At 38.6% G+C, this 230,686-nt stretch carries 186 protein-coding genes, 2 tRNA genes, 1 pseudogene and 1 riboswitch (1 of these 190 running past the window's edge); of the genes and pseudogenes, 101 read left to right on the plus strand and 88 right to left on the minus strand.

Features of this window, described 5'->3' with window-relative positions:
- The 13 genes and pseudogenes from KYH19_RS11100 to KYH19_RS11160 all read left to right on the plus strand — a co-directional run.
- Nucleotides 1-338, plus strand: partial view of a type VI secretion system Vgr family protein gene (locus KYH19_RS11100; protein WP_219078743.1) — the 3' end only. 1,489 nt of this gene lie to the left of the window's left edge; only the last 338 of its 1,827 coding nucleotides appear in the window; its start codon lies beyond the left edge, outside the window; the stop codon is at nucleotides 336-338.
- A gap of 7 nt (nucleotides 339-345) precedes the next feature.
- A complete protein-coding gene (locus tag KYH19_RS11105; RefSeq protein WP_219078744.1) occupies nucleotides 346-1,677 on the plus strand; it encodes a hypothetical protein in 1,332 nt (443 codons plus the stop codon).
- A 1-nt stretch (nucleotide 1,678) separates the two neighbouring features.
- Complete coding sequence (locus tag KYH19_RS11110) at nucleotides 1,679-2,014, plus strand: hypothetical protein (RefSeq protein WP_121288075.1); 336 nt, start codon at nucleotides 1,679-1,681, stop codon at nucleotides 2,012-2,014.
- Between the two features lie 18 nt (nucleotides 2,015-2,032).
- Nucleotides 2,033-6,193: a DUF6531 domain-containing protein gene (locus KYH19_RS11115; protein ID WP_219078745.1), complete on the plus strand. Its 4,161-nt coding sequence runs from the start codon at nucleotides 2,033-2,035 to the stop codon at nucleotides 6,191-6,193.
- Nucleotides 6,194-6,202: 9 nt separating this feature from the next.
- On the plus strand, nucleotides 6,203-7,285 hold the full coding sequence (locus tag KYH19_RS11120) for an ankyrin repeat domain-containing protein (protein ID WP_219078746.1): 1,083 nt from the start codon (nucleotides 6,203-6,205) through the stop codon (nucleotides 7,283-7,285).
- 156 nt (nucleotides 7,286-7,441) lie between these two features.
- Nucleotides 7,442-7,573 (plus strand): annotated as a pseudogene (locus KYH19_RS24365) (RHS repeat-associated core domain-containing protein); the annotation flags it as partial.
- Nucleotides 7,574-7,675: 102 nt separating this feature from the next.
- Nucleotides 7,676-8,341 carry a hypothetical protein gene (locus KYH19_RS11130; protein ID WP_219078747.1) on the plus strand — a complete coding sequence of 222 codons (666 nt, stop codon included), beginning with the start codon at nucleotides 7,676-7,678 and terminating at the stop codon, nucleotides 8,339-8,341.
- A gap of 105 nt (nucleotides 8,342-8,446) precedes the next feature.
- The gene (locus KYH19_RS11135; RefSeq protein WP_219078748.1) at nucleotides 8,447-8,977 is read left to right on the plus strand and encodes a hypothetical protein; all 531 of its coding nucleotides are present in this window, start codon (nucleotides 8,447-8,449) and stop codon (nucleotides 8,975-8,977) included.
- A 109-nt stretch (nucleotides 8,978-9,086) separates the two neighbouring features.
- Entirely contained in the window at nucleotides 9,087-9,557 is a 471-nt protein-coding gene (locus KYH19_RS11140; RefSeq protein ID WP_219078749.1) for an Imm26 family immunity protein, read from the plus strand.
- Nucleotides 9,558-9,664: 107 nt separating this feature from the next.
- A complete protein-coding gene (locus KYH19_RS11145; RefSeq protein ID WP_219078750.1) occupies nucleotides 9,665-9,859 on the plus strand; it encodes a hypothetical protein in 195 nt (64 codons plus the stop codon).
- An 87-nt stretch (nucleotides 9,860-9,946) separates the two neighbouring features.
- Complete coding sequence (locus KYH19_RS11150; RefSeq protein ID WP_219078751.1) at nucleotides 9,947-10,450, plus strand: Imm26 family immunity protein; 504 nt, start codon at nucleotides 9,947-9,949, stop codon at nucleotides 10,448-10,450.
- 111 nt (nucleotides 10,451-10,561) lie between these two features.
- Nucleotides 10,562-10,912, plus strand: a complete 351-nt coding sequence (locus KYH19_RS11155; RefSeq protein WP_219078752.1) for an immunity 51 family protein — start codon at nucleotides 10,562-10,564, stop codon at nucleotides 10,910-10,912.
- Between the two features lie 76 nt (nucleotides 10,913-10,988).
- Nucleotides 10,989-11,543 carry a hypothetical protein gene (locus KYH19_RS11160; protein ID WP_219078753.1) on the plus strand — a complete coding sequence of 185 codons (555 nt, stop codon included), beginning with the start codon at nucleotides 10,989-10,991 and terminating at the stop codon, nucleotides 11,541-11,543.
- 438 nt (nucleotides 11,544-11,981) lie between these two features.
- Here the strand turns inward: KYH19_RS11160 and KYH19_RS11165 are convergent, their stop codons facing one another.
- Nucleotides 11,982-12,368 carry a helix-turn-helix domain-containing protein gene (locus KYH19_RS11165; protein WP_219078754.1) on the minus strand — a complete coding sequence of 129 codons (387 nt, stop codon included), beginning with the start codon at nucleotides 12,366-12,368 and terminating at the stop codon, nucleotides 11,982-11,984.
- Nucleotides 12,369-12,469: 101 nt separating this feature from the next.
- Here KYH19_RS11165 and KYH19_RS11170 point away from each other — a divergent pair, with 101 nt between their 5' ends.
- Nucleotides 12,470-13,183, plus strand: coding sequence for an SDR family oxidoreductase (locus tag KYH19_RS11170; RefSeq protein WP_219078755.1), 714 nt, complete (start codon nucleotides 12,470-12,472; stop codon nucleotides 13,181-13,183).
- A gap of 483 nt (nucleotides 13,184-13,666) precedes the next feature.
- On the opposite strand, the gene KYH19_RS11175 is transcribed toward KYH19_RS11170, so the two are convergent.
- From KYH19_RS11175 to KYH19_RS11190, 4 genes are all read right to left on the minus strand, one after another.
- Nucleotides 13,667-14,986 carry a gluconate:H+ symporter gene (locus KYH19_RS11175; protein ID WP_219078756.1) on the minus strand — a complete coding sequence of 440 codons (1,320 nt, stop codon included), beginning with the start codon at nucleotides 14,984-14,986 and terminating at the stop codon, nucleotides 13,667-13,669.
- Between the two features lie 9 nt (nucleotides 14,987-14,995).
- Nucleotides 14,996-16,711, minus strand: coding sequence for an IlvD/Edd family dehydratase (locus KYH19_RS11180; protein WP_219078757.1), 1,716 nt, complete (start codon nucleotides 16,709-16,711; stop codon nucleotides 14,996-14,998).
- A 133-nt stretch (nucleotides 16,712-16,844) separates the two neighbouring features.
- Nucleotides 16,845-17,681 carry a fumarylacetoacetate hydrolase family protein gene (locus KYH19_RS11185; RefSeq protein ID WP_255562624.1) on the minus strand — a complete coding sequence of 279 codons (837 nt, stop codon included), beginning with the start codon at nucleotides 17,679-17,681 and terminating at the stop codon, nucleotides 16,845-16,847.
- A gap of 961 nt (nucleotides 17,682-18,642) precedes the next feature.
- Nucleotides 18,643-19,530 carry an AraC family transcriptional regulator gene (locus KYH19_RS11190; RefSeq protein ID WP_132396759.1) on the minus strand — a complete coding sequence of 296 codons (888 nt, stop codon included), beginning with the start codon at nucleotides 19,528-19,530 and terminating at the stop codon, nucleotides 18,643-18,645.
- Nucleotides 19,531-20,094: 564 nt separating this feature from the next.
- On the opposite strand from KYH19_RS11190, the gene KYH19_RS11195 reads away from it, so the two are divergent.
- From KYH19_RS11195 to KYH19_RS11205, 3 genes are all read left to right on the plus strand, one after another.
- Entirely contained in the window at nucleotides 20,095-23,268 is a 3,174-nt protein-coding gene (locus tag KYH19_RS11195) for a SusC/RagA family TonB-linked outer membrane protein (protein ID WP_219078758.1), read from the plus strand.
- Nucleotides 23,269-23,281: 13 nt separating this feature from the next.
- Nucleotides 23,282-24,832: a SusD/RagB family nutrient-binding outer membrane lipoprotein gene (locus KYH19_RS11200; protein ID WP_219078759.1), complete on the plus strand. Its 1,551-nt coding sequence runs from the start codon at nucleotides 23,282-23,284 to the stop codon at nucleotides 24,830-24,832.
- Nucleotides 24,833-25,685: 853 nt separating this feature from the next.
- Complete coding sequence (locus KYH19_RS11205; RefSeq protein WP_219078760.1) at nucleotides 25,686-27,017, plus strand: Gfo/Idh/MocA family protein; 1,332 nt, start codon at nucleotides 25,686-25,688, stop codon at nucleotides 27,015-27,017.
- 615 nt (nucleotides 27,018-27,632) lie between these two features.
- Here KYH19_RS11205 and KYH19_RS11210 read toward each other — a convergent pair.
- From KYH19_RS11210 to KYH19_RS11230, 5 genes are all read right to left on the minus strand, one after another.
- Nucleotides 27,633-28,232 carry a cytochrome b gene (locus KYH19_RS11210; protein ID WP_219078761.1) on the minus strand — a complete coding sequence of 200 codons (600 nt, stop codon included), beginning with the start codon at nucleotides 28,230-28,232 and terminating at the stop codon, nucleotides 27,633-27,635.
- A 2-nt stretch (nucleotides 28,233-28,234) separates the two neighbouring features.
- Nucleotides 28,235-29,335 (minus strand): catalase family peroxidase, encoded by a 1,101-nt coding sequence (locus KYH19_RS11215; protein ID WP_132396749.1) that lies wholly within the window; start codon nucleotides 29,333-29,335, stop codon nucleotides 28,235-28,237.
- Between the two features lie 144 nt (nucleotides 29,336-29,479).
- Nucleotides 29,480-30,304 (minus strand): AraC family transcriptional regulator, encoded by an 825-nt coding sequence (locus tag KYH19_RS11220; RefSeq protein ID WP_219078762.1) that lies wholly within the window; start codon nucleotides 30,302-30,304, stop codon nucleotides 29,480-29,482.
- A 699-nt stretch (nucleotides 30,305-31,003) separates the two neighbouring features.
- Nucleotides 31,004-31,522, minus strand: coding sequence for a DUF6705 family protein (locus KYH19_RS11225; RefSeq protein WP_219078763.1), 519 nt, complete (start codon nucleotides 31,520-31,522; stop codon nucleotides 31,004-31,006).
- A gap of 21 nt (nucleotides 31,523-31,543) precedes the next feature.
- Entirely contained in the window at nucleotides 31,544-31,864 is a 321-nt protein-coding gene (locus tag KYH19_RS11230; RefSeq protein WP_219078764.1) for a hypothetical protein, read from the minus strand.
- Nucleotides 31,865-32,239: 375 nt separating this feature from the next.
- On the opposite strand from KYH19_RS11230, the gene KYH19_RS11235 reads away from it, so the two are divergent.
- Both KYH19_RS11235 and KYH19_RS11240 read left to right on the plus strand, forming a co-directional pair.
- Nucleotides 32,240-33,151, plus strand: coding sequence for a HEPN domain-containing protein (locus KYH19_RS11235; protein ID WP_219078765.1), 912 nt, complete (start codon nucleotides 32,240-32,242; stop codon nucleotides 33,149-33,151).
- A gap of 90 nt (nucleotides 33,152-33,241) precedes the next feature.
- Nucleotides 33,242-33,829 (plus strand): hypothetical protein, encoded by a 588-nt coding sequence (locus KYH19_RS11240; RefSeq protein WP_219078766.1) that lies wholly within the window; start codon nucleotides 33,242-33,244, stop codon nucleotides 33,827-33,829.
- Nucleotides 33,830-34,566: 737 nt separating this feature from the next.
- Here the strand turns inward: KYH19_RS11240 and KYH19_RS11245 are convergent.
- From KYH19_RS11245 to KYH19_RS11255, 3 genes are read right to left on the minus strand one after another with little or no spacing between them, the layout of a single operon-like run.
- The gene (locus KYH19_RS11245) at nucleotides 34,567-35,499 is read right to left on the minus strand and encodes an HNH endonuclease (RefSeq protein ID WP_219078767.1); all 933 of its coding nucleotides are present in this window, start codon (nucleotides 35,497-35,499) and stop codon (nucleotides 34,567-34,569) included.
- On the minus strand, nucleotides 35,496-37,184 hold the full coding sequence (locus KYH19_RS11250; protein ID WP_219078768.1) for an AAA family ATPase: 1,689 nt from the start codon (nucleotides 37,182-37,184) through the stop codon (nucleotides 35,496-35,498). Before KYH19_RS11250 ends, KYH19_RS11245 begins: the two co-directional genes overlap by 4 nt.
- Before the next feature lie 24 nt (nucleotides 37,185-37,208).
- Nucleotides 37,209-39,806: an AAA family ATPase gene (locus KYH19_RS11255; protein WP_219078769.1), complete on the minus strand. Its 2,598-nt coding sequence runs from the start codon at nucleotides 39,804-39,806 to the stop codon at nucleotides 37,209-37,211.
- A gap of 80 nt (nucleotides 39,807-39,886) precedes the next feature.
- On the opposite strand from KYH19_RS11255, the gene KYH19_RS11260 reads away from it, so the two are divergent.
- The 4 genes from KYH19_RS11260 to KYH19_RS11275 all read left to right on the plus strand — a co-directional run bounded on the left by KYH19_RS11260 (nucleotide 39,887) and on the right by KYH19_RS11275 (nucleotide 47,524).
- Nucleotides 39,887-40,138 carry a hypothetical protein gene (locus tag KYH19_RS11260; RefSeq protein WP_219078770.1) on the plus strand — a complete coding sequence of 84 codons (252 nt, stop codon included), beginning with the start codon at nucleotides 39,887-39,889 and terminating at the stop codon, nucleotides 40,136-40,138.
- Between the two features lie 653 nt (nucleotides 40,139-40,791).
- The gene (locus tag KYH19_RS11265; RefSeq protein WP_219078771.1) at nucleotides 40,792-42,630 is read left to right on the plus strand and encodes a M1 family aminopeptidase; all 1,839 of its coding nucleotides are present in this window, start codon (nucleotides 40,792-40,794) and stop codon (nucleotides 42,628-42,630) included.
- 167 nt (nucleotides 42,631-42,797) lie between these two features.
- On the plus strand, nucleotides 42,798-44,033 hold the full coding sequence (locus tag KYH19_RS11270; RefSeq protein ID WP_219078772.1) for a hypothetical protein: 1,236 nt from the start codon (nucleotides 42,798-42,800) through the stop codon (nucleotides 44,031-44,033).
- Nucleotides 44,034-45,175: 1,142 nt separating this feature from the next.
- Nucleotides 45,176-47,524 (plus strand): alpha-L-rhamnosidase C-terminal domain-containing protein, encoded by a 2,349-nt coding sequence (locus tag KYH19_RS11275; RefSeq protein WP_219078773.1) that lies wholly within the window; start codon nucleotides 45,176-45,178, stop codon nucleotides 47,522-47,524.
- 28 nt (nucleotides 47,525-47,552) lie between these two features.
- On the opposite strand, the gene KYH19_RS11280 is transcribed toward KYH19_RS11275, so the two are convergent.
- Nucleotides 47,553-48,140, minus strand: coding sequence for a Pycsar system effector family protein (locus KYH19_RS11280; RefSeq protein WP_219078774.1), 588 nt, complete (start codon nucleotides 48,138-48,140; stop codon nucleotides 47,553-47,555).
- A 376-nt stretch (nucleotides 48,141-48,516) separates the two neighbouring features.
- Here KYH19_RS11280 and KYH19_RS11285 point away from each other — a divergent pair, with 376 nt between their 5' ends.
- The 8 genes from KYH19_RS11285 to KYH19_RS11320 all read left to right on the plus strand — a co-directional run bounded on the left by KYH19_RS11285 (nucleotide 48,517) and on the right by KYH19_RS11320 (nucleotide 62,252).
- On the plus strand, nucleotides 48,517-49,107 hold the full coding sequence (locus KYH19_RS11285) for a TetR/AcrR family transcriptional regulator (RefSeq protein ID WP_219078775.1): 591 nt from the start codon (nucleotides 48,517-48,519) through the stop codon (nucleotides 49,105-49,107).
- 54 nt (nucleotides 49,108-49,161) lie between these two features.
- On the plus strand, nucleotides 49,162-50,226 hold the full coding sequence (locus KYH19_RS11290; RefSeq protein WP_219078776.1) for an efflux RND transporter periplasmic adaptor subunit: 1,065 nt from the start codon (nucleotides 49,162-49,164) through the stop codon (nucleotides 50,224-50,226).
- A gap of 11 nt (nucleotides 50,227-50,237) precedes the next feature.
- A complete protein-coding gene (locus KYH19_RS11295) occupies nucleotides 50,238-53,339 on the plus strand; it encodes an efflux RND transporter permease subunit (RefSeq protein WP_219078777.1) in 3,102 nt (1,033 codons plus the stop codon).
- Nucleotides 53,340-53,357: 18 nt separating this feature from the next.
- The gene (locus tag KYH19_RS11300; RefSeq protein ID WP_219078778.1) at nucleotides 53,358-54,647 is read left to right on the plus strand and encodes a TolC family protein; all 1,290 of its coding nucleotides are present in this window, start codon (nucleotides 53,358-53,360) and stop codon (nucleotides 54,645-54,647) included.
- A 24-nt stretch (nucleotides 54,648-54,671) separates the two neighbouring features.
- Nucleotides 54,672-55,271, plus strand: a complete 600-nt coding sequence (locus KYH19_RS11305; RefSeq protein WP_219078779.1) for a hypothetical protein — start codon at nucleotides 54,672-54,674, stop codon at nucleotides 55,269-55,271.
- A 16-nt stretch (nucleotides 55,272-55,287) separates the two neighbouring features.
- On the plus strand, nucleotides 55,288-56,544 hold the full coding sequence (locus KYH19_RS11310) for an NAD(P)/FAD-dependent oxidoreductase (protein WP_255562625.1): 1,257 nt from the start codon (nucleotides 55,288-55,290) through the stop codon (nucleotides 56,542-56,544).
- A 70-nt stretch (nucleotides 56,545-56,614) separates the two neighbouring features.
- On the plus strand, nucleotides 56,615-58,942 hold the full coding sequence (locus KYH19_RS11315) for a hypothetical protein (RefSeq protein WP_219078781.1): 2,328 nt from the start codon (nucleotides 56,615-56,617) through the stop codon (nucleotides 58,940-58,942).
- A gap of 811 nt (nucleotides 58,943-59,753) precedes the next feature.
- The gene (locus tag KYH19_RS11320) at nucleotides 59,754-62,252 is read left to right on the plus strand and encodes a YfhO family protein (RefSeq protein WP_255562626.1); all 2,499 of its coding nucleotides are present in this window, start codon (nucleotides 59,754-59,756) and stop codon (nucleotides 62,250-62,252) included.
- Nucleotides 62,253-62,455: 203 nt separating this feature from the next.
- Here the strand turns inward: KYH19_RS11320 and KYH19_RS11325 are convergent, their stop codons facing one another.
- The 9 genes from KYH19_RS11325 to KYH19_RS11365 all read right to left on the minus strand — a co-directional run bounded on the left by KYH19_RS11325 (nucleotide 62,456) and on the right by KYH19_RS11365 (nucleotide 79,561).
- Entirely contained in the window at nucleotides 62,456-63,553 is a 1,098-nt protein-coding gene (locus KYH19_RS11325; protein WP_219078782.1) for a S9 family peptidase, read from the minus strand.
- Nucleotides 63,554-63,961: 408 nt separating this feature from the next.
- Nucleotides 63,962-66,193: a DPP IV N-terminal domain-containing protein gene (locus tag KYH19_RS11330; protein ID WP_219078783.1), complete on the minus strand. Its 2,232-nt coding sequence runs from the start codon at nucleotides 66,191-66,193 to the stop codon at nucleotides 63,962-63,964.
- A 7-nt stretch (nucleotides 66,194-66,200) separates the two neighbouring features.
- Entirely contained in the window at nucleotides 66,201-67,295 is a 1,095-nt protein-coding gene (locus KYH19_RS11335) for a thioredoxin fold domain-containing protein (protein WP_219078784.1), read from the minus strand.
- Between the two features lie 2 nt (nucleotides 67,296-67,297).
- Entirely contained in the window at nucleotides 67,298-69,646 is a 2,349-nt protein-coding gene (locus KYH19_RS11340) for a zinc-dependent metalloprotease (protein WP_219078785.1), read from the minus strand.
- Between the two features lie 27 nt (nucleotides 69,647-69,673).
- Nucleotides 69,674-72,097 carry a zinc-dependent metalloprotease gene (locus tag KYH19_RS11345; protein WP_219078786.1) on the minus strand — a complete coding sequence of 808 codons (2,424 nt, stop codon included), beginning with the start codon at nucleotides 72,095-72,097 and terminating at the stop codon, nucleotides 69,674-69,676.
- 27 nt (nucleotides 72,098-72,124) lie between these two features.
- Entirely contained in the window at nucleotides 72,125-73,072 is a 948-nt protein-coding gene (locus KYH19_RS11350; protein ID WP_219078787.1) for a hypothetical protein, read from the minus strand.
- A gap of 22 nt (nucleotides 73,073-73,094) precedes the next feature.
- On the minus strand, nucleotides 73,095-74,615 hold the full coding sequence (locus tag KYH19_RS11355; RefSeq protein ID WP_219078788.1) for a RagB/SusD family nutrient uptake outer membrane protein: 1,521 nt from the start codon (nucleotides 74,613-74,615) through the stop codon (nucleotides 73,095-73,097).
- A 17-nt stretch (nucleotides 74,616-74,632) separates the two neighbouring features.
- Entirely contained in the window at nucleotides 74,633-78,187 is a 3,555-nt protein-coding gene (locus KYH19_RS11360; RefSeq protein ID WP_255562627.1) for a SusC/RagA family TonB-linked outer membrane protein, read from the minus strand.
- A gap of 192 nt (nucleotides 78,188-78,379) precedes the next feature.
- A complete protein-coding gene (locus tag KYH19_RS11365; RefSeq protein ID WP_219078790.1) occupies nucleotides 78,380-79,561 on the minus strand; it encodes a FecR family protein in 1,182 nt (393 codons plus the stop codon).
- Between the two features lie 153 nt (nucleotides 79,562-79,714).
- On the opposite strand from KYH19_RS11365, the gene KYH19_RS11370 reads away from it, so the two are divergent.
- The gene (locus KYH19_RS11370) at nucleotides 79,715-80,305 is read left to right on the plus strand and encodes an RNA polymerase sigma factor (RefSeq protein WP_219078791.1); all 591 of its coding nucleotides are present in this window, start codon (nucleotides 79,715-79,717) and stop codon (nucleotides 80,303-80,305) included.
- A gap of 10 nt (nucleotides 80,306-80,315) precedes the next feature.
- On the opposite strand, the gene KYH19_RS11375 is transcribed toward KYH19_RS11370, so the two are convergent.
- The 5 genes from KYH19_RS11375 to KYH19_RS11395 form a co-directional block, all read right to left on the minus strand.
- Complete coding sequence (locus KYH19_RS11375; RefSeq protein WP_219078792.1) at nucleotides 80,316-82,187, minus strand: hypothetical protein; 1,872 nt, start codon at nucleotides 82,185-82,187, stop codon at nucleotides 80,316-80,318.
- A gap of 263 nt (nucleotides 82,188-82,450) precedes the next feature.
- Nucleotides 82,451-83,071 (minus strand): hypothetical protein, encoded by a 621-nt coding sequence (locus tag KYH19_RS11380; RefSeq protein ID WP_219078793.1) that lies wholly within the window; start codon nucleotides 83,069-83,071, stop codon nucleotides 82,451-82,453.
- Nucleotides 83,072-83,199: 128 nt separating this feature from the next.
- Nucleotides 83,200-85,896 carry an outer membrane beta-barrel family protein gene (locus KYH19_RS11385; RefSeq protein ID WP_219078794.1) on the minus strand — a complete coding sequence of 899 codons (2,697 nt, stop codon included), beginning with the start codon at nucleotides 85,894-85,896 and terminating at the stop codon, nucleotides 83,200-83,202.
- A gap of 10 nt (nucleotides 85,897-85,906) precedes the next feature.
- Nucleotides 85,907-86,932: a FecR family protein gene (locus KYH19_RS11390; protein WP_219078795.1), complete on the minus strand. Its 1,026-nt coding sequence runs from the start codon at nucleotides 86,930-86,932 to the stop codon at nucleotides 85,907-85,909.
- Nucleotides 86,933-87,024: 92 nt separating this feature from the next.
- On the minus strand, nucleotides 87,025-87,717 hold the full coding sequence (locus KYH19_RS11395) for an RNA polymerase sigma factor (RefSeq protein ID WP_219078796.1): 693 nt from the start codon (nucleotides 87,715-87,717) through the stop codon (nucleotides 87,025-87,027).
- Between the two features lie 446 nt (nucleotides 87,718-88,163).
- Between KYH19_RS11395 and KYH19_RS11400 the strand changes: the two genes are divergently transcribed.
- Nucleotides 88,164-89,090 (plus strand): hypothetical protein, encoded by a 927-nt coding sequence (locus KYH19_RS11400; RefSeq protein WP_219078797.1) that lies wholly within the window; start codon nucleotides 88,164-88,166, stop codon nucleotides 89,088-89,090.
- 117 nt (nucleotides 89,091-89,207) lie between these two features.
- On the opposite strand, the gene KYH19_RS11405 is transcribed toward KYH19_RS11400, so the two are convergent.
- The 3 genes from KYH19_RS11405 to KYH19_RS11415 all read right to left on the minus strand — a co-directional run bounded on the left by KYH19_RS11405 (nucleotide 89,208) and on the right by KYH19_RS11415 (nucleotide 93,977).
- Nucleotides 89,208-89,963, minus strand: a complete 756-nt coding sequence (locus KYH19_RS11405; protein ID WP_219078798.1) for a hypothetical protein — start codon at nucleotides 89,961-89,963, stop codon at nucleotides 89,208-89,210.
- Nucleotides 89,964-89,966: 3 nt separating this feature from the next.
- Entirely contained in the window at nucleotides 89,967-91,553 is a 1,587-nt protein-coding gene (locus KYH19_RS11410; protein WP_219078799.1) for a DKNYY domain-containing protein, read from the minus strand.
- 276 nt (nucleotides 91,554-91,829) lie between these two features.
- Nucleotides 91,830-93,977 carry a GH92 family glycosyl hydrolase gene (locus KYH19_RS11415; RefSeq protein WP_219078800.1) on the minus strand — a complete coding sequence of 716 codons (2,148 nt, stop codon included), beginning with the start codon at nucleotides 93,975-93,977 and terminating at the stop codon, nucleotides 91,830-91,832.
- Nucleotides 93,978-94,813: 836 nt separating this feature from the next.
- On the opposite strand from KYH19_RS11415, the gene KYH19_RS11420 reads away from it, so the two are divergent.
- Nucleotides 94,814-96,973: a glycoside hydrolase N-terminal domain-containing protein gene (locus KYH19_RS11420; RefSeq protein WP_219078801.1), complete on the plus strand. Its 2,160-nt coding sequence runs from the start codon at nucleotides 94,814-94,816 to the stop codon at nucleotides 96,971-96,973.
- 447 nt (nucleotides 96,974-97,420) lie between these two features.
- Here KYH19_RS11420 and KYH19_RS11425 read toward each other — a convergent pair whose 3' ends face one another.
- From KYH19_RS11425 to KYH19_RS11435, 3 genes are all read right to left on the minus strand, one after another.
- Nucleotides 97,421-97,615, minus strand: coding sequence for a hypothetical protein (locus KYH19_RS11425; protein ID WP_219078802.1), 195 nt, complete (start codon nucleotides 97,613-97,615; stop codon nucleotides 97,421-97,423).
- Nucleotides 97,602-98,798 carry a GAF domain-containing sensor histidine kinase gene (locus KYH19_RS11430; protein ID WP_219078803.1) on the minus strand — a complete coding sequence of 399 codons (1,197 nt, stop codon included), beginning with the start codon at nucleotides 98,796-98,798 and terminating at the stop codon, nucleotides 97,602-97,604. The genes KYH19_RS11425 and KYH19_RS11430 overlap by 14 nt, the downstream gene beginning before the upstream one ends.
- Nucleotides 98,799-99,025: 227 nt before the next feature.
- Entirely contained in the window at nucleotides 99,026-100,450 is a 1,425-nt protein-coding gene (locus KYH19_RS11435; RefSeq protein ID WP_219078804.1) for a glycoside hydrolase family 125 protein, read from the minus strand.
- A 286-nt stretch (nucleotides 100,451-100,736) separates the two neighbouring features.
- Here KYH19_RS11435 and KYH19_RS11440 point away from each other — a divergent pair, with 286 nt between their 5' ends.
- Complete coding sequence (locus KYH19_RS11440; protein WP_219078805.1) at nucleotides 100,737-101,924, plus strand: DUF1624 domain-containing protein; 1,188 nt, start codon at nucleotides 100,737-100,739, stop codon at nucleotides 101,922-101,924.
- Between the two features lie 168 nt (nucleotides 101,925-102,092).
- Here the strand turns inward: KYH19_RS11440 and KYH19_RS11445 are convergent, their stop codons facing one another.
- Entirely contained in the window at nucleotides 102,093-102,470 is a 378-nt protein-coding gene (locus tag KYH19_RS11445) for a C40 family peptidase (protein WP_244095152.1), read from the minus strand.
- A gap of 224 nt (nucleotides 102,471-102,694) precedes the next feature.
- A complete protein-coding gene (gene mutS, locus KYH19_RS11450) occupies nucleotides 102,695-105,274 on the minus strand; it encodes a DNA mismatch repair protein MutS (protein ID WP_255562628.1) in 2,580 nt (859 codons plus the stop codon).
- A 425-nt stretch (nucleotides 105,275-105,699) separates the two neighbouring features.
- Here mutS and KYH19_RS11455 point away from each other — a divergent pair, with 425 nt between their 5' ends.
- Nucleotides 105,700-106,014: an HPF/RaiA family ribosome-associated protein gene (locus tag KYH19_RS11455; RefSeq protein ID WP_121286459.1), complete on the plus strand. Its 315-nt coding sequence runs from the start codon at nucleotides 105,700-105,702 to the stop codon at nucleotides 106,012-106,014.
- 235 nt (nucleotides 106,015-106,249) lie between these two features.
- On the opposite strand, the gene KYH19_RS11460 is transcribed toward KYH19_RS11455, so the two are convergent.
- From KYH19_RS11460 to KYH19_RS11475, 4 genes are all read right to left on the minus strand, one after another.
- Nucleotides 106,250-106,990, minus strand: coding sequence for a menaquinone biosynthetic enzyme MqnA/MqnD family protein (locus tag KYH19_RS11460; protein WP_219078806.1), 741 nt, complete (start codon nucleotides 106,988-106,990; stop codon nucleotides 106,250-106,252).
- A gap of 128 nt (nucleotides 106,991-107,118) precedes the next feature.
- On the minus strand, nucleotides 107,119-107,745 hold the full coding sequence (locus KYH19_RS11465; RefSeq protein WP_219078807.1) for a histidine phosphatase family protein: 627 nt from the start codon (nucleotides 107,743-107,745) through the stop codon (nucleotides 107,119-107,121).
- Nucleotides 107,746-107,859: 114 nt separating this feature from the next.
- A complete protein-coding gene (mqnE, locus tag KYH19_RS11470; RefSeq protein ID WP_219078808.1) occupies nucleotides 107,860-109,053 on the minus strand; it encodes an aminofutalosine synthase MqnE in 1,194 nt (397 codons plus the stop codon).
- A 343-nt stretch (nucleotides 109,054-109,396) separates the two neighbouring features.
- Nucleotides 109,397-109,891, minus strand: coding sequence for a hypothetical protein (locus KYH19_RS11475; protein WP_255562629.1), 495 nt, complete (start codon nucleotides 109,889-109,891; stop codon nucleotides 109,397-109,399).
- A gap of 122 nt (nucleotides 109,892-110,013) precedes the next feature.
- Between KYH19_RS11475 and KYH19_RS11480 the strand changes: the two genes are divergently transcribed.
- A complete protein-coding gene (locus tag KYH19_RS11480; protein ID WP_219078809.1) occupies nucleotides 110,014-111,129 on the plus strand; it encodes a PLP-dependent aspartate aminotransferase family protein in 1,116 nt (371 codons plus the stop codon).
- A gap of 190 nt (nucleotides 111,130-111,319) precedes the next feature.
- On the opposite strand, the gene KYH19_RS11485 is transcribed toward KYH19_RS11480, so the two are convergent.
- Nucleotides 111,320-112,333, minus strand: a complete 1,014-nt coding sequence (locus tag KYH19_RS11485; RefSeq protein WP_219078810.1) for a hypothetical protein — start codon at nucleotides 112,331-112,333, stop codon at nucleotides 111,320-111,322.
- A gap of 213 nt (nucleotides 112,334-112,546) precedes the next feature.
- Nucleotides 112,547-112,657: riboswitch (SAM riboswitch) on the plus strand.
- Nucleotides 112,658-112,913: 256 nt separating this feature from the next.
- Between KYH19_RS11485 and KYH19_RS11490 the strand changes: the two genes are divergently transcribed.
- From KYH19_RS11490 to KYH19_RS11500, 3 genes are all read left to right on the plus strand, one after another.
- A complete protein-coding gene (locus KYH19_RS11490) occupies nucleotides 112,914-114,245 on the plus strand; it encodes an O-acetylhomoserine aminocarboxypropyltransferase/cysteine synthase family protein (protein WP_219078811.1) in 1,332 nt (443 codons plus the stop codon).
- A 30-nt stretch (nucleotides 114,246-114,275) separates the two neighbouring features.
- Complete coding sequence (gene metX / locus KYH19_RS11495) at nucleotides 114,276-115,334, plus strand: homoserine O-acetyltransferase (protein ID WP_132396633.1); 1,059 nt, start codon at nucleotides 114,276-114,278, stop codon at nucleotides 115,332-115,334.
- Nucleotides 115,335-115,472: 138 nt separating this feature from the next.
- Entirely contained in the window at nucleotides 115,473-116,717 is a 1,245-nt protein-coding gene (locus KYH19_RS11500) for a homoserine dehydrogenase (protein WP_219078812.1), read from the plus strand.
- A 76-nt stretch (nucleotides 116,718-116,793) separates the two neighbouring features.
- On the opposite strand, the gene KYH19_RS11505 is transcribed toward KYH19_RS11500, so the two are convergent.
- The 4 genes from KYH19_RS11505 to KYH19_RS11520 form a co-directional block, all read right to left on the minus strand.
- Nucleotides 116,794-117,102, minus strand: a complete 309-nt coding sequence (locus KYH19_RS11505) for a hypothetical protein (protein WP_219078813.1) — start codon at nucleotides 117,100-117,102, stop codon at nucleotides 116,794-116,796.
- Between the two features lie 39 nt (nucleotides 117,103-117,141).
- Nucleotides 117,142-117,939 carry a type II toxin-antitoxin system antitoxin SocA domain-containing protein gene (locus KYH19_RS11510; protein WP_219078814.1) on the minus strand — a complete coding sequence of 266 codons (798 nt, stop codon included), beginning with the start codon at nucleotides 117,937-117,939 and terminating at the stop codon, nucleotides 117,142-117,144.
- A gap of 103 nt (nucleotides 117,940-118,042) precedes the next feature.
- Nucleotides 118,043-118,486 carry a hypothetical protein gene (locus KYH19_RS11515; protein WP_219078815.1) on the minus strand — a complete coding sequence of 148 codons (444 nt, stop codon included), beginning with the start codon at nucleotides 118,484-118,486 and terminating at the stop codon, nucleotides 118,043-118,045.
- 25 nt (nucleotides 118,487-118,511) lie between these two features.
- Nucleotides 118,512-119,282: a queuosine precursor transporter gene (locus tag KYH19_RS11520; RefSeq protein WP_219078816.1), complete on the minus strand. Its 771-nt coding sequence runs from the start codon at nucleotides 119,280-119,282 to the stop codon at nucleotides 118,512-118,514.
- Between the two features lie 208 nt (nucleotides 119,283-119,490).
- Between KYH19_RS11520 and KYH19_RS11525 the strand changes: the two genes are divergently transcribed.
- On the plus strand, nucleotides 119,491-120,717 hold the full coding sequence (locus tag KYH19_RS11525; RefSeq protein WP_219078817.1) for a multidrug effflux MFS transporter: 1,227 nt from the start codon (nucleotides 119,491-119,493) through the stop codon (nucleotides 120,715-120,717).
- Nucleotides 120,718-121,074: 357 nt separating this feature from the next.
- Here KYH19_RS11525 and KYH19_RS11530 read toward each other — a convergent pair whose 3' ends face one another.
- A complete protein-coding gene (locus KYH19_RS11530) occupies nucleotides 121,075-121,764 on the minus strand; it encodes a PepSY-associated TM helix domain-containing protein (RefSeq protein ID WP_219078818.1) in 690 nt (229 codons plus the stop codon).
- Nucleotides 121,730-123,262: a DUF2271 domain-containing protein gene (locus KYH19_RS11535; RefSeq protein WP_219078819.1), complete on the minus strand. Its 1,533-nt coding sequence runs from the start codon at nucleotides 123,260-123,262 to the stop codon at nucleotides 121,730-121,732. The genes KYH19_RS11530 and KYH19_RS11535 overlap by 35 nt, the downstream gene beginning before the upstream one ends.
- Nucleotides 123,263-123,529: 267 nt before the next feature.
- Between KYH19_RS11535 and KYH19_RS11540 the strand changes: the two genes are divergently transcribed.
- The 5 genes from KYH19_RS11540 to KYH19_RS11560 all read left to right on the plus strand — a co-directional run bounded on the left by KYH19_RS11540 (nucleotide 123,530) and on the right by KYH19_RS11560 (nucleotide 128,497).
- Entirely contained in the window at nucleotides 123,530-124,675 is a 1,146-nt protein-coding gene (locus tag KYH19_RS11540; protein WP_219078820.1) for a methionine aminotransferase, read from the plus strand.
- Between the two features lie 20 nt (nucleotides 124,676-124,695).
- Nucleotides 124,696-125,499 carry a nitrilase family protein gene (locus KYH19_RS11545; RefSeq protein ID WP_219078821.1) on the plus strand — a complete coding sequence of 268 codons (804 nt, stop codon included), beginning with the start codon at nucleotides 124,696-124,698 and terminating at the stop codon, nucleotides 125,497-125,499.
- A gap of 249 nt (nucleotides 125,500-125,748) precedes the next feature.
- Complete coding sequence (locus KYH19_RS11550) at nucleotides 125,749-126,783, plus strand: N(4)-(beta-N-acetylglucosaminyl)-L-asparaginase (protein WP_219078822.1); 1,035 nt, start codon at nucleotides 125,749-125,751, stop codon at nucleotides 126,781-126,783.
- A gap of 42 nt (nucleotides 126,784-126,825) precedes the next feature.
- On the plus strand, nucleotides 126,826-127,704 hold the full coding sequence (locus tag KYH19_RS11555; protein WP_219078823.1) for a YegJ family protein: 879 nt from the start codon (nucleotides 126,826-126,828) through the stop codon (nucleotides 127,702-127,704).
- 25 nt (nucleotides 127,705-127,729) lie between these two features.
- A complete protein-coding gene (locus tag KYH19_RS11560; protein WP_219078824.1) occupies nucleotides 127,730-128,497 on the plus strand; it encodes a copper homeostasis protein CutC in 768 nt (255 codons plus the stop codon).
- Between the two features lie 428 nt (nucleotides 128,498-128,925).
- Here the strand turns inward: KYH19_RS11560 and KYH19_RS11565 are convergent, their stop codons facing one another.
- The 3 genes from KYH19_RS11565 to KYH19_RS11575 form a co-directional block, all read right to left on the minus strand.
- On the minus strand, nucleotides 128,926-129,318 hold the full coding sequence (locus KYH19_RS11565; RefSeq protein WP_219078825.1) for a DUF983 domain-containing protein: 393 nt from the start codon (nucleotides 129,316-129,318) through the stop codon (nucleotides 128,926-128,928).
- A gap of 132 nt (nucleotides 129,319-129,450) precedes the next feature.
- A complete protein-coding gene (locus KYH19_RS11570; protein WP_219078826.1) occupies nucleotides 129,451-130,032 on the minus strand; it encodes a Crp/Fnr family transcriptional regulator in 582 nt (193 codons plus the stop codon).
- A gap of 64 nt (nucleotides 130,033-130,096) precedes the next feature.
- Nucleotides 130,097-131,083 carry a D-alanine--D-alanine ligase gene (locus KYH19_RS11575; protein ID WP_219078827.1) on the minus strand — a complete coding sequence of 329 codons (987 nt, stop codon included), beginning with the start codon at nucleotides 131,081-131,083 and terminating at the stop codon, nucleotides 130,097-130,099.
- A gap of 201 nt (nucleotides 131,084-131,284) precedes the next feature.
- On the opposite strand from KYH19_RS11575, the gene KYH19_RS11580 reads away from it, so the two are divergent.
- The 6 genes from KYH19_RS11580 to KYH19_RS11605 all read left to right on the plus strand — a co-directional run bounded on the left by KYH19_RS11580 (nucleotide 131,285) and on the right by KYH19_RS11605 (nucleotide 136,856).
- Entirely contained in the window at nucleotides 131,285-132,055 is a 771-nt protein-coding gene (locus KYH19_RS11580; RefSeq protein ID WP_219078828.1) for a PASTA domain-containing protein, read from the plus strand.
- Nucleotides 132,056-132,072: 17 nt separating this feature from the next.
- Complete coding sequence (mltG, locus tag KYH19_RS11585; protein ID WP_219078829.1) at nucleotides 132,073-133,128, plus strand: endolytic transglycosylase MltG; 1,056 nt, start codon at nucleotides 132,073-132,075, stop codon at nucleotides 133,126-133,128.
- Entirely contained in the window at nucleotides 133,128-133,535 is a 408-nt protein-coding gene (locus tag KYH19_RS11590) for a thioesterase family protein (protein WP_121286531.1), read from the plus strand. Before mltG ends, KYH19_RS11590 begins: the two co-directional genes overlap by 1 nt.
- Nucleotides 133,536-133,543: 8 nt before the next feature.
- Nucleotides 133,544-134,533, plus strand: a complete 990-nt coding sequence (locus KYH19_RS11595) for a YihY/virulence factor BrkB family protein (RefSeq protein ID WP_219078830.1) — start codon at nucleotides 133,544-133,546, stop codon at nucleotides 134,531-134,533.
- Between the two features lie 95 nt (nucleotides 134,534-134,628).
- Nucleotides 134,629-134,713, plus strand: a tRNA-Ser gene (locus KYH19_RS11600).
- Between the two features lie 373 nt (nucleotides 134,714-135,086).
- Nucleotides 135,087-136,856 carry an alpha-L-fucosidase gene (locus KYH19_RS11605; protein ID WP_219078831.1) on the plus strand — a complete coding sequence of 590 codons (1,770 nt, stop codon included), beginning with the start codon at nucleotides 135,087-135,089 and terminating at the stop codon, nucleotides 136,854-136,856.
- Nucleotides 136,857-137,340: 484 nt separating this feature from the next.
- Here KYH19_RS11605 and KYH19_RS11610 read toward each other — a convergent pair whose 3' ends face one another.
- Entirely contained in the window at nucleotides 137,341-138,147 is an 807-nt protein-coding gene (locus tag KYH19_RS11610) for a sterol desaturase family protein (RefSeq protein ID WP_219078832.1), read from the minus strand.
- Between the two features lie 93 nt (nucleotides 138,148-138,240).
- Entirely contained in the window at nucleotides 138,241-138,837 is a 597-nt protein-coding gene (locus KYH19_RS11615) for a Crp/Fnr family transcriptional regulator (RefSeq protein WP_219078833.1), read from the minus strand.
- Between the two features lie 839 nt (nucleotides 138,838-139,676).
- On the opposite strand from KYH19_RS11615, the gene KYH19_RS11620 reads away from it, so the two are divergent.
- Entirely contained in the window at nucleotides 139,677-141,191 is a 1,515-nt protein-coding gene (locus KYH19_RS11620) for a sulfatase-like hydrolase/transferase (protein ID WP_219078834.1), read from the plus strand.
- A gap of 76 nt (nucleotides 141,192-141,267) precedes the next feature.
- Complete coding sequence (locus KYH19_RS11625) at nucleotides 141,268-142,302, plus strand: hypothetical protein (protein ID WP_219078835.1); 1,035 nt, start codon at nucleotides 141,268-141,270, stop codon at nucleotides 142,300-142,302.
- A 245-nt stretch (nucleotides 142,303-142,547) separates the two neighbouring features.
- Here KYH19_RS11625 and KYH19_RS11630 read toward each other — a convergent pair whose 3' ends face one another.
- Nucleotides 142,548-143,300 carry a hypothetical protein gene (locus tag KYH19_RS11630; protein WP_219078836.1) on the minus strand — a complete coding sequence of 251 codons (753 nt, stop codon included), beginning with the start codon at nucleotides 143,298-143,300 and terminating at the stop codon, nucleotides 142,548-142,550.
- Nucleotides 143,301-144,083: 783 nt separating this feature from the next.
- Between KYH19_RS11630 and KYH19_RS11635 the strand changes: the two genes are divergently transcribed.
- The gene (locus KYH19_RS11635; RefSeq protein WP_219078837.1) at nucleotides 144,084-144,353 is read left to right on the plus strand and encodes a hypothetical protein; all 270 of its coding nucleotides are present in this window, start codon (nucleotides 144,084-144,086) and stop codon (nucleotides 144,351-144,353) included.
- A 61-nt stretch (nucleotides 144,354-144,414) separates the two neighbouring features.
- Nucleotides 144,415-144,792 (plus strand): response regulator transcription factor, encoded by a 378-nt coding sequence (locus KYH19_RS11640; RefSeq protein ID WP_193420123.1) that lies wholly within the window; start codon nucleotides 144,415-144,417, stop codon nucleotides 144,790-144,792.
- A gap of 311 nt (nucleotides 144,793-145,103) precedes the next feature.
- Here KYH19_RS11640 and KYH19_RS11645 read toward each other — a convergent pair whose 3' ends face one another.
- Complete coding sequence (locus tag KYH19_RS11645) at nucleotides 145,104-146,201, minus strand: hypothetical protein (protein ID WP_219078838.1); 1,098 nt, start codon at nucleotides 146,199-146,201, stop codon at nucleotides 145,104-145,106.
- 432 nt (nucleotides 146,202-146,633) lie between these two features.
- Here KYH19_RS11645 and KYH19_RS11650 point away from each other — a divergent pair, with 432 nt between their 5' ends.
- Complete coding sequence (locus KYH19_RS11650) at nucleotides 146,634-147,857, plus strand: erythromycin esterase family protein (RefSeq protein ID WP_219078839.1); 1,224 nt, start codon at nucleotides 146,634-146,636, stop codon at nucleotides 147,855-147,857.
- Nucleotides 147,858-148,150: 293 nt separating this feature from the next.
- Here the strand turns inward: KYH19_RS11650 and KYH19_RS11655 are convergent, their stop codons facing one another.
- On the minus strand, nucleotides 148,151-149,599 hold the full coding sequence (locus tag KYH19_RS11655; protein ID WP_219078840.1) for a S41 family peptidase: 1,449 nt from the start codon (nucleotides 149,597-149,599) through the stop codon (nucleotides 148,151-148,153).
- Between the two features lie 289 nt (nucleotides 149,600-149,888).
- The gene (locus tag KYH19_RS11660) at nucleotides 149,889-151,061 is read right to left on the minus strand and encodes a serine hydrolase (protein ID WP_219078841.1); all 1,173 of its coding nucleotides are present in this window, start codon (nucleotides 151,059-151,061) and stop codon (nucleotides 149,889-149,891) included.
- 204 nt (nucleotides 151,062-151,265) lie between these two features.
- Here KYH19_RS11660 and KYH19_RS11665 point away from each other — a divergent pair, with 204 nt between their 5' ends.
- Nucleotides 151,266-151,772: a GNAT family N-acetyltransferase gene (locus KYH19_RS11665; RefSeq protein WP_370630312.1), complete on the plus strand. Its 507-nt coding sequence runs from the start codon at nucleotides 151,266-151,268 to the stop codon at nucleotides 151,770-151,772.
- Nucleotides 151,773-152,030: 258 nt separating this feature from the next.
- Here KYH19_RS11665 and KYH19_RS11670 read toward each other — a convergent pair whose 3' ends face one another.
- The gene (locus KYH19_RS11670) at nucleotides 152,031-152,573 is read right to left on the minus strand and encodes a hypothetical protein (RefSeq protein WP_219078843.1); all 543 of its coding nucleotides are present in this window, start codon (nucleotides 152,571-152,573) and stop codon (nucleotides 152,031-152,033) included.
- Nucleotides 152,574-152,985: 412 nt separating this feature from the next.
- Between KYH19_RS11670 and KYH19_RS11675 the strand changes: the two genes are divergently transcribed.
- Genes KYH19_RS11675 through KYH19_RS11685 form a run of 3 tightly spaced genes read left to right on the plus strand, consistent with a single transcriptional unit; the run spans nucleotide 152,986 to nucleotide 156,650 of the window.
- A complete protein-coding gene (locus tag KYH19_RS11675) occupies nucleotides 152,986-154,155 on the plus strand; it encodes a hypothetical protein (RefSeq protein WP_219078844.1) in 1,170 nt (389 codons plus the stop codon).
- On the plus strand, nucleotides 154,139-155,317 hold the full coding sequence (locus KYH19_RS11680; protein ID WP_219075242.1) for a hypothetical protein: 1,179 nt from the start codon (nucleotides 154,139-154,141) through the stop codon (nucleotides 155,315-155,317). Before KYH19_RS11675 ends, KYH19_RS11680 begins: the two co-directional genes overlap by 17 nt.
- 43 nt (nucleotides 155,318-155,360) lie before the next feature.
- Entirely contained in the window at nucleotides 155,361-156,650 is a 1,290-nt protein-coding gene (locus KYH19_RS11685; RefSeq protein WP_219075243.1) for a hypothetical protein, read from the plus strand.
- A gap of 161 nt (nucleotides 156,651-156,811) precedes the next feature.
- On the opposite strand, the gene KYH19_RS11690 is transcribed toward KYH19_RS11685, so the two are convergent.
- Nucleotides 156,812-156,885 (minus strand) — tRNA-Ile (locus tag KYH19_RS11690).
- Nucleotides 156,886-157,110: 225 nt separating this feature from the next.
- Between KYH19_RS11690 and KYH19_RS11695 the strand changes: the two genes are divergently transcribed.
- Together KYH19_RS11695 and KYH19_RS11700 are read left to right on the plus strand one after the other, a co-directional pair.
- On the plus strand, nucleotides 157,111-159,204 hold the full coding sequence (locus KYH19_RS11695) for an HRDC domain-containing protein (protein ID WP_219075244.1): 2,094 nt from the start codon (nucleotides 157,111-157,113) through the stop codon (nucleotides 159,202-159,204).
- Between the two features lie 75 nt (nucleotides 159,205-159,279).
- On the plus strand, nucleotides 159,280-160,548 hold the full coding sequence (locus KYH19_RS11700; RefSeq protein WP_219075245.1) for an Hsp70 family protein: 1,269 nt from the start codon (nucleotides 159,280-159,282) through the stop codon (nucleotides 160,546-160,548).
- Between the two features lie 1,313 nt (nucleotides 160,549-161,861).
- Here the strand turns inward: KYH19_RS11700 and KYH19_RS11705 are convergent.
- From KYH19_RS11705 to KYH19_RS11715, 3 genes are all read right to left on the minus strand, one after another.
- Nucleotides 161,862-162,638, minus strand: a complete 777-nt coding sequence (locus tag KYH19_RS11705; protein ID WP_219075246.1) for an AraC family transcriptional regulator — start codon at nucleotides 162,636-162,638, stop codon at nucleotides 161,862-161,864.
- A 293-nt stretch (nucleotides 162,639-162,931) separates the two neighbouring features.
- Complete coding sequence (locus tag KYH19_RS11710; RefSeq protein WP_121286571.1) at nucleotides 162,932-163,129, minus strand: cold-shock protein; 198 nt, start codon at nucleotides 163,127-163,129, stop codon at nucleotides 162,932-162,934.
- 4 nt (nucleotides 163,130-163,133) lie between these two features.
- Entirely contained in the window at nucleotides 163,134-163,322 is a 189-nt protein-coding gene (locus KYH19_RS11715) for a cold-shock protein (protein WP_219075247.1), read from the minus strand.
- An 807-nt stretch (nucleotides 163,323-164,129) separates the two neighbouring features.
- On the opposite strand from KYH19_RS11715, the gene KYH19_RS11720 reads away from it, so the two are divergent.
- The 3 genes from KYH19_RS11720 (at nucleotide 164,130) to KYH19_RS11730 (ending at nucleotide 167,980) form a co-directional block, all read left to right on the plus strand.
- Nucleotides 164,130-166,841 carry a PQQ-dependent sugar dehydrogenase gene (locus KYH19_RS11720; protein ID WP_219075248.1) on the plus strand — a complete coding sequence of 904 codons (2,712 nt, stop codon included), beginning with the start codon at nucleotides 164,130-164,132 and terminating at the stop codon, nucleotides 166,839-166,841.
- 174 nt (nucleotides 166,842-167,015) lie between these two features.
- Complete coding sequence (locus tag KYH19_RS11725; protein WP_219075249.1) at nucleotides 167,016-167,651, plus strand: HAD family phosphatase; 636 nt, start codon at nucleotides 167,016-167,018, stop codon at nucleotides 167,649-167,651.
- Nucleotides 167,652-167,659: 8 nt separating this feature from the next.
- Nucleotides 167,660-167,980: a DUF962 domain-containing protein gene (locus tag KYH19_RS11730; RefSeq protein ID WP_193420103.1), complete on the plus strand. Its 321-nt coding sequence runs from the start codon at nucleotides 167,660-167,662 to the stop codon at nucleotides 167,978-167,980.
- A gap of 206 nt (nucleotides 167,981-168,186) precedes the next feature.
- Here the strand turns inward: KYH19_RS11730 and KYH19_RS11735 are convergent, their stop codons facing one another.
- The gene (locus KYH19_RS11735) at nucleotides 168,187-169,371 is read right to left on the minus strand and encodes a proline dehydrogenase family protein (RefSeq protein WP_219075250.1); all 1,185 of its coding nucleotides are present in this window, start codon (nucleotides 169,369-169,371) and stop codon (nucleotides 168,187-168,189) included.
- 93 nt (nucleotides 169,372-169,464) lie between these two features.
- Between KYH19_RS11735 and KYH19_RS11740 the strand changes: the two genes are divergently transcribed.
- The 3 genes from KYH19_RS11740 to KYH19_RS11750 are packed head-to-tail and all read left to right on the plus strand — an operon-like array spanning nucleotide 169,465 to nucleotide 171,693.
- Nucleotides 169,465-169,671 (plus strand): RNA-binding S4 domain-containing protein, encoded by a 207-nt coding sequence (locus tag KYH19_RS11740; RefSeq protein WP_219075251.1) that lies wholly within the window; start codon nucleotides 169,465-169,467, stop codon nucleotides 169,669-169,671.
- Nucleotides 169,671-170,729 carry a 3-dehydroquinate synthase gene (aroB, locus tag KYH19_RS11745; RefSeq protein ID WP_219075252.1) on the plus strand — a complete coding sequence of 353 codons (1,059 nt, stop codon included), beginning with the start codon at nucleotides 169,671-169,673 and terminating at the stop codon, nucleotides 170,727-170,729. Before KYH19_RS11740 ends, aroB begins: the two co-directional genes overlap by 1 nt.
- A gap of 1 nt (nucleotide 170,730) precedes the next feature.
- Nucleotides 170,731-171,693, plus strand: coding sequence for a sterol desaturase family protein (locus tag KYH19_RS11750; RefSeq protein ID WP_132404097.1), 963 nt, complete (start codon nucleotides 170,731-170,733; stop codon nucleotides 171,691-171,693).
- 277 nt (nucleotides 171,694-171,970) lie between these two features.
- On the opposite strand, the gene KYH19_RS11755 is transcribed toward KYH19_RS11750, so the two are convergent.
- Nucleotides 171,971-172,888, minus strand: a complete 918-nt coding sequence (locus KYH19_RS11755) for an IS3 family transposase (protein WP_132404431.1) — start codon at nucleotides 172,886-172,888, stop codon at nucleotides 171,971-171,973.
- Complete coding sequence (locus KYH19_RS11760) at nucleotides 172,831-173,121, minus strand: transposase (protein WP_132404428.1); 291 nt, start codon at nucleotides 173,119-173,121, stop codon at nucleotides 172,831-172,833. Before KYH19_RS11760 ends, KYH19_RS11755 begins: the two co-directional genes overlap by 58 nt.
- 1,319 nt (nucleotides 173,122-174,440) lie before the next feature.
- Between KYH19_RS11760 and KYH19_RS11765 the strand changes: the two genes are divergently transcribed.
- The 6 genes from KYH19_RS11765 (at nucleotide 174,441) to KYH19_RS11790 (ending at nucleotide 180,662) form a co-directional block, all read left to right on the plus strand.
- Nucleotides 174,441-175,274 (plus strand): prephenate dehydratase, encoded by an 834-nt coding sequence (locus KYH19_RS11765; protein ID WP_132401299.1) that lies wholly within the window; start codon nucleotides 174,441-174,443, stop codon nucleotides 175,272-175,274.
- 125 nt (nucleotides 175,275-175,399) lie between these two features.
- On the plus strand, nucleotides 175,400-176,539 hold the full coding sequence (locus KYH19_RS11770; RefSeq protein ID WP_055907066.1) for a chorismate mutase: 1,140 nt from the start codon (nucleotides 175,400-175,402) through the stop codon (nucleotides 176,537-176,539).
- A 196-nt stretch (nucleotides 176,540-176,735) separates the two neighbouring features.
- Nucleotides 176,736-178,004, plus strand: coding sequence for a 3-phosphoshikimate 1-carboxyvinyltransferase (aroA, locus tag KYH19_RS11775; protein ID WP_219075253.1), 1,269 nt, complete (start codon nucleotides 176,736-176,738; stop codon nucleotides 178,002-178,004).
- Between the two features lie 85 nt (nucleotides 178,005-178,089).
- Nucleotides 178,090-179,187 (plus strand): chorismate synthase, encoded by a 1,098-nt coding sequence (aroC, locus tag KYH19_RS11780; RefSeq protein ID WP_219075254.1) that lies wholly within the window; start codon nucleotides 178,090-178,092, stop codon nucleotides 179,185-179,187.
- Nucleotides 179,188-179,196: 9 nt separating this feature from the next.
- The gene (locus KYH19_RS11785) at nucleotides 179,197-179,799 is read left to right on the plus strand and encodes a DUF1684 domain-containing protein (protein WP_219075255.1); all 603 of its coding nucleotides are present in this window, start codon (nucleotides 179,197-179,199) and stop codon (nucleotides 179,797-179,799) included.
- Between the two features lie 107 nt (nucleotides 179,800-179,906).
- On the plus strand, nucleotides 179,907-180,662 hold the full coding sequence (locus KYH19_RS11790; protein ID WP_219075256.1) for a LytTR family DNA-binding domain-containing protein: 756 nt from the start codon (nucleotides 179,907-179,909) through the stop codon (nucleotides 180,660-180,662).
- 1 nt (nucleotide 180,663) lies between these two features.
- On the opposite strand, the gene KYH19_RS11795 is transcribed toward KYH19_RS11790, so the two are convergent.
- Nucleotides 180,664-182,919 carry a tetratricopeptide repeat protein gene (locus tag KYH19_RS11795; RefSeq protein ID WP_219075257.1) on the minus strand — a complete coding sequence of 752 codons (2,256 nt, stop codon included), beginning with the start codon at nucleotides 182,917-182,919 and terminating at the stop codon, nucleotides 180,664-180,666.
- Nucleotides 182,920-183,239: 320 nt separating this feature from the next.
- Complete coding sequence (locus KYH19_RS11800; protein ID WP_219075258.1) at nucleotides 183,240-185,660, minus strand: thiamine pyrophosphate-dependent enzyme; 2,421 nt, start codon at nucleotides 185,658-185,660, stop codon at nucleotides 183,240-183,242.
- Between the two features lie 171 nt (nucleotides 185,661-185,831).
- On the opposite strand from KYH19_RS11800, the gene KYH19_RS11805 reads away from it, so the two are divergent.
- From KYH19_RS11805 to KYH19_RS11820, 4 genes are all read left to right on the plus strand, one after another.
- Entirely contained in the window at nucleotides 185,832-186,224 is a 393-nt protein-coding gene (locus KYH19_RS11805; RefSeq protein WP_219075259.1) for a DUF1573 domain-containing protein, read from the plus strand.
- Between the two features lie 61 nt (nucleotides 186,225-186,285).
- Nucleotides 186,286-187,485, plus strand: coding sequence for a pyridoxal phosphate-dependent aminotransferase (locus KYH19_RS11810; RefSeq protein ID WP_132401326.1), 1,200 nt, complete (start codon nucleotides 186,286-186,288; stop codon nucleotides 187,483-187,485).
- 240 nt (nucleotides 187,486-187,725) lie between these two features.
- Nucleotides 187,726-187,995, plus strand: coding sequence for a hypothetical protein (locus KYH19_RS11815; protein WP_219075260.1), 270 nt, complete (start codon nucleotides 187,726-187,728; stop codon nucleotides 187,993-187,995).
- A 480-nt stretch (nucleotides 187,996-188,475) separates the two neighbouring features.
- On the plus strand, nucleotides 188,476-189,627 hold the full coding sequence (locus KYH19_RS11820; RefSeq protein WP_219075261.1) for a hypothetical protein: 1,152 nt from the start codon (nucleotides 188,476-188,478) through the stop codon (nucleotides 189,625-189,627).
- Here KYH19_RS11820 and KYH19_RS11825 read toward each other — a convergent pair.
- Entirely contained in the window at nucleotides 189,624-189,854 is a 231-nt protein-coding gene (locus KYH19_RS11825; protein ID WP_219075262.1) for a hypothetical protein, read from the minus strand. The two genes, KYH19_RS11820 and KYH19_RS11825, sit on opposite strands and share 4 nt — an antisense overlap.
- 320 nt (nucleotides 189,855-190,174) lie before the next feature.
- Here KYH19_RS11825 and KYH19_RS11830 point away from each other — a divergent pair, with 320 nt between their 5' ends.
- The 3 genes from KYH19_RS11830 to KYH19_RS11840 all read left to right on the plus strand — a co-directional run bounded on the left by KYH19_RS11830 (nucleotide 190,175) and on the right by KYH19_RS11840 (nucleotide 191,765).
- Nucleotides 190,175-190,765, plus strand: coding sequence for a hypothetical protein (locus KYH19_RS11830; protein WP_219075263.1), 591 nt, complete (start codon nucleotides 190,175-190,177; stop codon nucleotides 190,763-190,765).
- A gap of 143 nt (nucleotides 190,766-190,908) precedes the next feature.
- Entirely contained in the window at nucleotides 190,909-191,334 is a 426-nt protein-coding gene (locus KYH19_RS11835) for a MauE/DoxX family redox-associated membrane protein (protein WP_219075264.1), read from the plus strand.
- A gap of 128 nt (nucleotides 191,335-191,462) precedes the next feature.
- Nucleotides 191,463-191,765, plus strand: a complete 303-nt coding sequence (locus KYH19_RS11840; RefSeq protein WP_219075265.1) for a hypothetical protein — start codon at nucleotides 191,463-191,465, stop codon at nucleotides 191,763-191,765.
- 36 nt (nucleotides 191,766-191,801) lie between these two features.
- On the opposite strand, the gene KYH19_RS11845 is transcribed toward KYH19_RS11840, so the two are convergent.
- The 5 genes from KYH19_RS11845 to KYH19_RS11865 all read right to left on the minus strand — a co-directional run bounded on the left by KYH19_RS11845 (nucleotide 191,802) and on the right by KYH19_RS11865 (nucleotide 197,843).
- Nucleotides 191,802-193,145 (minus strand): RagB/SusD family nutrient uptake outer membrane protein, encoded by a 1,344-nt coding sequence (locus KYH19_RS11845; protein WP_219075266.1) that lies wholly within the window; start codon nucleotides 193,143-193,145, stop codon nucleotides 191,802-191,804.
- A gap of 10 nt (nucleotides 193,146-193,155) precedes the next feature.
- A complete protein-coding gene (locus KYH19_RS11850) occupies nucleotides 193,156-196,392 on the minus strand; it encodes a SusC/RagA family TonB-linked outer membrane protein (protein ID WP_219075267.1) in 3,237 nt (1,078 codons plus the stop codon).
- Between the two features lie 4 nt (nucleotides 196,393-196,396).
- Nucleotides 196,397-196,999, minus strand: coding sequence for a TlpA disulfide reductase family protein (locus KYH19_RS11855; RefSeq protein WP_219075268.1), 603 nt, complete (start codon nucleotides 196,997-196,999; stop codon nucleotides 196,397-196,399).
- A 169-nt stretch (nucleotides 197,000-197,168) separates the two neighbouring features.
- Entirely contained in the window at nucleotides 197,169-197,405 is a 237-nt protein-coding gene (locus KYH19_RS11860; protein WP_219075269.1) for a hypothetical protein, read from the minus strand.
- Between the two features lie 270 nt (nucleotides 197,406-197,675).
- A complete protein-coding gene (locus KYH19_RS11865; protein ID WP_166792282.1) occupies nucleotides 197,676-197,843 on the minus strand; it encodes a hypothetical protein in 168 nt (55 codons plus the stop codon).
- 347 nt (nucleotides 197,844-198,190) lie between these two features.
- Between KYH19_RS11865 and KYH19_RS11870 the strand changes: the two genes are divergently transcribed.
- From KYH19_RS11870 to KYH19_RS11880, 3 genes are all read left to right on the plus strand, one after another.
- Nucleotides 198,191-198,448 carry a helix-turn-helix domain-containing protein gene (locus KYH19_RS11870; RefSeq protein WP_121286646.1) on the plus strand — a complete coding sequence of 86 codons (258 nt, stop codon included), beginning with the start codon at nucleotides 198,191-198,193 and terminating at the stop codon, nucleotides 198,446-198,448.
- Between the two features lie 817 nt (nucleotides 198,449-199,265).
- Nucleotides 199,266-200,012: a LytTR family DNA-binding domain-containing protein gene (locus KYH19_RS11875; protein WP_219075270.1), complete on the plus strand. Its 747-nt coding sequence runs from the start codon at nucleotides 199,266-199,268 to the stop codon at nucleotides 200,010-200,012.
- Between the two features lie 247 nt (nucleotides 200,013-200,259).
- Nucleotides 200,260-201,330 (plus strand): sensor histidine kinase, encoded by a 1,071-nt coding sequence (locus tag KYH19_RS11880; protein WP_219075271.1) that lies wholly within the window; start codon nucleotides 200,260-200,262, stop codon nucleotides 201,328-201,330.
- 131 nt (nucleotides 201,331-201,461) lie between these two features.
- Here KYH19_RS11880 and KYH19_RS11885 read toward each other — a convergent pair whose 3' ends face one another.
- Nucleotides 201,462-201,692 (minus strand): hypothetical protein, encoded by a 231-nt coding sequence (locus KYH19_RS11885; protein WP_132401341.1) that lies wholly within the window; start codon nucleotides 201,690-201,692, stop codon nucleotides 201,462-201,464.
- Nucleotides 201,693-201,943: 251 nt separating this feature from the next.
- On the opposite strand from KYH19_RS11885, the gene KYH19_RS11890 reads away from it, so the two are divergent.
- From KYH19_RS11890 to KYH19_RS11900, 3 genes are all read left to right on the plus strand, one after another.
- Nucleotides 201,944-202,627, plus strand: a complete 684-nt coding sequence (locus KYH19_RS11890) for a phosphatase PAP2 family protein (RefSeq protein ID WP_219075272.1) — start codon at nucleotides 201,944-201,946, stop codon at nucleotides 202,625-202,627.
- The gene (locus KYH19_RS11895; RefSeq protein WP_219075273.1) at nucleotides 202,628-204,175 is read left to right on the plus strand and encodes a glycosyltransferase family 39 protein; all 1,548 of its coding nucleotides are present in this window, start codon (nucleotides 202,628-202,630) and stop codon (nucleotides 204,173-204,175) included.
- A gap of 141 nt (nucleotides 204,176-204,316) precedes the next feature.
- Nucleotides 204,317-205,267 carry an alpha/beta hydrolase gene (locus KYH19_RS11900; protein ID WP_219075274.1) on the plus strand — a complete coding sequence of 317 codons (951 nt, stop codon included), beginning with the start codon at nucleotides 204,317-204,319 and terminating at the stop codon, nucleotides 205,265-205,267.
- A gap of 146 nt (nucleotides 205,268-205,413) precedes the next feature.
- Here KYH19_RS11900 and KYH19_RS11905 read toward each other — a convergent pair whose 3' ends face one another.
- The gene (locus KYH19_RS11905) at nucleotides 205,414-205,611 is read right to left on the minus strand and encodes a hypothetical protein (RefSeq protein WP_193420083.1); all 198 of its coding nucleotides are present in this window, start codon (nucleotides 205,609-205,611) and stop codon (nucleotides 205,414-205,416) included.
- A gap of 274 nt (nucleotides 205,612-205,885) precedes the next feature.
- Here KYH19_RS11905 and KYH19_RS11910 point away from each other — a divergent pair, with 274 nt between their 5' ends.
- Nucleotides 205,886-206,860: a Gfo/Idh/MocA family protein gene (locus tag KYH19_RS11910; protein ID WP_219075275.1), complete on the plus strand. Its 975-nt coding sequence runs from the start codon at nucleotides 205,886-205,888 to the stop codon at nucleotides 206,858-206,860.
- An 826-nt stretch (nucleotides 206,861-207,686) separates the two neighbouring features.
- Here KYH19_RS11910 and KYH19_RS11915 read toward each other — a convergent pair.
- Together KYH19_RS11915 and KYH19_RS11920 are read right to left on the minus strand one after the other, a co-directional pair.
- Nucleotides 207,687-208,658: a zinc-binding alcohol dehydrogenase family protein gene (locus tag KYH19_RS11915; RefSeq protein ID WP_219075276.1), complete on the minus strand. Its 972-nt coding sequence runs from the start codon at nucleotides 208,656-208,658 to the stop codon at nucleotides 207,687-207,689.
- 61 nt (nucleotides 208,659-208,719) lie between these two features.
- Nucleotides 208,720-209,301, minus strand: a complete 582-nt coding sequence (locus KYH19_RS11920) for a Crp/Fnr family transcriptional regulator (RefSeq protein ID WP_219075277.1) — start codon at nucleotides 209,299-209,301, stop codon at nucleotides 208,720-208,722.
- Nucleotides 209,302-209,430: 129 nt separating this feature from the next.
- On the opposite strand from KYH19_RS11920, the gene KYH19_RS11925 reads away from it, so the two are divergent.
- Nucleotides 209,431-211,173 carry an ABC transporter ATP-binding protein gene (locus KYH19_RS11925; RefSeq protein ID WP_219075278.1) on the plus strand — a complete coding sequence of 581 codons (1,743 nt, stop codon included), beginning with the start codon at nucleotides 209,431-209,433 and terminating at the stop codon, nucleotides 211,171-211,173.
- Between the two features lie 715 nt (nucleotides 211,174-211,888).
- Here the strand turns inward: KYH19_RS11925 and KYH19_RS11930 are convergent.
- Genes KYH19_RS11930 through KYH19_RS11940 form a run of 3 tightly spaced genes read right to left on the minus strand, consistent with a single transcriptional unit; the run spans nucleotide 211,889 to nucleotide 213,395 of the window.
- Entirely contained in the window at nucleotides 211,889-212,470 is a 582-nt protein-coding gene (locus tag KYH19_RS11930; protein WP_219075279.1) for a peroxiredoxin-like family protein, read from the minus strand.
- A gap of 57 nt (nucleotides 212,471-212,527) precedes the next feature.
- Complete coding sequence (locus KYH19_RS11935; RefSeq protein ID WP_132401368.1) at nucleotides 212,528-212,794, minus strand: zf-HC2 domain-containing protein; 267 nt, start codon at nucleotides 212,792-212,794, stop codon at nucleotides 212,528-212,530.
- Between the two features lies 1 nt (nucleotide 212,795).
- Entirely contained in the window at nucleotides 212,796-213,395 is a 600-nt protein-coding gene (locus KYH19_RS11940) for a sigma-70 family RNA polymerase sigma factor (RefSeq protein WP_219075280.1), read from the minus strand.
- A gap of 201 nt (nucleotides 213,396-213,596) precedes the next feature.
- Here KYH19_RS11940 and KYH19_RS11945 point away from each other — a divergent pair, with 201 nt between their 5' ends.
- The 5 genes from KYH19_RS11945 (at nucleotide 213,597) to KYH19_RS11965 (ending at nucleotide 217,107) form a co-directional block, all read left to right on the plus strand.
- Complete coding sequence (locus tag KYH19_RS11945) at nucleotides 213,597-213,827, plus strand: hypothetical protein (protein ID WP_193420074.1); 231 nt, start codon at nucleotides 213,597-213,599, stop codon at nucleotides 213,825-213,827.
- Nucleotides 213,828-214,059: 232 nt separating this feature from the next.
- On the plus strand, nucleotides 214,060-214,200 hold the full coding sequence (locus KYH19_RS11950; RefSeq protein ID WP_219075281.1) for a hypothetical protein: 141 nt from the start codon (nucleotides 214,060-214,062) through the stop codon (nucleotides 214,198-214,200).
- Nucleotides 214,197-215,177, plus strand: a complete 981-nt coding sequence (moaA, locus tag KYH19_RS11955; protein WP_219075282.1) for a GTP 3',8-cyclase MoaA — start codon at nucleotides 214,197-214,199, stop codon at nucleotides 215,175-215,177. Before KYH19_RS11950 ends, moaA begins: the two co-directional genes overlap by 4 nt.
- A gap of 7 nt (nucleotides 215,178-215,184) precedes the next feature.
- On the plus strand, nucleotides 215,185-216,363 hold the full coding sequence (gene glp, locus KYH19_RS11960; RefSeq protein WP_219075283.1) for a gephyrin-like molybdotransferase Glp: 1,179 nt from the start codon (nucleotides 215,185-215,187) through the stop codon (nucleotides 216,361-216,363).
- 3 nt (nucleotides 216,364-216,366) lie between these two features.
- Nucleotides 216,367-217,107: a sulfite exporter TauE/SafE family protein gene (locus KYH19_RS11965; RefSeq protein ID WP_132401383.1), complete on the plus strand. Its 741-nt coding sequence runs from the start codon at nucleotides 216,367-216,369 to the stop codon at nucleotides 217,105-217,107.
- 367 nt (nucleotides 217,108-217,474) lie between these two features.
- Here the strand turns inward: KYH19_RS11965 and KYH19_RS24370 are convergent, their stop codons facing one another.
- The gene (locus tag KYH19_RS24370) at nucleotides 217,475-217,543 is read right to left on the minus strand and encodes a hypothetical protein (protein WP_219078926.1); all 69 of its coding nucleotides are present in this window, start codon (nucleotides 217,541-217,543) and stop codon (nucleotides 217,475-217,477) included.
- Between the two features lie 67 nt (nucleotides 217,544-217,610).
- Between KYH19_RS24370 and KYH19_RS11975 the strand changes: the two genes are divergently transcribed.
- From KYH19_RS11975 to KYH19_RS11995, 5 genes are all read left to right on the plus strand, one after another.
- Entirely contained in the window at nucleotides 217,611-217,844 is a 234-nt protein-coding gene (locus tag KYH19_RS11975; RefSeq protein WP_219075284.1) for a MoaD/ThiS family protein, read from the plus strand.
- A gap of 5 nt (nucleotides 217,845-217,849) precedes the next feature.
- On the plus strand, nucleotides 217,850-218,956 hold the full coding sequence (locus tag KYH19_RS11980) for a ThiF family adenylyltransferase (protein WP_219075285.1): 1,107 nt from the start codon (nucleotides 217,850-217,852) through the stop codon (nucleotides 218,954-218,956).
- Between the two features lies 1 nt (nucleotide 218,957).
- Entirely contained in the window at nucleotides 218,958-219,401 is a 444-nt protein-coding gene (locus KYH19_RS11985) for a molybdenum cofactor biosynthesis protein MoaE (protein WP_219075286.1), read from the plus strand.
- Between the two features lies 1 nt (nucleotide 219,402).
- A complete protein-coding gene (gene moaCB, locus KYH19_RS11990; protein ID WP_219075287.1) occupies nucleotides 219,403-220,311 on the plus strand; it encodes a bifunctional molybdenum cofactor biosynthesis protein MoaC/MoaB in 909 nt (302 codons plus the stop codon).
- A 495-nt stretch (nucleotides 220,312-220,806) separates the two neighbouring features.
- Nucleotides 220,807-221,148: a hypothetical protein gene (locus tag KYH19_RS11995; protein ID WP_132401398.1), complete on the plus strand. Its 342-nt coding sequence runs from the start codon at nucleotides 220,807-220,809 to the stop codon at nucleotides 221,146-221,148.
- Between the two features lies 1 nt (nucleotide 221,149).
- Here the strand turns inward: KYH19_RS11995 and KYH19_RS12000 are convergent, their stop codons facing one another.
- The 7 genes from KYH19_RS12000 to KYH19_RS12030 form a co-directional block, all read right to left on the minus strand.
- Nucleotides 221,150-221,821, minus strand: coding sequence for a hypothetical protein (locus tag KYH19_RS12000; protein WP_219075288.1), 672 nt, complete (start codon nucleotides 221,819-221,821; stop codon nucleotides 221,150-221,152).
- A gap of 245 nt (nucleotides 221,822-222,066) precedes the next feature.
- Nucleotides 222,067-222,255 carry a cold-shock protein gene (locus KYH19_RS12005; RefSeq protein WP_090503206.1) on the minus strand — a complete coding sequence of 63 codons (189 nt, stop codon included), beginning with the start codon at nucleotides 222,253-222,255 and terminating at the stop codon, nucleotides 222,067-222,069.
- Nucleotides 222,256-222,414: 159 nt separating this feature from the next.
- Entirely contained in the window at nucleotides 222,415-222,705 is a 291-nt protein-coding gene (locus tag KYH19_RS12010) for a hypothetical protein (protein WP_219075289.1), read from the minus strand.
- Nucleotides 222,706-223,185: 480 nt separating this feature from the next.
- Nucleotides 223,186-224,076 (minus strand): SMP-30/gluconolactonase/LRE family protein, encoded by an 891-nt coding sequence (locus tag KYH19_RS12015; RefSeq protein ID WP_219075290.1) that lies wholly within the window; start codon nucleotides 224,074-224,076, stop codon nucleotides 223,186-223,188.
- A 65-nt stretch (nucleotides 224,077-224,141) separates the two neighbouring features.
- A complete protein-coding gene (locus KYH19_RS12020; RefSeq protein ID WP_219075291.1) occupies nucleotides 224,142-225,902 on the minus strand; it encodes an ABC transporter ATP-binding protein in 1,761 nt (586 codons plus the stop codon).
- Nucleotides 225,886-227,622 carry an ABC transporter ATP-binding protein gene (locus tag KYH19_RS12025; RefSeq protein ID WP_219075292.1) on the minus strand — a complete coding sequence of 579 codons (1,737 nt, stop codon included), beginning with the start codon at nucleotides 227,620-227,622 and terminating at the stop codon, nucleotides 225,886-225,888. Before KYH19_RS12025 ends, KYH19_RS12020 begins: the two co-directional genes overlap by 17 nt.
- Nucleotides 227,623-227,826: 204 nt before the next feature.
- On the minus strand, nucleotides 227,827-228,429 hold the full coding sequence (locus tag KYH19_RS12030) for an LURP-one-related/scramblase family protein (RefSeq protein WP_219075293.1): 603 nt from the start codon (nucleotides 228,427-228,429) through the stop codon (nucleotides 227,827-227,829).
- 383 nt (nucleotides 228,430-228,812) lie between these two features.
- Here KYH19_RS12030 and KYH19_RS12035 point away from each other — a divergent pair, with 383 nt between their 5' ends.
- Complete coding sequence (locus KYH19_RS12035) at nucleotides 228,813-229,658, plus strand: S1 RNA-binding domain-containing protein (RefSeq protein ID WP_132401419.1); 846 nt, start codon at nucleotides 228,813-228,815, stop codon at nucleotides 229,656-229,658.
- A 283-nt stretch (nucleotides 229,659-229,941) separates the two neighbouring features.
- Here KYH19_RS12035 and KYH19_RS12040 read toward each other — a convergent pair whose 3' ends face one another.
- Nucleotides 229,942-230,613, minus strand: coding sequence for an MCP four helix bundle domain-containing protein (locus KYH19_RS12040; protein WP_219075294.1), 672 nt, complete (start codon nucleotides 230,611-230,613; stop codon nucleotides 229,942-229,944).
- Between the last annotated feature and the right edge of the window lie 73 nt (nucleotides 230,614-230,686).

Below are 230,686 nucleotides of genomic sequence, written 5' to 3' on the forward strand. Positions count from 1 at the left end.
GCATGCACAGTAAAGTTAGCATCACCATTAGTTGCGGTGAAGGTGAAAGTGCTGCAAGCGCAATTAGCCTTGATAAAGATGGAAATATTTCGATGAAAGCTAAAAATATAACCGCTCTGGGTTCTGAATTGATTTCCATGGGTTCGGGCGCAGCAAAAGGAGATAGTTTTAATGGATCTGGCTTTTCATTAGATCCAAAAAATGTGAGTATAGGTGCCAAAGATAAGCTGAGCCTATCAGGTGAAAAAAGCGTGGAAGCTGGTTCAGAAGGTGGAACAATTAAGTTAAAATCAACGGGCGATACGATAATTGCCGGGAAAAACGTAAACATCAACTAGGCTATAAATGGAGCGTAACGCTATTATGCAAAGGGTAATGATGCTTTCCGAGATGTGGACAGAAGCATTACACAAATATCCAAATGTAACTACATTTGCCTGGGTTGGTTCTTCTTCTGTAGAATTCAAGACAATCAAAGGATTTGTAATGTTCCAAACATCCTATGAGAAAACATTACAAGACACAATCTTATGTTTGGCTCAGCCTTTCGAACCTGAAATTCAATCTTATGGCGCCAGAATAATTGGTGATTTGCAACAGTATTTTAATGAATGGAATAAAGATCCAGCACTTACCGAAACAACAGGCTTAATAGAATGGCAGCCAACCGCCAGGACAGAAAACGTTAACGAAAGTGAATGGTTTGTTGAAAATATGAATTTATTGGCTTTAGCACTAAAAATTTCAACGGATAACGAAAAACTTGTGCTGGCTTTGTTTCCAAGTGCATTAAATGATGTAAAAGCCTTTAGCAATTGGATTGAATTGTTGATGAATGAGAAAATCGATCTACCAATTCGCATCATGTTATACGAGTCCCGTGATTCGATGTATTTCGAAAGTTTATCTAAAAAACGTTCTAACGAATTTAAATATCTGTATCCCGACCTGGATATTGCCGGAGCAATGGATCAGATCCTGGAAGATACAAAAGCGGCGAAAACTTCACCGGAAGAAAGGGAAATGGTCAGTTTTCAGCAGTCATTAATTAAAATGAATGAAGCCATTGGATACAGAGATGAAGAACAGGTACATTATTATAGCGATACCTGTCTTAAAATAGCGCAGAAATACCGCTGGGCAGCTCAACAGGCATTGGTTCATTTTTTTGAGCACACATTCTATGCATCAGTAAATAAACCTGAAGAAGCGCACCATGCCATTGATAAAGCGATAGCAATTGTACAATCCGAAAAAAATAATATTAAAGATCAAACACCATATCAATACTATATCGCCAAAGGAAATTTGTATTTCATGAGCAGTAAGTTTGAAGAAGCTGCGGCTGTTTATAATAACTGTTTAACATTAAATAGTAATGAAACCAATACCTTATTACTTGCCGGTATTTATCAGATGCTGGCTAATAGCTTAAGAAAAAGTGCCGGTAAAGAAGAAGCCAGAAATTGCTTTATAACCGGTTGGGAGTTACTGGCACAGGATCAACAAATGGAGTTAAAAGATAATACTATGGCTATGTTTTACGCAAAGGATATGCTGAGTGTAGCAGATCAGGCGATGTTAAATAAATACCATCCCGTAATGGATGAACTATGGGGACAAAACTGGAGAAATAATTTAGATAATCAATATAAAGAACTTACCAAAGCTAAATAACATGAATACTAATAATGCCATATGGCTTGGTGCCATTTTTATCATCATATCCATCATTTATACCGGCTGCAGTTATTTTAAAAAGGATAATGAAACCGACATCAAATATAAAAACTATGTGGAAGCAAGGGCGGTGATAGATGAAAAAATGCCGGTTCGTATCACCAGATATGGCGCCAAACAAGCCAGGTATAACATTACGATTATAGCTGCTAATGGGGAAAAAATCAGCCGCTTTAACTGTGAGTTGGGTGGCGAGTATAATGAGAAGGATACAATAACGGTATATTATGATCCAACCAATGCTGATAGTGAGGTTAAGACTAGCCGACCATAATTTATAATCTTATATCCTATGGCATTTAAAATAGAAAATAATCCGATAGTGCTGCCAGCCTCTGTTGATCCACAACCGGCGGCAAAACATTTCGATATCGTTCTGGGGCTTGATTTCCATGTACTAAAGGTGCCCTGGCCGATTACGCCCTGCCCTATTACCCCCTTTGCGGCGTTAATTTTTGATCCGATGGATTATATCCACTTTACGCTTCCGGCAATGCCCGTGTACGCTGAAGGTTCATTTACAATTGCTAAGGATGTGCCAATGGGCGGCACGGTATTAATTAACGGATGTTACAGGGGTGCAGCGCAGGGAGCGCTTTGGGGTATGCCTTCTGTACCGCCTATAATGGGCAAACTTAAAGGTTTGGGTAAAGCGGTCAAAGCCTTAAATTTGCTGCATTCGGTAATCCCCCACCCTTTATTCCTGCTGCCAAAATTTTTCCACCCCCATGAGGGGCAACTCTCTCACGGCAGTAAAACCGTGATTACCCAGGGCATGTATCAAAGCACTTTTTTATGCCGGGCATATTCCTGTCAGGATATAGGGAAAATTTTGTACAACAATCCCACCGGGGGCTTTTATTTAAATTTTTTAACTGCCGTTATGGTCGTTCTTCCGCTAGGGAGGCCTGTTATTATTGGCGGTCCAAAAGAAGAGCAACCGCTTACATTTGCAGATTTAGTGAATAGCTTAATGTTTATGGGCCTTATGCATGGACTTAAGTTTGCCATAAAAATGCTGGGTAAACTGCTCACCAAACTAATGGCAAAAATTGAAGCTAAGTTTCCGGGCTTTAGCAAGTTTAGAAATGCGGTACAACCTTTTGTTTGTAAATATTTAGGTGAACCGGTAGATGCAGCCAGTGGCCACATGGCCAGTTATTTAGAAGGTTTTACCTTGCCCGGGCCAATACCTTTGGTATGGGAGGCAAATTATTACAGCGACAGCCAGTACAACGGCCCTTTGGGCAAGAACATTTACCACAGTTACGACATTACCCTGCTGATCAATGAAGCAGATAAAATGGTTGTAATGAACGATACTGCAGGCCGGCCAGTTGTGTTTCCTATTTTACAACCGGGTACCAGCTTTTACAACCCCATAGAAAAATTTGAGCTACACCGAGATGAGCAGGGTGAATATTTTATTGGCAGTAAAGATGGTTTGTTTTATTATTTTAATGCACCGCTGGCCAATGCGAACAACCATGGCCTCTTACGCAGCATTGCCAATAGAAATGGCTTTGCCATCAGGTTTAGTTATAACGAACAAGGACATTTAATTCAAATTAAAGATAGTGCAGATCGAATAATTACGGTAGAAAGTAACGAAGAAGGATTAATTACCGCACTTGTTCTGCCAAATCCAGGTATTGCCAATAGCAGTCTCACCTTTCAGGCGGTGAGGTACACTTACACCAGCGAAGGCAACTTAAATGGCCTCTACAATGCTGAAGGCTTTAGAAATCGTTTTGCCTGGAAAGACAGGTACATTACAGCCCGCAGTTTTAATGATGGCACCATATTTACGTTCGAATATGACGATAAAGGAAGGTGTACCGCAGCCCTTGGGCCAAATGGTTTGTTTAGCTATACCTTTGTATATCAAAATGGGCTAACCCTGGCCACCAACAGTTTGGGGCACACCAGAAACTACTACCATAAAAATGGCATCGTTACTAAAATTGTAAACAGCAATGGCGGCGAGCAGTTATTTACTTATGATGATTGCAGTAATTTAATCGCCACCAGCAACGAGCTGGGCATAGCCACCACCTACCAATACGATGATTATGGAAACCTGACCGAAGTTAACTTACCGGGGCAGGGAGCTGTAACCATTAAATACAATAAACTTAACAAACCAACCGAAACCACCTTGCCCAACGGAGGGCTGTGGCAGTATGAATATGATGATGCCGGTAATTTAATCAGCAAAAAGAACCCTGCAGGAGGCACAACAGGTTATACCTATAACCATGATGGTTTAATCAATACCATTAGTAATGTGATGGGGCAGGTTACGCAATTGTACTACGATACCGATTATAACCTGCGTGGCGTAGAATTGCCAAACCAGACACAAATAAGCTACTATTACGATGCCTTGGGCAGGTGCATAGAAATTAAAGATGCGCTTAACAATTTCCAGTATAGAAAATACAACCTATCAGGCAAGTTAACGGAACTAAAAGATACCGATGGCAACCTGCATCGGTTGGTTTACGATAGCATGGGCAATGTTATTGAAGCAAACAACAGGCATAGCCAGGTAAAACTGGCCTACAACTTTTTTGGCGATGTCATCAATCGTACCCAGGGCAACACCAACATTGCTTTTTTATACGATAAAGAAGGACAGCTTACCCAGGTGATTAACGAAAACAATGAAAGCTACCGCTTCGAATTGGATAGTGAAGGTAATGTGCTTACCGAAATAGGTTTTGATGGCCTTACCCGCCAATACCTGCGTAACGAAGCCGGGCAAGTAGTACAAACTACCCTCCCCAACGGACAGCAGCAAGGCTACGAATACACCCCTGCAGGCCAACTCAGTACAATTTACTACCATGCCGATAACAGCACGGAGCAGTATGACTATGATGCCATGGGCAACCTGATTACGGCCACCAATAACCTGGCTACGGTACAGTTACAGCGTGATGTAATGGGCAATATTATACAGGAAAGCAGCAACCAGCATAGTTTAAACAATACCTTTAATTTATTGGGGCAACGTACGCATTTAAAGAGCAGCCTGGGTGCCGACCTTAACTTAAAGTACAATGCCCAAATGAACTGGGTGGAGCAAATTAATGCCAATGGCTGGCAGGCCGATATCAAATACAACCATGCCGGGCAAGAGGTACAACGCAGCACCACAGGTAAAGTAGAACAGCACAACAGTTATGATGATGCCGGGAGGCTTAGCCAGCAAACGGTACAGCAGGGAAATAAAAGACTGCAGCGCCAGTACAGTTGGAACGGAGATCGGTTAACGGCCATTAGCGATAGCAGTACAGGCAGCAAAACCTTTAAGCACGATGTACATGGCAACCTGGCCGAGGTAATTTATGGCGATGGCACGGTAGAATTTAGAATGCCCGACGCTGTGGGCAACCTGTACCAAACGCCAGAACAAAAAGACCGCAGATACGATAAGGGTGGGCGTTTGTTAAAAAGCAGAACTGCCGCCTACAGCTACGATGCGCTGGGTAATTTAATTAAAAAAGAAGAAAGGAATGGCCAGGTGTGGCACTACAGCTGGAATGCCGCAGGCATGCTGGTTAAAGTTACCCGACCCGATGGCCACGAGGTGAACTTTGGCTACGATGCTTTGGGAAGAAGGATTTTTAAAAAATTTAAACAAACCATTACTAATTTTGTATGGGATGGTAATAAGCCACTGCACGAATGGAAAGAGTTTGACACTAAGGATAGCACGACCGATGATTTAATAACCTGGGTATTTAATCAAGGTAATTTTGCACCAGCGGCCAAAATAAAAGGCAATAAAAAATACAGTATTATTGCAGATCATTTGGGCACACCCATACAAGGTTATGATGATGAAGGTTCTTTAATGTGGCAGAGGGAAATAGATAGCTACGGCAATGCTAAAATGCAGGTTGGCGAAGCAGGTTTTTGCAACTACCTCTATCAGGGCCAAACTTTAGATACCGAAACCGGTTTAGCTTATAATCGTTTTAGGTATTACGCGCCGGAAGAGGGGATGTATATCAGTCAGGATCCGATAAGGTTGAGAAGCGGAGAAGCAAATCTATATTCTTACGTAAGTGATGTTACATTAAGTGCGGATATATTTGGATTAGAAACTTGTAAACTTACTGCGGAAGAGAAACGAAAATTAAGGGAAATGTATCCGGATGATGAAATGACTAGGCCACATGATCATCATATCGTTAGAGAAAATGCACCGACAAACTGGGATGATCAACATAGGCAGTATATTTTGGATTCACAAAAGATTCTGGACAACAATGGTATTGGGTTGAATGATGATATGCGCAATTTCACAAGAGCGGAAAATGGAGGTGGGGCACATACTAAAGAAGCCGCAAAGCATGTATGGGAAGAATTAAACCAAAGTACTAACGTAGAGCAGACGCTTAAAGATTTGGCTGGGCAAATGAATCAGGGAATATTTTTTTAGATAATCAATATGAACGAAAAAATCAATGAATTAAATGAGGCTATTAAATCCGGAGAATTAAAAAATGTCAAGATAATTATTGAAAATTCTCCGGAGCTAATAAAATCTTACACGGGAGTATTAGAAAGCCCAATGCATTTTAGCGCAAGATATGGTACTAAAGAAATTACAGAGTATCTATTTTCTATTTCAGGCTATCCGATAGACAGCTCAAAATCGGGTTACGAGACAGCATTAACAATTGCCGCTGGTGCCGGTAAACTTGAATTGAGTGAATGGTTATTAGGAAATGGCGCTAATGTTAATGGTCTGGGTGTAAACCTACTCTCTCCCTTAATGAGTGCAGTAATGGGTGGGCATCTTGATATAGTAAGATTATTAGTGAAGAATCGAGCGGATGTCAACCGAATGCATGTAAGGACAGGCTTATTGCCATTAGATTATGCAAAATCAAGAGGATTCAAAGAAATAGAAGAGTTTCTTTTCTCACAAGGAGCAAAAGGTCATTATAAGCTGCCGGAGTGGGTTGATGGTAACGTGAAAGGGAGTGGAATACTAGAGCATGTTACCTTGAGATTGGGGAAAATTTTACCAGTTGATATCACCTCTAAAACTGATATTTCTCCTGTTGTATTAAAAATGGTTCCTGTCAACAATAAAAAAAACCGTGTACTTTTCACTTTCGGGCTTTTCGAGTTCCATAAGCCAATGCTGGAATTATTTATAGTTCTTCCCGAATATTGGAATTTTTACGATCAATCAGCTTCCAATCAATTTCCCATAATATTCTTGAGTAAGTTGGTTGAAGAAATTAAATCGGGAAGAAAAATTGCGGAAGGAGATTATTTACTTAGAGAAGAAAAAGTATTTGAAGGACTTGAATGGCCACCCGGGATTGCTGGATTATTTATCAGTGATGTAAAATGGAAATCACCAAAGAATGCCGATCAAGCTGATAAAAAAATACAAAATGATGAAAAAGTTTTCCTTTTTACTTTGATACCAATTCGAGCCACAACGGGAGGATATTCCAAGATGTCACTGGAAAAAAGCAGAGATGCAGGCTGGGCCAAATTAACCTTAAATATTTAATCGATATTATAAAGACGCTTAATAAACACTTTATACAATCAACTAGGCACACCAACAGCGCTTTATGATGATGAAGGCTTAAGCACCCTGGCGTATTGAGTTGGATAGTTATGGAAAGCAAGGTTAAATACAGGTAGTTCATTAACAGAGTGCCAATTTAGGTATCAAGGGCAATATGAAGATGCAGAAACTGGCTTGTATTATAACAGGTTTACATATTACGCGCCTGATGAGGGAATGTACATTAGCCAAGACCCGACTGGGTTAAATGGTGTGATAACTTTATAGGGTATGTGAAAAATGTAAATGGTTGGATAGCCCCCATTCGGCTTAGCTGTATGTAATGACAATCAAAAAAGCCAAGAGAAATCTGAATGAGAAGTTAGAAAAATGAAGAAAGCAGCCAATATTATAGAATTTAAGAATTATTTTTTCGAAGGTATTTATGAATTACTGACTAAAGATCAATTTAAGCTTTTAAAATCAAAAAATACATTTGAACTCAAGACAAAATTGCATTTAAAATCTGTAGAGATCTATTTTTATAAGCGACATGATTTTATAGAGATTGAAACTAAAGCATATTTCGGTAATTATGAGGTTGATAATTTGCTAAAATCGACAGGAGTGAAATATTTAAATTTTGATATATGTGGTGGAAGTATTTCGCACATATGCACTACTTACTTTAATGAAGCATTTCCTGAAAAATATGAAAATTTAATTTATGATATAAACGAAGACATATCACCAGTTATTAGTGCTTGGAAAACGTACTATGAAAGGTATATTAAAAATTTTTTGAATGATTGCACGAACCCTATTCTGCTTAATCACATTGTAAACGATGTTGATATGCATGTTACAGGGCTAAATTTAAGTTACGAAAATCGTGTTCTAAAAAGTATACCTGTTGCATTGCTAGCAAATTTATCAAATGAGAATTTAGAGAAATTAGTAGAAGAATATAGTAATGCACTAATTGAGAAAAAAGCAAAATATTCAGATAAATTTGAGGTAGTAAAGAATAAATTACTTATAGATATTAAAAAATAACTCTAATTATAGTTTAAATCGAAATTTAAAAATGGCTTTGCTTAATTTTTACAATTAACATGTTGTTTGCTTTTTTAAAACCAACTAAATTAAAACTACAGAATAATGCAAAAGGCGTTAAACATTCAATTTTTTTCAATGCCAGGAGAATTGAGTGACATAATCCTTAATTGGGTCAATGAGTTTTCCCTCAAGATGGTCGTAATTAGCAAATATGATGAAAAATTTGTCATCACAAAAAATGACGAATTAGCAGATGAAAGCATTAATAATTGTACCGTTGCTTTATCATTAGGTGCAATTGATACCAGCGCAACGAATTATAATGTTTTTAGAGAAAGAAACCCTAATTGTCTATACATGGACATTGGGTTTTATAATTCCAATGAGCTTCATGAATCTTGGTTACATTCACTTAAAATATTAAATGATCAATCATCTTACAGTCTGTGGCTAAAGCTATCTAATAGATTAAGGAAAAATCTAACTTCTGGTGGGTATGCTATTTTGTTATCCACAAATGAAAAGAAATTCTCGAAAAATATTAAATATTCAACTTCTGTAGAAAATATGGTATCAAGTGGCCTTAAATTATTTCACAATAAAATTAAAACTATCGAATACGTAATTTCATAATATGTTGAAGATAGTATTTTAAGCCAAGGCAAAAATATTTTGAGGATGCTCACGAGAAAAAAACAAATGAATTAAAAGGTGGGTGTAAAAAATAATATCATATTCGAAGATGGCAAAAATTGAATTAAAACCTAAAGATAAAAGTAGACGTCAAAAATTTGAACCAGGTTATATTTTTAGTATAAATATGCATAATGGCAAATTTGGTTTTGGAAGATGTATATCAAAAGTTAGTATAGGACATATTGTTGAGATATTTAATTATATATCTAAAAATCAAGAATTTACAACTAAAATAACAGAAATCAGGATGTTTGATCCCATCCCTATTGACTCATATTCTTTGATAAGAACTTCAAGGGAAGGTGATTGGACGGTTATAGGTAAAACAGACAATTATCAACCGACAAATATTGAAGATATCAAATATACTTATGGATCTGGGCCTAAAAGAAAACTAGTTGATATTAAAGGCAATATTACAGAAATAAGTGAAAATGAATCCAAAAAATATCCTTATTACAGTCCTAAGGGTGATTTAGATGTTATAGAAATGATAAACAATTCAATTTCTAAATAGATTTTTTGATATTATTAAGCCAACTAGAAAAAATCAAAATGGTACTTAGATATGATCGACAACCTGTTTGTTTAGTTTCAAAGTAAGCAAAGATAAAATACGGCGTATTGCCAACTAGGTTCATCACCGGTTTAGTTAGATTAAAGGCGCTTTATGATGATGAAGGATTAAGCACCTGGCGTATTGAGTTGGATAGTCAGGGCAAAGCAAGGTTAAGCATAGGTAGTTCTTTAACAGAGTGCCAGAGCTTAGGAGCAATTGTATATCGAAAATATGATACAATAAAAAATGACAAATCCTAAATCGAACCAGCAAAATTCATTTTTAAAGGAAAGAAGTAATCCAAATGGAAAAGAATATAAGGAAGAATACGATAAAATAAAATCAGGATGTCAAAAGTAAAAAAATATGTAGAGGGTGGCGAAGTTTTTTGTATACCATTATTTTGGATAAGTGAAAATTATGATCCAAATAACCCACTCATATTAAGCAAACAAGATGACAACAAAGTTTTTGCATTTGGACGGGCTATAGAAGACAGAGGCGGTGCAGGGATTTTAGTCGAAATCTTCGATCTTTTAGGCCCTATTAAAACGAAATGTGATGAAATTGTTAATTCGAATCGTTTGTTCGATCCCATATTAATGTTTTGGCAGGGAGTGAGGAAAAAAAGATGGAAAGTTGTTTGTAAAACAGCAAATTATAATAAATATGTTGATTCTGGTTATTCGGATATTAAAATGGTAATGGAAGAAGGGGATGGATTTTATATCAAAACATTTGATACAGGGGAAAAAAGTATTTTGTCTGCAAGCGATGCGAGTAATTATGAATTAGCTAAAATCTGGCATCCGATCCAGTTAGAAAAAAGAATTGCTGAGAGAATTTTATAGGGAACAATTATTAAAATTTTGAAAAGATTAATACTACCCATGCTTCTTACCTGCGAAATACAGGGACAAGATAAAAGCAAACGGCGGTGAACTTTAAAGAGTAGGAACAATATGGACACTAATAGTTTTAAGGGATTAATTAAGCCCTTTATTTGGGTAGAACACGAAAATAACGTTTCTGTATGCCTCAATGTTGGCGAATATAAATCGGAAATTTTCCAATTAAGAGAAGACGAAGGCTTTGAGGGAAACGGCTATGATTGGGGATCTTTAGCAAAAATATTTTTAGAAGAACAAAAGCCCGAATTAATGGAGGTAGTTAAGTTTGACCCCGAAGCAGGAATGTTTTGTGCTTATTCCTCAAATACAGATGCTTTAAAAACTTTTATAATTGCGTTTAAAGAAACCTGCGAAAATGAAACTTTAATACAAGATTTGTTTTCAAGAGCAGAATTAGATTAAAAAAAATACAACATTACTTTTTTGGTTGCTTTCAGCAACCAAAAAAGTAAAACAGGCTGTCATTAAAAACGTAATTATGGCTAAAACAAAAATAGTATTAGAGGAGGGAATGTTATTCTCAATAAAATTAAATGAAAATGCTTGGATTTTGGGACAGCTTTGCAACTTATTTAATATAGAGGGAAAACTTTACGAACAATATACACTTGCATTCTTTAATTATCTTTTTCCTATAGAAGAAAAACTAAAGAGCGAGATAGAAACTTTGGATTTAAGTAAGCCGATAATAATTCTTACTATAAACGGCAATCCTATAAAAAATTACGGGCTTAATATAATTGGGAAAAGGGAAATCAATTACCAGAATGTTCCAAATTATAAAAATGAAATATCCCAGTCATTAGGCTTATATAGAAATAAATCCCAAGATTTTGACCACATTTTAAAAACATTTTTTGGGCTTCATCCTTGGGACGGATTTTATAAAGATAAATATGTAGATGAAGTTCTAACAGAAGGAACAGTTAAAAGAAAAGATGTAAAATATCTGAAAGATTTTAGTGTTGAGGAATTAAAACAAATATTACCTGCCAATAGCATTAAATTAAAACAGATATTGGAAAATCAATAAACTTTAACCGCTTCAATCGAAGCGGTTTTTTTTGTAGTGAAAAAGAAAAAAAGGTGTGGCAAATCCACGCATTAAATTTTATAATTGCTTTACAAAACTTACTTTTTGTTCTCAAAAACAAGAAAAATGAAAAAGTTATCTATAATTTGAATTTTTCAGAACATCTTTTTTTTGTCTAGCATCTCTTTCTCATTTTTCACCCAATATTGTTGATTTTAAACGTTTTAAGAACAGAAAAAAAGCTCAAAAAGCAAGAAGAAAAACCCACCAAATGACCCTAACTCTAAAAATACATTTTGGCTAATTAAAGAAAATGGAAATACGCGAACGGGAAATATCTAAAATAAAAGGCCAAATAAATTTGATTACTGAAATGAGTTTATCGGGAATACTTGCAGGTGACGTATAACAGTTTAAGTATTGGCAGCTGTTGTTTTTTCAATTCCATTCCGTCTTCACTTTTTTACGGTGTAATAGTCCCCACTCCCTCAATGCCACAATTACAGCACCAAGCGAATTTGTATATTCTGTCAGTTCGTATTCAATACCTACAGGTTTCGTGCCATAAACACGCCGGGTTACAAAACCATTTAATTCTAGTTCTTTTAATTCGTGTGAAAGCACTTTTGCAGAAATCTTATTTATTGCCCTTTGAATTTCACCAAAATGCTTGTTGCCTTCAAGCATTGCAACCAAAATTGGAATCCTCCATTTTCCGCCCAATACATATAATGCGTCTTGTATTGGGCCTAATGAGGATTTACATTCCGTTAGATTAGGAAATAGCTCGACAGATTCCTTTAGTTGTTTTGTTATCTCAATCATAAAGTTAGTTACTTAAAGGTAAGTAGTTACATTTGGGTAACCACTTACCTTTTGTAAGCAATTTAGGTATTTTTGTTACACTAAAATTAAAAAGTAAGTAAATGGGAAAAACTATTGTAATAATTGGTGCCGGTCCAGGTGTTGGATTTGCTGTGGCACAACGTTTTGGGAAAGAAGGTTACAATGTAGCTCTTTTGGCAAGAAGTGAAGAAAAATTAAATGACTTGGTTAAACAGCTTGAAGCACAAGAAATTCCGGTTGCTTCTTTTTACGCTGATGTCTTGGATAGAAATTCTTTAAAAGATGCTTTGTTTGCTGTAAAAAAACATTTTGGTTCCATTGATGTTATTGAGTTTAGTCCCACTCCTTCAATGGAAACCATGCGTACACCAAGAAATATTGATGTTGAAAATGCAGCATTCCATTTAGACTTCCAATTGTTAAGCGCAATTACAGTAGTACAAGCGGTGCTGCCTGATATGCTGTCTAAAAAAGAGGGAAGTTTGTTATTTACAACTGCTTCGTCTGCACAAAAACCAACTTCTATGACAGCAAGTTTCGGAATTGCTGCTGGTGCTTTGTTAAATTATATCCGTGTGCTGAACAACGACTTGTCAGCTGAAAATATTTTCGCAGGGATTGTGTCAATTGGTGGGTTGGTGTATAATACCGGCGAACCCGACCAAGAATTATTAAAACATTTCCCTCAGGGGACGCCTGCTATTTCCTCAAGAGAGGTTGCAGAGACACATTGGAAAATGCACTTTGAAAAGAAAGAAAACGAAATCATACTCGGAAAAACTTTTTCGTTTTAAGTCGAATTTTGAGTAAAAAGAAACACAACGTGACTAAATGTTAGTTGTGTTTTTTATGGTAGTCGTAATTTATAATTGCTGCCAACGGTTTTCTAATCGCCGATGTGGCTGGTTTTTAGTACGACAGCTCAATGGAGTTGCTAATAATAATAACCTTGCACAAATAGTAAATCCCAAGCTGGTGCGAGCTTGTAGTTCGCTTCAAAATTAGATTATGAAGTTAAGGGTTACGATTTTCTAAATTTTTGAACTATAGCTTTTATATTAGTACGAGTTAAAAACTCGCACAAACAACTTATTAATTGCAATCCGATCACTAGCATGTTTTTTACTTTTACGGATTTACCATATTCGCACGAATTCTAAAAGTTTTGATGAGTGATTCATAGAAGGCAAACAACTGACTCACCAAATAGCAGGTAATAATTACATGGGTTGTTATAAACTGTACATCTTGTATCTATTAACGACTATGATTATTAGCTACCTAAACAGTACCTGGTTCATAATCAGTATTCCAATAAGTCCGATAACAGAAACCAGCGTTTCCATCAGCGACCAGGACAAAAATGTTTGTTTGATAGATAATCCCAAATACTCTTTAAATAGCCAGAAAGAGGAGTCATTTACGTGCGAACAAAACAGGCTCCCTGAACCGACCGCAAGCACCATTAAATTTGGATCGGCACCATGAGGCCCAACAAGCGGATAAACGATACCGGCAGCGGTGAGGCCAGCTACGGTAGCCGAACCCAGGCAAAGCCTTAACACCGCCGTTATTAACCAGGCCAATAATAAAGGTGGCAGGGTTAGCCCCTGCAAAATTGCGGCAAGGCTGTTGCTCACCCCTGTTTCTACAAATACCTGTTTCAAAATGCCTGCGCTTCCGATTATTAAAAGAATCATCGCTATATCTTTTGTTGCATCAACATAAATGACCATAATGTCAGTCAGCTTTTTACCTGACCTGATTCCTAGTGTAAATGTTGCAATACAAATGGTTAATATCATGGCAATAGTCGGGTCACCGATAAATCCGGCAAAATTTACAACAGCCATATTGCCACTACATAACCTGGTGATCAACGTGGTACCCAAAATGATCAGTACAGGTAACAATGCAGAAACCACACTATTTGTTATCCCCGGCAATTCATTATCGGGCAGTTCATCGGCCTGCAAGGTAACTGTTGGGCTGGATTTCATATTGATTAACACTTTTGCGAAAAGAGGACCTGCTATAATGATGGCAGGTATGGCCACAATTAAACCATAGGTAAAAGTCTTAACCAGATCTGCATTAAACTGGGTAACCAAAGCCATGGGCGATGGATGAGGAGGCAAAAAACCATGCATTACAGACAGCGATGCAAGCATAGGCAAGCCCACATATACCAGGGGTAATTTATAGTTGTACGCTACCGAAAAAATAATTGGAATAAGCAACACAAACCCAACATTATAAAATAATGGAATGCCCACTATAAAACCTGTTAAAGACATGGCCCAGGCGATGTGTTTAGGGCCGAATGTCTTTTTTAATACCGAAGCTATTTTTTGAGCGGCACCACTTGAGGCGACGAGTTTTCCGAGCATGGCACCCAAAACGATAATGATTGCCAGCGATCCTAATGTATCTCCTAATCCTTTATTAATCGTTTGCGGAATACTGGCGGCAGGCATACCTAACAATAAAGCTGCCCCTACCGATACGATTAAAAACGCAAGAAAGGTATTAACCTTCGCCCAGGCAATTAATAATACAAGTGTAACTATACAGCCAAAAAGAATCAGTACATCCATGTTTCTGCTTTAATGAGAGTCTCTGGTTACGGTTGAACCTGAGCCGCCTACTAAAAAGTCCAGATCAGCACCTTTATCTGCCTGCTGAACATGGTTTACATATAAGTTTACATAACCACGTGTTGCAGCAGGAATTGACGGTACCCAATTGCTTCGCCTCAGGGCTAACGCTTCATCACTCACTTCAAGGTGAATACGTTTATTGGCTACATCCAGCTCAATCATGTCGCCGTTTTCTACCAGCGCTAAATTTCCACCAATAGCAGACTCTGGCGATACGTGCAGTATAACCGTGCCATATGCCGTACCACTCATCCTGCCATCCGATATCCTTACCATATCGGTTACGCCCTTGTCTAGTAGTTTTTTTGGTAATGTCATGTTACCTACCTCAGGCATACCCGGATAACCCACCGGACCAACCGTTTTCAAGACCATCACACAAGTTTCATCGATATCCAGATCAGGGTCGTCTACTCTCGCATGGTAATCCTCAATGTTTTCAAACACGACTGCCCTACCCCTGTGCTGCATTAAACCGGGCGTAGCTGCTGATGGCTTTATAACCGCTCCGTTAATTGCCAGATTACCTTTTAGTACCGTAATGCCGGCTTCCTGAATAATCGGCTGCTCAAATTCATAAATAACTTCCTTATTGTAATTTATTCCTTTATCGGCAATGTTTTCGGCATGCGTTTTCCCGCTTACCGTTAGGGTATCCATTTTTAAAACAGATTGCATTTGTTTTATAACAGCAGGTAAACCACCGGCATAGTAAAAATCCTCCATCAAAAATTTCCCTGAAGGCATAAGATTTACCAGAAGCGGCATTTTACTGCCAATATCATCAAAATCGTCTAAGTTTAGCGGCACCCCCATACGCCCTGCAATAGCGGTGAGGTGAATAATAAAGTTTGAGGACCCTCCTACCGCAGCATTTACCTTAATGGCATTTTCAAAAGCATCCCGTGTTAATATTTTAGAAATTTTCAGGTCTTCTTTAACCATTTCAACTATTCTCCTTCCGGATAACTGAGCAAGCCTTTTCCGCCGGGAATCAACGGCAGGTATAGCCGCACCACCCGAAAGGCTCATGCCTAAAGCTTCAACCATACAAGCCATAGTAGAAGCCGTGCCCATGGTCATACAGTGGCCCGGACTTCGAGACATGCAACTTTCTACTTCTGCATATTCATCATAAGTAATTTCGCCTTTCTTTAATTCCTCTGTCAGCTTCCATACGCTTGTTCCTGAGCCGATGTCATGTCCGTGATATTTTCCGTTTAACATGGGGCCGCCAGGAACCACAATTGTCGGTAAATCTACACTTGCCGCTCCCATTAGCGTAGAAGGCGTCGTTTTATCGCAACCCGTAAGTAATACTACACCATCAATAGGATTGCCTCTTATTGATTCCTCTGCATCCATACTGGCGAGATTACGGAACAACATCGCGGTGGGTTTCATGAGCGTTTCACCCAACGACATGATAGGGAATTCGAGCGGAAAGCCGCCAGCCTCCAATACCCCGCGACGAACACTTTCGGCAATATCACGCAGGTGGGCATTGCAAGGTGTAAGTTCAGACCACGTATTACAGATCCCGATTACCGGTCTGCCATCAAACATGTCTTCGGGCATGCCCTGGTTTTTCATCCAGCTACGGTAGATGAGGCCCATTTTATCTTTTTTCCCAAACCAGGTCGAACTTCTATATGATTTCATATTTAGAATATACTATGTTGCGCTATTTTTTAACTTCTTATTTTGATTTTTCGCTAGTGTTCCTGCTTATTGAAAAATCGTTTCACTTGCTTCGGCAGCCGTTTCGAAACCTATAATTTGTTTACCTTATTGATCACGCTACGGTATTTATAAGTGAACCAATCTCTGAAATGGTTATTTTTACCATGTCTCCGCTTTGTAAAGTGAAATCATCGGTGGGAATTATTCCTGTGCCTGTCATTAAATAGGTTCCATGGGGGAAATCCAATTCCCGAAACAAGTAAGCCACTAATTCCGTATGCTTACGTTTCATTTGATTAATGGAAATTTTCTCCTTAAAAAGGATTGCTGAATCTCTGGATATTTCGATACTGATATCGGTATCCGGATCTATTGGACCCTCTGTTACTAAAAGGCAAGGGCCTAAAGCGGTAGCTCCATTGTATGATTTTGCCTGCGGCAGATAAAGTGGATTTTCGCCCTCAATGTCTCTCGATGATACATCATTACCGATTGTATAACCTTCTATAGTGCCTGCTGAGCAAATAAATAAGGTCAGTTCCGGTTCAGGTACGTTCCATTTAGAATCTGCCCTGATCCGTATGTTTCCTCCGGAACCTACTGTACGGTAAGCTGGCGATTTAAAAAAAAGTTCTGGTCGGTCTGCATCATATACCCTGGCATAAAAATCTCCGCCTTGTGCTTCTTTTGATTCCTCTATTCTGGCTTCCCTGCTACGAAAGTAGGTTACACCAGATGCCCATACCTCCTGGTTACCTATAGGCGTTAAAACAGCTGAATTGGTGAGCGCTTGTAAATCTTCGTTAGGCTGGAGTTGTTGCAACTCACTGCTGACCACTTTAAAGAGGTTACTCCTGTTTACAAACTTATCCCAGCTTTTCTCTGCTGTTAAAAAATATTGGTCATCGTGGTTGATAATAATCCCGCTGGAGGTGTTATAAATTCTCATAATTATTTGGTTAAGTTTTTTTGGATCTAAAATTAAGTTTGAACTTTATTTAAGTATCCAGGCGGTAAAATCGAAAGGCAAATAAGTCCTTTTAAAGCACATTTACAGCATAATGTTAATATAATACAATAAAATGCTTCAATACTAAAATTACTGGTTTGCGTTGCCTGATTTGATTACTTTGTAGCTTTTCGATTCGCTACAGGTATCAATGACAGATTTAAAAAATCGCCGTCATTTCGATCCTATAGCTATTGGATGAAGCGCAGCGAAATGGAGAAATCTTTGAACTATGTAAAAAGATTTTGCTTCGCAGAGCATTCTGGTTCTCCACTGCGGTCGAAATGATGCCTCATTAACCCTCCGATGTAGTTGAAAGATTCTAACCCTACCATTGACAGACTCCAATAGAAAAATCGTCATTGCTGATGAACCATCAGGTCTGTGGCCTGAAAAAAACAGGAATGACGTCCTATATTCGCTTTCTAACGTACTAGGTTTAAGGTTTTACATCCTGCAAAACTCATTGAGCTAAGATGTCTAAGGTGGTCATAAAAATTAAAGACTCGCAGTTTAATTAACCACCTTAGACACCTAAGAACATCTAATTCATTAAATAATCCTTCAGGCTTTCACACCATATAAGAACATGTAAGCTTATATGGTCATTAAATGTCTTATATGGTCAAAAAAATAACACTAAATATCAATTGTTTACATAAACGTCATTATAAGGACCGAAGCAATCTTAATGCGCACGCTGGTAGCGATCGTTGTAAGATTGCTTCGTCGGCTGAAAAAGCCTTCTCGCAATGACGATTCCTCACAGTCTACAGCTCGTTAAAAATTCTCCTGTCCATTCATGTTGATTTTAAAGAATAAATTACCCCTCAGGCTAAGGCTATAAACAAAAATATCTGTAATAGAATTTAAAGGAATATTAATACCCGAACTGAGCTTACTACGCAAATTTTTTCTCTTCCGTTTTAAGATAATTATATCGGTAATCCATTGGATTTTTTTTCGTAAGCGCTTTAAACTGATGATAGAAATGAGAAATATTATTGTAGCCACAGGCATAGCCCACCTCAGTCATGTTAAATTCCTCTTCTAACAACAATCGGCATGCATTTCCAATTCTCACTTCCATTAAAAACTGGATGTATGTTTTCTTTGTTTTGGATTTAAAGTACCTGCAAAAAGAGTGTTTTCCCATGTTAATTAATTCAGCTACATCCTCCAGCGCTACTTTTTTGTGGTAATTATTAAACGTGTATTCGAATATCGTGTTAATGCGGTTTTGGTCGATGCTGTTCACCTCTGGGTTAAAGCCGTTGGATGATATAATTTCATATTCTTTCGTAGCCGCTATGATTTCTAAAGCGGATAATAAACTGATTAATTTACGGGCAGGCGATTCGTGAAGCATTTCTTCCGCTATTTTACCAACCTTTCGCCTGGTTGCTCCTTTTAAACGCAAACCCAGCTTACTTGTATTCAGCAATTTCACAATCGGACTAATTTCAGGAAGATTCAAAAATGCATCACCCCAAATGTTGTTTTCAAAAAGAACCACGATGGTTTCTCCAACTTTTTCGGTATCGCTTTCCAGGTATTTTTGTTCACACCGGAAAGTATGTGGCAGGTTTGATCCAAATAAAAATACATCACCATTTTTAAACGGACCAACATGGTCGCCTATCAGGCAGGTACCATAAGTTCTTTTAACAACTAACAGTTCGCACTCGGGGTGATAATGCCAGGCGCTTAATATCGCATGCCCTATATCCTTATGGATATTAAAGGAATGCTCCGGGTTTGGAGTAGCCTTTTTTAACGTAGCCTTCATGTTTATAATTGGTTAACTATAGCATGAAATTATAAATTATGTACGATATAATGCATATCTATTACCTGTTGATGCTAAGTATATTAACAACGTCAGGGTTTATTATTTAGGCAGCAGATTGGTTTTACGTCAAAACAATCCCATAAGTAATTGATAAACAGACATATTTTGAATAATTTATCATACAGCAACCAATACTGCAAAGAAACAGCTATGTTAATATGTTACAATTTTTTGCTGTAATACTGAAATTGCTTTTCAGTAAAGTTGTCTTTATTTGCTTAAGTAACATAACTGTTTCAAAACCAAATATAAAAGAAATTGAGGCTTCTATTCTTCGCAACTATTTTCTTCAGATAAACTATTTAGCCCAGGCATATTTGCCATGGATGATTAGAACAGAGATTGATTAACTAACAAACCAATATAATCATATGAGATAGATTTACTTCACATTCAAGCACCATATGTAGTCGTTAAACGCGTATGTTCCGAACTGACAGCAATCACCTCTTCTGCGGTTATTTAAGCTGTTTATTAAAAACCAATTCTAACCAAATTATAATGATGAAAAAAAAATTACTTCCACTGGTATTTACCTGTACTGTGTTAACGGTATTCATTCTTTTCGAATCCGCAAGCGCTTCAGCTGGTGGGCTAACAACCGCAATATTTAGCAAATCTTTACCAGCAAAAAAGTTAAAATTAGCTCCGATAGGCATTACAGGTAAAGTGACCGATGAACAGGGCGTTGGTTTACCCGGCGTTAGCGTTGCTGAAAAGGGAACACGAAATGCCACTATAACCAGTTCATCCGGCAGTTATACGATAAATGTTGCCAATACCAATGCCGTGTTGGTGTTCACATCCATTGGCTATAAACCGGTAGAAATAACGGTAAATGCAAAAACCGTTGTTAATGTTTCAATGCTGGCGGCTACAAATGCTTTAAATGAGGTGATCGTAACTGCCCTCGGTATAAAGAGGGAGGCCAAAAGCCTGGGTTACTCGGCTCAAAAAGCTGATGTAGAGGCATTACAAACCAACCGCACGACTAACCTTGCCAATTCGCTTGAGGGCCAAATCGCCGGATTGGACGTTTCCCCTCCCGCTGCAGGGCCAGGTGGGAGTACAAAGATTCGTTTGCGTGGACAATCTTCTTTCACTGCAGACAATTCGCCGCTAATCGTAATCAATGGCTTGCCAATGTCGCAGGGTGCAAGCAGTAGCAATGGTTATACACAAAACGTAGACCAGGGAGATAATTTGCAAGGTATCAATCAGGACGATATCGAATCGATGACTGTTCTGAAAGGATCTACTGCTGCAGCCTTGTATGGTTCGCGTGCCGTTAACGGAGCAATCATTATTACCACAAAGTCGGGAGCTAAGAATAGTGGAATAGGGATTGACTTTAACTCTAATTTCACGGTAAACCAGGCGCTTGATTATACAGATTTTCAATATGAATACGGGCAAGGTGAGAATAATATTCGCCCGTCTTCAGTAGGTACTGCGCAGAGTTCTGGTGCATGGAGTTTTGGTGTGCCATTTGACAATGTACCAACGTTCCAGTTCGACGGCGTTCAACGTCCCTATGCGCCTGTTAAAGACCGGATAAAGACGTTCTTCAGACTTGCCCCATCCTGGAGTAATACCGTTGCACTTTCTGGCGGTAATGACAAGGGAAGTTTTCGGGTATCCCTTTCTAATCAGGATGCTCAGGGCATAGTGCCAAACAACGATTTTCATAAAAAGATTTTTAACGTTGGCATTAACTATAAACTTACCGAAAAATTAACTGCACAATTTTACGTTAACTACGATCACCAGTTTAATAACAATCCGCCACTTGTAGGCGTACAGGGAAATGCAATTCCTACCTCAATTTACAGGCTGGCTAACTCCATTTCTTTTGATGTACTCAAGGCAGGTGCAATAGATGCCAACGGAAATGAAACACCAACTTCGAGGTTTGCTACCATTACCAACCCCTACTGGATATTAGCGAACCAGTTTCAAAGACAAACAAAAGATCATTTATTAGGTACTGCTGTGGTCCGCTATCAGTTTTTCGATTGGCTATATCTTCAGGGCAGGGCAAATATGGACCTTTTGCAAACTACCTATGAATCAAACACTCCTACTGGTACGCTGGCCGTATCTGCAGCACCAACGGGACTGTATAATGGTAGCTATGGAATAAGTACATCAAGTACACGCCAGAATAACTTTGACTTCTTGTTGGGTGGCGGGCATAAGTGGAAAGATTTTTCATTTAATGCAACAGTAGGTGGTAATCACTTTCCCTTAATTACCTCTACATTTAACGAGGCGGTAACCAACTTTTACATCAGAGATTTATATACCATTGGGAACGGTGTTACGGCAAATTCGAGTTACAACTTGACTAAACAAACCGTAAATTCATTGTATGGTACTGCAGAATTTTCCTACAAAGATTTATTATACCTGAATGTTACCGGCCGTACAGACTGGTATTCGGTACTCGCCAGAGATATAGATCATTATTTCTACCCTTCAGTTAGCGGAAGTTTCGTTTTTTCGGAATTACTTCCAAAAACAAAATGGTTAAATTTTGGAAAGCTTAGAGTTGCTGTTGCAGAAACGGGGAGCGCCCAGGGAGTTGGCGCCTACAATGCATTAACATTTTTGCTTGCTCAGAATTCATTCAACGGGCTTCCATTAGGCAGTATAAACGGAACAGCTTCACCAAACACCCAGATTAAGCCTTTTGGCGTAAATGAAAAAGAAATTGGTATTGAGTTACGCATGTTCAACAATAGGGTGAATCTGGACGTGGCTGCATACCATAAAAAAACGACTAATCAAGCCGTTCCGATAAGCCTGTCTGCAGCAACCGGATATGCCACAACGCTGGTTAATTTAGGTGGTTTAGCCAATAAAGGATTAGAATTTAACCTGGAATTAATCCCCATCCAGAACAAAAACTTTACCTGGAAAACGGCTTTTAATTCTGCTTTCAACTCTTCAAAGGTATTGTCATTAGCGAACAACCAATCGCAACTGGTAGTGGGCAGTCCTGAATTTTTTGGGTCTATTGTCCACATGGTAGGCTTACCCCTTAACCAGATTGTAGGTTCCACTTACAAGCGTGATGCTTCCGGAAACATCGTATTATCGGGAGGCAAACCCGTAGCAAGTGATAAACCGGTTAGTTTTGGTAGTGGCCTTCCTACAGCAACAGGGGGCTGGCTAAATACGTTGAATTACAAAGGCTTTACCTTTATCTCCCATATTGATTATAAGGCAGGTGGTAAATTGCTCTCGAGCACAAGTTTAAACTTATTAAGAGAAGGTTTATCAAAAGAATCATTACCTGGCCGTGAAGGTGGCGTAATTTTTCCTGGCGTAAATGCTACTAATGGATTACCAAATACCACTGCTGTAAACGCAGAAGATTTTTACGCAAATTATCGTTCAACGAATATCTTAGACCCATTCATTTACAGCTCAAGCTTTGTTAAATTAAGAAGCCTTTCGTTGGGATACGACTTGTCTAAATTTATCAATAAAAAATACGTAAAAAGCTTAGTGCTATCGGCCGTATGCCGTAATGTATTGATCATCAAGAAATATACGCCCAACATTGATCCTGAAGCAATTGCCTCAAGCGGAGATAACTTAACAGGTTATGAGCAGGCATCACTACCAACAACACGTACTTACGGATTTAACTTAAATGTAAAATTCTAACGCTTTATACAATATGAAAAATTTAATCAGAATTATAGCCATCGCCATCTGGGTTACAGTAATTTCCAGTTGCAATAAAGGGTTTGATAAATTGAATATTAATCCAAATAATCCGACAGAACTCGACGCGGCATTCTTGTTTACGAGTGCACAATTTGGAACGCATGGAGCTACGATGGAAACTGAGCCGACAATTGTGCAGCAATTTGTAAATCCGTTTTCGGGAATCACCTCGGCGTTTAATTTTAACCAGCTGAATCAAACTTATACTTCGTCAAAATGGAATGCTGAGTATACGGGAACAAATACTGGCGCAACAAGTTCTTCAGGCCCTGTTCAATTACTTGTGCAGATATTAAGCCAGATCAAAGGCAATCCGGCAAGAACAAATTTATATAACGAAGCCAGAATCTGGAAAGCCTACCAATTTATGATGCTGGTAGACAGTTACGGAAATGTACCTTATAGTGAAGCCGGACAAGCCTATTTATCAAATGTGCTTACCCCTAAATACGATAACCAGGCAGCGATTTACACCGACCTGATTAAAGAAGTTACGGAGGCAACGGCAGCTTTAGATCCGGCAAAGGATATCGTAAAGGCTGATGTGTTTTACGGTGGCAATATCGCCCAATGGAAAAGATTGGGGTATTCCTTATTGCTTCGGTTGGGCATGAGGTATAGTAAAATAGATCCGGGAAAAGCGCAAGCTATTGTGCAAGCTGCCGTAACTGGCGGTGTAATGACATCAAATGCCGACAACTGTTATCTGAAATACAATACCACTTATGTGAATCCCGTAAGCCAGACGATTACGGCAATAGCGAATACGTATTATTTAGCGGCTCCCTTTGTAGATCAACTAAAAAATAGTGGTGACCCGCGATTGAAGTTTATATCCGGAAAATACGCCAACCCATTAGCGGCGCCTACCTCCGTACCAGATACTATATCTGCAAACCAGTTCGGACTTCCTGTGGGCTATAGCAGTGCTACTTTATCAACCGCTCCGGGATTTAGAGGTGCTAACGGCTCCGGTTTTAATTATTCGCAGGTTAATTATAGTATTTTCGGCAGTTTAACTGCTCCGCAATTTTTTATCACTCACGCTCAAACGCAATTCCTGCTGGCAGAGGCCGCTGTTAGAGGCTGGATAACCGGTGGTAGTACACCAGATGTTTATTATGCTAATGGTATACGGGCGGCAATGGACCAATGGACAACCTATAACCCGGCAGCCATCATTCCTTTAGCTACGCAAAATGCATTTATTAATAATCCCGTTAACGCTTATAATACGGCAAATGCACTCAACCTGATTAATACGCAATATTGGGTGGCTTCCTGGGGCAATGGTACTGAGGCATTCGCCAACTTCAGGAGGAGCGGTTTTCCAGCCTTATCGCCCAATACCATCGCAGGGCAAAACATTACTGGTGGTTTTGTTCGACGCTTTGTTTATCCAACGCTTGAGCTTTCTGCAAATGCAACGAATTACCAGGCAGCGGTTGCAGACAATGGCGGGCCGGATAATATGGACACACGTATTTTTTGGGATAAATAGAAAAATCCTCTATAGTAATCAAGGTTTACCTTTTTGATCAGCTAAATCCGAAGAGGCTGGATCATAAATTGTAATTCAATTGAACTTGTCACGTTGTCCAAAGGACTCCTATGGAGAGCCTGTTTAAATGTCTTAAAAGACATTTAAACAGGTCCTTCGACAAGCTACCATAGACAGAATCCATTAGCACGGCCGTCATTCCCGCGCAGGCGGGAATCTTAAAGCGCACGCTGTTAGCGATCGTTGTAAGATTGCTTCGTCGGCTGAAAAAGCCTTCTCGCAATGACGATTCCTCGCCGGAACATAGCAATAGAACCCTCTGTCAATCATATTGATTTTAAACAATTAATTAACCGTACCATTGATGTTAATTTATAAATTATTATTAATCAGTATTTTAACTACTTTAGTATTTCCGCCCAGCTAGGCCATAGCAATATATCCCCGTTCTGCTTAAATCCGGCCTAATAAATTTTTCGGGTTGCACTGCCTAAGCCAACTTACTAGCTTTAAAAGAAAAATTTTCAGCCGGCATTTTTTGTTTCTTTTTGATGCCAAAAAGAAAGAGCCCTTCGGCGGCGGCGAGCCGAGGCAAGACCGCGCCTTAGGATAAGAGAAGGCAATTGTAAGTCACTCATATTGATTTAAACAATTAATTAACCCTTAAGATGACATTTTTACATGATGAGACAGCCTCTTTTTTAGCGGTTTTGCTGTACAGTCAAACAAGTAACCCATAAACTGATGGAGTGACAAAAATATGGGTAACATTCTTATTAATTTTACCCATATCTTGGATGCTCCACTAATTATTTTGTAATTTACCTTAAGTATTAACCATAGACCAAATTAAATGTTAAACCGTAGAAATTTCCTCAGCTACGCTGCAACCGCAGTAGGAACCACTGCCCTGCTTTCTGCATTAGATAATCCTGCCTATGCCCTTTTCAGTAAGACGATTGGCGCAAACGACCAAATCAATATTGGTGTAATCGGAATCAAAGGCATGGGATGGTCCGACCTCAAAGCGGCCCTCAAAGTACCGGGCGTAAACCTCATCGCCCTTTGTGATAGTGATGCCAATGTGCTTGATGAAAGAATGGCCGAATTAAAGTCGATGAATGTTGACGCCGCAAAAGTAACAAGATATAAAGATTATCGTGCACTGCTTGATAATAAAGATGTCGACGCCGTAATTATCGGAACACCTGATCACTGGCATGCCCTGATGATGATCCATGCTGTACAGGCAGGTAAAGATGTATATGTTGAAAAACCGGTCGGCAACTCTATTGTCGAATGCAGTACCATGGTTAAAGCGCAGGAAAAATACAATAAAGTTGTGCAGGCAGGTCAATGGCAGCGCAGTCAGCAACATTTTAAAGATGCTGTTGATTTTGTAAAGAGCGGCCAGTTAGGAAACATCAGAACGGTAAAAGTATGGTGTTACCAGGGCTGGATGAAACCTGCTCCCGTAGTGCCTGATACCTTACCTCCTGCAGGCGTTGATTACGCCATGTGGCTTGGGCCGGCGAATAAAAGAGCATTCAATGCCAGCAGATATCACTTCAATTTCCGCTGGTTCTGGGATTATGCCGGTGGCTTAATGACCGACTGGGGTGTGCATTTACTGGATTATGGCTTGCTGGGTATGAATTCACCAGTACCAAAAACCATATCTGCATTAGGTGGCCGCTTCGCCTATCCCGATCTGTACGAAGAAACGCCTGATACGCTCACTACCTTATATGAGTTTGACAAGTTTAACATGGTTTGGGATTCTGCCATGGGCATCGATAATGGCTCTTATAACCGCAACCATGGCATTGCCTATATCGGTAACAACGGCACGCTGATCCTCAACAGGGAAGGCTGGGAAGTGATTGAAGAAAAGGTAAGCGGCAATAAAGTGAGCAAGCCCTTTGTTAAATCCTCAGATAATGGACTAAACAATCATATGGTCAATTTCTTTAGTGTGGTCAGATCCAGAAAAAAAGAAGAACTGAATTGTTCTATACAGGATGCCGCGCATGTAGCTACCGTTGCCCAAATGGGAAATCTTGCCTTCAGAAGCGGACAAAAACTATCATGGAACCATGCCAAACATCAGTTTACAGACCAGAAGATCAACGATAAATACCTGTTGGCACCGTATCACAACGGTTACAGCTTACCCAAAGTTTAACCCTATAGTTTAAACAGATCAGGAGGTATACATGTTTCTCCGGGGATCACACCAAAGACTATCAAAATATATAAAACCCTGCAAATCGCAACGATTAGCAGGGTTTTTAATTTTAGGGAATTGCCAAAAATCGCATGAATTCTCAAAAATTGGTGAGTGATTCGGTGTTAAGGCAAAATGGCATCAATATGTATTACTGCTAAAAGAAATGCTTTTGAATGAAGTTACTACTGCCGGAAATACCCAAATATCGATCCTAACACCGCTAAATCGTCCCTAATGCAGCATAATGATATCGACTTTAATATTCCCATAAAACTAATGGGCACAAAGCTAAAATGGCAAGATGTGCAGAAAAGCATTTTAAGGCAGTACGTGAATGGGGCCTGCAACATAAAGCAAAAATCAGAGCAGAACGTTCCACTAAAGGGTCTTAGCAATTATTAATTCTCTTTAGGCTGTCTAAATCCAGCACCGGGGATACACCTTAGTGCAGCCCCGGTTTGATAAAGTTATCACTACAATCTTATTTCTAAGATCTACTGTTATTGGCTAAAGTTACCGCGCAAAACATTTACTTTTTGATTGAGCCAATTATTAACTACCATTTTTTCATTATTCTGCCGCTCTGGCAGATGGTTTTTCAGATTTATTAATAATTTTTCTTCCCCATGTGATAGTTGAAAATATCCCGTCACGATATACCCAGGCATGTAATAGTGCTGCCGAAAGGTGCCCCACTACCATAAAGAAAAGTACCCAGGCCATCACACGATGAGCATCATGCAACAATGCATATAAAAATGGGCTCTGCGGAAGGATTGGAGGAAGATTTATACCCGGAAACAGTTTTACCGGAAAACCTCCGGCAGACAATTGTGCCCAGCCTGTAAGTGGCAAAGCCAGCATCATACCGTACAGTAGCCAATGCAAGGTTCCTGCTGCTTTTGATTGAAATTTGGACATGCTGGCAGGCATTTTTGGCGTGGAAAAACTTAACCTGTTTACAAAACGGATAATGACCAACAGCAGTATAGCTACACCTAAAGGTACATGGAGGTCGAGCAACCATGGCCTCCAGGTTAGGGATGTCACCATACCTAAGCCGACAAATATCATGACCAGGATCATTGCTGCCATCAACCAGTGCAATACTCGCGCGGTAATATTGAAGTGCGTTGGAGGAATCGAAGGTGTATTTTTCTTTCTAGCCATGGTTACTTGTTTTTAGGATTATCATGTTGAGGTTTGCCTACTGCATCGGTAGCCTTACCATAGCCGATTTCCCGTACACGATCGCTGTGCGAATGAGAATAAATGCCGGCACGGGCTGCCAGAACCGGATCATCCGAAAGAGTAATTCCCTTTGGCACACGGGTTGGATCGAAGTTAACATCTCTGCAACCACCATCTGCCTGGTCAAAAACATGGGATACTTCCAATGTGCCTGCCACTATCTGTCTGCGCCTTTCCGGCCAAACCTGTGAAGGATCATTTACCGGATCGCCTGGTTCGGCCAAAGTCAGCACAAGATCCCAGTATAGCGGCCCCTTTTTAATACGCTTTTTCAAATCTTCAAACAGGAAGTCGTGGCTGGCCTGTTTACGTTGGCTTACGCTCCACGATGTGAATGGTGCGTGTGGCCGCATAGACCAGCGTATTGCCTGCTTTTTGCCATGTTCATCAATTAAAATGAACGAATTAATAACGTTGTACTGTGCTCCGGCAAAACTGCGGGTCCAGGGTGCGGTAGCATCCCATTTTACGTATTTCTTTGCTTCCGGATATTCTTTCAAAAAAGCGGCCACCCGTACCGGATCTGGAGCGCCCGTAGCCGGGTTGGGCTTATAGGCCTCCATTTGTTTCAGAAAACCTTCTGCATCACGGGTGGCAAAGAAAGGCTCATTATTCAGTTTCATCCGCCATTGTTCTCCGTCATCAGCAGTAAGCATCAAGGCCATACTGGCCGTTCTGGTGGAATTATCAGGGGCATAGGGATCGGGACTACCCAATGAGAAACGGCCTATAACCGGAACTTTATGCTGGGCAAATACCCTCGCAATAGAAAATGGTACGGCTTTACCGGAGGCATAGAAAGTGCCCTCGAAACAAATACCCTTACCATGTGCACGACGGTAGCCTGCCGGGAATGTACTGGGCGTATCCTTTAGGAATGTTCGGGTAGTAATACGTCCGCCAATCAGGCCTGCCGACCAGGCAAACGTCAAAACTAATGTGCCTGCAATCAGCAGAATACCAACTAATATAAACAGAATGCGCTTTTTTCTGAGATAGGTAACTAAAGTATCTTTTTTCATAATAGTCCAATATTATTAGGTGCCGGTGTGCAAACTATAATAGTTTGTCTTGAAGTGTATTTTTCCATTTCTATTTAATTACGGCACAAATGTAGCGTAACAGATAAGGGAAAAAATTACACTTTCCAGCTAAAAAGAAGGACTTTATTGCTTTATAAATTCTTTAGGGGTTTGGCCTGTATGTTTTTTTGTAAAACGTGTAAGGTAAGCAGGTTCCGTAAATCCCAGATCATATGCTATTTCCTTCACGGTCTTTTTACCGAGATGCAATTCCTTCCGGATCTCCATAACAACGCGATCCTGAATTAGATACTTTAGATTTTTATTGGTGATACTATCGCAGATCTGATTAAGCTTTTTTGCTGAAATATTTAACTGTTTGATATAAAAGGCAGCTCCTTTTTCTTTAATAAAATGCGTTTCTATCAAACTCATCAGTTTTCCAAAAACAGGATAGTCTACATAATCTCTGGGCCCCGGGCTTCCTTCAAAAATAGACGACACTTGAAATAAAAGCGAAAACACATAACTTTCCATCATTAAAGCCCTATTATCGGCACCGTACTCCGCCAAAAGTAAATCAACGATTTTTCTCATTGTGCTGGCACTTTTACTGTCAAAGGATACCAGCTGGTTTATAAAATACCCATTGAGATAATCGGAACCGATTTTCTGATTGATCCAAAAGAATACATCATTATGAATTAAAAATAAAAATCCTTTTTTATCAGTCAGGTCGATTTTAATATTCTGGTATGGGTAAATGACAACGGCTTGATGGCCATGCATTTCAAAATCAGTAAAGTCAATACTAAAAGTGATCGTTCCGTTAATATCCGTACTCCATAACACTTGATGGAAATTAAACCGCTGATAATGATCGAAAGTACCCGCAGGTAATTCTTCCAACCTAAACACCTCTATAAATGGGGATTGTGTTATAGGCTTATTTAAATTGTAATTGCTCAAAAACGCGATAGATTAATTGAGATAAATATAGGTTAAAATCTTATTTTCATATTAAAAGTAAAATTTTAAAAATGGAAAAGCCCCGTCAAAAAAAGAATGCACTGATTTTTTTTTAGAATCAAAGGTTAGAAAAGACCAGAGACTTTTGGGAAGTTTAATTGTAAAATCGACTTAGAAAGGTCTGAAATTCCATTTTTCGGATTGCTGCATCCGAGACATGTTACTTTCAATCCAAAGCGTTGTTCTGTTAAATTGATGCCAACATTCCGCGGATTGGCGAAGGTGGTAATTAAGCTAAAATTACTAAAAGATTGGAAAGGTTGAAGAAGAATTTTCCGTCACTTTTGCCAAGACGCGTTTAGGCACAGTATTTTTAATCATTAATTTTCTTTTGCAATTTAACCGGTTGCATTCCTACCTTTGTCTGTCCATAGAGTTCCGCAGGGCTCTACAGATTAGTAAATAGAAAAGAGTCTGTGACTCACTTTTATTTGAGTTTATAAGTCCAATTTTATTCTAATATCCATAGAGACGCTATGCTTAACTCTACGGACAGAGGTGGGATTTAAAATTACAATTTAGTAATAGTCGCCAGATTAGATCGGTGCCTGCAAAAAAATATGGGCATATCTCTATGCCCATATTTAAAATGACAAAATTACGGAAGAATAGAATCAAAAATGTGTTTACTTTAAACAGCTATTCTTTTTCCCTCCTGAAAATCATTTTTGCTGGAAATGTTCTTCCGTCTTTTCGTTTTGTTCCAATTTTTAATGCATTGTCACGACCTAGGACAAGTTCAATAGTTTTACTGTCTTTCTTAATAATTTTAAGGTCATAAAATTTACTTTTTGGTTCATCAACCAAATTACCACTTATAGTATCACTTTTTTGGTCTAAGCCTGCCAGTATTGAATGCTTATTATCTTTATAACCGGATGTAGAGTTTTTAAGGTTGTCTAAGATGAGCTGGTTACCATGTTTATATGTAATGTAACCCAGAAGAGCATCGGCATGTATATCAAGCCCATATTGAATCGAAATATTTTCAATTTTCAGTTTCATTCTAATAGTATCTATACCATTGACAGAAATCCAGTTACCTCTAAATTTACTTAAGCTTGGATTAGTTAAGTTAGAACCTTTCTTCGGCAAAACCTGTCCGAATGTAACGGGTACATAAAATACGACCAATGCAACAAATATTATTTTCTTCATTAACCTATTTATTGATTTGTTTTACCTAGTCTGCTTAGCTCTATTTACGCTGATCTTACTTATAATCTTCTTCTCTGTTTCTGCCTGTATCACATTGATGATCAGATTTGGGTCAATATTTAGTATGTATGCTAAACGTAGTATTTCAGAAACGGTGAACTTCTCTGGATCGGCCAACTTCACAGAATACCGTTCTGAATTGATACCTAAAAGTTTGATGATCTTAGTTGGGTATAATTCCGAAATATCATACATCTTTTTAATCTTGTTGGTTTCAAACATTGCGCCTATTGACGAAAGGTCTTTTTCGGGAATATTATTGTTGTTCTTCCAATTAGCCATATTAATGCGTTTATAACTAAAGTCGTCAATAGATTACTATTCATTTATAAAAAAGAACTATTAGTAATTTTAAAAATACTAATAGTTTGTTTTTATGTGGACTTTTCACTATGTTTGGGTATGAAAGAATAAAGAATTATTTTTAGCGATTACTTCACAAAATATTGAAGCATTCGCACTTCGAGTCTCGTCTTAGAAACCTGAGAAATTTCAAACGGATACGAGAGGTAAGTGTAGTGCTCACGTCATAGGCGTGGGCCTTCTTTTCCGTATCCAAGGCTTCTCAGGGCCACTAAGACGGGAAGTGGGTTCCACGCCTTATTTTATGCCACCCACTTCCAAGACTCATTTGAAAGAAATTTAAATGAGATCAATATGGAACCAAAATTATCACCAGAAGCCGAACACGCTGTCCATTTCAGGGCGTTTATCCATCGGCTCGCCCAGAAGTTCGAACCACTCCAGGTCTTCAGCTTTTCGCAGAACAGTTACACGCAGCAGTCTCAGGGCTGCTTCAAAGACAATCAAGATTTTTTTAAATGCGACTATTGCCTATTGGCAATTACCGAAACGGCAACCCGAATAGATTATGAAATGCAGGATTTTGCCAATGCCGATTATCAGCATGGAACGATTACGGTGATCTCCCATGGCAGGCAATCCGTTACCGACTCAGTACAGCAAAACAGCCGCTTTTTTATCAGCGTGCTTACCTATGGGAAACTACTCTATAGTAAGGATGGACTGTTAGATAATGATCCAATACCTGCGTTTATCCCCTCAAAGGGCGCAATCAAGGCACTCAAACATTATGAACACCGTATACCGCTGGCCGACGGATTTTTGATGTGCGCATCCGAATGTCTGGAAAAGGAGCAGTTCGGGATTTGTGCCTTTATGCTCCATCAGGCCGTAGAACAGACTTGTATCTGCCTGGTGAGGGTTCATATCGCCTACCGTTCGGAGTTCCATAACCTTTACCGTCTGCTCCGTTTATGCACTTGCTTTTCTGAAAAGCCTTTTCAACTTTTCCTGTACACTCCCGAAGATGAGCGGTTATTTGATGTAATGGCAAAAAGTTATTCTGGTTCGCGTTATAAAGATGATTTTATGGTTTCCCGGCAGGATGCGGAGCGCCTTTACCAACGGGTCGCCTCTTTTCTTTTGCTGGCAAAGCAGATGTGCCACGAAAAAATAGAACTGCTGGCCAAATCGGCATCAGATTATGCAGCCTTAAAAAACGCTGATCATGTACAGATTGAAGGAATTTTACAGACTAATATGTAAGGCTATGAAACCATCATGAGCAAACGCTCGCAAACAGAAATGATTATTGCTCATGATAGCTCATTACCGATAAAAACAAATTGTATACCAATGAAAAAGGAAACAAAAAAATCATCAGATAACAGGATCGTTTATCTAAACAATGATGAAATCACAGATCCAATAAAAGTGGTACGCGATTTTTTCAGTCACTCCTGGTTGCCCAATCATTTGAAGATGCTGAAACGCTGGCGAAACGATGCAGCGCTTGAATCCGAAGAATCAAAAAAATGTAGCCCAGACTACCTTGTCTATCATTACGAACTGACCATAAAGCTGATAGAGGCCGCCTGGATCTTAAAGCGCCACAAGCTTGGCAGACTTGACCTCGATGACAAACAGGAAAGTGATATCGCAAAATGGTACATCAAAACGGAGAGGAAGAAGCTACGGAACTATCCTGAAAATCTGAGCATCCGGGAGATCGTAAAACCTTCATCGGTACTAAAGAAAATGTTCAGGATCTATAAACTAAACGGGTACAAAAAAATCCTGCACACATGGCTTCACAATGCGCTGAGCAGCTCCTTCATAGAAGAAAGCCTGTCCAAATCTGAAGTAATCACAGTTTACGAACAATTGGTGAAACTGTTTGAGGCTACATGGCTGATTAGTGAGCGTTTAAAAGCTGGCAATTAAAACGTTATTTCCGTCCCGAATGAACGAAGGGCCTAACGGAAAAATCATTCATGACCGAAAATCTTTTGCCAAAAGCTTCGGTCGCTTTTTCTTGGCAAAACGGGAATATGAACAGCTCTTTTTAGTGTCCATTCAGAAAATACCTGCAAGTTTTGCACTAAGTTTTTCGATTTCTGGCTTTGAATGAACTCGTCTTTTTCAGCGATAACGATATGTGATAGCCTTGCATTCCATTGGTCTATGCTCGTCAGATATTTTTGGATATGTTGGAACTTTGCAAGGTTCTGCCTGTGCATGGCGTTGTTACTTGAAAAAGGTTCTCGCGTTTCGAAATGTTTAATCCTTGATTGAAAGATCTGCTAGACATGACGAAATCCTCTTCACTTTCCAAGTTATTTTCTAGGGCATAATTCAGGTGATAATTAATAATAATCTGAATATTCTTTTTCGTCCATTCTGTAAATCTTCAACAGGAAGTGATTGTTATCATGGCTATACCATAAGCCCATGAAAGTACCCAGATCATATGGATGTAGTGAAAATGAAAAAGGTTTGCGAGGTTTGAAGAAGCTTTTCATGTTAGATTGTATTTCATATTCAAGGACTTTTAGAGACCTACAAAGAACTGGCAAATCTAAGCAATCGCGTGACACTTATTTCACAGTCAAATCGTGCAAAATACAGCCTTGCTGTGTAGTGAATTGACCGAGAGATTTTAGAAAATGCTAGATTACAACTTACGCAGCTTGACCATTTTCTACCTGCTGGTAGACTTCTAAAAAAAGGTTACGATAATATTCATCTAAATCAGCTAAAAAAATCGGTAAGTTGGCATTGATGTATCTTCCCCATAAAGTATATTCTTCAACAGGAAGTTTTCTTTTGAGTATTTTGGACACAGTCACACCAAACCTATATTTCAAGCCATCCTCAGTAAAATAATTAGTTTGGTGACCGAGAATATCCTCGTTAATATCATTCTTTAAATCATTCCAAACCTTTTGACGGTTAATTAAGAGTTCGTCACGATTGAGCCTAAATATATTCTTGCTAATTTCCCCTCGCTCGGCATCGTTACCATGGCCACTTATGTTGCCCAAAACGTCAAAGGTTAAAAAGTTTTCTGGATGATCTATTTCAGGATTTAGCAATAACGGAAGCTCTAACAGGAGTGGATTGGCATTCGCATCACAATTCCTTCGGTCTAGGGTGAGTACATTATTAATTAATTGTACTGTTTGGTGAACTGTAGCCCTTACACCTCTAATCGGAAATTTGTTTCCTTTGGCATCTTTTCCATTACATTTGGGGCAGGCTAACAAGAGATTTGTCCATTCCAGTCCTAGCCAGTAATAGCCAGGTAATTCTACATGGTCATTCTCTCCAGAATCCACCTTTGCTTTTGGTCGATAATGTTCTACCTGTAATGTCGCGGCATGCTCTATCTTAGACTCGCAGTAATTGCACTTGGCTTGATCACCTGGTTGGAGCTGTGCCTTATGGATGGAGAAAGCTTTTAATAAAGTGGTCACATCCTGATGAGGATAATAGCTAGCATTATATTCTTCACCGTCCAAATTTGCAATCGCTCTATCAATCTGTCTCAACGCACCTGAGACTGAGAGTCTAAAAGGAGCAACGTTATTTTGCTTGTGAGGTAAATGGATCATGATGCAGGATTGATGTTACGTTCTCTTAATTTTTTCTCAAGAATCTTGTAAAACAGGGCATCAGTAAAGTCGTCTTCAGTAATTATCCGCTCTTGGTGATCATGATGCTCATTGATCAGCTCACTAAAATTAAATATTGGTGAAGTCAATATGGTATTGGGTAATAAATTAGTCACGTCGATATCTAATTTCGTTGCACATATTTTATGATTTTCATCCTTATGTACATTGATGAAAATGGAATTTGATGGAGCACCCAACATTGGTATAGGACTATGTGTAGTCACCACAAATTGTATATTAGGAAATGTTTCCGATAACTGGACGATAATTTCCTTCTGCATTTTTGGATGCAAATGAAGATCAATTTCATCAATTAAGACGACCCCCACATAATTGGAGATATCGGCAATTCCTTCCTGTTGTTCGGCGAAACGAAGCAACAAATCCAAAATTAAACCTGCGAAATTTCTCGTACCTGATGGCAGTTGGTCAAAGACTACACCCTCGCTCATGGCTTCAGAATTACCAATTGTTTGGTGGTAGATGATTTGTCTCCCTACCTCACTTCTTACTACATTTACCTTTTGAATATTGGGTAAAATAACTTCAAGGTTTTGCTCGATATTTTCCAGAAAGTCGTCGAGCGTCATATCGTAGTACTTTGGCTTTACGGACAAAACATAACTACCGCTAATATCCCTTAGAATACCAATAGGATTAAAAAGACCGAAGGTTGTCAACCTGCTAATATTGTTCTTATCCAAATCTAAAAAATCGTCCTTAAGGCTACCTTGGCTCAATAATCTTACAGGACCATAAGCCGCAAAGCCCTTTACTAATTTAGCTTTTTCGCGAAAGTCATCACTCCCTTTTACGGTTGTACGCTTTACTCCTGAGATTGTTTCCAAGCCAATTTGCACATTGAAATCTTTGTAGTTCCCTGCTACCTCAACACCATGATCATTGTTATTAGAAATAGCTGCTGCTAGCGCTCGCAAAAGAGAAGTCTTGCCTGCACCATTTTCCCCGGTAAGAAAGATCCATCGACAGCCTTCTGGAATGTCTTTGACCTCCAAATTCTTTATCCTTCCGAAATTCCTGACCTTAAAACTCCTTAAATAGCTCGTTTTTCTTTCTTTTTCGGCAAGTATTTTCTGATAACCGTGAACAATTCTTAATTGCTTTTCAAATGTTCCAGGCCAAATGAAGTCAATGCCACCTTGACCTAGTAAGTCTTCCTCATTTAAGCGACGACGTCCAACAAAATCATCTATCAGCGGTTTATCTTTTTCGAGAAACGATCCCAATGAGCTTAGATAGTCATTCCCAAATGCAGTATAATATTTTCGATGTATTAGATTGAAATCCAAGGTCGTAAATCCTAGCTCTTTAAAAAAATCCAGCGTAAAAAAAGGCTTAGAATTCGATCTGCTATTAATTTCCAGGTAAGTCGTACCGTCTAGGCTTATGATAAACGATAACCTTGGTGACTTAGTTTTATCATCTTTACCCATCCAAAATGAGACAGCAACATAGTCATCGTTACCTAAGAACCAGTAACCCTTTTCAAGTCTAGCATTACGGTTAAGTTGCCGTAATACAAAGAGAAATCCTTTATCCGCTTTGTGATACTCCATCAAAAAATCAAATACTTTTTGGTGTATCTCCGAAATTAATATCATTTGAATAATGTTTTATCGTAACTACTATAGGTCCTTAATTTGTTGCTTTAAGGTTTTGTAATCAGCAATATGCTGTGCCAACAATTCCGGTGTGGCTACCACCGCAAATTCATCGGAAGGCAGATGTCCCTCGATTAGATCAGAAATCTCTCCATGCTTTTCTACGATTTGTTCTACCAAAAGCTTGTCATATTTGATATCTTTCAACCTGCCCATTCGGATTTGGGGATCAAAGCGCTGTACCGTTCCTCCCAATACGATAAAGATCGATAAAGCTTCGTAACTCGAACGCAAAGCCGAACAACCAAATTTAGCATAATCGGTTCGTTCCGTGCCACTCGACGTTTTGCTCTTGGCCAACCATTGTTCAGCCTTTGATGCATCTTTATACTGGCCTTCGCTGGCTGGACTAGAATTGGCCACCACCTTTCCACAAAACAGCTGATCTCTTTCAATCGAATGATGTATAAAACTATCTTTAATAGTCGCAAGATGCTTCTTGCTAAAGTTCTTCACATGGTAAAAGAATACAATATCATGGGTAAATATGATTACCTGCTTTTCGAAGGCATACTCGGCAAGCCTTTCGGCAATCTGCTTCTTTCGATCATTGTCTAAAGAAGTTACCGGATCGTCGAAGACAATCCCCCTATTGATTTCCGAAAGCTTCATTTCTGATAGAAAATCAGCAATCGCAATGACCTTCTGCTCCCCTTCACTTAAAATTGCATTGGGACTTTTGCCTTTTAACCTTAACTGTCGATAAGATTTGCCTGCGCTTCCCGTGTGACTCACTTCAATACCAAACTTTCCATTCAACTTCTCGCATTCTTCGTTGAAAGTGTCAACATACTTCTGGTTAAAGTATTTAGCAGAGAGGTTCTTTTCCGTATCCGTAACCTGCCGTTTGGCAAAATTCGCTTTTTGTGCTTTTCTTACCCAAACCAGATCGTCCACAAATCCTTTGATCTTATCGAAATGCAGGTTATACTTTTCCTTATGTTCTAAAAAGGTTTTCTCTTTTTTAAGCTCTTCCAGTTTCTTCCCCTGTTCTTCATCAGCCAAAGACTTGATTACCTCATCTAGTGTTGAATCAATAGTCAAATGAAATGTCGCATCAGTTGCTAATTCCTTTCGCTCAGTAGCGGTCTTTGCAGCTATATCTTTTACAATCTCCAAAGCCAACTTGCTTTGAGCAGCTAATTGTTCCTTCCATGAGGTTAAGTTCTCGGCATATTTCTCTGACAGGTAATTTGTCAAAGTATTCTCTGTTGGGAAGAGTTCAACATCGAGTTGCTCATAAAAACCTTTGGCAGCATTTAAACTCTCCAAAGCTTTATTGGCATTTTCTTCTGCCACGCTCTTGATAAAACCCCAATATCTAGTAATCAGCGTTGCTGCCTCCTGCGTTAACGGTTGATGGCATAATAAGCAATGATCGCTCCCGTTAGGATAAATATGTTCATGAGTTCCCTGCTGTTTCAAAGCAAAATCATTTGCCGCCAAAATAAATCTCTTCCATTCTTCCGAGCCAATCTGTTCCAATTTATCTGTTTTGAAGTTTTCAATCCCTTCGGCTTTGGCAAAGGCTGCCTTGGTATTGTAATCGGTGATCAGCTCGCTAATTCGTTGTAATGCAGCCATAGAGAACAATTTATTGATCTTTTCTATTGCCAGTTTATTCTCGACCAACTGCTTTTTAAGGTTTTCTAAATTCTTGATTTCCTTATCCTTGTTTTGGCTAGCTAGCAATAGCTCATCATATTCTTTTTGCAATCTTTGTCTTTCGGCCAAATCCGCGGCAACATAAGGGACATAGTTATCTAGCTGTTCCGCTTTTGTTGCATAAGAAAGATTCTCTACAAAAGTTTTGATCTCAGACGGCTCGTCAAACCATAGCCCAAACTGATTTTCCGTCTTTTTTTTCCGAATGGCTTCATTCAGCTGTTCCTCCACCTTTGACAAGATTGACGTATACTCTCCAAAAAAACTAAGACCTCCTGGCCTAAACTCGAACTCATTTCTATTCTCCAATTGTCCAACCACACTCTTCCCATCAAATACTGAAAATTGTTTGAACTCAGGTTGGTCCTTATGTTGATATTGCCAAGACTTTAGTGTAGCTCCGACCAAAAAACCAAACTTCGCATCGATTGGTTTATGACCACTTTCCAAATGCACATTTGGCAAGATAGCTTCTTTTGCCTTGGAGTAAAAAACATCTTTTAACAGTCTAGTATAGCCAGATTTTCCCGTACCATTGGCACCATAGATTACCGTCAAATGTTTACTAAAATTGATACTCTGATTTTCTAGTAAAGCATTTACTCCTGAGATGTTTTCTAATGTATAGAATACCAAATCACTTGCATAGGCTGTCGCTGAAGCTCCAGCTCCAGCAATGAAAATTTCGGGTTTATCTATTTCATCGGTCAACTTCAGTTCATCCAATAAGAAATTGTAGGCTGTTTCTATGTCCGCGTCGTTAACGACGTTACTCGCCAACAATTTCTCGGCAAGGTACTTTGCCCAATAAGGAAGGTTGTCAGCAAATTTCTTTACGTCAGATTCAAGCGTTTCCACTACTGCGATTGCAGCAGAAGGAATTTGTTCAGTATTCATTTGGTTAGCGTTAAGTCAATTAGATTAACAAATATATTAAAGTTCAAGATCATAAGTGATTTCTTCAAGAATAAATTAATATGGAAGTGAAAGATAAGTATGGATTAACTTTTGTAAAATGCTATGATGGGACTTCAAACACTTATTTAAGCTACATAGTAAATTATCTCTCTGGATATAGCGATCTAAAGATTATAATGGAATACATTCGTGATAGTGAATTGTCGTTGGCGGATGACTACGACTTGATTGAGGACACCACGAAAGGTACCGACTTCATTTGTACCAAACTGTATCCAGATGGTTTATACTTTGATGAAACCAAAGTATAAACCATTTTAGACTTCAAGGAGTTATTGTTCTTTTGAAAAGAATTTCTAGAAAATCTTAAATTGATAATTTGAATTTATTTCATAGCAATTGCAAAAAAAATACTGACAAAAAGGTCAGTGATTCGATGAGTCGTTTTTCAAAAACCTTCCAAATAGTCTTTAAACACTAAAAACTGAACTAAGTTCACATCCCAGCGGAATCACAAAAAATCCTCCAACTTTCATCCGAGGATTTTCCTTTAAAAGGATTTTACTGTGCTAAAATCCCCGAACAGCCGTTTATTACGCTCATTACCCGGCCTTCTCCGACATTACGCACTGAGGGTATTAGTGGAAAACTAACTACCCCAATTTTTTTTGCAATCCTTTATTTCATTTATGCCCTAACGACAGACCATAGTTCTCATATTCCCCTAACTTTGTTGGGCAGAAGCGATTCAATTCGGGTATAGCGATTCGAGGGTGTATTAGAACCTGCTGATGGAGGCCGAATGATTTTTTTCTAAATAACTAATTTGGAATGCACCCCTTACTGTTTGTGCCTGGCCTGGTTACGCCTGTATTTTATGGATAAAAAGCATTTTTTCTCTTCTTTAATTATGAAAATAATTGTATTATGAACGGTTTTAAAATAAGAGCCTGATCACCAGAATATGAAGCCCGTTTTATCTTTGATTGCTATTCTTTTTCTTTCCGGCGTTTCCTTTGCCCAGTCTGCCGCAAATAACCTGCAGCATGATGTTGAAAGATGTAATGACGCTTTTGAAAGTGGAAGCATGGAAGATATTAAACTTAATTTCCCTTTAGTTGAACAGCAGCGAATCATCTTAGCGATGCAGAAAGGCAAGTATCAAAGAAAAAAAGGGCAAAGCGAGATTATAAAGGTTTACAGCGATAGTGCACTCGTATTATTAACCGGCACCTTTATTATTGGCAATTCTGGTGAAGAAACCGATTATTCTAATATTTATTCCGGTATATACGTATTCAAGCCTGTTAAAGGTGCCTGGATAATGACATCGAAACTTCCGATCGACAGATTAAACCAATTGAAAGCCCATCGGATGGACCTGAAGATAGCGCCTGTTGATGGAACAATAGCTGTTAGGGATACCATGCAAATCCTGACCAGGGAAAAACATGGTTTTTTATTGGCGCTTAACCACAGGGCGAAGATAGAAAATGTACAACTTAACCGAAAACCGGCTCATTTTGTTTTTGATGGAGGCGTGCTCTGGGTAAAGTCCTCAGCAGGTGTAAAAGAACAACTGATATTAGCCTATACATTAAAAGTTGACCATGACCGGAAGAATGAGAATTCCGGATATTTTGATTCGAACTTCGGACATGTACGGGATCAGTTCTACTGGCATCCGTTCTTTAATTTTTCAAGTAGCAATGACCTGGCAGATTTCCAGCTACGAGCATCAATTCCAGCTGCATATCATGTCACCACCGGTATCAGGCAGACTGATCATGTTATTGGTGATCAAAGAATTATAACGGCTAAATCACCTTATGCTACTTTTGCGCTATCGATGTACTATGATAAAGAATGGGAGGTAAAGACATTAGACAAAGGAAACTATAAGTTTCAAATCTTTGGAAATAAGGATTTTAAACCAGCACCTGATACGCTTTATCAGAGCTTTTCAAAGACAAATGATTGGCTTACCGAAAAATTCGGAAAACCACAAGGCAACTATCTTTGCATTGTACAGAACCGTTCCAAAGATTTCCCCATCTGGTTAAACCGAAGTAATGATATGATTGTTGCCGGCAACCATGGTGGCTTCATTATAACAAACAGGGCAACGTCTCCCCTGGCACCCTTTGGGCATGAGGTGGCACACGCCTGGACCCGGCCTGTAGGACCAGCTACAAACTTTTTGAGGGAAGGCTGGGCTTCGTTTGCCGAAGCATATTTATTGGAGAAAAGTTTCGGAGATACTACAGTAAGCCACTTTATGGCCAGTTACAAATCGCTCTACTTCAAAGGAGGCTTTGATGGTAAATCTTCTTTATGGGACGATGCAGCTAACAATGGTATATCTTATTATAAAGGCGTTTGGGTTTTTTATATGCTTAGAAATCAGCTGGGCAAGGCTGTTTTCGATAAAGGTTTAAAAGCTTTCCTTCAGTCGAAAAAACAAATGGACATCAATCTCTTTATAAGAAGTCTTTCAGAGGCCGCTGGTACCGATGTGAAGCATATCATTGAGCCCTGGATAAAAAGTAAACAGGTGCCGCATGTTAGCACTATTATAAAGGAAAAGAAATTGTCGATTGCCCAGGAAGGTGACGTTTTCCTTTTCCCTATTGATATTGCTTTTGTTTTACAGGATAACCGGATAGTGAGAAAAACGTTTAATATCAGTAAAAACCTTCAAAGTTTTCAGTTGGAGGGCTTCTCAAAGGATGATATTAAGTCAGTTAAAATAGATCCCGACAACAAACTTTTAATAAAAATCATGAGCGAGAATTCGCTGTAATTAAAAGGTTTTTTGTTTTGCAATCAATACGATTAGTTCGTTTTTGCGAAGCGATTTCGATAAATCACCTGTCTATAAAAAGACTGCTTCGTACCTCGCAAGGATGATTTTGTTTGAGTGATTAAAAGCGTTACATTTAGGATTATTCGATATGATTAGAATAAAATATGAAAAAATTATTAATTATTTTAACAACTCTTATCTCTTTTAAAACTGTTGCGCAACAAGTGGCAGACCCATTTCAAATCGGATTCAAATTAATAGATTCTGGCAACTATTTGGGCGCTAGAGACACCGTTTTAAAAATGAAGCAAAATTTCTATAAACAGAATCATCTTATAGAAGGCATTAGTGCACCAACCCTGGTTGATCAATCATTAGCTTTATTCGAATCTTTTTTAGGCGAAACATTGGATCTAAATTGGAAAAAAAGCAAGTTAAGGGCTACAAAAGGAGAACAAGTTAATTTTACTCCTGCAATTCCATATATAATAAATTATTGCGCAAATAAACAAGTTGTGATGATAAACGAAGATCATAACACTCCAAAGCATAGAATTTTAACTTATAATCTTTTAGATCAGTTTTATAAGATGGGGTTTAGATATCTGGCTGTTGAAGCTTTAGAAAGTAACCTGGCATATAAAAATTTAGGTTTCCCTCAAATTAATTCAGGTATGTATACCGCAGAGCCAAATATGGGTAACTTAATGAAAAGAGCAATAAAATTAGGTTTTAAGCTCATTCAATATGAAAGTAAAGATAGAACTGAATATACGGGAGACAGTGAATCATATTTGGATAATATTCGGGAAGTTAATCAGGCTAAAAATTTAAATGATATTTTACTAAAAGATCCTAAGGCAAAAATCCTTGTGCATGCTGGTCATGGGCACATCTGGGAAAAAGGTGGAAATATTATATTTATGGCTGAATATTTTAGAATTATATCCGGAATTGATCCGGTAACTATAAATCAGGCAATTAATAGCATGTATGAATTTAAGGAAAAACTTGATTCTACAATAAACTTAAAGCATACTGATGTTCCTTATATCGTTTTAGATAAGGATAAAAATCCCAGAGTTTCCGGAGGTGATGTTAAAGGAGCTTATGATATGTTAGTGACGTGGCCAACACCTCAGGAAAAATATGGCAGAAAAGATTATCTCCTTTCCAAAGAAGGAACTAAATTTTCCATCATAACAGTTACTAAAGAAGACGAAGGAAAGTTAGTGCAGATTATGGCATTGAATCCAAAAGATAATATCCCTTTAGATCAATTTATCGTTAAACATAAAATCTATAAATATGGCGTCGCCTTACAAGCTGGAGAGTATAATGTTCAGGTTGTTGATAATAATGGTCATATTATAAGAAAACATAAGATAAGTATTCTATAATGATTTAATTTTACTCGTCTATCCGTAGAGTTCCGCAGGACTCTACGGATGAATTAAATAAAAAGAGCTATCGGATCCCGCGCAGGCAGGAATCTTAAAGCGCTTGCATTACGATTATTCATAAGTTTCCCTTATTTCAAAGGCATTCATGAGCACTCCGTGGTTCCCAATCAACCCGATAGCTAGCTATCGGAATGGGAATGACGATCTCGCGCAGCCTAACATTTTGCCAAAAAGATCTGTCTTTTATATTGATTTTATGAAATAATTAACCCTACCATTGACGTTATTTCACAAATAATTAATAATCAATATTTTAACTACTTTAGCATTTCCACCCAGCTAGGCCATAGCACAGTATCCCCGTTCTACATAAATCCGGCCTAACAAATTTTTCGGGCTGCACTATTCTGGCCGAACAACTGGCTTTAAAAGAAAAATTTTCAGCCGGTGTTTTTTGTTTCTTTTTGACACCAAAAAGAAAGAGCCATTCGGCGGCGGCGAGCCGAGGCAAGACCGCGCCGTAGGACAAGAGAAGACAATTCTACGTCACTAATATTGATTTTTACACAAAAAATTATCCCTCAGGATGACAAATCTATATTTATGATACAACCTCTTTTTATTAAAAAGCATTTCACTATGCTAAAATCCTAAACAGCCGTTTATTGTTCCCTTTTACCCGGCCTGCTCCTACATTACTCACTAAGGGTATTACTAGAAGACTAACCACCCCATTTTTTTTGGCAATCCTTTATTTCATTTATGCCTTACCGGCAAACCACAATTCTGACGTTCCCGAACTTTGCTGGGCAGAGGCGGTTTCAATTCGGGTATAGCGATTCTATGTCAGGGCTTTAAAAATAAAAGCTAAAATTCAGCCTATTATTATCGAGCCGGAGTTGTTCCGCTCGCTGCATCCTACAACATCCAAAGCTTCAGGTTGTTGTCTCCAACCCAGAATATAGAAATGAGCCATAATCCAAAGTTGACACAGCATGAAGGCTATTAAATATTAACAGGCATTCCCATTATACTCCTTATATTTATTGTTTTTAAATAGTAAATAAAATAATTCTTTATGCCATGCCGCTAATCAAATGAACGGCGGGTTTTTGTCTGTAGAATTACCAAATCATGATATGAAGAAAAATAAGCTAAAATCGCCATCAAAGAAACTGATAAACAGGATTTATAGCCATTATTTATTTATTGCTTTTCTATTGTTCATGGTACGCCAACCGGCATTCGCCCAGGAGAAAAAAATGCCAGGTTATTGGATTTCTACAGCACAGCAGAGGGTAAACAAACCCAATACCTGGATAGCGTTTCGCCGGGATATCATGATAAAAAACAAACCGCTACAGGCCTTAACTACCATTGCTGCCGATACCAAATACTGGCTTTGGATAAACGGCAAACTTGTGGTATTTGAAGGTGGGCTAAAACGCGGGCCTAATCCTAAAGATACCTATTGCGATAAAGTAAACCTTGGGCCCTACCTAAAAAAAGGCAAGAACCAAATTGCTGTGCTACTTTGTTACTTCGGTAAAGATGGCTTTTCGCACGTAGGCAGCGGGCGTGCCGGTTTTTATTTTAGTATGAAGGCAAAGCAGGCAGAATTGAACAGTGACGATAAATGGCTGTGCAGCATTCATCCTGCTTACGGAGACACAGATGCCCCTTTACCCAATTTCCGCCTTGCGGAATCAAATATCCGTTTTGATGCCCGCAAAGATATTGCAGGCTGGCAAACGGCACCGTTAAATGCATTGCAGGGCTTTAGCGCTGCAGAAAAAATTGGCCTCCCTGGCGATGCACCCTGGAATAAACTGGTTGACCGACCTATACCCCAATGGAAAGACTTTGGTATAAAGGAAATTAAATTTGAACGCCATAAGGGGGCCAGCGCAGATACAATTGTAGGCGCTTTGCCCTACAATATGCAAATGACACCGATAATCTCGGTTCTAGATGATAAAGGAGGGCATTTAATTAACATTAATACCGACCATAGTGTAGCCGGGGGAACAAACAATATCAGGGCGGAGTATATCACTGCCAAAGGTTTTCAGGAATATGAATCGTACGGATGGTTAAACGGCGAGAAGATCCTGCTCATTGTTCCGAAAGGCGTTAAGGTAACATCAGTTAAATATCGCGAAACCGGCTATAATGCAGTGCCTGAGGGTGCTTTTGCATGCAGCGATGAGTTTTATAACCTGTTTTGGAAAAAGGCTAAGCGAACTTTATACCTTAACATGCGCGATAATTATTTTGATTGCCCCGACAGGGAACGTGCCCAATGGTGGGGCGATGCTGTTTTGTTGATGGGCGAAAGTTTTTATACCTATTCAACCTCTACACATGCATTGATGCGCAAAGCGATACGTGAGCTGGCGGCATGGCAGCGCCCCGGAGGAGAGTTATTTGCGCCAATTCCCGGTAATTTTAATCAGGAACTGCCCGACCAGATGCTTACCAGTATTGGCGAATACGGCTTTTGGAATTACTATATGAACACTGGCGACCGCAAGCTTATAGCAGACGTTTACCCCGCTGTAAAAAAGTACCTGGATTTATGGAAAACGGACGAAACCGGCCTTACCGTGTTACGTAAAGGCGGTTGGCTTTGGGGAGACTGGGGCGATAACAAAGACCTGAGGCTGATTATGGCCGGATGGCATTACCTTGCTTTAGACGGTGCCTCCAAAATGGCCGATGCGCTTGGGTATGATCAAGATGCCGCAGATTACCGGCAGGTTATGGCCCTTGTGAAGGCCGGATACAATAAATGCTGGGATGGGCACGCCTACCGCCATCCTTTGTACAATGAAAAAACAGATGACCGGGTGCAAGCCTTAGCGGTTATCGCGGGTATAGCCGATTCGTCAAAATATGCCGATATTTTATCATCGTTGAAAACAGAATTACATGCTAGCCCTTATATGGAAAAATATGTAATGGAGGCGCTTTTTGTGATGGGCGAGGGAAAATATGCCATGGACAGAACCAAAAAACGCTTTGCAGAAATGGTTAACAATCCTAACTATAGCACCTTGTTTGAAGGTTGGGGCATTGGCGAAAATGGATTTGGAGGTGGTACAACCAACCATGCCTGGAGCGGAGGGGCTCAAATCGTTATTGCGCAATATTTGTTTGGCGTTAAACCACTTGATGCCGGTTATAAAACTTTTTTGATAGCGCCCCAACCCGCCACTTTTACCTCAGCAACCCTTACCGTACCAACAATTAAAGGCCTGATCAGTACCTCATTTCAAAATAATGCCGATGGCTTTCGGATGAATGTTATTGTTCCGAAGGGTACAACAGCCATTGTAAGATTGCCCTCGGGCTCGAAGGTATATGTGAACAAGAAGTTACTGACTGAAAAAGACCTAAATGTTGATAAATTGCTGCAAAAAAACCACTTCACCACGTTTAAACTCGTTTCCGGGAAATATGTGATCGAACGGGAAAAATCTTTATGATGTGCTTAGTATGATATGGAGTATTTGGTTAGCCAAACAAAGTATCGTGCCATATCATTGATTGAAGAAAAGCTAAAAAGACAATAATCAACCCAAACATAAATACATTATAAGCTGCCCTTAATAACCTGTATTTTCTGCCGAGAACCACTCCTTGTACATATTCATCTTTAATAAGGCTTTGGTATAAAAAGTCATTATCGCACAATACATGAGTCATTCCTGCAGCATAATCATTCATCTTCATTCTGTAGAAATTTCCAAAAAAAAGAAGGTTTACTTTTTTAGTTGATAAATCTTTTGCCGTGAATTTGCCATTTGGAAGTGAAGGTCTGGTTGCCAGAATAGCGAGAATCAAGGTAATAAGGCTGGTGGCTAGTAGAATGAGCGATGGAATGATCAAATGAAGGGTATCCTTTAAACGTCCAATCCCAAGACTAACAATCGCTGATAGAATAATAGAGTTAACCGTAATCAGAATTTGTGCTTTATTATCCGCCATGTCACTTAGGCGGTGATCATTGCCAGCCGTGATTTTAATGAGCATTTCAATGGAAGATTTTAAATCAAAATCTGACACGGGTACTATATCTATTGATTTTTTCTCTTTATTCATATCTAGCAATGGTAAATTTTAAGGAATTTGGTTTTCTCACAAAGATATTAATCATTTTCAAAATGTTAACTGAAAGCGCTGACCTATCATATGCCTATTTTGGTAAGTAATTAAGCCATTTGATGAATTTTTATGACGCTTATATTGTACATCATTTGAATAGAAATAATCTATATTTTTCATTACTTCAAAGTTTCAATCCTTATCCTGGTCATATATATACAATTAGGGCAGCATTGAGTAAATATTCAATTCATTGATTTTTAAACCCATACACCATGACAACACATTACATCTAAAACAATATTTTTTTTGTATGCTCAAAATATTTAACTTTTATTTTGCCAATTGAACATTTTATGTACTTTTGTCTAAAATGAAGTTATCCAAAGAAGACCAAATCAGAGACGAAATTATCGCTGCCGCCATAGCGGTTTTTGAAAGCTATGGCTTTACCCGGGTATCAATGCAGGATATTTCCAAAGCAGGTAAAAAAGGACGCACTACTTTGTATTATTATTTCGGTAATAAAACAGAAGTTTTTGATGCAGTAGTAGAAAAATTATGCCTTCAGATATTTGATGCCTGCCAGGCGGTTATTGATCCCAATGCCTCAATGTCTACTAATTTGGAAAAATTTTACACCAAGAAATTACAGGAACTCAAATTGCTTACTAAAAGATATCATCTGGTATTAGAAGATTTAAAGCAACAACCCGAGCTTGCCGCCGCTAAAACCAGGGTTTTACTTGAGAAAGAAGGCAGTGTACTTTACAAGTTGATCAGATGGGCAGTTGAGAAAAAAGAAATTGCGGAACTCAGCGAGGCTGATAGTTATTTTCTTGCTGAAACAATTGTAACCGCATTCAAAAGCTTTGAGCATGAAATCATCTTGTTTAACCGGTTTCCCGATATGGAAGCCAAACTGTCCTGGATTTCACAAATTTTTTGCAAAGGATTGAAATAATTTTTTTTGATTAAAAATAGACAAAAACACATAAACTGTTCAAATGATTAAAATATGAAACCTATCTCATCAATTTTTACAGCCGCTACCGTAGCGCTACTTTTCACTGGATGTTCCGAGCACAAAGAGTCTGGCAAAATGCCTGACACGATCAATGTTAAAACGATTAATTTAAGCAAGCAACAGGGAGGATCCTCCGATCAGATAATTTATAGCGGAACTTTGCAGGCCGACAAAATGATCGATTTGAGTTTCCAGGTTTCCGGCACCATTAATTCATTCCCGGTACAAGCCGGAGATTATATAAAAAAAGGCCAGTTAGTGGCCACCGTAGATGAAACTACTTACCGTAATCAATATAATGCACAATTAGCCCAGGTTAAACTGGCTGAAGAAAACTATAACCGTATTCTTTCTGTATTTAAGAAAGGCAGCATAGCAGAAATTAAAATGCTGGAGGCCAAATCAAATCTAGACCAGGCGGCATCTGCTGCAAAGGCAACTTATCAAAATATTGCGCACACCAGGCTATACGCTCCTCAAAGCGGGTATGCGGGCGACAAAAAAACAGAAGCAGGTGCTATTGCTAGTCCCGGATTACCTGTGTTGCAGTTACTGGATACACGTTCGGTAAATGTTTTAGTAGCTGTTCCTGAAAATGAAATCAACCTATATCATCAGGGTGATCATGCATCTGTCACCATAGAGGCCATGGGTAATACTCCGGTAGAGGGTCATATTGCAGAAGTAGGTGTCATGGCCCTCAATAGTAGTGCAAACTACACGGTCAAAGTAAAACTGGCCAATTCCAGTCAGAATTTAAAACCGGGCATGCTCTGCAAGGTGGTATTCCGCCCTTCTCAAACTAAATCATTGTCTGCTAAAACAGTTGAACAGCAATTGATCATTCCTGCCCAGGCCGTACAAGTAGATGAGCAAGGCCGTAATTATGTATATACCGTTAACCCGCAACATAAAGCGCAACGGAAAGAGGTTAAAACCGGTTTACTCTATAATAATGGATTGGCAATTACCAGTGGTTTAACTGGTAATGAAGAACTGATTACTTCCGGTTACCAAAAGCTGGCAGATCAGTCTCCCGTTAAAATCATCCAATAAATCAGCCCCCCATGAAAAAGAAAGAAAACATGATTGAGTGGGCCATGCGCTACCATGTGCTGCCCCTTACCCTAGCTGCTGTACTATTTTTACTGGGTATCCTTGCCCTGTTCAATATGCCACGCAATGAATTTCCCGATTTTACGATCAGGCAGGGCGTAATTGTTGGCCTTTACCCGGGCGCATCATCCAACCAGGTAGAAGAACAAATGACCAAAAAAGTTGAGGAATACCTTTTTAGTAATAATGAGGTGAATAAAACCAAAACCTACTCTTATTCACGCGATGGCGTAATGTATATTTTTGTTGAAGTATCTGATAAAGTGAGCGGTGCTGAGGCCAAAGCTTTTTGGAATAAGATTAAGAATGGCATGCTCCTTTTACAGGGGCAGTTACCGAAAGAGGTGAAAGGTTTTTATGTGAACAGCGATTTTGGTTCTACCTCCGCTTTACTGCTGGCGGTAGAATCACCCACCCGGCCTTATAAAGAACTACTGCGAAATGTAGAAGACATTGAAGCTGAATTACGCCGGGTTAAAGACGTGGCCAAAATATCACACACGGGTAACCTGAACGAGCAAATCGGTATTTATGTTGATAACAATAAACTGCTTCAAAATGGAGTTACGGCTGGTAACATTAAGGAAGTATTGCAAAATGAGGGTGCCATTAGTGCTGCGGGCACCGAAGATGGAAAAATAATCGATCGACCAATACATCTGACCAGTTTTTATAAAACGGAGTCAGACCTTGCCGGGCAGATTATCAAGCGTGATGATAAAGGTAATTCCATACGGCTCCGTGATGTAGCCACCATCAGGCGGGAATATGGTGACCCTGACAGCTATGTAACATCGAATGGCACCAAAAGCATCATTATTTCGCTGGAAATGGTGACCGGTAAAAATATCGTACATTTTGGCAAGGAACTGGAAGAGCGGCTGGCAAAAGTGAGTGCACATTTGCCGCCGGATATTAAACTGGTTAAACTAGCCAATCAGCCGGAAGTGGTTGATGAATCCATTGCCCACTTTATGAAGGAGTTCGCTTTTGCCTTAATTGGTGTCGTGGTTGTAGCTTTATTGTTATTACCGTTGCGGGTAGCAGCTGTAGCAGCGGCAACCATTCCAATTACGATTGCGGCAACACTGGGCATTATGTACCTGGCGGGGATAGAACTGGATACGGTAACACTGGCAGCGCTTATTGTGGTACTGGGAATCGTTGTTGATGATCCAATTGTAGTTATAGATAACCATGTAGAAAAGCTGGATCATGGGATGTCTTTCTGGGATGCAGCCAAAAGCAGTGCGGAGGAACTTTTCCCTTCGGTATTTACAGCTACGCTTGCCATTTCAGCCACATTCTTCCCGCTGATGTTTTTTATGACGGGAACCGCAAAAGACTTTATCAGTGTCTTCCCGGTTACCATCATTATTGCCTTAACCTTATCCCTGGTGATATCAATGTTATTGGTGCCATTTTTTAATACGCTTTTCATTAAAAAGGGGTTGCATAACGAAAATAAAAAGCAAGACCATAAATCAATGCTGGACAGGCTACAACTGTTTTTTAATAAACATATCGGCAATTCAGTTAAACATTACAAACTTACCATACTCTTCGGCGTGCTGTCCGTTGTATTCGGTGTCATCATCATGGGCATACTCCCCCAGCAATTATTCCCTAAAGTAGAACGTAATCAATTTGCTGTGGAGATTTACCTGCCCAGTGGTTACAGCCTTAACCAAACGGATAGTGTGGTTAAAAACATGGAACGTATCATGCATCAGGATAAACGGGTGGTAAATTATACCAGTTTTATTGGTAACAGTTCACCACGTTTTCACATGGTTTACGCCCCTAACCTCGCCGCTAAAAATTATGCGCAAATATTGGTCAATACAGCATCTGAAGGCGCCACGGAAGAAGTGATCAAGGATTATCAGCAAAAATACAGCAATGTGTTCCCATCTGCTTATGTAAGGATGAAACAACTGAACATGGTTAGTTCATCTGCGCCGATTGAAGTTCGTATATCAGGCAACAATATTGACGATCTTAAAGCGGTAGGTAAAAAGGTGATTGCCATAGGTAATAGGCATAAAAAAGTGATCTGGACCAGGACGGACTATGACCAAATGGAGGAAGGGATAAAACTCAATGTGAAAAGCCAGGAACTGGCGCGCCTTGGTTTAACTAAGAGCGATGTGGCCAACACCGTGGCCATGCACACCGAGGGTGTTGATGCTACGCGACTTTGGGAAGGTAACTATCAGATTGATGTGAAAATTAAAACACCCAAAACATCCAGAATGAATGTATCCAACCTGCTGGATCTCAATATACCTTCCCAGCAAACAAAAACAGTGGTACCGCTTAGACAGGTGGCCGATATTGCGCCGGAATGGAATGACGGACAGGTGGTGAGGCGGAACAGCATCCGCACACTAACTGTACGGATGGACATTGTTCCGGATGCTGTTGCCAATAACGTGCTGACGGAATTACAGCCAGATATCACCAAAATTAAATTGCCGCAGGATATTGAAATCTCCTATGGCGGTGAACTGGAACTGCAAAGTGAAAACATGGGCCCTATGGGAATTTCCTTACTCATGAGCGTCATTCTGATCTTTTTGATTTTGCTCTGGCATTTCAAGCACCTTAAGCACGCAGTGCTCAGTATTACCACTATGCCACTCAGTCTGCTTGGCGCATCATTCGGATTATTGGTAACTGGCTATCCATTCGGTTTTACCTCTTTTCTAGGACTATTGGCCTTATGCGGTATTGTGGTGCGTAATGGTATTATCCTGATCGATCATGCCGAAGAACTCAGGATTCATGAAGGAAAAACGGTGTTGCAGGCCGGTATTTTATCAGCCGAACGCCGTATGCGGCCCATATTCCTAACTTCTACGGCCGCAGCAGTTGGTGTTACACCTATGATCATCAGCCGCTCCTCTTTATGGGGACCATTAGGCACTGTGATCTGCTTTGGGCTAATGGTTTCCATGGTATTAACCCTTTTTGTTTTACCAACGCTTTACTGGCTGTTCTTCCGCAAAGAAGATGAAAAGGTAGAAGAAACAAATCACCAAACCGCGTAATCCTTAAAATTGATTATTATGAAATTCCTCTTTTTATCCATCATATATCTGGGTTTGGCATATACCGCCACCGCTCAGCATATTGTGTCACTTGAGCAAAGCAGGCAAGCCGCTTTAGCATACAGTACCGCGATCAAAAACGGGCAGCTTAAAGTAAGCTCGGCAGACTTCGGACTAGTTGCAGCCAAATCTTCCTATCTCCCATCTGTTAGCGGTACTGGCCTGGGCTTGTATGGCTTCAAAGATTTGGTACCGGCTATTCCGGGCATATTGAACAAAGGCATCAACAATTTCTACCTGGTAGGTGTAACAGCCACCCAGCCCATTTACGCAGGCGGTAAAATTGAAACCGGTTATCGGCTAGCTGCTTTACAGCAAGAAACCAGTAAAATAATGGCCCGGCAATCTGTTGATTCGGTATTACTGCTCACTACGCAAAAATACTGGAACCTGGTAAACTTGCAGGAGCAGGAAAAAACGCTGGCGGCTAATGAATTGCTGCTGAATAATGTGCTGAAAATGCAAAAGGATATGCTGGCTTCAGGAATGATTGCCCGCAATGACCTGCTGAAAGTAAAAGTTCAACTCAGTCAGCTAATTGTTAACCGGAGCAAATTGCAAAACGGGCGGCGACTGGCCTTGTTTGATTTTTCAATATACACTGGCATGCAATATGATTCATTGATGGTGATGCAAGATACGCTGGACAAGGTAAATGAACCATTGCTTCCTGGTGGAACAGCGGACACCACACTTTCTGGCATAGCCAATTACCAGTTACTGCTCAAACAGGTGCAGGCTGAAGGTCTGCAAACCAAATTAAGTAAAGCAGATTATTTGCCGAGTTTATCTGTCGGGCTGAGTGCTTCGCAGGCAGGCTCATTTAATAAGACAATAGGCAGTACTTTTGTACCGGCAGCCCTGGCTACCCTGAGCATTCCTATTTCAGACGGTTTATGGGGGCATGCGAAACAAAAGGTAAAACAGAGAAAGATTAGCGAACAAATTGCTCAAAACAATTTAAGAGATGGAAGCGATCAGCTGCAGGTAGGTATTCTGAAATACTGGTACGATATGAAAGATGAACTGACGCAGATCCGCTACGCCAAAGAGAACTTGTTACAGGCCACAGAAAATCTGAAAGTAAATCAGGATAACTATAAAGCAGGATTAAGTACAGCAACTGATGTTTTGGATGCCCAGGCATTTTATCAACAGGCTGCATTAACATTAAATACCGCTTATTCGGATTTTCAAGTGAAAAAAGCTGCATATGAATATGCAACAGGTAAAATTAATAGTAAATAAGTTTTATTCATCATAGCTAACCCGATGGAAATATTTAGGAAAACGGAATATCGTGTTCAAATAGCCGAAAACGCAATTAGGGTAATTAGCCAATACAGTATTGAACAGGTGTCTTGTAAACTCATCTCGGCTATTACAAAAGTTAGTGTAAACACAATTATTGATCATTTTGACAATTTGAATAATCTGATCGCCTTTTGCCTTGTGCAGAGTTTTGATGGTTTAGCCAAAAATTTATCAAAAGATATTAAAGAGAGGCGCAATAATATGAATGGTATGGAAGCCTTTTGGATAACATTAGTGGAGTTTAATAGGACTCATTACCATAAAGGGCGGCTAATAGCCGCTTACCTTAAGGCTCCTGCTTCGTATCCGTTGGTGCAGGTAAAGCATTGCCTTGCAAATTCCCTTAATCATAAGTTTGAAAAGACTGAGCATATCTTAAAAAGATGCAATGGTGATATTAGGTTTATCGCATTTGCGTACCTGTTTCAAATGGCAAATAAGGTATCGAATGATCTGGCCAATTCTGTAGAAAGGCATAGACAACTTTTCATATCAGATTTCTACAATGAGCATGTGGCATATGAGCTCAACAGGTTTACTAAACTCCCCATAAGCTAACCATAAAATGAAAATGATGACGAGAATTATAGTTGTAGGCGGCGGATTCGCCGGAATTAATCTGATAAAAGGACTGGCTGGTAAAAAAGGGATTGAAGTAGTATTAGTAGATAAGAATAATTATCATTTTTTTCCGCCGCTCCTGTACCAGGTAGCCACCGCATTTATTGAGCCATCCAACATCACCTACCCTTTTCGAAAAATGTTTCAGGGAAAACAAAATGTGCGCTTCTATAATGGAACATTGCTAAGTGTTGATGATGAGGAAAAACAAATCATCACCGATAGCGGGAGGCTCAACTATGACTTTTTAGTGTTGGCCATGGGTACCGAAACCAATTTCTACGGCCTGGAAACCTTGAAAACGAAAGCTTTGCCAATCAAAACAATTGAAGATGCGCTGTATCTGCGCAATCATTTGTTAATGAATATGGAAAAAGCCGTTAAAACAACCAACCCGCAAGAACGGACCAAGCTGCTTAACCTTGTTATTGCAGGAGGCGGGCCAACCGGTGTTGAATTGGCCGGCATGGCAGGCGAAATGAGCAAAAGTATTTTTCGCAAAGATTATCCTGAACTGGGTGAAGCTGCAGGAAACATCTACCTGGTAGGTTCAGGAGATAAACTGTTAGGCCCCATGAGCAAAAAGGCACAACAGGAATCTTATAAACAATTGTTTAAATTAGGGATTCAAATCAAATTGGGGGTGGCTGTTCAGGATTATATGAATGACGAGGTGATCCTTTCCAACGGGGAAAAGATCAGTACCTGTTCCCTTATCTGGGCATCGGGAGTTGTCGCAGCCAATGTGAACGGTTTGCCTGATGAATCCAGGGGTCGGGGAGGAAGATTAAAGGTTGATGAATATAACAGCATTTCAGGGATTGATAGCATTTTCGCCATTGGTGACATCTGCTGTCAAACTACAGACAAACATTATCCTGAAGGTCATCCGCAACTGGCACAGGTGGCCATACAGCAGGGTGAGTTACTTGCAGCTAACCTGGTGAATTTGACAGATAATAAAAGGATGAAGCCTTTCACCTATGTAAACAAAGGAAGTATGGCTATTATCACTAAATATCATGCCGTTGTAGACCTTCCATTTGGTTCTTTTAAGGGCTACTTCGCCTGGCTAACCTGGCTGTTCGTACACATCATACCTATAGCAGGGTTCAGGAACAAGGCAAAACTGGCATACAACTGGATTTGGAGTTTTCTAACGAATGATCCCAACCTGCGATTGATTATACGCGCAAAAAAGGACCTTTAAACATCATAGTATAAATTACAGCAATCACTGTTTATGCTGATGCCTTAGTTATATCTTAATTCACTAAATTATGCGCACCCATACGTTTTCATTTCATTCCAATCCAACGATTGATCGTTTGATAAAGAGCGATTTTTCATTCAGGCCACTCGAAAACTACCTGAAAAAATTAAACCGCTCTTCACCGATTAGAATGAGAATGATAGATGAGCTGATTGAAACGCTGCAACCATATTTAACTGGTAACAAGGACAATTCGCCCTTGCTTCCCGGCACTGACGACCAATCCTTATTTGATTTAATTTACCTGGCACTGAACCCGTTACTTGCAGATGAACGTAATTGTTTTTTGGCAATAGCCTCGCCATTGCCGGGGAAAATACATTATTGTACAGACGCATTTAATGATCTTTTTAAAAATGGTATGGCAAAAGCAAAAAGCGTTGGCGGTACAGATCCGGAAGTAAATTTGTTAAATGAATATAAGAATTATATCTACCGCCTGATTTTAAGCCAATGTTATCACTTTTCCTTTCAGATACTGGAACCAGGACATTATACCTATACTAACCCTGAAACCGGGCTGGAAGAATATTACAAGGTAAATATAGATACCAGATTCATAGAGGTGGTGGTTACAGGTGAGTTGCCTGATGTCACGATGGATAGTATCATCAATGCCGGCCCTGCCCGCATAGACCCATTAACAATACTGGAAAAGATTTTACCATTGCACTTTTTTAAACTATCCGGTTTTGCCGTAATTACGCTGGAAAACATTACTGATACCTTCGCAATTGATCAAATCAGAAACGAACTTGTAAACCATGAAAACGAAGATCACATCTACCAGCAGGTGATTAAAAGTTTAAGTGTCCTATCCGGCAACAATGCTGTCCATTTTAGTTTAAAACCTTTGACCAGATTAAACAATGAGACAATTGTGGATATCAACCCGAAAATACACAGTTTCATGATGGATTTAGCCGAACAATTTGAAGACGAAATAATGCTTCAATCACTCTTCAGGGGCTACCAGGAAAATCCGGTTACGTATTACTTTTCTTCAGCCAATAATGCTGGAAACAATTTTGAAATTCCGATTCATGATCTTTTGGAATCAAAAAAAGTTAAAGTATATGCTTGTCTGCCGCTACTTTTCAAACAAAAGGTTGTTGGCATTTTGGAAATATATGCTTTCAAAGAGGTATTATTCTTTGAAAACATCCTGGCGAAAATAGCCGTAGCATTGCCCTTACTCAGCCAGTTAACAAAAAATAGTGCCGATCACTTTTCAGATCAGATCAATGATGTTGTGCGGCAACACTTCACTGTTCTGCAACCGGCCGTCCTGTGGAAATTCCATCTTGCGGCCTGGAATTACCTGCAAAAAGAGCAGAACATGGAAGCCGGAGCCGCCATAGAATCTATCACATTTGATGACGTTTATGCTATTTATGGCGCAATTGACATCAAAGATTCTACACTAAAACGTAATGAGGCACTATTGAAGGACATTCATAACATGCTGGATGAATCCATAAGCATATCAAACAAGCTGATCATTGCCGGGTATCCTGCCGAAAAGATTAAAACATCATGTGTTAAATTCAAATCCAAATACCAGCATGCGGTTACCTTAAAGGACGAAATAGCTATTTTAACCTTTCTACGCCTTTATTTGAAACCACTCTTAATGCCCCTGGCAGAAGAAGAGCCGGATTATCTGGCTTATGCTAACGCTTATCTGGAACAGGTTGATAATGGAAATGGCAAAAGCCATGTTAACCGTAACATTTTAGAGCAAAAAATCGGGCAGTTAAATGAGGATATAACGGGATTTATGGCAGGGATGATCGGGGATTTGCAGCAGCTACATCCTGGCTACATTAAAACATTTAGAACTGACGGAGTAGAAAGTGATATTTACATCGGTCAATCCATTACACCGAGGTTAAATTTAGATGGCGGTAAAATCCGGGCATATCGGGCTTTGCAGCTTCGTTATATGGCATTGATTGCAAAGTATACCAATCAAATGTCACTGCTATCCCCCTCTGCGCTAACCACTACACAACTCATCTTTGCACCCGGCACACCCATTACCATTACTTTCCGTAATGATGAAAAGCGGTTTGATGTGGAAGGAGCAGATAACATCAATTATGAAATAATTAAAAAGCGAATCGATAAGATATGCATTAAAGGAAAAACCGAAAGGTTGAATCAACCCGGTAAAATTGCTATTGTATATCAGGATGATGACATTAAAACGGAGTATTTGCATCTCATAAGCGTATTACACGAAGAAGGGATCTTGCGTGAAAATGTGGAGGTTTTGCACCTGGAAGACTTGAAAGATGTTTTTGGCTTAATGGCGATCCGGGTAGAGATTTAAAATTTAGTGCCAAAGGAAATTGATTAAAAACATACAGACGGCAAATAAGGAGAAACTTTTTCACCTAATCAATTATGCTAAAATCCCGAACAGCCGTTTATTGCCTTTTTTACCCGGCCTGCTCCGACACAGCTGTACACCAACAATACCTTACGGCAACTCTCTCCTTACCTCTTATTGAGTTATTGTTTACCCGCCAATCCGAAGCAAGGTAAATCTTTGACCTACCTGATCTACAACAAGGCTACAACTCAACCGAAGTAAGGGTGAAGTAGTGTGCAAGCAAGCCATACGCTAACCTGGCCGGAAGGCGGCTTAAACGTGGGGTAAATGTGGCGTGAAGGTGGAATTTGGATATTTTTTTTGGGAGATTTTTAATCAGATGGATTAAACTGGGTGATTACCCCTTTTGGTTATGCTAAGATACGAAAATTATGGCTAGCCGGAATGGAGTTATTGAAATTAGCGGGCAAACGGGACTTTGTTTTTTTACAAACGCGGAATTAAGACTATGTTGAGAAAGGTGAAATTTTAACTTCTAAAATTTTAGAATTTTTCAGTTACCTAAAGAAATACTCCTTTAAATGATCAAAAACTCTAATCAAAAACCCGAATATTGATTTGATTAGTGAAATGAGTTTATGATAATCATTAATTAAAAAATAAATTCTTAGAAGCCGTATAACGGATTTGACCTTAATGTTTCCAAGCGTTGCTTATTATCAGCTATTGAGGGAAGTGATAAAACTGTGGGCAACTGTTGTTAATTTTTTAATTACGTAAATGAAAAATCTTGATCTTTACTATATTTATGAAAAAAAGAAAAATGAAGGATTGGTTTAGGCAAAATCGTACACACTTTTTAATCGGAACCCTGTTTATAGCTATATGTTTTGTTTATTTCAATCCATCGTTTTTAGGTAAATCACTCGGACAGAACGACGTGACAAGAGCACAGTCTACCCAGACCGAAATCAACGAGTATAAGAAGAAAGGTGAAACTATCCTGTGGACAAATCAAATACATGCAGGAATGCCAACATTTCAAATTTGGGCGCCATATCCTAATAATGTAACCACATGGATTGTAAATGCCATCAACTATACTTTTCCAAAACCAACAGGAACTGTTTTGCTTTTAATGTTTGGAACCTATCTGCTTTTTTCAGTGCTTAAGCTTAAGCCATGGTTAGCAGGCCTTGGTGCACTGGCCTTTACTTTTTCATCGTACAATATCATTCTGCTGGCCGCCGGGCATGCTAATCAGGTATTTGCTATCGCTTTTTTTGGTCCCGTAATCGCGGGTATTATTTTGATCTTCCGAAAAGAGTACTTATTAGGTACTGCATTAGCTGCTTTGTTTATTGCACTGGAGATTAGGGCGAACCATCTCCAAATGACCTATTACCTAATGCTTGCCCTTTTGATGTTTGTTATTTTGGAAGCATATCACGCATTTAAGACCAAATACACGAAGGACTTCTTCAAATCAATTGGATGTGCAGCATTCGCAACTTTATTAGCGGTTACGGTAAACGCCTCTTCACTGTGGAGTACCTATGACTATGGTAAAGAAACCATTCGTGGTAAGTCAAATCTTACACAACAGAATACAGAACCAAATACCGGATTACCAAAAGACTACGCATATCAATGGAGCCAAGGGGTAAAGGAATGCCTCACTTTCTTAATTCCCAATGCATACGGGGGAAGTTCAAGAGGGCATGCAAATCCTGAATCAAATGTTGCAAGAACTTTAATTGGTTTAGGAGCTGCAAAAGATCAAGCTGCGAATATTTCAGGTAGTTTATCGCTGTATTGGGGTGACAAACCTTTCACGGAGGGGCCATTTTATTTTGGTGCTTCAATATGTTTTTTATTTACACTCGGATTATTGATTGTGCAAGGCCGTATGAAATGGTGGCTCTTGGCAGTCATCATTTTGACCATGCTGCTATCATTTGGCAGAAACTGGCCTTTTCTTTCGGACCTTTTCTTTGATTATTTTCCATTATATAACAAATTTCGAGCGGTTGAGTCAATTCTTGCTTTGGGATCCTTATGCTTTATAATGTTAGCATTACTGGCTATTAACGAAGTTACAATTAATTTTGACAAGCTGATTCTACTTAGAAAGTCTAAGATAGCATTAGCTGTAACTGGCAGTTTATGTTTATTGATCTTAGTCATACCTGATTTAATTTTATCTTTCAAAACCAACGATCATATCAATTTTATAGCTCAGATAAAGCAAGCATATGGTGTTGATAATGATATAGCTCAATCTATTGGAAATGCTCTTATTGCTGATAGAAAAGCAGCTGCACAGTCTGATGCCTTTAGGTCATTAATATTTATTTTAATAGGATTCGGATTATTATGGGCATACCTCAAAAATAAGTTAGCTGTTACATCATTTTCAGTTGCTATGTTATTCGTTGTATTAATTGATTTATGGAGTGTTGATAAAAGATACTTAAGTGATGAAAATTTTACCGCGCAAGTAGACGTAGAGTTACCTCAACTTCGGGAGGTTGATAAACAGATTAGACTAGACAGCGATCCAAACTACAAAGTGATTGATTTAACGCAAAATATCTTGAGTGATAGCAATACACCTTACTTTCACAAATCAATCGGTGGGTATTCTGCAGTAAGATTGAAAAGATTTGAGGAATTAATTGCAGTTAATTTTAGTGAAACGATCAACTTAAACATACTTGGAATGCTAAATACGAAATATATCATCACTGCCGTAGACAAATCCCCACTACTTAAAAGCGAATTGAACCCATCAGCTTGTGGTCATGCATGGTTTGTGAGCAACGTTAAATATGTTAAAAATGCTGATCAGGAAATGGCTGCCATAAAAAACTTCTCACCAAAGAATGAAGCTATCGTTCACGAGGAATTTAAACACCAAATTAGCCTAAAATCCTGGTTGCCGACTCTAAGTAAAGGCATTATAAAATTGGTAAGTTATTCACCAGATCATCTGGTTTATCAAAGTTCTTCCACATCCGCAAACATTGCAATATTTTCTGAAATATATTACGCCAAAGGATGGAAAATGTTAATTGACGGGGTTGAAAAGCCGTATTTTAGGGCAAATTATATCTTGAGAGCAGCACAAATTCCTGCTGGCAATCATAATATTGAGTTTGTGTTTCACCCTAATTCATACTATACAGGCGAAAAAATATCGTTAGCAGGCTCTTTTTTACTTATGATTTTATTAGTTGGTGTAAGCGTCAAGGGGGTTAGCCGAACAAAATATATCAAGATTGAAAAAAAAGATGAACAAAATTAATTTCAAAACCGGATTAATACCATGCATTTAGTTTAGAATTAATTTTTGAGTAACACCTTTTTAGTGTAATAATCTTTCTAAAAGTATAATCAAAAAACGGTCGGATTTTAAGGCGGACTTGCGTATTACTAATTAACAAGTGAGTTTGATACCTATAAGACTCTTGTAAATCAAACTGCTATAAATTAGCTAATAAAATGTAGCTATCTATTTAATGTGTATTTCATCCAACTCGTCATTTCCTTCATGGCTATTGGCGAAAATGATTCATTTATTTCTTTATATTCCTTAGGCAAACCAGTGTTAGATGTTTGAAATAGGTGGTTTAAGTTAGGAAGTTCTTTGATGGTTACATTTGTATTACCAGATTCTTTCAAGATTCTTTCCCATTCAGGTAGATTTTCTTTTGCTAACACCTGAAGGTCTTTGGAGCCATTAAGAGCTAAAACGGGGCATTTTATATGTTTTATGTAATCCTCGGGCTTGAACCTTAAAAAATTGACCATCCAGGGCTTTAAAATACCTGTTACTTGTGCATTTACATATTCATCATAGGTCATATTTTTTGGTTTATCTGGGTCATTGCGAGCAATACCTTGGATATATTCCACCATTTTACTTTTTAAAACCAGGTCGTTTGTATATTTCTTTACAATTTCAAATGCTCCTTGGTTTGCTTTTTGAGAAATTTCTATACTAGAGTCATCAAGTCCTCTCATTTTGGCAAGGGCCTTTTGTTGATGTAACAAGATTTTATCGCCTGCGATGCTTGGACCGGCTAACGACACAATGAATGCAATGTTCGGTGAACTTGATGCCACGATGGAAGCTATTAAACCACCTTCGCTATGCCCTATTAAACCTATATTATTTTTTTGTATGTCCTTTCTGGTTAAAAGATAATTTAAAGCCGCACGTACATCCTCTGCAAAGTCAAAAGAATTTGCAGAATCAAAATCACCTTCAGACTCCCCTACTCCTCTTTTATCAAACCTAAATACTGCAAAACCATTTCTGGTTAGGTAATTTGAGACATCTAAAAATGGTTTATGGCTGCCAAATTCTTCATTCCTGTTATTTTTGCCATTTCCGCTTATTAAAATAACAGCAGGAAATCTCCCACGTTTACCGGGGAGTGACAGCGTTCCTGCAAGAGTGATATTATCCTTAGCATTTTTAAAATAGACGTTCTCTGAAATTGTATCAAATGAGGGTTGTTTCTTTGCTTTGCCTTCTTGGTAACAGCCAATGATAAATAGGAAACAAATTAGAAATGAGGTGGTATTAATGCGTTTTTTCATCAAATATGGATATTAAGGGCAAATGGAATGTTAATTAAACAGCTACCTTAAAACATAAAACTTTCATTTAAGACGAGAGCGATTAAATTATGGTTGCATGGTTCCTACTTTAAACTTTTCAAGGTAAACAAACACAGCGATGAATTAGAAATTTGAACACATTCATGCTAAAGCCTTGATTCGCAAACCTTGCTTATCAAAAAACGGTGAGATACTGATAATTTATCGCAATTATTTTTTAAGTTTTGTGATCTGTTAATACCAAAATTATATTTGATTTCATCGTTGTATGCCTTGACTGTGATCCATACCTTTTTTCTTTTTCTTCTTAAGTTTTTAGAGGTTCAATCGTATTTGCCTATCCTTACCTTAAAGCAAGATTTTACTTTTGAGACAACCTCATCTTTTTCAATAAGCATGAAAAAAGCACTTTGAAAAAAATTGTCTCGTCCTTTTCTCATAATAAGCTTTATATGGGTCATCATACGTATGGTGCTGCCCCGGAAGCATCAGAAGTTCAAAATCTTTATCTGCCAGGATCAACGCATTAACCATACGCATCGTCGCTGCCGGGTTCACATTTTCATCAGACTCGGCTGCAACAAGCAGCAAAGGTCCTTTGATGTTCTTTGCAAGGCTCTGATTTAAATCGTATGGCTTATCAAAACCCTGATAACTTTCTCCCCAGGTACGGTTGTATAAGGTGTTGTCGTGATTACCGGAAGATGCAACTGCGGCTTTATAAAAATCAGGATAAGTTCCCAATGCAGCTACAGCCATCATACCGCCGCCAGAATGTCCATAGATACCAATCTTGTCCATATCCATAAAAGCAAACCGTTTGCCTAATTGCTCCAAACCATACTTATCATCCTCCAGCGCATAATCCCTGATATTCCCATACCCATACTTGTAATAAGCTGCATTGCGATAAGGCGAACCGCCACGGTGCCCCATTACCACCACCACAAAGCCATCCTGCGCCAGTTCGGTATTGTTATAACGATCTATCAGCGTAAACTCTGTCCATACCGTTTCTGTAAAAGGGCCGGGATAAACCTGAGAGATGACCGGATACTTTTTGTTCGGATCAAAATTAAAGGGTTTCCACATCAAACCATAGAGATCCGTTACACCGTCCTTTGCCTTTACGGTAAAAGGTTCAGCTGGTTTCCAACCGTAAGCGTAAAGTTTGGTTAGGTCCGGATTCAAAACCTCGAGCATTTTCTTGCCTTCATTGTCCCTCACCACAGCTTTAGGTTTTAAATCTATCCTGGAATAATTATCAACAAAATACTGAAGGTCCGGAGACATAAATACCGAATGGGTTGCATTTTCGGGGCTTAATAACACCTGCTTTTTGCCCCCAAAATCTGCCTTATATAAAAAAGCATAATACGGATTCCGGTCTTTTTCCTTACCGTAGCCATAAAAATAGAGCGACCGCTTCAGGGTGTCTGTCGCAACGATTTTTCCGGCGGTCCAATTGCCACTGCTTATGGCATGTTGCAGTTCACCAGCACCGTTATAGAGGTAATAATGCCCCCAACCGGAACGATCAGACCACCAGATGATGTTTTTTCCGGATTGGAGAATACTTACATTGAAAAGATCTTCATTAATAAATGGCTTACTCACCTCACGGATAATAGAACGGACTTTTCCGGTATGCAGGTTAACCGCACATAAATCCACCTCGTCCCGCGTACGCTTCCGGCGCAGGAGAAAAATTTCGTCCTTTAAACCACTTGCCCTCACCACGGAAACTTCCTGATCAGGCCATAAGCCTATGTCTATTTTTTGCAAACGCTGCTCCGCTACATCGCCAATAAAAAAATCATATTGCGCCACCTCTTTGTCTCCGGGCAGTTCGTAAACATACGTATTTACATAAGGCCTGGGCGACATCAGGGAATTGGTCACCGTCATTGTCCCTACCTTTCTGTTATCCTTACGCAATACATAGAAATGCTTCGAATCAGGCAGCCAATACGCATCAGTGGGCGTATTGGTCTCCGCAAAGTTATCCGTTCCATTAATCGAGAAAGAAAAATTCTCCGCGCCATCACTCGTCAATACCTTTTCTGTACTATCGGCTATTCTTTTCAGGTAAAGATTATGATGCCTCGCATACAACAACCAGTGTTTATCAGGCGAAAGATCTCCAATATGGTATACAGGCGTTTCCTGCCTTGTTGCAGCGCGTTTATTTAGCTTTTTTGTCAGGTAATTATAATCATAGGTTTGATCATGATAACCGACCTCAACCGTCCGGCCATCGGCTGAAAAATCAGTCTGATACCGGATCTTCGATACCTCTACCGGCTGTCCAAGTATGCTGTACAGGCTTTTCTCAATGCTGACTTTGTCAAATAAGAGCTGCTTCGTTTTTCTGGCAGGATCAACCAGGTAGTAATTGCTGACTGACTGGTTTCCTCCTTCAGGAGGATTGTCAATCATCCAGAATTTACCGGTGCCTTTGATAAAAAACGGAATCACTTGCATCGTCCCTACCTGCTTTAGCAAATTAGCTGGACTAAAATGCCCAGCCGTATCCACCAGCTTTTGTTGAGCAAAGGCCGGCAGACAGATGGAAACACTGCAGAGCGCAATAAATACATATTTCTTAAATCGGAACATATTTATCTTAATAATTCTGGTATATTTTTGCAGTAGAAATGATAAAAGGATCTTTCGAAGTACGGATAATCTTATCAGAAATCTCTTTCATCCTTGGCAGCTTTTTAAATTTCGATACGCTATATCCTGACCAAAAATCATAAGCGATCCGCTGGTTTTGCGGACTGAAAGACTGAATGTGATCGGCGAGGATATTCGATACCTTTAGCCAATTTTTTTCTCCCGCAGCTTCTGCCATATTCATCATCAGGATCAACTGATCTTTGTCTTTTAAATTTGTTGCGATGAGCTGCTTGCGGTAATGTGCAAATTCAGCTTTTACATAAGGAAAATCTTTAAAATAAAAACCATTTAAAGCATAACCGGCCACCTTTCTGAACATATCTCCCATTCGCTTTTCTACAGTATCTTTCCCATTGTGTTTCACAAAGGCCTTCCAGTTGCTGGCCAGGTAATCAAAGTTTTTGCTGTGTACGTTAGACAAGTACATGTCATACCGGTTGGCGCCGAAAAGAAACCAGTTTTCGGGCATCACTTTCTCCTGGTCTGTAAGACTGTTGAAATAAGTAGTGGCAATTTCCTTCGCGGGATTGATCTCCATCATATTGATCTTCTCTTTGATGTAATCCCTGATGAAGGCATGATCCCTGTTGCCTGCTGCATATTCCCGGTTCATCCTGGCTATTTTGTTTTCAGGATTCATCCCCTCTTTCACCTTTGATATGAATTCATCTGCATCCATCGCCCCCACAAACTTATAAACCAGATCACCGTTACCATTTAAGAGCAAAAACGAGGGAAACGCCCCCACTTTATAGGTTTTCATTGCAGGAATGCCATCTCCCTTTTCCATATCCAGGCCCACATTTACGAAATTCTGATTAAAAAAGTCGGCCACAGAATCAATTGTAAAAATGTTCTTCGCCATGTGTTTACACGGTACGCACCACTCGGTAAAGCAATCAACAAAAACCAATTTATTACTTGCCTTTGCTTTGGCCAGGGCCGACTGCAGACTTCCTTTTTCAAAAGTAATCTCCCTGTTTTGCGCATAGCCTGATGCACCTGTAAGGAACAAAAGGAATAGGAATAATCTTTTCATTTCTAGCTTTTCTTTTGGTTCATTTGTTTTTCAACTTTTTCTCCGAGCATTTGATAAAGCGCTTTCGCTTTTGGATCCTGGTGTTGTTCAGATAGTTCCTTAATATGTTTCATGGTCCTGACGAAATAAAAATGAATAACTTCACTGGAATCACTCAAACCCGCAGCAAAATTGTTTTTTACTGTTGCATCAGCCAGGTCGAATATGAACTTACTCTGCATCAATTTAGTATGTTCATTCAGTGGATTCACCGAATCAAAATCTTTGAACACATAACGATCCAGGTCTTCAAAAAGATCAAGACTGGTATAGGCCTGATTTCCCATCTCATGCTCTGCTTTAATCAGATTGTTCAATACTTCAGGACTAATTAATTTGCGCAATAAATCCTGCATGCTATTTTGCATTTTGGTATCCTCAGACTCATTGTTCTCCAGGTTCATTCTTTTGTTTTGCATCCAGGAAGGAACTCCGCTGAAAAACCAGTTATTCAATAAAGCCATTGCCTTTTTCTGATCTTTCTTAGCGGTATATACTACAGGCACCTCATTATAATTCCGCAATACCGGGCGTAAGGATGTCCCTCCGATATAGCTCGCCACGTTATCTGTATACAGCTGGAAATTTTTCTGATAGGCGGAAGAAAGCAATTTGAATTTTCTCCAGTCATCATCGCCTCCTTTCATCTCCGCAGAAACCTTTTCTACTTGCGGATAGCAGCGCATTAAGTTATTCATTGCCAGTTCTGCAGCCTCCAGCTGATCAGCAGAAACATCACCTCTACGGGTAAAAGGATCACTTTTATTTTCCTCCAGGAACATTAGTGCAGCGTTGGAAGGTTTAAGGGAAGCCAAGCTTTTCTTTTCGGCATTGCGATCGGCAAATACGCGGTAAGCCCAACCAATGGCCAGTTCGTCATAAGCGGAAACCCTGGGCATTAAATCTGTTACCGCAACATCATCTTCAGGCTGAACCAGAAAGTTAAACTGCGTATCATCAGTTACAGACGAAGAGAAACTGTGCAGCTTTAACCAATTGCCAGAACGGAGTTGAGCAGGCGTATAAGCCGCACTTCCATGCAGGTTAGGCACCATTCCTAAAACCTCTCCCATGGCCTGGGCAACTTTCCACCGCATCATTTCCCCACGCACTTCAGGGTTATACAAGTCTTTTAAAATCCTGGGGTCTTTCATACTGCACTTGGTAAAATAAGAGGGCAGCAGATCATTCACCATCTGGTCGGAAATGTTCATCTTGGCCGTATAAATTTCCCCGGTACGTGGGTCGCTCAGCAAATTTACCTGCACATCACTAGCGCCACCTCCCCATTTGATCTGTATCTTTCCTGCAGATAGCCAGTTCTCGTTCTCCCCTTTAGCAAGTACCAACACCTCCTTAAATCCTGCTTTTTCAAATGCAGCGTTCCACTGGGCAATACCTTGTTTTACATAAGGCAGAAATAAAGCCGGGGTATTCTTGTCAATATAAACTGTAATTGCCTTTGCCGGCGTAACCAATACACCAGCATTGTACTTTTGCTGGTCTGCCGGGCGTACACTAAGGTTCCATTTGGTAATTACCTTAACGTTTCTCATCCCATAAGGATACTTACCAAAATCATTGTAGGCCACGGTAGCAAATCCTATTCTTGGATCAGACTCCCGGACTTTCATTTTTGAGACAGGAAGGCGCTGGAGCCCCAGATTGAGGACAAAAGCTACAGCCTTATCAACAGCTTTGCTCCCATTTACACTGTTTCCGGGAACAGTTTGCGTACGTAAAACGGAAAATACCACACCCTCTCCGGAAGCTTTTACTTCCTGTACACCGGAGCGGGCAGGATCAGAACTACTCAAATCACTAAAATCCTTGAAAGAAAATAAATTGCCACCTTCTATCAATTCGTGGGTTAGCTCAATGATATAACTTTTTTTGTCTTTTCCTCTGGCCACTATTGGAATTACATAACTTACCGGAGTGAGGTTAGATTTTTGCACCAGCTCTTCAAAACCCTGATTGAAGTCGGCTGAGGTTTCTTCTTTATAGACTTCTTTAGTTACATTGAGCACATTTCCGTTTCCTACACCAAAACGAATTACGCCAGATGACTGGGCAATATTGTTGGCAAAACCACGGGCAATGTCGCCAATGACCAGAAGATCGGTATTTAAAGTGCTGGCGGGGATCTCCAGGAAATAATTGGAACCATCCTGGTATACGGTAAATAAACCAGGTGTCACTTTCATCTGTTTTTTATAGAATTTTTCAAAAGGTGTTGGTTCATCCAAAGGCAGCGCCTTCGCCTGAAGGCTGAGCACTACTGCAAAAAGGATTGATAAGATATACTTCATTTCTATGTTTAATTATTTTATACTAAATTATCTACTCAGGTAAGCTGCATCATTATCTGTACGCCACATTTCAACCATATCTGCAATCGCCATTAAATGGCTTTTAGAAATAAAGTCTTTTTGTTTTTCGGCTGCAGACCTGCTTTGTTCTTCAATATGCAACACCATTTTGTTCATGGTGAACCATACATCATTACTAAAAATTTCGCGGTTATCAACACTCATCAAAAGGCTGGTGATAAACTTGCGTTGAAACATGCGGTTATACGGGGAGATGGGCCGATCGAGATCTTTGAAGACGATTTGCTCCAGGTCAGTTAAAAACTCAGCCGCCGGGTAAGTTGCATTGCCGGAAATATTCTCTATGTTAGCCATAGCATAATATTTCCCGATCAAACGCCCCATCAGGTCGCCATAAGTATCTTCTACATCATCATCGAAACTGAATCCTGTCCTGGCCATTACATCCTCAGGATAGAGCCATTTCGGTTCAGTAAACATGTACTTAGACAGATAATCCATCGCTTCTTTCTGCTGCGCCCGGCTCACGGGAACATAGCTTGACTTCTGCTCTTCACGCAATGGTTTATCGCTAAAAACACTCCCTATATTTTTCACTACGTGCTGGAGATAGTTGTGGTAACGGCCTTCTACAGCTCTATACATGGACCGCAACGTTCCATATCCATCATCAACAGAGCTCCACTGTTCGATGTTCGCCATGATCTTTTTCAGGTTCTCTACCCCAAGTGCATTTGCTTTCATATTATTGTCGCCCACGTCCTCACTTTGTACCCTTGGATCGTACATATCAGATTCGTCAGAATAAAAATATTTAGGGTCTTTTCTTTTTTCAGAAACCCATTGTTTCAACTGATCTGCGATAGCACCGGCGTCTTTAGACTGCGGAAAATAACGATACCCCCATTCTATGGCATAATCATCATAAACCCCAACCACTGGCAGCAAATCCTTCGGTTCCATTTTGTCCTGAGGCTGGGCAGCATAATTAAAACGCATATAGTCCATTACAGATGGCCCAAAACCATGCGCCCGTACGTAATCGCGGTTACGGATGCTATCTACTGAATAGGAAGAACTTCCTGCAAAATTATGACGCAAGCCCAGCGTGTGTCCTACCTCATGGGTAATCACATTTCTCAGTAAAGTACCCATTAATGCGGTATTAACAGGGAACTTTCTCGCAGCCGGGTCATTGGCCGCAGACATTGAAAAATACCAGCGTTGCAAGAGCTCCATGATGTTGTGAAACACAGCGACATGAGAGGTCAGAATCTCTCCCGATCGTGGGTCTACAACCTGTGGGCCATAGGCATTGGGAACTTCTGAGGGCTTGTAAGAAATGTAAGCATACCTTGCATCTTCCATACTGTAATCAGGATCCTCTTCTTTCGTCGGCGATAGTTTCCCTGTAATGGCATTCTTAAAGCCAATTTTTTCAAAGCTTTTTCTCCAGGCATTCACCCCATCAATAATGTATGGAACCAGAAAGGCCGGAGTATTCCGGTCGATATAAAAGACGATAGGCTTAGCTGGCTCTACCAGTTCTCCCTTCAGGTACTTTTCCAAATCTTCAGGTTTTGGCTCCACGCGCCACCTGTTGGCCATAACCGTCGTTTCGTTTTTCTCAGGATTATCATAGTTTCTTAACCCGGTAAAAAAGTAACCTACTCTGGTGTCGGCATAGCGCTGTGCCATAGGCACCTCTGGCAGCAAAAACCAGGATGCACCAACCTCCCACATAGTGGGGTTCATCTCGGGGGCCTTTTGCGGTGGCGAAGTCGGATCAGAAGGAGGCATTTGGGGAGAATCCCCTGCTGCATAACTTTTCACAGAACGGAATACCAGGTTATTGTCGTAGGCACTTACGCCCAGAATCTTTGATTTCTCCGGCTCAAAGGCACCCAGCTTCAACTCGGTTGCCGCTCCCTTTAAGGAAAACAGATCACTGTCGCCATTAAACAGATTAGTGACATCAATTAAGGAACTCGAATCGCCGGTAGCCACAATATCAAAAGCCAGCAAAGCAGGTTTCAATTGTAACCTATAGCTGTTAAAATAATAACTGGTTGTATCTGTAGCTTGCACAAAATCCGGATCCACAATGTTGATCTTACCGTTTATCCCTTTGTTGAATCGAATGACCCGGTCGTTGATGGCATCGCCCGCGAAACCATAACGCATCGATGGATTTCGTTTACGCTGTGCAGAGCCTCTAATGATGCTGATACTGGTCAGGATGTCTCTTCCCAATAACCTATCTGGTATCTCTAATAGGTATTTATCATCCTGAACATACACGTTGAACATGCCTTTTTGCATTTTCGCTTCTGCCTTAATGAATTTTTTAATGGGTGTTGCGTGCTGATCCTGTGCTTTTGATGCTGTGGAAAACAGCATCAAAAGCAGAATCGGAAAAATGAATTTCATAAATTGCTTGTTTAATTATCTTTTGTATCAGTTTGCTTGTGCTGCATTACCTATGAGTTGCAGGTCTACATTATAATTCTCTTTGAAGTAATTCCTTACAAGGTCATATCTTCGCTTGATTATGCCATTGCTGTCCTTAGCCGGATTCAGTATTCCCGTAAAAGATGTATCCCAACTATCGGGCAGCCTGTTCAGGTTGTCTTCTGAAAAGCTGACCATTGCTTGTATATAGAGGTACCAATCTGAAGTAGCAGTAGGACCATTGTAATAGGCTGTCAACATCCCTTTCGCATAAGCATCGGCATCACTTGTAGGAGTGATGGTATAATTTGCTGAACCTGAAAATGCAGTTGAAGGAGCTGTTTTTTTCGCTTCCGTAATGCTGTTAATCAAATTTAAGTTCACCTTAGCCAGATATAATTTTTTCTCCTCTGGTGTGATGGTTAAAACTTGAGCACTCCCGTAGTTTAGCAGTAAATTGTTATAGTTATACCAGGCAGCCACGGATCTTACCCCCTTCACTACTGTAGCGGGGCTAGTAGAAAAGTCAAAGTCATTATAAATAGAATCGACTTCACTGCACAGTAAGATCTTCGAAGGCAAAAATGCTTTCAGGAATTTTTCAGAATAGAAATTCAGGCACTGGCTTTCAAAAAGATCGAGCTGCTGGTTTATGAATGCCTGATCGGCGGCCTTCATTTCAAATCCGTCTGTCCAATATTGTCCTTTCTTTATCGAATTTTTGTATTCTGTCGGGGTCCAGTAAGCATCCTTTTCTGAAAATTGGTATAAAAAATAGGTGCCGTACTTTTTATAATAATTCAGAATTCTGGCATCATAATCATGATTACCCTGTGGCAGCGTATATCCTTCATTTCCTTCTGTTGGTAACAATGGAGCCTCTTTTTTACTGCAGCCAGACCAGATCACCGACAGTAAAAGCAGGCTTATGGCGTATATCAAATATCTTTTCATGGTTCTCTTCGTTTTGGTTTAATTATCTTGGATTTTGAGCCAGCCTGCCATTTTTCAATGTCGCGGTAAATGGAATAGGCAGGGCATAAATTAAACTACCTGAACGCAAGGTGTAGTCAGTTGTAGTACCGTCAGCATCAATGAAACGATGGGTAATGTTAAGTCCCCACCTCTTGATGTCCATCCAGCGGTGTCCGCTTTCCAAACAAAGCTCACGCCGGCGCTCATCCTGGCAGAATTTAAACAGGTCATTTGCGTTGCTATAGTTAACCGGTTGATAGGCGACATTTCGTGTGTCATACCTGCTGGCGCGCAAGGTATTCAGGTCAGCATTTGCTTTCGCTGCCGAACTAACATCTCCATTTAGAAATTTCTTGGCATAGGCCTCCGCCCTGTTGAGGTAGACTTCAGCAATTCTGATCCCATCAGTGCCGTATTTAGGTATAGAGCCAATTTTCCCGTTGCCCAGCAGATAACCTGCATTGTTGGCAAATCCCCGTCTGAAATATCCAGGATACCTCAGGTCTTTCCTGTCATCGGCCTCTGTACTGGTTTCATACAGTGCAGCAAGAGAACCGGATACCGTGTATGGAGGACGATCATTCCGTTGTTCCGGGAAATAACCATTTGGGGTATTTGGATTAATTCCGTACACCCATACCACCTCCGGACTTACCGTAACGTTGTATATTTTTCCACTTTGAAAACCATCTGCATCAAAAAATGATTTCATCTGTGTTAGAACGGGTCTTTCAGTCAATACCAGATTTGCGTACTGAATTACTTTATCCATATCTTCCGCCCTTCCCATATAAAGATATAGCCTGGTTAAAAGACTATAAGCAGCAATATGTCCGACACGAAAAGTCGAGGCTTCTGTAAAATTGGCTTTCAGTAAGCCCGCTGCCTCCAGCAGATCTTTTTCAATCTGTCCGTATACTTCTTTCAACGTATTCCGTACCGGGTATTGGTCGGTAACCACACTATTCAAGATCAGGGGAACGCCCAGGCTCACATTGGGATCAATGCCTGCACCACTATAAGGTTGTCCATATAACGTTACCAGTTTCAAATAATAGTAAGCACGTAAGAAAAGTACCTGCCCTAACAGCGCGTTCTTTTGCTCAGCTGAGCCAGAAACTTTCCCGAGGTTGTCAATAACTGTATTACAACCTTTGATTTTAGTGTAATAAATACTCCAGGAATCAGTACCCAACGAAAGTATGGGGTCGCCATCAAACATCCTGGCATCCCATTTGAATACGCGTGTACCATTCTGCAGGTAAGGAAGATAAACATCATCCGGATTCCCATCAAAGGTTCTTCCCAATCCATTCGATTGCATATCATCTGTCAGTAAATCAACATAAGTGTCGGTTAAAATCTGATAGGGATAAGCTTCTCCATTCATCAGGGATTGCAGATCGGCAACCGACTCTGGCTTAATTTCATCAGGGCTTCTTTCTTCCAGAAACTTTTTACAAGAGGAAAAAGTCAGGGTGCTGAGCAAAAAAAGCAATCCATATATTGTATATTTTATCATGTTTCTATGATTTAAGATTAAAAACTCACGTTAATATTTAGCGTATAAGCCTTTGTGCGTGGCTGCGCACCCGTTGCTACCTCGGCATCACGTCCTCTAAAACCCTTACTATTGACAGAAAAGATGTTAGACGCACTTGCACCGGCGTTAATTGTTCTGCAACCTATTGCTTTAGCCAACTGATCTGGTAAAGAATAATTAAGGGAAAGATTGTTCATACGCAACGTTGAGGCACTCACCACCCTGTCACTGCTATAATTATACATTTCATAAAGAGACACATAACGTTGGTTCCCTAAGCTGTTTACATCTGAACTCGGTAATGAGATGACCGGTGCCCTGCTATCTGGCAATCCGGGTAATATCGCCCCTGTACTGCCCGGAACCCACCTGTTTAGTAATTCTGCCGACAAATTCTCATACTCTGTAGGCAGGGTAGCAGAAAGCGGATATGCCGGAGACAGGAATTTCTTCCCACCCAATTGCAGGTATACAGAAGTATTCAGGGTTAACTTTTTGTAACGGAAATTCAGCCCGATACTTCCGGTAAAATCCGGATCCAACTTCCCCATATACTTCATATATGCAGTCGGGTCAGCAGATGGGTCTGTTCCTTCAGCCACATTCAGACCAATAACAGGATAGCCATTACTTTGGTTAATTCCCTGAAAATCAAAAGCCCAGAAAGCAGATACAGGGTACCCCGCTTTCGTTAATGTTCCTCCGGCAGCGGTTTGCCAGCTCACATTCTGAATACCTGTCTTAGTTACTTTATTATAGTTCTTCGCAGAACTTAAGGACATAGAAAAAGTAAAATCCTTCGTACGGACAGGTACGAAGCTCGTAGAAATCTCCCAACCATTGTTTCTCATTGATCCGCCATTTACCGGCATAGATGGGATTCCGTATTCGGCAGGTACGTCTAATAAGGAAATCAAATCCTTTCCCCGTTTGTCGTAATAATCAACTGAAGCCTGAATTTTTCCATCAAAAAGGCTCATATCAACTCCTGCATTGATACTGGAGTTTTTTTCCCATCTCAGATCTGCATAAGGCAATGAACTGATAGCCAGAATTTCCTCACCTGTTAACTCATCCACAGATTCTGTTTCTATTCCTCTCGGTATTTTGAGTATCAATTCCGGACTTACACTCGTGAGGATGTTCCGCTGGTAACCATAAGAAAGCCTGAAACTGATTTCAGACATCCAATAACTTTTTTCAAACCATTTTTCCCTGGCCATATTCCAGCGGAGCCCCCCAGCCCAAACCGGATTGAAGCGCTCATTACTGAATTGACCGAACCGGTTGGACGCATCTGTACGAACGCTAAAACTAGCCACATACTTGTTATCGTAAGAATAGCTTCCGGTAAGGTACAAGCCCATAGTATTTGTCGTCCTATCAATAATGCTGCGTATTTGATTCTCCGTTAACAATACGTTTGGAGTAGGAAATTGCGAACCGTAGGTTAGGGGTATTGGGGCGAAAGTATTGCCCCTGCCTTTCATATAACCATAATTAGTAGAAGAGAAACCCACATACTTCGAACTATTCAGATCCTGACCAAACATGGCAGAAATGGCATGCTTATTATTTAGTAAAGTACTGTACGAGATACTATTCCTCCAGCTCCAGCTTTCATTCCTATTGTTGTCTTCATTATATTCTCCACCCAAAGGCAATTTAGCATTCAGGTAAGCAGCAGAATTCGGCTTCGCCGTTCCATATTCGAAAAACCTGAAATTCCGGGTAATGTATTCCGTTTGGTCTGTAGCGTACGAAGTACCCGTAGTACTGCTTGTATTGTAACTGAAAATCGTCTGGAACCTCAGTCCTTTCAGGATATCGTAATTGGCATCAATACTCGTGTTTGCACTAAGTACTTTGCTGATTAAACCCGTCTGGTCGCGTTCATTAATCATATTGTACAAATAGCTACTCTTTGGATTTTGATAAAAGAACGGACTTCCATCCTGATTATAGGCAGGAATTACCCTACTCGCAGTTGAAGCATATCCATAAGGATTCACCAGGTAAAAACCATTCGTAGTCTTTTGAGATCCTGAAAGCCTTGCCGAGATACTTAGTTTAGGACCGACTTTGAAGCTCACACTCATATTACCAGTGTATCCTTTACCATCATTTCCGATGGCAGTTCCGTTAGTAGCATTATAGCCAAAGGAGGCATAATACCTTGTATCTGTATTGCCACCTGATACACTTAAGGCATGATTGGTGCTTAGTGGTTTCCTAAACAAAAGATCGAACCAATCCGTGTTCTGGGTTTCCATAGCATGCACCCTGGAATTAAACGCTTCATAACTAATACTTTTGTTCAGGTATTGTGACATTGCACCGGCATAACCTATTTCTGAGTTCACATAAGCCCCTGTGAGTCCACGGTTGAAGATTTCTCTTGAAACATCAACCCTTTGACTGGAATTCATAAGTTCTAAGGTTTGATAATCTACGCGATCAGCGACATTTAAGCCGAATGAATAGCTGATGGTAGCTGGCGCATTTTGTCCTTTCTTGGTCGTGATTACGATTACTCCATTTGCTGCACGTACGCCATAAATAGCCGTTGCAGCCGCATCTTTTAGTACTGTAATGTCTTCAATATCGCTCGGGTTTAACCAGGAAATCGAATTTCCAACAAAGTCGCGGATGTAATCGAAATTATCCCTGGTAATTGTACCAGCGCTATTCAATACATCGGCTTTGAAGGGTAGCGGGTCTTCCTGTATCACGCCATCAACTACCCATACCGGCTCCTGCGTACCCAAAAGCGTAGAAGTACCGCGCACCCTGGTTTTCTGGCGTGCTCCGATCAGTCCGCTTGTATTGGTAACAACGACACCGGGAAGCTTACCTTGTAGCGCCTGTTCTATAGTGGTAAAACCATTCAGGTACAAATCTTTTGCTTTTATTGAACTTGATGCCCCGGTCATGCTATTTTTCTTTAAGATCTGGTAACCGGTATTAACTACCACCTCCTGCAACTCCACAGTTTTCTCTTTCATCACAACCTGGACGTTGGTTTTTCCGTTCAATTTCAACTCAAAGGTTTCCTTGGTAAGATAGCTGAATATGAGCGTTGCATCTTCATCCAGGTTGGGCAGGATAAAACTTCCCACCCGGTTGGTGCTGGTGGCCTTATCGGTACCCTTCACCCGGACCGTCACACCGGGCAGGACATTCCCGTAAGTGTCGGTTACCTGACCTGTCACTGTTATGGTATTGAAAAAAGCGGCGATCTTGTCTATTGCAGATCTTTCTTTTTCCTTCACAATGATGGTCTTTTCATTCAGGGTATATTCAAAAGGCTGGTCAGCAAAACAGAGCTTTAGCGTTTGGTCTATGGAGGCATTGCTCACGCGAATATTCACGGGATTTGCCTTCTTCATCAGTTTGATATCGAATACGAAATCGTAGCCGCTCTGCTTTCGTATCTCTATAAATACACGTTCGAGGGGTACGTTATTTTGGTTCAGTGTAATCCGTTGGGCGTAGGTAGCTGCGCTAACCTGCATAATGGCAGTGATTAATAATACGGTGGTTATGCGCATAATCAGCAGAAATTTATGTATCCAACCGGAATGCATACCGGTTCGTGTGGTATAAAATTTATACATTTGTTTGTGGTTTGTTCAGTTGATATGATTCAGAAATTTGTTGGCAAAGGCAGACCATATAAATTAAGCCAGAGGTGTTGGAGCACTTCTGGCCTTTTCAATTAAGGCCTGCGAATAGAAGTAGAGTTATCTCATCACAGTTACCCTCCTCCCTTCCACTTTAAAATGGACCTTACCTGTTAATTCTATTACTTTTAAAACTGCGACAAGGCTTTTATCGCGTGATACCAGACCGCCAAGGGTCAGGTCACCAGGTGCGGTTTCATCAAAAACGATTTCCACATCATACCAGCGCGCAATCTTTCTCATGGTCGACTGAAAGTCTTCAGCTTTCAAATTTATTTCAGCACGCTGCCAGTCGGTAGCAGCCATAACATCTACCTCTTCCAGTTTCAACTTCCCCTGATCCAGCTGAGATTGCTGACCAGGTTTCAATACTGCATTGCTGCCTTCGGAATTGCTAACTTCAACTGACCCTTGTAGCAAGGTGGTCTTTACCGACTGCTCATCAGGATAAGCTTTGAGGTTAAAATGCGTACCCAATACACGCAACAATTGCTTGCCGCTCTGCACATAAAAAGGCTGCCCATTACGATGGGACACCTCAAAATAGCCTTCACCGGTCAAAGTCACCCGCCGTTCAGCAATACCAGTAAAACTAGTCGGAAAGCGAAGTGATGAAGCCGCATTCAAATAAACATGCGTACCATCGGCAAGGATGACCTCGTATTTGCCACCTTTAGGTGTAGTAATGGTATTGTAGCCATTGCCTGAAGCACCTTTAGCCAGTTCATAACGCAATTGACCTTTTGCAGTCTTGCTGATGCGCAATCCTGGCGCCGGGCTGATCGTACCTACCATCGAATCTGTCAATGCAATCCGTTTACCATCGGCCAGGGTTAAGTAGGCTTTATCGCCTCCAGCCGGGATATCATTTTTATAGGTTGAAGTATAGGTACCGAAAAAATTTAAGTGCTCATTGCCGTAATACAACAGTAGCGAGAGGAACAACAAGGCCGCAGCCGACCAATACCGCATACTAGTGGTAAACAAAGATCTGCGTTTTGCTATTGGATTGATTACATTTACCTGCATCGATTCATCTAACTTCGAAAGGATGGCCTGTACCTGAGGAAGAGCGACATCACGTTCATCATCTTTTTGAAGTTCAGTTCTGATCATTTGAACTAATTCCGTATCTGGCTCTGCATGCTCAAAATGATGCAACAATTCTTGCAACTCCTGTGGGTTACAGGAATTGTCAAGGTATTTTTGATATAGTCTGGTGATATGGTTAAAGTTTTTCAAGATCTCTTTTTAACCAATACGTCTGAAAAGGAAAAAGTACTTAGTCTGAAATGAAAAAAAATCAATAATTAATTTTTAATCCCTATAATTGAAGAACCATTATCCTCTAAGATGACTATTCCGGCATCAAAATGATAACCAAAGGCAACTAAAATGAAAAAAAATGAGCTTACAGAGGGAGATCTCAGCCTTTTATTAAAGAAAGGAGACAAAAATGCCTTTGCTCAGCTTTATGAACGCTACAAAAAGCCACTCACCGCTAATTTATTCAAATTACTCAAATCAGAAGCACTCACTTTAGATCTACTTCAGGATCTTTTCCTGAAAATATGGGAAAACCGCGAAAAGATTGATCCGGAAAAATCATTTCGTGCCTATCTCTTCCGTATCGCCGAGCACATGGTGTACGATTATTACCGTAAAGCAGCCCGGGACACCAAAATGCAGCTCAACATCATCCAAACCAGCACAGAACTCTATTCCTATATTGAAGAAGATTTACTGATCAAAGAAAATTCTGACTTGCTCAGGGCAGCTGTGGCAATGATGCCACCACAGCGCCGACAAGTATTCACTTTATGCAAACTAGAAGGTAAATCCTACAAAGAAGTAGAGCAGATTATGGGCATTGGTCCAAAGACTATAAACAGCCATTTGTTCCAGGCCAGCAAGTTCTTAAAGGAGCATTTCAGTAAAGATTCAGGACTTGCAGTTGCAATAATAGTGGCCAGCATGCTCATATAGCCACTTGTAATTATTTTGCTTTTGCTTTTTCCTCTTTTTTATATTCATCATAGGTTAGTTTCACTTCAAATTTATAGTCAGCCAGGTGATCTCCTTTTTTTGTATAACATTCTATTAAATACGGTTTTCCATAATAATAGTCTACGTTGATTTCCCGTCCAAGCTTGTCATCTTTTTTAAAACTCACGGAGGTGATTTTTTTCAGATACTTTCCGGCAGCATTCTTAGCAAACACAAAGATCTTATCTTTCACAATCGCTTCGTTTACCATCACTTTGTTTCCGGAAACAGTGATGCCCGCAGGAAGTTTATTAACTGGATAACTTGACCTGGTGATGTCTGCAAGATTAACCCGGATCAATCCCATTAAATATTTCGCTGTGGCAGGCAAACGGGCAGGATCATAATTTACGCTGGAACTGCCAAAGTCAACTATTGGGTTGGTGCCATTAAACTCGCCATTATTGTAGTCGATAGAATCTTTTGGAACAGCTATTTGTTTTCCGTCCTTCTCCTCGAAAAAGGCGGCCTCTTTAACCCCATCATATCGGAACATGTTATCAATAAAAAGGGAGCTGATCATCTCCGGATATTCAAAACTTACCTGCCATTTTTCTTTATCACCTGTTGATGAGGAAGATCTTATGGAAGTTTGATCAATCTTGATTTTACCAGGGAGTTCATCAGCAGACAACTCCATTTTAGCACTTAAAAGCTTGCTCACTGCAGGGTCGTAAGCTGTGGCAAAAGTAGGAATATCAAATACTTCCTGGTAAGGTGCGGTGCTGTTGTAAGCTCTTTCCTCTGCCTTAAATGAATAGACCGGCAACGAAAAGTTCTTTTTCCGAATCGTAGCTTTTGAATAATCCATCACGTAAACCACCACATCATCTACCGTGCCCTTGAAGTAAGCGGAATAGTATGACATATTTTTATGCTTTTCATCATACTTATGTTGCTCTTTGTCCAGATCCTTTTCTAAATTCGTTACCTTTTCAGGATTTTCTACAACCTCATTTAAAAGTTTTTTGTAAAAATCAAACATTTCGCCTGAACCGCTCGAAGATCCACTTTGGTGCAAAAACTTTTTCGTTTTGTCAGTTGCCAATATGGTTACTAAGTCCATTTTCTCGGTATCCACGGCAGGGTCTGTTTTATTAGGATTTTCAACCTCTATACTTACCGCATGCCCTTTAACTTTTGCTAGTTTCACTTTAATGCCATTCTGTTCTTTGGTGTCGCCTGTTTCATTGCTGGCGAAAGTAAACTTTAAAATGGCTTTAGGGACTTGTGCTTCAACAGAGCCGTTTAGTGAAACGGGCTTTGCTGAATAGGATTTTTCATCAGGATAAAGGATGTCGAATCCTTCCTCATTATTCCAATTGGTTCTGACCACTTGTCTGTTGATGAGGGAGTCATTTTCATCCTCAATAATGTCTGTGCTGGAATTGTCGCTAAATTTCACACTTTTCCAGGATGCCTTTTGGGCAAATGGAAGGGTGTAAGGGTAATGAAGTTTGAGTTCAACCTTATCGCCACGAGATTCGTCCTTTTCTACTATGATGCCGTCTAAGTAATTATTCGCCAAATCGCTTGTAGAACCATAATCGTTGAGAATGACAAACGGATTTTCGTCATATACCGTATCCTTTGGCGGACGTTCGTTCTCAAGGTCAATCTCCTGGAGCCAGAAAAGCATTCCTCCAAATTTTTTGGCTTGTTGTTTAAGACTGTCGTTTTTAATTGACGCTACTTTCTTTTCAAAAGCAAGCTTTTCTTTCTTGAGGTCTTCCAGCTTTTCGTCAACTGACTTTGTACAGGAAATGAAAATTGTTGATGTGAGGGAGATGGTTAGAAGCGTAAACAGGACATTTTTGATCATATTAAGAGGGTTAATTTATTTAGCTACCACCCTGCAAATCTCCGGCCAAAATGACATTTCGATGATTATTATTTTAAAAACTGTAGTTCAATAAATATTGGAAGAGGCGGAGCCCAAAGTCTTGTTTGCCGGATTCAAAGGGATATTTGGTTTGCTGAAATAAATCCATCTGCAACAGCCAGAAGAACCTGAAATTTATGTCCGGGAGCCAACATTACAGCATTAGAAGGCTTAAAACATGAGCTTGCGCTAACTACCTTATCTCAAATCAGTTCTAAGGAACGATAAACAGATAAGTCCTCGCCAAAGGGCCTTGCTGTATTCCACCAGCTAACCGTTCTACCCTTTCTTCTCCCCTCCTGGTATGCACCACCCGGCTGCTCACTCAGGAATGAAAATAAAAAGAGATTATGCTCAGGGAAAGCAATTTCCTCATCCTTGATACAAGGGATTTCATTTAATTGCTTGCTGATGTACATGACCAATTGTGTCGGGTTTGAAGCAAAAAGGGGCATGCCTTGAAAATGCAGCTGTTTCGCCCTATCGTCAGCGAAAACCTCCACCAATTGATTGGCTTTATATTCCAGCGATATTCCAGAGTCCATGAACACCTTCGAAAAATCATCCCGGCTATCTCCGATAACCTGCATTGCTTCAAGTACATTATTTAAATCGTCCTGAGTGAAGAATTCTTTGAACAGATTATAGGTATCATATAGTTCCTGTTTCTGCTGCTGAAAATTTTCGTTTCTTTCTGCCGTGATCGAACCAAGTTCATCGTGATATGTCTGTAGCACTGATTTATCCGTCAAAAAACGTATCGGCCCCAAGCCTTTCAGCGGCAATAGTTCCCAAAATGGAGAATGTTGGTTAACGTTACTCATACCACAAAACTAAATATTATTTGAAAGAAACGATAGGCACTAATGGCTTATTGCTTCCCTGCCCGAGTTTGTAGATAATTAAAAATCGTCCGCAATGTGCAATTAATTGGTTTGTTCAATCAACAATTTTATAACCTTTTCAACGCATCTTCGTTACCCAGTTTGGTATCTGATTTTTGAATTTTTGATTTACCGAATTTATAGGTGAAACCTACAAAAACACGTTTGCTATCGTTACTAACCCGCTCTGCAGAATTAAAAGTGCCATAATTACGTTCGATCAGGTAATCGTTCCGCTTAAAAACAATTTCATTTCCACCCAACCGGAGTTGCCCTTTACCTTCCCAAAGGTTGAGTAAAAACGACGCATCGATATTTTTATAACCACTATTTTTCGAAAGATCCTGCACATAGCTGGTCCAGTAATAAGCATCTATCTGTAGTTTCAGGCTCTTCGAAATTTTAAAAACCTGCGAACTTTTAAAATCAGAATGAAAAGCAGCCAGCTTGTAGTGGGTGCCTAAAACCGGTCCGTTGGCTGTGTTATAACCAATCGGTGTACCGCTATTGAGGGTTTCCCACCAATCGTTTATCTTAACTGGGTAAAACAAATAAAGCGAAACGTCTGATGCCCGGCTAAGATTCTGGCGCGTAAAATAAGTTACTTTTGTAGTAAGATCCTGTTTGTAAGGGAACAGGCCGATAGTACCCTTTGTATGGGTATAACTTAATGAAAGGTTAAGCTTGTGGATATTCGCACTTAAAGTATAGGTATCATTAAACTGTGGCGTGAGCGATGGGTTGCCCTGTTCAATGGTATACCGGTTAAGCAGTACCGTATAGGGTACAAGTTCATAATAAGGTGCGCGGTTAATGGTTGGCTTATATGAAATGGAAATATTGTTATCCTGGTTAAAATTATGCTGATAAAGAAATGTCGGAAAGAAATTGCTGTAATCTTGTTTGAAGTTACCCACAAAATCAGCCCGGGTATTTTCAATCCTTAAACCCATTTGTACCTTATCTTTCTTCCAGTCTTTGCTTAATATTCCGTAAACGGAAGCAATTGATTCCTTTAAATTGCTCTGATTGGAAAATATGGGGTTGGATTCGAACTGTCCGTTGCGGTTGTCCTGATAATCTACACTCGTATTGGAATTGGTGTACTGAAATTTAAAACCGGCTTCGAGCTTCCATTGCTTTTTAAACTGATGGATATAATCAGTCTGTGCGATGTAAACATCAATAGCGGCCTTGTTCCTGTTTTGGTAGTGAGTGGGAATTCTGATGATATTGCCTGCTCCATCATAAAGCACGGAAGGAAAATCCTGGAAGAGGTTACGTTGCCATGGGGTAAATGTAGCCAGTACCAGGAGTTCATTTCTTCCTGAATCGGACAGAAGATGATAGTTAAAGTTATAGGTATAAGAGCTGGCGCGTTGGTTGAAGGTAGCATCAGTATACGATACCGAATCGATGGGGGTGTTTTTGCGACCAAAGGCATTCGTTGTTGCCCATGGGCCTTTAAAATAAAAGATACCACCATTTGCAAGAAGCCCGATGCTCTGGTTTTTATCCAGTTGCAGTTCCGCACTTGCCTGGAAATTATAGAGGTTGTTATCCGTTATCCGGGACCAGTTGTTGGTTAAATAGTATAACGGATCGGTAGGATCCTGAAACCTTTCCGAACTTATACTGAAAATGTCGGTTCCCTTGGTAACACCGCCACTTGCATAAAGTGTTAGGTTTTTGCGTTTGTAAGTGGCCGAAGTGTTCAGATTAGCGGAAGCATATTTTCCGGTTGATCCATCAGTGCGGACATCGCCCGTAAAACCTTCAATCTGACTTTTTTTGGTGATAATATTAATCACAGCGCCAAAAGCAGCATCATATTTAGCCGAAGGTTGTGTAATTAATTCGATTTTAAGGATATTTCCTGCCGGCATGGTTTGCAGGATATTTTCCAACGCCGCATCGGGAACGGGTTTGCCGTCGATTAAAATCATGGTCCTTTTTCCCTGCAAACTCACTGTGTTATCTGCTGAGATCCGCACAAAAGGTGCCGATTTTAATACCTGGAGCGAATTGCCCACCGCCATGGCACTGTTGTCTACATTAAAAATCAGCCTGTCGCTTTTGGCTTCAACCAGGGGTTTGCTGGCTGTAATTTTAACTTCTTTTAAATTTTCGCCTGATGATTGAATCGAAATAGGGGCAATGTTTACCGGTGCATTACCGCCAACCGTAAAAGGCCTGGTGGTATAGGGGCTATAGCCCATAGGCGAAACCCTGATTTTATAAATGCCCGGTTTAACTGATGGAAAGGTGAATTTCCCATCAGGATCCGTTAACGAGTTGATCACAAAAGATGAATCGGCGGCTACGAGCAGGGTTACGGTGGTATACACCAATGGCTTGGCATGTTCATCCAGCAACCGGCCGCTTACCTGGTCTTTTGCGACAGAATCTGCAATGCCAGGGTTAACGTTTTGCTTTACCGCTGCTGCGGTATTGGAAACTGCCGGGAAAATGGAGTAGTTTTTATCATCCACCTTATACCATGACAAATTAAGTGGTAAAATAACAGCATCTAAAATCTGTTTTAAAGGTTTGCCCGAAAAATTATTGGCCTGATAAAGCAACTGTTTCTGCTTAAGCTGACTTTCTTCGTATAAAAAATTGACTTTAAATGCTACGCTCAATTTAGCGAGTACCTGTGTTAAAGCTTGTGTTTCTTCTTGTTTTACCTGCTGGCCAAAAGTAAATGGCTTAAAAAACAGGACGCACACCAAGGCAATAAAGCTGACTTTTAAGTTCTTTTTCATGATCTATGCCTTATTTAGATGTAACAATCAGTTCGTGTGTAGCTGCTTTCGGGGCAATATTGATGTTCAGGGTAACGCCAATGGCTTTAAACAACACATCCCGGTCCTTTGCGCTTAAAGCACCTGATAATCTCTTTTCCAGAATCTTCGGATCGTCTACCACAACCTTATAGCCATAAATATCTTCGAAATAATCGAATATTTTACCCACCGGAACATTGCGGAAGTACAATTTTCCATCTTTCCAGGAAGCATATTCGGCGACATTAATTGATTTTTTAAGTAGTTTACCGTTTGCATATTCAGCGATATCGCCAGGCGCTAAAATAAGCGGGTTGGTTTCACCGGTTTTTAAATTCAGACTGATTTTACCTTCTAAAAGGGCAATTTCAGTACGGCCTCTTCTGTCGTTTACGTTAAAGGAAGTTCCCAAAACTTCTACATTAACTGCTCCGGTATGTACAATGAAACGTTCGTGGTTTTGTATTTCACCAGTTTTATGGAGGTGATTTACTTTTAAAAAGGCTTCGCCCGAGATCCAAACCTCACGGATTTCATTCTTATTCCAGTTTTTATCATATTTAATCTGCGAGTTGGCGTTCAGGGTTACCATTGAACCATCAGGTAAAGTGATATTTCTCAATTGCCCATAAGGCGTTTCGATGTTTACTTTTTGGTTAACCGAATATAATACGCCGATGCAGAACAGGATACCAGCCACAACCGCTGCCGCGGCATACCGGTACCAAATTGGGGAGATTTTAACTGTTTTTTTAACCGAAACGGTTTTGGCAGCAATGTTTTGCCAAAGTTGTTTTTGCTCAGTTGTATCAAGGGCATCGGTTTCGAACCGTATCGATAACACGATTGCTCTTGCATCTGCAATTATCGGATCCAGGATGGGATAAGTATTCCGGACATCCTGCCAGAATAGTTCCGCTGTTTTATCAGGCTGAAGTACCCAGAGGATAAAGGTCTCATCATTGATCAGGTCTGCTAAAGTATAAGCTTTGTAATCGCTTAGCTGTTTCTTCATTGTTCTTGATTTTGATCCTATTAGCAGCAACAGCGTTTTTTTACCCCATCAAAATAGATGAAAAATCTTAATTTGTTTTATTTACCTGATTATCAGTTTAGTAATTTTAAATGAAGCAGTGCGTAAAGCAATAATAAATCATCTTTAGAAAGGTTATTCCTCAGGTAATCTAAAGAACGGGCCATGATTTTATAACCCGCCTTTACCGTAATCCCCATCACTTCGGCAATTTCTTCGTAACTCAATTGCTCATGAAATTTAAGGAAGATGGCTTCTCTTTGCCGTGCCGTAAGTTTAGCCAGGGCATTTTGAAGCTGCCCGCTCACCTGCAGCTGCCTTTCATTAGCGATGATGGTTTCCTCTATATTTAAAACCGCAAAGAACTGATAGTTTTCTGTTTCCTCGTAAGTTTCATTTTTGCTTAGCTGAAAGGTCTTTTTAAAAATGGCATGCCTGAAAGATTTGTAGAGGTAATTTTTAATATGTGCGGGATTTCCGACAGACTTTCTTCTCGTCCACAGCCCTACAAAAAGATCCTGTATACATTCTTTGATAAGGTCTTTATCTTTGGTAAACTTCGATCCATAATTATACAAACCTGCCGAATAGGTTTTGTAGAGGGATTCGAAAGCCGACTCATTACCATTTTTGAAATTTTTCCAGTTTAGGGATTCGTTGTTCGGATTATGGTTGTTGTGAATTTGCAAAATATCGGTCTGAATAAATTTAAGTTCCGGGAATGAACAAGTTTCGTCTGCCTCACACAAATTAAGACAGCCAAACATAAGTAAATTCTTTTAAACGTATATTCTGGTTAAATAATCATAGTTAGATTTATTAACTTTTTTTTATAGCAATCTGCTCCCTACCCAATAAACCGTGGTCAATCGCTCCCTTCTCGCGGAAAATATTTTTCTTGTAACACGCTATTTACTAATGAACTTGCAGATAATTAAAAATTAATACACGGGCTCAAATTAATTGGTTTGTACACTTATGGAATGAAATCAAATAACAGAATAGTCGATAAATTAAAATTTTCAAGCCAAAAGTTAGAAACATCTTTTCGTGACTTTGGTTTGTTATAACCTCAGGCAGATAAACAAAAAGATCATCCTACAGTAGCTGGTTTTGGAACTTTAGCATTAAATTAGCCTATCATTTGGACGCAGCACTAAGTGTATAAATACTATAATAGTCAATCATTCTAAATACATCGATTCAATAAATCATGGAGATCAAAAATTTAAAGATCATGGTTGGCAAGGAGGTAATTGAAAATCACGGCACCTTACAATTACAACAACTCAAAGGAAATAACTTTTCTTATCAGTTGCCGCTAAAATCAAATGATCCTTTTTTAGCTGATCAAAATCATTTGGCTGGAAAGCACATCTACATCTGGATTACATCCATTGACGGTCAAAAAAACTTCCTGATCGGCATGGTTCGCCAAATTACAACTGTCCGGCATTCTTACGATTCAGGAGAAATTATATTAAGCGGTGAAGTTAAAAAACTGATTTACGTTTTATCTCTGCTCACCAATTATCGGCTAACCTTGACTTTAGCTATAGTAATACCCTTTGTTTTTTTATCAGTACTAACTTCTCTGTTTATTGATCAAAAACATAACCTGGTTGAAAAGACCGGCACGGTAACAGCATTTTCCAAACGGAGCGGCGGTGCACGTTCGCCCTCCAAATATAAATTTCAATTGCAGGAATTTAAAGCGCACTTTGAGCGCCCTTATGAGGGCTTAATCCGTTTTACCGCACTAAACATTGAGGATGAAATTTATACGAAACCTTCGCAAGATTACCCGTACAATTTGAAGCAGGTGCTTAAGCCTGAAGATCAAAGAAAATTTTCCTGGTATATGGAAAATCATGATTTGCACAAATTAAATACAGCGGGTGTTACCTTACCTTACGTATACCTGCATGCCGTTAATGAGAAAAGCGATGCGCTTTTTCTTCATGATCTCTACAATTACGTTTTCGATAAATATAATATAATGGACTATTTATTTCTATCTTATTTCTCTACCACAGCCTTTTTAATGGTGGGTGTTGCTATAAAGAGAGGTAAAAATCTGTTTTGGAAAGTCTATTACGGTTTTATTTTGATCACCTTTTTTATATTATTTATCATTTAGACAACCTGAAACGCCAATATTAATTTACGCTAATATTTAATCACAATGATGTATGGCACCTGATGCCACTGATAAAACAAAGCGGGCACGGCTTGTCTGATACAAGCAACTTGACGCTTATACCTGCCAGGATTTAGAAGCGGACAGCTCACTGCGTCGCTTAGCCTGACTCCATCGTTCCACCAATGTTTGGTACACAGCCTTAAGCTCGTCAACGTCATTGGGAATGAATGGCAAAAAAATCACCTGATTAGCTACTGTTGTGATTCGGATCATATCACCATTCCAAAAATTTTTCTCAATTACAATCGCATCCATTTCATTGTAATTCAGTGAAACAATCTTTTTTATGAAATACATCGAAACAATAGAAGCACCCCGCCCGCGACCAACTCTACTCACATCGACAGGCATATATTCAATACCGGTAATATCAAACCTCAATTGCACGACTTCATTTCTCCTCATCCATAAGCGGATGCCCTTATAAAGAACAAACCAAAAAAAAGGAAGAGAAATCAATAGTGGGTAAATTTCAGGGTTGGTCCATTTGAATACCTGCAAAAAACCAACAAAAAACATGGCAACCACCATACCAGGAATTAAGACCATCATCCCGCTAAAAAGAATGACCTTTTCAGGTGAGATCAAAATATCAAGTGACTGCTCATTATCATAATCGTAAACTGGTAAATTGCTCCGGTCTTCTCCGAATAATTTGTAGAAAATAAAGATGAGTATGATACTGAAAATAACATAAAAGGCAATCTGCAGTTCAACAAAATCCGAACCGATCAGGTTTGGTATAAAAGTAAAACCGATTGCACCTAAACAAAATGCGGCAACAATTTTTATAAGGCGAATTATATTCATACTTTAATTCAAGCACATGTAATTTGCAGGGTTAGTTATTTTTGATTTCGGTTTCATCCACATTCTTTTTTCATTACCTCTCTCCCTTTTTAATTCCTGATTTTTGATACGAAGAGGCTTCATATTTACACCCAATTTCCTAAGTATCCATAATAATACTTGAATACCGATAAAAGAAGCTACAATAATCCATAATATCCCTCCAAACCCGCTTGAAAATTTCGTCTTAATTTCAACCAGTTCTGTGCGTTTCACTTTAATCATATGATCCGTATCAACGAGATTACGAATGTCGTCTGTACGAATTTGCGGGGCAAACAGGGCGGCAACTGTAGACTGATCATGAATACGGTAAATGGCCTGAGGGATTAGTTGAGAATAACCAAGCTGATCAAAGTAATAATAAGTGTTTTCATTTTTCCATACGGAGCCATAACTGCCGCCAACCATGCCTATTTTTTGCCAGCTTCCTTTAGTGGGTTCATCCAACCTGTAAATATGGGTTGACTCGGATTTAAGTCCCGGACTTTTATTCCTTCCCCAGACCTGACTGACCTCAGTGTAAAGAATTTGATGACCATCTGAGAAAATCAGCGGTGCAATTTCTTTGAAATTGCCTTTATTGAAGGGATTGTCCCTGATTCTCAAAACTTTCTTTTCTTTCTTATCAAAGTAAAAAATCCCATCCTTGCTTAGGAATAAAGAATGATAAACATGTGCCCCGTTTAGAGACAATACCCGATAAGGGCTGTGCTGCTTGTCGAAGGCTATATCATTAACATAGACCATACCTTGTTTGGGATCTATAAGATAATCCTCCTGGTTTTGAGCGTCAATAACTATGGCATGTAAATCAGGATGGTCTTGAAGTGGCAATCGGGTATTTTTGTAATACACATATTGGCCATCTGCCAGGTAGTTTTGATTTTCACGAATATCTCCATCATTGTACCATTCTGAGATTTGTCTGAGGCCCGTAGCGTGTGCCTGAGGAAGAATTTTACCCTCGTAGTAAGCTAAGTTTCCGTTAGTCGCAACTTCCGTTTTCAAAATGGCACGATAAGGAACTGAACTGGTTTTAAGTGTTGAGAGCGGGTAAATATAGGTCTGGGGCTTGTCTCCTATCCCAAGTCCATATAAACTCATCTGACCTAATTCTGAGAAAATTGATAAATCCTCATTTCTCACACTCATTGAAGCACAGTAACAGGTTTGCTTTCCATCGGTAAAGTAATCATTGCCGATCGCTCTGGCTGTAGCCGGATTGAAATCTTTAACAATCAGGTTGCCGCAGTATGCATGATTTTTATCTATAGCAAAATGTTGATTTTGATGGCTGTCGTCAACCAGTCTGAAACTATTGGCATCAGCCTCCTTAACTAAATAGTCTCCATTACTGGGCACAGATGCATATACCTGTTTCTGATACAGGGTAAATACCCCACCTATTTTCTGTCCTTTATTATATATTACATTACTATCCGGCCCCCTGGTTTCTGAAAAAAGAATAAATATCGAAAATGTTATGATAAAAATTAATAAAACAATGAATGCCGTTTTCCCGACACGCTTATTAATACTTAGGTTCATTTTTTAGGTTATGGAGTAAGAGACGAAAAAATAGGACATTTCTTAAAAACTGTGTTTTATGCCAATCAACAAGTTATTGTCAGGTACAACAACAGAATTGATAGAATGTTTAAGCTGTGCAATTAAGAATTAATAGCAGTTGGAGCATTTAAATATCCACATAAAAATAAACCCAAAAATTTGGCGTAATTCCTATCTTTTAACCTTAACAATATAATTAGCGAATTATTCTTCCAAATTACCTGTCTTTTTTCATTTCCTATTGGTATTCAGGCCTTATTTAGTGCCAATTTCTACCTTCCCCCCATTTTCAAACAGATCATGAGAAATAAAATAACCCTGGTTTATTTTTCCATCTACTTTAATCTCCGTAATGCCCCTTCCCTTACCAGGCTTGCTGATGGTTAATACTTTACCACTACTGGTTTTCCATTTTACCTCGTCAAAAAGTGGCGCAGTAACGACGTAAGTTGGATCGGTTGCCGAGAATGGATATAATCCCAACGAAGAAAACACATACCAGGCAGACATTTCGCCGGCGTCATCCATTCCTGAAAGTGCCAAACCATCGCTTCCTATGCCATATAGTTCATTTAAGATCTTATCAATAATTTCTTGTGATTTTTCTGGCTTGCCAATAAAAGTGTAAGCAAAAGGAGCTTCATGATCTGGCTGGTTGCCATGACAGTACTGACCAATCATGGTTTCGACATTACGGGCAATATATTTTGGGTTCCAGGGTACAGTAAATAAGGAATCCAGTTTGGATTCGAATCCTTTTGCACCACCATATAACTCAATTAAACCTTTCATATCATGGGGAGCATAAAACGAAACCTGCCAGGCATTGGCTTCTCTGTACATATACTCGTAATAAGGATATTGCGGATTAAAAGGTTTAATCCAATCGCCATTCTCTAATCTACCCCTCATAAACCGCGTAGCCGGATCGAACATATTTTTATAATTTTTCGATCGGCTCATCAGGACATGATAATTACTGCTGTCGCCTAATTTTTTAGCGATTTGGGCGAGCGAATAATCATCATAGGCATATTCCAGCGTTTTAGAAACCCCTGCCCTGGCTTTGGTTTCTACATGTGGATTTTTAAAATCAGGGTCTGAAATATAGCCTTTCTCAATATATTCTTTCACGAAAGGGCGGGCACCACCATCCACATTGGCATTACGCAACAAAATCTGGTAGATCCCTTTGATATCGAAATCATCTATTCCCCTTAAATACGCTCCCGCAATAGAAGAGGCACCATGGTCTCCATGAAAAAAAGTCGGAATAAAACCCGTTTTATCGCCAACATCTTTCATGGACTTAATCACATCCAGTGTTACTTTAGGCGTAACTAAGCCTAAAAGCACATCTTTATTGCGGTAGGTATCCCAAAGCGATGGTTCAGTATAATAATTGAAATTTCCTTTTACCACATTGCGTTTTGCATCCCTGAACTCACCATTAACATCACTCCTTAAAGCCGGCCATAAAAAAGACCTGTACAAGCAAGAATATAACATTTGTTTTTGTTTCTCAGTTCCACCTTTAACCTGAATGTTTGATAAAAGCGCCTCCCATTTCTCTGTAGCCTCGCGGCGGATCTGCGTAAATGTTTTATTGCCGATTTCTTTTGCCAGATTTTCTTTAGCATTGGCTATACTCACAAATGATAAGCCGATCTTAAGTTCTACGGGGCCTTTATTTCCATCTGCAAGATGAAGAATGGCATAACCTGAGCGTTTGCCGGCATCGGTAATATCAAGTTTATCTATCTTTCCGTTCACCACTGCATAAAAATATACGTTTTCGCCCCCCTGAAAACCTTGTATGGCCGATGGACCATCTTGTGCGATATTCCAGGTATTAACGCTGCTATTGGCTTTACCCATACTCAATAGGATTTGTTTATCAGCATTGTTTTTGTAGGTATATTCGTGAAAACCACATCTTAAGGTAGAAGTAAGCCTGACGTTTACCTGGTAATCATCCAAATAAACCTGATAAAACCCTGGCGCCGCACTTTCCTTTTTGTGCGAAAACTTTGATCCGTATTTACCTTTTGGGTTTGATAGCGGTAAAACAGGAATATTACACAAGTTCCAGTGCCCTTTATTGGTGTGTGCAAAACCATAAATGGTATCATCTTCGTACTCATAGCCGGCGCCAGAGCCAAATTCAGTAATTGGACTTAATTGTACCATCGCATTAGGCAACGAGCTGCCCGGAAAAGTTAAACCTGCCCACGATCGCCAGCCCTCCGGCAACTCATATCCCAAAATTTTAGGATCGGTTAAAGGCGCAGTGCCAATAAATGTATTTACGTATGGTGTTAATTTGGTTTGTGCATCAGATTGGTGCAGGCTCACAACAACTACCATTAAGAGAATCGTTAGGGATTTGGTTAGCAATTTCATTTACATAAAACGTTTTAGTGTTATATCAAATATATAAAATCTATTAGCCCTATCAATAAAATATCAGAATAGTTACCATTCACATATTCCATCAGAAATTCGTCATTGCGAGGAGGCACGACGAAGCAATCTTACAACGGTCGCTACTTGCACTCGCATTAGGATTGCCCCTTACCTTGCAATGACGTTTATTTAGACAATGATATTCAGTATTATTTTTTTGACCATATAAGACATTTAAGAGCCATATAAGCTTACGTGTTCTTATATTTCTTATGGTGTGAAAGCCTAAAGGATTATTTAATGTACTAGATATTCTTACTATCTAAGGTGGTTAATTAAACAGCATAGTCTTTAATTTTTACGACCACCACAAACATCTTAGCTCTCTTGAGTTTTACAGGATGTAAAATCTTAAACTTAATAATTTAGAAAGCGCATATAGGACGTCATTCCTATTTTTTTCAGGCCAATTGACCTGATGGTTACTCGCAAATAAGACTTCTTGCAGTCTTTCAAATGTTTTAAAAATCGACTATCAATGATCTCAGCTTTTATGAAGAAAATTCAAACCCAAAATGTTAAGATCTGGAGATCTTATAGCAAATCTAATGCTTAAATAGTTGAATAATTTGCCAAATATCTGGATGCTTTATTGCCTGACTTTACGTGCCCCCTATTCTATTTTATATATCTTTGATTTACACACTAATCAAATAACCAACATGCTTTTAAATTACAGGCAACATATGGTTTGCGCCGTATTATCGTGCTTACTACTCCTCTGCTTTACTAACAGGCTATTGGCCCAAAAAAAAGAAAATCCTGCTCTTACAATGTGGGATAATAAACCAGCACAAAAATGGATGACAGAGACCTATCCCATTGGCAACGGCCGCATTGGCGGGATGATTTTTGGCGGTGTTGATCAGGAACACATTCAGTTTAACGATAATACATTGTGGACCGGTGATGAAAATGACCGGGGCACGTATCAGGCCTTTGGCGATCTGTTTATCGATTTCAATAATAAAGACCAGCCATTTACCAATTACAGCCGTAAACTGGATATTGATCATGCAGTACATACCATTAATTACACACAAAACGGCACCCAATTTAAACGTGAGTATTTTTGCAGCTTTCCGGATAAAGTGATGGTACTGCGTTTTACCGCTAACCAGAAAAATGCTTACTCGGCCATCATTAGCTTAAAAGATGCGCATGACGGTACGATAACGGCCAGCGGAAATACGATTCAGCTTACGGGTAAACTACCAAACGGCATGACTTACCAGGCTACAGCATTAGTTAAAGTAGAAAATGGGAAGCTTGAGTCTATTAAAAATGGTGACAGCGAAAAATTAAAAATAACAGATGCAGATGCGGTTACCTTAATTTTTACTGCGGCTACCAATTACATCAACAAACGTGAGCAAAACTGGAAAGGTGAAGAACCTGCGCCTAAAATTGATCGCGTTTTAAATGCGGTTAAAGGCAAAAGTTACAATAAACTTTTAAAAAATCATATCCAGGATTACGGCTATTTATACAACCGCCTTGCTATAAACCTTGGAACGAGTAATGCCGATGCCCAAAATTTGCCTACTTATCAGCGGCTGATCAATTATAAAAAGGTAGCCGACCCTGCACTCGAAGCTTTAATTTTCCAATATGGCCGATATCTGTTAATCAGTTCGTCAAGGCCGGGTGGTTTGCCGGCCAATTTGCAAGGTCTATGGAACGAAAGTAATAACCCGCCATGGGGCAGCGATTACCACTCGAACATCAACATCCAGATGAATTATTGGCTGTCTGAGCCGACCAATCTTTCCGAGTGCCAGATTCCATACCTGGATTATATTAATAGCATGCGGGAGGTTAGTGCTATAGCCACCCGCAAGCAATATCCCAATACCAGAGGCTGGACGGTAAAAACAGAGAACAATATTTTTGGTGGCATGAGTTTTCTATGGAACACTCCTGGAAGTGCCTGGTATGCACAAGCACTGTGGGAGCATTATGCTTTTACAAAAGACAAAAATTATTTACAAAATTTTGCTTACCCGATTATAAAAGAAATCGCTGAGTTTTGGGACGATCATTTAAAAAGAAGACCTGATGGAACATTGGTATCGCCAATGGGCTGGTCGCCTGAACATGGCCCAACGGAAGATGGTGTAACACACGATCAACAGATTGTGTACGATTTATTCACCAACTATATCGAAGCAGCCGAAATATTAGGTATTGATGCTGATTACAAAACACATATTGCAGACCTCAAAGCACATTTATTAAAACCTAAAATCGGAAAATGGGGTCAGCTGCAGGAATGGGAAACCGACCGTGATGACCCCAAAGACCAACACAGACACATTTCACATCTCTTTGGTTTACATCCAGGGAGAGAGATCAGTACCATTAAAACGCCGGAACTCGCAAAAGCTGCAAGAGTAACATTAACTGCCCGGGGGGATGAATCAACAGGCTGGTCGATGGCCTGGAAAATGAATTTCTGGGCACGTTTACAGGATGGAAACCATGCTTATAAAATCTTACAAAACTTTATCACACCTGTTGGTGGTTCAGGTACTGATTATAACAAAGGCGGTGGCATTTATACCAATCTATTCTGCGCACATCCACCCTTTCAAATTGACGGAAACTTTGGCTATACTGCAGGTATTTCGGAAATGTTGCTGCAAAGCCAGGCTGGCGAATTACAGTTTTTACCCGCTTTGCCTGATCAATGGACAAAAGGAAGTATTCAGGGTTTAAGGGCACGTGGTAATTTCGAAATTACCGATCTGCAATGGAAGGATGGTAAAATTGTGAAGTTATCCATCAAATCCTTATCGGGAGAAGATTGTATCGTGAGATCCCCCAATGCATTAAAACATGAAATTAAGACCATTGATGAGCAAACATCAGGAAAGGACTTTAAATACAGTTTTAAAACGCAGGTTGGGAAAGTGTATCGTTTTGAAGGATAGTCTAGTCGTCATTGCGAGTAACCATCAGGTCAGTAGCCTGAAAAAAACAGGAATGACGTCATTTACGCGCTTTCTAATGTATTAGGTTTAAGATTTTGCATCCTGCAAAACTCATTGAGCTAAGATGGCTAAGGTGGTCGTAAAAATTAAAGACTATGCAGTTTAATTAACCACCTTAGACACCTAAGAACATCTAATTCATTAAGTAATTCACACCATATAAGCTTATATGGCCCTTAAATGTCTTATATGGTAAAAATAACCCTAAATATCAGTTGTTTAAATAAACGTCATTATAACAAGGCTTTTCAGCCGACGAGGCAATGACGACCGTACTTATGGATTCTGTCTATGGTAGCTGAACCAGGATTTTTAGCAGTTTTAAATACGAATAGATTTTTCCCTTTATACGCTATCCAATAACTATCGAATGATGAATAAGAGGAGTTAACAAACCTGCTTAAGCTTCTTAACAATAATGTGGTTATCTTCCAATTGAAAAAGAAACATTAAAAACTCATCCGTTTCACTGATTTCAACACTTTTAACGGCGCCAGATTGGCTCTTTCCATCTGTTATAACCTCTCCGACCTTAATTTCTAAAAGTGTTGATGTTGGCAAACTATCGTTAACTGTGATCATTTTGTGAAGGTAAGCGCAACGTAAAACAGGTTTGTTCAGGCGTTGAAGATACATCAAGGGTACCATCATGCGCATTGGCGATTTCTGAGGCAATGTAAAGACCTAAACCCAGGCCTTTCTGATTGGGTTCTACCTCACCTCTGGAAAACGGCTGAAATAGGCGCTCCATAGCAGCGGCGGGTATTTGTTTGCCCTTATTCGCTACGCAAAGATTAAACTCTTCGGTATTGCTAAATGCGGTAATTTCAACGGTAGAATCTGATGGCGAATAATTTAACGCATTAGCCAATAAATTAGAAAAAAGCTGAGCCAGTCGTTTCCCGTCTGCATGAACAGGATGATCAAAATTAAAATTTAACTTAATAGCTCTTGATGGCCAAATGGCCTGTAACTCTTCTACCACCTGAAGCAGCAACTTTTCTAAATCTTCGTCTGGTGTTTTAGTAATCGTAATGCCTTCGCCTAATCGTCCGCTCGCAAAATCGAGCATGTTCTCGATCAAACCATTCATCCTAAAAGAAGAATCCCTGATAATTTTAGTGATACGGCCAGTGCGTTCATCTACATTCAAACGTGATAAAAGCTGTGCACTGTTTGAAATTGCATTTAGTGGATTTCGTAAATCGTGACCTAAAATAGCAATAAACTGATCCCTTAAAACAGCTATTTCTTGTTCCTTTTTTAATTCTCTCTCTGTTTTAGCAAGTTCTTCCAGTGCGTCTAAATGAAAGGCAATTAAATCAGCAAACATGGTAAACATACCTGTAACCGTTGGATTTTTCAGTTTAGCAGGTTTAGGATCAATGGCACAAAGTGTACCGAAAAAATCACCATTTTTTAGCTTAATGGGTACAGAAATGTAACTTTGAAAACCATACATTAACGGCGTATGGTGATGTGCAAAATCAGGATCTTCTGCCACATGGTCAATGATAACAGCCTGTTTATGCTGCCTGATCTCGTTACAGATGGTCGTTTCCAGTTTAAGTTCACCTCCCACAGCTAACCCGAAATTTATTTCATCACGAACAGCACAAACAGTCCATGTATCTGATGTAACCCTGGCCACTGCCGAAAAGCCCATTCCTGTGGTTCTACAAACAATTTCTAAAATATGTGCAACTGCAGGAATCTTGCTTATGGATTCGATATCGTTAAGGATGGTTTTACTAGAATTTTGCAATACTATAAGGCTATAATTTTCAAGCAATTTACAAATATTTACATGATGCAAAAAACAGTAAATGGTGTTTTAACACAGCTTTTACATAGATTGATCGCTTTATTCCTAATTTGCGTAGAAAGTCCCGGATTAACATCAAATTTTAAAGATAAAACAAAACCGTATTGATTAGAATTGAACAGAATATAAAAATCAGTCAATAACACCAATCAATACGGTAGGGTATGTTAAGCTTTTAATAAAGCTGGTTTCTCATGATAAGTTTTCCAAAGCAGTTCACCAAATAAGGTGTTAGACCAGGCAAACCAGGCCCTGGTAAAGTTTGCAGGATTGTCTTTATTAAAAGCTTCATGCATGAAACCTTTGCCAGCATGCGTTTTACGCAAAGTATCTATACAATATTTAATCTCTGCATCATCTTTCGATGTTAAGGCGCGCATGGTAATGCTCATTGGCCAGATCATGTCCTGACCAACATGCGGACCACCAATGCCTTCTCCAGCAGTACCTTTAAAGAAGTAAGGATTATCTTTTGAAAGTGCAAATTTCCTGGTGTTTTGATAAATCGGATCTTCAATTTTCATGGCACCCAGATAAGGTAAACCCAATAAACTTGGTACGTTCGAATCGTCCATTAAATACGAACTGCCAAAACCATCAACTTCGAAGGCATAAATTTTGCCGTATTTCGGGTGATTTACAACAGCATGTTTTTGAAGTGCAGCGTTTACCTCATCAGCAAGATTTAACAAGTTACTTTCTAATGTTTTATCGCTGTTTAGGGCCTTTATCATTTCTGCTGCCTGCTTTAAGCTTGATACGGCAAAGAAATTAGAAGGAATCAGGAAAGGAAAAATGGTGGCATCATCACTCGGACGAAATGCAGAACAGATCAATCCAACCGGATTTACCGGAAAACCATAACCCGCCATCGGTAACGAATCGGTAGGTTTTGTGGTTTCCCTTTGGAAATGGTACGGGCCTTTATCTGTTTTGCGCTGTTGCTCTTTAAAAGTTTTTAAAGTGGCTTCAATTCCTTTTTTCCAGTCGGCATCAAATGGTGTTTTATCACCTGTTTTTTTCCAGTAATGATAAGCCAAACGGATAGGATAACACAACGAGTCGATTTCCCACTTGCGTTCATGTACACCCGGCTGCATAGCGGTTTCATCAGTTTTCCACTCACCTACTTTATTGGCATCGCCATAAAAAGCATTAGCATAAGGATCTTTTAAAATGCATTTGGTTTGGTGGATAATTACACCGGCAATCAGTTTTTTTAGCGGCTCGTCTTCATTTACAAATTGAAGGTAAGGCCAAACCTGGGCAGAACTATCACGTAGCCACATGGCATCAATGTCACCTGTAATTACATAAGTATCTGGTCTGCCATTTTTTTCTGAATGATAAACCGTCGTATCTAACGTATTTGGGAAACAGTTTTCGAACAGCCAGGCCAATTCAGGATTTTTAACATTTGCCTGGAAAGTTTTAATGGCAGTATCTACAGCTTTACTTTGAAAATGTCGTTTTGCGGCAGCTACACGTACCACAGGAAATTCTGGTGCAAGATCGGCAGCAAAAGAAAATTTCGATGCAACAACTCCTGCCCCTAACAAGCCTGTGTTTTGTATAAATGTTCTTCTTTTCATTATGATGTATTATGATATTTTGGTTTAATTTTTATGGAACGGAACGCATTCTATTATCAATCATATAAATGATAATGATAGCACATTATTCGGTTAGTCCTTAACAAATATTATGATAATTTTTCGAACATCAAAATCATGATGACCAATTAAACCATTCCTAAATCGATTTTCTTGTACAGTATATTGAAATAGATTCAGATCAGATTCTGATGTCCTAAGGTAATCAAGTATATCTGTAAAAATAATTCTGAATGCTTATATTTAAACATCCAAACCTATTGTTATGAATGCGGATCACATGACCCTATCAAAGCGAATTTTATCCATCGATATATTACGTGGGTTAGTGATGATTATTATGGCGCTTGATCATACGAGAGATTTCTTTCATATCGGTGCCATGACAGGCGATCCGCTAAATCCTGAAACCACTACCGGGATGTTATTTTTTACCCGCTGGATTACCCATTTCTGTGCACCAACCTTTGTTTTTTTGTCTGGATTATCCGCTTATTTATCTGCACAGAATAAAACACCAGCACAGGCAAGTTCTTTTTTGTTAAAAAGAGGTTTATGGTTAATTGTAATCGAAATCGCATTAATTACACTCGGTTTAACCTTTAATCCATTTTACAATTTCATCATCCTTCAGGTGATATGGGCAATTGGCTTTAGCATGATTTTTTTGGCACTATTCAGCCGAATTTCTTATAAAACTGTGCTTATAATTGGTTTAATATTGGTTTTCGGGCATAACCTTTTCGATTTATTCCCTGCGCCTACAGACACAAACGGTGGCATGATCTTAAAAATATTTTTCACGGCGTCGGGAACTATTTTGCCGGTTTCAAGTACTCATCTTGTTGGTGTATTTTATGCCATCCTGCCTTGGACAGGTGTGATGTTTGTGGGTTATGGAGTTGGTGCATGTTATAAAAAAGGCTACGCTGCCGAGCGCAGAAAGCGCAATTTATTAATTGTGGGTTTGCTCACTATATTTGTGTTTATCTCTTTGAGATTGATCAATATATATGGCGATCCTGCTCCGCGAAAAGAATATCACGACTTTTTTAAGAATTTGCTTGCTTTTTTTAATGTAAGCAAATATCCACCATCGTTACAGTATACCGCCATGACTTTAGGTCCGGCCATGTTATTTTTGGCTTTCACTGAAAACCTGAATAATTGGTTTACCAGGATAACTGCTGTGTATGGCGCTGTACCTTTCTTTTATTATGTACTGCACTTTTATCTGCTTCATACCCTACTTGTAATTGTATTTTTTGCCACAGGGTACACAGGTAAGGATATTGTACAAATTCCGTTCTGGTTTAGACCGGCTACATTTGGTTTTGGTTTGCCAATAGTCTATTCAATATGGTTTTGTGCAGTAGCAGCCTTGTATTTACCATGCAGATGGTTTAAACGATACAAAGAAAACCACAAACAGTGGTGGTTAAGGTATGTTTAAACAAAGAAAGTGTATCATAAAGTCGATTTCACATTAGATAATAAAGTTTGTTTTAATAACAGATTGTCATTCTGAGCAAAGCGAAGAATCTTTCTTGTAGTATCACAAATCACTGGTTAGTGCTCATCTGTTAAAGATTCTTCATTGCATTCAGAATGACAGTAAGAATTAATTTACCGATCCCGATTTAACCAATACCTTCTGATAAGCTGGAAGAGTTATATCATCAACAACTATTCCCCTGGTAGTACTGGCATGCACAAAAAAACCATTATTGAGGTAAACCCCAACATGATCTACATCATTGCCGCCAAAAGAGAAAAATACGAGATCTCCTTCCTTTAAACTATCAATGTTTTTACGTTTTACCACATTGGCCTGCTCACGCGAAATACGGGGAAGTGTAACCCCATATATTTCTTTCTCCAGTAAAAAAGCAAAACCAGAACAATCAACACCATTTTTATCCAATCCGCCAAATCGGTACCTCACCCCTGTCCAATCGGTGATGAAACGATAAAGCGGTTTGCTTTGTAAATTTGCCATTGCATCTGCCGCTTTCGAAGCTTTTGTATCACTTTTGACCGTATATTTTCTTGTTCCGCAAGACGAAAGAAAAAATATGATTGCTATTAAAAATAATATATTCCTTTTCAGGTGGAAGTTAAAAGGTATAAGGTTCAAGGTAAGCTGCATAAATAATATATTAATGTATTAGAGATTAAAGATGTTTTGTCCTTAAACCTTACACCCCAAACCTCTAACCTTTCCTAATTTTTTATTAACCGCTGTATTTCGTCTAATTTTAACAGCGCCTCAACAGGTGTTAACGCGTTTACATCCAAATTATTGAGTGTATCGCGGATTTTCACCAAAACAGGATCATCAATCGCGAACATCTGTAATTGGTAAGCCTGGTTCTGTACTTTTTTAATGCTGTCTTTGATGCTTTGTCCTTCTGTACGGTCTATTTCCAGTTTTTTCAGGATCTCATTGGCCCGACCGATTAGTTTTGTTGGCATGCCGGCCATTTTTGCTACATGTATCCCAAAACTATGTTCACTGCCACCAGGAATCAGTTTCCTTAAAAAGATCACCTTATTGGTCATTTCTTTTACCGATACATTAAAGTTTTTAATGCGCGGCATGGTGTTGGCCAGTTCGTTAAGCTCATGGTAGTGTGTAGCGAATAAGGTTTTTGGTCGCGCTGTTGGGTGCTGATGCAAAAACTCAGCAATTGCCCAGGCAATTGAAATACCATCATAGGTACTCGTTCCGCGGCCAATTTCATCGAGTAAGATTAAACTATCATCCGAAATATTGTTCAGGATACTGGCCGTTTCATTCATTTCGACCATGAATGTACTTTCCCCTGATGAAATATTATCAGATGCCCCTACACGGGTAAAAATCTTATCTACAATACCCACTTCTGCATCCTTGGCAGGAACGAAGGAACCCATTTGCGCCATCAGTACAATCAGCGCAGTTTGCCTTAAAATGGCCGACTTACCCGCCATGTTGGGACCAGTAATCATAATAATCTGCTGACTCTCAGTATCGAGGTATACATCATTCGTAATGTATTCCTGCCCCACTGGCAGTTGTTTTTCAATTACCGGGTGGCGCCCGCCTTTAATATCAAGCACCTTATTCTCGGTAACTTTGGGTTTGTTATAGTGGTTTTTAACAGCCAGCTGTGCGAAACACAATAAACAATCGAGCTGTGCAATTAAAAATGAATCAAGCTGGATCGGTTTAATGTAACTGGCTGTTTCATACATCAGTTCATTATACAATCTAATTTCAATAGCCTGTATCTTTTCTTCCGCACCTAAAATCTGATCCTCGTATTCTTTAAGCTCCGGTGTAATGTAACGCTCCGCATTTACCAGCGTTTGTTTACGGATCCAGCCCTCCGGCACTTTATCTTTATGGGTATGGGTAACTTCTAAATAGTAACCAAAAACATTATTAAAGGCAATTTTTAAGGATGGAATTCCTGTTGCCTCTGCTTCGCGTTTCTGGATCTGCACCAGGTAATCTTTACCACCAAAGGCAATTTTACGCAAGCGGTCTAAATCTTCGTCTATTCCATCGGCAATTACATTCCCCTTAATCAGCAAAGCTGGTGGCTCGGGCTGCAATTCCCTTTCAATCCTATCGCGGATAGCCAAACATGGATTTAACTGATCTGCTATTTTAATCAGGAAAGGATTTTTAGAATCGGCAGCCAGTTTTTTAACTGCTTCGATATGGTAAAGCGCACGTTTTAAGGCAACCAGTTCTCTTGGACCAACACGTTGCAGGCCCACTTTAGAAATGAGTCGTTCTAAATCACCAATCTGTTTAATGTTGTTTAAAAATTCGCCTTGTAGTTCCTCATGTTTTACAAAATACTCCACCATTCCAAGTCGTTCCTGGATTGGTTTCAATTCTTTTAATGGCATAATGATCCACTTCTGCAACAAACGCGCACCCATTGGGGTACAGGTATGATCCAGAATATCGAACAAGGTTACCGCATTATCATTTGGTGAATTCACTAATTCGAGATTGCGAATGGTGAAACGGTCTAACCACATATAGCGGTCTTCCTCAATACGGCCTATCGAACTGATATGTTGTAAATTCCGGTGTTCAGTTTCGCCCAGATAGTGTAAAATTACACCAGCTGCTACAATTCCGCTCTGCAAACGCTCCACCCCAAAACCTTTTAAAGATGAAACCTCAAAGTGTTTCATCAGGGTTTCGTTTCCAAAATCAGTAGTAAACGGCCATTCATCTAAACCAAAAGTGTAAAAACGGTCGCCGAAGTTTTCGGTAAACACCTGTCTTTTAGATTTCTGAAAAATAACCTCTGTCGGCTTAAAGCCTTGTAAAAGTTTATCAATATAATCGCTATTGCCCTGTGCAATTAAAAATTCACCTGTTGAAATATCTAAAAATGAAACGCCCAGTTGTGTTTTATCAAAGAAAACGCAGGCAAGGAAATTATTCGATTTTTGGTTTACAATATTATCACCATAAGCTACTCCAGGGGTAACCAACTCGGTTACACCACGTTTAACAATGGTTTTTGTGGTTTTAGGGTCCTCGAGTTGATCGCATATGGCTACACGCTGACCAGCTCTAACCAGTTTAGAAAGGTAATTATCTAACGAGTGGTGCGGAAAACCAGCCAGTTCCAATGCACCGCCATTTGGGCCAGTGCCTCTTCTGGTGAGTACTATACCTAAAATCTGTGCCGTTTTAATGGCATCTTCGCCAAAGGTTTCATAAAAATCGCCAACCCTAAATAGTAAAAGTGCACCCGGATACTTCGCTTTAATTGCGTTGTACTGCTGCATTAACGGGGTTTCTTTATTCGTGTCTTTAGCCAAAACTGAAATTAATTTACAAAAGCCATAAAGATAACACGAATAAGCATTTTACAACTGTTTTGTTGAAAAGTTAAAAAAAAATTGGTTGTTTAACCGGTTAATCGTAGGATTTTACAGTTAACCAATTTATAAATGTTATAACCCAGTTATATATTATTTTACTTCCATCAACAATTGACCAATTTACAGTTAACCATGATTTGGAAATGAAGGGTTCTGCGCATTTCGGGTTATACAGTCCTGTTATCCGCTTTAATCGTTACACTCGTGTTCGCTTCTACCAGGTTTAGATACAATGGTCCGTTATAAGCCAATTGTAAAATCAACACTAATTAAAAACGTTTCTTATAGTTGTGTGTTACGTTTGTATAATTTAACCTAATATTTTAATTATGACGATCCAACTGAATACCGACAAAAATTTAACCATACACCAGGAATACGACGAAAAAATCCAAACCCAGTTAAATGAAGGTTTGAGCAGATACAGCGATTTAATTACGCGCTTAGAAGTTCATCTATCTGATGAAAACGGCAGTAAAGATGGTTTAGACGATAAAAGATGTTTGTTGGAGGCCAGAATAACCGGAAAAGAACCTTTAGCCGTTACCAATATGGGCAATACCTACGATTTAGCCATTACAGGCGCTTTAACCAAGCTGAAAAGCGCGCTTGAAAAAGTGGCTGGAAAAATGAAAAGTCACTAAATTTCTTCATCGTGAACGTCATTCCCGCGTAGGCGGTAATCTTAAAGCACGAATAGTAAATGCATTATGATTCCCAATTCAAGTTGGGAATCATGCTTTTTAAAGCCTGATTTACAACTCGGCAATATAGTCAATCTTCCTTTCGAGATAAATGAAACGCAGTCGAGAAATCTATTACAGATCTCTCCATTTCGCTATGCTACATCCGATAGCTATTGGATCGAGACGATTCCATTTATATAGTTACTTTTTCCAATTCTTCAATATATCCTAGAAACAGATTGAGCGCTTTCTTTCTTTCATCGGTAACCTCAAATTGAAGTTTATGGTAAAGGTAATCTTCCAGATCGAAATTCAATACCTCCGGTAACTCTTGCAAAACTTCTTTTCTATGATCAAGGCCAAATTTTAAAGCGGCATTAAATTGATCTTTAAAGTCCTGCGAAATTTCTTTGTTGGCCACCCAGGCTGCATACATAAAGGGTAAACCGGTAAAGTTTTTCCACTCCTCACCCATATCATAAGCGTAAGCGAAATCTTCTTTTTTACCAAATGTCCTGTCTCCTATTAAAACAAAGGCATCTGTTTTTGCAGTTGGATCAGTCGTAAATTCCACTTCTTTTTTCCAGTAGAATTTCAGTAAAACTTTGGCTAAATTGTTTGATGTACGGGAATGGGCATCCAGCCTTACTGTTTTAATTTCCTGGGCAGGAACTTCACTAAAAATGAATACCGAATTTACACCACCATCACTTCCGATACAATAATCGGCTACAATATTGGCATTTGGAACCAGGGGAATAGCTGCTACAGGCATTAAGCCAATATCAGCCTGACCGTTAATTACTTTAGCTGCACAATCAGAAGGGATATCTAAACTTAAATCAATTTTATTTATGATGTCAGAATGTTCTAGTCCGTATATAAAAGCTTTAGTGTTGGTGTAAGCAACAGCCGATATTTTAATCTTATTCAAAGTATTATGTTTTGCGCTTCGCGTTTGGCGTTAAGCGAATATTCAATTACTAAACTGTCTTACGCCATGGTTCGTGTCCTCACGAACTATGGCTTATTTAATTTCGAGGAGACACGAACCGGGGCCGTTTATTCCCCGATTACTAAACTATCTAAATGAACGGCACTATTAAATTCGAGTACGGTAAATTTTCCATCTTCAAAACCCATTTTATAAAGTACGGTGTTCTGGTGTGGGAATTCGGTCATCAGGCTTAATGGTTTGTCTAATAATAAGCAAAGAAAAACACGCATTGCTCTACCATGCATGCAAAGTAAAACTGTTTTTTCTTCAGGTCTGGTCATTAAAACTTCCATTGGTTGTTTCAAACGCTCGTAAACATCCTGCACGCTTTCGCCCCCTTCAAAATGAGCCGTATAATCTCCATCTTCCCAGCTTTGCAACATCTCACGGAAAGCCTCACGCGCATCTTCAGTATTTGGTTTTCCTTCCCAAACACCCCATGCCAACTCATCTAATCCCGAAAGCTTTTCCCAGGGTAATTTAGCATCAATAAACTTCTGAACAGTTTGCCAGGTACGTTTTAAATCAGAAGTGTAAATCTTATCAAAAGGAATATCCTTATATTTTTGATAAAAAGCCTCTGCCTGTGCCCTTCCTAAATCATTTAAGTCAGAATTTACACCTCTGCCCTGTACTATGCCTTGTCTGTTCAATTCCGTTTCGCCGTGGCGTATGATGTATATTTCTTTCATCTAATTAATTATTGAATGAGAGATTTTTGAGTGATTGAATGTTAAATTTAACACTCAATATCCTCATTCACTCATTCTCTCATTCACTCATTCTATTATTCCATCATTCTATCACTAATTCACCACAGGCAGCTTATAATATTGCGGTTTTTTTTCTTCCTCAAAAACAACATGCTCGAAATCCGTAACCACATTATATAACGTATCGCGTTCTATTGCTTTTCTGCCTACTTGTTTGATCAGATTCACCAATTCTTTAGTACTCATTGCAGGTGTTTGCTCTTCTGCACCGGCCATAGAGTATATTTTTGTGGTATCATCTAAAGTTCCGTCAATATCATCTACACCATAATTTAAGGATAACTGAGCGGTTTCGCGACTGATCATTGCCCAATAAGCTTTAATGTGATCGAAGTTATCCATATAGATACGGGCAATGGCATAATTTCTTAAATCTTCAATTACTGAAGATTCAGGCACATTGCTCATCTGGTTATGCTGATTTCTGAATTTTAGCGGAATAAAAGTCTGGAAACCACCAGTACGGTCTTGCAGTTCCCTTAGTTTCTCCATGTGATCTACGCGGTGCCAGTATTTTTCGATATGCCCATAAAGCATGGTCGCATTACTGCGCATGCCCAGTTTGTGCCATTCTTCATGTATATCTAACCATTGCTGACCAGTACATTTATCTTTGGCAATCTGCTCCCTGATCTCTGGATGGAAAATTTCTGCCCCACCACCTGGTATCGATTCCAATCCGGCTTCTTTCATCAAACGCATACCTGTTGCGTAATCGATTTTAGCTTTTTTGAAAATATAGTGGTACTCTACAGGCGTTAATGCTTTTACATGCAGATCAGGACGGTGTTGTTTAATAGCCGTGAATAATGCAGAATAAAATGCCACATCGTATTGTGGAAGCACGCCCCCAACAATATGTACCTCCGTTACCGGTTCACCATCGTATTTTTTAACGATATCGAGCATTTGCTCCATCGTTAAAGCCCAGCCTTCTTCTTTTTGTTTAATTAAACGGGAGTACGAGCAAAATTTGCAGTCGTAAACGCAAAGATTGGTAGGTTCTAAGTGAAAGTTTCGGTTAAAATAAGTTTTATCGCCGTGTTTTTTCTCACGTATGTAATTGGCGAGGACACCGAGGTAACCTAGTTCAGCCTGTTCATAAAGGTAAACACCTTCATCAAATGTAATCCGTTCTCCGTGAAGAACTTTGTGTGCTATGTTTTGTAATTCAGTTGATAAATTGGTATCAGCTAATATTTGTTCAACTTGCTCAGTTGTATTCATTCCTGATTTATTTTGAACAAAAATACAATAATGGGGCGATTTGAAAATCATTTTCTTGTAACAAACCGTGATTTTTGAATGTCAATCTTAATAATTAACCACAGATGAACACGGATAAACGCAGATATTGATTGCTTTTATTTTGTAAAATCTCTTGGCATCGTCATCTCGACTGAACGCAGTGGAATGGAGAGATCTATCTTTATAGATTTCTCGACTTCGTTGCACTTCGCTCGAAATGACGACGCTTTAGAGGAAACTATAAAGATAGATCAGTAACGGTTACAAAAAAAGCACCTCTTTTCAGAAGTGCTCTTATTATGTTTTTCACAGGTAAATCTAATTATCTCGCTGCAGGGGTAAAGGTTAATACGATATTTGCAGTTTTACCACCAAATTCGATTGGCGATTTTAAGATCATTTGTGTGCTGGAAAGATCAGTTAACACTAAACGATAACCTTCTGTTACGTTTTTAGCTTTATCACCTTCAAATATTTTTTTGAACTGAAAAGTCTGGTCTTTAGGTGCAGCCGACCAGAATATAGTCTGCATTACCGAACCACAAGTGCTTGATGCTGGTAAAGTGTAAGAACCATTACCACTATTGGTTAAATTCCATGTACTTCCCTGGAAACATTTGTACGATTTCTCTCCAAATAATCCTTGAACAGCCCCATCAGGCAAACCTTCTAAAGCCACATTACTTACTACCCAGTCGCGAACAACTGTACCTCTGCTACCTGTTACTCCTGCAGTTACTCTTTTTGCAGTATTACAACTTTGTAACATTACTAAAGTAGAACATGCTATTGCGATAGCTATAAATAATCTTTTCATTTTTTGTTTAATTAAATTTCGACAAACTTGTTACATAAATCTTGCCAAAACCATTACGAACCTTAAATTAGCGCCAAATTATTAAATTGCTCCCGATATCATTTCGATTAAAATCAATTATTATGAAACCCGAAACCCTTGCTATTCACGCTTCTAATCTCGTAAAAAGTACTACAGGTGATGTTACGCTGCCAATTAATCTATCAACCACTTTTTTTCGTAGCGAAGATGGTGGTTATCCCGGTGGGCACATGTATAGCAGGGTAAGTAATCCAAACCGGTCTGCTTTAGAAAACACTATAGCAAAATTAGAATATGGCGAAGATGCAGCTGCTTTTTCTTCGGGTAATACCTGTGGACTGGCCATGTTTCAGGCTTTAAAACCAGGTAGCCATATTATAGCACCAGATGATATGTATTGGGGCATAAAAAAACAATTACTTACTATTTTTAACGATAGTTTGGAATTTGATTTTGTTGATCAAACGGATTTAAATCTGATACAATCAAGCATTAAGCCCAATACTAAACTGATCTGGATCGAAACCCCTTCTAATCCATTACTAAAGGTTACAGATATTGAAGAAATTGCCAGAATTGCTAAAGCAAAAAATATCACCCTGGTTTGCGACAGCACCTTTGCCTCTCCAATTTTACAGAATCCAATATTATTGGGTGCCGATATAGTAATGCACAGCAGTACCAAATATTTAGGAGGCCATAGTGATGTGCTTGGTGGGATTTTAATTACGGCCAAAAAAGATGAATTATGGGAGCGCATCAAAAATATACAACAAACCGGTGGTGCCGTACCCTCTCCTTTTGATTGCTTTTTATTAACCCGTAGCATTAAAACCCTGGCTTACCGCATGAAAGGCCATTGCGAAAACGGCAAAAAAGTAGCCGACTATTTAAACGGACATCCGAATGTTGAAGCTGTATTTTATCCTGGGTTGGAAAGTCACCCACAACATGAAATTGCAAAAAAACAGATGAAAGATTTTGGCGGGATGATGTCGTTTTTAGTTAAGGGCGATGCTGAAGCTGCTCATAAAGTGGCAAATAAAGTTCAGCTATTTGCACAGGCTACCAGTTTAGGTGGTGTAGAGAGTTTGATAGAACACCGTTATTCAGTAGAAGGACCGGATAGTAAAACGCCAAAAAATTTACTCCGTATTTCAGTAGGATTAGAGCATGTAGACGATATTATTGCCGATTTAGCGCAGGCGTTAGGTTAAAGTATAAAACCTATGAGGTCTTTAAGACCTTATAGGTTTCTAGTTATTTCGAACCTTTGTTGCTAAACCCGATTGCAGCGATATCCTTTTTGGCTGTCACCCTGAGCGAAGTCGAAGGGTAGCCAAAAAGATAAAGCGTAAAGCGGGACTGCAATCTCCTAAGGACTACAGTACCCTAATTTTCCAAAACTTACTTAGGATTACAAATCGTGGTCAACTTTAACGAATAGTTAGCCTCCAGTGGTTCGTTAGTTTGCGCTAAACGTTGAGAACCGGTATTGGCAGGACAAGCAATATCCCCTGCTGCATCATAAACCAATTTATTTCCATCTGCTAATAATCCTTTTGGTACATAAACCTGCACTTTGGTAATTGAATAACCAGAAGGAAAATAACGCACATAATAACCGTCAGGGTGTTTCGTCCAGATGCCACTTGGCACATCACTTCTCGGCGGAGCCATCCCCGCTATAATAGCATATCTTTCCATATCGGCATAAGTATAATTCCCAGATGACACCAGTTGGCGGATATTATTTTCTGCTTCAAAAACAGCTTTCATTCCTGAAGGTAACTGGTCTTTAGCTTTTTCCATTACATCAAAAGGTAAAATGCCTAAAGCGCCTCCTTCCAATTGCGTAAGTTGTTTTGGCGTTAACAATTTCATTGCAGTTACTTTAACTTGTCCGTTAAAATCGGCAAATTTTGTTCTGGCAATAATGGTCCAAAGTAAAGCCTGGATATCATGCTGTTCTACTTCAGGATGTTTCTCTGCACTTTTTAATATCGCAACTACAATTTCTTCTTTCGAGCCTAAAACTGGGGCAAACATGTAACCATCGCCCTTTGATGGCGCAAAAGTTCCGGCTTTCAGGCAGTAGCTTTTGTTGGTCATTTCGTACAAACCCTCACAGAGTACAAAACCGCCATCTGAATTTTTAGGCAGTAAATACAAGGGCTGAGCTTTTAAATTTAATGAATTAATGAAATCAGGCAGTTTTTCGCCATCCCTGTTTACATCCTCAAAGTTGGTGGTAATGGCAGCTGGCTGTTTTAAAAACCTGTCTACGCCTAAAGCTTTAGCACCCTGAGCAGTACCGACTTTCAATAATTTATCTTTTAAACCTCCGAATTGGGCGTTTGCATTAGTTAAACACATCCCCGTGAATAGCAGGCCTAAGCCTAGAACTGTTATATTTTTCATCATAATTATATTTAGATAGGTCACACAAACTTAGAATTTTAAGTGTTAATTTTTATATTAAAAGTTTTAATTTGCCGCAATACAATAAAATACATTACTCATTTCCAAACGATTAACAAAAATTCAAAATTTTATTTTGTGAATTAAAATTAAATTCAGACATTTGAAATATTATTTGGTAGAAAGCTAAATAAAAGTCAATCTTCGCAGGTTGATTTATAAAGAAGTGGCGAGAGACTGGCTCGATGACCCACTGGCAACCCTCAGAAAGAGAAGGTGCCAATTCCTGACCGGATAATATGGTGTTATCTGGAGATATAAATGAAAACTGATGAAAACATTAAATCTTCAATCGCTAAGCGACCCCAGTGCAAACCTTAAAAATTTAGAACAAACTTCTATTTTTACTTTTTTCAATAGGTGTGCAATTACTTGTATGTGCTGTTGCATACAGTAATCTAAAAAATCTTCCTTTTTTGTTTCTTTCAAACTGGAAGGTCCCGAAACATCGGGATACGCCCTGCTAGGTTTTAAAATCAACCTAAATCACTACGTCTCATCAATAAATAAAACAGAAATCATGTCAACATCATATAAATTTGAAACTTTACAATTACACGCTGGTCAGGAAATAGACCCAACAACAGGTTCAAGGGCTGTGCCGATTTACCAAACTACTTCTTATGGATTTAAAAACGCTGAGCATGGCGCCAACTTATTTGCTTTAAAAGAGTTTGGCAACATTTACACCAGGATCATGAATCCGACTAATGATGTTTTCGAAAAACGTATTGCAGCTTTAGAAGGCGGCGTAGCTGCTTTGGCGGTAGCTTCAGGACAGGCTGCACAGTTTATTGCATTGAATAACATTTTAGAAGCTGGAGATAGTATTGTTTCTTCTTCGCACATTTACGGTGGAACTTATAACCAGTTTAAAGTTGCTTTTAAACGTTTAGGTATCCATGTCGATTTTGCGAATCCAGATGTACCTGACGAATTTGAAGCTAAAATTACCGATAAAACGAAAGCCATCTATCTCGAAACCATCGGCAACCCGGCATTTAGTGTTCCTGATTTTGAGAAAATTGCTGCAATTGCAAAGAAATACGATTTACCTTTAGTTGTTGATAATACTTTTGGCGCAGGAGGTTATTTGTTTAAGCCTTTAGAACATGGAGCAAACATTGTTGTAGAATCTGCAACGAAATGGATTGGCGGACACGGCACAAGCATTGGTGGTGTGATCATTGATGGCGGAAACTATAACTGGGGCAATGGTAAATTCCATCAATTCTCTGAACCATCAGCAGGTTATCATGGTTTGGTTTTCAGCGATGTTTTCGGCATCGGCGGACCATTTGGCAACATCCAGTTTATCATCCGTGCACGTGTGGAAGGATTAAGAGATCTTGGTCCTGCCCTATCCCCTTTTAATTCTTTCCTTTTATTGCAGGGCTTAGAAACCTTATCGCTCCGTGTACAACGCCATGTTGATAATGCTTTAGAACTGGCTACCTGGTTAGAAAATCATCCATTGGTTCAGGAAGTACAATATCCGGGATTAGCGAGTAGCAAATATAATAACCTGGCAAAAAAATATTTAAGTAACGGCTTCGGTGCAGTTTTATCTTTCGAATTAAAAGGAAGTAAAGAAAATGCCACACAGGTTATTGATAATTTAAAACTGGTTTCTCACCTCGCAAACGTTGGCGATGCAAAAACGTTGATTATCCAGCCATCGGCAACCACACATCAACAATTGAGTGAAGATGAGCAATTAGCCGCAGGTGTAAAACCAAACGCATTACGGGTTTCAGTCGGTATTGAGCATATTGATGACATTAAGGCCGATTTCGAGCAGGCTTTTGCATCTATTCACGCTCAGGTTTCTACAGATAGTTTATTAGCCTAGTCCCGTTCATTTTCCGAATACAACATAACAATGAGTACAGCATCAACGTATAATTATAATAAACAGTTCAAATTAGAGAGCGGAAAAAAAATCCGCAACCTGCAAATTGCTTATCAAACTTATGGCAAATTAAATGCAAATAAAGATAATGTAATTTGGGTTTGCCACGCACTGACTGCCAATGCTGATGTTTTTGAATGGTGGGAAGGTTTGTTCGGTCAGAATGCTTTGTTCAACCCGGAAGATCATTATATCGTTTGTGCCAATGTTTTAGGCTCGCATTATGGCAGCACCAACCCATTAAGTACCAATCCGGTAACAGGTTTACCTTATTACCTTTCGTTTCCGCAGTTTACGATCCGCGATTTAGTATCGGCACATCAGTTATTGGCTTCACATTTAGGTATTGATTATATTAAATTATTAATCGGTGGTTCTTTGGGTGGGCAACAAGCTGTAGAATGGAGTATTTCGGAACCGAATAAAATCGAAAACCTAATCCTGATTGCCACCAATGCGGCGCATTCTCCATGGGGAATTGCGTTTAACGAAAGTCAGCGTTTAGCCATTACCACAGATAGAACTTTTTATGCCAACCAACCGAACGGAGGTAGCAAGGGTTTAAAAACTGCCCGTAGTATTGCACTTTTAAGTTACAGAACGTATAGTGCTTATGGCAGTACGCAGGTAGAAAGTGTAAACGATAAGACTGACAATTTCAGGTCGTCTTCTTACCAGAATTATCAGGGAGAAAAGTTAATCAACCGCTTTAATGCTTACAGTTATTATTATTTAACGAAAGCTATGGACAGCCACAATGTGGGCCGTAACCGAAAAAGTATTGGCGATGCACTAAAACTAATCAGCGCCAATACACTGGTAATCGGAATAGAAAATGATGTTTTGTTTCCTTTATCGGAGCAAAAATATCTGGCAGATCATATCCCTGGGGCAGAATTTTGCGCCTTGCATTCTGATTATGGACATGATGGTTTTTTAATCGAAACAGATGCTTTGACTAACGTCATCGGAAACTTTATGAAGGAAAGCCGTAATAAAAAAATCATCAAATTACAGCATACGGCCTAAAAAGGTTGAGGTTTAGGGTTTAGGGTGAAAAATAAAAAGAATAGCTAATATCTGTACTATCAAATTCACCAAAAAATAATATAAAATAAATACAGTTAATCGGTGTAATCTGTTTATCTGTGTAATCAATCTAAAATAATGAGTAAGAATTTAAAAATCGGTTTATTTGGTTTCGGCGTTGTAGGGCAAGGTTTATTGGACATTATCCAAAGCCAGAACCTGAACCTGGAGATCATTAAAATCGCGATAAAAGACCCAAGAAAGAAACGTAGCCTCAATAAGGATCTGTTTACTACGGACCGCAACGAAATACTGAACAATACAGAAATTAATACAATTGTAGAATTGATTAATGATGCCGATGCTGCCTACGAAATTGTAACTAATGCGTTAAAAAACGGTAAAAATGTAGTCTCGGCCAATAAAAAAATGATCGCCACACACTTAAAAGAACTGGTAGATTTACAACAGGAATATGGCACTTCCCTATTGTACGAAGGTGCTGTTTGTGGCAGTATTCCAATTATCCGTAATTTAGAAGAATATTACGATAATGAGTTATTCCATGCTTTGAGTGGGATTTTTAATGGCTCATCTAATTATATTTTATCAAAAATATTCAACGAAGGACAAAGTTACGATTCGGCATTAAAAGAAGCGCAGGATTTAGGTTTCGCAGAAACCGATCCAATTTTAGACGTGGGAGGTTATGATCCAAAATATAAACTGGCCATTGCTACCGTACATGCTTATGGTTTATTTGTAAATCCTGATGCGATTTTAAACATTGGTATACAGAACCTTTCTGATTACGACATTAAATATGCACGTGAGAAAAATTTCAAAATTAAGTTGGTTCCCACAGCACGTAAGGTCAATACAAAAGATATTGTGACCTATGTACTCCCTAAACTGGTAGCTAAAGATGATTTTCTCTACAACGTAGAAAACGAGTACAATGCAGTTGCAGTTCAGGCAGCTTTTGCTGATAAACAGTTTTTCTATGGTAAAGGTGCGGGTGGCCATCCTACTGGTGCTGCTGTACTATCTGATATTGCAGCCCTGCGTTACGATTACCGTTACGAGTATAAAAAATACCACTCAGAGAATGGTGTAAAACATACAGAAGAAATTCTTTTAGAAGTTTATTTGCGTTATGCGGATGAAGATCTGATTACCCTATTGGAATTTGATAACATTAGTGAACGTTATGCAGCCAGCAGTTATAAATATGTAGTTGGAACGGTTAAGTTAGAAAGTTTGATTAAAAACCGGGACTTACTATTGGATGAATCTGTTTTTGTGGCCTACACAGGCAGACAAATTTACAAACAGGAGCAATTGAGTGAAAATGTTTTTGCCGAGGAGCTGGCAAGCCTATAACTTATTTTTAAGGTTATTTTTTTTATTTGTTTTGTTGTTAAGTACAAAGGCCGGAGCGAGTCCGGCCTTTTGCGGTTTACTTAAAATTTTCTAAAATACGTTGCCTGTCTTCATTTTCCTTATCGTTTTTATGATAAAGCTCAATAAAAACTATCTTTTTTTCTTCTTCGAAATAAGCATAGATTAATCTCAAACCAGAGTTTACCCCGCGGCCTTTTAAAGATTTGCAGGCCATCTTTTTTATTTTAATCACACAGGTATTAATACCTAAGTTATCTATTGTAAAGCTAAATGGTGGCTGCTGACTTGGCCTAACATTTATAATTGTCTTTACCATTTCCAAGTCGTCATTTAATGTTCGATACTTTTTTAATAGAAATTTCAAATCCCTATTAAATTCGGTGAGTGAATCGAAATGCATACATTAATTATCATCTTCGTCATACACCCTTACAGAATATGGCAACTCTCTATAGAATGCGAGTTCGTAGCTAATATCCTTACCTTCTTCTGTAACTTCCCAAGGTAAATCTTTATGCGAATAATCGCTTATAGCTATAGCCGACCAATCGCTCATTTGTTCGATCACTTTATCTATAACATCTTTTTCACTTGCCTTGAGTAAGGTTAAATCAGCTTTTACAAGTGGCAGATAGCGCTTTTGTGGGTAACCTTTAAATTCTGTTTTTATTCGCTGAAGCTGATTTGCATCTATCATTTGATTGATAATCGCATCTAACTTTTGAGGAACAGGGCCATAAGGCAACTTTTTATACTTCGCACCTGTTAAATGCTCTTCATATAATTCATAATAATTAAAATCAGAAAAATAAAGGAGTTTATACAGTACGGTTTCGCCAACATTAGGCTTACCTGCACAACGTTCTAAAATATAAAGCAAAACGTTTTTAAACTTATTGATATTTAAAGTTGGAACAGAAATACGTTCTTCTACAAGCTCTTCGTTTGTTTCATCAGGTAATTTTAAGCTTTGATTGGCTAGAAAATCTTTGGTCATAAAATCATCGAGAGAGAAACCCAGAACTACAGATAACCGTTGCATTTCGCTTAAGCTAACACTCCTGTTTCCTAATTCTATTTGTGCCAGGGAAGGCCTTGAAATCGTAATACTTTTTGCCAGATCCTCTTGAGAGAAACCTTTACTTAAACGTAGGTTAGCTATTCTCTCACCAATTTCCTTTTTAGATAGTTCGTACCTCATAAATCAAAGATACGATTTGTTTTAAAACCAAACAACAGCATGATCTATTTAAGAACAAACAGTAAATCAAACCCCTAATATTTTAATCTTGTATATTTTATAATTACTTTACCTTAATGTATTTCTCAATAATCACCCGGTCTACCATTGCTGCTTCCACCTTCTCTACACCTTTCTGAATCAAAGTATCGTTATGGATGGTGAGTTTGAACTTAAAAGTCTTACCCTCCCAGTTTTTATCCTTATAATATTCCAGATGCTCGGTATAATCATCTTTATCTAAAACAAAAGTTCCACCACCGGCATCAAAGTTAGTGCTATCTTTAACATCAAGGCTGTGCCTTAAAAATGCAAAATGGCTGTGATTGAGAATTTTGATCATTTTCAGTTTACCCGAATAATCTGTGGTTTTACTTTTTCCATTTTCGATGGTTGTAGCCGATAGTAACTGCCATGTACCCTGAATATTAAGCTCCTGATCATTTTCGTTTTTACCAGAACAGGAAAATATTGAAAGTACTGCGAGTAGCATTAAAATATTTCTCATAATTTATTATTTGGCTGTTTTAATATTAGCCTCTGCCCGCCATTTTAATGAGTTTGTGGGCAAGATCTTTACCCAGGTATCCATCAATAATGGCATGTACTCCATATAAAATTGGGGTCATTAAAATAGCCACCGCGAATTTATAAGTATAATTCACCAAACCTATTGCGGCAACCATTTGCCAGCTGTAGTGATACTGAGGATTTAAATAAAAGGCAATAAAGATGACCACAAAGCTATCAATCAATTGCGATACCAGCGTTGAGCCCGTAGCACGCAGCCATAACGCGCGTTCGCCCGTTATCTTTTTAATCCGGTGAAAAATCAAAACATCGGATAGCTGTCCTATAATAAAAGCCGTAATTGAACCTACAATAATCCACATGCCCTGACCAAAAATCCCTGCAAATGCATTGTTCATATTTAAGTCTTCACCATTAATTTTTTGGTGTACCCAAAAATCGGCAGCGCTTAAATGCATAGAGCCCCAAACCACTATAAAGGCGAATGCGATTAAAATTGAGGTGAGGACAGATAAAAAACGGACTTGCTTTACACCAAAATATTCATTTATAATATCTGTCATGATGAAAATGATCGGCCAGGTTAATACTCCTGCTGACATGACAAAGGATAGATGCGGAACGCCCAGTAAATTAATATCGAACTTTTTAAAACCCAGCGTTTCTTCGACACTGAATAGCTTAACTCCAATAAACTCTGATAATATAGCGTTTGCCACGAAAAAGCTACCCAGAATGAGTAGTAAACGGCTTTCTTTTGTCTTAAAAGTCATAGACTATAAATCTATAAATAAATAGCAGATTTAACATAACAATCATTATATTTTTAACACAGGAGCACAAAGATTACGCGGTTGCCAAATTGTACACTATTTTAATTTATTTATCTTCAAAATATGATTTTTACAATCGTTCGACTGTAAAAATAGGTTAACAACTTAAATCTCACAATCTTTGCGCCATCAAAATCCGGTAATCTTCATGGCTAAAAAACAACACTTCTATCTCATACTCATTTTAGGTTCTTTGGCGGCACTTGGCCCTTTTTCCATCGACATGTACCTGCCCGGTTTTGTTGATATTGCCAAGGATTTGAGAAGCAATGAATCAACGGTAGCCCTTTCACTTTCGAGTTTTTTTATCGGGATTTCTGCCGGCCAGTTATTATATGGTCCGCTTCTGGATAAATTTGGAAGAAAGAAACCGCTATATTTTGGTCTGGCACTTTATATCCTTTCCTCTTTTCTTTGTTTGGCAGTGACAGACGTTAATGAATTAATTATTTTACGTTTTGTGCAGGCTATTGGAAGCTGTGCCACGGCTGTAGCCTCAGTTGCTATGGTAAGAGATCTGTTTTCAGTAGAAGAAAGCCCGAAGGTATTTGCTTCCTTGATGTTGGTTATCGCTGTTTCGCCTATGCTTGCCCCAACAGCAGGTGGTTACTTAATTTCGGCATTAGGTTGGAAATATGTATTTGTGTTTTTAGGATTGATGGCGATTTTAATGCTCCTGGCTTCCATTTTCAAACTGCCCGAAAGTTATAAGCCTGATCCGAATTACTCTTTAAAACCAAAGCCAATTTTAACCAATTTCTTTACCGTTTTAAAAGAACCTCAATTTTATACTTATGCTTTAATCAGTTCAATTACCTTTTCGGGATTATTCGCCTACGTATCATCCTCGCCTCAGGTATTTATGAAAATTTACGAAGTAAGTAAGACTGGCTACGGATGGATTTTCGCCCTGTTATCGGTATCGTTTATTGGATCAAGTCAGGTAAATAGCTTAATACTTAGATGGTTTACCAGTAAAAAAATTGTCACCTATGCACTTATTGCTCAATGTATTTTCAGTTTAATCTTTTTGGTTTTTGCGTTAAACAATTGGCTGAGTTTATATTCTACGATAGGCTTTATTGCCTTATTTTTGGCTTGCTTAGGTTTAATAAATCCAAATGCTGCTGCCTTGTCGCTCGCACCATTTACCAAAAATGCGGGTAGTGCATCGGCGTTAATGGGTGCCTTACAAATGGGATTGGGTGCTTTGGCTTCGGTTATGGTAAGTTTATTTAGTGAACACTCGGTTGTACCGATGCCTTTAGTAATGACTGCCGCGGCCTTTATTGCTTTGTGTTGTTTATTGATTGGCAGAAGGTTTATTACAACTGAAGTGGAGGCATCGCCTGATGCTGCTGTTGCAGCGCACTAGTATTATACTACAAAGACACAAAGGGGGTATCATAAATATAAAATCTCATCCTGAGGGTTAATTTATAGTAGAAGATGAATATTAGTGACAGAGGATTTTTAGTGCTATGTGCCGGCCAGGAATCGTCATTGCGAGGAGGCCTTTTCAGCCGACAAAGCAATCTTACAACTATCGCTAGTAGCGAGCGCTTTAAGATTGCTTCGTGCCTCGCAATGACGACCATTCTATTCGAGTCTATCAATATTAGCCTGTCGAAGAATCTCTTTAAATACCTTGCAAAGCATTTCGATAAGCTCAACCTGACAAGTTCGAATGGAATCACAAATATGATACGGTCTCCGTTTCTTGGTGGCAAAACTATGGTACAAATAACCTGTAAATCAAATAGCAAACAATTGTACCTACTGCTGCGATGATGAAACCGCTTAATCGTTTCTTTTTAATAAAACAGATTAAGATAATTCCGGAGATGGACACTAATGTCATCAACACTGCCGAAATATCGATAATCCACGACCAGGCCTTACCAGAATCCCTTCCTTTGTGTAAATCGTTAATCACAGCTACAGCACCAAACCTGGTTGTGGTTAATTCGTATTTACCCGTTTCGCGGTCTATAAAAGAATCGGCCAGGTAACCAGGTCCGTTAAAGGTTAAGCTCAATTCTCTGTCATCCATTCTGAAATCGCTCAATGCACCTTTAACCTCATGTTTGCTCCTAAAAAACTCAACAAGTTGTAACTTATTGATCTTATTGGTATCGGGTTGGTTTACCCATTTTAAGTTTACCGAACCAGAATCTTTAGTAACCAATTCTTTACCGGAAGTAAACCAATCTGCATGGTTTAAGGTTAAGCCCGATACTGCAAAGAAGAGCAGGATTGTAAAACTCACCATCGATAAATAAATGTGCAGCCAGCGTGATAAGCCAGCTAACCGCTTTTTCCCTTTACCTTTTCCGCTATCTTTTTTAACCTGCTTTTTTCCCAGGCCGCCAGGTGCAACCGTGATCTTATTTTTTTGCAGTTCCGATTTTTCTGTAGTCAAGAGATGCTGAGGTTAGTTCTGTATTTGGCGTTAATTCTATTTTTTTTGCTGAGCCGGTAAATTTCATTTCCTGAGCAATTACCTGATAAGTGCCGTGCTCGCGGACTACTTCAATAAAAACGGTGTAACTACCTGCTTTAACCAATTTCCCGCTATCGTCTTTTCCATCCCATGATAAGCTATATTTACCAGGCCCACGTGTAGCAGAACTCGTTGAGCTTAGTTTTCCTTCTGCTCCTTTTTTAAACTCATCGCCATTGGCACGATTCCATGATTTTAAATCAGGCAACCAACGTGGTTTATTATACCAAATGGCCAGATTGCGTACAGGTGTTTTAGCGGCATCTTCAATCCAAACGGCCACAAACGGACGACGAACACGTTTACCATCAGTAGATTCGATATTGGCAATTTCCAAATTTACAACCAACTCATACTTAGGATTCCAAAGTTTATCGGCTTTGCTAACTTTTTCTAAAACAGGAACTGGCTTATTTAAAGCAAGCTCGTAATCAGCCCATTTTTTACTTCTGATTTCTTTGCCATCTTTCGTGATTAACAAATATGCGATATCATTTCTTGTTGAAGTTAATGCTTCAATCTCGGCTAAGGAAAGTACATTAAAAGAAGTAGCCAAAGCCCCTGCTTCGCTGGCATCAGGGCCAATAACCGTTGCGCTAATTATTTCTGCAGCAGGTTTTCCTGTACGAGGATCAACAATATGCGAGTACCATTTGCCGTTTACCTTAAAACCTCTGCGGTAATTACCACTGGTTGCCACAGCCATATTCGATACTTTGATGGTTGTTAACGCAATATCGTTTTCAGCATCAGCTTTAGGGTTTGCTATTTCAATAGCTTCCGGCTGGTTTCCTTTGATAACCATATCGCCACCAATATTCACCACCACGCTTTCAATTCCGGGGCTTTGAATAGCTTTTTCGGCAGCTTTATTAATGATATAACTTTTTGCAAAAGAATTTAATGCCAATGGCGCATCATCTAAACGCGTTACGGTTTTATCCTGCTCATTTAAGATGTAATGTTTTTGTTTAACCAAGGTAACGGCATTTTGTAATGCTGCAGCTGATGGTAAATGGTTTTCGGCAGCTGCCTTTTTCCAAACATCTCCTATTACTTTAGCTGATGCATCAAGCGCACCATTGGTTAATATTTTATAGTTTTCAAACTGTTTTAGAACCTCAAACAAATCTGCCGAAACTTTAGTGGTTTGTTTACCATTGCTCATCCATTTACTAAACTCACTGTTCGCTTTATACGCACTTAAAATACCATCAAGCCTATCGATCTCATTTAATGCATGCGTTTCAGCTAAATCTGCATCTGCCTGGCTAACTGCTTTAAATTTTAATTCTAATGATGTGCCCAATACATTTTCATAATTGGAAACAAATGTTCTCAGGTCTTTTTTAGGATTAACAAATGCAGATGCACTTATTACCAATAAAAAGGCCGCGGTTAAGTGTTTAAACTTCATATTTAATGAATTATTGAGATTTCAATGCAAAGAAAAGAGTTTATTTGGAATAATTTTAAATAAGCAGCATTATATTTGAAATAATACAAAATGCAAGTTAAAATTCACTGATAACCCACTGTTTTTAGGAGACGGTTATTTAACCAGAAGGTTCAATGATTCCTGGAAGTTATTTCCCGATGCACAACAGCAATGGCACGAACATGAGCAACGCCTTTGGCATAGCTTTTTACGCTTTAAGCTTTTTTTCCTATTTTCGCTTATAAGATGCTTCATATACAATCTAAACTTCCTGGCGTAAGTACCACCATTTTTTCGGTGATGAGTAAACTTGCCACAGAACACAATGCCATTAATCTTTCTCAGGGATTTCCTGATTATGCCTGCGATCCAAAACTAATTGAATTGGTAAATAAAGCCATGAAAGATGGTTTTAATCAATATGCACCAATGCCGGGTTCTACTTTTTTAAAGGAAACCATTGCAGAGAAAGTTGAAAAACTATATCACATCAAGTATAACCCTGAAACAGAAATTACAGTCACAGCCGGTGGAACGCAAGCTATTTTTACCGCATTAGCAGCCATTATCAATGCAGGTGATGAAGTTATTATTTTCGAACCGGCTTACGATAGTTACGCACCTACCGTTAAACTTTTAGGTGGCCTGGTTAAAACCTACGAGCTTGCTCCACCTAATTATGCCATTGACTGGGATATGGTTAAGAAGTTGTTTACAGCCAGAACCAGAATGATCATCTTAAATACGCCACAAAATCCAACTGGTAGTATTTTATCGTCAGATGATATGCAATCGCTCATTAAATTAATTACAGGCACCGACATTTTAATCCTGAGCGATGAAGTTTATGAACATTTAATTTACGACGAACAAAAGCACCAAAGTGTAATGCTCTATCCGGAATTAAAGCAAAGAAGTTTTATTGTAGCTTCATTTGGCAAACTTTTGCATGCTACCGGCTGGAAGCTGGGCTATTGTTTGGCACCTGAGATATTAACCAAAGAATTTAGGAAGGTACACCAATTTAATGTTTTCAGCGTTAATAGTCCCATGCAACAAGCCATTGCCGATTACATTAAAGAGCCAAAAAATTATAGTGAAATAGGCAGTTTTTTTCAACAGAAGAGAGATTATTTCAGAAATCTTCTGGCCGAAAGTCGTTTTAAACTTTTGCCTTGTAATGGATCTTATTTTCAATGCGCAAGCTACAGTGACATTAGCGATGAAAAAGACACTGACTTTAGCATTAGGCTGATCAAGGAATTTGGAGTGGCCACCATTCCGGTTTCTGCATTTTACCAAAAAGCAACTGATCATAAAATCATCAGGTTTTGCTTTGCTAAAGAAAACGCTACACTTGCCTTAGCGGCCGGGAAATTAAAAAATGTTTAACCAGACCAAACCAATATACCATGGAAGCACCTGTTTACACTCAAATAGAAAATCTGAAAGTAACTGTTTTTCAGGCCTACCTTTTTTGGGAAAACATTGAGAAAAACCTCTTAAATCTGGCACTTAGATTATCGATGGGTGTAAGGGAAAAAACCGATATTATTATTTTACCCGAAATGTTCAACACAGGTTTTAGCATGAATTCTGAGGCTTTAGCTGAAGAAATGGGTGGTAAAACGATGCAGTGGATGCAAAAAATGGCACACCAATACAATTGTGTGGTTACAGGAAGTATCATTATAAAAGAAAACAATCAATATTTTAACCGTTTGATCTGGATGGAACCAGATGGCAAAAACCAGCATTACGATAAACGTCATCTGTTTGGCATGGGAGATGAAGATCATCACTTCAGTCCCGGGAAAGAAAAACTTATAGTCGAACTTAAAGGATGGAAAATCAGACTGGCCATTTGTTACGATTTACGCTTTCCGGTTTGGTTGCGTAATGTAGACCAGGAATATGACATCTTACTTCTTGTGGCCAGCTGGCCAGATAAACGATCGGCACATTGGAAAGCATTAATTCCGGCAAGGGCAATAGAAAATCAGAGTTATGTGATTGCTGTAAACCGTGTTGGGCATGATGGAAACCAGATTTACCACAGCGGATTATCGATGTGCCTGGATCCATACGGCAATACGGTTTATTATAAACCCGAAGATGAAGATTTATATACATTCAGCATCAATTACGAAGAACTGGTTAAAGTGAGAAGGCAATTTCCTTTTTTAAAGGATGCAGATCGGTTTACCATTAGTTAAATTATATCCAATAGTCAAATTAAAATAATCCAACTGGAGCGATCGTTTCAACAATTCAGCAATCACAATAATATAACAATTAAATAACCAATAATCGAATCGTAATTTTACAACGGAAGTAAAACGATTAATGAATTATAACCGATGTTCAAATCGTAATTTTCAAACAGCATCGTTCGATTTAACAAAATAACAATTCGACAATCAAACAACTAACTATTTAGCCAATTTCAACAATTAACCCAAAAAATGTTTAACCGCCGCAAATTTATAAAAGCATCTGCCCTATCGGCCGGATTGCTGGCTATCGATAAAAGTAGTATTGCTAATGTAATTCCGAATGAAGAAAGAAAAACAGGCAATTTCCCGATCGTAATTTCTACCTGGGATTTTGGAATTGCGGCAAATGCCGATGCATGGAAAGTACTTTCTTCCGGTGGACGTGCCTTAGATGCCGTAGAACAAGGGGTTTGGGTACCTGAGGCAGATGAAAAGAATCAATCTGTCGGATATGGCGGTTTGCCAGATCGCGATGGCCACGTTACCCTGGATGCCTGCATTATGGACGAACTCGGTAATTGCGGCGCTGTTTTGGCATTGGAACATATTAAACACCCCATCTCCGTTGCACGTAAAGTAATGGAAAAAACCCCGCATGTGATGTTAGCTGGCGATGGAGCTTTACAGTTTGCTTTGGAGCAGGGATTCAAAAAAGAAAACTTACTTACGCCTGCCAGTGAAAAGGCCTGGAAAGAATGGTTGAAAACGGCGAAATATGCCCCTGTAATGAATATCGAAAATAAGCTCTACGAGAAAGCGGCACCGCAAAAACTTCCGGGCAACCAATACAACCACGATACCATCGGCATGCTCGCAATTGATGCTAAAGGAAACATTTCCGGCGCGTGTACAACCAGCGGTATGGCTTATAAATTACACGGAAGAATTGGAGACAGTCCGATTATTGGTGCCGGCCTTTATGTAGACAATGAAGTTGGTGGTGCGACCTCAACTGGCGTAGGTGAAGAAGTGGTACGAAATGTGGGCTCATTTTTAGTAGTAGAACTCATGCGTCAGGGTTATACACCCGAAGCCGCCTGCAAAGAAGCCGTAATGCGTATTATTAAAAAGAAGCCCGAAACGGCTAAAAATATACAAGTAGGCTTTTTAGCTATTAATAAAAAAGGCGAATATGGTGCTTATGCCATTCAGCAGGGTTTTAGCTATGCGGTCTGTAACGCAGAAAAACAAGATCTTCTAATCAAAGGCAAAAGCTATTATTAATAGCTTGATTTTTTTCAAACGATAAATAAAATGAAACAATAAATGGGGTTATTATCTAATATTTTTGGAAAGAAAAACGTTGCCGAACGCAAGGGTGAGCCTGATATGGTTTATGTGCCTAACGAAGACGAGCGTATGAACTGGGCGATAGAAAAAGCCAATTTAACGCTTTGGTATTTCGAAGAAAGCCTGACTAATCCCCAGCCGCACCATGCTTATTTCTCTGTTAAAGTTCATATTATAGATGGAGAAAATAGCGAGCATATTTGGCTGACTGAACCACATTTTGATGATGAAGGCAATCTTTTTGGTACCGTAGGTAACGAACCTGTAAGTGTAGGCACGGTGAAACTAAACCAGAAAATTGGAATTGATCGCGACCTGATATCAGACTGGATGAGTATTGAAAATGGCAGATTAATTGGCGGTTACACCATAAGAGCTATCAGAGACGGTATACCTGAAAAAGAGAAAGCAGCATTTGATGACAGTATAGGCTTATATATTGATGAAGGGGTTGATCATTTCAAAGCCAATCTTGAAACACCAGAAGGTGCAATATTAGCTTTGGAGAATGCCTATAATGCTAGGGATCTTGATGCTGCAATAGCATGTAAAGATTTCTTCGAGGAAGCAAGAATCATGCTTTCCAAATTGAAAATGGAATTAGATGATGACATCATCACTGAAACAGCAGAAGTACTTAAATTATCTTTTATCAATAATACCGAAGAACATGGTTTCCCTGATTTTTCAGGTCTTCAAAATGCTTTCCCTGAAAGAAAAAAAATTGATGATTCCCATTGGATAATTACTGAAGTATGCTGGTTTCCGGATGGTGGAAAATCAACACAGCTACTCAACACCTATAAATCGCCAAAAGGCTGGGTTGTTTTAGGCCCTGTAGAAACAGAAGAATAATTCAAATTACATCGTATTAATAGAAATGAAAAGTGATCCAATCACACAAAATGCTTGTTTAGAAGTTTGTGCAAATTCTTATGCCTCTGCCTTGGCAGCCCAAAATGGTGGAGCAAGAAGAGTGGAACTTTGCGATAACCTGGCAGAAGGTGGCACCACACCAAGTTATGCCCAAATTGCTTTGGCTAAGAAAAATCTATCCATCGAAATCTGGCCGATTATCCGTCCGCGTGGAGGCGATTTTTTGTATTCTGATACCGAGTTTGAGTTAATGAAAGAAGATATAAAAATATGTAAATCATTAAATTGCGAAGGAATAGTTATCGGAATACTTAAAGCAGATGGCACTATTGACAAAGCGAGATGTGCTGAACTGATCGAGTTAGCCAAACCTATGGAGGTTGCTTTCCACAGGGCATTTGATATGAGCAACGATATGGATCAGGCATTGGAAGATTTAATCTCACTCAACATAAAAAGAGTGCTTACCTCCGGAGGTGCTTCTTCTGCAATTCTGGGTGCAGAAAAACTAGCACAACTGGTCAAAAAAGCGAATGGCCGGATTACCATTATGCCTGGTGCAGGGATTAACGAAAACAACATTAAAAACCTTATTGATCAAACCGGTGCCACACAATTTCATGCCTCAGCAAAAGAATTTGTGCCGAGTAAAATGGAATTCAGAAATACGGAAACCAAAATGGGCAGCATTGAGGACGAATACCGTTATGAACTCACTTCAGAAACAAAAGTGAAAGCTTTGGTTGATTGTATAAATAAGGTGGTTAATTAACATAGCATCTGCTTTGCAGCTATAACAGATCGTAAACCTATAAGGAAGATCTGGTCTTCTCAATAAATCGTCATTGCGAGAAGGCTCTTTCAGCCGGCGAAGCAATCTTTAACCAAGAATCTTCAGTATGAGATTGCTTCGTCGTTCCTCCTCGCAATGACGAACCTTTCTATTGGAGTTATAGAAGGGCTAGATTATTGTAAGCTTATTTCGATGAACTCAACATGATAAGATCTGAAGAGAATTAATTTTATGGTGTAGTCTCTTTTATTTAGAGCCTGTTTAAAAATTAAGTAAATTCGTATGTCAGTCTGAGCGTAGTCGAAGACCATGCCAACCCATTAATAAAAACAAACCATTGCGCTCAGCGTGACAGCAAAGGTTATGTAGTATTTGCTATAAAAATTTAAGCAGGTTCTTATAGTTTACTAATCTCCACTTCCAGGAACATAATGCAAGCCTGGCGTAAGGTAATGAAGCAAAATAACTCTAGAATAGCGGTAATTAATTGGTGATAACAATAAAACTCCTGTTAAAATTAAACCAACATAGTACCATAGGTTTTCATAAACTAAGGCTAAACCCAAAACATAGGATGCGACACCAATGGTTATGATTTCTGCGACGTTCATGGCATAACTTACAAACATGGCCACATAGAAAAAACCTGGCTCGCGCTCAAATTTTAAGTTGCAATGCGGGCAGTTAACATTTGTTTTTTGTAGTCTGAAAGAATAAGCACTCCCTGTAAAAATATCTCCTTTGCGGCAACGTGGGCATTTACATTGTACAAAAGCCTGGAATTTGGATAACTCAGCCATAATCTTCTAATTTGATAGTACAAAGATAAGCCTAAAATTAGACACTAATTTATGATCTAAGTCATGTTTGAGCATTGTTTATCAGCTCGCTCGTCATTATTTATTGGTCCTTCATGCTAACCCAATAAAACGCTAAACTTTTACAATCTTCCCTTTAATGGTTTTGATCAGGCCTTTCTCCGCTAATATTTTAGTGCTACGGATAACGGTTTCCACCCTTAAGCCAGTCATATCGGCTAATTCCTGTCGCGTTACTTTTAAATTTTCACCTACAGCAATATCGCCAAGGAGATAATTGATCATCGTTAACAAACGATGATCGGCCTTTTCGCTCGCCAGTTCCTCCAGCATCATCGATTTATAAAAAAGGCGGTTACTTAAAGTACGGATCAGCTCCATGCTAAAATCGGGCTCGTTTTTAATCAGTTCAAAAAAATCTTCTTTATTTACTGCAATAAGCTGAGAATCTTTATTGGCAATGGTAAAGGCTAAATAAGGCCGGTCGATTAATAAAGCAGGTTCACCGAAATACTGCCCCGTTTTAAAAACGCCCTGAATAAATTCTTTTCCCTCATCGCTCACAGTAACCATTCGCACCTCGCCCGATTTGATGAAATACACGTAACGCGGCTGCATCCCCGGTTCGTAAATAACCGAATCTTTTGAATAACTTTTGAGTTTTAAACCTTTATCAATCAGTTTTTGGAAGTTCATTATTGTTCAGGTAAATCAGTATAAAGATTCTTCATTGCATTTAGAATGACAGAACTCACAAGTACTACCCCAGCGTTTCTTTCATTAAAAGGGTATAAAATGCTTTAAGTGTAATACCCATTGCAGCTACCTGCTGTGGAATAAAACTGGTTGCTGTTTGTCCTGGAATGGTATTGATTTCGATAAAATAAAATTTGCCAGTTCCTTCCTCAAGAAAGTAGTCAATACGTACCACTCCCCTGCAATTTAATTTCTGATATACTTCCTTCACCACCTGTTGCACACGGCTCACCTCTTCGGCACTCATTCTACCGGGAGTAATTTCTTCTGTTGCGCCAGGCGTATACTTTGCTTCGAAATCGAAAAACTCATTTTTCGGGATTACTTCTGTTGCAGGTAAAACAACGACTTTGCCCTCAGCGCCGAAAATGCCGATCGAAAACTCCCTGCCACTTACAAACTCTTCTATTAAAATCTGACTATCTTCTTTAAATGCTTTTTCAATGGCCATTTCCAGATCATCGGCATGTTTTACCTTGGTCATGCCAATACTACTGCCCCCGCTGTTGGGTTTAACAAAATATGGCAATCTTAAACTTTGCTTAATCTGATTTAAATTGTAGTTGCCACCTTTAAATATCTGAACAGATTTTGCGGTGTGCAGGTTATCAATGCCTTCTACAACAGCTTTGGTATAACCTTTATTCATGGTAATGGACGAGGTTAATGCATCGCAGGCAGTATATGGGATACCTAACATATCGAAATAGCCCTGCAATTTTCCATCCTCGCCAGGTGAACCATGTATGGCAATAAAAATACCATCAAACTTAATTTTTCTTCCTTCAAGTGTTAAGGAAAAATCATTTTTATCAATTTCAATCTTAACAGAATCTGCAGGTTCATAAAACCAGCCCTTTTCGTTCAGCATAATCTTATATACATCGTATAAATCGGAGTCGATATTCTGAGCAATAGTGGCTGCACTTTTTACAGAAACAACCCATTCGCCTGTGGTACCGCCTGTTAACAATGCTATCGTTTTCTTCATGTTAAAAATCCTTTTATAAATAGAAATTGAATATAAATATATCCTCAAAAATATAAATATCTTTGTGCTTTAGTATTATTGAAGGAGAATTATTGAAGGAGTGAGTAATCGAATGATTGAGTGAAGAAATAGATTCGATAATTCAATCCATCATTAAAATAGTTACATTTGAGCTTGTACGCATAACCCAAATTAAGATTCATGTCTAAATTTACAGAGTATTTAAAATCCAAATCGTTTAGAAACAACATATTAGCTGCGATAGTAACCGTTGTAGTGCTTTTATTGGTTGCTTTTTTTAGTTTAAGATATTACACCAAACACGGACAGGGCCTAAATGTACCTATGGTTAAAGGTTTATCTTTTGAGCAGGCCGTTCAGAAACTGGAAAATGCCGGATTAAAATATGAAGTAGATTCTGTTTTTATCATGGATCAACCTGCCGGAATTGTAATTGACCAGGATCCTGACCCCAATACTTTTGTAAAAGATAACCGTACCATTTATTTAACCATTAATGCAGGCAAAACACCGAATACAAAATTCCCTGATATAGCGTTTAAAACTTTAAGGGAAGCCCAGGCCATTATAGAGAGTTCGAGATTAAAGCTCGGAGATACGACCTATAAGCCGGATGTAAGCCGTGATGTGGTTTTAGAAGCCTCTTTTGGTGGTCAGCCGATTGCAGCCGGACAGATTGTGCCTGTTGGCTCGAGGATTAACCTGGTTTTAGGCGATGGGCGTGGAAATGAAGAAGTAGATATTCCACAGTTAATGGGTTTAACCATTGATGAAGCTAAATTTAGCCTAAAGGGTTCAAACCTGAGTTTAGGCAACATCATTTACGATGGACCTATTACCGATAGTGCTGCTGCTGTGATTATTAAACAAGATCCTATGCTGGCTGATTCATTAACCAAAGTGGCTATAGGCACCAGGATTAACATTACACTATCTAACAAACAACAATAAAAAGTATTATATTACAGATGACTGAAGTAGAAAAAAAGAACATGAGTACAGGCAAAAAAGTTGCAATAAGCATTGCACTTGTTGTTATTTTAATTGCTGGTTACTTTGCGTTAAATATTTACAGGCTATACTTTGCCCCTAACGTTACCGAAAATCAAAAATATTTATATATCAAAACCGGGAGTAATTACGATGATCTGATTGCAGAAATTAAAAAGAAAGATCTGTTAAAAAGCATTTCTTCTTTTACAACAGCTGCCGGAAAAATGAATTTGGCCACAAGTGTTAAACCCGGACGTTACCGCTTGAAAAAAGGAATGACCAACCGTACGTTGATTAACCTGATCAAAGCTGGAAACCAGGATCCCGTTAAATTGAAATTCCATAACATCCGTAAGAAAGAAAACTTTGCAGCCTATCTGGCCAGCAACCTGGAAGCCGATTCGTTAAGCTTTATCAATGTGTTAGATTCTACAGCGCTAATCAGTAAATATGGTTTTAACCAGGATAACGTGTATGCCATGTTCATCCCGAATACTTACGAAATGTACTGGAATATTTCGCCGGTTGATTTCTTTGAGCGCATGCATAAGGAATATGATAAATTCTGGACAGCGGACCGCAAGCAAAAGGCCGCAAGTTTAAATCTCACACCGGCACAAGTATACACTTTAGCGTCTATTGTGGATGCAGAAGCACTTTACGACAAAGAGATGCCAATTATAGCGGGTTTGTACTTAAACCGTTTAAATAAAGGCATATTGCTTCAGGCCGATCCGACAGTAATTTTTGCAAACAACGATTTTACAGTAAAAAGGGTAACCGGCAAATTATTGCAGGTACAATCCCTTTACAACACCTATAAATATGCGGGTTTGCCTCCAGGACCAATTATGATGCCTAGTATAAATGCTATTGATGCTGTACTAAACCGCGATAACAACAATTACATTTACATGTGTGCGAAAGAAGATTTTTCTGGCTACCATAATTTCGCTGAAAATAAAGCCCAGCACGAAATCAATGCAAGGAAATACCGTGAAGCGTTAAACAAAAGAAATATATTTAAATAATGTATAGCCACAGTACAAAAATCAGGGTTCGTTATGGCGAAACCGATCAGATGGGCTATATGTATTATGGCAATTACGCTCAATACTACGAAGTTGGCCGGGTAGAAATGTTACGCAGTTTGGGTATGAGCTATAGCTCTATGGAGGCTGATGGCATTATGATGCCAGTTTTAGAATTAAAGTGCAAATACATTAAACCTGCTCTTTACGATCAGGAAATTACCGTAAAAACAATTATCAAAACCTTGCCGGGCATCAGGATCTTTTTTGAGTATGAGTTGTATAACGAAAAAGAAGAACTCATAAACATTGGGGCAACTACATTGGTTTTTGTTGATATGGCGAAAAATAAACCGACAAATCCACCCGAAAATTTTATGGAAAAATTATCGGTGTTTTTTAATTAACCAATACAATGGAATGGTTACACAGGCAATTATTACATCTTAAACTCTATTCTAGATTTATAGAATGGACGAAAGAATGCATTCTGCCTGGTTTTAGTCCACTACCTTTGTATACTGTAGCTACGTTTTTCTTTCGTGAAATCGGAAAAGATGCATTGGTAAATAAGTCATCATCTTTGGCATACAGTTTCATGCTGGCCATTTTTCCGGGGATTATTTTCTTGTTTACTTTGATCCCTTTTATACCGATAAAGGGTTTCCAGGATCAGCTTTTAAATTTAATTCAACTGGTACTTCCTCACAATGCTTTTGATGCATTTGAAACAACATTGAAAGACATCATTAAAAAGCAAAACACAGGTTTGTTATCTTTCGGTTTTTTATCAGCATTGTTTTTTGCTACCAATGGAGTTAAAAACCTCATGAAGGCTTTTAATAAATCATCATTGATTATCGAAACCAGGGGCTGGATAAAACAACGTTTAATTGCGCTTGTACTAACGGTGATTATCTGCTTTTCGATCATCATCTGCATCAGTGCCATGGCCTTGGGCGAAATTTTGCTGAACAAGATTAACGACGAACTGCACTTAAAAGATAGTTTTTTGATTTATACCATCAAATTTACGCGTTGGGCATTATTGGCGATTTTGTATTTCATCACCATTTCTATTTTATACCGCTACGGCCCATCGCATACCAAAAAATGGCGCTTGTTTAGCGCAGGTTCATGGCTGGCTACTATCCTTGCCTTTCTTACCATCTGGGGTTTTTCTTTCTACATTAACCATTTTGCTTCCTACAATAAAGTTTATGGTTCTATCGGAACATTAATCGTGGTGATGATCTGGCTTTACCTCAATTCATTAATTTTATTGATCGGTTTTGAGCTCAATGCCAGCGTTGATGTGAGCAAAAGAAGTGTGAAGATTATCCGCCCTACTTTTAATTTGTTCAAAAAATCGGAGCCAATTGAAGAAAATATACAGAAGAAATAATTTTTTCTCCCTCTGTGTTAAGTAATTATCAAGTTTATATAAAAAAAAAAGCATTCGGAGTTTGCAGATTTAAGCTGAGTTTGTACTTTTGCAGCGGAGAGCTGGCAGAGTGGTCGAATGCGGCAGTCTTGAAAACTGTTGACTGTAACAGGTCCGGGGGTTCGAATCCCTCGCTCTCCGCTGAAAATTTAAAGCCTGAAATCGCAAGATTTCAGGCTTTTTCGTTTTTAAAAAAAAATATCCTAGCGCAAATCTTAGCCCCCCGGCCTAAACCATCGTCTGCTGACTTGTGCTTTAGTTAAATTCAATGTATTAATCTCTCTACAAGTCTAAATTAGTTAAGGTCTCAAAGCACAAGTCAGCCCCAACAATCCCCCGTACACTAAGACTTGCGCTAGTATGAGCTAGTATGGGTAAAACAAACAAGAGGCTTGCAATCATATTACAATTGATTTCACAGATTGGAAATAAGTGTTATATTGAAGTTTATTAATCTTGACCTCATCAGTGTGTTGCTGAGGTTGGTTAGATTACAATATTAATTTAATTCATAATGAAAATTTTAAAAACCAGTGTCTGCTTTGCTATTATTTTACTTGGTTTTACAACAATACGGGCACAATCAACAAATAAAAAAAGTGCTGTAAAAGAAGTCACTCCAATACCACAGATACCTCCTCCCGGAGCAATAGATAGTACGCCAATGGGCGACTGGAACTCATTTTCTGAAGTAAAACTTAATTTACCCATTTATCCAGGCCCCTTTAAGCCTACCTGGGAATCTATTGAGTCCAATTATCCGGGAGATCCAGCCTGGTTAAGAAACGCAAAGTTTGGCATCTGGGTTCATTTTGGGCCACAGGCATCCGGCGAAAGTGGAGATTGGTATGCGCGCAGGCTATATACTCCAGGTACCCCCGCATATAAAAAACATCAGGAAAAATATGGTCATCCATCAGAAGCCGGATACAAAGAAGTTCTTCGTGATTGGAACCCTAAAAAGCTGGATCCGGCAAAACTGGCTAAAATATATAAAGATGCAGGAGCAAAATTTTTAATGATCCAGGGTGTACATCATGACAACTATGATTTATGGAACTCGAAATATCAGCCATGGAATTCTGTCAATATCGGGCCTAAACGAGATCTGTTAAGGGAATGGGCAAAAGCATGCCGTGCAAATAATATCCGCTATGGTGTTACCTTTCATCACGAATATACCTGGTGGTGGTGGCAAACAGCATTCGGCAGCGATACTGAAGGTGCAAAAAAAGGAATCCCTTATGATGGTAATCTTACGCTTGCAGATGGAAAAGGCAAATGGTGGGAGGGTTACGACCCACGCATGCTCTATGGAATTGACTTGCGTGAATACAAAGGGGTGGCAGAAAAATCGCACAGTCGCTCTTCGCCGCCTTCGCCGGGAATATTCAGTAAACACTTGGATTATGCCAAATGGTATGCAACAAATTGGGCAATGCGCATGATGGATGTGGTAGAACACTATGATCCGGACTTTATTTATACAGATGGCACGGTACAAGGCCCTTTTACGGGTAATGGTACAGGTACCGGTTATAAGGCTGATGCTATGCAGAGCGTAATTGCAGACTACTACAACAGAACCATGGCGCATCGTGGAAAGGTGAATACCTTCAGTATTGTTAAGTTCCGTGACAAAACCAGCGGTATAGTTACTACAGAGGAATTCGCTGTTCCGGAAAACATCAAAACAAATCAGCCCTGGATTGCAGAAGCGCCTGTTGGAGATTGGTATTATGCACCCAACTTTACATATGATTCCGGTATGATGATCAGATATGTGATTGAGGCAATCGCCAGAGACGGCAATGCTGCACTTTGTGTTTCATTACTGCCAGACGGTTCATTGGATGAAGGCAGTTTAAAGATGCTTAAAGAAGTAGGTATATGGATGCGCAGGAACGGCGAAGCGGTATACGGAAGCCGGTCCTGGAAAATCCCGGGAGAAGGGGAACAGCAAAATGGGAAGCTAAAAATGCTACCTGGTGGAAAATTGGGCCAGAAACAGGCAGAATTCAAATTCAGCAAAGAAGATTTTCGTTTTACGGTAGGTAAAACCGGGTCACTTTATGCTTTTTGTATGACTGCACCAGAAAAAGGAGCCGAGTTAAAAATCAAATCCCTTGGTTTGGAGCAGAACTATTTAAATAAAGCAATAAAAAATGTCAGCTTGGTAGGATATAAGGGTAAACTGGAGTGGAAACAACAGAATGATGGATTGATTATAAATTGCCCTTCAGAAATGCCTTATGCGACTGCTGTGGTATTTAAAGTAGATTAATTTGCTTGAATGGGAGTATTTGATTGGGTCTCTCCTATTCGATTCATACAGGCGAGGGAGTATAAACCTTAGCTAATAATGCAAATTGTGGTATATTAAGTCAATGAATAGAAATATGGGTATTTAAACTAATTCTTTTTCCACACAGGACGGATCATATTGCTGGGAATAGCAATTTTCAAATATTAATCTTTACAAATAGTAAATATGTGGCCATTTGCGCCGAAATGCCCACATATTGTCCTTGATGTTTATAGCTGGCTAATATTGTTTATGTTTTAAAATCTATTTCCAAGGGCCTGATAATTGACCTCAGATTGGAGAATGCCCATTTTCTTTTAAGCTTTACTTGTACGACTTTTACAGCAGATATAAACGCCATATCTGGATTTTGATTGCATTTTCGTTATCTCCAGGGAAATATTTGAGTGGAAAGCCTCTGCTTTGCAGCCCTCCACTTTGGAAAAAAGTAGCTTTCGTATTTTCACACTGCCTGAACCTTCTGATTCTTTTCTTCCACCGGCTTTTGATTAAAACGCTGATCCTGCAAGCGGTCATATTCCTTTACATAATCTGAATGTTCTGTGCCCATCATCCGGTCCCAGATCCTGAAATACAATCCGTAATTCCCCTTGAATTTACTGTGATGCAGGTTATGGTGTACCGAAGTATTCAGGATTTCAAATGCCCAGGTAAAGCGGAACCATTTAGGCATAATTTCATAGCCCAGGTGTCCGTAAACATTAATGGTGAAGCCAGTTACGGTAAAGAGTAATATCGTTACAGGATGCATCGGCAGCAGGATTACAATTGGCACTAATACAAGTCCCTCAGTAACGGCTTCCAGTATATGAAAACTATAGGATGTCCATGGAGAGGGATTGGTGCTCTTATGATGGACCAAATGGGTAAGTTTGAACAATTTTTTATGGTGTAACAACCGGTGCATCCAATAAAAATAAGTATCATGTATAATTAAGCTCAGCACTAATGCCACACCTATATACCATATTGGAAAATCATTGATGTCTGCATAAATTCGGGTGTATTGATGAAGAGGCGTGAAAACCAACGCAACTGCGATGATTGAGAATACCAGTGTACTCTGCATGGAATGCCATATCTCACGGATGAAGTCTTTTTTTGTGGCTAGTTTTTGCTGAATTTTAAATTTACCTAACCTGGCAGGCATAAGCAAATAAAACAGCCCAAAAGGAATTCCCGCAAGTATAAAATACCGGATAGCCGAAATACTAAAAATACTAATGATGGCTTCTATTATCTTTTCCATATCTATTAATTTTATACTTCAAAAGTATAAAGCAGATAGATCGTCCGCCGTTAACAAAAGATAATTTAGGGGCTTAACAAAGGATAATTTATCTTACTGTTTTCCTTTTGTATACATCCTTTTGCGAATTCGGCTTAAAGACACCGGGGTGATACCGAGCATAGATGCGATATATTTATCAGGCACTCGGTTTACCAGGTCGAAACGCTCGGAAAGGAGTTCCCGATAACGCTCTTCCGGCGACTGTGTCACAAAGGATTCCAGCATTTTTAAAGATTCCGCCAGCATTTTCATCAGGAAGAAGTTACGGAGCGGTTCATATTCCGGGTGGGTTTTCAAAATCTCCTCCAAAACATCATAATCGATCTGCAGCAACTTAACAGGTTCCAGCGCACGGTAAATAAACCGTGAAGGTTGTCGGTTGATAATCGTATCATGTGAGGCAATAAACTGGCCCTCCCAGCGTAGGATAAGTGTAGCTTCATCTCCATTTTCCTTAATGGTGTATGCCCTGATGACACCTTGTTCAATAAATGCCAGTCGACGGCTGTTTTCTCCTTGGCGGATGTAGGCTTCGTTGGTTTCCAGCGATACCATAGTCGCCATGGCAAATAATGGTGCGGTATCGGCAGGCAATACGCCCGCTAAATCAAACAATAATTCCTGTAAAGTATCAATTGATGTTCCCATATTAAATATAAAAATACCGATGAGCAATTGCTAATTTAAAAATATCACGGGAAGCCTGCAAAATTATCTCCAATACGATCTTAATGATGCAGCGAATATATAGCGTATTCTTAAGGCTTACAAGGACACTGTTTATTCTGCCGTTGCAGGAGCAATTTTGGTCCGTAAACGATGATACAGGAAACTCTTGGATTTTTTCAGCCAGAGTTGCTGAAGAACGTTATGGTAATTTCATCAGGTCTTATCCTGAACTGATGAATTATTTTCTCCATTCTAGCGCAAGTCTTAGTGCCGAGGGTCTAAGCCGTCGTCTGCACCGTGCTTTCGTTAAATCAATACATTAAATATCTCAATAGTTAAGATGCACTGAAAGCACAAGTTAGCCAACCCATCACCAGCATACTAAGACATTGCCCTCAATGTCATTAAGTTAAGGGTTTTAACCACAGGTGCGCACAGATAAACACGGATTTTGATATCTGTGCGCATCCTTCCTATCTGTGGTTAAATTATTTTCTTGTGCCGTATCTTAACTTAATGACATTGGACTTGCGCTAGTAAAGCGCATCGGCCGAGTCTTTTTAGCTGAAACAGACGTAAAAAAAAACCTTTATCTATAGATGTTCAAATACTTAAAATTAAGTATTTGACTGTGTTTTTTTCCTGACTACATTTAGTATACCAAACGGAGAAGTGTAAAGTCTTACCTTAAATTTTCTATTTCATTTTTTCTTACGGGCTTGCAATTGGTAATACCCTTTAAAACCTATGGTTGTTGAGGGTTGTCCAACAATTGACAAAAGCTTACATCCTTTTCTTAATAATTTAACAAATAAACAATGAACTTAAAAGAAAAACTCAATGAAATTGGGCAAAAGCCTGACATGATTCTTATTGTTACTGATGAGCAACGTGCCACACAACATTTTCCACTTGGATGGGAAGAGAAAAATCTCCCAACGCTAACGTTTCTAAAACAGAATGGATTTAGTTTTGACAGAGCTTTTTGCAATACCTGTATGTGCTCCCCAAGCCGGGCAACCTTATTTACAGGAACATATCCTGCCAAACATGGTGTAAGCCAAACGCTAACCGAAGGAGGTCTTTTATCTCCACAAGAACCAACGCTAAGTAATTCTTTGCCCAATATAATGAATGTACTTTGGGCAGATGGTTATGATGTGCAATACCGAGGCAAATGGCATATGAGTAAAGGAGTAGCGCCTAATGGAACTAAAACAAATTACGAAAGTTTAACCGCGGCAGATATTTCATTATACGGAGCAATGGGATGGGTGGCTCCAGATGCTGGCGAAGATGTTAATCCCCTTAATTTTGGTGGTGGATATGCAAATCATGATGCAAAATATACAGCCGAAGCCATACAATATTTGAAGGAAGTAAAAGCGCAAAGAGCCGCTGGAAATCATAAACCGTATTGTCTTATTCTTTCACTGGTCAACCCACATGACGTATTAGCGTATCCAAAATCGGCAGGGACTTCAGGATACCATTCCGATAGCTGGCTAGGCAGAGAAATTGGACTTCCTTCTACCATAAATGAAAATTTACTTGAAAATAAAAAACCAATAGCACAGGAACAAATTTTACTCAGCATGGCATTAAGTCTGGGCCAAATAGCTAGTGAAGAGGATAAACTAAACTATATTAATTTTTATGGTTATTTATTAAGTCATGTTGATAAAGAAATTGGATATCTGATTGAAGAATTATACAAAGAAGATGAGCATGGAAATAAATTGGCAGATGCTGCAATTGTTACTTTAACATCTGATCACGGAGAAATGGGTTTGGCTCACGGAGGATTGCGTCAGAAAACTTTTGTTGCTTATGAAGAAGCATTAAGAGTACCACTTGTAATTTCAAATCCAGTTTTATTTAAGGATCACAAAATAAAACAATCAATGGCATTGGCGACATTGGCCGATATTATGCCCACTTTTATTGATATTGCAAATGTATCAAATCCACCTGCAGGACTTTCGGGTACAAGTTTACTTCCTGTAATGGAGAATAATACTCCCGTTCAGCATAGTATCTTATTTACTTATGATGATATTAAGGCAGGCTCTAATAGCAGCTGGACGATTGTAAAAGCTGCTAACCGTATTCGTTGTATCAGAACAGAAAAGTGGAAATTCGATTATTACTTTGATGCTTCAACAGCTTATTTCAAACAATATGAACTGTATGATTTAGTCAATGATCCGTTAGAAAGTACCAATCTTGCTTATGATCCGACATATAGCGAAATTAGAAAAGATTTAGAAGGGCAATTGCACCAGCTTGAGATAGAAAAACTCTGGGTCAATATGCCAAAAGATGTTTATTAGTAATACAACATTCGACTAAAAACATCTTCAAAATCTAAAATACACCCATTCAAATAGTAATAAAAAAAGCAAAATTATGTCACAAAATATAAAACCAGAGGTAAATACAGTAAGTTATGCAGATTTTAATAATCCTGCCGGGCAAACAACCATACAAGGAATCAGAGGAGTTTCGGAGTCTGAAAATGTATATATCGCAGGCAGTTTAGTAAGTTCGAATAATCTTGTTCAGGGATTAATTTATGAGGGAACAATTAAAGGAAACGGTAACGAAGGAAAGTGGTATAATGTTAATTTTCCGGGTTCACCAGAAGCTACCGTTATTAATACTTCTTGCTACGGACCTAATAATGGACCTCATGGTACGATACAGTTAGTTGGATCTTATAAAATATCAGCCTCTACCGGTAAAGCCCCTAGTGGAAATCTAGGGTTCTTTTACGAGGGTCCTGTTGATGGTTCAGGAACGTGGGTTCAGGTGTCACCCAATGACGGGAATACAAATAATGTATTTGTTCATAGTGTAATGGGTGGTCTTGCTGTTGGAAATTATGATGTTGATGATGATAAAAACGGATACGCATTTCTCTATGATATAGTCAATAAAAAATGTACAGACTTTAAAGTATCCGATTCATTAACCACTACTTTGTATGGCATTTGGCATAATGGTGAAGATAGTTATACTATGGCAGGAGGATATACAAGCCCAAAATTCGGCAAAATAAGTCAGGCCTTTTTGGTTGATTATAATTCTAAAACGAAACAAACCAGTAATTTGAAATCATTTAGCTATAAAAACGAAACAGTTTTGTCTATAGTAACTCATTTTGAAGGCATTACTATTTCTAAAGAGGGTGGTTATAATATGCCATCGGATTGGCTTACGGTAAATGGAGAAAAAAATGGAGCATCATTTGTTTCTGTTAGTAGAAATTCTGACGGATCATTTGGAGAAGCAAATTGGATAGATATCGATTTTCCAGACTCAAGTGTTACAAGTGCTAATACAGTATATCAGGATAATATTTTAGGTATTTACGTAGTCGTAGATAGTACTGATACAAAAACAGTATCTTCTTTTGTTGCAAAAGTACATACCGAACAATAGATGGTAATGTAATTTTGAGTTTTTGTCCCATTCTAGCGCAAGTCTTAGTGCCGAGGGCCTTAGCCGTCACCCTGCACACTAAGACTTGCGATAGTAAAGAGTAGCCTTTTGCATTCGCGCTGAGCATAATGGATTGCTTTTACTAAGCATAGAATAAATTTTCGAAAAATCGCTGTAAGTAAATTACTATTTTAGCCATAGTGCATCCTTCAGATAGTCATCCTACGCTAAAGATTTTTAAATTATTAATTTATGCCTTCTGCGACGGGTTCAGGATCTAAAACAAATTGTTTTTCCTTTATATTAAAGTCTACATTGAGATATCCTCCAACCCTGCCAATCTGATTGGAGACGAGGAAACTGTTGCCTTTTCCGATCGTAATATTATCATAGATGATCGTCATGAGGTTGCCTGTCGGTGTTTCTATATTATCAAAATTAAACGTTTGAAAAGTTTTATTGGTTCGCTTATCCATGATCTTTAACGCGCGCATGTATGCCTCTGATGATTGGCTCTTTTTAGCATAAATACCGATAAAATAGTAATTCTTTAAAGAAGGATACTGAAGGATCTGGATATTGTCAAACGATTCGTCCGAGCGATCACTGAGACGGTCTACAAGCCGGAGGTTTACCTTTAGTTTACTTGTACTACTGCTCCAGGTACCTGTGAGTTGCTGAAGTGAAAAATTAAGATGAAAAGTTGCAGCAATATTGTTCCCTGCCCCTATTTCATAAATTTTTATGGTTTGGGTATTTTGGTTAAAAATACCTTCAAGCCTGATGGGATGATTAACTTTATCATATTTATATACGCCGATAACATTAAATCTCTTTTTCGCAGGCTCACCAAAATAGCTCTCTTTTATCTGAAAAGACAAAGTAACAGGATATCTGCCGACAAGACCTGTGTAATTATAAGTATTGTACCAGCCGGCAAAGCTTTTTACCGAGATTAATATAAAGGCTGTAGCCAATAAAAAAAGCTTAGCTTTCATGTCTGATTATTTGATTGTAATAAAAAAGGTGAAAATGGACACCTCCGTTAATATTATTCTTTAACATCAAATGCCGATCCAATTAACGAGGAAAGTGTACCTTCTTTTTCCCGCAATATCTCCTATAGGAATATTACCTATAATATATCGATTTATAAGAGAATTTAATCATTTGCTTTCATAACCGGAATTTACAGCATCCAATAACAAGACAAAATCATCTGATACATAGCATGAGAGATCTGAACTTTTTGATCTGTTAAATACTTCTTTAAAAATATTTTCTCTGATCAAATCTATTAAAGATTTATTTTCATCTCTAATCCTCTCCAGAACCAGCAAAGGTCATAATCTACCGCTGGAATAACCGTAGAACAGGGTTGATAAACCTTGATTTAGGCAATGAAAGAATACAACAGCTGATTTGCCAGGCAGTAGATAACCTTACCTTTTTAGATCATAAAGTAGACTGTCCAGGTTTGAAAAGCATTGCCCAATTCATATCAGAACCCCAAAACCAGTGATTTTATGTAGGTGCAAATAAAAGTGTTCTGTACACTGATTTCGAGTTTGCCGATGAAGGAAGAACACAACTTGTAAAGCACAAGTCAGTCCCAACAATACCCCATACATAAAAACTTGCGCTAGTAAGGGATATCGATTAAAAAAGATCGGCCAAAACAAACCTTACTCCTATTGATAAAGAATTGCTGGAAATGTTCTTTTTCATTAATTAAAACTTTCGTCCTTTTTATGCTGTTTATTTTTTATAAAACTACATTTATGTCAAATACAGAAAACAAGGGAAAAGAAGAAGTGCAAGCAGATCAAAGAAATGATTCAGAGCAGCTAAACCAGATTGCCCTGGGCAATACAGATATAGAAATTACTCCGGAGCACAATAACAATGATCTTTTAAGTTTGCCCAAAACTTCAGGAACGGGTTCTAATCATGCGGCCGCCACCCCCGAATCACTTATTGTACACGAGGATAAAAAAGAAAAGAGATATGAAGAGGGAGCAAAAGACAACACCACTTCTGGTAATAAATAATGTTAAAATTGTTCCGCTGCGCTATTAACGGACATCAGTCTATGAACTGAATTAAGATACTATGAACAAACTGATCGGAATCCTTGAAGATGACGAAGGCATTAGAGATATATTACAGTTTCTTCTTTTAGAAGAAGGTTATCAGGTCGAATGCTACACTACCGTAAATAATTTTTTAACCAAAAAGGATTCCAGTCCGCATCTTTTCATACTGGATGTAATGTTACCTGACGGGAATGGCCTTGAGGTATGCAAGATGTTAAAGTCGTCACCAAAAACTTCAGCCACACCAGTAATTATGATGAGTGCACATGCCGATCTGCAACAGATGAACAGTGGTTGCCGGGCAGAAGAATTTATAAAAAAACCGTTTGATATTTTCGCAATGCTGGAAAAAATTGTACAACTATTAAACAAAGATAATCCACCTGCCCATTAATTATAGCTCTGGGGATGTTAAAAAAAGAATAAGGTACAGCCTCCCTTCCTTAATGTTGTATTAGAAATTATTTGTAATAGCCACTACTTAATCCAGTTTTAACGTCGAAAATTTTTGCATTTTTTATGGCAAGATCATATTTTTTTTCCTGACTAAAAGAGCTGAAGCTGAAAAACAGGCAGAATATGGTTATATATCTCATGTAGTTATAAAAAGATTAAATGCAGGCATATCTTTGCTTCTGATTATCAAATGTTACGGTTTATGATTTCGCTAATAACCAAAGTAGATTAAAGCAGTTGAGGGCTATACTATAAGATTTCCTTTTCTATACCTTTTTTTAGATCTTCCCTGCTCTTCCCGGTTTTTAGCATAACTTTTTCTAAAAAATTATCAGAAGTAATGCTCTTATCATAATATAACTGGTAGAGAAAATTTATTCCGTATTGTTTAATCAAATAATTGCAACAGGCAGCTGCAAATGTGTAGGTAAGCGCACTGTTGTATTTACCATTAACTTCCCTGGCGTACAATTTATCAAAACTACAATTACCACTGTTATAACATGTTTTAAGTTCCTGAATGCCTTTAATGTAAGTAGTTTTGCCCTTGTCGGTACCACCGTACAAAGTAGCTATCCCCTCCTGTAAGAAGAAGCAATTGGCGCCTGGGCCTAAAACTGCGTGAATAAACTCATGCTGGTAAGAAGGGTTGTTGTTAATGCCTACAATATACCCATCCACATTGTTGGTAAAGCCAGTGAGACCGCCATTACCCCAGATAATAATATTAGCCAGGTTATTTAGTTCCCCTTCATTGGAACACATGTAGTATTCAATGGGCTGTTTCAATACCGGGCGTTTTAATATTTTGCGTATCGAATCCAGGCTTTCGCTCGCCCTGTCCATAGCCTTTTTACTAATCGTGTAAAAAGGCGAAAGGTAGAAATGAATATTTTTAGTTTCATACCTAACAAAGAGTTTTGAATCATACGCCTTACAATTATCCAGGTAATAATTCCCGTCTTTATTTACGATATAATATTTATAAATATTAACATAAGTATTGCCCTCTTTATCCGGCTTACTGCGGGCAAGCAGTTTAAAGTAAGATAAGGTGTCATTAATGGACTGCAATTCTACCAGTTGAAGATCAAATTTCGTTGCAAACTTTTTTGGTGAATACCTGTTCCACAGCCAGTCCATATTATAATCGTAGAAAGACCTGTTTTTATATTTAGGATGCCATAACTTATTTGTAGTGGTATCCTGACCCAGGTAAACCTTAATAAAACGACAAAAATCTTTAGCTTTTTGTGAGGTCGTATCAATCTTATCAGATATGTGAACTTGTGCTTGTAATTGATGAAAAAAGAAGAAAAGCAGTAGGATAGTGAAGATTTTTCTCATTGTACGGTAATGATAAGCACTTATATATTCAGGTGTTCTAAAGTAGAAATATTAGTTGAAGTGACAAAATTAGGTAATAAAGCTGCGTTTAAAAATTAGCGTGCATTATCATTTGAGATTGAAACAATGGTAATTCGTTACAAGAATATCTTCGTTTTTAGTTAATCCAAATTATCAAAAATCCAAAATTGATTTGATTAGTGAAATGAATTTATGATAATCATTAATTAAAAAATAAATTCTAAAAAGCCAATATAACGGTTTGACCTTAATGTTTTGAAGCGTTCCTTATTATCAGATATTGATGTATGTGATACTCACAACTCCAGGCAAATCCAGGATGATTTCTATCGGACCAGGTAATTTGAAAGGAATTGTTAAAGTTAGTTAAACAATATCTGAAGGTCTTATCCATCGGATATATTTGGCCGTATGATTAATAGATATTTACTAATATTCACCCTTGCTATCCCGCTCCTTTGCGGTGCACAGTCTAACAGAATAGATGAGGTAACTGTACAGATCCATAGTGATAACAATGGCCGGTTTTCAAATTTAGAAATCTTGAATAAAAATTTCGAAGGCGTACGGGTAGTGACTTTGGGCGAACAGACACATTTCGACGGTGCAACTTTTGATGCAAAAATTCAGCTTGTAAAATATCTACATGAAAAACTTGGCTTTAATATTCTTGCTTTTGAAAGTGGTTACTTTGATTGTAGCAAGGCAGCTGAACTATTGGCACAGCGTAAATCTAAAGGGATATTAAAGGAGGCTGTTTTTGGTGTTTGGGACAATAAGTCCCTGGCTGAATTAGAAGAATATATTTTATATACGCAAAAAACCTTTGCACCTCTAATTGTTACAGGATTTGATACCCAGTTTAGTGGTAGTTTATCAAAAAAATATCTTTTCGGGGATTTGAGCGCATTTCTGAAGGACATCGGTGCATCCAAAATTAGGAAAGATCCGGATTGGATAAATTTTGAATCTGCTCTCCAGCGACAAATCAAATATTCAAACTTTTATAAAAAACCATCTGCAACCGATACCTCTTTGATTGGAAAATTTGCAAGAAAGATTTCGGATTTTATATCAAATAATGCTAATGCAGCCAACCAGAATGAAAACGGGTTCTGGTTAAAAGTTGTTTCTAATTTAAGGAATGATTCAAAGCGTCGATTTAGTAATGAGAATTTTAGGGACAGCATCATGGCAGAGAATCTATTGAACTTAGTCGAGCAAAGATTTAAGAGTGAAAAAATAATTTGTTGGGGTGCCACATCACATTTTATCTATAATCAAAAATCCGTTAACAGCAAAGAATATGAAACTTTCATTCCAATGGGTGAGTACCTGCGTCAAAAGCTAAACAAAAACTTATTTACCATCGGTTTTACAAGCTATAAAGGAAAAGCCGGCTCAATAATCACACATAAATTAAAAGAACCTCCTAAAGAGAGCTACGAAGGACAATTGGGTAAAAAAGGTTACGCATATGCGTTTACAAGTTTTCGGAAAACATCTGCAAATAAAAAAATCGATGCCGGCATAGAAAGCAGGCTTTTGGGTAACAGGTTCCAATCTATGGATCTTAACCAGGTAATTGATGGAATATTTTATATAGAAACCGCCTATCCTCCCAGGATGAACTAACCAGGAGTTGACACACCAATAATGATCAACTTGTTAAACATAAACCTTCGTTTTTGTTGACAAAAATTATCAAAAACCCATCATCAAAACTAATTTCAGGCAGAATATTATTAATTTATTAATGAACATAAGTCGATCTTGTTAAATTTATTGCACACTCTAAATGAAATCCCAAAATACAAAATATATTTATTTAAGTTAGGATTTACTGACGTAGAATAGTGCCCATAAATATCATAAATCCATGAAATTCCGAAACGATCCAAATACCAAGGAATAATGACAACTGTCGATCAATTGTTATCTTGACCTGCTAACTGGAATGCGAAATTTAGTTGTACATCGTTCTTATTGATGATATCTTGCGATGTCGGCTGAATCTTATATTCTGGAATAATTCCCCTTCCAATCTCCTTTGCGGTCTTAACTGCCATTTCGTATTTAACTGTACCAAATGAAATCTCCATTTTTGTATTCGGCAAAACCAGTTCGGACTGTACACCAGATGTGTTTCCATCATATGTTCCACCTGTTTCTTCTCCAATAAACTTTCCACGCTTGTTGCTGTAGGCTATCGCACAGAATTCCGCTGTTGTAGAGAATGACAATCCGTCAATTAAAAACCATACTTCACCATTATAAGATTGATCCGGATATATAATTTCAAGATTTGGATGAGCTTCTTTCGTTAATTGATATTGATTATCATGTACTTTTTTAAACATTTTAGGTGTCAGGTTATTATAGGAAGACACGTTGCTTTTGAATTTATCAAAATCCATTTTCATTGTGATTGTCTGCAAGCTCTTATAATACTTAAATGGTTTATTTGCCAAATAAGAATAAAGCTGGCTACCATAAGTATCTCGTCCACCAGTATTTCCACGAAGATCGATTATCAATTTTTTTATATTAAGCTCTCTTATTTTCTTGAAAGTGTTCTTCAGAAAATCACTATAATTTATTTTTAGTTCTGACGGTTCAAAGCTCCTTATGGTAATTAATGCAATCTGGTTAGACTTTATAGAAAAATCAAGAAGTGGTTGATGGACATTCGCATTTTCATTTTTAAGTATGTTTTTTTCAAGATCAGCCTTTATTTTTATACTTTTTATTTGTCCATCTTTCAACTTGTAATCAACATCAAAGAAAGGTGTCTCACCAAATTCTATGAAATAATAGAAATAAAAGAAGTTATTTAAAATGTGATATTTTTTAGTCTGAATATTTCCATCAGACACTATATACTTAAATAACTCAGGTATTACAGCGTTGATAGGTTGTTTATTAATGGAGATAATTTCAGACCCGGCAGGGATTTGGGGAGCAGCGACAGCATCCACCCATGCTTTACCATCAATAAACCGGAGTTTTACTGGAAAAAACGATGCCCTCTCACTCCGAAAAGTTTCTAATGCAGGTGGCAAACTACAATATAGGTGTCCATCTTTCATTTTACTCATTAAAATTTTTAGCATTTTGTAAAACTCTAAATCGGTGGTTTTTTCACTGATCGAAGCATAGCAACTGTCAAATACAGCACTCATCGTCTTTTCATCAGAATATCGGTTAAGTGATGGATGCGTATTTTGAATACTATTTCTAAAAAAAGTAAAATCTTGTCTTAATCGGTCAGCATGATTGATATGAGAATTCAAGTTTAATGTTTGTCCATACGAAAGAAGCGCAGAGCAAGATATTAATATGAAGGTTATCGTTTGATAAATTTTATTTCCGGCCATTAATAGATGTTTCCTTAAGGAACTAATATAAATTAAAGAATTATGATAATCAATGCCTCAACTTGCTATAATCATTATTCATGCATGGAAACACATAACATGTGTATGCCGGAGCAAGTTCAAAGTACATTTAAAAACCGCTTTTAGTACTATTCTGTAGGAGCCTGGTCAAGCTCAGCTATTTATAATCCATAATAATAGCAAAATGCAGGAGGACTTAAAAGACCATTTAAATTATATTGTAAGCCAGCCTCTTATTAAAAAGCGAGGGAATAATGAGAATAAGTCATCATTCCATTAGAGCAACTTTAATCTTGTCGCTTAAAATGGATATGTTGTCTTGACTAAGATTATCATTAACAAGTATCATGATCCCCATTTTGTCTTCCGGATAGGCGATACAAAGTGTGCTAAATCCAATACCTGTTCGGCCACTATGGTAAAGAAAGCGTTTTCCATTATCATTGCCAATCATCCAACTTAAACCTACACCCGTACTGTCTGTTTGATGGTAAGTTTCCTTGTGTGATAATCTTATAGCCGGGTCGGTTTCTTCAACATTAGCGATTACATATTTAAGCATATCTGCCATGGTTGAATTCATACTTGGCCCACCAGGGTAAAAAAGGTTAGTATTAATCTCATTAGTTTTTTTATTTGTGAGATCATACCATTGTACAGGACGCGATGCATCTTTATATCCCTGAATAAAACGGTTTAACTGGTTCACAGGGATTTTCGTTCTTGTATCATAAAGGCCGAGATTATGTTTAAGGTAATTTGTCACCAACTGTTCGTAAGGCTCGCGGTATATGCGTTCAAGTAAAAGAATAAGGATCGTCATGGCGTTACCATTATACTCGTATTTTGTACCGGGTATAGTGTCAAGCTTAAAATCATGCATATCTTTCAATAGTGTATCCTGATTATACCGGGCAAAAAAATCAAGTTGTTTGGGAAGACTGATATTCTTTATACTATCCATAATTTTTGCCGGAAAATTTCTGGATGACTTTGGCAGACCCGACGTATGATTAGCGACATCAATCAACCTTACAGGGCGACCTTGGTATTGTAAATTAGGATACTTTCCCGGGAGATATTTACGAATATCGTCTTGTAAATTTGCCCTTTTATCTATTACAGCTTGTGCAAGCATAATTCCAATAAATGTCTTTGCTACAGAACCTAAATTAAATAATTGATTTGCTTTAATTAGTTGACCTGTTCCTTTTTTTGATTCACCATAGTTGTACATTGAACTGCGTCCATCTTGATAAATAGCGATTGAAAGACCAACCGTGCCTGGATTAGCCATATAATCTGCTGCAGCTACCTGGACAGCCCTATCTAATTTGTTTTTGAGGGGATTATCTGTAAGCAATTTTTCTGTTTGTGACCAGCACGGAATAGAAATTAAACAAAGCATTATAGCTCTATATATAAAAAAGCATTTTTTCATGGTAAAAATTTATGTTATGATGCATAACATAGTACCTTGTTACATAAAAGAATCCCATTAATGATAATGGATAGTTATCTACTCTATAAAGGATTTTTCCTTCAATATCTTAACAAGATATGCTAATCTATAGTCGATCAGGAATAATTGATTAACATTGTGCTTCAATAAAATTTAATCAACATTCACACGGTATATAGGTTTATGTCACTTCAGATTCAAACAGATAGATTAAAATTGCTGCCGTTTACTATACAGATTTGCGAGGAAGTATTGTCTTGTTCAACTTCATTTCTTGCAGATTTAGGTATTACACCCGGGTACGGATGGCCAGATCTGGAGACTTTGGATACTTTACCCAGAATTTTAAATCATTTGAATAAAGTACAATATCCTTCAGGATTTGAGTCCTGGATGGTGCTCAATAAAAGCACAAATACATTAATTGGAGACATTGGATTTAAGGGGCTTCCTAATGAACATGGTGAAATTGATCTTGGGTATGGGATTATTAAAAGCGAAACTCAAAAAGGATATGCAAAAGAAGCAGCTTCAGGGCTAATGGAGTGGGCATTTAAACAGACCGGAATCAAAGCCATTACTGCGAGTTGTTCAAAGGAAAATTTGGCTTCACAACAAATATTAACCTTCCTTAATTTTAAGAAAGTTGGGGAAGATCAAGTGATGTTCTATTGGAAATTGATGAAGTAACCTTTTCACAGCTTACGGCCTATTGCTTTACAAATAAATAACTTGATCCCTTTCCGGAATTTGAAATTACTTTGTTAGTTATTTTTTACGGTTTAAATCAGGAACACAAGAACATATCTTTTTCCAAAATTGCTTCGACCTGAGTACGGCTGGGTTGTTTCATATACACTAACCGGAGATCGAACCGGCAAAATCCGTTCTAAATGCTAAATAATTTCCGCACCTATTTCGTACCAAAACTTTAAACAGGGTGAATAGCTATTTGATTTTCAGCGATTTAATTACAGAGTCTACAATAGCAGTATGCGCTATTATATTAGTTGCCTCAGCCATACTTGTAAAAGAAAATGTTTTGCCAGCAGAATTAAAAACACTAAAAATCCCCCTATTAGAAGTATTATTTTGATTGGTTTCGAAATTCTGACGAAGTACTTTTTGCGAACCAATTTTAAATTCTTTGGCTTCATCTAATACCCCAAACTCAATATTTCCGCTGGTATAACTAATTTCTGATTGCTTGATGAGATTATCCAATGTTTCTTTTAAAGTTCCAGTACTATCCGATGCAGTAATTATAATGAATTCTTGACCTCTTATAATTTTATGATTAATGATAGTGATGAATCTACTTTTGGCAACACCATCTATTGGCTTATCTTTTTCTACTTTCCAATGTGCTGGAAATTGAAAACTTAAGCCGTCTTTTTCATATAAAACGCTTTCCTGCTTTTTACTAGGCGAATAATTACAGGATGTGAATAAAAATACAAGTACAGCAATACTTTGAAATACTTTTTTCATAGGCTCAATTTAAGAATTATTTATTTGCCAATTACATAATCATGTTCAATATTAAAATCTATGAATTTTAAGGTGACGAATAAAAAGTAATTCGCCACAAATATTTAATTAAATCAAGTTGTGAGTTAGGTGTTATCTTATTTAAAGTAAAAGCGAATATAAACAGAGTCTCAACAGCCAACCTTCGAAAGTCACCGCATGGAGCTTTCTAACCTGATGGGCCCCAAAGTACAAAGATGACACAACCGCCGTTGTGATGATCTCGCTGTCACTTACCTGCCTGCGGCTATCTCCATGACCGCTACTCGTTTTCAACAAATCATCTATAAAACAAAATATTCCTACTAATTTTATCTTTGGTAAGCATCATCATGAGTTCTTTAGTTGTGGTAAACCAAATTTCTCTTTTTTGATGCTTAATTTTACCTTTTTTAACCCGCAACTTGAGTTAATTATTCCCAGCGAATTCTGGAAATCCTCAATTGGCATTGAACAGCCCCGCTCCTTGTCTTTAGGTGCATATTTTGGAACGATTGGGATTTTGATTGCCGAAAAGATAACAGAAAACAAGCTGATCGAAGAAAAAGATGATAGGATGTATAAAAAAATCAAGACGACCCTTTTGAACATTGAGTATTTCGATCTGATTACAGGTTACCGGGGCTTAAGCTTAGACAATGAAGCAGCATACCGTGCATGGTTGGATCAGACCAGGACCGGCAGCAGCAATAAACCCAGCACCTATGTAAAAGCACTAAAAATCCTATCGGAAATTTTGAAGAAAAATCTTTTTGAAAGCCGCGACAAACGCTATCTGAACGATCTTTACGAAGATCTCTTAGCAGAGCAGGCAGATAAGAATGGGAAGTTTTACCACCCGGATGCCCCTTCCTATGGTGAATCCGGGTTCTATTCTGCAGCGATACAATCCTATATCAATTTTCTGGACATAAGCGATAGTACCATGACTAAAGATGGACTGGTTCCCAACGAAACCAGCACAGTAAAAAACAGATTGGCACAAGCCATTTGCCTTGTAGGCGCATCTGGTGTGGGCAAAAGTTACCGGATCAAAAAAAACCTGGCAAATGATGGGCACAAAAGCCTTTTTGTAATTGTGGACAACATGTGGCAACATATCCTGTTCGATTATTCTCCAGAAGATAGAGCCTATACCTTGACCAAGGTTGGAAAGTTCATTGAGGCTGCTTCCAAAGATCTGGCCAACCATTACACCATTGTGTTCGATGAGTGCCACAAGAGCCTGGAAATCATTAATGATGTACTACTTCAGGCCATTTCCACTAAACGGAATAACGGGGTGCGTTTCCTCTCACTCAATAGCCTGGTTGACAAGCAATTCGATTTTTTAGCAGAGGACAACGGTACCAGGATCTTGCCGGATAATTTGGGCTTTGTTTTTGTATCATCCAAGACCGAACTTATCCAGGGTAACGATGACCTGCGCAAAAGAATCGAAATCATTGAGCTCACCGACCTCGACCGCGATGGTGAAAACCACAGCCTAGATTATTTGTTTGATAAAATCAGTGAGGAAACCGCCAGTGAATTTACTAATTGATTCCGCGCTCTACACGCAAGGGGCATTTGGGGATTCATTTGGCTTCCTGCTTGAACATGGTCTTATCGAAGTCAAACAATACCTGAAAAGCTATAAAGTGGTATTCGTTGGAGAGGTGATCACCCCGTACCATCATTTCATTGCCCTACCTAAAAACTTTGAAGACCATACCCAGGAAAATATTTCCCTCACCATCAACCTGCTCAAAACCTTCAGGGGGTTAAAAAGAAAAGAAAAGTTACTGATCGAAAACAAATCCTTTGAAACCGGTAAAGAGATCGAATCCGAGTTTTATTACTGGAAAAAGCTCTATGGCTTCTTTATGGACTACATTACCTATGAGTTTTATTACCCCAGACAAAAACTTTTTATTCATAGCTCCCGGCCAAAGCTCGGGAGGGTAAACCCGATGCTCACCGATATCAACAGGGGAAGGTATGGCAACGGCATCACCTATCAAATAAAAGACTTTGCAACCAATGAAATTAGAGATGTTTATTATACCGTGTTGAAATCTCTACAAGAAAAATATGCCTCAACAACAGAGTCCAGAAAGATAGCCGAAATGGAAGAATTCCTAAAAAGAAAAGGTATTGCATTCAAACAGATAGCCTATGACGACAAACAGGTAATCACGACTTTAAGAACAACACAGTTTAACCCTGTATATGAACTGGTCATCAAAACATTACTAGCCTATATAGAAAACTCCAGCATACAGGTCAAAAACAAGATCAATGTTTTTTATTCGAAAGCTTTCGAATATGTTTACCAATATATGCTCCAGGCTGTACTAGATAGCAGTACAGGGCTTAAACCAATAAACTGGACCGAACCCAGCTATAAAACACTTCACCCCGATTTAATCCATACGAGATTTATCGGTGACGCAAAATATTATAACCTAAAAGATTACCTGCGTAAACCTTTTGAAAAAGAGCTGTATGCCTATAATGTAGCCAATCATAATGCCCAAATAAACCTGGTTATGATCCCAAGCGAGCAAAATGCATACTTAAGTACGCTTACTCATAGCCCTTTCAACCTGGAAGTCATTACCATTAGCCTACAGGACATATACAATGATTTTATAACCGGGAAAAAAGACTGCCTCGCATTCATCGATTCTGTCATCCATAAAAGGACCGATAACATTAGGTAGCGAATCATGTACAAATACTATCCTAAAATAATTAACTTCTCCAATGAGCATACAATTAACACAAATCCCTAGAACCATTGATACCCTGACCAATTTTTTGGAAAACAAAAAAGATGAGTACCGCAGCGCATATGAAAATATCCGCAGCGGCCAGGGTTGGAAAATACAGAACGGCGAATTTTACTTTGAAGCGGTAAATTCCCTTTATAACCATTTATACACCAAAATCTACGAACCCTTACTTACAGATAGTGCACTAACTGATTCAGATATAACCGGCTTTATAGATGATTTCCTTTATTGGGCAGCACAGGAGAAAAAAAAAATCAGTGACCTAGATGAACTGGCACATTTCGGTATTTTAACTACAATCAACAGTCATGTACACAGTTTATTGTATAGCGCTTTCAACAAATTCAAACAGTTGAGGGATATTTACAGGGAGGAGCAGAAACTGGCCAAAAATTACATATCTACGGCAAAGCCGCCAACAGCCCGCAAGCAGACCTACAAGATTGGGATTGTCACTGTAACAGAAGAAGAACACAATGCAGCCTTGGAGATATTAAGCGGGGTTAAAATCATCCCACCAAAAGAAAATAACGCCTTCACCTACCGGACCGGTCATTTAAAAGGTGGAAAAAAGGGAATTAAAGTTATCCTCGTGCAATGTCTTCACCAAGGTGCAGCCGCAGCAGCGGTGGCTACCAGCCAGATGATAACCAGTCATTCGCCTGAGATAATGGCCATGATCGGCCATGCTGCTGGAAATAAGTCCAAAATGAAAAAATGCAGTGTAGGTGACATCATGCTCGCAAAAGAGTCCATCGACTTTGAACAGGTGACCATTACCGAGCAGTCGGCAGGCGACAACCCGCCTGAAATCATCGAAAAGCCCAAGAAGAGGCCTGTACCTGCCAATACCACGCTTGTTACAAGTGCACTACAGTTCAAGTCGACCGGTATTTTACAGCAAATAAAAGATGGTTATCCGGATAAAGCACTTTTTGAAGCAGAATTAAAGCTCTTTCCTGGAATCATTGTTTCAGGAAGTGCCATGGTTAGATCGGAAACATGGTTCAATAAAGTGATGGCCGACAATCCAGGTGCCATAGGCTGGGACATGGAAATCTTCGGGTTTTACTATGCGATCGAAAACACCACATTCGGCAACAAACCCAAAGGAATAGCCATGAAGTCCATCTCCGATTACGGTTCAAAAAAAACAAAATACCCCGAGGGCTTGGAAGACCATACGGTGAGAGTACCTTATGCATGTTACACCAGTGCTGATTTTTTTAGGCAATTTGCCATTGAGAACCTGGGTGATTAAGCTTTTTAATGTATTCCCCACTTTACCGAAATACCCAAATATGGTTACAATGTGACGAATAAAAAGAGAGATTATTAGTTCGATCTTTCCAGAAAAATTGAGTTTCGACGAAGAGCAACAAAAAACCCCTCTAAGGCTATCCTTAAAGGGGTTTAAAGCAGTGGGCCCACCTGGGCTCGAACCAGGGACCAAAAGATTATGAGTCTTCTACTCTAACCAGCTGAGCTATAGGCCCGGAAAAAAGTTATTCCTTTTTTGCGAGTGCAATGTTACAAATTTGAATTGAAATTAGGAAAATGTTTTCACCCTTTTTTCATAAAAAGAAAGAATACAAACTCATTTTCAAGCGCTTAATTTTAATTTTCATTTTACAGCGCCTCGTTTCTCATTAAAAATGTTGATAAAACGCCTGCTCACCTGTCCTCAAATCAATTTCGAATAGGTTAATTTTGCAATTGATATGAATACGCCCGACCCGGACAACCAACTTCTTCTCGATTTTTTAGCCACCACCAACCAGCCTGTTTTTTTAACAGGTAAAGCCGGAACCGGTAAAACAACCTTATTACGCAAGATTAGGGATACCACAAAAAAGAATTTCGCCATTGTTGCACCTACCGCTGTTGCAGCAATAAATGCAGGTGGCGTAACACTCCATTCCTTTTTTCAAATCCCCTTCGGCCCGCTGGTTCCGGTTGTTGATGAAAACGCAGAAAGTAATTTTAAATATTCAGACGAAAAAACAAGACTTTTACGCTGCCTTGATTTATTGATCATTGATGAGATTAGTATGGTTAGGGTTGATCTGATTGATTTTGTCGACCGTACTTTAAGGCGTGTTAAAGGCTCTAACCGTCCTTTTGGTGGCGTTCAGGTGTTAATGATCGGCGATCTTTACCAGCTCTCTCCTATTTTTCACGATGCCTGGCATATTCTGGGCAGTTATTATTCCAGCCCCTACTTTTTCGATAGCCTCATTTTCAGGTCTACGCCAATGCTTACGTTCACTTTAGATAAAGTTTACCGTCAATCAGACCCCGTATTTCTTGACATTTTGAACGGGATGCGGGAAAACAGTCTCGACGCCGGCCTCCTTGCCAAACTGAATGAACGTTACGACCCATCTTTAGATCGGGAATGGAAAGATGATTACATTACGCTCACCACACATAACCAATTGGTTAATGAAATTAACCAGGGTTGTTTAGAAAAATTGCCCGGAGAAATTTTCGAATTCAATGCAGATGTAAGTGGCGATTTCCCTAAAGATGCCTACCCTACCGACGAAAAACTTCAGCTAAAACTGGGTGCACAGGTCATCTTTATCAAAAATGATTCTTCAGGTAAAAAGCAATTCTACAATGGAAAAGCGGCAAAAGTTACCGCAATCAGTCAGGATTCGATAAAAGTAACTTTCACCAACGGTGGCAGGGAAATCGAAGTAGAAAAAGAAATCTGGCAAAATGTTAAATATAGCCTGAGCAACGAAGAAAATAAAATCGACGAAACCAGTACCGGATCCTTCTCACAATATCCATTTAAACTGGCCTGGGCCATTACCGTGCACAAAAGCCAGGGATTAACCTTCGACCAGGCAATAGTTGATGTGAGCACCGCATTCACCCACGGACAGGCTTACGTAGCACTAAGCCGTTGCAGAAGCCTGGAAGGACTGATCCTAAAATCGCCTGTGGTTTCCGAAAATATCATTACCGATGCCAAAGTAATCAGTTTCACAAAAGCCGCTCACCAGGATAAACCTACCGCTGATCTGCTGGCACGTTATACGCAGCAATATGCCTGGGGATTGATTCATGAGCTTCTGGATTTTTCGCTGATTGCAAAAGATTGGGAGAAACTCGGGCGCTCCAAACTGATCGATAAAGACGAGAAGAATGCTTTTTTATCTATTTACGAACAGGGAAACCAGATCTTTCAACACGAGATCTTTAAAGTAGCCAGAAATTTCATTACAAAGGAATTCTCGAAAATAAGCACCAATGAAAATCCTGCAAATGAAAGTGCTTTTATGGAACGTTTGCAGAAAGCCTCAGATTATTTTATTCCAAAACTTGAACAACTCATTACTTTAATGGCAAGAATTGTGGCCATCAACTTTTATAATGATACGCACTCTGACAAATTACTTACAGTTTTAAACGACTGTAAAGATGCACTCCAGATCAAGCTGGCTTTATTTAAAATTTCGTGGAACCCCTTTTCGATCAAAAATTACATCAATACCTTGCATGCCGCTGGCAATAAACAACCCGAGAAAAAACCGGTTAAATCGAGCATCAAGCCAAAAGAGATTTCCAATCCTCAGGTTTACAAAAACCTGGTCGAATGGCGCAAAACAATCGCGCAGCAACGTGGCACCCAGGATTATGCGGTACTGTCTGACTTAGCATTACTTTCTATTGCCGAAAAAATGCCCAGAACTACCGACCAACTTGCGGCACTTAAAAGCGTAGGCATTGGCAATGCAAAAGAACTGGGCCAGCAAATTACGCGTATTGTAAACGCCCATTTGGGTACAAGTGAATTATTTTAAAAATTTTAGTTCTTAACACAATTTTTTAATACTTTCGCAACCCCAATTTTAGCGCCAACCACAGCATAACACACCATGAGCAAGTTTTTATACGGAATCGATTTTGGAACAACCAATTCGGCACTTTCTATTTATGATGAAGAAAAGAAGGAAATTGTAGACACGATTTCTATCCCTTCATTGATTTATTTTACAGAAGTAAAAAGTCTTGTTGATGGCGAAAGCCATATCGTTGGCGACAAAGCAATAGATGCTTATTTAAGTGACAACATGAAAGGCCGCTTCATCAAATCTATCAAACAAATCCTCTCAAGAACTACTTTTACCGAAACCCGTATCCATAATAAAAGATATACAGCTTCTGATCTTGTCACTTTAATTCTAAAAGATTTAAAAGCGAAGGCCGATCAGATTGTTGGTGAAGACTGCCGCAAGGCCATTATAGGGCGGCCGGTTTTCTTTGATGATGACAATACCATGAAAGATACACTGGCGCAAACCAGGTTAAAAAAAGCTGCTGAAAACGCTGGCTTTACTGACGTGCGTTTTCAATTCGAACCTATTGGGGCAGCCTTTGCCTACGAAAAAACAATTAAGAAAAAAGAACGGGTTTTAGTAGCCGATTTAGGTGGAGGTACAACAGATTTCACCTACCTGATCCTCGATCCGGATAAAGTTGGCAGCAAAGACCGTAAAAATGATATGATTGCCTCTGGTGGTATTTATATTGGTGGCGATAGTCTCGATTCTGCATTTATGTGGGATAAAGGCACACCATATTTTGGAAAAAACACCATGTACGAGGCCACGCCAGGCAAGGTTTTAAATGTTCCAAAATCACTTTTTGCCAATATCTGTACCTGGGATAAAATGAACTTTTTTAACGGTTTAAAAATCCAGAAAGAGATTGAGGAATATTATTATTATTCAGGAAACGATCCGAAATTCAAAAACCTGATCACCCTGATCGAAAATAACCTGGGCTATTCTTTGTTCAGATCGATCGAGAAAACAAAAATCGAACTTTCTGATCAACCTGTTTCAACCTTCGCCTACAGCAATATGGAGATCGAGATTAACGAAAATATTTCACTTGAGCAGTACAATTCGATTATCGGAAAAGACATCAATAAAATCAATGCTTACCTGGATCAGTTTATGGAAACATACAAAATCAACTCAGAAGACATTGACTGTTTGTTTTTAACCGGAGGAACATCAATGGTTTCAGCCGTGCAAAACCTGTTTAAAACTAAATTTCCTCATATTCCGTTAAACTCTGGCGATAATTTTAAAAGTGTAGCCAAAGGATTGGCCTACAGTGGTTATTTGTTTGAGGATTAATGAGCAGATTTTCATTCTAGCTATAGCGAAGAATCTGTAACATAGCTGCACTTTCTATCCCGTCAAAGGCCTATCGTTTGGACACATCTTTTTTTAAGAATAGTTTAGGCATTTTGCTAACCAACTTTAATAAAGCACGGATTTTAACCAAGTACGCCGTCAATCCCAAGAGCCGGAAAAATCAAAAAAACAGCTGCTGTCTAGTTCAATTAGCACTAACAAACCTGAAACGCAGTGGTTTTGTGTTCATAAATGATGATTTAATTTAAAAAAATATTGAACACAAAACGAAGTGCCGTTGTTTTTTTGATGTGCATGGGATTGTGCAAAAGGCTCATTGCTGGATTGACGAAGCGTTTTGGGTACTTTGGCGCTCCAAAGTACCATGCCCCGCGGCATAGAGCGTTAGAAGAATGTTATAATCATTGTGTCCACACGATAGGTAAAAGGCCGAGGATAAAGAAATATTGACTGGATCCGGAGCGCAATGCCTGTACAAAACATTTAGATACTTCCCGTCTTTCGCTTTTACGCTTCGCTGCCTCGTACCTCGTTGCTGCTGGTAACACTCAATGTCATTAAGTTAAGCCATTAGGCACAAGAAAATAATTTAACCACAGATAGGAAGGATGCACACAGATATGAAAATCCGTGTTTATCTGTGCTCATCTGTGGCTAAAACCCCTTAACTTAATGACATTGGGGTAACACTCCGACCGGGGCTATAGGACAATGCAGCATTTCATTTTTAGGGTATGCAAGGTGCAGAACCCTTTGTTCATAAACCCGATTGTAATGAATCCCGACGTTAAGTCGGGAGTAATAAAAAGCGGGGCTGCAAACCGCCATAAACCACAGCACCTATATTTCCTGATACCTGCAATATTATCTATTACTTGTTTCGACTATTGCAATTCCAAATATCTCCCTGAAAGGTCGTCAATCTGTGGTTATCTGTGTGAATCTGTGGTTAAAAACCTCAAATTAATGATATTTGGCTAGCGCTCCAACAGGGAATAAGCCTACCAGATTATATTTTATTTTGGCCATGAAAAATGAGGCTAACGCATACTGTAAACGCTAAAATACAATTACGTAACATTTTTAGGAAAATTTTCCTTGCTTTAGGTTAAGATTTTATAATTTAGCTGACGTAAAATTGGTGCGGCTGATAAAATAGATGCAGTAAGCAAAGCTTTACGCGTTAGGCGCGAAACAATTAATGTGGTGAGGTCTGGAATACCTGTTTTCTGGAAGAGATGAAATCAAGCAGATGAAATTTCTTTGGCAGACGCACCAATTTTTCATTCAATTTAGGCCAGGCGGCTGAATTGCAATACCGACATACCTCTGTGACGTTTAAAACTCTTATTAAAATTAGTGGTTTGTTCGAAACCCAATAGCTCAGCTATTTCATCAATCGTGTATTCACTATGGATCAATAATTCTTCCGCTTCGCGCATAATGCGATCTTTAATAAGCACCGTCAGGCTCTTTCCAAGCACTCTATCTAAAAATTTATTTAGCTTGCCAGCGCTCATTCCCATACCTTCTGCATAAAATCGGATGGATCTTTCCTGCCTGAAAAATTGTTCTAAAATTGCCCTGAATCTCAATACCTGCTGTAAATCATCTAAAGTTAAGGCAGCAAGATAGCCGCTTAAACCAGCTGTATAACCTAGAAATAAAGACAAATACTGTGCTAAAAAAGGTATATCTTTTTTAACATTAATTTCTCTCTTTAGCTGATCAAGTAACCTATAAGTTTTAGTCAATTTGTGCGAATCGAGATCCCTGAAGGATAAATTTAAAAAGAGGTTTTTAGCCTGAGGATCTAAATGCTGAAGTAAAAATTCTGCATATAGTAAACTGCTAAAACTTAGCCAATAACCTGAAGTAATCTCTCCATCGAGCCTAACCAGACCTTCTTCCGGAATAAAAAAAATCCTACCTTTTAACAGGGCGTAATCGCCGGAATTCATGCATAAAAAGCCATTTCCTTCACGCACAATTAATATACGCATAGGGTATATTGCCTGCAACGCACGTTCTTTTTTAAAAAAACCGTTAATTGGCTCTAGTTGTATCATAAAAATTTAAGGGTAAACAACTGTAAGATCAAATTTATCAGATTTGGTTACAGGCCGCTAAAATAAATTATTATAATGATAAATGCCTCCAGAAATACAGATTAAGAATCAAATCTAAAAAAGCATCAATCTTTCGATTCCGTATTTAAATTAAATCCATTTATTAAACGATGAGATATAGCCCCTTCTCTTGGCATTATTATTAGATGATGTGCATCAATATCATATAGTTATCCTGAAATGACGCAAAACAACAAATGCAATCGGATGCAAAGATATTCTACAGTATCTATCTATGCTGATAGCACAATTACCTTAGTGGCTTCGATGCCATCCGGTGTAAATTCAATATCAAATTGAACTATATTATTGGGTTTTATGGGATCGACTACACCATGAGCAAAAACACTCACTTCTCTTCCTCCATTTGATGGTGTAATACTTCCAACACCTTCTTTTTGATTATAAAACTTTACCGTGCCTAACCTCATAGAACTATTGAATCAGTTTTACATTAACGGCATTAGGACCTTTTTTCCCTTGCGCTATTTCGAACTCAACCCGGTTATTCTGACTTATTTTATCAACTAAACCTGTAACGTGAACAAAAACTTCGTCTCCGTCTTCTGTTATGATGAAACCAAATCCTTTAGATTCATTATAAAATTTTACTGTTCCCTGCATTTTTATTTAGATTTTACTCAATAAACATACAAAAAACCAAAAGGTTTAGCTATTATATAAAATTCTGGATCTGATCGATAGATCAGGCAATGAGTATTGATGATTTAATGCTGACCAGAAAAAGGCACATACAAAGAATAAAGCCAAAGGCAACATTCGAAACTTTCTTATCTTATTATCATGCATTTAGCGCCGATAATTAAGAATTGAATTTAAAAACCCCATACAACAGCCATATTCTGCCAGTATCCAAAATCTCGATTGGTAACGAACTGTTATCTAAATTTATCAGTCCATACGCTAAGTTTCCTAGATAATAAAGGATTGGAAAAATACCAGAAAATAGATCCGGGCTTTATTGAATACCAGTTTTTTTTCGAATGATCAAAATACCCCCCCATAGAGAAAGGTTCTCCCTGAAAAAGTATTTGAAAATTGAACTAACCCTTTTTTTCGCTAAAAATCACAAAGAAAACACTAAAACCACCTAAAAGGGAAACTATTCCAAGAATCAAATTTAATTTATCGTTCATAACGTAATTTACAGATTAAAATGGCAATGACAATAGGCTGACAAAAAATAATTTAAAAAACAACTTATGGTTGTACGATTTAAACCTGAACTTCAGCATACATGCTGTTACGTAAAGTTTGTGATAGGAGCTGATGTTTATCAGATGATGAATTCAAAGCAAGTATGGCAGTCCATAACAAATCTATTCTGCTATTTTTCGCATAAATTTTGATACAATACCTCAGGCTATAAAACTATCTCCTATATTTATTAAAAATCAGTCAACTAAATAAATGAAAACAACTTTTACCCTATTGTTATCTGCCATTGCCTTTGTACTTATATCGGCAACAACACTGAACAAACACATATACGAAAGCAAAACTTTCGATTTTTTTACAAAACATAAAATAGACACACCAGACCAGGACCGCTTTGTGAAGGTTACCCTTGCGCAGGGAGAATTTACAGAACCTACCGAAATGGCGGTGCTTCCAAACCTTGATATTTTGGTTGCCCAACGTAGAGGTGAAATATTGATTTATAAAAATCAGACTAAAAAAATTAAAGAGGCAGGCAAACTCGATGTTTATTTTAAAAGCAATACCCCTTATGTAAATGCAGAAGAAGGCTTATTGGGTATGGCCGCAGATCCAAAATTTGCGGTAAATAAATACATTTATCTTTTTTACAGTCCATTTGATAAATCTGTAAACCGATTATCCAGATTTAAATTGGTTAACGATCAGATTGTAAAAGAATCGGAGAAAATTGTGCTCGAATTCTATTCTCAGCGCGAAATATGCTGTCATACCGGAGGATCTATTGCTTTTGGATCAGATAACCTGTTATATGTATCAACAGGCGATAACTCCACCCCATTTGATGCGCCAAAACAACAATATGTAAACAAAGGCTATGCCCCACTCGACAACAGAAAGGGATTTGAACAATACGACTCCAGGAGATCGGCCGGTAATACGAACGATTTAAGGGGAAAAATACTTAGAATCAAGGTAAATGAAGATGGTACCTACAGTATTCCGGATGGTAACCTTTTCCCTAAAGACAATCCGAAAACCAAACCTGAAATTTATGTAATGGGAAATAGAAACCCTTACCGCATTTCTGTCGATCAGAAAACCAACTTTTTATACTGGGGCGAGGTTGGACCTGATGCACCGGACGATGACGATTTGAGAGGCCCCAGAGGTTATGACGAAGTAAATCAGGCCCGTAAGGCAGGTAATTTTGGCTGGCCCTTATTTATTGGTAATAATTATCCTTATAAAGCTTACGATTATACCAATGGTGCAAACGGAAATGCATTTGATCCGGCAAAACCGATCAATAATTCGCCAAACAACACCGGTTTGGAGCAACTGCCGCCGGCACAACCTGCTTACATCTGGTATCCTTACGGCGAATCGAAAGAATTTCCACAGGTTGGTGCAGGTGGCCGAACAGCCATGGCCGGTCCGGTGTACTATGCCTCAGCAAATTCACCTTACCCAGCCTATTATAACGGCAAACTAATTATTTATGAATGGGTACGTGGATGGGTTAAAGCGGTAACCATGAATGCACAAGGTGATTACCTGAGTATGGAGCCCTTTATGGCTAACGTTTCTTTAGCAGCCCCTATTGACATGGAATTGGGTCCAGATGGAAAATTGTATATCCTGGAGTACGGCAAAGGCTGGTTTACCAAAAACCCTGATGCTGCAATTACCAGAATTGATTACCTGAAAGGCAACCGTCCACCAATAGTTGAAAGCCTGAATATTGCAAAAACAAGTGGTTTATTGCCTTATAAAATGACAGCAACAGTTACCGCTAAAGATCCGGATGGTGATCCTTTAACCTATGTATGGAACCTGGGAAAAGGCATTACCAAAACTACCACTAAGCCAACCCTACAGTATACCTTCGCTAAAGCAGGCGAATATCCGGTAAGTGTTACCGTAATAGATAATAGTAAAACTTCAGCGAAAAGTCAGGTGATACCGGTTTTTGCAGGTAACGAACACCCTGTTGTAAATATAGATTTAACAGGTAACAAAAGTTTTTACTTTCCCAATAAACCAGTTGATTATAAAGTTTTAGTAAGCGATAAAGGTGCTAAAGTGAATGCTAACCGCATATATATATCAAATACGTATACAGAAGGAACTGATTTAGCTGGCGCACAATTGGGGCACCAGCAGGCAGCACAAACCATGATTGGTAAAGCATTGATGTTGAAATCTGATTGTAGCACCTGCCATAAAGAATCAGCTGTTTCTATCGGACCAGCTTTTGATAAAATTGCGGCAAAATATAAAAACGACCCTAAAGCGGTTGATTACCTGGCTTCAAAAGTGATTGGCGGTAGCCATGGCGTGTGGGGAGAAGTACCAATGCCTGCACATACCGCAATGAAAGAAGCTGAAGTAAAAAAAATTACAGAGTGGATTATGACTTTAGGCAATAAAGAAGCGGTTAAAGCCTCACTTCCAACTGCAGGCAAAATCATTCCGCCAGCTGCTACCGATAAGAAGAAATCTGTTTTAACTTTAAAGGCAACTTATACCGATGCAGGAGGTACAGCATTAAAAAAACCGCTAACCACAACAAAAGTAATCACCCTGAAAAGTAATGTAATTGATGCGGACGATATCAAAGATTTTGGGGGTTTTGAGCGAAAAGATATTTATGGTGGTGAAAAACTCATTCTCACTAAGGATAACGGCTGGATAGCCATTAAAAATGTTGATTTAACGGGTATTTCAGGTTTTACTTATTCATTCTTAAACCTCGATCCCGGATCAGATGGTGAAATCGAAATCAGATTGGACGATAGTAAAGGAATGATGATCGGGAAATCTACTTTTAGAAAAAGTGATCCGATCAATATGATTTCGGATGGAAAAACACATGATATTTATTTCGTATTTAAGGTGATAAAAACAGGCGATAAAAAGAGCCGGGCCATTATCCAATCGATTACGGTAGAACCTAAATAGGTCTATAAATAAAATTATTTTGATGTTGGCGTCATTCCTGAGCAGGCAGGAATGACGCCAACATTAAATATCACGCGGCAATTAAGGCTTCTGGATTTTTATTGTAAAAATTGCTGATTTCATACCCTTCGTTAATTCAGCAATAATATCTTTGCAGCAAATTCAGAAGATTCCATGCAAAACATTAAAAACATTATTTTCGATTACGGAAACGTAATATTTGATATCGATTTCAGAATTGCTCAGGCCTCTTTTCAAAAATTGGGCATCACAGATATCGAAAATTTCTTTGCGCACAAAGCGCATAACCAACTATTTGATGACATTGAAACTGGTGCCATTTCTCCGGCCGAATTTAGGACAGGAATTAGAAATGCCGCAGGCAAACCTGAATTAACCGACCAGCAGATTGACGAGGCATGGAATAGCCTGTTAATTGGAACGATACAAGAAAACCACGATTTACTGCTTGAAGTAAAAGAAAAATACCGTACTTTTTTGTTAAGCAACAATAATGAAATCCACTACGATTGGATTATCAATTACCTGAAAACAACCTTCCAGATTAATAATTATGATGCTTATTTTGAGAAAGTTTATTTCTCGCAACACATGAAACTGCGTAAACCCAACACCAATATTTTTGAGCAGGTGTTAAAAGAAAACAACCTCAATCCGGCCGAAACGTTATTTATCGACGATAGTCCACAACATATAGAAGGCGCTAAAAAAGTGGGATTAAACGCTTTATTAATGACTGAAAAACCAGCTCAACTAGGGGCCTTTTTAAAAGCAAACGGAATTTTGTAAATTAATATATGTCAGAAAAAAAATTTAAGTCGCTAAAAGAGTTCTATCCTTTTTACTTGTCAGAGCACAAGAATACCACATCGCGTATCTTACATTTTATTGGTACCGGCTTGGTTTGCCTGGCTTTTTTTACAGGTTTTCTTTTTCACAACTGGCATTTCTTTTTAGCAATTCCTGTATTGGGCTACGGCTTTGCATGGGTTGGGCACTTCTTTTTCGAGAAAAACAAACCTGCTACTTTTCAGTATCCGGGTTATAGTTTAGTGAGCGATTTTATCTTGTTCTACGATCTGTTATCAGGCAAACAATCTTTTGTGGTAAAGAAATAGTTTTCAGGAGCTAAAAATACCTTTCAATCTAAACTCGATCCGATAACTATCGGATCAGCATGATGGTTACAAAAAATAAAATCGTCATCTCGACTGAAGCACCGCGGAATGGAGAGATCTACCTTGAGATAGATTTCTAGAATGCGTTGCACTCCGATCGAAATGACAACTCTGTTAACTAAAAACTACCAACTGTTAACCAAAAACTACAGTTTCCTTCTTTTTAATTCTCTTTCAATCAACCCAAGTTCACGGCCTGTTTGTCCGGCTACTGAAGTATTTTCCTGTGCCCTTCTGAATAAATAAGGCATTACCGCTTTAATCGGTCCGTAAGGAACATATTTTGCTACATTATAGTTCGAATCGGCAAGATTAAAACTTAAGTTGTCACTCATCCCCAATAACTGGGCAAAATATACATGAGGATGATTGTGCGTTATATTTTTTTCCTCTAAAAGATAAGTTAATAAGCGGCTGCTATCTTCATTATGCGTTCCGGCAACAATGGCAATTTCTTCAATATGATCAATACAATAACGTAAAGATTCGTTATAATCGCGGTCAGATGCCGCTTTATCCGGCTGAATTGGCGAAGGATATCCCATTTCTGCAGCACGTTTACGCTCTTTTTCCATGTAAGCACCACGTACCATTTTTACACCCAAAATAAAACCATCTGCTTTAGCTATTAAATGGTCAGCTTTCATATCCGCTAATTTATCATGACGATACATTTGGTAAGTATTGTACACAATAATCCGTTCCCGGTTAAATTTACGCATCATATCCAGCGCCAACTCATCTATGGTATTCTGAATCCAGGTTTCTTCAGCATCAATCATGATTGGCACAGCTTTATCGAAAGCCGTTTTGCAGATCATTTCGCACCGTAATTTTACTTTTTCGTATTCTGCCTGTTCTGCTGCAGTTAAAACTTCTTTGGCATCCAGTTTCTGCAAGAGTGCAAAACGGCCGATACCTGTTATTTTGAAAACCGTAATCGGAATTTTGGTATCGCCATCGGCACGTACTATAGTACGGATAATTTCGGCACAGGTTTCATCAAAAACCTGTTCTTCTTCTTCTCCTTCTACCGAATAATCTAAAATGGTACCTACCCCCCCTTTATCCAATTGCTCAATAGCTTTATTACATTCTGCAATGGTTTCACCACCGCAAAACTGCTGAAAAATGGTCGTTTTAATCGCTCCCTGAATCGGCAAACCAATATTTAAAAAGAAGTTTGTAATGGCCGGACCAACTTTGGTGAGGAAATTACTCCCAATCATTTTAAAAAGCCAGTATGCTTTTTTAAGCTCATGGTTAGATTTTTGACGGAAAGCGATTTCCGTATTGTCGAAATTGGGTTGTTTTTTGGTGGATAAATCCATTTTTACTATATAATAAGTCAGATTGGTGCAAAATTATAAAAAGCATTGGTTGTTAAAACTAAAAACCTCTAAATAATCGTATTTTTGCATAAAATGATACAATTCAAATTAGAAGGCGAATTTATTCCATTAATCCAACTGCTAAAAGCAACAGGCTTGGTTGGAACCGGTGGTGATGCACAGGCTGCTGTGATGGACGGTTTGGTAAAATGCAACGGCGAAGTAGAATTCCGCAAACGCTATAAAGTCAGGATTGGCGACATCATCACTTTTGAACAAGATAAAATCGAAGTAATTTAATGGAAACCTTAACGAGCGCAGGCCATTCGCTTTATTTCGAAAGCAATTTAGACGCCTTAAAAACACTTTTAGAAAGCAACAAGTACAGCAAAGTTTTTGTACTGGCTGATGAGCATACCAGCGAAATCTGCCTGCCCCTGTTCCAGTCGCTTTTAGATGATTTTTCTGAATTTGACCTGATTGAAACTTCGGCAGGTGAAGAAAATAAAAATATCGATTTCTGTATCGGCATCTGGAAAACCTTACTGGACTTTGAAGCCGACCGCAAAAGTTTAATGATCAACCTTGGCGGTGGTGTAATTACAGATATGGGTGGCTTTATTGCCTCTACTTACAAAAGAGGTATTGATTTTATCAATGTACCCACTACCCTTCTATCACAGGTTGATGCTTCGGTAGGTGGCAAAACAGGAATCGATATTGACAATGTAAAAAACATGGTGGGTACCTTTACCTTGCCACAAATGGTTTTTATCGAAACTGCATTCTTAAAAACATTGCCGGAGCGCGAGCTTTTATCAGGTTTTGCCGAAATGATCAAACATGGTTTGATTTATGACAAGTCTTATTACGAAAAGTTAAAAGCCAGTAATTACCTTACTCCTGCTGCAGAAGACATTTACCGATCGGTTGAAATTAAAAACGAAGTGGTTACCATCGATCCGCATGAGAAAAACTTACGGAAGATTTTAAACTTCGGCCATACCATTGGTCACGCTGTGGAAGGCTATTCGCTGGCAAATGACGAAAATCCATTAACACATGGTGAAGCCATTGCTATTGGTTTTGTGTGCGAGGCAGCATTATCAATCAAAAACAGTACGTTAAGCAAGGAAGAACTGAAAGATATCAGTGGTTATATTTTATCTTTATACCCAAAATACCACATCAAAAAAGAAAGTTTCGATACCCTTTTGGAACTGATGCAGAGTGATAAAAAGAACGAAGATGGAAACATTCTCTTCTCACTTTTAGAACAAACAGGTAAATGCACGTTTAACTGCCGTGTAAGTACAGCCGATATTTTAAGCAGTTTGGATTACTATAACAGTTTATAAAATGAAGTATACAGGAAGTGATATTTCTGTTATCGGGCTATTTGGCTTCGTAATCGTTTTAACCCTGGTTGAAATGTATTTTAGCTATGCGCACGACAGAAAATTATATACCAAACGCGATACCTGGACGAACATCTACCTGATGACGGCAGCCGTTGTGATTAATTTAGGCACTAAAACATTTACTTTTTTCTTGTTGGCCTATTGCTATCAATTCCGTTTATTCCAGATTTCTAATATTTGGGTATATTGGATTGTGCTCATTTTAGCGCAGGATTTTTTATACTGGTTTTTGCACACCGTTGGCCATTATGTACGCTTTTTCTGGGCGATGCATGTTACCCATCATTCATCTGAACACTTTAACTTAACCACCGGTTTCCGTTCAACTGTTTTTGAGCCTTTGTACCGGGTTTTCTTTTATCTTCCGCTGGCATTTATGGGCTTTACTGCAGTTGATATTCTTTTTGCCTACCTGGTTACCCAAATTTACGGCAATCTTGTTCACACCCAATACAACATCAAATTCCCGAAATGGTACGAGTATATTTTCGTAACCCCATCCCATCACCGGGTACACCATGCCAGCAACGTACGTTACCTGGATAAAAACATGGGTATGGTATTGATTCTTTGGGACAGGTGGTTTGGCACTTTCCAGGAAGAATTGCCTGAAGATGTAGTGAAATATGGTCTAACTACACAACCTACTGATACCGGGCCGGTAAACATTATTTTTCATGAGTTTAAAGCTTTAACTGCAGACGTTAAAAAGGCACCAAACTTTATGGATAAAGTAAAATACATTTTCAATCCACCGGGATGGAGCCATGATGGAAGCACTAAAATCGCTAAAATTATGCAGCAGGAATTGCGTGAGGAAGAACAGAAAAAGTATGATGAACTGCAACTGCAAAAAGTAAAGGGACTTAACGATCGGGGAGAGTTAAGTTCTACAGGATAAAAAATTAAGCTAAAGGTCTGTGTATCCACACGGACCTTTTTCGTGATATGCTTTAGCTATTGTTTTTTAACCACAGATGCACACAGATAAACACAGATGATAGTTTCGTACGCTAAAAGATAGATCTCTCCACTTCGCGTTGCTACGGCTGAGATGACGAGGATTCTATTGAGTCTGTCAATGGTAGAGGTTAGTGGAATTGCAATAGTCTACTGGAGATTTTTTTTTGTCATATTATTTTTATTGAGAAGCATTACTTTAGATATTTTTCTTTCTTTTAAGCTGCGATTTTAGGATTTATTGAGCTGTTTGCAAACTCTAATGGCGATAAGTACCCTAAGTATGAATGTCTTCTTTTTCTATTATACCAGACCTCTATATATTCAAAAATGGCTAAACTAGCCTTCGCTCTTGTTTTATATATCTGCTGGTATATCATTTCTGTTTTTATAGTTTTAAAGAAACTCTCTGCAACTGCGTTATCCCAACAGTTTCCTTTTCTGCTCATGCTTTGCTTTATCCCTAAGCATTCTAATTTTTTTCTGAACTCGGAACATGCATATTGTATACCTCTGTCTGAGTGAAAAATTAACTGTTGGGTAATAGGTCTATTCTTTATAGCCATTTCTAATGCCTTTATCGTGGTGTTCTCAGCTTCCATATTTTCACTTAATGACCAGCCTACAACTTTTCTATCCGCCAGATCTATAACTGTTGTCAGATATAGCCAACCTTCCCCAGTTTGTATATAAGTGAGGTCTGAAACCCATTTCTCTCTAATATTGGCGGCATAAAAATCTCTATTAAGGAAATTTTCTGCTAAGGAGTAAGTGTGCTGTGAATCTGTTGTCTGTACCCATTTCTTACGGATGGTACTCTTTATACCCAATCTGCGCATCAGCCTGGCAACTCTGGGCCGAGAGATAAAGATCCCTCTGGAACATAATTCGGCAGTAATACGCGGACTCCCGTAACACCCTTTACTCTCTGCGTAAATCTTGCTTATCTCTATCATAAGATAATTATCATCGGTAAGCCGCTTACCCTGGGGGTTTTTTAACCAGTAATAAAAACTACTGTTGTTTATTCCAAATACCCTACACATCCTTTCAACAGAAAATATCTTTCGGTAATCTTTTATAAATCCGAATATCTCCCGTCTCCCTTGGAAAAGATGCCTACCGCCTTTTTTAATATATCACGTTCTAGCTGGGCTTCTTTAAGCTCCTTTTGAAGTTTCCGAATCAATTGCTGCTCCTCGCTAAGGCTTGTAGTATCAGCTTTTGCAATTCCTTCGCGCTCTTTCCATTTACTTAAAAGGTTCGAACTTATACCCAATTCTATTGCAACATCCTTTATCGAACCCCGCGCATGGGCCAGATCCAAAGCCATTCTTTTAAAAGGCTCATCAAATATTCGTCTGCTCATATATTCAAATTTAAAGTTTAATGTTTAAATCTGACAAATAAAACCCTCCAGTCAAATGTAGCAACTCCATAGAGTTTTTCAAATACGTTAGTGGGTTGATGACAGCTATACTAAGGACGTCATTTCTACCGCATTGGAGAACCCGAAGGCTCTGCGAAGCAAAATCTTTTTACAACGCTCCTTCCGTAGCGTTAAGCATAGCGTCTCTATAGGTATAAAAATAAATTGAGTTTATAGACTCAATTAAAAAGAGTCACAGACTCTTTTCTACTATTAATCCGTAGCGCCCCTCGAAACACTACGGGCAGAAACTAACAAATTGCATTTCTGCTGCCCGTGCCAATTACGAAGCTCTTTTTTTTGCACACTTCATCATAATTTTTTATATTAGGTTAATCAAAGGCGATGATAACCCAAATCAATCTCGTCTGATTAAAGATTCCCAAAAAAAAATATTCCAAGTCCACCTTTACGCCACATTTACCCCGCGTTTATGCCACCTTCCGGCCAGGCTTGCTTAACACCTGCTTGCACACTGCTTAACCCTTGCTTTGGTTGAGTAATGCCCCTGTTGGAGCTCAGGTAGATCAAACATTTGACTCGCTTGAGATCTGCAGGCTAACAATGGCTAAATAAAAGGTAAAGGGAAAGTTATCTTAAGGTATTGTTGGTGTATAACTGTGTCGGAGCAGCCCGGTTAAAGAAACAATAAACGGCTGTCCGGATTTTTTTATCCTGCCCTGTCCGTAGCGTTAAGCATAGCGTCTTTATGGATACAAGAATAAATTGAGTGTATAAACTCAATTAAATGAGTCACTGACTTTTTTCTATTATTAATCCGTAGCGCCCTTTGCAACGCTACAGACAGACACGGGGATACCATCATTTCAAGCGGACCAGATAGCTATCGGATTGTAGCGCAGTCGGGAACCCGATAGCTCTGCGAAACGAAGTCTGCCAGAATAGATCTCTCCACTTCGCTTTGCTCCGGTCGAGATGACGAATCCATTGGCCCTAACCATATAAAAATCCGTTTTTAAGTTGTTTCAAAAAATAAAAAGACTAATCCAGGATACAGATCATTTTAGACAAAATTAAATTTTATTAAAAATATTTTCGTTTTCCTATTGACAAATTAAATTTTGTTATTACATTTGGCTCAACAAAAAAAAGAAATGCAAATTACAAACACATATTACTTTGGTTACTTTTACTATTTTAGTAAGAGCCGGGGCTAATATGCAAAAAGATATATAACAATATTAAAATGTATAAAAAAGTCCCGGCAAACAGCCGGGACTTTTTTGTTTTAACGCAAAATGGAAACGACAAAACGAGTAGCAATTCAGGGTATTAAAGCATCTTTCCACGAAGAAGCGGCATACAAATTCTTTGGTAAAGACATTGAAACTGTTGAGTGTAATTCTTTTAAAGAAACCTGCGACAAGCTAGAGAAAAACGACGCCGATTTCGTAGTGATGGCTATCGAAAACTCTATTGCGGGTAGCTTATTACCAAACTATACCTTGATCCGCGATTACGGCTTTTCAGTTGTGGGCGAAGTTTACTTAGCTATCCAATTGCACTTAATGGCATTACCGGGCGTAAAGTTCGAGGATATTAAAGTCGTTACCTCACACCCTATAGCCATCCGCCAGTGTATCGATTTCTTTTACGATTATCCTCACATTAAAATTGTAGAAAGCAACGATACTGCTGCCTGCGCAAAACGGATCCAGGAAGAGCAATTAACAGATACCATGGCCATTGCAAACAGCTTAGCCGCCGAACTTTACGGCTTAAATATTTTAGAACGCCGTGTAGAATCGAACAAGAAAAACTATACCCGTTTTCTGATCCTTAAGAAGGATAAAACAGACGAAGGAAAGAAAATAAACAAAGCATCAATCTGTTTTCAGGTCGGACACAAAGCAGGCTCATTGGCAACTGTGTTAAATATTTTTGCAGAACAAGAGGTAAGCTTAACAAAAATACAATCTATGCCTGTTTTAGGTAAAAGAAACGAGTATTACTTTTACGTGGATTTAGAGTGGCCGAGCACCGAAAAATACGATAAAGCGATCAGGAAAGCATTAAAATATACATCGAACTTTAATATCTTAGGAGAGTATCAGAAGAACGATAAAGTATAATAGTCGGGAGTCCATAGTCAGGAGTCCGAAGACAAATAGCAGAGCATTCAATTAATAATATAAAATAATTAAAATATATTCCGGATATCCGACTAGGAATCTGGACTTTAAACAAACCCGTCATCATGAAACTTAATTTAAACATTCAGCCTTTAAACACCTGGTTAAACGTAAACAACGAACCATTAATCATTTCTGGTCCTTGTAGTGCAGAAACTGAAGAACAACTATTAACAACAGCACATTTATTGGCTGCTACCGGCAAAGTATCGGTATTGAGAGCTGGTATCTGGAAACCACGTACCCGTCCGGGAGAATTCGAAGGTATTGGAAGTATTGGTTTAGAGTGGTTAAAACGTGCTAAAGCAGAAACCGGTTTGCCAACGGCTGTTGAGGTTGCCAATGCAAAACACGTTGAAGAGGCCTTAGCAGCTGGTGTAGATATCCTTTGGATTGGTGCACGTTCTACGGTAAACCCATTCACGGTTCAGGAAATTGCTGATGCTTTAAAAGGCCATGATGTTCCGGTATTGATTAAAAACCCGGTAAACCCTGATTTACAATTATGGATCGGTGCAATTGAACGGATCAATGGCGCAGGAATTACTAAGATCGGTGCCATTCACCGCGGTTTCTCTTCATTCGAGAAAAGTTCATTCCGTAACGAACCAATGTGGGAACTTGCTATTCAGTTAAAAACACTTTGTCCTGAATTACCAATTATCAACGATCCAAGTCACATTTGCGGTAACCGTGAATTAATCCCTTACATCTCTCAAAAAGCTTTGGATTTAGACATGCAAGGTTTAATGATCGAATCTCATGTAGATCCTTCAGTTGCCTGGACAGATGCTAAACAACAAGTTACACCGGCTGCTTTAGCAGAATTGGTAGACCGTTTAACAGTACGTGAACCGGAAGCACCAAACGAAGCTTTCGCTGATAAATTAGCCGACTTACGTAAATCAATCGATAAAATTGATGATATTTTATTACAGAAATTAGGCGAACGTATGGCTATCGTTGAGAAAATCGGCGAGTTTAAGCGTGATAACCAAGTAACTATTTTACAGGTGAACCGTTGGGATGCCATCATTAAAAAAGGTCACGCTTTTGCAAAAGCTTTAAAATTAGACCTGAACTTTACTGAGAAATTTTTAGAATTGATGCACGGTGAATCGATCCGTAAACAAACTGAAATTATGAATGCTGGTAAAGCTGAAAAAGGCATTGCGGCTGAACAACATACTGAAGTTAAAGCGTAATAAAGGTGGAGGGTTTGAAGGTTTAAGGTGGAGGGTAAAGTCTAAATCTTAAAAACAAAGATCTTTAAAAAGGTAGAAGGTTTAAGGTAGAGGGTGAAACCTAACCTTAAAAAGATATCCTCTACAAGTAACATTATTAATGTGGTGTCAGGTGTTTCCATCTGACACTTACATTTAAGAATAAAAACAGAATAAAATGTCGAAAAACGCCTTAGTTTCTTTTAAAGGAACCAAGAATATCAATACGGAAATCCAATTAACAGGCTCTAAAAGCGAATGCAACAGAGCTTTGATTATTAGCGCTTTAAGCAAGAAACTGGTTAAAGTTGAAAACCTTTCCAATGCTGCCGATACGGTAACGTTAAATGGAATTCTGAATAATCTGGAAGAAGAATTAGAAGTTGAAATTGAGGAATCAAAAACGGTTGATGTTGGTCCTGCGGGAACTGCCATGCGCTTTTTATCAGCTTATCTTTCTGCTAAAAACGGTAATTTTCTATTAACAGGAACCGAAAGAATGAAGCAACGCCCGATCGGGATTTTGGCTGAGGCATTGAGAACAATCGGTGCTGATATTTCGTATGTAGAATCAGACGGTTTTCCTCCATTAAATATTACTGGTCCTTTAAATCAAAAAACTGCTGAAGTTAAAATAAAAGGCGATATCAGTAGTCAGTATATTTCAGCTTTGCTGATGATTGCCCCTATCCTACCTCAGGGTTTAACGTTAGAAATCGAAGGCGAACTGACTTCTAAACCGTATGTAGATATGACTTTAGATATGTTGGCTGAAGTTGGCATTGAACATAGCTGGAATGGAAATTCAATTACCATTAAACCACAGGTTTTTAAAGCTGGTACTTTGGTTGTTGAGCCAGACTGGAGCGCGGCATCGTATTGGTATAGCATTGCAGCTTTAGCAGATGAAGCAGAAATTAATTTACCCACTTTAAAAGAGAAAAGTTTACAGGGTGATAGCCAGATCAAAAATATCATGAAGATATTTGGCATCGCTACCAGCAAAACCGATAATGGAATTGCCATTAGCAACTTAGGTCTTTCTTTAGATACTAAAGAAATTTTAGATTTAAAAACCTGTCCGGATTTAGCACAAACTATTGTAGTTATTGCGGCTGCCTTGGGCAAAAATATGGCATTTACAGGTTTAGAAACCTTAAAAATTAAAGAAACAGATCGTATTGCAGCTCTTCAGAACGAATTGGCTAAAATAGGCGTTACTTTTACAGAAGATAATCTGGTTTATACTTTAAATACAGACAACCTTCATTTTCCTGATCAGGTTACTTTTGCAACCTACGAGGACCACCGTATGGCAATGGCTTTTGCTCCTCTTGCATTATTAATCAACGAAGTTGAAATTGAAGAAATGCAGGTAGTAGAAAAATCTTATCCTTATTATTGGGAAGATTTGAAAAAAGCGGGATTTGATGTTAGCATAAAGTAAGTACCAAGTATTAAGAACCCAGTATCGAGATTGGATGTAAAAATCCATTCAATAATTTAATCAATCTATAATTCAATCAAAAATAATGGCAGGCAACTCATTCGGACAATTATTTCGCATCACCACTTTTGGAGAATCTCATGGCGTAGCCATCGGGGTAATTATTGATGGCTGTCCGGCGCAATTGGATATCGATATGGATTTTATCCAGTCAGAACTTGACAAACGTAAACCTGGTCAATCCAAAATCACCACGCAAAGAAAAGAAAGTGATACCGTTCAGGTTTTGTCGGGTGTATTTGAAGGAAAAAGTACCGGGACACCAATTGCCTTGCTGATTCCAAACGAAGATCAACGCTCAAAAGATTACGGTCACAATGTTGATGTTTACCGTCCCAGCCACGCTGATTATGTTTATGATGCGAAATATGGTATCCGCGATCACCGTGGCGGAGGCCGTTCTTCTGCGCGCGAAACTGCTGCCCGTGTAGCAGCCGGAGCAATTGCCAAACTGTTTTTAAAGCAACAGGGCATTGAAATTTTTGCACACGTAACTTCAGTAGGAACAATAGAAGCTCCTAATTTGGAAGGCAATGATTTATCAGCTTTATTGCAAATTAGAGAAGAAAATATTGTGCGCTGTGCTGATCCGGCAACTGCAAACGAAATGATAGCGTTTATCGATTCGGTTAGAAAAGATGGCGACACCGTTGGTGGAAAAATAGGCTGTATAATAAAAGGCTGCCCTGCGGGTTTAGGGGAACCAGTTTTTGATAAATTGCATGCCGATTTAGGGAAAGCTATGCTCAGCATTAATGCTGTTCATGGTTTCGAATATGGCTCTGGCTTTGCCGGAAGTGAATTAAGAGGATCTCAGCACAATGACATCCCTCAGCCAAAAGTTGCTGATTCAAAAGTTTTTAAAACAACGACTAATTATGCTGGTGGCATTTTGGGCGGCATCTCTAATGGGATGGATATTACCTTCAAAGTAGCTTTTAAGCCTGTTGCCACCATTATGCATAACCAACAAACCATCAATGCAGCTGGTGAAGCCTCCGAGATTAAAGGGAAAGGCCGGCATGACCCTTGTGTGGTACCCAGGGCAGTAGTAATTGTTGAGGCAATGGCTGCACTCGTTTTAGCCGATCAGTTTTTAAGAAACAAAGTAAGTATTATTTAATTTTCGCAAATGAGAACCATCACTTTCTTATTGTTATTGATCAGTATGAATGGCTTTGCACAGAATTATGCTGAACAGATTGCCAAACATCGTGAAATCTATAAACAGGATTTCATTAAAGACGAACGGTCGCCGCTCAGGAAAAACGACCTGCAAAACCTTCATTTTTATGAGGCAGATAGTACTTACAAAATCTTAGCGGATGTAGAAACACTGAAGAATGAAAAAGTTTTCAAAATGTCTACTTTCGATGGGTCCAGCAGCGATTATTATAAATATGCACATGTAAACTTTGTTCTTAATAGCAAAAAAATCCAAATGACTTTATATAAAAGTGTTTCTTTATCGACCAACCCAGTTTATAAAGATCACCTTTTTCTACCCTTTACTGATGAGACCAACAATAAGGAAACTTATGGCGGTGGCAGATACATTGATCTGGATGCAAAAGAAATCGTAGATAACCACATTGAAATCGATTTTAATAAAGCCTACAATCCTTACTGTGCTTATAGTGACGGATACCGTTGTCCTGTGCCGCCAGAAGACAACAACCTGCAATTGGCTGTAAAAGCTGGCGAAAAACTATATACTGGTGAAAAGAAACACTAGAAATAAAAGTTAATATTACGTTTATCTGCAAAATGATCCCTGGATTGTATTATAATCCGCTTTTTAACGTAAATTACGCACATTAAGTAAAAATAACCCATTCCTAAATGACGTACAGCTGTTTAATTGTTGATGATAATGAAATTGAAAGAGATGCCATAGAAATGCATCTAAAAAAAATCCCTTCATTAAATATTATCGCTGTGTGTAGTAATGGTATAGAAGCTTCGCAAATTTTATCAACCGTTTCTGTGGATATTGTTTATTCTGATATTGATATGCCAGAGCTTTCCGGTATGGATTTATTAAAGAGTATTAAAAAACAACCGTTATTTATATTTATTACTTCATTTAGTGAGTACGCGGCAGAAAGTTTTAATCTGGATGCATTGGATTTTATTGTAAAGCCCGCAACGTTCGAACGTATATTAAAAGCCACCAACAAAGCGATCGAGTATATTGAGTTAAGGAAACAATTAAATAAACTTCCTTTCGAAAACTTAAACAACGACGATAAAAAAGACGACGATTATTTCTTTTTTAGAGAGACTAAAGGCATAACCAAGCTTAAATATAATGATGTAATTTATATTGAAAGTATGGGTGATTTTTCAAAGCTGTTTACCAGTATCGATAAACATGTTATTTTAGTAAGCCTAAAAAATCTGGAAAAACAACTACCTTCGAAAATTTTCTCAAGGGTACACAAACAATACATCATTAATATAAACCATATCGTAACCTTAACCAATCATGAGGTTCATTTAGATCATAACTTTCTGGTTCCCATAAGTGCTTCTAACAGGCAGGAATTATTAGAAAGATCAATTGACAAGAAAATTCTGTCGAGATTTTTAAAATAAGTTATTTTTTCATGATTATTTTAAAATAACTTCCACCTGTAGGATTAATATCAGCGCTAATTTTACCATCCATCAAGCTAATAAAGGTTCTGCAGAGCAATAAACCTAAACCTGTACCTTTTTCTTTATTGGTACCTGATGTACTCACACCCGCACCTAGATAGCCTGGCATATTAAAATGCTCCACCTGTACAGGTGTTAAACCGATCCCTGTATCTGAAATTTTAATCTCCAGCACATTTCCGTTATGATCAGCATAAGTTGTAATTTTACCACCGTTTGGCGTAAATTTTATGGCATTACTGATGATGTTTCGAATAACCAGCGTTAACATATTCGAATCTGCTTTGCAAAACGTTTTGGCTGGCACAAAATTCTGAATAACCAGGCTTTTTTCGTTGGCATTATCCTGCAAAGAAAGAATAACTTCGTCAATCAGCTCATGAATATCTAGCGATTCTAAATACGGGTTAAACCCCTGCATCTGGCTGGCCGCCCAATTAAGGAGATTCTCCATCATTGTAGAGGTATAGGTGAGGTTGTTTTTTAGTGCCGCAGCATATCTGTTTAATTTCTCTTGCTCAATATCCCCTCCTTCTAACAACTGCATAAAGGAAATTAATGAATTTACTGGGGTACGCATATCGTGACTTACCACACTAAAAATACGGTCTTTAACCTTACTTAACTGCTCTAACTCCCGTTTTTGGGTATTGATAATGATATTCAGCCTCATTGTTTTCCGCTGATTAAAAAATATAACAACAGCAATAATGAGAATCAGTATGGTAGCTATGATGAGGAATAATCTTAAACGTTCATCAAATTTAATCTGTTGTACCTGTTTACTAATCTGCTTATCTTTTATCCCGGCGGCTAACTTTGCCTCAAATTTAGCATTAGCAAATTTACTATCCTGAGCCAAACGATGAATATTGAGATCAGCTTTTGCCTTTTGAAAAGTTAGGAGGTCTAATGCTTTTTCTTTATCACTCAACACTAATTGTTGCCTTTTTAGTTCAAGTTCTTGTTGTTGTCTTTTTAACTCGCCATCTGTAAGTTTTTGCTTCAATAAATAATCACGTTCTTTAATTCCAAAATCGAGCTGCATCTGCCTTCTGGTAATTTCCTTTTCCTTTTCCTGATCAAAAATCTTATCCCTAACTGCAATGTACTGCCTGTAGTAGGCTAATGATTTGTTATAATCCTTTTGTTTTTCATATACCGTACTCAACCCTAAACTAGATTGTTTTTCTATATCTAATAATCTGTTTTCTTCGGCAATTTTTAAACTATTATTGAGTAATAGGATGGCATTTTCAAAATCATTTTCCTTTTGGTAAAAGTTTCCTAATGCATATAAACTTGCGGCATAAGCTTCTTTATTCTCTCCCGACTTATTTAACTCAACTGATTTTTGATACGACTTTAACGCTGCGTCCTTTTGTCCTATTGAACTGTATAAGTCAGCAAGTTCTCGTTTAACAGTGGCTATTAAACCTATATCTCCAATGGCTTCTGATACCCGCAACGATTTATTGTAATACGCTAAAGCCAGTTTAATTTTCTGGTCAGGCAATACATTCATCTCCCTTAATTCGCGATCTGAGGCCTCGAAATAATTGGCACCAATCAAACCATAAACAACCGCTACGCCTCTTGTATTTTCGCCCGCTTTAGCAAATACTTTTAGTGCCATGTTCATATAAACCAAGGCCTGACTCTGATTACCCAAACTTTGATAAATAGTAGAAATATTGGTGTAACAACTTGCCATGTCGCCTTCGTTGCCCATTTTTTCGAAGATCGCTATGGCCTTTTGGTTAACTTCTAACGATTTTGCATAATCAGGAATGCTGCCATATAAAGCCCCTAAATTGAGGTAAGTTCCGGCAACCATATCTAAGTTACCTACTGAGGAAAATTCGGCGACTGCATTGTGATAATTCTCTTCTGCCTTTTGATAATTAGACCTACCATGATACATTGTACCTCTACGGTAATAAGCCATTGCAGAGAATTTTTTTAGATTTCTCTCATGTGAAAGCTGAATGGTTTTATCAATATACTCTTCCGCTTTATCTACACTTTTCATCCTCATGTATTGGCGGTAAACTTCCGTCAATATTTTGATTTTGGTGGAATCTGTTCTTAGATTCTTTTGATTTAAACTTAAAAGGCTATCCAGTTTTTTCTGCGGGGCACTCATCTGACCAAAACCTGCCGTACATAAAAACAAAAAAAGTAGGAGCAGCATACTTTTTTTCAAAAAACATACTTTGCTAACAAACTGAGCATGTACAAGATGGAGATTCATTTTCAGATCAAACTAATAATTTGTTTTATCGGAAAATAGCACAAAAAATCTCGAAAATTACAGCATTTCATGTTCGTGATGAGATAAAACATTCTGAAATAGGGATAGGCTATAAAAGTAAATAAAAAAGTGGTCAAAAGACACCCATTTTGTTACCTTTTGATAAAAATCACAATCATTCAAGCATAAAAAGATAATAAACAGACTTTTAACCCTTTAAATTATTCAGACCTTTAAATTTATACCTAACCATCATTTTATTAAAAAATTGAAGGATATTTAGTTGGATTTGCATCGTGCATCATCTGATAGATGGTTTCAATAACATCATCAACTGATGGTTTACTGAAATAATCACCGTCTGATCCAAATGGTGGACGATGTGCTTTGGCTGATAATGTTTTTGGCTGACCATCTAAATGGAAATAACCTTTTTGTTCTTCCAGAACCTTTTGCAGGATATATGCAGATGCACCTCCCGGAACATCCTCATCTACTACCAATAATTTATTGGTTTTGGCAAGCGAGTTTACACAAACCTGGGTGGTATCGAAAGGCAAAAGCGTTTGTGGATCAATAATTTCAACCGAAATGCCTAGTAAGCTTAATTCTTCTGCTGCTTCCTGAACAATTCTTAATGAAGATCCGTAAGAGATTACGGTAATATCGGTTCCTTCTTCTAAAACCTCTGCTTTACCTAACGGGACAGTAAAACTACCTACATTACCTGGTAGTTTTTCTTTAAGCCGGTAACCGTTTAAACACTCAATTACTACGGCAGGTTCGTCAGCCCTGAAGAGGGTGTTGTACATGCCGGCAGCTTGGGTCATATTTCTGGGTACGCATAGGTGCATCCCTCTTAAAGCGCCTAAAATCATGCTGATTGGCGAGCCCGAATGCCAGATTCCTTCCAACCGATGACCACGGGTACGTACGATAACCGGTGCTTTTTGAATTCCTTTGGTACGGTAAGAAAGTGAAGCTAAATCGTCGCTAAGTACATTTAATGCGAAAATTAAATAATCAAGATATTGTATTTCAGCAATCGGTTTTAGGCCCCTCATGGCCAAGCCAATACCCTGCCCCATAATGGTCATTTCTCTAATTCCGGTATCGGTGATTCGCAATTCGCCATATTTAGCCTGCAAACCTGCAAAACCTTGATTTACATCACCAATATTTCCCAGATCTTCTCCAAAAGCAACCAAACGTGGATCGCGGGCAAAGTTTTCGTTAAAGCAGGCATTAAGCACTTCCCTACCGTCAACCATTTTCGATTGCTCATCATAAACAGCATCAACCACTGCGATCATATCCGGGCTTTCTTTGCCATTGGTATGCAGTTTAGAATTGTATCTGTCGTGATTAAACTTGGCTTGTTGCTTGTACCAGGCTAAAAGTTCATTGCGTTCAGGGGAGTTAAAACTAGCCGATAAACGTATAGCTTTTCGTACAGCAGTAAAAACTTCCCGACGTTGTGCATCAGCAGTTGAGGCCAGATTTGCAGCAATTTTAGCCAGTTCAGGCTGATGTTTAGCCATACTGCTAATTAAATCAACAACTTGCTTTTGTTCTGGTTTAATACTATCCAAAAACTCATTCCAGGCTTCTTTTTGTGCATTACGTACAAAAACCTTTGCATTCTTTTCAACCTCTGCAATTTCCTCTTCGGTTGCTACCGCCGATTCGAGCATCCAGGCACGCATTTTCTGAATACAATCGTATTCTGTTTCCCAGGATAACCGGTCTTTTGATTTGTACCTTTCATGTGAACCAGAGGTAGAATGCCCCTGAGGCTGAGTAAGTTCGGTAACGTGAATTAAAACAGGTACATGTTCGTCTCTGCAAACATTTATCGCTTTTTCATATACCTCGCATAAAGCCGGATAATCCCAGCCTTTCACCTTATAAATTTCATAACCTGGTTGATCAGCATTACGCTGAAAACCTTTTAAAACCTCAGATATATCTTCTTTGGTAGTCTGATATTTTGCCGGAACTGAGATACCATAGGCATCGTCCCAAATAGAAACGGCCATCGGTATCTGTAAAACACCCGCAGCATTAATAGCTTCGAAAAATACCCCCTCCGAAGTTGATGCATTACCAATAGTACCAAAAGCAACTTCATTTCCGCTTACAGAAAAGTGTTTTAAGTAATCGAGTTCTTTATTTTGTCTAAATAATTTAGAAGCATAAGCTAAACCTACCAAACGGGCCATTTGGCCTCCGGTTGGAGAAATATCAGATGAGCAGTTTTTAATCTGCGTTAAATCGTTCCAGCTACCATCTTCATTAATAGATTTTGTTGCAAAATGACAATTCATTTGTCTTCCCCCCGAAAACGGATCAGCACCGTCGGTTGGATTGGCATAAAGCTGTGCGAAAAATTCTTTGATGGTAGAAATACCGGTTGCAAAGGCAAAAGTTTGGTCGCGGTAATAACCCGAGCGCCAATCGCCGTTTTTAAAGGCTCTCGCCATAGCCAACTGAGGAACTTCTTTACCATCGCCAAAAATGCCAAATTTAGCCTTCCCTGTTAATACTTCTCTACGGCCTAAAACACTGGCCTGCCTACTTTCAAAGGCTATTTTATAATCATTTATAACGATCGATTTAAAATCGTTAAAACTGAGTTCAGAAGCATCAATAGCGTTGGTCATCAATTTTTCATTCGGCATAGTAATCAAAGATTGGTTGCGGCAAATATAGACAAAATTAAAAGTTTGCCTTTAACCTCTATTGTAAAATTATATATCGGTTTGCAAAATATATTTGGAATAGTTTTTGTTTTAATAGGAAAACATTAAATTTGTTTTAGAATTTTAAAAAATAAATTACAGCCACATAACATGAAAAAGATCTTAGTATTATTCGCTTTTGTTTTAGGTTTTGGTGTTGCAGTAAATGCACAAACCAAGCCTGCAGAGTTTAAATTTGAATCGGAAACTCACGATTTCGGTAAAATTGTTTTGAACAAACCAGTAACTTACGACTTCAAATACACAAACGTTGGCGAAGCGCCTTTGATTATCACCAAAGCTGAAGCGAGTTGCGGATGTACAGTACCTAAATACACTTCTACCCCATTAAAAAAAGGTGAAACTGGTGTAATTTCGGTAACGTTTAACGCTGCTGCCGGTCCTTCTACTTTTTCGAAGGCCGTAACCATTACTTCAAATGCTAAAACACCAATTAAAGTGCTTTACATCAAAGGTGAAACGGTTGCCGCAGCTTCAAAATAATTTTTAAATGATAATATTTAAAAAGTCCCGATTTTCATCGGGACTTTTTTATTTTTGTGCCATGCCAAAAATTTCACAAAAGGGTGTGCAGATGCCTGCATCACCAATCAGAAAGTTAACCCCGTTTGCAGATCAAGCTAAAAAAGATGGTAAAAAAGTTTTCCATTTAAATATTGGTCAGCCAGATATAGAAACACCTGAAGGAATGTTAAATGCCATTAAAAACATTGATTTTAATGTTTGGGCCTATACTCCATCAGAAGGTACACTTGCATATCGTTTAAAACTTACCGAATATTATAATAAACTGGGTTACAATATTACACCCGAAAATATATTGGTAACAGTTGGCGGCTCTGAAGCCATCACCATTGCCATGCAAACCTGCGTAAACGAGGGGGATGAAATTATCATTCCAGAACCTTTTTATGCCAATTACAATGGTTTTGCCTGCATGAGCAATGTGGTGGTAAAACCAATCCTTTCTTACATTGAAAATGGCTTTGCATTACCGCCGATTGCTGAATTCGAAAAACTGATTACGGAAAAAACGAAGGCGATCATCATTTGTAACCCTAATAATCCTACTGGTTATTTATATTCAAGAGCAGAATTAGAGGCTTTAAAAACCCTTTGTGTTAAATACGATCTGTTTTTATTCTCTGATGAAGCTTATCGCGAATTTTGTTATGATGGAAGGGAATTTATCTCACCCATGCATTTAGATGGTTTAGATGAAAACGTGGTCATTATGGATACGGTTTCTAAACGTTACAGTGCTTGTGGTGCACGTTTAGGCTGTCTAATTACTAAAAATAAAGAAGTTATCGCATCAGGATTAAAATTTGCGCAGGCAAGATTAAGTCCAGGCATGGTTGAACAAATTGCTGGTGCAGCAGCTGTAGATACGCCAGATAGTTATTTTGAAAAAGTAAATACCGAATATACTTTGCGTCGTGATACTTTGGTTGGCCGGTTAAATAATATAGAAGGTGTTTTCTGTCCTAATCCTGGCGGTGCATTTTACGTAGTAGCAAAGTTTCCTATTGATGATGCTGATAAATTTTGTCAGTGGATTTTAGAAGATTTCAGTCATAATGACCAAACGGTAATGATGGCCCCTGCAACGGGCTTCTACTCTACCCCTGGTTCTGGTAAAAACGAAGTTCGTATGGCATACGTATTAAATACCGATGATTTAAATACAGCTATGGACTGCTTGGAAGTAGCATTGAAGCAATATCCGGGAAGAGTAGGTTAATTGTATAAATTTTCTTAAACCGATTAATTGTTTAGCAAAGGTTCAGTTTAAACAATTAATCGGTTTAAATAGTTAAGAACGTATAGTTAATTTTGTATATCCTATAGCCTGAATAATAGCAAAAAAGCAGAATTAAAAGCATTTTATTCCGGCTATTCATTCACTTCTGTGCATGTGAGTTAAACTGATAACCGCGCCATTTTAGCAAAACAATAAGCGGGTTGCAACGGTTTTGAGATCATGACAGCATTTAATATTGAAATAGAACATAGTGATCAATCGATCACCCTGACCATTACCCCAAAAGCTGATTATTTTAAGATTGTTTATTTAGGAGATCTTTTAGGGGCAATAAAAAAACAGGAATCTGACTGGATCTTACTAAAAGCAGAAGAGATTGAGCCTGAGGAACTAATACCATTTAAATTGACAGAAAAAGGTCATCATCTTTCTCTAGGTGTGGCCGAGATCAACCAGATCTCAGGCGCAATTGAAAACCACTTAAAATAGTTAGAATAACATAAGTTAAATACGCTCAAAAAAATTGAGTTAGTGACATCTATTTTCTACCTATTCCTTTCCTTATTTCCCAAATACCCTGTTGGCATTTTAGCACAATTCACATTGCCTTTCTACTTTCATCAACCTTATGGCATGGGTAACATTTTCCTTTATAAATAATATTTGTCTTTATGTGGCTGACCGTCGATATCCAGATTGATGATTTATCATCCATTATGCACCCCAATGCCCGCCAATATGAATATCATTGAATAACTCAGCCGACTAAAATTAAATTATGTGCTAATATCAGCCAAAAACTTGGCTAAAATCAGGTTTTACCACGTTAAAGATTCGTTTTACCACGTTGATGCAAAAAAGAAAAATTAAAAACCTAGAATTAATGGACTGGTTACACAGTGCTTTAGTTGCAAAACAATCTTTATATTACTATCAACAATCTCATTATCGGAACTTTTTACTAGGCAAATGATGTACGAACTTATCAGCTTCAGGGAAATAATTTTAGATGCCATTAAAGTGGGAGCAGCATATCAATGCCCAGGTAAGGAACTTCAAAATGAAATTTTAAAGGAAAGTAAAAGAATAATCAGTTCCATTCAGCATAATGTAACACAAATAGCTCCTGATAAATCAAAGGCTTATATCAGACAACATCAAAGCGGGTTGGTGCAATTAATGGATGAGTTAGCAGCCATGGTAGATGAGGATAATCTTAACGCCTGTCAAAAAAACAAAAATGAGGGAATTAGTAGCATAGTAAACCTACTCAACAAAATGGTTTTGGATCTTCAGCAGTATTTGCCCTATTATTTTGACTATGATTGTGCCGTTTCTATAACTACCCAGAAAAAACTGTTAGTAAATATTGAAGAAAATTCCAGCAAGATCCTGAAAAACCTTGGAGAACTGAATACAGATAATGAAATCATCATCTTTTTTAAGTATATCTTTGAACACCTCAATAGCAGCCCAAGCCGTTTCACTTTCGAACAGGCTATATATTTACATGAATTTTTTGAGTCGCTTGAAATAGCATTGAATAAATTCGTACCTTCTTTAGCTATGTCAGGGATTATTCTACTGCTCGTCTCCTTAAATTTTAATCATCCATATTTTTATCATTCCTGCTGCAGCCATTTTAATCATGAACTTCAAAAATGCGAAAGCATTAGCGAGCAATATAGATTAATTCATTTCTTTAAAAAGCTAATTGGGCAGGTTTTTAAAACCATAAGCATACCATATAATAGAAATTTGTCCAATATTGACGAATCATTACTAAGGTATATTGAAAGCGAAATCAGCTACCTCAAATCAATAGATACTATAGCTGAAGACCTGAGTCGCGGAGGCATTTTAGATAGCAATTTTAAAGTAACCTTTACGGTAAAACAGCTTGCCATATTCATTCATCTACAAGTTGAGGCGGGCATCATCACAACGCAGAGCCCCAAGGCATTGCATCAATATATTACAAAACATTATAGTACTGTAGAACAAGATACTATATCAGAAAAAAGCTTTAAAAACGCTTACTATGGGAATATTGGAAAGGATGTTGAAAAAGTGATCGACAAGATTGTCGCTATGTTGGCCATTGCCCAAGAAAAATGCTAACTAATAAGATTTAACAAATCCTTCCTGCGTAAAAAATCAACAAATTCAAAATACCAGCGCTCTGAATAATCATCCAGCTCATGTAATTCTTTTTGCTGGGTTCCAATAATATCCTGAAGTGTAAAAAAACCCATTAGTTTACTTCTAAGCTTAAAATTCTCGGATAGCGGAAGTTCTGCAATTGGCAGATTGAGGAGAAAGTGATTTGACTGGGAAAAACTGTCCATAAAAAGCGTGGGTTAACCCGATATCCGCTTTAGAGGCACCGCAAAATGCCCAGACACAAGATAAACAGGCACCCACGCGTAGCGTAGGCAACCATCTATTTTTTCCTGTGTCTTTTGAAGTTTTGCGGTTTTCTAAAACAGTAAAATAGCTATTGCTACAATATCAAATATGTAATTAATTTTTATTTCATGGCTCAAATATAACAGATCTGAATCTTTTATTCCCCGAAAACAAAAAAATAAAGGGGTTGCCAGGGGTTGCTCCATCAGCAACTTGACAAACTTGGAAATATGCATTTCTTTATCCTTAAAAACAGGTTATGAAAAAAGAACAATACCTCTCCAAATTATCGTCCTATCAAAAACTTTCGGTAGGCCTCAGCGCATATCTTAATTATGCGATGTACCAAACTAATTTTAGTAAAATTGAACAAATTCCACTCGAAAGTACGGAGCTTGGCAGTTTTTGTTACCTGGCCAAAGGCAGCGGAAGATTATTTGTTTATGATACCGAAAACGAGCAAGGAATCACCATCCTTTTCTTCCAGGTACAAGATATGTTACCAAACCTTAAATCTATTTCCAAATATGTGCAAGGGCAGCTTTTCATACAATTTTCAGAAGATACCGAACTGCTTAGCATACCAAATAAACACACCGATAACATACACAAACTATTCCGCGAATCCGCTACTTTGATTACAGAAATAAACGCAGAAATACTTGCAAAAATAATCATCGTATCTTCCGGATTAAAAATCCTGGATGCTGACCAGCGACTGCATAAACTACTTGAATCTTTTCCGGCAGTTTTTAACCAAACCGCAGTAAAAGATGTTGCATCATACCTGGGCATTCATAGTAGTACTTTGAGTGCGATGAGAAATAAAAACAAGAAACGTACGAGATAATTTAAGTTACCCTTTGCCAAAAAATACCATTATACCCCATGTAGCTGTCATTTTTTTTCTACAAGGCACCTGTTTTTCCCATCTAGATGTGAGGTGATTTAGAAGACAATAATCCAATTTCGGAATAGCAAAGAAAATTGGATATGAAGACAAAGTTACCACAGGTTATTTCAGCAGCATTTATTTTGCTATGGATATATACAGCAGGCAACAAGCTGCTAAACTTTCATTCTTACAAACAGGAAATGAGCCTACAGGTTTTCAGCCCAGACTTCGCAGCCATACTGGTATATGCAGTACCGTTTATTGAAATACTTTGCGCAATACTGCTATTGATTAAAAAAACCAATACACTAGGCTTAGGCTTATCGCTCTTACTCATGTTGGCTTTTACGGGTTATATCCTACTCATCATTTCAGGCTATTTTCCCAAAACACCATGCAGTTGTGGTGGTGTGATTAAGGCTATGGGATGGAAAGCCCACCTCATTTTCAATCTCTTTTTTCTTACGGCTGCAACTCTCTCACTATATATTAAACTAAAGCTGGAGGTAGGTGACAAAGATTAAGGTATAAAATGGATCTGGCCAAGCCAATAAAAAAACAAAACAAGCTGTATTGATGGCCAAGAAAAATCAAACAGCCGGGCTATCTGCTTAAGCCCTATTTGATAAGCAGAATATCAAACTAAAAAAACATGTCAAAAAAATTCAACTTAGGCTTTGCAGCCCTCGTATTGGGGTTCGGTCTTATCGCTACTCAAAGTGCCTTCACAACTAAAACTTTCGGAACACTGTACCACTATAAAGATAGCAATGGTCTAATTAGTGATCAAGCTTCGTGGGAACCAGTTTCGGGAGCACCTTCTTTTAGCTGTGGTGAAGAAGAAGTGTTGCCATGCACCATCGAAGTTACAGGATCGCTTTCAAGTTATCTTTCAACTCATGATACAGCTGAAGAGATAATGGCTTCTCCTGAAATCAGATCAACCAGAGATTAAACCATAAAAGGTGCAGTTGGAACTGCACCTTTTATATTATGGATTCTGCGGCATCCCCGAAAGTTCAATGACCTGCTCAGGAATGGGCAGCACAAATTCTGATGAATTTGGTGCAAGGGAATAAGTTACCCCTTTAACAGTCCTAGTAAACGCAATCCCAGCACCTTCCTTGTTTAACCTTTTCACATCGGCCCATCGTAGGCCACGCATCAGCAATTCTTTTCTTCTTTCTGTTAAAACCATCGCTTTAACCACCTCTTGATCCGAACTTTGCTTATCAATAAAAGTATTTTTCTTATATCGGTTACGAAGGAGTTTATTTAGGTCTGCCAATGCTTCAGGCAGCTTGTTCATCCTGGCCAAACATTCAGCCCTAATCAGCAAAACTTCATCAACAGCTACACCTCCAAAAAATGTTGTAGCCCCTTCATAACTTCCTTTAAAACCATACGACCCGTTTTTGTTGTCATTAAAAAATATCACTTTTCGGAGGTCGTTAGGTTCGTACAAGGCAATGAGCTGGGGATCGGTTTTCGCCCTTACGTTTGATAAAGGCACCCCAGTGAAAAAACTGTCATGAAGCACTTCCACATTAAATCGCGGAATAGGTAGCGCGCTAGCTGGATTAAGTGTATTGAAATCCATTAGTTCATTTTTTAATTGTAATGATGAATCTGCATAAAGAAAAGCTTCATTGTATCTTCGCATAGAAAGCAAAGCCCTGGCCAATAATCCAAATGCTGCAGCCTTTGATGGGCGTATAACATGCGCAGCAACTGCTGGCAGGAATCGTGTTGAAAGCTTGAGATCTGCCAACACCTGCGCATAACCCTCCTCAACATTTGCCCTAACCGAGGGCACATTAAAATCAGTACCCTCTCTAAGTGGCACACCAAGATCTGTACCAGCTGAGGCTGCATCATAAGCTGGTGCCCAAACAAAAAGGCTCTTCAGGATGTACTTTGCCCGGTAAAAGGAAGCCTGTCCGTTCACATTATCCCATTGCGAAGCATTCGCACCGGTACGCGGAATTTTTGCCAGATTTTCTATAACACTATTGGCCCTGTAAACAGCCTTGTAATTGTTGCCCCATTCGTTAAGGTCGGGTAAGAAGATATTGGTCCGCTGCCAGGTGTACATATTCCGTTCATTCTCTAGCCTCGAAGAAAAATCAACATCGGTGAGATAAAAATCGGTCGAACTCATTTCCATAGCATTACCATCAGCCTGATTAAGCACCTGGTAATGATCTAACAGTGATTGCTGATCAGCCAAAGTTTCAGCAATGGCGAGAGAACGGTCGGATTTTTCATCAAGAAACTTTTTGCAGGAAAAGGTAACCAACAGCAAGGGCAAAATGATATAAAATAATTTTTTCATGATGATATACTTATAAATTTGTCTTAAAACCTATTGCTATATTTTTTGGATCTGGAATGGCCAGAAAATCAGGATCAATGCCTTCGCCGTTTTCGCGCCAGATTATCCCCAGGTTTGATGCAACCAAAAATACCTTTGCCTGCGAGAACAGCTTCTTGCCAAGCTTTTTAGCCGAAACATCAAAGCCAATATTAACATATTGCATACGTACATGGTCTCCTCTTAGCACATTAACCTCAGAACCATAGTAAAACTCATCCCTGCTAGATGAAGCCGGATATACCATACTAGGCACATTAGTAAAGGCCTCATCACCAGGATTTTGCCACCTGGAAGCAAATTCACCGTTGCCGTCCCGCCCAACGAACAGTGCATTATAACTTAATGAGGGTCTCCTGAAATAATATCCCAACTTAAAACTCAACCTGAAACTGGCACTAAAGCGGCCATAGGAAAAACTATTCCCCAATGCACCAGAAAAAACAGGCAGTGCAGAACCATGGTATACCATGTCCTCGACACGCAATGTATTGCCAAATAAGGCAGCATAATTTTTGCTAACTGTGCCAGCCTGTATACCCTGCGGATCACCAGTTTGAGGATCAAGCCCGGCCCATTTATAGGAAAACATGCTAAAAAGTGGATAGCCTACAGCACCAGCAGATGTAATATTTCCATTAACAAGTGCCCGCACACTAGAAGAAGCATCGTAGTTTTTCATCACCCTATCTTTATAATAATTTAAGAAAAAGTCAGTCGTCCATATAAATTTACCAGTTGTATTGATGGTATTTACTTCCAGATCTACCCCATCGCCTTGTATTGAACCGACATTTTTTACTACCGTAGAACCAATACCAGCGGTAAGGTCTATGGGGCTCAGCGCCAGAAGGTCAACAGATTTTTTTCTAAAAAACTCAATGCTCCCTTTTATCCTATTCCCTCTAAAACCAAAATCAACTCCTGAATTAAACATATAGACGCGTTCCCATTTTAGTTCCGGATTATTATAATTATTGAAGATTGCATAAGGCGACTGTGTATAAGGAGAGTTGATACTTGAAAAGATAATTGAAGTAGCAGCAGATCCTTTAGGGTCGGTATTACCACTCGCGCCAAAAGTCACCCTAAGCTTTAGCAATGGCAACAAAGTTGATTTATAAAACTTCTCCTTACCAATGTTCCAGGCAAACCCGGAAGAAAAAAGTGGGTTCCATTTATCGTTGGTAGCCAGGCCGAAAAGGTTTGAGGCATCTCTTCTTGCACTTAACGAGAGCGTATAACGATCGTCAAAAGTATAGGCCGCATTTGCAAACAGTGATACAAATCGCGATACGGAGCCTGTAAAGCCATCACCGTTAGGCACAAATGCAGTATTTCCTGTTATAATAGTGGGGTAAGGATTTACGTAATCTACCACTCCTGAGGTTAGGGTAGATTCATTAACACCATAAACACGTTTGGTTTCCCCATCAATTACTGTACTTCTTAATTCTGCACCAGCCAATGCCACAATGGCGTGCCGACCAAAGTACTTATTAAAATCGAGCTGCCCTCTGCCATTATGGGCAGTAAGCAGCGAAAGTGCACGGTCTCTAATTGCTCCAACCGGAATATTTTTCTTCAACAGTCCATTGGCATCAACCGAAGAATAAAGATTTACCATTTCCCTTACCATATAACTGTCCTCGAGGTAATTCGTATTGGTTTTAGTCTCTTCCCGTTCGAGCTGGTAACTTGCTGTAAATTTTAACCAATTTGTAAACTGATAACCAGCCCTAACCGAAGCCAAAACCGAATTTACGCCAATACCTCCTGAAATATTTTTATAATCCTCAAGCGGAACATACTGCCAGTCTAAAAGCTTACCACTTCCAATGGTAGCGAGATAAGATGCCCTGTAATTCCGCATTACCGCAAGCGGGTTTCCTTCATCATCTGAAAGCCTGGTGTAAGGTGGTAAGCTTCCCGTAGTTGTATTCAATTCAGAAACATCATCCCTGCCCCTGCCACTGTAAGTATATGTAAACATCAGGTTTGCCCCTAAAGTAAGTTTATCGGTAACCTTTATGTTTTGATCTGCCTTTAAGCTATAGCGGCTGAATGGTGCGCCAAGTGAGCTCATGTTTCTATCAGTTCCGATGGAGACCAACCAGTTCCTCTTCTCTGAACCACCATTTAACGATAGCGAATATTGTTGAGCAGTAGCCCTTGAGAATACATCACGGTCAAGGTTTGCCCTGAGGTCATAGCTCCGTAGTAAATCCATCCTCCTTGCTAATTCTGGTGCAGAAAGCTTACCATCCCTTGCAGCAATCCTTAACTCCACTACCTCAGAAAGCGCAAATCTATCGGTACCTGTTTCTATACTGCTAAAATAGCCTTTATCAAAAAGGTAATTTTCTACTTCAATAAAATCTGCAACCCCGATCTTGTTTTCATAAAACAGGTTGGGCTTATTTGTAACCTTAAAGCTTCCAGAAAAAGCTATTTTTAATGCCGAATTATACTTTGCTTTTTTAGAGGTGATGACCACCACTCCATTTCCTGCCCTTGCTCCCCAGATAGAAGCGGCTGCAGCATCTTTAAGCACAGTAACACTCTCAATATCATTTGGGTTAATATTATTGATATCTCCTTCATATGGAAAGTTGTCTAATATAATAAGTGGTGCACGTATCCCGCGCAGCGTGCTGATTCCCCTGATTATTATTCCATAGCCTCCGCCACCGTTGCTCTTGCGATCTATACTATAGCCATTTACCATCCCTTCCAACCTGCCAATAATGTCTGTACCCACCTGCTCGTTAAGCATCTTGCCAGAAACCAGTGCAAAAGACCCTGTAACCCGCTCTTTAGGTAACTGTTGGTAGCCAGTGCTCACCTCGACGGTTTGGAGCTGTAAATTATTGACCGGAAGTACTACTTTGAATATTCCTGGAAACGGAACAGACACCACTGTATCTAACTGTGTAATATTCAGTCCCGAAAACCTAAGTTTGTGCTTTCCTGTAGATAGAGACAATGAAAACTCGCCAATATCAGATGAAATAATCGTTTGTCCACTCCCAGTATGAACATTGATACCAGCAAGTGGCTTCCCATCTGTGCCTAAAACCAATCCCTTTAAACGCTCCTGAGCGGAGGCCGGAGCGTAAAAGCCCAATAACAAAAACCCCAAAATAAATATTGTAAAGTACAGGCGAAATACCACATGTAATTTAAACTTGTTATGCATCTTTCCCATTACCTCAATCTTTTTTGGCCTTTGCTCTTACCGCTTCAATCTTCATCCTCCTATCCTCTATCACATCCATATGCTCAAGCAGCAATCTTACATTTTCTACTGTTAAAAGTTCTGCGGTAGTTACGGCACGAACACCGCCATCGGCAATCCATACATAATGCGGAAGTGCTTTATGTGGAAAAGCCTTAAGAAATACTGAATCAGCCGCAATTACAGACAGACCCGTAGAGGTGAAAGTACCCGAACCTGATTTAAACTTAGAAATGAGCGACTCTACAGTATCTTCAGTTCCTATCGAATTTACCAATAGCACTTTCACCTTGCCAGGAAAAGCTTTTTCGATGTTCTCCAGCTCAGGGAATCTCTTGATGCAGGAACCGCACCACGTGGCCCAAAAATCTATTATTACGAGTTTCCCCCTATCATCAGAGAGGGTATATTCACGTGGTACACCCCGTTCAAGCAATACATGTTTAAACTTCCAAAAAGTCTTCGGCAGTTGATCTCCAACGGCTACAGGCGTAATTTTTGGTGTCGCCTGCTGTGCAAATCCACTACAGACAAATAGCTGAATGAGCAATAAAATTGTACAAATATTTTTTATCATTTTTAGTTTGGTTAGTTTGTATGGTCAGTTTATTCTGCCGACATAACCGCCCGGAAAGAATCTTCCGGAACAGTCAAGCCTGCTGCTCGCTCCTTTTTGCGGCAGGAGCTTTTGTAGCGGCAAAATATCTACCGTTCTGAAAGTTAATCAGATCGCATGGCCATACAGGTTAATATGGTAAAGTGTTGATCATAAAGTAATCCGAGAATAGAGTACTGTCACTGCTACAGGTATCAGACACTTTCACGGTTTGCTTAACTGCATTTTGATGTTTTCCAATTCCTGCTTTAGTATCGGCTTTTTCTTTACAATGCTCACCCTTGCCATTGGTTAGCATAACCAATGGCGCATACAACAATGCACCGCAAAAGAAAAAAAGCGGCAAGTAAGAATTGTTGAATTTCATAATTTGGTCTGTAATTGGTTAAATTGAATCGTAAAATTTAGGTTATTGAAACTTTGTTATGAAGGAAAAAAAGCATGTAACAGGCGAAAAATTTAGACATAACAATCCCATTGCAGCATAAGCCACTTATTTTTTATAAAAAATTCTATAAAAATTTAAGTTTTATTCGAAGATCAAATAATCTCTGCAAAAGAGGAATAGGGCAGGCCATCATCATTAAAAACCTAAATTATTATTAACCTTTAAGGTTAGCCTGCCTTATCGAAACAGTTATTCGGGATTTTTAGGCTTTAAGGCATAAAGCCGATCAAAAGGACAACTTAACAGAGACTGGTAAAGAAATACTTGAAAATGGCGAACAATTAAAATAATATATTGGGGCATACTCACTTCAGTAAGTACCAACCATTTAATCCAACCTATTTTTTGCTTGCTCATAATCGTATGTTATGAGTCTTGATGGAGAGAAAAAAAAGTGGGCTTCCCAAACCATAACCTCATAATGTTTCTCACGCCTTACGTTGAAATGGAATTACAGCAGAAGCCCACTCTTATTTTGGAAAGCTAAAGATAGCAATTCCGCTATAAGAAATGGGATAAAATCTGCTGTCCTGCTCCAACGGCGTGAGATTTGAGGTTGCAAGACTCTTAATTTTACCTTTTATTGGTTCTTATTTTTTTGTTACGTAAATGTAAATAAAAAAAATACAAATGTCAAGTAATTGCATGACGTTTTTAAATAAAATATAAAAGACATTGCTAATCATATTTTTATTAGCAATAAAATGATTAGTGAGAAAGAAAAAATAATTCTGAAAAGATTCGGTCAGCATTTAAAATCTTTAAAAGAGAAACAGGAACTTTCTTATCGTGAATTTTACAAGAGAAGTGGAGTTAATACAGGAGATATTATTAAATATGAAAATGGAGAAACCAGCCCAAGCTTCATTACAATAGTTAGATTGGCTATAGGTTTAAAAATCCATCCAACAGCACTTCTTGATTTTGATTTTGGAATAGACTTTAACGCCGGGCTGGAGTAGCATAAAATTCATGATATAATGTCAGATCTGGAAACCATGATTAACTGAAGGAAGCAGCCTGCCTGTAAATGTGAATATAACAGATGGCAAATAGCGGACAATAAAGATGCTTATAAGTACCGGTTCATAAAGGGAGCGTAATTATAGCAGATTTTCGTTACAATGACTTTTACCTGTTGAATTTCTGGAATAGCAAATGGATGTTTTTTTTGTCATCAGGCATAAAAACAATTTTCTGTATGATTCTCTGAAAGAAAATATACTACCATCAATCGGCAATTATCAAATCTGATGGCTTTCATCAAACTAAATGTTTTGGTTAAATTGGCTTCCAAAAATGACTCAATAAACTATTCGATGGACCTCCAGGAGTCGAAACTAATCTTTCTATACAGGGATTCTATTCTAATAATCATAGAACACACACCGTTTTCTAATTGAAATAATCCTTAACCAAACAAAAAACCTTTAGGACACTATTAAAATTTGACGATTATATCGTTTAAAATACATTAAAATTTTATAGCCAAGATAGCGCGTTGCTCTGATTTCCTTGTCTTTTTCCCTCTCTACCCATCATATAGCCCAACGAATCTTTTATGGTTGACTTATATTCCGGCAGTATGCTTAAGGTCATTTTCACAAAAAAACCTATTTAAGATCAGGAGATGTTATTGATTTATTTAATATCTCAATACGAAAACATCTCTGAAGAATTGATTCATATTAAGATTTTAGGTATCAAATTCTTAATTTTTCAACTACTCCATTTAAGAATAATTTATTAAATTGCATTTATCTACTTAAATCTATCTTAATGAAAAATTCTATCTCATGCATCATCATTGATGATGATCCTACAGCAATTAATATTTTGCAAGACCATATTGCGGAAATCCCAAGGTTAAAAGTCCACCGTATTTTTACTAAACCAATAGAAGCCCTAAGTGAAATCAGTGCTGAAAGCAATAAACAGCTAATCTTTTTGGATATTGATATGCCAGCAATGTCTGGTCTGCGACTTGCTGATAACCTCAAGCATAAATCACATAACATTATTTTTACTACATCCTATCCAGAATTTGCACTGGATGCTTTTAAGGTTAGGGCAAAACATTACCTGTTAAAACCTTTCAACATGGGGGATTTTGCAGAAGTAGTTAATGAGGTGCTTTCAGAATGTTATGATACGCAGCGTCTTGTACAAGAAAATGAAGAAGCATTTTTCTTACGTACAAATGGAGAACGAGGCAAACTTACCAAAGTACTCAAAAAAGACATCATATACCTTCAGGGTTCTAATAACCATATACATATTTATACGCCAACAAATGATTATTCAGTATACATGACCATGAAGGAGATGGAGGAAAAGCTCCAGGAAAATGAGCACTTCTACCGCGTTCACAAGTCATACATGATTAACACCACCTTTGTAAAGGAAATCAATGGGCACAAAATCGACCTTGGAAAGTACGAAGTACTCATGACTCCACAGTACAAAGAGGCATTTATGGACTATATCGAAAACCAAACCCTTGTCTCAAAACGTTTAAGGGATTAACATTTGCAAATCTGACTGAGTTGTCAGAGTTGTAATCGCTGAAATTGTACCAGTTGTTGGATCAGTCTTTTGAAAGCACATATTAGCTGCTTTTTGTGAACGGAAAACAAACGCAGTTTTCCGGGTCGATTTTAAGTTTATAATTCTTTTCATAAACGAAAATTAGCCCCATCAAAATTTCTAAAAGACTACATTACGCAAAGCAATTGTTGACTGTTGTGAAACCAAATTTTAACTTAAAAACAAAATGAAAAACTGGCTAATAAATTATCGCTGGCATATTATTTCATGGGCTACCTTCATTCTTTATGAATATGTACTGATATCATTCATCCTTAAAATAAGCACCCCTATATTAAACTATTGCATTCACTACATTATCAATATTACACTCTTCTATATCCATGCCGAATTGGTATTAGGAAAAAGTTTGAAGCCACAAAAACCTGTTTATTTAAGCATAATTATATTCACAGTGCTTGAAGTGTTTTTGCATACTGTTATCGCATACCTTGCAAACCGTTTTCTTTCAAAAACAGCAACACTCTCTGTTGGTAAACTGACAATTATAGACTGGAAATATATGTTTGTAACAATGTGGAGGGGCATCTATTTTCTACTATTCTCAACTGCTTATTATTTTATCAAAAGTTATATCCAACAAAAACAGCGAACGGTAGATCTGGAAAAGGAAGCAATTGAAGAAATGTTGAAGCAAAAGCAAACAACGCTTGAACTGGCTAATGCTAAAAATGCCTACCTGAAAGCTCAAATTAACCCACATTTCTTGTTCAATACCTTGACTTACATATATAACAGTACACATAAGAGTGAACCCCGGGCTGCAGAAGCCGTAAGGTACCTTTCAAAGCTGATGCGCTACGCGTTAGAATGCGAACATGGTCCGGAAATTATGCCACTGGAAGCAGAGATCCGTCAAGTCGAAAACCTTCTGCTGCTGAGCAGAATAAAGCAGCCTGACTTATTTATAGATTTTAATTATGATCAGAAAACCGAATCGACAGAGGTGATTCCACTACTTTTACTTAGCTTAACCGAAAATATGGTTAAACACGGTAATCTCAGCCAACCTGAAGATCCGGGAAAAATTATAGTAAAGTTACAGCAAGGACTGTTTAGCATTCAAACAAGTAACCTGATTAATACGGGCCTTAATGATACAGGTTTTCACACAGGCCTTGAAAACATCCGGCAAAGGTTGTTTCATACCTATGCAGAAAAGGCAGAACTCTCCGCTGGCACGAAAGGCAAGTATTTTGAAGTACTTATCACAATCAATCTGGCAAATACACAATAATTTTATTGAAATATATCAAATTATATAAGATTGTATATTTTTCTCTCTGCTGGCGCAACAAGCATATGAAACAGCTATCATGTATTTATTAATAACAGAAATTTTCCTTTCACACGCTCCACTTTTTTCGCCTAAAGGTTATTGACTTCAAAACCACGATAACTAAGCATCTCGGCATTATGCGAAACGATTAAGCGAAGTTTTAATCTTTCTATAATTTCTCTGGCTTGAGCAACATTTCTATGAATATCATTTATTCCCCTGATTTCAATTCCGCCCGACATAAGTTTAAATTTGCTGGGTTCAAACTTATCAATAAACTGCTGTAAATCCGGACTCACCTTTATCTGATTGTTTTGCATAACTAATTTTAATTCTATGCCCGCAAAGCAACACAAAGCATTTTAACTTATCAGTAGTTTCATATTAACTTATTAAGAAATGTTAGTTAAGTGGTCACTTCAAAAGAATTACCTCCTTGCTGATAATCAATATTAATTCGATCAACTCTAAGACCTGTAAAAACCCATAATCAGTTAGCGTGACATAAACATGATGTTTGCTTAACTTTCAGATGACGTATGGCTAATAGTTTTGTATTAAAGAACTCGACATGCGTACAATAAAAAGACTGACTAAACTCCATTATTATTTCTTTACAATAATATCAATACTTCTGTTGTCGCTCATCTTTAATTTTAGCTTTTCTAAAACAGATGGATTCCTCATTTTTAACCGGTTTCATTCAGCTTGGCTAGACATTTTTTTTAAGTATATCACTAATCTCGGAGATGGTTTAATCAGTATTCTGGCCGCAACCGTCCTGCTTGCAATTCGAAAGAAGAAAAAAGCAATGACCGTGGCTCTTGCTTATATTTATTCAGGACTGCTTATTCAAATCGCAAAAAGGATATTCCACATGCCAAGGCCTAAATATTATTTTGAGCAGACTTTATTTCAGTACAATCATTTTGTTGAAGAAGTGAGCATGCATAATCATAATTCTTTTCCCTCTGGCCATACTGCATCTGCTTTTGCCTTGGCCACAGTATTGGTTTTGGTTTTCAAAAAAAAGAAAATCTCTCCTTATTGTCTATTTTTTGCTTTTTTAATTGGTTATTCACGCATATATCTGGCACAACATTTTCTAATTGATGTAATTTTTGGTGCAATAACCGGTATAACTTGTGCAATCTTAAGCTATCATCAGGTATACGATCTTAAACTTTTCAGATCAGCTAAGCTAAACAGAAGATATAAACAGCTTAAAGTTACCAATCAGGTTAACCCCATTTAAGTGAAAGAAATTCCAGTTAAACTTTGGCTTTTTATAATGGCGATGACTGTGATCAAACTGATCATAGCCTCAACAACAGCGCTTGGAAACGACGAGGTATATTACTGGACCTATGCTTTAAATCTGCAATGGAACTATTTTGATCATCCCCCTTTTGTGGCATGGTTAATAAGAGCAACCACAATAAATTTATACATTCACAACGAATTGGCTGTTCGGTTCGGCGCCATAATATCATCAACAATTGGTACAATAATCGTATACAAAACAGGCAAATTACTCCTTAATGCCCGAGTAGGTTGGTTTGCCGTTTTACTTTATTCTTCGTCTTTTTATTGCAGCATTATCGCTGGGACATTTATTTTGCCAGATAGCCCACAAATGGTTTTCTGGCTCTGGAGCATCTTTTTGTTACTTAAAATCACCAGATCTATTCAGTTGGGTTTACCCACATTAAGTCTATGGTGCTGGTTCGGTGTGGCAACAGGTCTTTGTATGATGTGTAAGATTCATGGCATCTACTTATGGGTGGGCGTTATCATGTTCACCCTGTTTAGCAATAGAAAATTAGTGGTGCAAAAGGGCATGTATATTTCTATGTTAATAAGTTTGATTATAGTATCTCCTTTTATCATCTGGAACATCCAGCATCATTTTATTACCTATACCTACCATAGCAATCGGGTTAGCCTGTTCCACGCCGGCATAAACCCATTAGCCTTCGCCAGAGAAATTAGCGGACAAATATTCTATAACAATCCGATTGTTTTTTTTCTGGCCTGGATAGCTATTTTTAGTTTCATCAAAACCAACCATCTTCTTCTTCAAAGCGAAATACGACTGTTATTATGTTGTGCGCTTCCTCTTATTGCAACACTGATTTTTCTTTCCATTTTTAGAGATACACTACCGCATTGGTCTGGTCCAGCCTATAGCTGTTTAATATTTCTTTCTGCATTGAAACTGGAATCTATTAGCCTGTCAAAAGTAAAAGCCATTATTGGTGCAAGTATGCTGTTCTTCTTGTTAGTGGTAAGTGCAGGTCTCATCACCATTAACTTTTACAAGGGCACGTTTTCGCCACAAAAGGGCTCCATGAATTTGGGCGCGGGCGATCCAACTTTAGATTTGTATGGCTGGAAAGAAACAGGAAGAATAATTGATTCTATTTATCGATTAGATAAATCATCAATAAAGAATATACCAGTCCATACCATTGTGATTACAAAGTGGTTCCCTGCAGCTCATTTAGATTTTTATGTTTGCTCCAAAACTGGTTTGCATACTTATGGCATAGGAGAAATATTCGATCTTCACCAGTATTATTGGTCGAATCAAACCAAACAGAAATTAACTGTTGGTGAAAATGCATATTATATTGTGCCTTCTAACCTTTACGATGAAAACAGTATAAACTTTATCAAATCCCAATTTAGAAATTGTACAGCACCTATTATTGCACCCATTTTTAGAAACGGTGTTATTTGTAAAAACATTTTAATATTTAGATTAAATGGCTATAAAAAATTAGTACAATCGAAATTATAAACGATTAAATTAATGTTTAAATCGAAGTTAAATTTTTGGTAGAATACTGTGATATAATTGCACTTGAGTTAAAAAAGCAATAAATTAGCTTAAAAAAGTCGATCCAATTGCTGACAGCTAACCTTCCTTAAAAAATAGATAATGCCCAATAATAAAGTATATCCGCTAAGCATACTGTTCCTTACGCTTTTATTCTGTTCTCTATCCTCAATGGGGCAAATTATACTCCAGGATAAAAAATATCACGTAGATACTAAAATATTTTCGCAAACAGATTCAGGTACACTAAAGTTAGATATTTATTATAGTGGTAAAATAACAGAAACTAAACCCACAGTGCTTTTTATATTTGGCGGTGGCTTTATAATGGGCCACAGAGATAGCAAATTATTTGATCAATATTTTAACACTTTATTAGCACATCACTATAAAGTAGTTTCAGTTGACTATCGACTTGGTCTAAAGGGAAAGAAATTTCCTGGTCCGTTTAATACCGCTAACTTAAAATCTGCTATTGATACCGCTACTACAGATGTTTTCGATGCAACAGCCTATCTGATCAAAAATGCGAAAGAACTTGGTATTGATACGGCTATGATTATTTTATCAGGATCAAGTGCTGGCGCTATTACCGCGCTACATGCCGACTATAACAAGCGAAATGCCACCGCATTATCGGCTAAATTACCACAGCACTTTCAATACAAAGGTGTAATTTCTTTTGCCGGGGCAATACTAAGTTATCATGGTGCGCCAAAATATGCTATACCACCAGCACCTACCATGCTTTTCCATGGTACAGCCGATAACCTTGTACCCTATAACAAAGTAAGATTACTGAACAGAGGATTTTTTGGTTCTAAATATCTTGCGCGCACTTTTAAAAAAAACGGATATCCGTATTATTTTCAGTATGTACAAAATATGGGGCACGAAATAGCCGGATCACCAATGACTGAAAACCTGCCTGATATTCTGTGGTTTATAGATAATTACATCATTAAACAAAAACACTACTTTATGGAAGTAGACTTTAAAGACGCCGACAAAAAACCAACCTTTAGCATACCCCCTGCTTTAAAAAAGAGGTAGCCTAAATCGTATGGTTTCCATTATTTTTTCAATTCGGGCAAAGTGACGATTGAAATTGGGGTACGCATGTATGATAGTTTCAGATTAATGATATAGTGCTTCTTTACCTTAAGTTTATATCAAAACTATCTCTTTATCTTGACCAATTAGTTTTCATGTTCTCCAGACTCACCAGTCAGGATCCTTTCCATTTCTATCATCATCTGCTCCGCCAGGCGTTGTTTAGCTTGTAATTTAGAAAGGTAAGCATCGGCAAATGTTACTTCCAGTTCATCCATAATAAAAGCATATTTTGCCTTAAGTTCTATAAGATCAATCTGAAGCTTCTTGGAAAGATTTTGCATAATACAAAGCTAAAAAAAGCGAGACTAATTTCGGATAAATGGTCTTATTTTCTTTTTTTAAAAAAATTAACAAATAAACACATCCATTAAAACAATCTCCCGGTTCTTTCGTTTATAAATTGATTCCGGCGTGGTTTCCGGAATAGTTTGTTTGGTTAGTTGATTAGGGATCACTCCCAAAGTGAATCCCTTTTCTTTTTTACAAAGCTTTCTATCAATTGAGCAATTTTCCAGACAATATTTTCTAAATTCATATTTTCAAATCGATTATACAATGCAAGAAATCAGATGGGGCATTATTGGCTGTGGGGATGTAACTGAAATAAAAAGTGGCCCAGCTTTTAATAAAGTAAACAACTCCAAACTTGTTGCAGTAATGCGCCGCGACAGTGCTAAAGCTGCCGATTATGCCAAACGGCATCAGGTACCTAAATGGTATGATAATGCTTCTCAACTGATCAACGACCCGGAAGTTAATGCCATTTACATTGCTACGCCACCGCTACAGCACGAAGCTTATACTATTGAAGCCTTAAAAGCTGGCAAGCCGGTATATGTAGAAAAACCCATGACTTTAGATGCTGATGCTGCTCAGCGCATGAATGATGCTGCCAAAAAATTAAAGGTTAAACTTTGCGTGGCCCATTATCGCCGTGCCCAACCCATGTTCTTAAAAGTTAAAGAACTATTGGCTGCACCTACCATTGGCGATGTTCGTTTAGTCCGGCTAAAAATGCTCCAGTCGCCTAACCCTGCACTAATTGCAAAAACAGCAGACAATTGGCGGATCAATCCAGCCATTTCTGGTGGTGGTTTATTTCATGACTTGGCTCCGCATCAATTAGATCTCATGACTTATTATTTCGGTGCTGTAAAAAATGCTATGGGTATTGCTACTAAGCAACAGGAAAACACCGAAGTTGATGATTTGGTTGCAGGAAATATCCTTTTCGAAAATGGCATTGTTTTCAGCGGTACCTGGTGTTTCTCTGCTGCTTCAAAGGATCAAGCTGATAGTTGCGTAATATATGGCTCAAAAGGTCACATCAATTTTCCCATGTTTGGCAATAAAATTATGGTTACAACCGATAAATCAAGTGAAGAATATGTATTTGAGCCTTTACAGCATGTTCAACAACCCATGATTGAAAAAGTAGTTGATTACTTTTTAGGCAAAGGGCAAAATCCATGTAGTGGCGAAGATGCGTTGATTACCATGAAGTTAATGGATGATTTTACAAGGAAGTAAGCTGAAAAGCTTAAACTGGAAGTATTGTCATTTCCTGAAGCACAGTAAAATGGAGAGATCTTTTAATTAAGTAAAAAATAGATTTCTCGGCTGAACTACCATTTACAGCCCCAATATAATGGCCGTCATTTCCATGCAGGCCTATCGTGTGGACACAACTTTGTTAATTTACATTCGTTTTAGCGTAGTTTTCTAGATCGTTCGTCATGCTGAATTTATTTCAGCATCTTTCCTACTGTTAAGATCCCCTGATCTAAAAAACTATAAAGTGTTGACACAATTATTTATTTATTTTCCGCTCTATGCCGCGGTGGCATGGTACTTTGGAGCGCCAAAGTACCCAAAGCGCTTTGTCAATCCAGCAATGAGCCTTTTGCACAGTCTCACGCCCATCAAAAAAACAGCGACACTTCGTTTTGTGTTCAATATTTTTTAAAATTAAATCATCGGTTATGAACACAAAACCACTACGTTTCAGGTTTGTTAGTGCCATTTTTTACTGTTGTGCGCCTGTTTTTTTGATTTCCCCGGCTCTTGGGATTGACAGTATCCTTGGTTAAAATCCGTGCTTTATTAAAGTTGGTTAGCAAAACGCCTAAAAACACTTAAAAAAGATGGATCCACATGATATGTGCAGGCAGGAATCTTAAAGCTTATTGCATTACGATTATTCATCAGTTTTCCTTTATTCAGAGGCATTCATGAGCACTCCTTGGTTCCCAATCAAGTTGGGAATGACGACCCCTCGCAGCCTATAACTACACTAAAAACCCTCTGTCATTTATATTGATTTTTATGTGAAATTCAATATAAATGAATATTGCCTCTAAATAATTACCACTAAACGTTTACCGTCCGCAACCTCAAGGTTCCAAAGACCAGAAATATCTGCTAGCTTAACCTCGATAGTTTCTACCTTCAATTTACCATCTGCTGCTAGCTGAAACATTTGGGGCAATATTTCAGTAAATAACAGTCCAACCTGTTCTTTGCTCCAGCTGCCCAGGCCAGAGCCTGTGAGCTGCAGATCTACAATTCTTAAATTAGCAGCCGACAACTGGATCAGATCGCCGGCCATACTGCCTACAGAAACAAACCTCACCTTATTGGTAAATGCCCCCTGCCCCATTAAACTGGATAACAACAATTCAGCGGTACAGCCCCAGAGGTAATCAATAATCACGTCTATTGGTTTTTCCTGATGGTGCTGTTTCACCTGCGATAAAAATGCTGAATTATCGGGGGTAATCCCGATGATTTCGTCTGCACCAAGTTTTAATAAATTTTGAAGCGATTGTACATTCCTGCCTGTTGCAATTACTTTTGCTGCGCCATAATGTTTCGCAATCTGCACGGCTACCATTCCGGTAAAACCAGTAGCGCCATTAATCAACACCACGTCTCCAGGTTGGATAGCCGCTTTAAACCTTAAGGCCATGGCCGAGCCAATAACGGCATTGGCCAATGCAGCGGCCGTTGCATCACTTAAGCCTTCAGGCAATTTCACCATCCTGCACTTTTCTATAGTTGCTTTTTCTGCCAGCATTCCACTTATGCCCATCCCATAAACCCGTGTACCATCTTCGAGCAGGCATACGCCATCTGCACCGATCACACGGCCTGTTGCTTTTGGTGCATCGCTGGAATAATGTGTACCTGCTGCTTTGCCTTTATCGAAATGTTTAATGGCAACGGCCTTTACACGCACCAATATTTCCTGATCGTTTTGGACTACTGGTTCTTCAAAATCTACATATTGGGGTAATTCCCCTTTTTTATACATTACTGCTGCTTTCATCTTTTTTGTATTTTGTTGATACAAAGTTAGATTCTGCTGTAGTGCCGAACGATAACATATGTTACCGATTGCCTTTTTTAAGAAGCGCGCTTTTTATACGGCTTAAGTGTACACGTGTTACCCCCAGATAAGAGGCAATATAGTGTTGAGGAACACGCTGTACAATATGAGGCCTTTCCTGTAAGAGCTTTTGATAACGTTCTTCGGGCGTATCTCTGATGAAGGATACAAATTCATTCATATAATGCATCTGCCTCTCAGCCAGAATATTTAAGATAATATCCGCAAATCCTGGCACTTCATACAGCTCAGTCATCAAGGCTTTTATTTTTGTTTTATGCAGCAAATAAATAACCGAAGGCTCGATCGTTTCGATGGTGAACAGGCTGGGTGTATTTTTCAGAAAACTTTCCAAAGAAGTTAAGCCTTCTTTTTCAAAGAAAAACTGAACAGTTTTATCATCTCCCTGTTTATTTAACGCGGCACGTACACAACCTTTTTCTACATAAAAATAATGATTCGATATTTTACCCTCTTCCAATAAGATGGTTTTCGCAGGAACCTCAATGCGTTCCTGAAATTCCAGATATTTATCCCAATAAGGATTTAACTGAGGAAATTTATCTTTAAAATGGAAAAGCATCTGTTAGGTGTTCTTACAAATTTAATTTATTCCGGAGAGAAAACAGTATCCTAAAGCTGATCTTACTGAAACTATTGTAAGCCATTAGCGTTTATTAATTGCCCAACCCTATCTGTATTCCTGCTAAAGATGAAAATACTTTTAAAATACTTGAGGCCGCACCGGAATCTCATTATACTATCGCTGTTACTGGCCGCTGCAGCACAGCTTTTAAGCCTGCTCGATCCCATTATCTTTGGAAAGATTATAGACGATTATTCTACCAACAAACATCATTTAAGCGAACACCAACTTATTAGTGAAGTTTTCTACTGGCTGCTCATTGCGCTAGCCATTGCATTGGTGGCCAGGCTTTGCCGCTCCATACAGGAATTTACGACCAGGAAGGCTGTGGCTCGTTTTGGCATGAATATTTTTAATGATGGCCTCAAACAAACGCTCCGCCTCTCGTTTCAGGAATTTGAAGAAAGCCGCAGCGGAACAACGTTGTCGGTGCTTCAAAAGGTAAAAACAGATGCAGAACGTTTTATCAATGCATTTATCAATATCCTTTTTTCATCGCTGGTGGGAATTGGTTTCTTATTGTGGTACAGCCTGAACAAGAACTGGCTTTTGGTACCTGTATTTTTTATTGGGGTATTGGTACTGGGCTCTCTAACCGGCCTGCTCTCTAAAAAAATAAAAGCTATCCAACGGTCTATTAACCGACAGGCTGATAAACAGGCCGGCGTAATTACCGAAAGCCTGCGCAACATCGAATTGGTAAAAAGCTTGGGCTTAACCTTTGCCGAGATCAGAAGATTGAATGTACAGACCCTGAAAATTTTTGATCTTGAAATGTTAAAAGCCCGGAAAGTGAGCACACTTTCTTTTTTACAGGGCAATCTGCTCAACTTGCTAAAACAATCGGTGCTTTTTATCCTGTTATGGCTGATTTTCAGAAAAATATTGAGTACAGGAGAACTGATTGCAATGCAATTTATCTCCACGGCAATCTTTACGCCGCTTCAGGATCTGGGCAACATGATCATTCTGTACCGGGAAGCAGATGCCTCGCTTAAAACATTCGACAACCTGATGCAAAAACCGATAGAAACCCGTCCGGATAATGCCGTAGAGCTTGATGCACTTAACAGGCTAGAATTCAAAAATGTAGTTTTCAGACATAAAACTGCTGGTTACAATGCTATTGATGATATTTCCTTCGAAATCCAAAATGGTGAGACTGTGGCATTTGTAGGTCCTTCGGGTTCTGGTAAATCTACCCTTGTTAAATTATTAGTAGGACTCTACCTTCCGGTTGATGGTGAAATCCTCTTCAACGAGACCAGTTCCAAACGCATACGTTACAATCCATTAAGGAGACAGATCGGTTTCGTTACACAGGATACCCAGCTTTATGCAGGTTCAATTAGGGAAAACATGTGTTTTGTTAATCCTACAGCAAGCGAAGAAGAGATCGTGGAAGCATTACGAAAGGCCTCAGCTACAGCACTTATTGCTAAAGCTGCACAGGGAATTGATACCGTGTTGGGTGAAAATGGGATGAAGTTATCTGGGGGCGAAAAACAGCGGATCTCTATCGCAAGGGCCTTATTGCGAAAACCAAGGTTGTTGATCTTTGATGAGGCTACCTCGGCACTAGATTCGCTTACCGAAGAAGAAATATCGGCAACCATTCGCGAAATCTCTGATAGAAGAGAGCAAATGACCATCCTCATTGCCCACAGACTATCGACCATTATGCATGCCGATAAGATCTATGTGCTGGAAAAAGGAAAGGTATCTGAAACGGGCAGCCACTTAGAACTTCTCGAAAAGAAAGGCTTGTATTATTCCATGTGGCGGCAGCAGATTGGGGAACGAAGGTAATTTGGAGATTATTATACATTAATTATAACCATTTAGTTCAACTAATTAAACAAACCAATAACCCAAATTTATCACTCAATGTCATTAAGATAAGAGCTTTTAACAACAGATACACACGGATTTTCATATCTGTGTGTATCCTTTCTATCTGTGGTTAAATTATTTTCGCTTGTGCCGTATGACTAAACTTAATGACATTGGGTAACACTTCACCAGAGGCAAAATGGCTAAACAACATTTCAGTTTTGATTGCGAGGTGCAAAACGTTCACCATAAACCTGATTGACGGGGAAAGCGCCCGATTCTTTACCGATAAATCGGCACTAAATTAGCATCGGGCCTTGTACCAAAAGCAGGGCTGCAGTCTGCCAAGAATTACTGCCCTTCCATTTCCAAATAAATAAAAAAATTATCCCTATTATTCATCCGGCTAATTTTCTCTATAAAGCAGCTTTTCTTTTCGGAGCGCAGGGCCTCTGTATCAAACCAACTTGTATCCCGTGTTACGCTTTTACGCTTCGGCCTCGTACCTCAGCCTGCAGGGTAAACACTTCAACCGGGGCTAAATGGCTAAAACAGCATTTCATTTTGGGGCTGCTGTCCGCCACGAATTAAGGCCCTTTCACTTACAAACAAAAATGGATATAGCCCATTGATCATTTAAATTTTGTTTAAAATGCAGTCTCGTAACAATAAAAAATATATTATACGCTAGCTAAAGTTTCGAAAGTAAAAGTTTTACCGAGGCTCTCTTTTGATAGTTGGGATCGAAATGAACATATTTAATTTTACCAGAACGATCGATAATATAGGTTGCAGGAACGGGTAAAGTATGACGTGCATTACCGTTATTATCCTCTAAATTTATCCCATAGCCTTTATATTTGGTAAAAGTAGCTTCATCCATCATAAAATTAACGTTGTAGGCTTTCATAATCGCGTCGTCTTTATCCTGAAGGATAGAAAAACCAGCGCTGGTTTTTTTGATTGTTTTGTCGATATTTTCTTTCGTTTCGGGTGTAACTCCGACCACATAAGCATCTTTTCCACTTAATAAGCTTAGAGAATCCTGAAGCTCTTTAATGTGTTTGTTACAATAAGGGCACCATTGGCCACGATAAAAAAACAATACCACAGAACGATGCGCTTTAAGTGCACTTTTCAAACTCACAGTTTTACCGTTCTGATCCATTCCACTAAACATAGGTGCTTTATCACCTTCTTTTAAACCCTTTTGTGCTTTTGTTTGCAGCGATAATACAACAGCTACCGCTGTAAATAAGATAATTCTTTTCATTTCGTCTTTATGTTTTTTCTCTTAGTCGAACCAGCAGCATTAACCTTACAGTGAAAATTAATTTTTATTCATTTCTTTTTCAATCTTATCTTTTAATGTTTTTTTAAAGGTCTCATCAAGTTTAAAATCGCTGTTTTCAAAGCCTACAAACACCTTATTAATCAATATACTCTGCTGCTGATAAATTTTGCATACCGAACAACCTCTCAAATGTACATGCAATTGTAGTTTTTCGGCAGCCGTAATTTTTCCGGCGATTCTTTTTTCGATCAAAAAAGTAGCCTGTTTACAATTATAGATTATATTTTTTAGCGCGCTCGTCATATCAGTTCCAGTTTTTTTGAAGGCATGCCCTCAGGTTAAGTTTTGTGCGGTGCATAATTACCCAGAAATTAGCCGCAGTAAGTTTAAGTTCGGTACAGATCATTTCTGAAGTCAGATCGTCCATATGTTTCATTGAGAATACCGAAAACCATAATCCGGGGAGTTTGGCCAGACATTCGTTTAATATACCACCCAACTCTTTCACCAGCAAAGGATTACCTACCTCCAAACCGAAAGCCTGTGGACGGTATTTTTCATTCCAGTGCCCGGATTCGGTGTCAAAGGATTCCCGCAGCTCGCCTTCGGCATCTGTTAGCTTCAAATCTCTTAGCCCGTTAGCAGATTGTTTTCGGTAAAAATCAGCAATCTTATTTTTAAGGATGGCGGTTAACCATGTTTTTTCCTCACTATTTCCTTCAAAACGGTCTAAACGCTGCAATCCTGCCAAAAAGGTATCTTGAACCAAATCTTTGGCCACATCCTCATCTCTTAATCTCGACATTGCAAAACCATAGAGATAATCGGCATATTTTTCTACCCAGCTAATCGGATCTGAGTGAAGACCTTTGGCTGTAAGGCCTTTGTCCGTTTCGTTTTGCATGTTTGGGAATATCTTAATATAAATATAATGTTTAAACTGTTAGTCGGAGGAGATGAAAGATCCTTACAAATTATTTAATGTTTTTAGAAATGCTTGTTTAGTTAATTGAGCTAAATAAAAAAATTAAAAAAATCACTCCTACTTAAAGTAATTTCTAAAGTTGTACGTCTACAGTTCCAACAAACCTAAAAACTTTTCTATATGATAGCCGTTTTCAAAACAAATGTATCCTCGGATAACGAGTTAAACGTAATCAGCCCATTGCTGAACAGCCAGTTCAAAGAAATTAAATGGAATATTGATTTATGGGATTCTGATAAAATTCTCAGGGTAGATTCGCCAAGAGATTGGACGAAAGAAATTACCGAACTCTTTAACAGTATTGGTTTACGTTGCATTAACCTGGAAATCTTTCATTCAGAGCCATTTTAAGCCTAACATTGAAATTTCCTGTAATTATTATGGATACCATATTCTTGTGGTGTCAGATATTATTATCTGATACTTAATCTCGTTCCCAGAGATAATAACTTTATCAGTCAGTGGCAACATTTGACTGTACAAATAATAGGAACTGCTGCATTAAAGCATATCTTACCACTTTCGTGTGGCCATTTTTAAATAGATTATCCTTAAATTGCATCTTCTATTGCATTAATCCCTAATGAAAGAAATTACCGATATCATAAAAGCCTATCAAAAGGCAACTAAGGAAAAGTATCCTCAGGATGTAGAAACTGTTATTTTCGAACAAGGAGGGATTGATACAGAAACAGATTATAACAATTTAATCAGCCAGCAATGATAGCAGATTCTTTTGGAAGAATACACGACTATCTGCGGATATCGCTTACCGATAACTGCAACTTTCGCTGCTTTTATTGCATGCCAGAAGAAGAATACGACTTCACTCCTGCCTCCCGGCTCATGCAAACTAATGAAATTATTAAACTGGCAGAAGTTTTTGTGGCCAATGGCGTAAAAAAAATCAGGCTTACCGGCGGTGAACCATTAGTGAGGAAAGATGCAGCCCAAATTATTGCTGCATTGGGTAAACTTCCGGTTGAGCTCGTCATTACGACAAACGGAACGCGTATTGCTGAAATGTTGCCTGTATTACAAGAGGCAGGTATTAAAACCATTAACATCAGCCTGGATACCTTGCAACCTGAGAAATTCTTTATGATTACCCGAAGGGATGTTTTCCATCAGGTACGCAGCAATATCGAATTGCTTTTGCAACATAAAATAAAGGTAAAAGTAAACATGGTGGTAATGAAAGGGCTTAATGATGACGAAATCAATGATTTCATCAGTTGGACCAAACACAACCCCATTCAGATCAGGTTTATTGAGTTCATGCCCTTTAGTGGTAACAAATGGACGAGCAACAAGATGTTTTCTTTAGATGAAATCCTATCAGTGGTTGAAAAAGATTTCACAATATTATCTGTTAAAGGAGAACCACACGATACAGCCAAAAGTTTCATGATCCCTGGTCACGAAGGTTCGTTTGCCATTATCAGCACCATGACCAATCCTTTTTGCGATACCTGTAACCGCATGCGTTTAACTGCAGATGGCAAACTCAAAAACTGCCTTTTTTCGGATAGTGAAACCGATCTGCTTACCGCATTGCGGAAAAATGAAGACGTGCTTCCACTCATTCAATCGGCGATATGGAGCAAAAAGAAAGCATTGGGTGGGCAATTGGTAAGCGATTTTGAAAAAATTGATGCCACGACCATTCAAAACAGAAGTATGATTACCATTGGAGGATAAAATTTTCATGATCAGCGTTAAAGAAGCAAAAGATCTCATTTCTCAACACATCACAGCACTAAACCCCATTTCAATTGATTTGGCTAAGGCATCAGGACACATTCTTGCAGCCCATATTTATGCGAAATACGATATTCCTGCATTTAGCCAGTCATCTATGGATGGCTATGCCATTAAGTTCGCAGATCACGAACAAGAGCTCGCCTTAATCGGCGAAATGGCCGCAGGAACGGCAAATAAGATTGCCATACAAAACGGCGAAACCAGTAGAATATTTACAGGAGCTCCGCTACCTAAAGGTGCCGATACTGTGGTGATGCAGGAAAAAATCACACGTACAGATGGGAAAATCACCTTACAAGATCCCAATTTAAAGATTGGCTTAAACGTACGGGATAAAGGTTCAGAAATTACGGCTGGCGCATTGGCGATGGAACGTGGAAATCTGCTTAGTCCTGCTGCCATTGGCTTTCTGGCCGGGATTGGTGTTAACGAAGTCAGTGTTTACCCCATGCCAAAGATTTCGGTTATTGTAACGGGAAAAGAATTACAACAACCGGGAAAAGCCCTCGAATTTGGACAGGTGTACGAATCGAATTCCTATTCTCTATCGGCGGCTTTAAAATATGAAGGCATTGAACAAATTGCTGTTTACGAAGCAGATGATGATCTGGAAATCCTTAAAAACGTATTACAAAATGCAGTAGAAAACAGTGATGTTGTCCTGCTAACGGGAGGTGTAAGTGTAGGCGATTATGATTTTGTAATAGAAGCCGCTTCATCTTGTGGCATCAAACAGGTTTTCCATAAGGTGAAACAGAAACCCGGCAAACCTTTGTTTTTTGGCACAAAAGATCAAAAATTAATATTCGGACTTCCGGGTAACCCTTCATCTGTATTGAGTTGTTATTATAATTATGTGCTGCCAGCTATTAAAGCATTATCCCATAAAAATAATAGTGTAATTGAGGTCCAGGCCGAGCTCACACATGGCTATTCAAAACCTGCGGGGCTTACACATTTCCTTAAAGGCAAATATGAAAACGGGAAGGTTACACCTCTCAGCGCACAGGAATCTTACCGGTTAAGCTCCTTTGCACAGGCCAATTGCCTGATCTGCCTGGATGAAACAAAAGAACATTTTAAACAAGGTGACATCCTAACCGTAATGATTTTACCAAACTAAACCATGCAAGAAAGTTTTCTTCTCTTTTACTGCTTACTTTTTATTGTTGCTTTTTTATATGCTTCAGTCGGGCATGGTGGGGCAAGCGGCTACCTTGCGCTGATGGCCATTTTTGCCATTTCTCCAGCCATTATGAAGCCAACAGCATTATTATTAAATCTGTTTGTTTCTTCCACTTCATTTATCCAGTTTTACCGTGGTGGTCATTTTAAGTGGAAAACCTTCTGGCCTTTTGCACTTGCTTCTATCCCACTCTCTTTTGTGGGTGGTATGATGATGATCGAAAGTTCCATTTATAAAAGGATTTTAGGCCTGCTTTTACTCATCCCGGTCATCCGTTTTTTCTTCTTTAAAAATACCGATTCAAAAGATTTCAAATCATCAAATATTCCACTATCGCTTGCCATTGGCGGTATTATTGGCTTACTTTCGGGCATGATCGGTATCGGCGGAGGGATTATCCTTTCTCCTATCCTATTGCTTTTAAAATGGACAGATCAAAAACAGACCGCAGCCATTAGCGCAGCATTCATCTTTGTTAATTCGGTTGCTGGCTTAGGTGGTCAACTCATTAAAGGCTTCGAATTTAATAGCCACATGCTCACTTATGTTGGCGTGGCTTTCGTTGGTGGCCTTTGCGGGGCTTATTTTGGTGCGCTAAAATTCCCGCAAACTGTTTTAAAAAATGTCCTGGCCTGTGTATTGGCACTGGCCGCCTATAAATTACTCTTTACACATGCATAATATGAAATTCCTGACCATCGGCTTATTATTTTTAAGTTTTGCTGTAAATGCACAAGAGAGCAAGCAATTTACAATCGAAGGAAAGATTAAAGCTCCATTAACAGTTACTTTAGACAATTTAAGTACTTATAAATCCGTTAATCTGGATAGTATGACGATTTTTAACCATTTGATGCAACATAAAGGCAGTATAAAAAACATTAAAGGTGTACTTTTGAAAGATATTTTGGCCAAAGTAGAAATAGATGCTGCTTCTCCAAAAGCACTGAGCGAATATTATCTGGTTTTTACTGCAACTGATAACTATAAAGTGGTCTACTCATGGAACGAAATTTTTAATTCACCTACAGGAAATCAACTGATGGTTTTAACAGGTTATGAAGCTAATCCTGCAAAGGCTGAAAAAGGAGATATAGCCGTTATTACGCCCAGTGATTTCGCAACAGGAAGAAGATTTGTAAAAGGATTAAGTAAAATCAGCATCTTACAGGTAAATTAGCAGCATGGAAATTGAAATCATCAGTTTCGGTCAAATTACCGAATTCATTAATAATCAAAAAATTGAAGTTGATGGCATTGCTGATACCGATGCCTTTAAACAATACCTCGAAGATCGCTTTCCAGCCTTGAAAGGCACAAAATACAAACTTGCCCTAAACAAAAATATTGTGCAACAGAATACCCAAATTACAAACCAGGCTACAATAGCCATAATGCCACCATTTTCAGGGGGTTAAGCAATATGAGTGCAGAGCGTTACAACAGACAGATTATCCTTAAAGGATTTGGGGAGGAAGCACAACAAAAGCTTTTAAGGGCTAAAATCCTTGTTATTGGCATAGGTGGCTTAGGCTGTCCTGCGTTGCAATACCTGGCTGCTGCCGGCATTGGCCACATTGGAATTGTTGATGATGATACCATTTCATTATCTAATTTACATAGACAGATTCTTTTCACTACGGCTGATATCGGAAAGCTGAAAGTAGAGGTTGCGGCAAAACGCCTGCAGGAAATGAATACTCAGATCGGGATCATCCGCCATCCCATCCGTTTACAGAAAAATAATATCCTTGATATTCTATCCAGATACGATTACATATTGGATGGTACCGACAATTTTGAATCCAGATACCTGATTAACGATGCCTGTGCATTATTGAACAAACCGCTTATATTTGCTGCAGTTTCGGCTTTTGAGGGGCAATTGGCCATATTTAACACCCCTGATCATTTAACGCCCAGCACCAATTACCGTGATATTTTCCCCGTTCCACCCGATAAAGGAGAAGTAGCCAATTGTGCCGAAAATGGCGTTTTAGGTATATTACCAGGCATATTGGGTACCATGGCAGCCGCAGAAACCATTAAATTGATTGCCAAAATCGGGCAGCCGCTCACCAATAAAATTTTAAGTTACAGCTTACTTACACAAGAACAATATACCATCAACATCAGTCACGGAGGCGGTTATACCCTGCCTAAAACAGTTGATGAATTTTTAAATATGGATTATCAGGATACGAGCGAAGGACCACAGGGATATATAGAAATTGATGCCAGCGAACTGGTGAAACTTCAGCAGTTAGACTCTATAATTTTAATCGATGTACGGGAAAAACACGAAGTACCCGTTTTGGATAAACAGATCTTTACACAAGTACCGATGTCGGAGTTTGGTGCTTTTATGAATAAAGAGTTTTACCAAAAACATGTCGTTTTAATCTGCCAGCACGGTATTAGAAGTGTAGCTGCTGCAGAGGCCATGCAGGAAAAATATGGCGATGCAAAAAAAATATACAGTTTAAAAGGTGGTATTGTAAAATGGAGAGATCATTTTCTCAAACACTGACATGAGCGAAAAAAAGATAACAAACATATTTGTAGATGGCCCAATCGAACCTGCTTTTATAGCCGACAGTATTGCCAAACACAACAGCAAAACAGCTATTGGTGGTCATAGTATTTTTATGGGCCAGGTGAGAAAAGATGAAATTGACGGTAAATGTGTTGCAGCGATAGCCTATACCGCCTACGAAGACCTTGCCCTCGAAAAGATGCATCAGATCAGGGAGGAAATCTTCGAAAAATATCCACTCCATTGCTTACATATTTACCACAGCTTAGGCACAGTTAAAACAGGCGAAATCTGCCTTTTTGTTTTCACTTCGTCAGCACACCGTAAACCTGCAATAGCGGCCTGTAGTGAAGTGGTAGACCGGTTAAAAGCAGAATTACCGATCTGGGGAAAAGAAATATTCGAAGACGAAACCCATCAGTGGAAAGAAAATATCTAACATGGTAAACATCACAAAAAAATCCAACACTTTAAGGATTGCTATTGCGACCGCTACGGTAAAAGTATCGAAGCAGGAAACTATTGATGCCGTTGAACAGCGCAAAATACCTAAGGGCGATGTATTCGAATTCGCCCGTGCAGCCGGCTTATTCGGGGTAAAAAAAACGAGTGATGTAATTCCGGATTGTCACCCTCTTCCGATTGAATATACCGCCATTACCTACGAAATTGTGGGTTTAACCATTATTATTATGGTAGAAGTACATACTATTTATAAAACAGGTGTTGAAGTTGAAGCCATGCATGGCGCCTCGGTTACGGCTTTAACCATGTACGATATGTTAAAACCGATTGATAAAGGTGTTGAAATAGAAAATATTAAACTTTTAAAAAAATCCGGAGGGAAATCTGACCTTAAAAATGCCAGATTTCCTGAAATAAAAGCTGCAGTTGTGGTCTGCTCAGATTCTATTTTTGAAAACAAATCACAGGATAGTTCTGGCAAAGCCATTATTTCAAGGCTCACTCAATGGGATATCAATGCAGAGAAATATGAAATCGTACCAGACGAAATGAATATCATACGCGATAAAGCCAGCGAATTGAGCAAACATGGTTATCATTTAATCATTTTTACAGGAGGAACGGGACTTTCACCCCGGGATTTAACTCCCGAAGCCATTGCACCTTTAATAGACAGGAATATCGAAGGGATCATGGAAACAGCTCGTCGTTACGGACAGGAGCGTATGCCTTATGCCATGCTTTCGCGTGGTGTGGCAGGCTTTATAGGAGAAACACTGGTGCTTACCTTCCCAGGTTCAAAAAGTGGTGTAGAAGAAAGCATAGATGCCCTATTCCCACAGGTTTTGCATTTATTTAAGGTGATTAAAGGCGAGAAACATTAATATTTATACTTATTGTTAGTCGGGATTTGTAATCCTTTACTGATCTGTCATTCTGAGCGCAGTGAAGAATCTTTAAGCTGAACAGGATTTCAAATTATTGCAGCAATGCTTACTATACACGGATTACAAATCCGCAGAACAAGGGTCAAGATCACAGATCCTGACCAACGAGCAGAGTTAATCTGGATTTTCAATCCTCTACCGATATGTCATTCTGAACGCAGTGAAGAATCTTTAAGCTAAACAGGATTTCAAATTATTGCAGCAATGCTTTGCACCTATACACCGGATTACAAATCCGGAGGTCAAAGGTCAAGATCACAGATCCTGTACCAACGAGCATCGTTCCAATCAACCCGTATTCTATTATTGGGAATCGTAATGCAATAAGCTTTAAGATTCCCGCCTGTGCGGGAAAGACGATTCGTTCAAACAATATTAAATCTAAACAGCAAAATCTTTTTGCGATAAAAAATTAAGTTCTATTTTTGCCGCATGTCGTCTAAATACAAGATTTTATACTTTTTCCAAAATTCTGATACTGCTATTGTGGAAATTCAGCGTCTTGGCCTGCCTGATGGTGCAGATGCAGAGGCGATTTACCACTGGCTATACTTTGATAAAATTACAGGGTCGTTAATTAAATTATGGTTCAGATCGATGGATTCTTCTACCGAAATTGAAGAACGTTATTTTGAACAGGGTTATCTTAAATTTAATAAAACAGAGGCTACCTATATTGAAAAGCACAATTCTTCTCAACAAAAACTCAATAATATGGGAAATAGAGCTCTTGGAGAGGACATAAGTGCTTTATTAGAAAATTATCTGAAATAATTTAAAACATCTCTGGCAATTCTGATGCTAAGCCAGCTTTACTTAAAGGATAACGTGAGGCTCTAAAATTCTGAAGCGACTGATAAAAACCTGGATACCATTTTTCTTTTTGCATATTTTCTAATAATTGTGCACAGGCAAGTACATCGGCATCAGCCTGGTGGAGCGCATGAGCAACAAAATTAACCACATCCCAAATGCCTTCCATCATAAAAAACCGAAAGGCAGATAGGATTGCAGACCATTGCACTTTCTTAGCCTGTAGCAAAAAAAACCGCGATACAGGGCTGCACAAACGTTTAAAAGCCATATAATCCTCTTCTGCACCCTCCAGATTTAAAAGGCCGTCACTATAAGGGAGGTTTATAATTTCTTCCGCAATTTTATCTCTGCCGTGGAAATAAACACTTCCTGCACAGATAGAAGATATTGATATCAGTGCTAAATGATCATAAATTTCGGGATGCATTTTCAGTTTGCCATTACGTACAAATACCAGCCCGCCTTTTTTGGCATTACGCGACTGAGTGTTTATAGCCGATAAACTTAAAAGCTCAAATTCGTCAGCAAAGTTAAGTGCCGTTACAAATTGTGCTGCGGCCATAAATGTGCCCCGGTCTAGGGCTTTGTTGCTGCTAACAGGTTCCTGAATTGAAAAAATAGAGAGTTGCAAAAAATTTAATTTGTTTGGTTTTGGCCGGATAGATCGACCATAGCAAAAATAAAAATCCAATCCACAAAACAAGTATGTAAATAGTGGTTAAAATATTTTAAAAAGGTAATTAGCTAGAAATGAGAAAGAAATTTTTTAGACATTTTGGACCATAAATAAATCACAGTATTAAATAGGTGGATACCGAACTTTGGGCCAAAAAAAAAAGCAGGACTAAATCCTGCTCAAAATCTTTTGGGGAAGAATTAAACAACTCTTACTTTCACTGCATTAAGGCCTTTTTTGCCTTCTTGAACTTCATATTCAACTGTATCATTTTCTCTGATTTCGTCAATCAGACCTGATGCATGCACAAAAATCTCAGATCCGTTTTCTTCTTTGATAAAACCAAAGCCTTTTTCTGAGTTAAAAAATTTTACTGTTCCGTTTTTCATTATACTGGATGTTTTAAATTAAAACCAAAAATAGGATTAAAACCCAAAAACCCAAATTACTGACCAACAAAATTGTTAATTATGCAAAAAAAGATTAAAATGGCAAAGATTATGGCTGCCATTTTACAGTTTAAGGTATTAACAAACATGTTTAACACATTAAAAAGTTTTTCTCTGTGTAATGGGCGAGTACCAATTTATCGGATGTGACCTTAAATTCATGCCATCACTTTCAATGTGATACAAGATGATTGGCATACTGAAATCTACAAAACGTTCTACCTGTCTGGAAAGTTTACCAAGAAAATCCATACTCGATATGCCTTCCTTTAAATGAACGTAAATTACACTGCCTGTTTTAAACTCAAAGCGTTCTACCACTCCTGGCCACTCTGTTTTTATCCTGATGAGGAAAGCTTTGATTTTGGTTTCTTCTTTTAGATTTTCCATAAGCTTATCAGGTTTTTTTTGATATATGCTAATTTAAAAAATTATTTCATATTAGATTAATTGTAACAGGACCTATACAATTTAGGAATGAAAATGATCCGACTTAATGATCTGTCGCCTTGAAGGATAATCTATATAAATCAACAATAATGACAGTAGAAATAAATCTCTCCGAAAGATCGTCATTGCGAGAAGGCTTTTCAGCCGACAGCCTGCCCCGATTTTCGGGGAAGCAATCTTACAACAATCGCTACCAATGTGCGCTTTAAGAATGAAAATGATATAGATAAAAAAGTAGAAAAGCCCTTCAATCCTGAGAGGGCTTTTTCATAGTCGTCTATCCCTATAAGTAGGAATTTCAAAACTAATTAATGCGATTTATATTTTTAGGGGTTGAATAAACTGAACAGATTTTTTTTTCCAGTTCAGTTCATCGTTATTATTTGGGCTTTATACAAGTTAAACGGCCTTAATAAAATATTACTCCACTCCTTTTACACTAGTCGGAATAACATACAACGATTTTGAGGCCGTAATAAATAGTAGGTTTTTATCTTTTCCTCCGAAACAAATGTTACCACACCACTCTTCAGGTACATTAATATGAGCAATTTTTTCGCCTGTAGGTTTGTAAATATCCACTCCTTTTCCGGTTAAATAGATATTTCCTTTGTTATCTAAAGTCATCCCGTCAGAATGCTGGTTAACGATCAGCTGTCTGTCAGATAATTTGGCATCTGCGCCAATGGCATAACGGTAGGTCTTATTGTTCCCCATATCGGCAATGTACAATAATTTACCATCTGGCGTACCCACAATACCGTTTGGCTTAATTACATCATCAGCGACAATGATTGCTTCTTTTTTCCCTTTCGGCAGATAATACACCTTTTGTCCCTGAATTTCGGGCGATTTCCTTGTCCAGTAATCACGTTGGTAATAAGGGTCGGTAAAATATATCCCGCCTTTAGCATCCAACCAGATATCATTTGGACCATTTACTTTTTTTCCTTCATAATCACTGAAGAGTACTTTTATTTTCTTGTTTTTATCGATAGACCAGATCTGGTTATTTTCGTCGGCACATACAATTAAGTTCCCTTTTTTATCAAAATAAGTTCCATTTGCCCTACCTGATTTATCCATGTATAGGCTCAGTTTGCCATTAATATCATATTTCCAGATTTTATCGTTGGGCTGATCAGTAAAAAAAACATTTCCTTGTTTATCAACAGAAGCCCCCTCGGTAAACTTAAACTGTGCAGAAATCAATTTTAAACTGTCCTGCACAAAAATGTTTTGTTCTACACTTTGTGCAAAAGAAGCTAAGCCTAAGCCCAAAAAAGCTAGAGAAAAGAAATATTTTTTCATTTGTATTAATTATTTGATCAGACCTCGCAGGTTTTTAAAACCTGCGAGGTCTATACGTAAAGATATTAACTTACCCGCTTGCCTTTTAGTAACATATTTAATGCATCGTTCAGCGTTCCGGCCTTTTGCACCTCCCCTTCATTTACGAAATAAATTTCATCAGCATTTTCGATCGTATTTAAACGGTGGGCTATAATTACCAATGTTGTTTCTTTCGAAAGTTTATTTAAAATACTGCCTAAAAGTTGTTCGGTTATCGTATCAATATTTGCTGTAGCTTCATCAAGAATCAATAATTCAGGATTTCTAAGCACCGCACGCATAAAAGCAATCAGCTGTTTCTGGCCCAAACTGATACTGTCTGATCCTGAAGTAATCTGCGTATTTAGCCCTTCACCAAATATGGCTAAAAGTGCGTTGAGGTTAGCTTCTTCAATTATTCTCTCCAGCTTTTCATCACTAACCTCTTTATATTGACTATTACCGTACAAAATATTCTCTTTTACAGTTCCCGTAAATAAAAATGGCTCTTGCAATATAAAACCGATTTTTTGTGTTCGTTCTTCTGCAGAAAATGACCTGATATCCTTACCATTTAATAAAATAGTACCTTTTGTAGCATCGTATAATCGTGAAATTAATGAAGCAGTTGTGGTTTTCCCACCTCCGGTTGGTCCAATTAAAGCATAAGTTTTACCCTTTTCGAATCTTAAATTGATATTATGCAGGATTTCTTTGCTATCATCATAAGAAAAATGAACATTTTTAAACTCAAGCAAAGCATCAGAAGTAATATTTTCATCGGTTTTAACCTGTTGTAAGTCGCTCTCTAACGAAAGGATTTGCGATATCCTGTCCCAACCAGCCATAGCGACCTGGAAACTAGTCCAAAGAGCCGCCAGTTGCCTCAGCGGATTATAAAAATTAGTGGTGTAAGAAATATAACTCACCAATAAACCCAGGGTAAAATTGCCCTTAGAAATTAAATAAATACCAAATAGTAAGGTAATTAATTGCGCAATACTCGATAATAGCCCGTAAATAGGGACAAAAATATTATTGGCTAAACCAGCACCAATCGCTGTTTTATAGTTTTCGGTATTGGCTTCGTTAAAACGTTTCCTAAAATAATCCCTGCGGTTAAAGGCGATAATTACTTTAAAGTTGTTCAGGCTTTCCTGTATTTCAGCGCTCATTCCGCCAACACTTTTTAAATTTTTAGCATTTTTTCCTTTTACCCAGGGCGATAAAGCCACTGTAAAAAGAACGATTACCACCGCTGGCGAAAGTGTTGCCGCGCCAAGTTCAGGGTTAATCGAAAGCAGGAAAATACCGGCACCAATCATGGTTACGATACTACCGATAAACTGCATTAGCGATTGCGAAAAAAACTGGTTCAGTTTATCTGTATCATTATTCACCCTCGAAATCAGATCACCGGCTTTGTTCTGGTTAAAAAACGAAACGGGTAATTCCTGTAATTTATTAAAAATGGAATTGCGTAAAGTGTATAACATCCGCTGGCCTATTCCGCCCATTAACCTGGTTTGGATGTAACCGGTAACCATGGCCATCATGTACATCACCAGCAAGATACCGCCAAAAATAAGCACACCATGAAATTGTTTGGTGCGAATATAGGTATCAACCGTATGGCCAACCAATAACGGTCCTAAAAGCAATAAACCTGAATTTACTAAAATAGCAATCAGTGCCAGCCACAGGTTTTTACGTTCGGCTGAAATGAGTTTAAGCAGGCTTTTCAGCGCTTTATAAGTCGATTGCTTTTCCTGCCTGGCACTAAGCTGGTTAAGATTGTAGTTCATAATTACTGGTGCTCTGTTGTGAATTGTAAATCTGAACATACTCAGGACTGCTTTTCAACAATTCCTGATGGGTTCCTTCTGCAATGATTTCGCCCTGCATCAGCAAGATCACTTTGTCGTAATGTTCAACAGAAGCTATTTTTTGGGTAATAGAAAGTAAAGTTAAACCCGGATAATTCTGCTGGATATTCGCCAAAATTCTTTTCTCGGTATTGGTATCAACACGGGCAGTAAAATCATCCAGTAATAAAATCTTCGGATTTACAGCCAGGGCTCTTGCTAACATAATCCGCTGTTTTTGTCCACCCGAAAGACTGTTCCCCCGTTCTGAAACAATCGTATTTAACTGGTCTGGCAAAGCATCTACAAAATCCTTAAGTTCAGCAGTAGCAATGGCCTTCGCCAACGATTCGTCTGTAACAGTATCGCTAAAGGCAATATTTTCCCGAATGCTCATGTTAAACATGATGCTATCCTGAAATACAAAACCAACCTGTTGGTGAAAATTCTCTTGCTTGTATTGTTTAATCTCTTCACCATCAAACAATACCACTCCCGAATCAGCATCAATCAAACCTGTTAAAATATAAAGCAATTGCGTTTTTCCTGCAGCTGTAGGCCCAATAATGGCCGTTTTAGAACCTGCCTTGGCAGAAAATGAAACTGATTTTAAAATTGGTTTCTGGCCGAAATTCATACTAATATCTTTCACTTCGACATCGCCCTTTAACTGTGAAGTTAATGTACCCGGATGGTTGATCTCTGCCGCGTTGAGTACACTTTCTATTCTTTGATAAGATGCCGTAGCCTGTGCAATAACATTACTCATAAAACCGATTACCAAAATGGGAAAGATAATGAGTGTGAGGTAACTGCTAAAAGCGGTAAACTCTCCCAGGGTCATCGAGTTGGTAATTACAAAATGACCACCCAGCACCAAAATGCACAAACCAGATAAATTGGCTGTAAAAACAATAACCGGAATCAAGGCTGCAAACATTCGCAGGATGGATATCCCTAAATCTCTCGCTTTGGCATTTGCATCTAAAAATTTATGGTATTCTAAAGTTTGAGAATTGATTACCCGTATCAGAGCCGAACCTAAAATACTTTCGCTGATTACTTTGTTTAACCAATCGATCACTTCCCTGCTCTTTTTGAAAAGCACTTTTACCTTGCTTAACACGTAAAAAAACGCGCCGCCAATAATTGGCACAATCGCAATTACGCAAAGTGCCAGTTTCCAGTTAATCATTAAGAGCAGGATACTTGCGCCAACAATTAAAAATATAGACGAACAGATAGATACAATAGCCTGCGAAACAAACATTTTAATCGAATCGGCATCGGCAGTAAGGTTGGTAAGCAGTTTTGATGGGTTAGCCTGAATAATGTAGGCATGGCTTTGTCTCGAAATCTGATCAGATAGCCTGGTTCTTAAATCTCTTGCCACACGTTCAGAAGCATAGGTTTGCACAATACTCTGCAAATAAGTAAAAATAAAAACCAGAACAATGGCCAGCGAAAACTGAAGCAGTATGGATTGAAGATTGAAAGTTTTATTGGTGTACGAATCGATACCACTGGCAATAATCTTTGGTAAAAGTAAGTTGATACCGTTACTGAGCAGCGCAAACAGGATTAGCATAAAAATTAAGCCTTTGTAGTTTCCAAGTAAACTGAAAATACTCGGCTTTTTGGCTTCTTTGGTTTTTTCCATATCAATGAAGATACCTTAAATTGTAGGTTCCAAATTTAGCCCAAAGAAATGATTAAATGAGAAAATAATTAATTGGAGAATGATTGAATTTTGAGTGATTGAATGTTTGGTGATTTTTATTAAATCATTCTTCCAAACATTCAATCATCCACTCATTTTATCATTCAATCATTCTCTCATTCAACGATTAAACAATTAACCCATTTATTTACTCTCCTTCAAAACCATATCAATGGTGATGGCAGTGGCCACAATCGCAACTTTTTGATTACTTTCTGCATAACTGGGATCGATAGAAACATTGTATTTATCGGCTGTGGTAAAAACCTCTTTCAAAGCACCAGCCCATTTTTTACTTATTTTGCCCATTTCGACACCTGCATTGTTAGTGATGGTAAAGTTCCAGGCTTTCCAATCGCCAGATATTTTTGCAATCTCCTCCCCAGAAGTTGGACTCGAAATGGTAAAAGTTGGTTTAAATAATTTAAATTTTTGTTTAATAATACCCACTTCAACACCAAGCGGATCGGTAACAAGAATTTTCGACATCCAGAATGTCCAGCCTCTGGTAATGGTTGCCTGTAACTGATCGTTTATATCAGTAATTTCTAATTTAAAAGGCATCATTCGCTTATCAACCAATAAGGTTAGAACCTTGTGCCAGCCAGAAATACGCTGTTTAATAATCCCGATCTGAGTGCCCTGATCGTTATAAACTTTGTACTCGTTCGCAAACTTTAAAAAGTTTACTTTCTCATCAATAAAATATTCGTCGCTTAAAAAAAATGGAGGAATCTGCTTGTTCATATTATAGATTGAATTTTAGATAAGCTGCTAAAATATATATTTTTTTTCATTCCTATTTGAAGTAGCTGCACTCCGTAGCGCATGGGCCAAGAAGGATTGTCATTGCGAGAAGGCTTTTTCAGCCGACGAAGCAATCTTACAATGATCGCTACCTGCGTACGCTTTAAGATTGCTTCGTGCCTCGCAATGACGACCCTCCAAAGATAAACGCGGATAGCAGCGAAAATCTTCCACAGTTTGTCACCCTGAGCGGAGTCGAAGGGCATATAAAAGATGGTTTACTACAACTAAAATTATCTCCAGTCATTTAAAACCAATTTGCAACTAAACATTACTACCTTTGTAGCAAAAGCCATTGAAGAAAATGGTTAGACCCCAATAAAATGATTGAAATAGGAAAATACAACGAGTTAAGGATTTTAAGCAAAACAGAAGCTGGATTAAACTTAACTGACGGCGATAAACTAGTCATCCTGCCTTACCAATACGTTCCGAATGGTGTAGAAATTGGCGATAACATTAATGTTTTTGTTTTTGTACAGAAAGATGGCCGCCTAACGGGAACTACCCAGAAAGCTTATGCAGAAGTAGGCGATTTTGCCTTTTTAAAAGTGGTTTCCGATGGTGATGATGGCGTTTTTATGGACCTTGGTATTGATAAAGATGTATATGTTCCGGATCGCGAGCAAAAAAGGCCAATGCAAAAAGGCTATAAATATGTGGTTTACCTGTATTTAGACGAAAGCAACGACCGCTTGTTGGCTTCTTCTAAACTATATGATTTTGTTGAAGAAGATGGCTTCGATTTTGAAGAGGGCGATGAAGTAAGCTTATTGATTACCGAAGAAACCGATCTTGGTTTCAACGCCATTATCAACAATACTTATATAGGTTTGCTTTACAATAACGAGGTTTTCGATAATATCCAACCAGGCGAAATGCGCAAGGGCTGGATCAAGAAAATCCGTGTAGAAGGTAAAATCGATTTAACCTTACAACCAAGCGGTTATGGCCATATTCTCGATTCGAAAGAGATGATGTTAAGGGAGCTGAAAAAGAGTGGCGGTGTAATTGAACTGGGCGACAAAAGTTCCCCGGAAGATATTTATCATCGTTTCCAAATCAGTAAAAGCGCTTTCAAAAAAACCATTGGCTCATTGTATAAAGAGCGTTTAATCGTACTTTCTGACGATTCGATCAGGTTACTAACAGACGAAGACGCTGAATAGTAATAAAATTAAATTACAAAAGGATCGTCATTTCGAGCGTAGTGCAATGAAGTGGAGAAATCTGTCTCGAGGTAGATCTCTCCACTTCGCTGCATTCCGGTCGTTTGATAAATCAAAGGAGATGACGAAATTTGTTTCTAGCCAGGAAAACACAGATTAACACTGGATAGATCTCCAATCAGTTACTTTACTCGCTTTGTCATCCTGAGCGTAGTCGAAGGACCTACGCGCTCCAGTTGAGATAAAAAGAGTTGCTTTGTGTCTTCGTAACTTTGTGGTAAATCTAATTCAAATTAAATTTCTCGCTCTGAATTTTCACTGCATTAGAAGCCGAAACTATGGCCACAATCATAATTCCAATTACTATCGCCAAAATAACCTGTAAAGTAGAGTAAACCTTGGTTCCTGAAACAAAAATTTCTGATCCTTTAATCAGCTCATTCCCAACTTTAGATTGTATTTTAATGAGCGCCGAAAGTTTAGCTAAAGTCTGTTTTGAGGCATTTCTACCCATCGACTCGTAAATTGCCCTACCCTCTGTGCCAGCCACGTTCAAAATTTTAGTTTCCAATCCTTGCTGAACAGTTAATGCCTTTTTAAGGTCGTTTAAAAAACTTTTCTCCTGCTTTACCAATAAAGTAAGTTCGTATTTATTAATTACCGAATCTATTTTACGGTTGTGTTTATTCATCTTCACCATACCAGTTGAGGGATGAACAGCACTATTGCCCAACACTATTTCCTGAAGGATCTCATTTTTATGATATAGGTTTTCAGCAATAAAATATAAGTCTGTTGCCGGTACCAGCCGGTCATTGTACATTGAAATAAAAGATTCGTTAATCTTTTCTACACTTTTATCCTCTAAAAAACGGATCAGCAAAGTGCAGCACATGATGCAAAAAAGCAGGAAAGCTATTTTTAGCTTGTTCTTAAGACTAAAAGCAAATTTCATATATAATTCGGTTAGTATGTTCGATCATAAGATTATCTCATTTTGCTTATGCACACAAAGGCACGAAAACTCA

The organism is Pedobacter sp. D749 (genome assembly GCF_019317285.1).
GTDB lineage: Bacteria > Bacteroidota > Bacteroidia > Sphingobacteriales > Sphingobacteriaceae > Pedobacter.

Excerpts from the sequence above, each read along its gene's own strand:
- KYH19_RS11785 (WP_219075255.1), top strand. The coding sequence starts at position 179,197 with ATGAGAACCATCACTTTCTTATTGTTATTGATCAGTATGAATGGCTTT.
- mqnE (WP_219078808.1), bottom strand. The coding sequence starts at position 109,053 with ATGAATACAACTGAGCAAGTTGAACAAATATTAGCTGATACCAATTTA.
- KYH19_RS11110 (WP_121288075.1), top strand. The coding sequence starts at position 1,679 with ATGAATACTAATAATGCCATATGGCTTGGTGCCATTTTTATCATCATA.
- KYH19_RS11625 (WP_219078835.1), top strand. The coding sequence starts at position 141,268 with ATGTCACAAAATATAAAACCAGAGGTAAATACAGTAAGTTATGCAGAT.
- KYH19_RS11560 (WP_219078824.1), top strand. The coding sequence starts at position 127,730 with ATGAAAAGTGATCCAATCACACAAAATGCTTGTTTAGAAGTTTGTGCA.
- KYH19_RS11980 (WP_219075285.1), top strand. The coding sequence starts at position 217,850 with ATGAGTGCAGAGCGTTACAACAGACAGATTATCCTTAAAGGATTTGGG.
- KYH19_RS11870 (WP_121286646.1), top strand. The coding sequence starts at position 198,191 with ATGATTAGTGAGAAAGAAAAAATAATTCTGAAAAGATTCGGTCAGCAT.
- KYH19_RS11930 (WP_219075279.1), bottom strand. The coding sequence starts at position 212,470 with ATGAAAAGAATTATCTTATTTACAGCGGTAGCTGTTGTATTATCGCTG.
- KYH19_RS11260 (WP_219078770.1), top strand. The coding sequence starts at position 39,887 with ATGGAAGTGAAAGATAAGTATGGATTAACTTTTGTAAAATGCTATGAT.
- KYH19_RS11475 (WP_255562629.1), bottom strand. The coding sequence starts at position 109,891 with ATGAAAAGATTATTTATAGCTATCGCAATAGCATGTTCTACTTTAGTA.
- KYH19_RS11815 (WP_219075260.1), top strand. The coding sequence starts at position 187,726 with ATGACAGCATTTAATATTGAAATAGAACATAGTGATCAATCGATCACC.
- KYH19_RS11130 (WP_219078747.1), top strand. The coding sequence starts at position 7,676 with ATGAAGAAAGCAGCCAATATTATAGAATTTAAGAATTATTTTTTCGAA.
- KYH19_RS11280 (WP_219078774.1), bottom strand. The coding sequence starts at position 48,140 with ATGAATAAAGAGAAAAAATCAATAGATATAGTACCCGTGTCAGATTTT.
- KYH19_RS11875 (WP_219075270.1), top strand. The coding sequence starts at position 199,266 with ATGAAAAATTCTATCTCATGCATCATCATTGATGATGATCCTACAGCA.
- KYH19_RS11185 (WP_255562624.1), bottom strand. The coding sequence starts at position 17,681 with ATGAGAATTTATAACACCTCCAGCGGGATTATTATCAACCACGATGAC.
- KYH19_RS11355 (WP_219078788.1), bottom strand. The coding sequence starts at position 74,615 with ATGATAAAATATACAATATATGGATTGCTTTTTTTGCTCAGCACCCTG.
- KYH19_RS11830 (WP_219075263.1), top strand. The coding sequence starts at position 190,175 with ATGAAAAAAGAACAATACCTCTCCAAATTATCGTCCTATCAAAAACTT.
- KYH19_RS11840 (WP_219075265.1), top strand. The coding sequence starts at position 191,463 with ATGTCAAAAAAATTCAACTTAGGCTTTGCAGCCCTCGTATTGGGGTTC.
- KYH19_RS11685 (WP_219075243.1), top strand. The coding sequence starts at position 155,361 with ATGAGCATACAATTAACACAAATCCCTAGAACCATTGATACCCTGACC.
- KYH19_RS11440 (WP_219078805.1), top strand. The coding sequence starts at position 100,737 with ATGAATGCGGATCACATGACCCTATCAAAGCGAATTTTATCCATCGAT.
- KYH19_RS12010 (WP_219075289.1), bottom strand. The coding sequence starts at position 222,705 with ATGGAAAATCTAAAAGAAGAAACCAAAATCAAAGCTTTCCTCATCAGG.
- KYH19_RS11210 (WP_219078761.1), bottom strand. The coding sequence starts at position 28,232 with ATGGCTAGAAAGAAAAATACACCTTCGATTCCTCCAACGCACTTCAAT.
- KYH19_RS11520 (WP_219078816.1), bottom strand. The coding sequence starts at position 119,282 with ATGACTTTTAAGACAAAAGAAAGCCGTTTACTACTCATTCTGGGTAGC.
- KYH19_RS11535 (WP_219078819.1), bottom strand. The coding sequence starts at position 123,262 with ATGAAGTTTAAACACTTAACCGCGGCCTTTTTATTGGTAATAAGTGCA.
- KYH19_RS11565 (WP_219078825.1), bottom strand. The coding sequence starts at position 129,318 with ATGGCTGAGTTATCCAAATTCCAGGCTTTTGTACAATGTAAATGCCCA.
- KYH19_RS11340 (WP_219078785.1), bottom strand. The coding sequence starts at position 69,646 with ATGAAGTATATCTTATCAATCCTTTTTGCAGTAGTGCTCAGCCTTCAG.
- KYH19_RS11215 (WP_132396749.1), bottom strand. The coding sequence starts at position 29,335 with ATGAAAAAAGATACTTTAGTTACCTATCTCAGAAAAAAGCGCATTCTG.
- KYH19_RS11455 (WP_121286459.1), top strand. The coding sequence starts at position 105,700 with ATGACGATCCAACTGAATACCGACAAAAATTTAACCATACACCAGGAA.
- KYH19_RS11965 (WP_132401383.1), top strand. The coding sequence starts at position 216,367 with ATGCAAGAAAGTTTTCTTCTCTTTTACTGCTTACTTTTTATTGTTGCT.
- KYH19_RS11700 (WP_219075245.1), top strand. The coding sequence starts at position 159,280 with ATGAGCAAGTTTTTATACGGAATCGATTTTGGAACAACCAATTCGGCA.
- KYH19_RS11200 (WP_219078759.1), top strand. The coding sequence starts at position 23,282 with ATGAAAAATTTAATCAGAATTATAGCCATCGCCATCTGGGTTACAGTA.
- KYH19_RS11195 (WP_219078758.1), top strand. The coding sequence starts at position 20,095 with ATGATGAAAAAAAAATTACTTCCACTGGTATTTACCTGTACTGTGTTA.
- KYH19_RS11810 (WP_132401326.1), top strand. The coding sequence starts at position 186,286 with ATGCCAAAAATTTCACAAAAGGGTGTGCAGATGCCTGCATCACCAATC.
- KYH19_RS11435 (WP_219078804.1), bottom strand. The coding sequence starts at position 100,450 with ATGAAAAGAAGAACATTTATACAAAACACAGGCTTGTTAGGGGCAGGA.
- KYH19_RS11610 (WP_219078832.1), bottom strand. The coding sequence starts at position 138,147 with ATGGAAAAGATAATAGAAGCCATCATTAGTATTTTTAGTATTTCGGCT.
- KYH19_RS11800 (WP_219075258.1), bottom strand. The coding sequence starts at position 185,660 with ATGCCGAATGAAAAATTGATGACCAACGCTATTGATGCTTCTGAACTC.
- KYH19_RS11760 (WP_132404428.1), bottom strand. The coding sequence starts at position 173,121 with ATGAGCAGACGAATATTTGATGAGCCTTTTAAAAGAATGGCTTTGGAT.
- KYH19_RS11880 (WP_219075271.1), top strand. The coding sequence starts at position 200,260 with ATGAAAAACTGGCTAATAAATTATCGCTGGCATATTATTTCATGGGCT.
- KYH19_RS11820 (WP_219075261.1), top strand. The coding sequence starts at position 188,476 with ATGATGTACGAACTTATCAGCTTCAGGGAAATAATTTTAGATGCCATT.
- KYH19_RS12015 (WP_219075290.1), bottom strand. The coding sequence starts at position 224,076 with ATGAAAAAATATTTCTTTTCTCTAGCTTTTTTGGGCTTAGGCTTAGCT.
- KYH19_RS11400 (WP_219078797.1), top strand. The coding sequence starts at position 88,164 with ATGGAGATCAAAAATTTAAAGATCATGGTTGGCAAGGAGGTAATTGAA.
- KYH19_RS11865 (WP_166792282.1), bottom strand. The coding sequence starts at position 197,843 with ATGAGCAAGCAAAAAATAGGTTGGATTAAATGGTTGGTACTTACTGAA.
- KYH19_RS11910 (WP_219075275.1), top strand. The coding sequence starts at position 205,886 with ATGCAAGAAATCAGATGGGGCATTATTGGCTGTGGGGATGTAACTGAA.
- KYH19_RS11515 (WP_219078815.1), bottom strand. The coding sequence starts at position 118,486 with ATGAGAAATATTTTAATGCTACTCGCAGTACTTTCAATATTTTCCTGT.
- KYH19_RS11235 (WP_219078765.1), top strand. The coding sequence starts at position 32,240 with ATGGAACCAAAATTATCACCAGAAGCCGAACACGCTGTCCATTTCAGG.
- KYH19_RS11850 (WP_219075267.1), bottom strand. The coding sequence starts at position 196,392 with ATGGGAAAGATGCATAACAAGTTTAAATTACATGTGGTATTTCGCCTG.
- KYH19_RS11155 (WP_219078752.1), top strand. The coding sequence starts at position 10,562 with ATGGACACTAATAGTTTTAAGGGATTAATTAAGCCCTTTATTTGGGTA.
- KYH19_RS11730 (WP_193420103.1), top strand. The coding sequence starts at position 167,660 with ATGTCAGAAAAAAAATTTAAGTCGCTAAAAGAGTTCTATCCTTTTTAC.
- KYH19_RS11945 (WP_193420074.1), top strand. The coding sequence starts at position 213,597 with ATGATAGCCGTTTTCAAAACAAATGTATCCTCGGATAACGAGTTAAAC.
- KYH19_RS11655 (WP_219078840.1), bottom strand. The coding sequence starts at position 149,599 with ATGGCCGGAAATAAAATTTATCAAACGATAACCTTCATATTAATATCT.
- KYH19_RS11920 (WP_219075277.1), bottom strand. The coding sequence starts at position 209,301 with ATGCTTTTCCATTTTAAAGATAAATTTCCTCAGTTAAATCCTTATTGG.
- KYH19_RS11645 (WP_219078838.1), bottom strand. The coding sequence starts at position 146,201 with ATGAGAAAAATCTTCACTATCCTACTGCTTTTCTTCTTTTTTCATCAA.
- KYH19_RS11720 (WP_219075248.1), top strand. The coding sequence starts at position 164,130 with ATGAAAACAACTTTTACCCTATTGTTATCTGCCATTGCCTTTGTACTT.
- KYH19_RS11325 (WP_219078782.1), bottom strand. The coding sequence starts at position 63,553 with ATGAAAAAACGCATTAATACCACCTCATTTCTAATTTGTTTCCTATTT.
- KYH19_RS11545 (WP_219078821.1), top strand. The coding sequence starts at position 124,696 with ATGGAAGCACCTGTTTACACTCAAATAGAAAATCTGAAAGTAACTGTT.
- KYH19_RS11500 (WP_219078812.1), top strand. The coding sequence starts at position 115,473 with ATGAGTAAGAATTTAAAAATCGGTTTATTTGGTTTCGGCGTTGTAGGG.
- KYH19_RS11315 (WP_219078781.1), top strand. The coding sequence starts at position 56,615 with ATGCGCACCCATACGTTTTCATTTCATTCCAATCCAACGATTGATCGT.
- KYH19_RS11570 (WP_219078826.1), bottom strand. The coding sequence starts at position 130,032 with ATGAACTTCCAAAAACTGATTGATAAAGGTTTAAAACTCAAAAGTTAT.
- KYH19_RS11240 (WP_219078766.1), top strand. The coding sequence starts at position 33,242 with ATGAAAAAGGAAACAAAAAAATCATCAGATAACAGGATCGTTTATCTA.
- KYH19_RS11905 (WP_193420083.1), bottom strand. The coding sequence starts at position 205,611 with ATGCAAAATCTTTCCAAGAAGCTTCAGATTGATCTTATAGAACTTAAG.
- KYH19_RS11995 (WP_132401398.1), top strand. The coding sequence starts at position 220,807 with ATGTCGTCTAAATACAAGATTTTATACTTTTTCCAAAATTCTGATACT.
- KYH19_RS11265 (WP_219078771.1), top strand. The coding sequence starts at position 40,792 with ATGAAGCCCGTTTTATCTTTGATTGCTATTCTTTTTCTTTCCGGCGTT.
- KYH19_RS11255 (WP_219078769.1), bottom strand. The coding sequence starts at position 39,806 with ATGAATACTGAACAAATTCCTTCTGCTGCAATCGCAGTAGTGGAAACG.
- KYH19_RS11835 (WP_219075264.1), top strand. The coding sequence starts at position 190,909 with ATGAAGACAAAGTTACCACAGGTTATTTCAGCAGCATTTATTTTGCTA.
- KYH19_RS11975 (WP_219075284.1), top strand. The coding sequence starts at position 217,611 with ATGGAAATTGAAATCATCAGTTTCGGTCAAATTACCGAATTCATTAAT.
- KYH19_RS11860 (WP_219075269.1), bottom strand. The coding sequence starts at position 197,405 with ATGAAATTCAACAATTCTTACTTGCCGCTTTTTTTCTTTTGCGGTGCA.
- KYH19_RS12035 (WP_132401419.1), top strand. The coding sequence starts at position 228,813 with ATGATTGAAATAGGAAAATACAACGAGTTAAGGATTTTAAGCAAAACA.
- KYH19_RS12030 (WP_219075293.1), bottom strand. The coding sequence starts at position 228,429 with ATGAACAAGCAGATTCCTCCATTTTTTTTAAGCGACGAATATTTTATT.
- aroB (WP_219075252.1), top strand. The coding sequence starts at position 169,671 with ATGGAAACCTTAACGAGCGCAGGCCATTCGCTTTATTTCGAAAGCAAT.
- KYH19_RS11330 (WP_219078783.1), bottom strand. The coding sequence starts at position 66,193 with ATGTTCCGATTTAAGAAATATGTATTTATTGCGCTCTGCAGTGTTTCC.
- KYH19_RS11415 (WP_219078800.1), bottom strand. The coding sequence starts at position 93,977 with ATGAAATTGCTAACCAAATCCCTAACGATTCTCTTAATGGTAGTTGTT.
- KYH19_RS11345 (WP_219078786.1), bottom strand. The coding sequence starts at position 72,097 with ATGAAATTCATTTTTCCGATTCTGCTTTTGATGCTGTTTTCCACAGCA.
- KYH19_RS11770 (WP_055907066.1), top strand. The coding sequence starts at position 175,400 with ATGAAACTTAATTTAAACATTCAGCCTTTAAACACCTGGTTAAACGTA.
- KYH19_RS11160 (WP_219078753.1), top strand. The coding sequence starts at position 10,989 with ATGGCTAAAACAAAAATAGTATTAGAGGAGGGAATGTTATTCTCAATA.
- mltG (WP_219078829.1), top strand. The coding sequence starts at position 132,073 with ATGACTGAAGTAGAAAAAAAGAACATGAGTACAGGCAAAAAAGTTGCA.
- KYH19_RS11735 (WP_219075250.1), bottom strand. The coding sequence starts at position 169,371 with ATGGATTTATCCACCAAAAAACAACCCAATTTCGACAATACGGAAATC.
- KYH19_RS11420 (WP_219078801.1), top strand. The coding sequence starts at position 94,814 with ATGTGGGATAATAAACCAGCACAAAAATGGATGACAGAGACCTATCCC.
- KYH19_RS11790 (WP_219075256.1), top strand. The coding sequence starts at position 179,907 with ATGACGTACAGCTGTTTAATTGTTGATGATAATGAAATTGAAAGAGAT.
- KYH19_RS11165 (WP_219078754.1), bottom strand. The coding sequence starts at position 12,368 with ATGATTGAGATAACAAAACAACTAAAGGAATCTGTCGAGCTATTTCCT.
- KYH19_RS11925 (WP_219075278.1), top strand. The coding sequence starts at position 209,431 with ATGAAAATACTTTTAAAATACTTGAGGCCGCACCGGAATCTCATTATA.
- KYH19_RS11390 (WP_219078795.1), bottom strand. The coding sequence starts at position 86,932 with ATGAAGAAACAGCTAAGCGATTACAAAGCTTATACTTTAGCAGACCTG.
- KYH19_RS11725 (WP_219075249.1), top strand. The coding sequence starts at position 167,016 with ATGCAAAACATTAAAAACATTATTTTCGATTACGGAAACGTAATATTT.
- KYH19_RS11175 (WP_219078756.1), bottom strand. The coding sequence starts at position 14,986 with ATGGATGTACTGATTCTTTTTGGCTGTATAGTTACACTTGTATTATTA.
- KYH19_RS11120 (WP_219078746.1), top strand. The coding sequence starts at position 6,203 with ATGAACGAAAAAATCAATGAATTAAATGAGGCTATTAAATCCGGAGAA.
- KYH19_RS11105 (WP_219078744.1), top strand. The coding sequence starts at position 346 with ATGGAGCGTAACGCTATTATGCAAAGGGTAATGATGCTTTCCGAGATG.
- KYH19_RS11750 (WP_132404097.1), top strand. The coding sequence starts at position 170,731 with ATGAAGTATACAGGAAGTGATATTTCTGTTATCGGGCTATTTGGCTTC.
- KYH19_RS12025 (WP_219075292.1), bottom strand. The coding sequence starts at position 227,622 with ATGGAAAAAACCAAAGAAGCCAAAAAGCCGAGTATTTTCAGTTTACTT.
- KYH19_RS11740 (WP_219075251.1), top strand. The coding sequence starts at position 169,465 with ATGATACAATTCAAATTAGAAGGCGAATTTATTCCATTAATCCAACTG.
- KYH19_RS11985 (WP_219075286.1), top strand. The coding sequence starts at position 218,958 with ATGAGCGAAAAAAAGATAACAAACATATTTGTAGATGGCCCAATCGAA.
- KYH19_RS11525 (WP_219078817.1), top strand. The coding sequence starts at position 119,491 with ATGGCTAAAAAACAACACTTCTATCTCATACTCATTTTAGGTTCTTTG.
- KYH19_RS11550 (WP_219078822.1), top strand. The coding sequence starts at position 125,749 with ATGTTTAACCGCCGCAAATTTATAAAAGCATCTGCCCTATCGGCCGGA.
- KYH19_RS11115 (WP_219078745.1), top strand. The coding sequence starts at position 2,033 with ATGGCATTTAAAATAGAAAATAATCCGATAGTGCTGCCAGCCTCTGTT.
- KYH19_RS11640 (WP_193420123.1), top strand. The coding sequence starts at position 144,415 with ATGAACAAACTGATCGGAATCCTTGAAGATGACGAAGGCATTAGAGAT.
- KYH19_RS11950 (WP_219075281.1), top strand. The coding sequence starts at position 214,060 with ATGAAAGAAATTACCGATATCATAAAAGCCTATCAAAAGGCAACTAAG.
- KYH19_RS11940 (WP_219075280.1), bottom strand. The coding sequence starts at position 213,395 with ATGCAAAACGAAACGGACAAAGGCCTTACAGCCAAAGGTCTTCACTCA.
- KYH19_RS11805 (WP_219075259.1), top strand. The coding sequence starts at position 185,832 with ATGAAAAAGATCTTAGTATTATTCGCTTTTGTTTTAGGTTTTGGTGTT.
- KYH19_RS11615 (WP_219078833.1), bottom strand. The coding sequence starts at position 138,837 with ATGGGAACATCAATTGATACTTTACAGGAATTATTGTTTGATTTAGCG.
- KYH19_RS11480 (WP_219078809.1), top strand. The coding sequence starts at position 110,014 with ATGAAACCCGAAACCCTTGCTATTCACGCTTCTAATCTCGTAAAAAGT.
- KYH19_RS11135 (WP_219078748.1), top strand. The coding sequence starts at position 8,447 with ATGCAAAAGGCGTTAAACATTCAATTTTTTTCAATGCCAGGAGAATTG.
- KYH19_RS11695 (WP_219075244.1), top strand. The coding sequence starts at position 157,111 with ATGAATACGCCCGACCCGGACAACCAACTTCTTCTCGATTTTTTAGCC.
- KYH19_RS11370 (WP_219078791.1), top strand. The coding sequence starts at position 79,715 with ATGAAAAAAAATGAGCTTACAGAGGGAGATCTCAGCCTTTTATTAAAG.
- KYH19_RS11555 (WP_219078823.1), top strand. The coding sequence starts at position 126,826 with ATGGGGTTATTATCTAATATTTTTGGAAAGAAAAACGTTGCCGAACGC.
- KYH19_RS11190 (WP_132396759.1), bottom strand. The coding sequence starts at position 19,530 with ATGAAGGCTACGTTAAAAAAGGCTACTCCAAACCCGGAGCATTCCTTT.
- KYH19_RS11320 (WP_255562626.1), top strand. The coding sequence starts at position 59,754 with ATGAAAAAAAGAAAAATGAAGGATTGGTTTAGGCAAAATCGTACACAC.
- KYH19_RS11915 (WP_219075276.1), bottom strand. The coding sequence starts at position 208,658 with ATGAAAGCAGCAGTAATGTATAAAAAAGGGGAATTACCCCAATATGTA.
- moaA (WP_219075282.1), top strand. The coding sequence starts at position 214,197 with ATGATAGCAGATTCTTTTGGAAGAATACACGACTATCTGCGGATATCG.
- KYH19_RS11575 (WP_219078827.1), bottom strand. The coding sequence starts at position 131,083 with ATGAAGAAAACGATAGCATTGTTAACAGGCGGTACCACAGGCGAATGG.
- KYH19_RS11605 (WP_219078831.1), top strand. The coding sequence starts at position 135,087 with ATGAAAATTTTAAAAACCAGTGTCTGCTTTGCTATTATTTTACTTGGT.
- KYH19_RS11765 (WP_132401299.1), top strand. The coding sequence starts at position 174,441 with ATGGAAACGACAAAACGAGTAGCAATTCAGGGTATTAAAGCATCTTTC.
- KYH19_RS11620 (WP_219078834.1), top strand. The coding sequence starts at position 139,677 with ATGAACTTAAAAGAAAAACTCAATGAAATTGGGCAAAAGCCTGACATG.
- KYH19_RS11885 (WP_132401341.1), bottom strand. The coding sequence starts at position 201,692 with ATGCAAAACAATCAGATAAAGGTGAGTCCGGATTTACAGCAGTTTATT.
- KYH19_RS11665 (WP_370630312.1), top strand. The coding sequence starts at position 151,266 with ATGTCACTTCAGATTCAAACAGATAGATTAAAATTGCTGCCGTTTACT.
- KYH19_RS11590 (WP_121286531.1), top strand. The coding sequence starts at position 133,128 with ATGTATAGCCACAGTACAAAAATCAGGGTTCGTTATGGCGAAACCGAT.
- KYH19_RS11710 (WP_121286571.1), bottom strand. The coding sequence starts at position 163,129 with ATGAGGTTAGGCACGGTAAAGTTTTATAATCAAAAAGAAGGTGTTGGA.
- KYH19_RS11270 (WP_219078772.1), top strand. The coding sequence starts at position 42,798 with ATGAAAAAATTATTAATTATTTTAACAACTCTTATCTCTTTTAAAACT.
- KYH19_RS11445 (WP_244095152.1), bottom strand. The coding sequence starts at position 102,470 with ATGGCAAATTTACAAAGCAAACCGCTTTATCGTTTCATCACCGATTGG.
- KYH19_RS11360 (WP_255562627.1), bottom strand. The coding sequence starts at position 78,187 with ATGCGCATAACCACCGTATTATTAATCACTGCCATTATGCAGGTTAGC.
- KYH19_RS11630 (WP_219078836.1), bottom strand. The coding sequence starts at position 143,300 with ATGAAAGCTAAGCTTTTTTTATTGGCTACAGCCTTTATATTAATCTCG.
- KYH19_RS11380 (WP_219078793.1), bottom strand. The coding sequence starts at position 83,071 with ATGAGTAACGTTAACCAACATTCTCCATTTTGGGAACTATTGCCGCTG.
- KYH19_RS11295 (WP_219078777.1), top strand. The coding sequence starts at position 50,238 with ATGAAAAAGAAAGAAAACATGATTGAGTGGGCCATGCGCTACCATGTG.
- KYH19_RS11225 (WP_219078763.1), bottom strand. The coding sequence starts at position 31,522 with ATGAAGAAAATAATATTTGTTGCATTGGTCGTATTTTATGTACCCGTT.
- KYH19_RS11375 (WP_219078792.1), bottom strand. The coding sequence starts at position 82,187 with ATGATCAAAAATGTCCTGTTTACGCTTCTAACCATCTCCCTCACATCA.
- KYH19_RS11275 (WP_219078773.1), top strand. The coding sequence starts at position 45,176 with ATGAAGAAAAATAAGCTAAAATCGCCATCAAAGAAACTGATAAACAGG.
- KYH19_RS11675 (WP_219078844.1), top strand. The coding sequence starts at position 152,986 with ATGCTTAATTTTACCTTTTTTAACCCGCAACTTGAGTTAATTATTCCC.
- KYH19_RS11205 (WP_219078760.1), top strand. The coding sequence starts at position 25,686 with ATGTTAAACCGTAGAAATTTCCTCAGCTACGCTGCAACCGCAGTAGGA.
- KYH19_RS11395 (WP_219078796.1), bottom strand. The coding sequence starts at position 87,717 with ATGTTTGGCTGTCTTAATTTGTGTGAGGCAGACGAAACTTGTTCATTC.
- KYH19_RS11290 (WP_219078776.1), top strand. The coding sequence starts at position 49,162 with ATGAAACCTATCTCATCAATTTTTACAGCCGCTACCGTAGCGCTACTT.
- KYH19_RS11245 (WP_219078767.1), bottom strand. The coding sequence starts at position 35,499 with ATGATCCATTTACCTCACAAGCAAAATAACGTTGCTCCTTTTAGACTC.
- KYH19_RS11310 (WP_255562625.1), top strand. The coding sequence starts at position 55,288 with ATGACGAGAATTATAGTTGTAGGCGGCGGATTCGCCGGAATTAATCTG.
- KYH19_RS11250 (WP_219078768.1), bottom strand. The coding sequence starts at position 37,184 with ATGATATTAATTTCGGAGATACACCAAAAAGTATTTGATTTTTTGATG.
- metX (WP_132396633.1), top strand. The coding sequence starts at position 114,276 with ATGAGTACAGCATCAACGTATAATTATAATAAACAGTTCAAATTAGAG.
- KYH19_RS11580 (WP_219078828.1), top strand. The coding sequence starts at position 131,285 with ATGTCTAAATTTACAGAGTATTTAAAATCCAAATCGTTTAGAAACAAC.
- KYH19_RS11405 (WP_219078798.1), bottom strand. The coding sequence starts at position 89,963 with ATGAATATAATTCGCCTTATAAAAATTGTTGCCGCATTTTGTTTAGGT.
- KYH19_RS11845 (WP_219075266.1), bottom strand. The coding sequence starts at position 193,145 with ATGAAAAAATTATTTTATATCATTTTGCCCTTGCTGTTGGTTACCTTT.
- mutS (WP_255562628.1), bottom strand. The coding sequence starts at position 105,274 with ATGCAGCAGTACAACGCAATTAAAGCGAAGTATCCGGGTGCACTTTTA.
- KYH19_RS11485 (WP_219078810.1), bottom strand. The coding sequence starts at position 112,333 with ATGAAAAATATAACAGTTCTAGGCTTAGGCCTGCTATTCACGGGGATG.
- KYH19_RS11890 (WP_219075272.1), top strand. The coding sequence starts at position 201,944 with ATGCGTACAATAAAAAGACTGACTAAACTCCATTATTATTTCTTTACA.
- KYH19_RS11335 (WP_219078784.1), bottom strand. The coding sequence starts at position 67,295 with ATGAAAAGATTATTCCTATTCCTTTTGTTCCTTACAGGTGCATCAGGC.
- KYH19_RS11715 (WP_219075247.1), bottom strand. The coding sequence starts at position 163,322 with ATGCAGGGAACAGTAAAATTTTATAATGAATCTAAAGGATTTGGTTTC.
- aroA (WP_219075253.1), top strand. The coding sequence starts at position 176,736 with ATGTCGAAAAACGCCTTAGTTTCTTTTAAAGGAACCAAGAATATCAAT.
- KYH19_RS11670 (WP_219078843.1), bottom strand. The coding sequence starts at position 152,573 with ATGAAAAAAGTATTTCAAAGTATTGCTGTACTTGTATTTTTATTCACA.
- KYH19_RS11350 (WP_219078787.1), bottom strand. The coding sequence starts at position 73,072 with ATGAAAAGATATTTGATATACGCCATAAGCCTGCTTTTACTGTCGGTG.
- KYH19_RS11660 (WP_219078841.1), bottom strand. The coding sequence starts at position 151,061 with ATGAAAAAATGCTTTTTTATATATAGAGCTATAATGCTTTGTTTAATT.
- KYH19_RS11855 (WP_219075268.1), bottom strand. The coding sequence starts at position 196,999 with ATGATAAAAAATATTTGTACAATTTTATTGCTCATTCAGCTATTTGTC.
- KYH19_RS11635 (WP_219078837.1), top strand. The coding sequence starts at position 144,084 with ATGTCAAATACAGAAAACAAGGGAAAAGAAGAAGTGCAAGCAGATCAA.
- KYH19_RS11140 (WP_219078749.1), top strand. The coding sequence starts at position 9,087 with ATGGCAAAAATTGAATTAAAACCTAAAGATAAAAGTAGACGTCAAAAA.
- KYH19_RS11935 (WP_132401368.1), bottom strand. The coding sequence starts at position 212,794 with ATGACGAGCGCGCTAAAAAATATAATCTATAATTGTAAACAGGCTACT.
- KYH19_RS11170 (WP_219078755.1), top strand. The coding sequence starts at position 12,470 with ATGGGAAAAACTATTGTAATAATTGGTGCCGGTCCAGGTGTTGGATTT.
- aroC (WP_219075254.1), top strand. The coding sequence starts at position 178,090 with ATGGCAGGCAACTCATTCGGACAATTATTTCGCATCACCACTTTTGGA.
- KYH19_RS11285 (WP_219078775.1), top strand. The coding sequence starts at position 48,517 with ATGAAGTTATCCAAAGAAGACCAAATCAGAGACGAAATTATCGCTGCC.
- KYH19_RS11825 (WP_219075262.1), bottom strand. The coding sequence starts at position 189,854 with ATGGACAGTTTTTCCCAGTCAAATCACTTTCTCCTCAATCTGCCAATT.
- KYH19_RS11595 (WP_219078830.1), top strand. The coding sequence starts at position 133,544 with ATGGAATGGTTACACAGGCAATTATTACATCTTAAACTCTATTCTAGA.
- KYH19_RS11230 (WP_219078764.1), bottom strand. The coding sequence starts at position 31,864 with ATGGCTAATTGGAAGAACAACAATAATATTCCCGAAAAAGACCTTTCG.
- KYH19_RS11300 (WP_219078778.1), top strand. The coding sequence starts at position 53,358 with ATGAAATTCCTCTTTTTATCCATCATATATCTGGGTTTGGCATATACC.
- KYH19_RS11490 (WP_219078811.1), top strand. The coding sequence starts at position 112,914 with ATGTCAACATCATATAAATTTGAAACTTTACAATTACACGCTGGTCAG.
- moaCB (WP_219075287.1), top strand. The coding sequence starts at position 219,403 with ATGGTAAACATCACAAAAAAATCCAACACTTTAAGGATTGCTATTGCG.
- KYH19_RS11650 (WP_219078839.1), top strand. The coding sequence starts at position 146,634 with ATGATTAATAGATATTTACTAATATTCACCCTTGCTATCCCGCTCCTT.
- KYH19_RS11540 (WP_219078820.1), top strand. The coding sequence starts at position 123,530 with ATGCTTCATATACAATCTAAACTTCCTGGCGTAAGTACCACCATTTTT.
- KYH19_RS12020 (WP_219075291.1), bottom strand. The coding sequence starts at position 225,902 with ATGAACTACAATCTTAACCAGCTTAGTGCCAGGCAGGAAAAGCAATCG.
- glp (WP_219075283.1), top strand. The coding sequence starts at position 215,185 with ATGATCAGCGTTAAAGAAGCAAAAGATCTCATTTCTCAACACATCACA.
- KYH19_RS11795 (WP_219075257.1), bottom strand. The coding sequence starts at position 182,919 with ATGCTGCTCCTACTTTTTTTGTTTTTATGTACGGCAGGTTTTGGTCAG.
- KYH19_RS11425 (WP_219078802.1), bottom strand. The coding sequence starts at position 97,615 with ATGATCACAGTTAACGATAGTTTGCCAACATCAACACTTTTAGAAATT.
- KYH19_RS11385 (WP_219078794.1), bottom strand. The coding sequence starts at position 85,896 with ATGAAAAAGAACTTAAAAGTCAGCTTTATTGCCTTGGTGTGCGTCCTG.
- KYH19_RS11305 (WP_219078779.1), top strand. The coding sequence starts at position 54,672 with ATGGAAATATTTAGGAAAACGGAATATCGTGTTCAAATAGCCGAAAAC.
- KYH19_RS12040 (WP_219075294.1), bottom strand. The coding sequence starts at position 230,613 with ATGAAATTTGCTTTTAGTCTTAAGAACAAGCTAAAAATAGCTTTCCTG.
- KYH19_RS11900 (WP_219075274.1), top strand. The coding sequence starts at position 204,317 with ATGCCCAATAATAAAGTATATCCGCTAAGCATACTGTTCCTTACGCTT.
- KYH19_RS11465 (WP_219078807.1), bottom strand. The coding sequence starts at position 107,745 with ATGAAAGAAATATACATCATACGCCACGGCGAAACGGAATTGAACAGA.
- KYH19_RS12005 (WP_090503206.1), bottom strand. The coding sequence starts at position 222,255 with ATGAAAAACGGAACAGTAAAATTTTTTAACTCAGAAAAAGGCTTTGGT.
- KYH19_RS11150 (WP_219078751.1), top strand. The coding sequence starts at position 9,947 with ATGTCAAAAGTAAAAAAATATGTAGAGGGTGGCGAAGTTTTTTGTATA.
- KYH19_RS11705 (WP_219075246.1), bottom strand. The coding sequence starts at position 162,638 with ATGATACAACTAGAGCCAATTAACGGTTTTTTTAAAAAAGAACGTGCG.
- KYH19_RS11410 (WP_219078799.1), bottom strand. The coding sequence starts at position 91,553 with ATGAACCTAAGTATTAATAAGCGTGTCGGGAAAACGGCATTCATTGTT.
- KYH19_RS11180 (WP_219078757.1), bottom strand. The coding sequence starts at position 16,711 with ATGAAATCATATAGAAGTTCGACCTGGTTTGGGAAAAAAGATAAAATG.
- KYH19_RS11510 (WP_219078814.1), bottom strand. The coding sequence starts at position 117,939 with ATGAGGTACGAACTATCTAAAAAGGAAATTGGTGAGAGAATAGCTAAC.